Below are 225792 nucleotides of genomic sequence, written 5' to 3'. Positions count from 1 at the left end.
CGCTTGGTCGACCGGGGGCCGAGGTGTGGTCTGAAATCTGGGACGTGGTTGGCGCGCAGATGGCGGAGGTGTTCGCCACCGGGCGCGGGACGGCGAGCTACGATCAGCTGCTGCGGATGGCCAGAGACGGCGTGCAGCGTGACACCTGGTGGAACTACAGCCTGACACCTATTCGGGATGGCGAGGGCAATATCCTCGGCATTCTCAACCAGGGCAACGAAACCACCCGGGCCGTGCTTGCCGAGCGTAGCCAGCAGGCCGAGGTCGAGCGGCTTCGCGACTATTTTCAGCAGGCCCCCGGCGCGATCGCGCTGCTGGAGGGACCGCAGCATGTGTTTGCGGTGGCCAATCCGGCCTATCTCGATCTTGTCGGCCGGACCGACATCGTCGGGAAACGGGTTGCCGATGCGTTGCCCGAGGTCGCTGCCCAAGGCTATGTCGAGGTGCTGGACGAGGTCTATCGTACCGGGCGCGCGCATCGTGCGCTGGAGCAGGAAGTGTTTCTGCAACGCCAGGCGGATGGCGAGCCCGAGTGCCGAATTCTCGATTTCGTGTTTCAGCCGATCCATAACGGCAACAGCGCGCCGACCGGAATCTTCATCGCCGCGACCGACATTACCGAACGCGCACTTGCCGAACGCGCGCTGCGCCGTAGCGAGGAGCGATTGCAGCTCGCGCTCGATGCGACGGCGGGGCTTGGCACCTGGGACTGGACGGCGGAGAGCGGCACGATCAGCGGTGACGGCCGCTTCGCCAAGCTGTTCGGCATCGAGCCCGATCGGGTGGGTGTCGGCATCGCCTTCGCGCGTGCGCTCAGGTTCGTATATGGCCCGGATCGTGCCGCGCTGGTCGCCGCGATGCGTCATGCTGTGCGGACGCGCGACCCGCTCTCGGTCGAATTCCGCATCGTTCGGAGCGACGGCGAGGTCCGGTGGCTGCTGACGCAGGGGCGAAGCATCCACGACGATGCGGGCCGCCCGGTTCGTTTTCCCGGCGTGAGCCTGGACATCACCACGCGAAAGGCGGCCGAGGAGGCGGTCGAGCGCATGGCGTCCGAGCTGCAGCAGGCAACCGATACCCAGTCGTTCCTCCACGGGCTCGCCGAGCGGCAACGTAGCCTCGACACACCCGACGCGATCATGCGGCTCGCGGCTGCCGAGATCGGCGAGCGGCTGAAGCTGGATCGCGTTGGCTTCTATCGCGTGCAAGGCGACACGATCCATCACGGTTTCGGCTGGAGCAACGGCGTGCTACCGACGCTCGAGGGCGCAATGCCCATCGATGCGGTCCAGCCGCTTGTCGACGACTATCGTCGGGGCCGAACGGTCGTGCTCGAAGACAGCGGCGCAACCTACCCCGACTCGCTGCTCAGTCGCGTCTCTCCATCCGCGATCGGCGTGCCGTTGCTGCGCGGCGGCCAGTGGGTGGCGACCTTCTATGCCAATTGCGCCACGACTCGCCCCTGGGGTGCGGAGGAAGTCGCCTTTGTCGAGACGGTCGTCGAATCGACCTGGGACGCGGTCGAGCGTGCCGATGCCGTCCAGGCGCTCCGGGCAAGCGAGGAGAAGTTCCGCGCCATCGCCAATTCGATCGATCCGATGGTGTGGTCGACGCGGCCGGACGGATTCCACGACTATTTCAACGATCGGTGGTACGAATTCACCGGCGTCCCGCGCGGCGCCACCGACGGCGCGGCCTGGAGCGAAGTGTTCCACCCCGACGACCGCAGCCGTAGCGCACGGCTATGGGCGCAGTGTCTGGCGACCGGCGAGCCCTATCACATCGAATACCGGCTGCGGCACCATTCGGGCGTGTACCGCTGGGTGCTCGGTCGCGCCCAGCCGGTTCGCGACGATTCCGGGCGGATCATCCGCTGGTTCGGCACCTGCACCGACATTCAGGAAATCGTCGACGCGCGCGAAGTCCTAGCGCGCTCGCGCGAGGAGCTGGAGGCCGAGATCCGCCAGCGCACCGCGCAGCTGATGACCGCCGAGGCGCAGTTGCGCCAGGCCCAGAAGATGGAGGCGGTGGGCCAGCTGACCGGCGGTATCGCGCATGATTTCAATAACATGCTCGCCGTGGTGATCGGCGCGCTCGATCTGATGGAACGGCGGCTGGCGCAGGGGCGGGCCGATGTGGAGCGCTATCTGGTCGCGGCGCGCGACGGCGCTTCGCGCGCCGCGGCGCTGACGCAGCGGCTGCTCGCCTTTTCCCGCCAGCAGCCGTTGGCACCGGTGCCGCTCGACACCGGCGAGATGCTGAGCGGCATGATCGAATTGCTGGTGCGTGTGCTAGGCGAGCGGATCACGATCGAAACGGCGTTTCACGACGATACTCGCGCCGTGGTCGCCGATCGCAACCAGCTCGAGAATGTGGTGCTCAACCTGGCGGTCAATGCCCGCGACGCCATGACGAGCGGGGGCACGCTGTCGATCGAGACCCGGAATCGGTTGATCGAGGGCGATCAGGCCGCGCGCTACGAAATCGCGGCCGGCGACTATGTCGAGATCGCAATCCGCGACACCGGCATCGGCATGCCGCCGGACATCGTCCAGCGCGCGTTCGATCCGTTCTTCACCACAAAGGGGGTGGGCAAGGGCACCGGCCTCGGGCTCAGCCAGGTCTTTGGTTTTGCCCGCCAGTCGGGCGGCCATGTCGGGATCGAAAGCTTCGAAGGGCAGGGCACGACGGTGCGGATGTGGCTGCCCGCGAGCGCGATGCCGGTCGCCGCAACCGCCACGCCGCTGGCCGCGGATACGCTGCCCCGTGCCCGGCCCGGCGAAGCGGTGCTCGTCGTCGAGGATGAGGACCGGGTTCGCGGGTTTTCGGTCGAGGCGCTTCGCGAGCTTGGCTATGGCGTCAGCTTCGCGCGCGACGGGGTCGAGGCGCTGCGAATGCTCGATCGGCAACAGTCGGTGTCGTTGCTGTTCAGCGACGTGGTGATGCCCGAAATGGGCGGTCGCGAACTGGCAGCGCGCGCGCGTGCGCAATGCCCGGGGCTGCGCGTGCTGCTCACCAGTGGCTATGTGCCGGACGGCCAGCAGCCCGAGGATGAGACGATTCTCGCGAAACCGTTCGACATCGTCCGGCTGGCCAATGCCGTTCGCCAGGCGCTCGACGCCTGATCTTTCCAGCCGGTGCCGTGCCGGGCCTTGACGACGGCGCCCGCTTTCGCCATTCGCCGCCCCGGCTGCGGGCACATGATCGCCCGGCCATCTGATCCGCCCGGTCGCCGAGTCCTGTCGAAGGGCGGCCTGGGTCCGCCCCGGCAGGCGGAGAAGTTGTATTCATGGCTAATGTTGCAGTGATCGGCGCCCAGTGGGGCGATGAGGGCAAGGGCAAGATCGTCGACTGGCTCGCCGAGCGTGCCGACGTGGTCGTGCGCTTCCAGGGCGGGCACAATGCCGGCCACACGCTGGTGATCGGTGAAAAGGTCTACAAGCTCTCGCTGCTCCCCTCGGGCATCGTCCGTGGGACGCCGAGCGTGATCGGCAACGGCGTGGTGCTCGATCCCTGGGCACTCAAGGCCGAGGTGGAGAAGCTGCGCGAGCAGGGTGTCGACGTGACCCCGGACACGCTCAAGATCGCCGATACCTGCCCGCTGATCCTGCCATTCCACCGCGATCTCGATGCGCTTCGCGAGGACGCGAGCGGCGCAGGCAAGATCGGCACCACCCGTCGCGGCATCGGCCCGGCCTATGAGGACAAGGTCGGCCGCCGCGCGATCCGCGTCTGTGATCTCGCTAATCTCGATTCGATTCAGCCGCAGGTCGATCGTCTCGCCGCGCACCATGATGCGCTGCTCGCCGGCTTTGGCCAGCCGCCGATCAACCGCGAGGGGCTGCTGAACGAGCTGCGCGAGATTGCGGGCTTCGTGCTGCCCTTCGTCCAGCCGGTGTGGAAGATGCTCAACGAGGCGCGGTCGCGCGGCCGCCGCATCCTGTTCGAAGGCGCGCAGGGCGTGCTGCTCGACATCGACCATGGCACCTATCCGTTCGTCACCTCGTCCAACACCGTGTCGGGTACTGCGGCGAGCGGCAGCGGCATGGGGCCGGGGGCGGTGGGCTTCGTGCTCGGGATCGCCAAGGCCTATACCACCCGCGTCGGTTCGGGCCCGTTCCCGACCGAGCAGGATAACGACGTGGGCGAACGGCTCGGCACGCGCGGGCATGAGTTCGGCACCGTCACCGGGCGCAAGCGCCGGTGCGGCTGGCTGGATGCGGTGCTGCTGCGCCAGTCGGTCGCGGTCTCGGGCATTACCGGCATCGCGCTGACCAAGCTGGACGTGCTTGACGGGTTCGAGGAGATCCAGGTCTGCACCGGCTATCGGCTGAACGGTGAGGTTCTGGATTACTACCCCGCCAGCGCGCCGGACCAGGCGGCGGTGGAGCCGATCTACGAGACGATGGAAGGCTGGTCCGAATCGACCTTCGGCGCGCGCAGCTGGGCCGATCTGCCGGCGCAGGCGATCAAATATATCCGTCGCGTCGAAGAGCTGATCCAGTGCCCGGTGGCGCTGGTTTCCACTAGCCCCGAGCGTGACGACACCATCCTCGTCCGCGATCCCTTCGCCGACTGAACCGCGCGGACGCTAACAGGGGCGGCGCACCTGCACCGCCCCTGCAGCGTTCCGCCGAACGCACCCCTGATCAACACCCGAGCGGGTGCTCAACACGGGCCCGCATGTCGGATCAATCGGGCTTGCGCGCCTTCGGACGGTCCGCCGATTCGCCCGGCGTCATGGCATCATCCTGCCCCGGCTCGGCCTGGGTGGTGCCTTCGTCGTCGGTCGTCGTGCGGGGCTCGGTCGTCGTCGACGAATCGGGGGTGGGCATCGTCGTCGTCGCATCAGGCTGCGTCGGCGGCGTGTTCGCATCCGGTGTCGGCATGGTCGTCTGATCCGCCGGCGGCGGCATCGTCTGATCCTGCGGAGTCGTTTGTGCGAACGCCGCGGGGGCGGCAACAAGAGCGGCGGCAGAGATCAACAATTTCATGTACATAATGTGCGTCCTTGGTCAGTTTCCAAGAACCCATTAACGCCGCTTCGACTTGATGGTTACCGCCGGACCTTTCAGCTCAACGCGCGTTGGAAACAGTTTTCGGCCCAACCGACCGGCAGTTCAGCCCATCTGCGCGCGATGAAGCAGTTTCTGATCGGCAAGCACCAGCGCTACCATCGCCTCGACCACCGGCACGCCGCGAATCCCCACGCAGGGATCATGACGGCCCTTGGTGCGAATCTCGCTCGCTTCGCCCTCGCGCGTCACGGTTTCCACGGGGATCAGGATCGAACTGGTCGGCTTGAACGCCACGCGCATCCGCACCGGCTGGCCGGTGGCGATACCCCCCGCAATGCCGCCGGCATGATTGGCCAGGAACGCGACGCCGCCGTCGCCCGCCGGGCGCATCGCATCGGCATTCTCCTCGCCGCGCAGGGCGGCGGCTGCAAAGCCGTCGCCGATCTCGAACCCCTTCACCGCGTTGATGGACATGCATGCCGCCGCCAGTTCGCTGTCGAGCTTGGCGTAGAGCGGCGCGCCCCAGCCCGCCGGCACGCCGGTCGCCTCGCACGCCACCACGGCGCCCAGCGACGAGCCGTCCTTGCGGGCGGCATCGACCAGCATTTCCCAGCGTTGCGCAGCCTGCACGTCGGGGCAGAAGAACGGGTTGTTGCCGATCTCGGCCGCGTCGAAATGCGCATAGTCGATCGCATCGCCGCCGACCGACTCGACCCAAGCGGTAATCGTCACCTCGGGGATCACCAGCCGCGCGACTGCGCCGGCCGCGACGCGCGACGCCGTCTCGCGTGCCGACGATCGCCCGCCGCCGCGATAGTCGCGAAAGCCGTATTTCTGGTCATAGGCATAATCGGCATGGCCGGGGCGATAGGCCTTGGCGACGTTCGAATAATCCTTCGATCGCTGGTCGACATTATCGATGTGCAGCGCGATCGGCGTGCCGGTGGTGCGGCCTTCGAACACGCCGGAAAGGATGCGGACCTGGTCCGGCTCCTGACGCTGGGTGGTAAAGCGCGACTGGCCGGGGCGGCGGCGATCGAGAAACGGCTGGATGTCCGCTTCGCTCAGCGTCAGCCCCGCCGGGCAGCCATCGACCACCGCCCCGATTGCCGGGCCGTGGCTTTCGCCCCAGGTGGTGAAGCGGAATACGCGGCCGAAGCTGTTGAACGACATCGGCGCCAGTCTCCCCGCCCGTTGAACCCGGCGACCGTTTCGCAGGTGTCGCCGCCGGCGGCAAGCCCTGCCCCGGGCGGGCTTATCCGTCGATGAAGCGGGGCGCGCGCTTCTGCATGTTCGCCATCACCGCCTCGATCTGGTTCGGCGAACGCAGCAGGGCCATCTGCTCGGCGCTCTCGGCGAGCAGCACCGATGCGGTATCGCCATCATGCCCGGCGAGCCGCTTGGCGGCGCGCACCGCATCGGGGTTTTGCCCGGCGATCGTCCTGGCGAGTGCCATCGCCTCGGCATGCGGATCGCCGGCAAGCCGCGTCACGAAGCCGAAAGACTGCGCTTCAGCCGCATCGAAGGTCCGTGCGGTGTACACCAGTTCGCGCAGCACATCGTCGCGCACTGTGCCGCGCCACAGCGCAAACCCGGCCATGTCGGGAACGATGCCCCATTTGAGTTCCATCACCGACAATTGCGTGTCGGGCGCGGCGATCCGCACATCGGCGCCGCTCGCGATCTGGAGCCCGCCGCCCAATGCGACGCCGTGGACGGCGGCGATCACCGGCACCGGCAATGTCCGCCAGCCCCACGCCACCTGCTGGAACCGGTTGGCGATGCCGTGGGTGCGCGCCATCAGGTCTCCGGCATCGCCGGCAGCCATGCTGGCCATGTCGAGCCCGGCGCAAAAGGCGCGTCCCTCGCCGGAGAGCACCACCGCGCGCAGGCCGGGCTGGGCCGCCAGCGCGTCGATCGTTGCGATGATCGCATCGAACATGGCGGGATCGAGCGCGTTCATCTTGTCCGCACGTGCCAGCCGGACATCGGCAATGCCCGCATCGAACGTCCAGCGTAGCCGCTCGCCCATCATCCCGCTCCCGTCACCCTCGTTCGGGCAAGGCATGCCGCACGCGGGCGGGCAAAGGCAATGGCGAGCGCGCCTCAGTTTCGCTCGGCGGCGGGATCGACCAAGCGATAGCCACGGCCCTTGTCGGTACGCAGCAGCCGGTCGGGAGTGTCGCGGTCGAGCTTGGCCCGAAGGCGCGAGACATGAACCTCGACGACGTTGGTACCCGGATCGAAGCGCAAGCCCCAGACCGCCGCCAGCAACTCGTCCCGGCTCACCGTGCGGCCGGCATTGCGTGCGAGATGGAGCAGCAGCGCGAACTCGCGCGGCAGCAGATTGAGTGCGCGTCCGTCGCGCCGGGCGCTGCGGGCGAGCAGGTCGATCTCGATTCCCCCGAGAAACAGGCGGTGGCGCCCGCGCAGCCGTGCCGCCAGCCGCGCGGCGATTTCGCCGGCCGAGGTGGGCAGTGCCACGGCATCGTCGGCGCCGGCATCCAGCGCCTCGGCGATGTCGCCGCCGCGCGGCAGGACGAGGATCAGCAGCCCGCGCCATCCCGCCGATCGAATCCGCGCGACGTCGCCGCGACTGCGTGCCCCACCCGGCAAGACAAGCGCCTCCGCGTCGATCCCGGCGGCATAGGGAACCAGGCGAAGCCCGCGCCGCGCCGCCGCTTCGGCCAGATTTGGAATGTCCAGCGCGGATGCAATCGTCCCAGCCATTGCACGCAAACTAGCCTTTGGTGACGCCTCGCCGGTCGAATTCTGTCCGTTATGGAGCAGCTTGAGCGTCCCGCGCTGTTCGCCGGCGCGCCGCGTATCCCGCGACATAGGCGCTGCTGTCGCGGCTTGCCCGATCCCATAGCGAGTCGGCCATCGTCGGCTGGGCCGAGGCGAGCGCGTCGATCGCGGTCACGCGCATCCGATCGCATGGATGATGCAGGGCGAACCGCTCGGCCAGGTCGAGTCCATTCGCGGCATGGACGGCAAGGGCCACCAGCGTCTCCGCCCCGGTGGTGGTCAAGTTCTCGGCGATCGTGCCGCGCGCGACGTCGAAGCGGAACTGTTCGACCCAGGGCTGGGCGGGATCCGATCCGAGGATGTTGAGCGACACCGAGAAGCGGTCGGGCGGAAGCTGCACATGAATGTCCCGCCGCATCCGGTACAGCATCAGCATGTCGGGCTCGAGCCGCTGCCGGCCGATAAACCGCAGCTCCACGTCTTCGCCCGGTAGCCCGACGAGCGCGTCGGGATCATATTCGTAATAGTCGCTCCAGTAACCGGGGCCGAGATAGCCATAGGTCAGAAACGAGAAATTGTGATCGTGCGGCATGTCGTAGAAAAAGGCGGCGGCGCCGCTCGCGCGCATCGCCGCATCGCCGCGCGAGGGCCAGAAATTGGCACGCAGCACATAGCGGCCGGTGGGTGGCCGCAGCAGAAACACCTGCGGCCCATAGGCGCCGAGCGTCGTCTGGCCCGTGCACCGCGTCTTGAGCTCGTCGATCGCCAGGTCGGCGAGGAACGTCCGGTTGCGGCCGAGCCTCGCCAGCAACGGGCCGAGCGATGCGAAGGCGTCCTCGTCGCGCGGATCGATCGGCCGCGTCGCCAGCGCCTCGATAAGATCGTCTAGCGCGATCGCATCGTCGCTGCCGGCATCGATCAGGCGGGGCACGGCGCAGCCTCCATGCGGGTTTCGACGAGTGCGCGGGCGGCGGTGGCGGCGGCGCGAACCTCCGGGTGCGGATCGAGTGTGGCCATTTCGATCAGTCGCGGCAGCGCCGCCCTCGCATCGAGCGCCAGCCATTCGCGCATCGCATTCCACCGCACGTGAAAGGCCGGGTCGCGCGTCGCTGCCAGGAATGCCGGGCCGGCGTCGCTGCGGCCGCTGTGGCGAAGGAACGCTAGCAGCATTTCGACGCGCGATGCGCCGTCGTCGGCGCTGGCGATGCGGGCAAGGCGCAGGCGGTCGTCATAGCCGCGCATCAGCGCCGACGCGCCCGCCCGGATCGTCGCCGTCAGCGTGACGATGTCGTGCCGCGCGCCATAGGGTAGCTGTGCCTCGATGCGGCCGTCGAGCCGATCGACCTGGCCGTCGCGCGGCTGAAAATCGGCGATCGGCAACGGGCTTGCCGCGTTCGCGGCGGAAAAGCCGGGCGATGCCGGCTCGGTGCGCCAGCGCCGCCATCGTGCGCCGCCGGTGCGGATATAGCGCGTCACGGCCACCCGGCCGGTGAAGACGATCGACGGGGGCTGCGGCGCCGCCCTTGCCAGCGCCGCGGCATTGGTGACGCTCATGGTCAGGGTGGCGACCGGACTGTCGAACAATAGGGCCCCCGATCGCAATGCGTCGCGGCTGGCGCGCAGCGGCGGTTCGAACCACGGATCGGCTGCCAGCGCTGTGACCAGCGGATCGAGCAGGTCGCCGATCCAGCCGCTATCCGCAAGCAATGCCGCCGCTCGATCGGCCGCCGGATCGGCACAATCGAGCGGGCAATCGGCAAAGGTCGCGCGCAGCCTTTCCTGCACGGGAAGCGTTTTCCACGCGCCGACGATCGCGAGCGAGCGGGCTCGCGATGCCGCGATGTCGGCGCGCATCGCGTCGGAAGGGGCGCGCATCGCCGATCAGGGCGCCATTTCGTAGATCAGAATTGCGATGCCGACGATGAAATCGAACAGGTCGTCCACGCCCTTGACCTCGGCCACGCGGAGCGCGCCGCTCATCGCCACCTGTGTCCCCAGTTCCGCGATGTCCGCGATATCGATTTGCAGCAGTGTCATCTTTCACCCCCGATCAACCGCATGGCCGGACGCTAGGCGGAGCCCGGGGGGCGCTCACGTTAATTCGGTGTAATGTTTGCGCGGCGGGCAGGGGGCGGGTAGGTCATGGCACGATGTCGACTTCCTCTGATCCAGCGCCGCCGCCCGGCTTCGATCCCCAACGCTTCTTCAACATGCCGTTCGCCAATCACGGACGGCGGCTGGGCATCGGCTATCGCGCGCACGGGCCGGACTGGGCCGAGCTGGAACTGCCCTATCAGCCCGATCTGGTTGGCCAGCCCGAAGGCGCGATCCTGGCGTCGGGGCCGATCCTGGCCTTGATGGACATGGCGGCTAGCGTGTCGGTGTGGCTTCGTGCCGGCACGTTCAAGGCGCATGCCACGCTCGATCTGCGGATCGACTATCTTCGTCCGGCGCGCGGCGGGCAGACGGTGGTCGGGCGCGGCGAATGCTATCGGCTGACGCGGTCGATCGCGTTCGTCCGCGGCCAGGCGCATGACGGCGATCCGTCCGATCCGCTGGCGCATGTCGCCGGCACCTTCATGGCGACGGAGGGCTATTGGTGACGCTGCCGCCCTATGCCGCGCTGCTCGGCCTGACGATCGAGCCCGATCCGCGCGCACCCGTTCTGGTGATGCCGTTTTCGGGCGATGTCGTCGGCCGCCCCGGCTTCGTTCATGGCGGCGCGATCGGCGGCTTGCTGGAAATGGCGGCGGTCGGTGCGCTGCTCCAGGCGCTCGACGCCGATGGCGGCGGCCGGGTCAAGCCGATCAACGTCACGGTGGATTATATGCGCGGCGGCCGCGAGAAGGAGACCCGCGCACGGGGCACGGTGACGCGGCTCGGCAACCGCGTCGCCAATGTCAGCGCCATCGCCTGGCAGGACGAAGAAGATCGGCCGATCGCCGCCGCGCGGATGAACTATCTGATCGTTCGTTGATCGCGCACCCGGCGCTGGGCGTCACTGTTTCGGGCTGAGCCGCAGCAGCCAGCCGCCGGCGCCGCGGCCGCCGTCCTCCAGCAGCCAGACCGAGCCGTCGGGGGCCTGCGCGACGTCGCGGATGCGCGTGCCCATGTCCCATTGATCGGCCTTGCGCGGGTTGGTGCCGTCGAGCGCGATGCGGATCAGCGCCTGGCCGGACATCGCACCCATCAGCAGCGATCCCTTCCACCGCGGAAACTGGTCGCCGGTATAATAGACCATTCCCGCCGGCGACACGGATGGCACCCAGTGCAGCTTCGGCATTTCATAGCCGTCGCCCGGTGCCGGCTTGGGGATCGGCGTGCCATTGTAGTTTTCGCCGAACGACACGTTGGGCCAGCCATAATTGGCGCCCTTGACGATCAGGTTGAGCTCGTCGCCGCCCTGCGGTCCCATTTCATGTTCCCACAGATTCCCGGCCGAATCGAACACCAGGCCATAGGGATTGCGATGCCCGCTGCTCCAGATCGCGGCCGGGGCGGGGTTGGGGCCGTCAAAGGCGAAGGGGCGGCCCTTGGCCGTCTTGGCCGCTTCGCTGTCCTGCGGCGGATCGATCACCTGCACCGTCTGGGCGCCGGTCTTGCCCGCGGCCGGATTGTCGGGCGCGGGCTTGCCGTCGAGCGTCAGGTGAAGGATCTTGCCGATCGCCTGGTTCGGGTCCTGCGCGGGCGTGAAGCGCTGGCGCTCGCCCGAGGCGAGGAACAGCGATTTGCCGTCGGGCGCAAAGGCGATCACCGCGCCGAACTGGCCGCCATTGCCGTCCGACCCGGAACGGAACAGCACCTCAACGCCGTCGAGCCGGGGCGCCATCGCCCGGCCGCGCGTCAGCCGGGCGCGCGCCAGGGCGAGCGCGCTGCCGTTCGCGCGCGGCTCCGAATAGGTGAAGTAGATCATGTTGCTTGTCGCGAAGTCGGGTGCGAGCGCGACGTCGAGCAGGCCGCCCTGGCCCGGCGTCGCCACCTTGGGCACGCCCGTCACTTCGGCGGTCTCGCGACCTGCCTGCCAGAGCTGAAGATGGCCCGGCTTCTCGGTGATCAGCGCGGCACCGTCGGGCAGAAAGGTGACGGCGAACGGTGAATCGAAATCGGCGATGCGCGTCACGTTGAATGGCAGTCCGGCCGGAACCGGCGCCGGTTCGCCCTTTGGCGCGGGCGCGGCGGCGGCTGCCGCCTGTGAGTCGTTCTCGCGCGCATTCGATCCCTGGGGCGAGCAGGCGGCGGTAAGACACAAGGCGATCAATAGCGGCGAACGGTGCATCTTCTCTCTCCCGCGGTTGCGCATGGCGGACGCAAGGCCAGTCGTTTTCGCCGGGGATTACAACCCCTTTCTCGCGAAAACGCATCCTGTGCCCCGCGCCCTCTTGCTCCACAACGCTCGAGCGCGTATATCGCCCATGCTTTCTCGGACATCGTCAAACATGGTCGAGGTCGGAGCCTACCGGGCCCCGGCGGCGAAGCTGCTTGGACATGTTGCGGAGTATCGCGTGGCGGACATCGCCCATTTGACCCGACTGATCGAACCCGAAGTGCAGGCCTTGGGCTTTGCGCTGGTGCGGGTGAAGATGTTCGGCGGCGTCAGCGATCCGACGCTGCAGGTGATGGCCGAGCGGCCGGACACGCGCCAGCTGACGATCGACGATTGCGCCGATCTGTCGCGCCGCGTCTCCGATCTGTTCGATGCGCTCGAGGCCGAGGGGCGCGATCCGATCGATCATGCCTATCGACTGGAAGTCAGTTCGCCGGGCATCGACCGGCCGCTCACCCGGCTGCAGGATTTCGAGGACTGGAAGGGCCATGAGGCCCGGATCACGCTTGCCGAGAAGCTCGACGGGCGCAAGCAGTTCAAGGGCGATCTCGCCGGCATCGACGCGGCGGCTGCCAGTATCGCGATCGTCACGCAGGACGGTGCCAGCCATGTGCTGCCCTTCGCCGCGATCGAGGATGCCAAGCTGACGATGACCGACCGTCTGATCGCCGCAACCGCGCCGCTCTCTTCCGAGGGCGCCGACAAGATTATCGAAGTGGAAGGATAAGTCCGAATGGCCACCGCCATTTCCGCCAACAAGGCCGAGCTGCTCGCGATCGCGGACGCGGTTGCGCGTGAAAAGCTGATCGACAAGGCCATCGTCATCGAGGCGATGGAAGACGCGATCCAGCGCGCCGCGAAGAACCGCTACGGCGTCGAGAACGACATTCGCGCGAAGCTCGATCCGGTGTCGGGCGATCTCCGCCTGTGGCGCGTGGTCGAGGTGGTCGAGCAGGTCGACGATTATTTCAAGCAGGTCGACCTGAAGGGCGCGCAGAAGCTCCAGAAGGGTGCGAAGATCGGTGACTTCATCGTCGATCCACTGCCTCCGATCGAGTTCGGCCGCATCCAGGCGCAGGCGTCGAAGCAGATCATCTTCCAAAAGGTCCGCGATGCCGAGCGCGAGCGGCAGTTCGAAGAGTTCAAGGATCGCGTCAACGAGATCATCACCGGGGTGGTGAAGCGCGTCGAGTTCGGCCATGTCGTCGTCGACCTCGGCCGCGCCGAAGGCGTGATCCGTCGCGACCAGCAGATCCCGCGCGAAGTGGTGCGCGTCGGCGATCGTGTCCGCTCGGTGGTGCTCAACGTCCGCCGTGAGAATCGCGGTCCGCAGATATTCCTGAGCCGGGCGCACCCCGAATTCATGAAGAAGCTGTTCGCGCAGGAAGTGCCCGAAATCTACGACGGCATCATCGAGATCAAGGCCGCCGCCCGCGACCCGGGCAGCCGCGCCAAGATCGGCGTGATCAGCCATGACGGCTCGATCGATCCGGTCGGCGCCTGCGTCGGCATGAAGGGCAGCCGCGTCCAGGCCGTCGTGCAGGAAATGCAGGGCGAGAAGATCGACATCATCCCCTGGTCGCCCGACACCGCCACCTTCGTCGTCAACGCGCTGCAGCCGGCGAATGTCAGCCGCGTCGTGATCGACGAGGAAGAGGATCGCATCGAAGTGGTCGTCCCCGACGATCAGCTTAGCCTGGCGATCGGTCGTCGCGGCCAGAATGTCCGCCTCGCCAGCCAGCTCACCGGCAAGGCGATCGACATCCTCACCGAGGCGGATGCGAGCGAGAAGCGCCAGAAGGAATTCGTCGAGCGTTCGGAAATGTTCCAGAACGAGCTCGACGTCGACGAGACGCTGGCCCAGCTGCTGGTCGCCGAAGGCTTCGGCGCGCTGGAAGAAGTTGCCTATGTCGAGCTCGACGAGCTGGCGGCGATCGAGGGCTTCGACGAGGATCTCGCGCAAGAACTGCAGAATCGCGCGCAGGAAGCGCTGGAGCGCCGCGAGGAAGCCAATCGCGAGGAGCGCCGTGCGCTGGGCGTCGACGATGCGCTGACCACGATGCCGTATCTGACCGAGGCGATGCTGGTCACGCTCGGCAAGGCGGGCATCAAGACGCTCGACGATCTGGCGGACCTCGCCACCGACGAGCTAGTCGAGCGCAAGCGCGCCGAGCCGCGTCGCCGCGGCGAGGATGCTGCGCGCAAGTCCGAGCAGAAGGGTGGGATTCTGGCCGAATATGGCCTGAGCGATGAGCAGGGCAACGAGATCATCATGGCTGCCCGCGCGCACTGGTTCTCGGAAGAGGACGCCGAGGTTGTCGACGAGGAGGACGCTGTTGCGGACTCCGAACAATGAGACGGCTGGGGTAAACCCACGCGCTTCCCGCGCGCGGGAAGCCGACAGCGACGGCGCGATCCGCACCTGCATCCTGTCGCGGGCACAGGCGCCACGCGACGGGCTGCTGCGCCTTGTGCTCGCGCCCGATGGCGTCGTTTGGCCCGATGTTCGGGCCAAGGCGCCGGGGCGCGGCGCATGGATCGGCGTCGATCGTGCCGGGCTCGTGGCGTCGCGCGAGAAGGGGCGTCTGAAAGCGGCGTTGTCGCGCGCCTTCCGCACCGGCGACGTCGTCGTGCCCGACGATCTCGAGGACAGGATCGAGCAGCAGTTGCAGCGCACCGCGCTCGACCGGCTCGGGCTGGAGGCGAAGAGCGGTCATATCGTCATCGGCACCGAGCGCATCGAAAAGGCGGCGCGCGCGGGCCAGCTTCACCTGTTGCTCCATGCCGCCGATGCCGGCGAAGACGGCAGCCGCCGCCTTGCCCAGGCGTGGCGCGTGGGCCGGGATCGCGAAGGAACTTCGCTCAAGGGCTTAACATTGCCCATCCCGCGCACCATATTGTCCTTGGCGCTTGGCCGCGAAAATGTGGTACACGCCGGTCTTATCGACGCCCGGGCGGCGAAGCGGGTGAGCGAAGCGCTCGACCGCTGGCTGCATTTTATCGGACCCGACTCGACGAGCGCGACTTGCGAAACAGGCTCGCAAGGCGCATCGGCATTTCCGTCCGGCGTGCCATTGAACGACGAACATTACGAGGAACTTGAGTAGCCGCATGAGCGACACCGAAAACGAGAAGCCGAAACTGGGCATGCGCGCGCCGCTGGGACTGAAGCGCACGGTAGAGACTGGCAAGGTGAAGCAGAGCTTCAGCCACGGCCGGTCGAACACCGTGGTCGTCGAGGTCAAGCGCCGCCGTGTTCTCGGCCCGCAGGGTGCGCCGACCGAGGAGCAGGCGCCAGCGCCCGCCCCGGCTGCTCAGGCACCGCAGGCGGAGCCTGCGCGTCCCGCGTCGCCCCCGCCGGCCCAGCCGCGTCGCCCCGCCGACAATCTGTCGCCGCAGGAGCGCCAGGCGAAGCTGCTGCGCGAGGCCGAAGAACAGCGCATGCAGATGCTCGAGGAAGCGCGTCGCCGCGAAGAGCGCGAGCGTGCCGAATCCGCCGAGGAAGAGCGTCGCCGCGCCGAGGAGCGCGAGCGTGCCGAAGCGGCGGCGGCAGCCGAAGCGGCGGCCGCATCGAAGCAGGCGGCGGAGTCCGCACCGGCCCCGGCGGCCGAGCCAGTCGCCGAAGCGTCCGAGGCCAAGCCGGCCGAGGCGAAGGCTGCGGCTGAACCCGCCCCGGAAACGCCCGCCAAGGCCGCAGCAGCGAAGCCAGCTGGCGAAGCCAAGCCTGCGCCCGCGCCCAAGCGCCCGGTGCCGACCGGCCCGATCAGCCTGCAGCTCGATCCGAGCCTGCCGGCGCCGCGCCGCTTCACCCCGGTGCAGCGGCCCGAAATCCCGAAGCCTGCGCCCAAGCCGAAGCCCGCTGCGGAAACCCGCGAACAGGCGGCGCCGGCCCAGCGTGCGGCTGCCCCGGCGGCCGGTGCTGCGCCTTCGCGGCCCGCGCCAAGCGGCGGCGCACCGGCGCGCCGTGGGCCCGAGCCTGCGCGTCCGCAGCAGCGCGACCGCAAGGGCGACGATCGTCGCCAGTCGGGCAAGCTGACCGTCGTACGCGCGCTGGGTGGTGATGACGGCGCACGTGCGCGTAGCCTCGCCGCGCTCAAGCGCGCCCGCGAAAAGGAACATCGTCGTTCGTACGGTGGCCCGCGTGAGCCGCAGGTCAAGCAGGTCCGCGACGTCGTCGTTCCCGACGCGATCACGGTGCAGGAACTCGCCAACCGCATGGCCGAAAAGGGCGCGGACCTGGTGAAGGCCCTGTTCAAGATGGGCATGATGGTCACGGTCAATCAGTCGATCGATCAGGACACCGCCGAACTGCTGGTCACCGAATTCGGTCACAACATCCAGCGCGTGAGCGACAGCGATATCGATCTCCAGATCGATACGACCGAGGATCCGGCCGACAAGCTGCAGCCGCGGGCGCCGGTGGTGACGATCATGGGCCATGTCGATCACGGCAAGACGTCGCTGCTCGATGCGCTGCGCGGCACCGATGTGGTGCGCGGCGAAGCCGGCGGCATCACCCAGCATATCGGCGCCTATCAGGTCACGCTGAAGGACAAGTCGAAGATCACCTTCCTCGACACGCCGGGCCACGAAGCTTTCACCGAAATGCGCGCGCGCGGTGCCAATGTCACCGATATCGTCGTGCTGGTGGTGGCCGCGAATGACGGGCTGATGCCGCAGACGATCGAGGCGATCAATCACACCAAGGCGGCCGGCGTGCCGATGATCGTGGCGATCAACAAGATCGATCTCGACAGTGCCAACCCGCAGCGCGTGCGCGAGCGTCTGCTCGAGCATGAGGTCGTGGTCGAGGAAATGGGTGGCGACACCCAGAATGTCGAAGTCTCGGCACTCAAGAAGCTCGGCCTCGACGAACTGATCGAGAAGATCCAGCTTCAGGCGGAACTGCTCGAACTGCGCGCCAACCCCGATCGCGAGGCCGAGGGCACCGTGATCGAGGCGAAGCTCGACAAGGGCCGCGGCCCGGTTGCGACGGTTCTCGTCAATCGCGGCACGCTGCGCGTCGGCGACGTGTTCGTCGTCGGGGCGGAGAGCGGCAAGGTCCGTGCGCTGGTCGACGACAAGGGCCGCCAGATCAAGGAAGCTGGTCCGGCGATGCCGGTCGAGGTGCTCGGCATCTCGGGCGTGCCGTCGGCAGGCGATCCGCTGCAGGTGGTCGAAAGCGAGGCGCGTGCCCGCGAAGTCGCCGAATATCGCCAGGGCGTGCTGCTCCAGAAGCGCACGACCAATGCGCCCGCCAGCCTGGAGAGCATGTTCTCCGCGCTCAAGGAAAAGCAGGCGATGGAATATCCGCTGGTCGTCAAGGCGGATACCCAGGGCACGGTCGAGGCGATCGTCGCGGCGATCAACAAGATCTCCACCGATCTGATCCGTGCGCGCGTGCTGCATTCGGGCGTCGGCGGCATTACCGAGAGCGACGTGACGCTGGCGGGTGCCAGCGGCGCGCCGATCATCGGCTTCAACGTCCGCCCCAACGCCAAAGCTCGCGAGATCGCCGATCGTCAGAAGGTTGCGTTCAAATATTATGACGTGATCTACGATCTGATCGACGAGATCCGCGCCGGCATGGCGGGGCAGCTTGGCCCCGAAGCGTTCGAAACCGTGGTCGGTCGCGCCGAGATCAAGGAAGTGTTCTCGGCCGGCAAGCACGGCAAGGCGGCGGGTCTGCTGGTCACCGAAGGCGTCATCCGCAAGGCGCTCAAGGCGCGCATCACGCGCGACGACGTCATCATCTATCAGGGCGAGATCGCGTCGCTTCGTCGCTTCAAGGACGATGTGGCCGAGGTTCGCGCCGGTCTGGAGTGCGGCGTGACGTTCACGCAGAACTTCACCGACATCAAGTCGGGCGATTATCTCGAAACCTTCGAGGTCGAGATGCGCGAACGGACTCTGTAAGCCATGCCAAAGAGCCGGGGACGTCGCCGCAAAGCGCCGCCTCCGGCTCGTCATCGGCGATCCGTGATACGAGACACTATCGATGGCGCGATCAATGGTATCGGCTGCCCGTTGGTGCTCGTGGCGATGCTGATTCCGGTAACGCTCTTCACGCTTTGGTGAGCGGATAGAAAATGAAGAACAATCCAAACGAAGAGCGCTCCGTCCGCGTGCTGCGCGTGGGCGAGCAGGTGCGCCATATCCTCTCCGAAATCCTCCAGCGCGGCGACGTGCATGACGAGACGCTGGCGAGCCATCTGGTGAGCATCACCGAAGTCCGCATGTCGCCCGACCTGCGCCACGCGACCGTGTTCGTGAAGCCGCTGCTCGGCAAGGACGAGGATGCGGTGATCAAGGCGCTTCGCACCAACACCGCCTATCTCCAGCGCGAGGTCGCGCACCGGGTGAAGATGAAATACGCGGCGAAGCTCAAATTTCTGCCGGACGAGAGCTTCGACGAGGGCAGCCATATCGATCAGCTGCTCCGCGATCCGAAGGTCGCGCGCGATCTCGGCGACGATTGACGCCGCAGGGGCTTTACTCGTGGCACCGGCAGCCGGAATAAGCCGTGATGGCCAAGCTCTATTTCTACTATGCGTCGATGAACGCGGGCAAATCGACCACGCTGCTCCAGGCCGATTTCAACTATCGCGAACGCGGCATGCGGACGTTGCTGTTCACGGCGGCGGCGCATGATCGCGGCGGACACGGCGTGATCGATTCGCGCCTTGGCATCACCGCCGATGCGGTGCCGTTCGATGCCGAAACCGATCTGCGCGTGATCGTGAACAAGGCGCAAGCCGAGGCGCCGGTCGCCTGCGTTCTGGTGGACGAGGCGCAATTCCTGTCCGCGGCGCAGGTCCGCCAGCTCGCCGCCGTGTGCGACGAGGATGAGGTGCCGGTGCTCTGTTATGGCCTGCGCACCGATTTTCGCGGCGCGCTGTTCGAGGGGAGTGCGGCGCTGCTCGCCTGTGCCGACTCGCTCATCGAGATCAAGTCGGTATGCGAATGCGGACGCAAGGCGACGATGAACCTGCGCGTCGACGAGTCCGGTCGCGCGGTGCGCGATGGCGAACAGCGCGAAATCGGTGGAAACGAGCGCTATATCGCGCTGTGTCGCCGCCACTTCATGGCGCGCATGGCGTGACTGCTGGCACCGACGCCGCCCCCGCCCTATAGCCGCGCGGCCAGACCGGAAAGGGACCGCAAGCTGCTAGAGATTCTCTATTCGATCGCGACGACCCTCGTGCCGCTCGTGATCGCGATCGTCTTTCACGAAGTCGCGCATGGCCATGTCGCCAACATGCTGGGCGATTCGACCGCGGCCGAGCAGGGCCGGCTCAGCTTCAATCCGGTCCAGCACGTCGATCCGTTCGGCACGGTGGTGCTGCCGCTGATGCTCTCGCTCATTCATGCGCCGATCTTCGGCTGGGCGAAGCCGGTGCCCGTGAACGGACGGCGGCTGCGCAATCCGCGGCTGGACAATGTGCTGGTGGCGCTTGCCGGGCCGCTGATGAACCTGTGCCTCGCGACGCTGGCGGCCGGCGCACTGGCGCTGCTGATCTACAATGCCACCGGGCCGCAACTGGGCGTGGTGGCGCGGTTCGCCGCCGACAATCTGTTCAATTTCGTGCTGATCAATGCCTTTCTCGGCGTGTTCAACCTGTTGCCGATCTATCCGTTCGATGGCGCCCATGTCGTCGAAGGCGCGCTGCCGCGCTCGCTGGCGGCCGATTACAAGCGACTCGAACCGTTCGGCTTTCCGATCCTCATCGTCCTGATCGTGGTGCTGCCGGCGCTGTCTCCCAGCCTGAACCTGATCGGCCGACTCGTCGTGCCGATCGCCGACTGGTTCACGCTGGGCCTGCTCGGTTCGCTGGGCCTGTCCGCATGAGCCAGGCGCTGCACGGCTGGATCATCCTCGACAAGCCGCTGGGGCTCGGTTCGACCCAGGGCGTGAGCGCGGTTAAGCGTGCGCTGCGCGACGGCGGCTATGGCAAGGTGAAGGTCGGGCATGGCGGCACGCTCGATCCGCTGGCGAGCGGCGTGCTGCCGATCGCGCTGGGCGAGGCGACAAAGCTCGCCGGCCGCATGCTCGACAGCGACAAGGTGTACGACTTCACGATCCAGTTTGGCGTGGAGACGGACACGCTCGATGCCGAGGGGAAGGTGATTGCAATCTCGGACACCTCCGTCGACGGCGCCGACGTCGAGGACGTTCTCGCCGACTTTCTCGGCGACATCGACCAGTTGCCGCCCGCCTACTCCGCACTGAAGGTGAATGGCGCGCGTGCTTATGATCTTGCGCGAGCGGGGGCGGAAGTAACGCTCGCGACGCGGCAGATCACCATTCACGATCTCCAGTATCTGTCCTGGTGGGTCGAAGGCGAGCGGCAGTTCGCAACCCTGCGCGCGCATGTCTCCAAGGGCACCTATATCCGCAGCCTCGCCCGCGACATCGCCCAGGCGCTCGGAACGGTGGGCCATGTCACCTATCTCCGCCGGATCAAGGCCGGCCCGTTCAACCTCGATCAGGCGATTTCGCTGGACTTTCTGGGCGATGCCGCTAAGGAGCGGCGCCTTGAAGACATTCTCCTGCCGTTGAGGGCGGGGCTGGACGACATCCCGGCTCTATCCCTCACCCCCGATCAGGCAGGGCTGCTCCGTCAGGGGCGGGTCTTGATCGGGATTGCCGCAGACGATGGCCAATATTTCGCGCTTTCCGGCGACACGCCGATCGCGCTGGTAGAGGCAGGGGCCGGACAGGTCCGGATCGTTCGCGGGTTCAACCTGTAGCATGATGTCGAAGGAACAGCCATGTCGATCACGCAGGAGCGCAAGGACGCGCTCGTCAAGGAACACGCCCGCGCAGAGGGCGACACCGGCAGCCCCGAAGTGCAGATCGCGATCCTCTCGGAGCGCATCGCCAACCTCACCGAGCACTTCAAGACGCACGCCAAGGACAATCATTCGCGTCGCGGCCTGCTGATGCTGGTCAACAAGCGCCGCAGCCTTCTCGACTATCTGAAGAAGAAGGATGCGACCCGCTACACCGATCTCATCGCGAAGCTCGGTCTTCGCAAGTAACACGGAAAGGCGACCTTCGGGTCGCCTTTTTGTCATTCCGGTGCGATAACGCATCGGCGGTCCCGGGCGAAAGGCGCCGGGGACGAACGGGGGATCCGGCAATACGGTCGGTCCCACGAGCCACATACGGCTCACGCATAGGCCCCCCGCGTGATTGGCACCGGGGAGTGAAGGAAACGACATGTTCGACAAGAAGACTGTATCGATCGAGTGGGGCGGCAAGACGCTGACTCTCGAAACGGGCAAGGTTGCCCGCCAGGCCGACGGCGCGGTGATCGCGACCCTCGGCGAGACCGTGGTGCTGTGCGCCGTCACGGCTGCCAAGTCGGTGAAGGAAGGCCAGGACTTCTTCCCGCTGACCGTCCACTACCAGGAAAAATTCTCGGCCGCCGGTCGCATCCCGGGCGGCTTCTTCAAGCGCGAGCGCGGCGCCACCGAGAAGGAGACTTTGGTCTCCCGCCTCATCGACCGCCCGATCCGCCCGCTGTTCCCGGAAGGCTTCTACAACGAAGTCAACGCCATCGCTCAGGTGCTGAGCTATGACGGCGAGAACGAGCCCGATATCCTCTCGATGATCGCCGCCTCGGCCGCGCTGACGCTTTCGGGCGTGCCCTTCATGGGCCCGATCGGCGCCGCCCGCGTCGGATACCTCAACGGCGAATACATCCTGAACCCGACCGACGCGCAGGTTGCCGAGGGCGAGCTCGATCTCGTCGTCGCCGCGACCTATGACGCGGTGATGATGGTCGAATCCGAAGCCAAGGAGCTTTCGGAAGAGGTCATGCTCGGCGCCGTGCTGTTCGCGCACGATGCCTGCCGCGACATCGTCAAGGCGATCGTCAAGCTCGCCGAGCAGGCCGCCAAGGATCCGTGGGAAATGGCGTCGTCGGACGACAACGCCAAGCTCAAGGACAAGATCAAGAAGCTGATCGGCAAGGACATTGCCGCCGCCTACAAGCTGACCGACAAGTCGGCCCGCTCGAACGCGCTCAACGAGGCGCGTGCCAAGGCGAAGGCGCAGTTCACCGAGGACGGCCTGAGCCCGCAGGAAGTCATGGCCGGCATCAAGCTGACCAAGAAGCTGGAAGCCGAGATCGTCCGCACCGCCATCCTCAAGGACGGCAAGCGCATCGACGGCCGCACCACCACGCAGATCCGCCCGATCGAGGCGGAGACGCACTTCCTCCCGCGTGCGCACGGCTCGGCCCTGTTCACCCGCGGCGAGACCCAGACCATCGCCACCTGCACCCTTGGCACCAAGGATGCCGAGCAGATGATCGATGGCCTGAATGGCCTCAGCTACCAGAACTTCATGCTGCACTATAACTTCCCGCCCTATTCGGTCGGCGAAGTGGGCCGCTTCGGCGCGCCGGGCCGTCGTGAAGTCGGCCATGGCAAGCTGGCGTGGCGCGCGCTGCACCCGGTGCTGCCCGCCAAGGAAGACTTCCCCTACACGATCCGCCTGACCAGCGACATCACCGAGTCGAACGGCTCGTCGTCGATGGCGTCGGTGTGCGGCGGCAGCCTCGCGATGATGGACGCCGGCGTGCCGATCAAGCGTCCGGTCTCGGGCATCGCCATGGGCCTGATCCTCGAGGGCAAGGATTACGCAATCCTGTCCGACATCCTGGGCGATGAAGATCACCTGGGCGACATGGACTTCAAGGTCGCCGGCACGTCCGAGGGCATCACCACGATGCAGATGGACATCAAGATCGCCGGCATCACCAAGGAGATCTTCGAGGCGGCGCTCAACCAGGCGAAGGCCGGTCGCGCGCACATCCTGGGCGAGATGAACAAGGCACTGGGCGAAGTCCGCGCCGAGCTCTCCGCGCACGCACCGCGCATCGAGACCTTCACGATCGACAAGTCGAAGATCCGTGAAGTGATCGGCACCGGCGGCAAGGTGATCCGCGAGATCGTCGCCACCACCGGCGCCAAGGTCGACATCGACGACGAGGGCGTGATCAAGGTCAGCTCGTCGGATCCGGCGCAGATCGAAGCCGCGATCAAGTGGATCAAGGGCCTCGTCGAGGAACCGGAAGTCGGCAAGATCTATGAGGGCAAGGTCGTCAACCTCGTCGATTTCGGCGCCTTCGTGAATTTCATGGGCGGCAAGGACGGTCTCGTCCACGTCTCGGAAATCAAGAACGAGCGCGTCGAGAAGGTCAGCGACGTGCTGAGCGAGGGCCAGGCCGTCAAGGTCAAGGTGCTCGAGATCGACCAGCGCGGCAAGGTCCGCCTGTCGATGCGTGTGGTCGATCAGGAAACCGGCGCCGAGCTGGAAGACAGCCGTCCCGCGCGCGAGCCGCGTGGTGATCGCGGCGACCGTGGCGATCGGGGCGAGGGCCGTGGCGACCGGCGTCGCGAAGGCGGCCGCGGTGGTGATCGCGGCGGTGATCGCGGCCCGCGCCGCGACCGTGGCGACAAGCCGCGCGGCGAGCGCAAGGAAGAGCGCGGCGACGATATCGGTCTGCCGGCGTTCCTCACCGGCGACCGCGACTGAGCCGCGACGTCAGGTAAACAGGAAAGGGGCTCGTTCGCGGGCCCCTTTTTTTGCCTTTCTCGCGCAATGGGTGTACTAATTGGAAAGAAATCGGTCAGTAGAAGACCGGATGGTATAGGAGATCGGGTCGCCGCAGAGTCGGATGTCGGAGGATGTGATGATGATGGCAACTGCAACCATGGCGGAGCTGCGGCACGATCATGAGACGATTGACATTCTCGCACGCCGCCTGAGCGAACTCGTCGACCGCGAAGCCGATCCGAAATCGCTTTCGATGGCGCTGGATCATCTGCTGCGATGCGTCGCAGAGCATCTCGCTCGCGAAGACACGACGATCTACGCGCTGGCGCTCGAGGCGCAGCCGGGAATTTCGCGCGAAACCGTCGATCAGGTCCGCGATGATTTCGAGCGACTGAAGATGGACTGGCGCGACTATCTGGTCGCCTGGTCACCTGAAGCGATCATGCGCGACCGCGCCGGTTTCGTCGCCGCCACCCGCGCGATGCTGCCACGCCTGCGTGAGCGGGTCCGCCTCGAACAGGGGCTGCTTCTTGCCTCGGCCCTTCAGGGGAAGCCGGAAGTTCCCACCGGAAAATAGCGCTATTCGGCGGCCAGCAGCCCTTCCGCGCCGCCGAGATCGACCGAGACAAGCCGGCTGACCCCGCGTTCGACCATCGTGACGCCGAACAGACGATGCATCCGGCTCATCGTCGCGGCATTGTGCGTGACGATGAGGTAGCGGGTGGCGGTTTCCCGCGTCATCGCTTCGAGCAGATCGCAGAATCGATCGATATTGGCGTCGTCGAGCGGCGCATCGACTTCGTCGAGCACGCAGATCGGCGCGGGATTGGTGAGGAACAGCCCGAAGATCAGCGCCACCGCGGTCAGCGCCTGCTCGCCGCCGGACAATAGCGTGAGCGATTGCAGCTTCTTGCCCGGCGGCTGCGCCATGATTTCGAGCCCGGCTTCGAGCGGGTCGTCCGAATCAATCAGTTCGAGATGCGCCTGCCCGCCGTTGAACAGCGTGGCGAACAGCCGCTGGAAATGCCGGTCGACGGCCTCGAACGCCGCCATCAGCCGCTGCCGCCCCTCGCGATTGAGCGTGCCGATGCTGCCGCGCAGTTGATGCACCGCCTGGATCAGCTCGTCGCGCTCGCGGGCATTGGTGCCGAACGCCGCCTCGATCGCGGCGAGCTCGGTTTCGGCAACCAGATTTACCGGGCCGATCCGCTCGCGATCGGCGGTCAGTCGCTCGTGCTGGCTCGATTCGTCCTGCGGGCTGCCGACCGATGCCTCGTCGAAACCGATTCGCTGGGGCAGCAGCGGCGGCGGGCATTCGAAGCGCTCGCCGGACAATCGGCCCATCTCCACCCGGCGCAGATCCTGATTCTCGGCGCGTGCGGCCGCGCCGGCGCGCGTCTCGCGTGCCTGGGCCAGCGCTTCGCCGGCACTTCGCAGCGCCGCTTCGGCCTGCCTCAGCGTCACCTCGGCGTCGCGCTCGGCCGCCTGAGCGGCATCGGATTGGCTGCGCAACGTCTCGCTCGCGCGTTGCGCTTCGGCGATTTGCGCGGCGATTTGCGCCGGGCGATCCGCCAGCGCGGCGCGATCCTCGGCCAGCTGCGCGGCGCGGCCGTCGAGCTCGCTGGTCCGGCGCGCGGCGTCGGCGGCGCGCGCCTGCCAGCGCTCGGCTTCGGCTGCCGCGCCTGCCCGCCGGTCGCGCGCCTGGGCAATGTCGCGATCGAGCCCGGTGCGCGCCGCCCGGGCACCTGCGGCCGCCGCGCGCCGCTGCTCGGCGTTGAGGGTCAGCGCCGCGACCTGCTCGCTCGCCTCGCGACCGTCGGGCAGCGCCGTCCGCGCCGCCGCCGCCCGTTCCCGCTCGGCACTGGCCTCTTCGGCCTCGCTGGTCAGTCGGGCGCGGCGTTCGTCGAGATCGGTGCGCTGCGAGGCCAGGCGTTCGAGCTGCGTCGTCAGCCGCTCTTCGTTGCGGCTCGCTTCGCGTCCGGCGACTTCGGCGCGCTGCAACGCGGCGCGGCCGGCGGCGGCGCGCTGCCGCGCATCGGCGATCGCGGCCTCGATGGCGGCCAGCGCAGCATCGGCCGCTTCGACCGCGGCCTGCGCCGCCGGCCACGACGCTCTGAGCGCCGACAGCCGGTTGATCCGCTCGAGCCGCTCGGCGGCCGCGGCACCGTCCGACCGCGCCTGATAGCCGTCCCAGCGGCGCATCTCCCCGCCAAGCGTGACGAGTCTTTGCCCCGCGGCAAGCGGCATGCCATCGTCATTGGTGCAGACGATCACCTGTGCAAGCCGCCTGCCGAGCGCGGCCGGCGCCTCGACGTGTCGGGCGAGCGGTATCGTTCCCGCCGGGAGCGCCGGATCGTCCGATGCCGGGATCGCGCCCGCCCAATGGCGTTCGGCGGCCGGATCGAGCCCGGCATCGAGGTCGTCGCCCAGTGCTGCGGCCAGCGCGCGTTCATAGCCAGTTGCGACGCGGATGTGGTCGAGCAACCGATCCGTGCCGCTCGACCGGGTGGCGCGCTCCAGCGCGGCGATCTCGCTATCGATCTGCGCGCGTTCGGCATGCGCCTGCGCGCGGGCCGCCTGCGCGGTGTCGCGGCGGAGGATTGCGCCGGCTTCATCGCCCTCGGCATCGCTCAGTGTTGTCCGCGCCGCCTCGGCCTCGCGCTGTGCCGCCTCGCGCGTCTCGGCGGCGCGGCGTCGTTCGGCGTCGATCGGCCCGGGATCGCCGAGCGCCGAGCGTTCCGCATCGAGCCTCGCCAGATCGCGTTCGGCGCGTTCGGCGCGGGTGCGCGCGGCCGCCAGCGTCGCATCGGCGACCCGGATTTCGGCCGCCTCGCTCGCCTGTCGCGCCAGCGCGGCCGCAAGCGCGGCGTCGGCGGTGCGGGCTGCTTCGTCGGCCGCCGTCAGCGCCGCCTCGCTCGCCGGCAGCTGCGCCACCATCGTCTCGATCGCCGCGTCGAGCGCCGCTTGTTCCTCGGCTAGGCGCGCCAGCGCGCCCCCGGCATCGCGCGCGAGCGCAGTCTCGCGCGCGCGATCCTTTTCGAGCCGCTCGACCGCCTCGGCCAGCTCGGTCAGGCGCCGTTCCACGCCGTGCCGTGCGCTGCGCAGGCTTTGCAGCCGGTGCTGCGCCTCGCTCGCGGCATCGCGCAGTGCCAGCGCCTCGGCACGGCATCTGGTCACCGCTTCGATCGCCGCCGCCTGCGCCGTGGCGGCCGCGTCCTGGCGCGCGGTGCATTCGGCGACCTTCGCCTCGGCCTCTGCCGCCTCGGCATGGCCGATCCGCGCGGCGTTGGCGGCGTCGCGCCACCGCGCGAAGATCATCCGCGCCTCGGCCACGCGGATGCGATCGGAGAGTTCGCGATAGCGCTCCGCCTGTCGTGCCTGTCGGCGCAGCGCGGCGGCGCGCGCTTCCTGGTCGCTGATTAGCTCGTCGAGGCGGACAAGATTATTCTCGGTCGCGCGCAGCTTCTGTTCGGCGTCGCGGCGGCGGACGTGGAGCCCGGCGATCCCTGCCGCTTCCTCCAGCATCGCCCGGCGTTCACCCGGCTTGGCGGCGATGATCGCGCCGATCCGCCCCTGGCTGACCAGCGCCGGCGAGTGTGCGCCCGTCGCGGCATCGGCAAAGGCGAGCGCCACGTCCTTGGCGCGCACGTCGCGGCCGTTGATGCGATAGGCTGAACCGGCACCGCGCTCGATCCGGCGGACGATTTCGAGCTCTTCGTCGTCGCCGGCCTGTTCGGCGATGATCGTCACCTCGGCGAAATCGCGCGCAGGCCGCGTCGCCGTGCCGGCGAAGATCACGTCCTCCATGCCCGATCCGCGCATCGATTTGGCGCTGGTTTCGCCCATCACCCAGCGCAGCGCTTCGAGCAGGTTGGATTTGCCGCAGCCATTGGGGCCGACGATCCCCGTCAGCCCGGGCTCGATCCGCAGATCGGCTGCGTCGACGAAGCTCTTGAAGCCCGTCAGCCGCAGCCGCTTGATCTGCATGGGGCGTCGGTCAGCGCGCGCCGGCCTGCTGGAGCAGCGGCTCCAGATCGGCCCAGTTGTTCGCCGCGGTCTTGGTGCCGTTGATGAAGAAGGTCGGGGTCGAGTTCACGCCATAGACGTTGGCGCCATCGGCATTGACCTTGGCGATCTCCTCGATCTTCTTCTGGTCGGCCAGGCATGCGCGCGCCTGCGCCTCGGGCACGCCGCGCTGCTTCATGAAGTCGACCATGCCGGTCGCCTCGGCAAAGCCGGCCGCGGCCTGGGGCGGCGGCATCTGCTGAAGCTGCTGGAGTACCTGCGGGCTGTTCTGCTGCATCGACATCAGCCGTTCCTCGAACGCCGACTGGTTCGCATAGATCTGGTCGAGCACGGTGAAGAAGGCCTCGGTCGGCACACACTGGTTGAGCAGCGCGGCGGACAGATCGGGCGCGCCGTGGATCAACAGGTCGCGATATTCATAGCTGACCTTACCGGTCTTGATATAATTCTCGCGCAGCGGCTCGACGGCGGTGGTCCCGAACTGGGCGCAATAGGGGCACAGCCGCGAGCCATATTCGACCAGCTTGATCGGCGCATCGGGATTGCCCTGGCGATAGCCATTGTCCTTGGTCTTTTCGACGATGTCGGTCCACTGCTTGCCGGCGGGAGGGGCGATCGTCGCGACGGGTGCCGAGGCAGCGACGGCGCCGCCATTGCCGCCAGAGCCGGCACCGGCGCCGGCGTCACCGCCGTTGCAGGCCGCCAGCGCGAGGATCGGGAGCAGGGCCAGGGCGAATCGCATGGGATGAAATCTCCGTTTGGAAAATCGAATGGGGTTCAGGCGCCGGCGGCGCGAAGCTCGGGTTGCAGATAGGGCCAGTCGACAACGCGCAGGCGGCGGCCGTTGACGAGGAAGCTCGGCGTCCAGGCGATGCCGTGGACGCTCTGCGCATCGGCATTGGTCTTGGCGATGCGCTCAATCGCCTTGGGGTCGGCCAGGCACTGGCGCGCCCGCGCTTCGGGGACGCCCTGGCCCTTGATGAAGTCGATCATGCCCAGCGCTTCGGCAAAGCGCGTCGCCATCGCGGCCGGTGCCAGCGCCTGCCATGCCTTGATCTTGTCGGGCGAGGTTTTCTCGAGCTCGGTCAGCCGCTTTTCGAAGACCGGCTGGTTGGCATAGATCGCGTCGAGCACCGGGAAGAAGCGCTGGGCCGGCACGCACTGGTTGAGCAGCGCCAGCGCCAGATCGGGCGCGCCGTGGACCAGATAGTCGCGATATTCGTAGCTCACCCGCCCGCTGGCGACATATTGGCGGCGCAGCGGCGGCACGCCATCGGTGGCGAAGCGATAGCAGGTGGGGCAGGTGCGCGAGCCATATTCGATCAGCTTCACCGGCGCATCGGGATTGCCCTGGCGATAACCGCCCTCGGGCGTGACGGTAACGGTGTTCGTCCAGTCGGTCTGCGGGGCGGGGCGGGGCGGGGGGGCCGCGCCGATCGCCAGCAGCGGGGCGAGGCAGAGGGCGAGGGCGGCGAGGCGCAGGCGCATCGTCAGTCGATCCGCCCGAAACCCGGCGCATCGCCCTGCGCCGCGACGCCCGCGGCGAGCGATTCGAGCACCGCCTTCAACTCAGGGTCGGCAATGCCGCGCAGGCTGTTGCCCAGCGATTCGGGAATCGGCTTCAGGCTTGGCGGCGGTGCGGCCTTTTCGGTGGCGCGGACGTCGCCGTGGCGGATCGCCAGCCTGGCCACCGCCGGATAGCCGAAAAAGCGGTTCACCCGCTCGATGATCTCGGGCGCGATGTGCTGCATCATCGGCGCGAAGGCGCCTGAGACGAGCAGCGATAGCACGCCTTCCTCGCGCTTGCCGCGGGGAAAGCGAATCGATTCGGGTGAGGAGACGCGCGCATAGCGTTCGCCGACGATCTCGCTCCAGCGGCTCACCACCGAATGCTGGACGAAGCCGAACTTGCGGAATGCCGCGCCGCCGACGCTGGGCAACAGTTCCGATACGGCGCGAACGCGGTTCGCCCGCTGGGGCTCGGGCCGCGGCTGGCGCGTGGTGGTCCGGGGGGGCTTCGTCATCGCGATCCCCCATGCCATAGGCGGGGCGTGCCCGACAACGCCCCTCGCGCAATCGCGCCCGCGCTTCTCCGCTGGTATGATGCCAATGCCCGCCGCCTGCCGTGGCGCGCGCCGCCGGGCAGCAACGCCGCCGATCCCTATCGGGTCTGGCTGTCGGAAGTGATGCTGCAACAGACGCAGGTCGCCACCGCCATCCCCTATTTCGAGCATTTCACCGCGCGCTGGCCGAGTTTCGAGGCGCTGGCGGCGGCGGACGACGGCGAACTGATGGCCGCCTGGGCGGGGCTCGGCTATTATGCGCGGGCGCGAAACCTTCTCGCCTGCGCACGCGAAGTGGCGCGGCGCGGGGCGATGCCGGACAACGAGGCGGCACTGCTCGAACTGCCGGGCATCGGTGCCTATACCGCTGCCGCGATCGCCGCGATCGCCTTCGGCCGGCGCGCCGTGGTAGTCGACGGCAATGTCGAGCGGGTCGTCACGCGGCTGTTCGCGCTGGCCGAGGCGATCCCGGCGGCGCGGCCGACGATCCGGCGGCTGGCCGACAGCATCACGCCCGATGCCCGCGCCGGCGATTTCGCGCAGGCGATGATGGACCTGGGCAGCGCGATCTGCACGCCGCGTTCCCCTAAATGCCTGCTCTGCCCGCTGGCGGACCAGTGCGATGCGCGCGTGGCGGGCAATCCCGAAGCCTATCCGGCCAAGGCGCCGAAGCGCACGCGGCCGATCCGGCACGGCACGATGTTCTGGCTGGAGCGCGACGGGCAGGTGCTGCTCGTCCGCCGGCCGGCGCGCGGCCTGCTGGGCGGCATGCGCGCGCTGCCCACCGGGCCCTGGGTCGATTCGCCGCCCGGCCTCGCAGATGCGCCCGCGCCCGCCGAATGGCGTCCGGTCGAGGGCGGCGTGCGGCACGGCTTCACCCATTTCGAGCTCGAGGTCGTACTTGTAGCTGCAACATGGAACGGCCATGCAGGCGCGATCGAGGGCGAATGGTGGCCGATCGACGCGATCGACTCGGCCGGGCTGCCCACCGTCTTTGCCAAGGCGGCCGGACTGATAGGGAGAATGCGATGCGGCGTGGACTGGCGTTTGGACTGATCGGCGCGGCGATGCTGGGGCTCGCCCCGGCAATCGCGCAGGTGCGGCTTTCCAGCGAGACGACGGCGCTTGCCGAACGGACCGTCGCCGAGGGCAAGGTGCCCGGCATCGTCATCGCCTATGCCCAGGGCGATACCGCGCCGACCGTCGTCGCCAAGGGCCGCATCGCCGATCCGGCGAGCGCGCCTGCCGCCGATATCGACAGCCTGTGGCGCGTCTATTCGATGACCAAGCCGATCACCGGCATCGCCGCGATGATCCTGATCGAGGAAGGCAAGCTCAAGCTCGACCAGCCGATCAGCGATTTCATCCCGGCCTTCAAGCACATGAAGGTACTGGTCGATCCCGCCAAGGACCTGACGAGCCGCCCCGCGACACGCCCGATCACCGTGCGCAACCTGCTGACCCACACCGCGGGTCTTGGCTATAACATCATCACCAAGGGGCCGTTGCTCGACGAATATAACCGGCTGGGCATCAACCCGGCGCAGGTCGGCCCGTCGTTCGAGGCGCAGATGCGGCCGTTGCGCCCGGCCAGCCTCGAAGAATTCGCGAACCGCACCGCAAGCCTGCCGTTGATCGCCGAGCCGGGTGCCAAGTTCAGCTATTCGATCGGACTCGACGTGCTCGGCCGGGTGATCGAGGTGGCGAGCGGCGAGCCGTTCGACCAGTTCGTCAACACGCGCATCCTCAAGCCGCTCAAGATGAACGCCAGCTACTGGACGGTGCCTGCCGATCAGGCCGGCAAGCTCGCCACCGATTATGCGATCGTCGGCGGCTCGCGCCTGCCGGTCGATCCCGGCGCCACCTCGGTCTGGCTCACGCCGCCCAGCTTTCCCTATGGCGGCGCCGGGCTGGTGATGTCGGCGCGCGACTATGACCGGTTCCTCCACATGCTGGTCAATGGCGGCGAACTCGACGGCGCCCGTATCCTGAAGCCGGAGACGGTGCGCCTCGCCATGTCCGATCTGCTGCCGCCGGGCGTCGATCGCAGCCTGCTCGATGCGATGACGGCGGATACCGGCGTGCCGATGGGCTTCGGCGCGGGCGGATCGGTGTCGCTCGCCGATCGCCCCGGCGGCCCGGCCAAGGGCAGCTATGGCTGGTCCGGGGCGGCCGGCACGACGGCGTGGGTCGATCCCGTCAACAAGGTGCGGGTGACGATGATGGTCAATCTGCTGCTCGGCGATCTCGGTATCCGTGCGCCACTCCGCACCGCCGTCTACGCCGATCTGGCGCGGTGATCGCACCCGGCTTTACCGGCGGGACGCTCGATCGCGCCGATCGCGTCCGCCACGAACCCGATCTGCTCGCCGCGGCGATCGCCGATCCGGCGGCGCGGCTGCTGATCCTTGACGGGCTCGATCCGCGGCTCCGCGCGGACGATCGGCTGTGCTGGACGGGGCTGGCCGAAGCCGAGGGGGAACTGCTGTTCCTCGGCTTCGACGCGGGGGTGCCCTGGTTCGTCGCCGCATTGCCGCCGGGCGAGATGCCGCCGCCGGGCCGCTCGCCGGCGCTGATGGCGATGCTCGATCGCTTTCATGTGGCGGATGCGGCGCTCTATGCCGCCGCGCGCAGCCTGGTCGACTGGCATGCCCGCAGCGGCTTCTGCGCACGCTGCGGCACGCAGACGGCGATCTTCCGCGCCGGCTGGGGGCGGCTCTGCCCCCATTGCGGCGCGGAACATTATCCCCGCGTCGAGCCGGTGGTCATCATGCTGGCCGAACATGGCGACCATGTCCTGCTCGGCCGCCAGCCCGCCTGGCCGCCCGGACGCTATTCGGCACTCGCAGGCTTTCTCGAACTCGGTGAGGGGATCGAGGATGCGGTGCGGCGCGAAACGCTGGAGGAGGCGGGCATACGCGTCGGCGCGGTGCGCTATGTCGCCAGCCAGCCCTGGCCGTTCCCGTCGTCGCTGATGATCGCCTGTATCGGCGAGGCGCTGGACGAGACGATCGCGATCGACGTCCACGAGCTGGAGGATGCACGCTGGTTCACACGCGCCGAGGTTCGGCTGGCGCTGGCCGGCGACGTGAGCGCGCCGTTCCTGCCGCCGCCGCCGTACGCGATCGCCCGCACGCTGCTCCAGGCCTGGGCCGACGGCGACTGACGCCGATCAGGGCCGTGCGCGCGCCTGCGTGTACGTGCCCAGCAGCCGCACCCATTTGGTGTGGAAGCGCAACTCGTCGAGCGCGCGGGCGACGGCGGGATCATCGGGGCTGCCCACCACATCGGCGTAGAATTCGGTCGCGGCAAAGCTGGCGCCGCGCTGATAGCTTTCCAGCTTGGTCATGTTGACGCCGTTGGTCGCAAATCCGCCCAGCGCCTTGTAGAGCGCGGCGGGGATGTTCTTCACCTCGAAGATCAGTGTGGTGATGAACGGCCCGTCGCCCGTGATCGCGGCTGCGGTGCGCGAGAGGATGACGAAGCGCGTGGTGTTGTGCTCGGCATCGGCGATGTCGCGCGCCAGCACGTCGAGGCCATAGAGCGTCGCGGCATGTTCGGGCGCGAGCGCTGCGACCGCGGGATCGTCCAGCTCGGCGACCATCGCCGCGGCGCCGGCCGTATCGGGATAGGCCACCGGCGCGATTCCCTGCGCCTTCAGCCAGTGGCGGCACTGGCCCAGCGCTTGGGGATGGCTCATCGCCTCGCGCACGCCGGCAAGCGGCCCTCGCCCCATCAGCGTGTGGCGAATCGGCAGGAAATGTTCGCCGATGATCGTCAGCCCCGATTCGGGCAGCAGGAAATGCATGTCGGCGACGCGGCCGTGCAGCGAATTCTCGATCGGAATCATCGCGCGTTCGGCGCGGCCGTCCTTCACGGCATCGAGCGCGTCCTCGAACGAAAAACATGGCATCGGCAGCGCATCGGGAAAGGCCTCGCGCACCGCGACGTGCGAATTCGCACCCGGCGCGCCCTGAAAAGCGACCGCCTGTTCGACGTGCTTCTGGGCGTCCGCCAGCATCTGGGCAACGATCGGTCGGGCGGGGGCGGCGAAATTCTCCATCAGCCGCGCGCGCTACTCGCGCGACCGCGCGTCTGCAAGCCTGCTTGCCATTCGCCGTCGTCGCGCTCTAAAGGATGAGCAATAGTCATTTTTGGGGGCGGATAATGGACGGTCGCTTCAATACGATCGCGGGCTGGGCTCTGGCAGGGGGCATTGCCGCGCTCGGACTGTCGATCGCCAGCGGGATGATCTTCCATTCCGAAGCGCCGGAAAAGCCGGGCTACTTCGTCGAAGCCGAAGAGGCGGAGGCAGGCGGTGCGGCCGCGGTGGCGCCGCTTCCGGTGCGGCTCGCCTCGGGCGATGTCAGCAAGGGCGCCGATGCGTTCAAGCAGTGCGCGTCGTGCCACACCATCGCGCAGGGCGGCGCCAACGGCATCGGCCCCAATCTCTATGCGACGCTGGGTGAGGGCATTGCCCAGGGCAAGGGCGGCTATGCCTTTTCCGACGCGCTGAAGGGCGTGGGCGGCACCTGGGATTTCGACAAGATGGATGCGTGGCTCGCCAATCCGCGCAAGTTTGCGCCCGGCACCAAGATGACCTTTGCCGGCATCGCCGACCCGCAGGTTCGCGCGAACGTGATCCTCTATCTCAACGCGCAGGGATCGAACCTGCCGCTCCCGGCCGCGCCCGCCGCCGCCGAAGCCGGCGCCGCGAGCGAAGGCAATGCGATCGAGGGCGCTGCGGTTGAAGTGAACGTCCAGCAGGCGACGCCGGGCGCCGGCACGCCTGCCGAGGATCCGCAGGCTGCGGTGCAGGCCGAAGAAAAGCGCTGATCGCCGCTTGCGGCAGGGCCGGGCCCTGCCGCATGCCTCAGCCGCCGGTGTTTAGTCGGCCGCTTCTTCCTTGTTGCGCCAGAATTCGCGCACGATTTCCCAGCCCTCTTCGGCGGTTTCGCAGAAGTGGAACAGCTTGAGGTCGCGGGGCGAGATCACGCCTTCCTCGCACAGCGCCTCGAAATTGACGACGCGCGTCCAAAATTCCTTGCCATAGAAGAGCACCGGAATCGGATCGATCTTGCCGGTCTGGATAAGCGTCAGCAGCTCGAACGATTCGTCGAACGTGCCGAACCCGCCCGGGAACACCGCCACCGCGCGCGCATGCAGCAGGAAGTGCATCTTCCTCAGCGCGAAATAGTGGAACTGCATGCTCAGGCCCGGCGTCACATAGGGATTCGGCGCCTGTTCGTGCGGCAGTACGATGTTGAGCCCCACCGTTTCGGCGCCCACGTCGCGTGCGCCGCGATTCGCGGCTTCCATGATCGAAGGGCCGCCGCCCGAGGTGACGACGAAATGGCGCTTGCCGTTCGCATCGAGCGGGAAGTTGCTCGCCAGCTGGCCCAGCCGGCGGGCAACGTCGTAATATTTCGATTTGGCGACCAGCCGTTCGGCGATCCGCTTCTGCTCGTCGGTTTCGGCCAGCGCCATCACCGATTCGGCCTTGGCCGGCTCGGGAATGCGCGCCGAGCCATAGATGACGAAGGTCGAGGCGATGTTCGCCTCCTCGAACATCAGCTGCGGCTTGAGCAGCTCGAGCTGGAAGCGGATCGGTCGCAGATCCTCGCGCAGCAGGAAATCCATGTCCTGAAAGGCGAGGCGATAAGCGGGATGCTCGGTCTGCGGCGTGCCGGTGGCGGTGTTGGCGGTCTCGGCCTCCTGCTGGGCGGGGCGGAAGACGCGCGACGGGACTCTCGTGTCACTCATCCGCGCCGGATTAGGCGCATCTGCACGACTTGCAAAGCATCAAGCGCAGAAAGGCCCGCGCCCCATGTCGAAGTGGAAATGATCGCGGTGCGCGGCATTGTAGTTGGGGCTGAGCACGGTGCGGAACCGCTTGCACGCCGAATCGTGGATCGTCTCGAGAAAGCGCCGCACCGCCGGGTCGTTCGATCGCCAGTCGCCGACCAGCGTGATCCGCCGCCCGTCGCGCAGCACGAAGCCCGAAACGTCGACGGCATTGGCGAGGCCATGTTCGGACAGCTTGGTCGCCGATCCGGGGTTCCCGACGATGCCGCGGCACGAATAGGTGCCGAAGGTTTCGATCCTGACCAGATCGCTGCCCAGGATCTGGCGCGCGGCCGGCGCGACCGCAAAGCGAACCCAGCCGTTGAATGCCCGCGCCAGTTCGCAGCGCATCGCCTTGATCCCCGTCACCGGCACGCCGATGTCGAGCAGCTGAACCGTTCCGAGCAACAGGCAGCCGCCGCCATAATCGCGATCGGGCAAGGGGCTGAACCGCACGCCTGCGCGCGACAGATCGGTAAAGCATTGCTGCGTCTCGCGCGGGGTCGGCCCGTTCAAGGTAATCGGGCCGGACTGCCGCGGCCGGATCGGGGCAGGGCGCTTGTCCCCGTCGCCACCGCCGAACAGGCAGGCGGAAAGCAACAGCGGCAAAGCCAACGCCAGGATACGCAAACTGGGCATGGGCGCGCAGCCTAGCGGCTTTTGGGCGTGCGGGGGAAGGGGGCACCTCGCTGCACCTGGGATGCCCCCGCACGCCCATGCGTCTCCACCGTCGGGAACAACCGCCGGCGGCGATTACTCGTAGCTTTGCGGCAGCGGGATGATCCAGCGGTTGGCCGCGCGATCGATATGGCCGCCGGCCTCCTCGGTCACGGCGCGGTCGACGATCGCCAGGCTGCGTTCGCCCATCGCGGCGAAATCGTCATAGCCCCCGTTCGGGAAGCCCTTGCGCGTGCGGTGGATGTAGAAGGTGCCGGAAAGCGGCGTGCCGAACGCGGCCTCGATACCCTCGCGGCCGATGATCGATCCGATCAGTCCGCCCCAGGTCGCGGTGGGATTGTCCGAATCCCAGCCGGCCAGCGTGCCGATCCGGATCGTCTCGCGCAGATCGCCCTCGCCATAGAAGTAGCTGACCAGCCCGGCGGCGAAATTGATGCCCGCGGCGAAGCAGCCATTGCAATAGAGCCCGCGCGCCGAGATGTCGTAGCCATCGGTCATGTCGAGCTGATAGCGCCGGTAGACCGCGTCGCGTGCCTCTTCCCAGCTCGCGCCACGCTCATATTGTCCGAGCACGAAGCGGTACATCGCCAGCGGATAGCCGCCCTCGGGAAGCACCCGGCTGGCCTTTGCCGCGATGTCGCGCAATTGCGGCCCCAGCGGACGCGCCGGATCCACATTGGCGGACAAGGCGTGGAGCACGACATGGAAGCGCGCGATGTCGGCCGCTTCCCCGCGCGCGACGGTGCGGATCGGCAGGTCCGCCATGCGCAGCGCGACGTCCGGGCGGCCGGGGGCGAACAGGCCGAAAATCTCGGTCGACAGCTGGGCGTCGATCATGTCGCCATGCGGGTTCAGCCTGGGGTCTGAGGTGTCGGGCGGCAGTGTCCCGGCCAGCATCAGCTCGTGCGCGCGCTGGTTCGAAACCCAGAGATAGTTCTGATAGCCGGTCTCGTCCGTGCCATAGGGCGTCGGCTGTTTTTCGTCATAGATATGGTCGATCCAGGCCTGGCGGATCTGCTGCGGCGTGAGCACGCTGGTCGCATATTTCAGCAGCGCATCCTGATAGATATATTCGATGTCGGTATCGTCGTCCGCGCCCCAGCTTTCGCCCGGCCGGCGCAGCACGAAATCGATGGTCGGCGAGATCGGGCTGGGCTTGCCTTCGTCGAAGATGCTCGGCTGGTCGGGCTTGCCCCAGTCTTCGCGGGTGTAGAATCTGCCGTGCGGCCCGTCGCCGCCGATCTTGTCCATCTCGGTGACGAGCCCGGTCCAGTTGGCGACGCTCTCGCCCAGCCAGAACCCTTCCATCCGGCGCGCGTAGCCGCCGCGATCGATCGCGATCGTCGCCGCCTGCGCTGCCGTCGCGCGGGGTGCGGGTGTCTGACCGGCCGCGGCGCAGGCGGCCAGGAACATGGGCAGGGCAGGCAATAGCAGGCGGCGCGGCATTCTCTCTCCTCAAGCCGGGGTGGCGGGGGCGCCTTGCCCCGCTTGCTTCGCCTTCCCCCCTTTGCGCGCGAGGCTTTAGCCGAGCGATCCGGGCTCGAAAAGCGAGCGCGCCGTGCCTCGCCGCGTCGGTCGCGAAGCCCCGACCCCATTGACTTGTCCGCCGCCGCCGCTAGGGCCGTCGACGGGCCACGCGGTCCCAACGCCGCGCGTGCTCTCTGTGAGGAGAGTCTACATGACTGATTTGACTGCCGCCGACGCCACCCTTGCGCCTGCGAAGCCCGCCACCAAACCGGCGCGTCCCTATTTTTCCTCCGGCCCCTGCGCCAAGCCCCCCGGCTGGTCGCCCGAGAAGCTCGCTATCGAGTCGCTCGGCCGCTCGCACCGCTCGAAGCTGGGCAAGACCCGTCTCCAATATTGCATCGACCTGATGCGCGAGCTGCTCCGCCTGCCGGACACGCACCGTATCGGCATCGTGCCCGGCTCGGATACCGGCGCCTTCGAAATGGCGATGTGGACGATGCTGGGTGCACGGCCCGTCACCACGCTCGCCTGGGAGAGCTTCGGCGAGGGTTGGGTCACCGATGCGGTCAAGCAGCTCAAGCTCGATCCTACCGTGCTGCGCGCCGATTATGGCCAGCTGCCCGATCTGAACGCGGTCGACTGGTCGAACGACGTGCTGTTCACCTGGAACGGCACCACCTCGGGCGTGCGCGTGCCGAACGGCGACTGGATCGCCGACGATCGCCAGGGCCTGAGCTTCGCCGACGCCACCTCGGCGGTGTTCGCCTACGACCTGCCCTGGGACAAGATCGACGTCGCCACCTTCTCCTGGCAGAAGGTGCTGGGCGGCGAGGGCGCGCACGGCGTGCTGATCCTCGGTCCGCGCGCGGTCGAGCGTCTCGAAACCTACACGCCGGCCTGGCCGCTGCCGAAGGTGTTCCGCCTCGTCTCCAAGGGCAAGCTCGCCGAGGGCGTGTTCAAGGGCGAGACGATCAACACGCCGTCGATGCTCGCGGTGGAAGACGCGATCTTCGCGCTCGAATGGGGCAAGGGCCTGGGCGGCGCCGAGGGGCTCATCGCCCGTTCGGACGCCAATGCCGCCGCGCTCGACAAGATCGTGGCGGAGCGCGACTGGCTGGGCCATCTCGCCGAGGATCCCGCGATCCGCTCGCGCACCAGCGTGTGCCTCACCGTCGACGGCGCCGATGCCGACTTCATCAAGAAGTTCGCCGGCCTGCTCGAGAAGGAAGGCGCGGCCTATGACGTGGCCGGCTATCGCGACGCGCCGGCTGGTCTGCGCATCTGGTGTGGTGCCACCGTCGACACCGCCGATATCGAGGCGCTCGGCCCCTGGCTCGACTGGGCCTACGCCACCGCCAAGGCGGGCTGATCCCCTAACGCCCTCTCCCCACCGGGGAGAGGGTTGGGAGAGGGGCAGGACTTCGCCTTCTCCCCAGACGTTTCCGGTTCAAGACACATTCCCCCTCTCCCCAGCCCTCCCCGGGGGGAGAGGGAGTGAAGCAGGAGCAATTCCATGCCCAAGGTACTGATTTCCGACAAGATGGATCCCAAGGCCGCGCAGATCTTCCGCGAGCGCGGCGTCGAGGTCGACGAGATCACCGGCAAGACGCCGGACGAGCTCAAGGCGATCATCGGCGAATATGACGGCCTTGCCATCCGCAGCTCGACCAAGGTCACCAAGGACATTCTCGAGCATGCGACCAACCTGAAGGTGATCGGCCGCGCCGGCATCGGCGTCGACAATGTCGACATCCCCGCCGCCTCGGCCAAGGGCGTGGTGGTGATGAACACCCCGTTCGGCAACTCGATCACCACTGCCGAGCACGCCATCGCGCTGATGTTCGCGCTCGCCCGCCAGCTGCCCGAGGCCGATGCCTCGACCCAGGCCGGCAAGTGGGAAAAGAACCGCTTCATGGGCGTCGAGCTGACGGGCAAGACGCTGGGCCTGATCGGCGCGGGCAATATCGGCTCGATCGTCGCGGACCGCGCGATCGGCCTGAAGATGAAGGTGATCGCCTATGATCCCTTCCTCACGCCAGAGCGTGCGCTGGAGATGGGGGTCGAGAAGATGACGCTCGACGATCTGCTGCTGCGCGCCGATTTCATCACGCTGCACACGCCGCTGACCGATCAGACGCGCAACATCCTGTCGGCGGAGAACCTCGCCAAAACGAAGCGCGGCGTGCGAATCATCAACTGCGCGCGCGGCGGACTGATTGACGAAGCGGCGCTCAAGGAAGGGCTCGACAGCGGCCATATCGGTGGCGCCGCGCTCGACGTGTTCGTCCAGGAGCCGGCGAAGGAATCGCCGCTGTTCGGCACGCCCAATTTCATCTCCACCCCGCATCTGGGCGCATCGACCAACGAGGCGCAGGTCAATGTCGCGATCCAGGTCGCCGAGCAGATGGCCGATTATCTCGTCTCGGGCGGCGTTACCAACGCGCTCAACGTGCCGAGCCTGTCGGCCGAGGAAGCCCCGCGCCTGAAGCCGTATATGGCGCTGGCCGAGAAGCTGGGCAGCCTGGTGGGGCAGCTCGCCCATGGCGAACTCAACAGCATCGCCATCGAGGTTGAAGGGGCCGCCGCCGAACTCAACCAGAAGCCGATCACCAGCGCGGTGCTCGCCGGGCTGATGCGCGTCCATTCGGATACGGTGAACATGGTCAATGCGCCATTCCTCGCCAAGGAACGCGGGCTCGATGTCCGTGAGGTGCGGCACGATCGCGAAGGCGATTATCACACGCTGGTCCGCGTGACCGTCGGCACCCAGAGCGGCGACCGTTCGGTCGCGGGCACGCTGTTCGGCAACGCCTCGCCGCGTCTCGTCGAGCTGTTCGGCATCAAGGTCGAGGCCGATCTCGCCGGCCACATGCTCTACATCGTCAACGAGGACGCGCCGGGCTTTATCGGTCGGCTCGGCACCTCGCTGGGCGAGGCGGGCGTCAATATCGGCACCTTCCATCTCGGCCGCCGTTCGGCGGGCGGCGAGGCGGTGCTGCTGCTCTCGGTCGACGGCGCGGTCGATGAATCGCTGCTGGCAACGGTCCGCGCCCTGCCGGGTGTGAAGACCGCGATGGCGCTCGCGTTCTAAGCTGCTACTCTAAAAGCCCTCTCCCCTTCGGGGAGAGGGTTGGGAGAGGGGCAGTCGGGGATGCCGCAGACAAACGCCTTGTTGCCGGCCCGCGCCAGACAGATGCGCGCCAACCCCACCCCCACCGAGACCGCCATGTGGTCGATCCTCCGCGCCAGGCGGTTCGAGCGCGTCAAATTCGCTCGCCAAGTCGTGATCGCACCCTATATCGCCGATTTCGTCGCGCGCTCGCGCAAGCTGGTCATCGAAATCGACGGTGACACGCATGCGCTGTGCCAAGCGAAGGATGCGCGCCGCACGGCGTGGTTGGAACATCAGGGGTATCGGGTGATTCGGTTCACGAACTACGAAGTCGGGAGCAACTTGGAAGGGGTGGCGCAAAGGATCGCGCTAACGCTCGCGGATATGCCCCTCTCCCAACCCTCTACCCAGAGGGGAGAGGGCTTTTGACCGGACTCCTCCCCGAAGGCTTTCACGATCGCCTGCCGCCCGCCGCCGATGCGGCTGCCCGCTTGGAGACGCGCGTGCTCGGGCTCGCGCGGCTCTATGGTTATGAACAGGTCGATCCGCCGCTCGCCGAATTCGTCGACGAACTGGCGACACGGCTCAAGGTCGGCGCGGTGCGCGATGCGGTTCGCTTCGTCGATCCTGTGTCGCAGCGCAGCCTGGCGATCCGGCCCGATCTCACCGCGCAGGTCGGCCGCATCGCCGCCACCCGCATGGGGCATCATCCGCGCCCGGTGCGGCTCTGCTATGCGGGGCAGGTGCTCAAGCTCAAGGCGCCCGCGCTCGATCCGCGCCGTGCGATGCGCCAGATCGGCTGCGAGCTGATCGGGCTGGACAGTGTCGCGGCCGCCACCGAAATCGTCCGCGTCGCGATCGAGGCGCTGCAATCGGCGGGCGTGGAGGGGCTGGCGATCGACTTCACCCTGCCCGATCTGGTCGACACGCTCGCGGGCGGCACGCTGCCGCGCGAGACGATGACGCGGCTGCGTGACCGGCTGGATGCCAAGGATGCGGGCGGCGTCGCCGCGATCGATCCGAACTATCTGCCGCTGATCGAGGCCGCCGGCCCTTTCGAGACGGCGATGGCGAAGCTGCGCGCCAGCGACGCCCACAGCGCGCTGGCCAGCCGGATCGAAGGGCTGGCGACCATCGCCGCGAGCATCCCGGCGGGCGTCGCGCTGACGCTCGACCCGACCGAGCGGCACGGATTCGAATATCAGACCTGGCTCGGCTTCTCGATCTTCGCGCGCGGCGTGCGCGGCGAGATCGGGCGCGGCGGCAGCTATACCGTGGTGCATGACGGCGGCCGCGAGGAGCCGGCGGTCGGCTTCTCGCTCTATGCCGATCCGATCCTCGACGCGGGGCTCGGCGGCAGCGAGCGGCGCCGCCTGTTCCTGCCGTACGGCACCGATGCGGCCATCGGGGCGGCGCTCAGGGCCCAAGGCTGGGTGACGGTCGCCGCGCTCGAGGCGGACGACACGCCCGAGGCGCAGCTGTGCAGCCATGTGCTGCGGGACGGCGAACCCGCCCCGCTTTGACGGCGGATCAGGCCGCGAGCAGCGCGGTCAGCCGACCGCCCTCGATCGCAGCGATCGCGTCGGCCAGCGCCGCGCGGTAACGTGAATCCCCGGCCAGTCGCGCCGGAAACACCTGGCGCAGCGCCAGCACCGCGTCGAGCGGATCGCTCGCCGTCGCCGCCGCCGCCAGCACATCGGCCAGCGGATCGGTGATCGTCTCGCCCGCGCGCGCCCTGGTCGCGAGGAAATGTATCCATGCCGCGACCGGCACCGCCAGCCGCGTGACCGGACGCCCGGCGTCGAGCACCTCGGCGGTGGTATCGAGCAGGCGGTAGGGCAGCTTCTGCGAACCGTCCCAGGCGATCTGCGACAGCAGGTGGCGGATTGCCGGGTTGCGGAAGCGGCCCAGCACCGCGTCGACATAGCCGGGTATGTCGAGCCCATCGACCGTGCCGAGCGAGGCCGCAATGTCCTGATGCGCGAGCCGCGTGACGAAGCCGCCAAGCGCCGCGTCCGACATCGCCTCGAACACGGTCTCATGGCCGAGCGCGAGGCCGATATAGGCGAGGCTCGAATGGCTGCCGTTCAGGATGCGCAGCTTGGCCTGTTCATAGCCGCGAACATCGCTGGTTAGCGTGACGCCCGCCGCGGCCAGGTCCGGTCCATCGGCCATGTCGAATCGCTGGAGCACCCATTGGGTGAACGGTTCGCGCTGTACCGCCGCCCTGTCCGCGACGCCGAGCTCGCCTGCGATCCGGGCGAGGAACGCCGCATCGCTTGCCGGCGTGATCGAATCGACCATCGAATCGGGGAAGGCGATGTCGGCGCCGATCCAGTCGGCCAGGCCCGCATCCCATTCGCGCGCGAGCGCGACGCACGCGGCGCGGAGTTTGGCGCCGTTGCCGGTCATGTTGTCGCAACACAGCATCGCGAACGGCGCGACGCCTGCGGCACGACGATCGGCGAGGCCCGCGACGATCCAGCCGATAACGCTCGCCGGCTCGGCGGGGCGGGCGCGATCGTGCACGATGTCCGGATGGTTCATGTCGAGCGTGCCGTCGCCGCCCAGGCAATAGCCCTTTTCGGTCACCGTGCTGGTGGCGATCCGCACCTCCGGGCTGGCGAGCAGCGCGCGCAGCCGGGCGCCTTCGCCTGGCCCGATCGCCTCCGAGTGCGCGGCGATGATGCGCGTCGCCGGTTCGCGATCGATCACGGCCAGCGTGTAGAGCCCGTCCTGCGCCTTCAGCGCGTCGGTGGTCGATCCGCTGCGCAGCGAAACCGCGGCGATGCCCCATCGGGGATCATGGTCGAGCACGCGATCGACAAAGGCCGCCTGATGCGCGCGGTGGAAGGCGCCCGGGCCGAAATGGACGATGCCGGTGCGGATCGCGTCCGGCTGGTGTCCGGGGCGAAGGATTCCGGCGGGCAGCCCGGCCAGCGTGTTGCGTGAGAGCGTCGTCATGGCGGCGATCAATCAGCCGCCGCCCGCGAAGTCAATGCGAACCGGGCCTGTTCACAGTGTCTTTGTCGACGACGCGCCCTGTGATCCGGGAATCAGCGGCGCCCGCCAGTCGGGGCCGTGGCTGGGCGTGTCGCGCGGGACCAGGAAGCGCACCTCGCGGTTGGCAAAGTCGATCTCGACACGGCGGAAGCTGCGCATCGCATCCATCCCCAGCAGCAGCGCCGGCCGCTTGGTCAGCCCGAACCGCTTGAATGGCTCGACATCGGCGAACGCGACGGGCATCGAACCGAACATGATCGGGCCGACGCGCAGATCGGGCACGGTGGTGTAGTCTGCGGTCGCGGTGTCGCCGGTGACGCTGGTCAGCCGAATCGGCTGAACCTTGCCCAGCCGGTTGCCGATCCGCCGGCGCAGGGCCGAATTGCCCATCGTCACCTGCGATCCGGTGTCGAGCACCACCTGGATGCGAATGTTGCGGTAATAGGCGTCGGTGACGATCAGCTGGCCGAACACGTCCTTGGCGACGACGATGATTTCATCGCGGTCCCGCTTCTCGCGACGCTTGCGCGCCTCGCTCGGCCGCACCGTCATGATGCCGGCGTCGAGATCGATCGTCACCTGATGATCGCCCAGCGTGTCGATGCCGAGCAGCCCCGCCGCGCCCAGGTCGCTCGCCGCGAGCGAGGGCGCGATCACGCGGTGCGACTTGCCGATCGATTGGATCGCCAGATCGGGCACGATCACGGTCGGGACGATGCTCGTCCCGGTCATCGACGTCAGCATGATCGGTTTGCCCGCGACAAGGGCAAGCGCGCCCGCCAGTTCCCGCGACACGACGGTGCGCTGCGCGCCGGTATCGATGATGAACGGATAGGGGCCATTGGTGCCGACCGCCACCGGCACGGTCAGCCGGGCGCTGCTCTCGCTCAGCAACAGGTCGATCTCGGGAATCGGCTGCTTCGCGGCGGCAATGGCCTGCGGGTCGGGCGTGCTCGTCGTCAGGCCAAGCGGCAGAAGCGCGTAACCGAGCAAGTGAAATACGCCGACCATGACTGCAAGTTACACCCGATTCGACTGCGCAGCAATTGCGCACATCAAGCACCGGCCGTGTCGTCTTGGCGGGAACGGCTAGTCCAGCCGCATCGCTTCTGTCGCAATTGCTTCGGCTTCTTCGAGAAGCGCGTCCTCAGTCGTGCCCTGCGCCACCGATTCGCGTCCGATCATGATCAGGACAGGGACCGCCAAGGGGGTCACCCGCTCCAGATCGACATGGAGCATCCGGTCGCCGGCTTCATCGAGCAGCCGCGCAAGCCGGCCCACATCGGTCATCTTCGCGCGGGCATCCTCCCAGGCGGCGCGCAGCAACAGGTGATCGGGTTCGTATTTGCGCAGCACGTCATAGATCAGGTCGGTGGAGAAGGTGACCTGCCGCCCGGTCTTCTTCTTGCCGGGATGCTGGCGTTCCACCAGCCCGCCGATGATCGCGACTTCGCGAAACGCGCGCTTGAGCAGCGCCGAGCCCTGCACCCAGTCGACGAACTCATGCTCCAGAATGTCGGGCGAAAACAGCGGGCGGGGATCGACGATCTTCTCCAGCCCGTACACCGCCAGCGCATAGTCGTTGGCGACGAAGCCGAGCGGCTTCAGCCCCATCGCCTCCATCCGCCGCGTCACAAGCATGCCAAGCGACTGGTGCGCGTTCCAGCCTTCGAAGCTGTAGACGACCATGTGGTGGCGGCCTTCGTGCGGAAAGGTCTCGACCAGCAGCTGGCCGGGCGCGGGAAGCGCCGAGCGGCGGTCCTGCGTCTCCAGCCATTCGCGCACGTCCACCGGAAAGCGTGCCCATTGCCCGCGATCGAACAGGAACCCCCGCACGCGATCGGCGAGATTGGCGGTGATCGCGAGCCGCGCGCCCATATAGCTCGGCACCCGCGCCTGTTTGGCGGTGGCGCGAACGATCAGGTCGGTCGCCTCCACCCGCTCCACCTCCAGCGCGAGCCCGGCAAAGAAGAAGGTGTCGCCGGGGGAGAGCGCGGCGGCGAACCCCTCCTCCACCTTGCCCAGCCGTCTGCCGTTCTTGAACCGCACCTCCAGCATCGGCGCTTCGACGATGATGCCGGCATTGAGCCGATGTTGCGCGACAAACTGGGGCTGGGTGACGCGCCAGACGCCGTCCTTGCCCTGCGTCAGCCGCTTGAACTTGTCATAGGCGCGAAGCGAATAGCCGCCATCGGCGATGAAGTTCAGGACGCGATCGAACACCTCCTCGCTCAGCGCCGAATAGGGCAATGCTGCACGCACCTCCTGCAGCATGTCAGCCGCGAGAAAGGGCGCGGCGCAGGCACAGCCCATCACATGCTGGGCGAGCACGTCGAGCGCGCCGGGGCGGAAGATGTCCGGGTCCAGCTCGCCGGCCTCCACCGCATCCAGCGCCGCGCGCGCCTCCAGATATTCGAATCGATTGCCGGGGATCAGCACCGCCTCGCTGGCCTCGTCGAGCCGGTGGTTGGCGCGGCCGATCCGCTGGAGCAGCCGCGACGATCCCTTGGGCGCGCCCATCTGGATCACGCAATCGACATCGCCCCAGTCGACCCCGAGATCGAGGCTGGCGGTAGCCACCAGCGCGCGCAGCCGACCGTCCGCCATCGCCTGCTCGGCCTTTTGCCGCGCCTCCAGGCTGAGGCTGCCGTGATGCACACCGATCGGCAGCTTGAGCTCGTTGACCTTCCACAATTGCTGAAAGACGAGTTCGGCAAGGCCGCGGGTGTTGCAGAAGACGATCGTCGTCTTGTGCGTCTCGATCTCCGCCATCACCTGCGGGATGGCATAGACGCCCGAATGCCCGGCCCAGGGCACGCGGCCCTCGGGCAGCAGGATGGCGATGTCGGGATCGGCGCCCTTCTCCCCCTGCACCAGCGCCACCGAATCGATGTCGCCATAGGGCGCCAGCCAGGCGCGGTAGCCATCCGGGTCCGCTACGGTCGCAGACAGGCCGACCCGGCGAAAACCCGGCGCCAGCCGCTCCAGCCGGGCGAGCGCCAGCGCCAGCAGGTCGCCGCGCTTGCCAGTGGCGAAGGCGTGGATCTCGTCGATCACCACCGTCTTCAGCCCGGCGAACATCGTCAGGCTGTCCTCATAGGACAGCAGCAGGCTGAGCGATTCGGGCGTGGTCATCAGCACCTGCGGCGGCCGGGCGCGCTGGCGGACCTTCTTTTCGTGCGGGGTGTCGCCGGTGCGGGTTTCCACCCGGATCGGGAGCCCCATCTCTTCGATCGGCGTCAGCAGGTTGCGCTGCACGTCCACCGCCAGGGCCTTGAGCGGCGAGATGTAGAGCGTGTGGAGCCCCTCGGCCGGCGCCTCGATCAACTCGGCCAGCGTAGGCAGGAAGCCGGACAGCGTCTTGCCCGCACCCGTCGGGGCGACGAGTAGCGCGTGGCGTCCGGCGCGCGCCGCTGCCAGCATGTCGAGCTGGTGCCGCCGGGGCGCCCACCCGCGTGCATCGAACCAGGTTGAGAGCGGGGCGGGGAGATTGGCGGCCACGGCACTCTATGTAGGGATATGGACTTCAAAAGGGGAGCGGGCGATCGCTCCGGCCTCGCCGCTATGCCGGGCGACGATCAATGCTCGTCGCGTCGCTGTCGATCGGCGGCGTCATGCGCGTCATAGTTGCGGCGCGTGGCATCTTCGGTCCTGCCCATGTCGCGCCGCGATCGCTTGTTGCGTATCACCGCCCAGGCCAGCACGAGCGCGAGGACGATCGGGCCGATCACCACCATCAGCCCTTGGATGGTCGAAAAGTCCATCACGGGTTTCCTCTCGCCTGCCTCCTTCGATAACGAGGGCGCCCCTCTTTCGATCCGGTGTGGCGCCCCCAATATCCCGGTCATGGCGCTCGGCGATTGGCTTACTCCGGATCCGACAGGCATTTATCTGCCCGCGGCGGATGCATGGATCGATCCGTGCCGGCCGGTGGCGCGCGCGATCGTCACGCATGGCCATGCCGATCATGCCCGGGGCGGGCATGGCGAGGTTTGGGCGACGCCCGAAACGCTCGCGATCATGGGCGCGCGATATGGCCCGCAGAACGGACACGCCGTCGGCTATGGCGAAACCATCAGGCAGGGGCCGATCGACATCGGCTTCGTGCCGGCCGGCCATGTGCTCGGATCGGCGCAGATCGTGCTCGACCATGCCGGCGAGCGGATCGTCGTCTCGGGCGATTACAAGCGCCGCCCGGACCCTACTTGTGCGCCGTTCGAGCCGGTGCCGTGCGACGTTTTCGTCACCGAGGCGACGTTCGGGCTTCCGGTCTTTCGCCACCCGGAGACGCGCGACGAGATCGACAAGCTGCTCGCCGCGCTGCGCACCGAGCCCGAACGCTGCGTGCTCGTCGGCGCCTATGCGCTCGGCAAGGCGCAGCGCGTGATCGCCGAACTGCGCGGCATGGGCTTCGACGATCCGATCTATATCCACGGCGCGCTGCAATCGCTTTGCGACCTTTACGCCGAACACGGCGTGGCGCTGGGCGAGCTGCGGCCTGCGACTGGCGCGAGCAAGCAGGAACTGGCGGGCCGCATCATCCTGTGTCCGCCCGGCGCGCTCAACGACCGCTGGTCGCGGCGCCTGCCCGATCCGATCACCGCAATGGCCAGCGGCTGGATGCGGGTCCGCCAGCGTGCACGCCAGCGCAATGTCGAGCTGCCGCTGATCCTGTCCGACCATGCCGATTGGGATGAATTGACCCGGACGATCGAGGAGATCGCGCCGCGCGAAGTGTGGGTGACGCATGGCCGCGAGGATGCGCTGGTGCATTGGTGCCGCCTGCGCCAGGTGCGCGCCCGCGCGCTCGATCTGGCCGGATTCGAAGACGAAGATGATTGAGGGAGATCGATTGATGGCGAACCGCAAGACCTGGGGCTGGGTAGGGGGCCTATTGGGTGGCACGCTCGTTGCCGGCGCCACCGCCTATTATCTGTTCGAACGGGCGAGCGAGCAGCCGCCGTTCACGCTGGTCGAGAAGGACGGCGCATTCGAGATCCGCGACTATCCCGAACTGATCGTCGCCGAAACCCGCGCGATCGGCACGCGCGACGCGGCGCTCAATGCCGGTTTCAGCCGGCTGGCCGATTACATTTTCGCCAAGCGGCGCGGCGGCAATGGCGGCCGCGGCGGCGACAAGATCGCGATGACCGCGCCGGTGCTGAGCAGCGAGCAGGACGGCAGCTGGCGCACCCAGTTCGTGATGCCGTCGAAATTCACGCTGGCGACGCTGCCGAAGCCGGCGGACAATGTCGATCTCGCCCGGCGGCCGGCACGGCGCGTCGCCGTGCTGCGGTTTTCCGGTACGGTCAACGATGCCATGCTCGCCAGCCGCGAGGCCGAATTGCGGCGCTGGCTGGCCGCGCGCGGGCTTCAGGGCGGGGCGGCGGAATATGCCTTTTACAACTCGCCCTTCATCCCTGGGCCGCTTCGCCGCAACGAAGTGATGATCGCGCTGCCCGCCGCCTGACGTTCGGCCGGTTGCGCGGCTTCGGCGGGTGCCATAGCGTCGGCGATCCAATGTCGCTGGAGTGCCTGAATTGCCGATTCGACCTTTTGCGCTGATCGCCGTCACCGCCGCCGCGCTTAGCGCGGCGTTGCCTGCGCAGGCGCAGACCAATCCCGCCCTGTCGGCTTGCCTAAAGGCGCATACCAGCAAGGCCGATCGCACGACGCTGGTGCGGTGGATCTTCGCCGGCATCGCGGGCAGCGAATCGGTCAAGGATCTGTCGCAGGTCACCGAGGCGCAGCGCACCGAGACGATGCGTGGCGCCGGCCGCGTCATCAACCGGCTGCTCACCACCGATTGCCGCGCGGAAGCCCTGGGCGCGCTGAAAGCGGGCGGCCCCAATGGCATGCAGTCGGCCTTTGGTCAGCTCGGCGAAAGCGCGATGGTCGATCTGATGTCCGATCCGGCGGTGCTGGGCACCTTTGCGGGGATCGTCCAATATGTCGATATGGGCGCGCTGGTGAAGCTGATGATGGACAGCGGCGCGCTCGATCTCTCGAAGTAACGCCGGCTCAGCGGTCGAGGCGGAGCCGCGCCACCACGGGGAAATGATCGCTGGGGTAGCGCGCGCCGCGATGCGCATCGACGGTGCGGATCGATTCGACCGTCACGCCGCGCGTCAGGATCCAGTCGATGCGGCGATCGCCCTTGCCGGTGAAGCCGTGAAAGGTGAAGTCCGGCCCCTGGCGCTTGGCGCCGCTCAGCCACGCATCGGCCAGCGCGGCGGTCAGGATCGCGTGCGGCGCGCTGTCCGGCGTCGCGTTGAAATCGCCGGTGACGATCACCGGCAGGTTGCCTGCGTCTGTGGCAATCCGCTCGACGATCAGCGCCGCCGCTTTCTCCCGGGCGGCGCCATCCTCGTCGCGATAAGGAAAATGCGTGTCGTAGAAGCGGAACCGGTGCCCGTCCTTCGTTTCGAACACGGCCCAGTTCACCATGCGCGGCAGCGGATGCCCCCAACTGATGCTGCCGGGAATTTCGGGCGTATCGGATAGCCAGAATTCGCCCGTCTCGACGATCTTCAGCCGGTCGCGGCGATAGAAGATCCCCATATGCTCGTCGGCATGGCCGCCGCGCCGGTCGGTGCCGAACCAGCCATAATCGGGTAGTGCTGCGACGATGTCGTTGCCCTGCCGCTGGAACAGTTCCTGCGTGCCGATCAGATCGGGCGCCTCGGCCCGGATCGTCGCGATCGCCAGCGCGCGGCGCTTCTCCCACAGGTCCGGCCCGTCATCGGGGCTCGGATAGCGGATGTTGAGGCTCATCACAGTCAGCTCGGGCGCGGCCTGCGCCCATGCCGGCGCACAGGCCAACAATGCGGCGACCGCCACGAACAACCGCCAGAAACGCACCATCAACCCGTCCCTTCGAGAGCCTTTTGCCGCCGGCGCTGCACCGAACTGCCGATGCCCATCGCCTCGCGGTATTTCGCGACCGTCCGCCGGGCGATGTCGAAGCCTTTGGCGTTGAGCATCTCGACCAGCGTGTCGTCCGACAGGATCTTCTTCGGGTCCTCGGCGGTGATCAGCGCACGAATCGCGCTCTTCACCGCCTCTGCTGACACCGCCTCGCCGCCATCGGCCGACTGAATCGCGCTAGTGAAGAAATATTTCAGTTCAAACAGTCCGCGCGCACAGCTGAGATATTTGTTGCTGGTGACGCGGCTCACGGTCGATTCGTGCATCTCGATCGCATCCGCCACCTGGCGCAGCGTCAGCGGGCGAAGATGGGCGACGCCCTTCAGAAAAAAGCCTTCCTGCTGCTTCACGATCTCGGTTGCGACCTTGATGATCGTGCGCTGGCGCTGGTCAAGTGCCTTCACCAGCCAGTTGGCGCTGGCCAGCATGTCGGACAGCCAGGCCTTGCTCGCCTTGTCCTGCTTGCCCGCCGATACCTCGGCATAATAGCTGCGGTTGACCAGCAGCCGGGGAAGCGTCGCGGCGTTGATCTCGATCGCCCAGCCGCCGCCGCGTCGCGCGACGAACAGGTCCGGCGTCACCGCCTGCACCGGATCGCCGCCATAGCGACAGCCGGGCTTGGGATCATAGTTGCGCAGCTCGCGGATCATGTCCGCCAGATCCTCGTCATCGACGTCGCACAGCCGCCGCAGCCGGGCGAGATCGCCGCGGGCGACCAGTTCCAGATTGTCGATCAGCCGCGCCATGCACGGATCGTAGCGATCGGCCTCCTTGGCCTGGAGCGCCAGGCATTCGGCGAGGTTGCGCGCGCCGACGCCGGTGGGATCGAACGTCTGGATGGTGCCGAGCACTGCCTCCACTCGCGCCAGCGGCACCGCCAGCCGATCGGCGATCTCGCGCAGCGGCACGGTCAGGTAGCCGCATTCGTCGATCTGATCGATCAGATGCTGCGCGATGAACAGGTCCGGCCCGGCGATGCTCGCCCCGGCCTGTGCAAGCAGATGGTCGGCCAGGCTCGTCGTGCTGCTGCCGAGATTGTCGAAATCCGGTCCGTCTTCGGATGATCCGCCGGAGCTCGTGCCGTTCAGGCCCAGCCCGCCGTCGAGCCCGCCGATCGCGTCGCTCGGCGAGTCATGGTGGAACGTCTCGGCGCCCAGATCGACATCGAGCGCGGCTTCGCCCGCCGCCTCGCCGCCGCCGACGATCAGCTCGCTGGCATCGGCGGGGCCGTCACGCACGCGATCGGAATCGCCATCGTGATCCGAATCGCCGGCAAGGGCAATATCGCCGCCCGCATCATCGCCGCCCTGCGCCTCCAGCAACGGGTTGCGCTCGATCTCTTCGGCAATGAACGTCTCGACCTCTAGGTTCGACAGCGCGAGCAGCTTGATCGCCTGCTGGAGCTGCGGCGTCATGACCAGCGATTGCGACTGCCGCAGATCGAGGCGTGGCGCGAGGCTCATCGGCGCTAGAGCGAGAAGCTTTCGCCGAGATAGAGCCGGCGGACATTCTCGTCACGGACGAGATCTGCCGGTGACCCTGCAAACAGCACGCGGCCGTCATAGATGATGTAGCCGCGATCGACGATTTCCAGCGTCTCGCGAACATTGTGATCGGTGATCAGCACGCCGATGCCGCGTTCGCGAAGCTGGATGACGAGATCGCGGATATCTGCGATCGAGATCGGATCGATGCCCGCGAACGGCTCGTCGAGCAGGATGATCGTCGGGTTTGCGGCGAGTGCGCGGGCGATTTCCGCACGGCGCCGCTCGCCGCCCGACAGCGCCATCGCAGGCGAGCTGCGCAGGCGCGTCAGGCCGAATTCGTCGAGCAGCTGGTCGAGCCGCGCCTGCCGGGCATCGCGATTGGGCTCGGCCAGTTCGAGCACGGCCAGGATGTTCTTTTCGACCGAGAGGCCCCGGAAGATCGACGTCTCCTGCGGCAGATAGCCGAGGCCCAGGATCGCGCGGCGATACATCGGCAGCCGGGTAATGTCCTCGCCATCGAGCATGATGCGGCCGCTGTCGGGCTTCACCAGCCCCATCACCGAATAGAAGCAGGTCGTCTTGCCGGCGCCGTTTGGGCCGAGCAGGCCGACCACCTCGCCGCGCCCGACCGAAACCGACACGTCGGTGAGCACCGTCCGCTTGTCATAGGACTTGGCGATGGACACCACCGCGAGCCCGCGATCAGGCAGCGGGGCGGGATCGGCGGCCGGGACTTCAAGCATGGCGGTGTCCGTCATGACGGCTCCTGCTGGGTGAACTCGGCATCGTCCCCGTCCCCCGATGAACGATTGCAGGATTCCTGCATGAGAAATCGTGCCGTGAAAAGGGGTTGCCCTGCCGAATCGGCGTAAAGACGCGCGCTACTGGTTCTGCGATGACGACGAATCGCGTTTGGGGACCGAGAAACGGCCGGTCACGCGGCCGCCCTGATTCTGCACGTTCGACTGGCCCGCGCCGCCCGCACCCGCGACACCCGATCCGTCGATCGTCGCGCGGCCAGTGTCGAGATTGATCGACAGACGGCCGCCCGACACGGTGTTGCCGGCCTGGTTCAGCGTGACGCCGCCCACCATCGTGATCACGCGGCGATCGACGTCATAGACGGCATATTGTGCCCTGGCATTCTGATCCGGCCGCGTCACCGTCACGCTACCGGCGGCATCGAGCCGCGATGCCTGGGGCGAACCGTCGGTCAGCGAACCGGTATAGGTCACCGTCACGCGATCCGCTTTCAGCGTCATGTTCGCCTGGGTGATGACGACGCTGCCGGTCAGGAGCGCCCGGTTTGCGCGATCCTGGATCTCGATATGGTTCGACGCGACATCGATCGGCGCGTTGGTGTCGTGCCGCGTCTGGGCAGCGGCCGGGGCGGCGGCGCAGGCGAGCGCGAGCCCGAGGGCGAACAGGGCGGGACGTCGGGTCATGGCTGCCTATTTGCGCGCTTCGGGTTCATCCGCAAGCGCGCATTGCCGTCCAGTGTCACGGTTCGAGCCGCCAGATCGGCCGACATATGATCCGCGCTGAACGTTCCGCTCGGTGTATTTCCCTTCACGCCACCGCCGCTCTGCAGCTTGCGTGTCTTGAGATCGAGCACCGCGCCGGTGGTGTTGAGAACATAGCCATCGGCCGTCTGGAAATGGATCGGGCCGTCGATCGCCACCTTCTGCGTGTCCATGTCATAGCGGCCGCGATCGGCGTCGAGCGTCGCCGGCCCCTCGGTCAGCGTGATTCGCGCCTGCAGGTCGCGCAGCTGGACCACGGGTTCGGCCGAACTTTTCTGCACGGCAGAGCCGGCGAACAGCGCGAATGCCTGGCCCTTGCTGTCCTCGCCGCGATACTCGGCCGATTCGATCCGCAGCCGTTCGGGCGAAAGCGCGACCTTGTTCTTGTCGAGCACGAAGCTGACGTCGCCGCCCATGAATAGCGGGGCGGTGACGAGGAACGCCGCGAGCACGCCGATTCCGATCGGCAGCGCGATCATCGAGATGCGGATGACGCGATCGTGGCTGCTCCCGGGATGGGCCCAGGAACGGCGTTGCGCGCGAAGACGGGTGGCAATCTCAGACATGCAAGCCTTTGTGGGGGCGCGGACCGCCCCCGACAAGGCAGGCGCGATCAGACATGCGCGAAGATGTCGACCTCCGGCCAGCCGGCCAGATCCAGTTCGGCGCGCCAGGGAAGGAAATCGAAGCACGCCTGCGCCAGGTCGGTGCGGCCCTCGCGCTCGAGGCGGCGATCGAGCTCTTCCTTCAGCGCGTGCAGGTGCCGCACATCCGATGCGGCATAGTCGCGCTGCGCCTCGCTGAGCTCGGGGCCGCCCCAGTCCGACGATTGCTGCTGCTTCGAAATCTCGGCGCCGAGCAGTTCGCGCACCAGTTCCTTCAGCCCGTGGCGATCGGTGTAAGTGCGCACCAGCCGCGATGCGGTCTTGGTGCAATAGACCGGTGCCGCCGTCACGCCGAGGTAGAAGCGGATCGCGGCAAGATCGAAGCGCGCGAAATGATAGAGCTTCACGCGCTCGGGATCGGCCAGCACGGCGCGCAGGTTCGGCGCGGCATAGTTGGAGCGCGGCCCGAACCGAACCAGATGCTCGTCGCCCGACCCGTCGGACAGCTGGACGACGCAGAGCCGGTCGCGGGGCGTGACGAGCCCCATCGTCTCGGTGTCGACGGCAATCGCGGCGCCCGGCGCGAACACGTTCTCGGGCAGGTCTTCTTCGTGGAAATGGACAGCCATGCCGTTCGACTAGACGGCTTGTCGCACCATCTCAATGCTTACCGCTCGATTCGCCGCGCCTCGCGCTGTTTTTTCGCGCGAGCAGGTTCAGCGTCTCGACACCGGCGGAAAACGCCATCGCGCAATAGATATAGCCCTTGGGCACATGCACGCCGAATCCGTCGGCGATCAGCACCGCGCCGATCATCAGCAGAAAGCCCAGCGCCAGCATCACCACGCTCGGGTTGCGGGCGATGAAGTCGGCGAGCGGGTTCGCCGCCAGCAGCATCACCAGCACGGCGACGACGACGGCGGCGATCATCACCGGCAGATCGTCCGACATGCCCACCGCCGTGAGGATCGAATCGATCGAAAAGACCAGATCGAGCAGCAGGATCTGGACGAGTACGGCGCCAAAGCCGGCCGCCGCGCCGGCTGCGACGCTCGTTTCCTGTTTCGCCGCGGGATCGACATTGTGGTGAATTTCGGTCGTCGCCTTCCACACCAGGAACATGCCGCCGGCGATCAGGATCAGGTCGCGCACCGAAAAGGCGGTCTCCATCGCCGGCCGCCCGTCCTCGCCGATGATGCGGATGCCGAGATCGATCACCGGCGCGGTCAGCCGGGTGATCCACACCAGCGATCCGAGCAGCGCGAGTCGCATGATCAGCGCCAGCGAGATCCCGACTCGGCGAACGCGCTCGCGCTGTCCCTCCGGCAGCTTGTTCGACAGGATCGAAATGAAGATCAGATTGTCGATTCCCAGCACGACTTCGAGCACGATCAGCGTGGCGAGTGCGGCCCAGGCGGCGGGGCTGGCGAGCAGTGCGGCGATGGTGTCCATGGGTGGGGAAACTGCCCTGCGCCGGTCCGCGCCGCAAGCCGCCTGGCATCGCATCGTTGCCCGCCGGACACTTTGATGCCGCAATGATAACGGCTCGTGGAAATTTGTTCGCGCCTCCCGCGTTTTTGGGTTATGAACAGCTTTATGGCGCTATGTTAGTGCCGGAAGACCTGCGTTTTTCGTCCGGCGCTCGGGTTTTGGTTGGTTACTAGGGCGAACCGGGAAGACGAACAGGGCATGGGTTTCGATAGAGGGCGCCGTGGTGAGCGCGGCGGACGCGGCAAGGACAAGCGCGACGGTTTCGGCGACGAAAGCTTCGGTGGCTATAGCGGCTTCGAAGACCGTGGTGGTTTTGGCGGCGGTGATCGCGGTGGGTTCGGCGGCGGCCGTGGCGGCTTCGGCGGCGGCGGCGGCGGTGGATTTGGCGGTGGCGGCTTCGGCGGCGGTGGCGGCGGCGGTTTCCGCGGCGGCGGCGGCGGTGGTGGTCGCGGCATGCCTCCGCAGGTCGTTGGCGAAGGCACCGGCGTCGTAAAGTTCTTCAACGCGCAAAAGGGTTTCGGCTTCATCGTTCGCGATGACGGCGGCGAAGATGTGTTCGTGCACATCTCCGCGGTCGAACAGGCCGGCTTCACTGCGCTGGCAGAGGGTCAGCCGCTCGGCTTTACGCTCGTCGATCGCGGCGGCCGCATCTCCGCGACCGAGCTCAAGATCGACGGTGAGCCGATGCCGGTCACCGAGCGTGCACCGCGTGATGCAGGCCCTGGTGCCGGTGGCGCGCGTGGCGCCGGCGGTCCGCAGCGTCAGCTGACGGGCGAGAAGGCAACCGGCACGGTCAAGTTCTTCAACGCGATGAAGGGCTTCGGCTTCATCCAGCGCGATGATGGCCAGCCTGACGCCTTCGTGCACATCTCCGCGGTCGAGCGCGCCGGCATGCCGACGCTCAACGAAGGCGACCGGCTCGAATTCGAGCTGGAGGTCGATCGTCGCGGCAAATACGCAGCGGTCAATCTCGCACCGCAGCAGTAATCCGCAAGGGCGAACGCGATTGGAAAGGGCCGGGCGGAAACGTCCGGCCCTTTTCGCTGCGGATCTTGCGTTGGTTCAGTCTGGACGGGCCGAGCCCGGCGAGCGATGCGCTGCCGGACTGCCGATGCCAGCTTTAATCGATGCGAACGCATCCGCGTGCCGCAATCCTCTCCAATCGCCCTACCAACCGCTGTGCTCCGCAGGCTGAGGCGAAGCGGCCGGGTATTGTCGGCTTGCGCCTGCTGCGCGGGCGGGAGAGCGCCATACCTATGCAGCTTCGCATGAACCCGAAAACGAATGACTGTCCCGTTATGAAACACGGCGCGCCGGGTTCGATGAAATAATGTTGAACGAAGCATCACACCCAGAGGCAGCAATATTGTATCAAGTGCCTGTCTGAGCTGTTTGAGACGAGGGGGTGTTCAGATGGCATCTATGATGAAGAACGCAGTTCGCTTTTTCTTGGTGGGTTCGGCTTCGCTTTTTGCGTTGTGCAGTACGGCAGACGCGCAGACGGAGTATCGCTTCCACGGCACCTTCCGGCCGGCGACCGGCGCCGCCTTCACCGCGATGCTGGGCGACGGCTCCTTTGACGGGCATTACAGCCTCGCCGACCCGTTCCCGACCTCGGGCGTCGCCTATTTTCTCGATTACACGGTCAACATTCGCGACGCCGACGGCGCCATCCTGCTGACGCTGTCACAGGGTAGCAACGGTGCCTATGGCTATATCAACACCGGCGTCGCGCAATATTATGGCGGGACCAGCATCTATTTCTACGATCTGTCGCAGAACTATCTCCAGCTGATCGTTCCCACCGGGTTCGGCGGTACCGGGGACGTGCTGGCGAACGGCTATTCCTACGCGCAGATCGCGCCGCAGAACCAGGCGACGGTGATGAGCGGCGTGATCGGCGTGCCGGAACCGGGCCTGTGGGGACTCATGCTGGCCGGCATCGGCATGGCGGGTGCCGCGATGCGGGTGCGCCGCGTGCGGGTCGGCTGGTCCTCCAGTACCCGGCTCAGCTGACCATCCGCCGCAGCCCCTCGATTGTATCCGCCTCCGCGACTGGCTTGTCGGTGCGGATGCGGCTGATCCGCGGAAAACGCATCGCCAGCCCCGATTTGTGTCGTTTCGATTCATGGATCGAATCGAACGCGACTTCCAGCACCAGCGACTTGTCGGTCTCGCGCACCGGGCCGAAGCGGTTGATCGTGTGGGTGCGGACATGTCGATCGAGCCATTTCAGCTCGTCATCGGTGAAGCCGAAATAGGCCTTTCCCACCGGCAGCAACTCGCCCGCGTCGTTCCATGCGCCGAAGGTGAAGTCGGAATAGAAGCTGCTGCGCTTGCCCGAGCCCCGCTGGGCATACATCAGCACGCAATCGGCGGTCAGCGGGTCGCGCTTCCATTTGTACCACAGCCCGACGCGCCGCCCCGCGACATAGGGCGAGTCGCGCCGCTTGAGCATCACGCCCTCAATCGCGGCGTCGCGTGTGCCGGCGCGGATCGCCGAAAGCGCCGCGAAATCCTCCGCCGCGATGACCTGCGACACATCGAATCGTTCGGCATTGAGCGACTCGGCAAAGGCTTCCAGTCGTACTCGCCGCTCGCTCCAGCCCAGCTGGCGCAGATCCTCGGCGCCGTCGAACAGGATATCGTACAGCCGCACAAAGGCGGGTGCCTCCGCCAGCATCTTTGCCGACACCGTCTTGCGCCCCAGCCGCTGCTGCAACGCATTGAAGCTGCCGGCCTCACCACCCTGCGCCTCGCCGCGAACCAGCAATTCACCGTCGACGACGCCGGGCGTGGCGAATGCGGCGGCGACTTCCGGGAAGCTTCGCGTGATGTCGTCCCCCGCCCGGCTGTAGAGCCGCGTCTCGCCCCCGGCATGGACGATCTGGGCACGGATGCCGTCCCATTTCCACTCGGCGGCATAATCGGCCAGGCTCACCTCCGTCTCCTCCAGGGGATGCGCCAGCATGAAGGGACGGAAGACGGGCACGTCCTGCGCCCGCGGCTGTGGCGCGCGGCCCTCCGCCCAGTCGAACAGCGCGGCATAAGGCGGCGTCAGCCCGTGCCAGACCTCTTCCACGGCATCGACGTCGATGGCGAAGGCCTGGGCGAGCGCGGTCTTAGCGAGTCGGGCGGAGATGCCGACGCGCAACGCGCCCGTCGCGAGCTTGAGCAGCGCATAGCGTTCGTCCGATTCGAGCCGGTCGAGCATAGCCGCCAAGGCCGCGGGTGCGTCGGCGCGGGAAAGGGCGGCGAGCGTCGCCACGACGTTCGACAGCGTCAGCGGCTCCGATTCGGTGGGCGGCACCCTCGGCTCGGGCCAGAGCAGCGCGACCGTCTCGGCCGAATCGCCGACAAAATCGCGGCTCATCGCATAGAGCACGGGATCGACCCGCGCCTCGATCATCGCGCGGATCGTCGATGGCTTGACGGCGGGCAGGTCGAGCGTGCCGGTAAGCGCCGCCATCGCCCAGCCGCGATCGGGATCCGGCGTCGCGCGCAGATAGGCGCCGATCAGACGGAGCTTGGCGTTGCGGGACCGGGTGTAGATCAGCCGGTCAAGCAGGTCGGCAAAGGCGCGCATGGATCGTAGATGGTCGTCGCCGCCACGCTACGCTAGGGGCGTGGGGATGAAGCGCCTTCTTCTGTTCTTGCTCGCCCTCGTGGTCGCGGGGCTGGCGATCCTCGGTTTCGCCTATTGGACGGCGGGCCGCGATCCGGTGGTTCGGCGCCTCTCGGTGGCGATGTCCGACTGGCCCGCCGGGGCGCCGCCGCTTCGGGTCGTGCTGCTCAGCGACCTTCATGTCGTCGGCCCCGAAACGCCGCCGGCGCGGATCGCGCGCATCGTCGATCAGGTGAACCGGCTCGATCCCGATCTCGTGCTGATCGCCGGCGATTTCGAGCAGGACCGCCGCTTGTCGACGCGTCATTACGGCCCAGCCGCGGCCGTCGCGCCGCTGCGCGCGTTGCGTGCGCCGCTCGGGGTGGTCGCGGTGCTCGGCAACCATGACTATCCCGCGCGCGGCGACAGCGACCTGCCGAAGCATCTGGCGCAGGTGGGGGTTACGTTGCTGCGCAACCAGGCGGTGCGGCGCGGCCCGCTGGCGATCGCCGGCGGCGGCGATCTCTATCACGGGCGGTTCTCCGCCGCTGCGCTCGAGCATGCCGCGCGGGCGCTGCCGGGGCCGACGCTGGTCCTCGCCCACACGCCGGACGTCGTGCCGCTGCTGCCGTCATGGTATCGGCTGGTGCTCGCAGGACACACGCATTGTGGCCAGATTCGCCTGCCTTTGCTCGGCGCGCCGGTGACGGCGTCGCGCTATGGCCAGCGCTATCTGTGCGGCGTGATTCGCGAAGGCGCGCGCACGGTGGTGGTGACGGCGGGGATCGGGACGAGCGGCGTGCCGCTCCGCCTTGGCGCCGTGCCCGATCTGTGGCTGCTGACGATCGGCGCGCCGCCGCGATAGTGGCTTGCCAAGCGGCCAGGTTCGCCATCATCATCGGCTGGGTGCGATGCCGCACCCGCCTTGGGAGAGCCAATCGATGAAGTTCGCTGTTGCGATCGCGGCCGTCGCCGCCTGCCTGACGACCACCGCCGCCGCTGCGCAGGACGTCCCTCCGCCCGCCGCACCAGCGGCCGCTACCCCCAAATTCTCGCTCGATACGCCGATCGAGCAGCTCGTCGCCGACGAAAAGGCGAAGGCGGTTCTCGACGCGGACCTGCCCGGCGTTTCGACGCACCCGGCCTATGAATCGTTCAAGACGATGAGCCTTCGCGCCGTACAGCCTTTTTCCAACGGCGCGCTGACCGACGAGATGCTCCAGAAGGTTGAGGCGGACCTCGCCCGGATTCAGTAAGGACCATACGAAAAGGGGCGCGGCAACACGCCGCGCCCCCGATCGATCTGGACATTATCTCCGGGCAAGCTCAGCCCTTGCGGCTCGCCTCGAACAGGAACCAGGCGCGCTCCTCGGCCTGATCGGTCCAGTCGTCGACAACGCCGCTGGTTGCGTTGTCGCCGGCATCCTCCGCCGCCTGCTTCACGGCGCGGAAGCTTTCGACCAGCTTCAGATTGTCGTCGCGCAACTCGGACAGCATGTCGGTCGCCGCGACGAAGTCCGCGTCATTGTCGGAGATCGTCTGGCGGCGCGCGATATCGCCGATCGAGCGCAGCGTGGTGTTGCCGGTCTTGCGCACGCGCTCGGCGATCGCGTCGGTCACGCCCAGAATCTGCGCGGCCTGATCGTCGAGCAGCAGGTGATAGTCCCGGAAATGCGGGCCGGACACGTGCCAGTGAAAATTCTTGGTCTTCAAATACAGCGTGTAGCAATCTGCCAGCGCGCTGTTCAGCGCGTCGGCGACGCTCTTCGTGTCGTTGCGATTGAGGTCCGTCGGCGTTGCCAACGCGGCCGTCTTGTCTGCCATGATGTCCTCCAGGTTTCGATACGAGAGCCTAACGATTCGGATATAGGGACTGGTTCCTTGCGCTGCAGCGAATTTTTGCCGATCTGTACCATCGGATAGGTCGCTCGAAGCCGTGGGCGCGTCGCCGCGCGACGGCTGCATTGCCGCGATCTGGCGCCGAAAGCTTGACTTTCCCCGCCGATTCGCGCATCCGCCCGCCTCTGTAAGCGGTACGCTCCGGTGTGCCGCTATTTCTTTTCGCACGAATCAAGGGTTCCGGGTCATGGCAAAGCCGACCACCGTAAAGATCAAGCTCGTCAGCACGGCGGATACGGGCTTCTTCTATGTCACCAAGAAGAATCCGCGCACGCAGACGGAAAAGCTGAACTTCCGCAAATATGATCCGGTCGTGCGCAAGCACGTCGAGTTCAAGGAAGCGAAGATCAAGTAACGCCCCGCAGCGCGGCTTGGCCGTGCCCGTTGCGTTTCCAACTCGACGTTCAGGCAGGCTGCGCTGGATCCCCTTCGGGGTCCGGCGCGTCTTCGTTTGGCAGCAGGCCGTTGACGCGCTCGATGAAGCGGGCCAGCGAAATCGGCTTGGCGATATAGGCGCGCGCCCCCGCCGCGCGAATCCGCTCCTCATCCTCATGGCTGGAATAGGCGGTTACCGCCATGATCGGGATCGCCGACAGCGCCGAGTCGTGCTGCATCTGACGGATCAGTTCGAAGCCGGTGACATGCGGCAGCTGGATGTCCATGATGATCAGGTCGGGCGCGAAACGATGCGCGGAAGCGACGGCGTCGCGCCCATCGCGAACCGGCTCTGCCGCGAACCCATGCGCCCGCAACAGATCGCAGAACAGCTTGAGATTGAGTTCGTTGTCCTCGACAACGAGCACTCGTTTTGGCACGCGCTTCCCCGACATTTTGAGGTTCAGTAGGGCATGGCAGCCGCAGAGACAAATCCCGAAGCGCTCGCCCTGCAGGCGCTGGCATGGACGCTGGGCGAGCCGGCGCGCGCGTCGCGCCTGCTCGATCTGACCGGGCTCGATCCCGCCTCGCTTCGCGCACGGGCGGCCGAGCCGTCGCTGCTCGCGGCGACAATCGCGTTCCTCGAATCGCATGAGCCCGATCTGGTGGCATGCGCCGCCGCGCTCGACGTGCCGCCCGCGGCGCTGGTCGCGGCGCGCGGCGCGCTGGAAGCCGCATGAGGCCGCTGCTGATCACCGATTGCGACGAAGTGCTGCTCCACATGGTGCGGCATTTCGGCGAGTGGCTGGGCGAAGCCCACGACATCGACTTCGCGCCCGATGGCGGCGATTTCGCGCAGTCGATGCGCCGCCGCGCGGACGGGTCGCTGCTCGCGCCGCGCGAAATGTGGGCGCTGCTCGACGGCTTCTTTCCCGATCAGATGGATCGCCAGACGCTGGTGCCGCACGCCCGCGAGGCGCTCGCCCGGATCGCGCAGGTTGCGGACATCGTCGTGCTCACCAATCTCGGCGATCACTGCCGCGACTCGCGCATCGCCCAGCTTTCCGCCCACGGCATCGCGCATCGGGTCGAGTGCAACCAGGGGGGCAAGGGGCCGCCGGTCGCGCGGCTGGTTGCCGAACATGGCGCGCCGGTGGCGGTGTTCGTCGACGATCTGGCGACGCATCACGAATCGGTCGCCGAGCATGCCCCCGATGTGCTCCGGCTGCACATGATCGCCGAACCCGCCATGGCGCCGGCGGTGCCACCCGCGCCGCACGCCCATGCCCGTATCGACGACTGGCGCGATGCGGCCGACTGGATCCTAGCGGCGTTCGCGCAGGCTTGACCGGCCCCGGTTCCGGTGGTTGAGCAGGGCCATGACCACCGCCATCGATCGCAAGCTCGCCGAACTGGGCCTCACCCTTCCCGAAGCCGCCGCGCCGGTCGCGGCCTATGTGCCGGTGGTCGAGGCCGGCGGGCTCCTCCACATCTCGGGCCAGCTGCCGTTCAAGGACGGCGCGGTGATGACCGGTCGGCTGGGCGAGGATCGCGACATCGGTTTCGGTACCGAAGCGGCACAGCGCTGCGGGCTGATGCTGGTGGCGCAGATCAAGAAGGCGCTGGACGGCGATCTGACGCGCGTCAAGCGCATCGTGAAGCTGGGCGTGTTCGTTAACTCCGCCCCCGGCTTCGTCGATCAGCCCAAGGTCGCCAATGGCGCGTCGGAACTGATGCAGGCGCTGTTCGGCGAGGCTGGGCGCCATGCCCGCAGCGCCGTCGGCGTGGCGGTCCTGCCGCTCGGCGCCGCCGTCGAGGTCGATGCGATCATCGCCATCGACTGATCCGGCCCTCCTGTCACGCAGCATCGGCTGCGCTTCAAAAGCCCCTTCGGCGATGCCGAGGGGGTTTTTTGTTGCCCCGCGCCCGGATGGGCATGTGGCGACGCAGCAACACTTCGTCACGAAACATTGATGATCGAGCAAAGATTGTTGTGCGCTGCGGTAGCTTTGGGCCATGAACTTGTCGTCGTCTGGAAATTGCAACGGCCGCAGAGCCAATCATCAAGCAATGCCGGGCGCCGCAGGCGGGAACCCTTTGGATTGAATGAAAGGGATTCCATGCGCTTTTCCACGCTCAGCATCGGCGCGCTTCTTCTCGCCGGCACCATGCCCGCCTTTGCGCAGGACGAAACCGCACCGGCACCGGCCGTGACGGTCAACGGCAGCGCCGCCGTGGTCAGCGACTACAAGTTCCGCGGCATTTCGCAGACCGACGGCAATTTCGCGGTGCAGGGCAGCCTCACCGTCAGCCACGAATCGGGCTTCTACGTCTCGGTCTGGGGCTCGTCGATCGACGATTACGTCACCGTCCACGGCACCGCGCATCAGGAGATCGACCTGATCGGCGGCTACAAGCACAGCTTCAACGGCGTCACGCTCGACGTCGGCGCGCTCTATTATGTCTATCCCGGCACTCGCCCCGGCTTCACCGGCGATCGCTCGTCATCCGACTTCATCGAGCCCTATGCCTCGGTGAGCTACGCGTTCGGCCCGGTCGCGGCGAAGGCGACGGTCAACTATGCGCCCAAGCAAAAGGCGCTGGCGCTCGATCAGGGTCAGAGCGGCACGCTGTCCAAGAACGACAATGTCTATCTGGCCGGCGATCTCTCCGCCGCCATCCCGAACACGCCGCTCAGCGTCAGCGCGCATCTGGGCCACACCTTCGGCCCCAGCTGGCTGTCGGGTCCGACGTCGGAATATACCGACTGGGCATTGGGCGCCGCCTATACCTGGAAAAATCTGACGCTCGGCGTGTCCTATGTCGATACGGACACCTATTTCACCACGCCCAGCGGCAAGGATGCGGCCAAGGGCGGCATCCTGGGATCGGTCAGCGTCAGCTTCTGATATCGGCTGAGGGGGGCGGGAGCGGCGGGGAGGCCGCTCCCGGTTCCGCCGATCACGCGCCCGGCGCGACCGGCAAGATTGACCCGGTTCCTGATGTCGCCCGGCCGCCGGGCGACGAACTCATCGCGGCGTGCGCACCGTTGCGTCGCGGCCGTCGCCCTGCGGCGCGGCGATGATTTCCTGCGTGGTCGCGCCCTTGTCCACCACCGGCGTGGTGGGGCTGCCGGCGGTGCTGCGCACGCCCGCATCGGCGCTCGATCCGCCTGCTGCGTCCAGCGTCGCGGCCTCGCCCGCGCTGCGTGCGGCCGACCCACCGAACAGCGCCTCCAGCGCCTGATCCGACGGCGCGGTATCCTGCGGCCGGGCAGCGCCGGGCTGCGGCGGCTTGAGCGCGAAATCGGGCGGAATCACCAGCGGCGCCTGACGCGCAACCGCGAATTCGTCGGGACGTGCCCGATCATAGCCCCGCTTGCCGCACGCCGACAGCGATGCCGCGAGCGCAACGCCTGCCGCGACGAGGATGAGCTTACGCATTCAGTTTATTCTCCACAGGGGCCTGCGACTTGGGGGCCTTGTCGCGAACGAAGAGCGCGCGGATCAACAAGATTACCACGCCGATGGTAATCGCTGCATCGGCGACGTTGAAGACCAAAAAAGGGCGCCACTCGCCGAAATGCAGATCGGCGAAATCGACGACATAGCCCAGCCGCGCGCGATCGAGGATGTTGCCGCACGCACCGCCGAGCACCAGGCCCAGCGCGAAGACGTCGCCCGTCTTCTTTTCGCGCAGCATCCACACGCACACGCCGATCGCGATCACCGCCGTCATCAGCACGAGCAGCCAGCGCATCGTCACGCTGTTCGCCGAAAGCAGGCCCAGCGAGACGCCGATATTCTTGACGAAACGCAGGTCGAAGAACGGGGTGAGCGTCATCGAATCATTCTGCACCACCAGCCCCAGCGGGCCGGTGACGACGAATTTGGTCAGCTGGTCGAGCACGAACACGCCCAGCGCCGCGGCAAAGCCAACAATACGAACCGACTTCATCACGACACCACCTTTGCGCAGCGGTCGCATAGCGCCCCGTCCTGCGTCACTTCGGGAAGATGACGCCAGCAACGGCCACATTTGTGGCGATCGGTGGGCGTCACCGTGACATCGGCGGCCTGATCCACCTTCGACACGATAAACAGCTCGGTCAGGTCCTCGGCCGGCATCGGCAGGCTCGGCACCGTCACCTCGGCCTCGAGGCTGGAGCGGACCTTCTTCTCGCGACGATAGGGCTCGATCGCCTCGGTGACGGTCTGGCGCAGCGCGCGGATCGCGGTCCAGTCATGCTCGACCGACGCGCCCTCCGGCAGCAGCGGCCATTCCAGCTCGTGGACCGATCCGTCCTCGCTCGGGAAGCGGCTCTGCCACACTTCCTCGGCGGTGAAGGCGAGGATCGGCGCGGCGTAGCGGACCAGCGCGTGGAACAGCACGTCCAGCACGGTGCGATAGGCGCGGCGCTTGGGATCGCTCTCGGCGTCGCAGTAGAGGCAGTCCTTGCGGATATCGAAGAAGAAGGCCGAGAGGTCCTCGTTCATGAAATCGCCGAGCGCGCGGGCATAGCGGTTGAACTCGAACGCCTCCGCCGCCGACCGCAGCTCCGCATCGAGCGCCGCCAGCTTGTGGAGCACATAGCGCTCCAGCTCGGGCATGTCGGCCACCGCGACCTTCTCGGCCTCGCCGAAACCGTCGAGCGCGCCGAGCAGATAGCGGAAGGTGTTGCGGATCTTGCGGTACGCGTCGCCGGTGCCGGCCAGCACTTCCTTGCCGATGCGGACATCGTCGAAATAGTCGGTCTGCGCGACCCAGAGGCGCAGGATGTCCGCGCCGCTCTCGCCGATGATCTTCAGGGGATCGACGACGTTGCCGAGCGACTTGGACATCTTCTTGCCCTGGCCGTCGAGCGCGAAGCCATGGGTGAGCACCGCGTCATAGGGCGCCCGGCCGCGCGTGCCCGACGATTCGAGCAGCGACGACTGGAACCAGCCGCGATGCTGGTCCGAACCTTCGAGATAGAGGTTGGCGCGCACGCCCTCGCCATAGCGCGCCTCGATTACGAAGCTGTGCGTCGAGCCGCTGTCGAACCACACGTCGAGAATGTCGGTGACGACCTCATAGTCCTCGGCGCGGTAATCTGGGCCGAGCAGCGCCTGGTGGTCGGCCTGGAACCACGCATCGGCCCCGCCGGCGCGGAAGGCGTCGAGGATGCGGGCGTTGACCGCCGGGTCGCGGAGGTACTCGCCGTTGGTTCCCCGCCGAACATAGAGCGCAATCGGCACGCCCCAGGCGCGCTGGCGGCTGATCACCCAGTCCGGGCGGCCCTCCACCATCGCGCGGATGCGGTTGATCGAGCGCTCGGGCACCCAGCGGGTGCGTTCGATGGAATCGAGCGCGATCGCGCGGAGGGTGGGGGCGTTGCCACCCGCAAAGCCCTCTCCCCCCTGGGGAGAGGGTTGGGAGAGGGGCATGTCCGCGGGCGACGTCGCTGCTGGAGAGTCCCCCTCTCCCTGACCCTCTCCCCGGAGGGGAGAGGGAGTGGGCTTGTCCATCGGGATGAACCACTGCGGCGTCGCCCGGAAGATGATCTTCGCCTTGCTCCGCCAGCTGTGCGGATAGCTGTGCTGGAAGTCGTCCGAGGCGGCGAGCAGCGCGCCGGCGGCGCGCAGGTCCGAACAGATCGGGCCTTCGGCGCTGACGAACTTCTTGTTGATCACCGAACCCTGGCCGCCGAGCCACAGCCAGTCGGCGCGGTACATGCCGGCGCCGTCGACCGCGAACACCGGATCGATGCCGTGCGCCTTGCACAGCAGGAAGTCGTCCTCGCCATGGTCGGGCGCCATATGGACGAGGCCGGTACCCGCATCGGTGGTGACGAAGTCGCCGGCCAGGAACGGCCGCGGCTTGGCGAAGAACCCGCCGAGCGCGTGCATCGGGTGGCGCGCGACGGCGCCGGCGAGCTGCGAACCGAGAATCACCGGCTCGTGTTCAAATGCCAAGCGCGGAAGATCGCGATTCTGTTGCAAAACTCGGTTCTGAAAAGCGCCTAAGAGAGAGGCTGCGATTAAGAACGTTTTCCCATCAAGTTGCGGAGGAACTACCTCACCGTCGACGCTCCGGAACCAGCCTCGAACGTACTCAATTTCCGGCCCATACGCGAGCGCCTGGTTCACCGGGATCGTCCACGGCGTGGTCGTCCAGATTACCGCATGCGCGCCGACCAACTCGGGCGCGTTCGGTGCCTCCGTGATCTCGAACGCCACGTCGATCTGCGTCGACGTGATATCCTCATACTCGACCTCCGCCTCGGCCAGCGCGGTCTTCTCGACCGGGGACCACATCACCGGCTTGGCGCCGCGATAGAGCTGGCCGCTCTCGGCGAACTTGAGCAGCTCAGCCGCGATCCGCGCCTCGGCGTCGAATTTCATGGTGAGATAGGGGTCGTCCCAGTCGCCCAGGATGCCGAGCCGCTCGAACTGGCCGCGCTGCACCGCCACCCATTTTTCCGCATAGGCGCGGCATTCGGCGCGGAAGGCGACGGGGTCGACTTCGTCCTTGTTAAGCTTCTTGGCGCGATAGGCCTCCTCGACCTTCCACTCGATCGGCAGGCCGTGGCAATCCCAGCCGGGGACATAGGGCGCGTCCTTGCCCATCAGGCTCTGGCTGCGGACGACGATGTCCTTCAGGATCTTGTTGAGCGCATGGCCCATGTGAATGTCGCCATTGGCGTAGGGCGGGCCATCGTGCAGCAGGAAGCGCTCGCGGCCGGCGCGGGCCTCGCGCAGCTTCTGGTAGAGCCTAATCTTCGCCCAGCGCTCGAGGATGGCGGGCTCCTTGGCAGCAAGGCCGGCCTTCATCGGGAAATCGGTCTTCGGCAGGAAGACGGTGTCGCGCCAGTCGCGCTGGGTGTCGGTTGCGTCGGTCATGGGTCGCGCGGGATTAGCCGGTGTGCGAGGGGAAGTCATCCCTCCCGTTCGCGCCGCGCGGTTCGGGTATCGCTATTCGTGCGCGCCGTTGGGCAAGGGGGTCACCGACGGGGCGTGCGCGCCGGACTTGCAGGCGCGGATCGTGTCGGGCTCGGGCCGCTCGCCGCGTGCCTCGAACACGGCCATATAGCCGCCGGCCGAGGGCATCGGCCGCATCGACACCTGCGCATAGCCAACGGCGGCGAACTCGCATTTGAGCAAGGCGGGCGGCGTGCCGTGATTCTGCGTCGGGCGATCGGCATCGACGACGATCACCTGGCCGCCCGGCGCCAGCGACGGCCGCAGCCGCCACAGGAACTCATAGGGCGATTCGATCTCGTGATACATGTGCACCATCAGCACGCGATCGAAGCTGTCTTCGGGCAGCCGCGGATCGGCGGGCAGGCCCAGGCGCACGCTGACATTGTCGAGCTTCTCGCGCACGACGCGGGTGGCGAGCTGGCTGATATAGTCGGGAACGATGTCCTCGGCGACGACGCGGCCCTTGGCGCCGACGCGCTGGCCGAGCCGGATCGTGTAATAGCCTTCGCCCGCACCGATGTCGGCGACGGTCATGCCCGGCTTGATCCCGGCAAGGTCCATCACCTGTCCGGCCTCGTTCAGCCGGTCGCGTGCCTCCTCGCTCGACCAGCGCGACGACACAATCGTCGCCACCGGCCGATCGGCGGCGGGGAAGCCGGTGATCGACTGGCGCGTCTCGTTGCGCGGCGCGCGGCTGCTGCCGTCGCATGCGGCGAGCATCAGCCCGACGCCGAGCAGGAGCTGCCGCGCGGCGAGCGTCAATCGACGTCCTCCACCTCGACCGCCTCGCCCGTGACGCGCTGTGCCAGCGCCGCCGCCATGAACGCATCGAGATCGCCGTCGAGCACGTCGCTCGGCGCGGTCGACGACACGCCGGTGCGCAGATCCTTCACCAGCTGATAGGGCTGGAGCACATAGGAGCGGATCTGGTGCCCCCAGCCGATATCGGTCTTGGTCGCGTTCTGCGCGTCGGCCACCGCCTCACGCTCGGCCAGTTCGCGCTCGTACAGGCGGGCGCGGAGCTGGTTGAAGGCTTCGGCGCGGTTCTTGTGCTGCGAACGCTGGTTCTGGCACTGCACGACGATGCCGGTCGGCAAATGGGTGATGCGCACCGCCGAATCGGTGGTGTTGATGTGCTGACCGCCCGCGCCCGAGGCGCGATAGGTGTCGATGCGCAGCTCGCTTTCGTTGATCTCGATCTCGATATTGTCGTCGATCACCGGATAGACCCAGACGGATGCGAAGCTGGTCTGGCGTCGTGCGTTCGAATCGAACGGGCTGATGCGGACCAGGCGGTGTACGCCGCTTTCGGTCTTGGCATAGCCATAGGCGTTCTCGCCCTTGAACAGCAGCGTCGCCGATTTGATGCCCGCCTGTTCGCCGGCGTGATAGTCGACCAGCTCGACCTTGTAGCCGTGCCGTTCCGCCCAGCGCGTGTACATGCGCTGGAGCATTTCGGCCCAGTCGTTCGATTCGGTGCCGCCGGCGCCGGCATTGATCTCGACATAGGTGTCGTTGGCATCGGCCTCGCCCGACAGCAGCGCCTTGACCTTGTCGCCTTCGGCGCGGGCCGCCAGCGCGGCAAGCGCGGCGGTGCCCTCGTCGGCCATCTCGGCATCACCCTCGGCCTCGGCCATCTCGATCAGCTCGACCGTGTCGCTCAGCTCGCGCTCGATCGCGCGGGTGGCGGAGATCGCCTCATCGAGCCGGCGGCGCTCGCGCATCACGTCCTGCGCCTTCTTGGCGTCGTTCCACAAAGTGGGGTCCTCGACGCGCGCGTTGAGCTCGTCGAGCCTGCGCAACGCGCGGTCCCAGTCAAGCGAGCGGCGCAACAGCGCGAGCGCTGCGTTGATCTTGTCGACACTGGCCTGCGCTTCGGCGCGCATGATCAAAAACCTTCCGAATAAAAACGTGCGGATCGCGGTCCGGCGGGCCGGCGACCGATGGACATATAGGGCGTATCGCCCGCGCTAGTAGATTCCGCCCTGGCGTTGCAAGAAGTCGCTGTCGCCCTGACGATCGCTCTTGCGCTGTGCCGGCTGGTCGCTGGCCGTGGCGTCAGGCGTTTCTTCGTCGCCGCGCGTGCGGCGGCTGCGGAACGGATCGCTCTCCGGCTTGAACGCTTCCCAGATCACCGGCGACAGCGGATCGTCGCTCGGCCAGGCGCCCTGCACCGGCTTGCCGCTGCGCCGGTCGATCCGCACCATGCGAATGCCCGGCGGGGCGATGAAGGGCAGCTTCTCCATGTCCTTGTACGCGGGAATCGCGAACTGCTTGAAGATCGGCGCCGCAATCGAGCCGCCCTGGGCATAGCCGCCCAGGTTCGATGGCGTGTCATAGCCGATATAGAGGCCGCCGATCATCTGCGGCGTGCCGCCGACGAACCAGACGTCGGTCGGGCCGGTGGTCGTGCCGGTCTTGCCCATCATCGGCCGGTCGAGATCGCGCAGCACCGTCGCGGTGCCGCGCTGGACGACGCCCTCGGTGATGTGGACCATCTGATAGGCGGTGAGCGGATCGAGCACCTGGCGCGCGCGGCGCACCGGGCGCGGCATCGGCTTACCGTTCCAGTCGGCCGCGTTGCAGCCCGAACAGGGGCGCCAGTCGCGCGGGAAGATCACCTTGCCACGGCGGTCCTGCACGAAATCGATCAGCGTCGGGTTGAGCGCGCGGCCGTGATTGACCAGGATCGAATAGGCGTTGACCATCCGCAGCACGGTCGTCTCGCCGGCGCCGAGCGCATAGGAAAGATACGGGCTGAACCTGTTCTTCGAAATGCCGATGCGCTGGATCAGGTCGGTCACCTTGTCCATGCCGGTCGCGTTGGCGATCTGCACCGTCATCAGGTTGCGCGACTGTTCGATGCCCCAGCGCAGCGTGTGCGGCCCGGCGCCGCGGGCATTGCCGAAATTGCGGAAGCATTTCTGCCCCAGCCCCGCGCCCTGCCAGACGCAGAACGGGCCATCGACCACGATCGATGCCGGCGTCATCCCGTTTTCCAGCGCGGCGGCATAGACGATCGGCTTGATCGTCGATCCCGGCTGGCGCATCGCCTGGGTCGCGCGGTTGAACGACTGTAGCCGCGAATCGAACCCGCCCTGCATCGCCAGGACGCGGCCGGTGTCGGGTTCCTCGACGACCATGCCGCCCGAAATCTTCGGCACGCTGCGCAGCGCCCAGCCGCTGCCATCGGGCGCCACCGCCAGGATGTCGCCGCGCTCGATCGAATCGAATGCATGGCCACCCTTGCCGCGCACCGGCATCGCCGCGGCGCTTGCCGCCATCCGGCCGGTGCTGCCGTCGTCGAAGCCCAGGGTCGCGCTCGCGTCGTCGCGATCGATCACGATCGCCGCGCGCCAGTCGTCATAATCGACGCCCACATTCTGGGCGAGCAGCGCCTGCTGCCAGCTCGATCCGATCTCGGCCTTGCCGATCGGGCCGGACCAGCCGCGCCCGCGATCATAGCGAAGCAGGCCGTCGCGCAGCGCGCGCTGGGCATAGGCCTGAAGCCGCGGATCGAGCGAGGTGCGGACCCAGAGGCCGCCATTATAGACGCTATACGGCCCGTCCTTGTTGGTTTCGCCGAACAGGCCGATCAGCTGGCGACGCACTTCCTCGACGAAATAGCCGCCGACGCGCTCGAACTTGGGCGTCTGGCGCGGCACGGTGCCGAGCGGGGCGGCCACCGCACGATCGTGCTGGGCCTGATCGATGAATCGGTTGCGCAGCATCTCGCCGAGCACCCAGTTGCGGCGTTCGAGCGCGCGCTGGGTATTGCGATCGGGATCGTAGTTGGCGGGGCCTTTCGGCAGGATCGCCAGATAGGCCATCTGCGCGAGCGTCAGCTGATCGAGCTTCTTGCCGAAATAGGCATGGCTCGCCGCCTCGACGCCGCCGGCATTGCGCCCCAGCTCGATCGAGTTGAGATACAGCTCCATGATCTGCTGCTTGGTCAGCGTATCCTCGATGCGCCAGGCGAGGATGCCTTCCTTCAGCTTGCGCATATAGCTCGCCTCGTTGCCGACGAGCAGGTTCTTCGCCACCTGCTGCGTGATCGTCGAGGTGCCGCGCGGCGTCTCGCCCCGGATCGCGCCCATCACCGCGGCGCGGGCGAGGCCGGGGAAATCCAGCCCGTGATGCTCGAAAAAGGTGCGATCCTCGGCGGCCATGAAGGCGCGGACGAGCAGCGGCGGATATTCGTTGAAGCTCAGCTGGACGCGCCGTTCGCGCGCATAGCTGTGGATCGGCGTGCCATCGGCCGAGCGGACATAGGTCGGCAGTGGTGGCTCATAGGTGCGCAGCGAATCGACCGACGGCAGGTTGCGCGCGACCAGCAGCCACAGCAGGAACGCGCCGATACCGGCGAGCAGCGCCACGATGGCGAGCGCGCGGAACCACCAGCGCCGCCGCAGCCGGCGCCAGAAGCCCGGCTCGTCGCCACGTTTGATCTTGACGTTGTCGATTGGGGGTTCGCCGTCGGCCATGCGGCGCGCGGTGTAGCATCTTTTGCGGCGGAAGAAAGGGCGGGGCGACGGGCCGTGTCCGGCCGGTCAGCGCGCGGCGGTTCGCGTCGCGAAGTGAATCTCGACGGCGCGACGCACGCTTTCGGCGATCTTCGTGCGGCCTTCGGGCGAGGCGATGAAGCGCGCGTCCCGGGGATTGGACAGATAGCCCGTTTCGAACAGCACGGACGGCATGTCGGGCGCCTTGAGCACCATCAGCGATGCCATGCGATGCGCATCGCTGCGAACGGGCATCCGTGCGCGCGCCTCGCGGCCGAGCAGCTGGGCGAACTGCGCCGAAACCGTCATCGTCTGGCGCTGCGTCAGGTCGAGCAGGATCGAGGCGATGTCGGCGGCGGGGCGATCGGCATCCATCGCTTCGGTGGCGGCGCTCATGTTCTCGCGCGCGGCCAACCGGGCGGCCTCCTTGTCGGAGGCGACTTCGGACAGCGTGTAGATCGTCGCGCCAGAGGCGTCGGGGCTGCCGGCGCTGTCGCAATGGATCGAAACGAACAGCGCGGCGCCCAGCCGGCGGGCGACGCGATAGCGCTGTTCGAGTGCGATGAAGCGGTCGTCGTCGCGGGTCAGCGCGACGCGCACCCGGCCGGAGGCGATCAGCGCGTCGCGGATCGCGCGTGCGGTGGCCAGCGTCAGGTCCTTTTCGCGCAGCCCGTCGGCGCCGGTGGCACCTGGATCGCGCCCGCCATGCCCGGGGTCGAGGACCACCAGCGGCAGCGACGTGTCCGCCCCTTCGACTGGCGGCAGCGGCGCGGCGGCAGCCGCCCCGGTTTCGACCGGCGCGGACGGAATGGCCATCGCAACGCTGTAGCCGCGCGAGGGCGGCGCCAGAACGTAGCGGAACGGCGGCAGCAGGCGGATCCGGTCGTTCGGCCGCGCCTGCTCGACGGCGCCCATGTCGATCGGGCGAAGCGCGATGCTGAGCCGGCGGTTGCCCGTATCGATCCCGCCGCCGGCGAGGATGGCAGGCTGCATCAGATCGAGCGTGAGCGTCGCGCCCGCCGCGGGCGCCGACGATGCGGCCGGCAGCAGCCATTGGGCCGCCTCGCTCGCGGTGTCGTTCAGCGTCACGTCGACGCGGTCGGCATGCACGCGAATCTTCTCGATCGCGCCGGCCCAGCCCGCCGGGCCGGCAATCCAGCCTGCGATAAGGGTGAGGGCGAACAGCACGGTCCCGCTATGCCGCGCCGCCTCGCGCCGGGTCCAGCCAAAAAGTCGACGATGGTTAACGGCTTTGAAAATTTATTGGTGCAAGTGTCCGCTGCCCAGCGCGAGCGGACAAATACGGGTTCGCGCCACCAGTTGCCGCAACGACGTGGCGGTGCTAGGCAAGTAAAGCTTCCGGCTCTGCGCCGGATCAGGCTCGCGGCCATCTTGTCGCCGCGATAGTTCAGGTTGACGTTCGCATGAGGCACTTTCCCAATCGCTCGCAATGCCAGGCCGTCGCGGCCGGCGGTGCGGCGATGGCGGAGCCACTGGACCGCCGGTTCGTGCGTGCCCGTGCAGCAACAGCATTTTTTGAAACCTGCGAATGCCCGTCCGGTGCGTCCGGCTCGGCTCGCATCACGAATCGCGCGCACGCGCCCCGGCCCCCTGGGGGCAAGCGCTGGCGCGCCCGGAGAATCATAAATGACCATGCGTATGCTGATCGACGCACGTCACCGGGAGGAAACCCGCGTGGCCGTCGTCAAAGGGAGCCGGATCGAGGAATTTGATTTCGAATCGGCCGAACGAAAGCAGCTCAAAGGCAATATCTATCTCGCCAAGGTAACCCGCGTCGAACCGTCGCTGCAGGCGGCGTTCGTCGATTATGGCGGCAATCGCCACGGCTTCCTCGCCTTTTCGGAAATCCATCCCGATTATTACCAGATTCCGAAGGAAGACCGCGAAGCGCTGCTCGCCGAAGAGGCCGAGCATGCCGCGCAGGAAGCGGCGCTGCGCGAGGAGGATGACGACGCCGATCACGATCACGACCATGATCTCGACGGCGAAGACGGTGTCGAGGTGCTCGAGCGCCCGGCTGGCGACGACGATGGCGATCATGACGAGGCGGCCGAAGGCGAGGACGCGGTCGGCCGCGGCCGTCGTCGCGGCAAGCGCGGCGCGAACGGCGACGATGCGGAGGCGCTGCGCACCCGCCGGCTGAACCTGCGCCGCCGCTACAAGATCCAGGACGTGATCCGCCGTCGCCAGGTGCTGCTGGTTCAGGTCGTCAAGGAAGAGCGCGGCAACAAGGGTGCGGCGCTGACCACCTATCTCAGCCTTGCCGGCCGCTATTGCGTGCTGATGCCGAACACCGCGCATGGCGGCGGCATTTCGCGCAAGATCAATTCCGCTGCCGATCGCAAGCGGCTGAAGGGCATCATGGCCGAGCTGAAGCTGCCGTCGACGATGGGCTGCATCGTCCGCACCGCCGGGCTCCAGCGCACCAAGACCGAGATCAAGCGCGACTTCGACTATCTCGCCCGGCTGTGGGACGAGATTCGCGAAAAGACGCTGCACTCGACCGCGCCCGCGCTCGTCTATGGCGACAGCGATCTGATCAAGCGCGCGATCCGCGACATCTATAATCGCGACATCGAGGAAGTGATCGTCGAGGGCGAGGACGGCTATCGCCAGGCCAAGGACTTCATGAAGCTCCTGATGCCGAGCCATGCCCGCAAGGTGAAGCAATATGCCGATGCCGTGCCGCTGTTCCAGCGCGCGCATGTCGAGGATCAGCTGGCGGCGATGTACAATCCGGTCGTCCAGCTGAAATCGGGCGGCTATCTCGTCATCAACCCCACCGAGGCGCTGGTGTCGATCGACATCAACTCGGGGCGGTCGACGCGCGAGCACAATATCGAGCAGACCGCCACCGCGACCAATCTGGAGGCCGCACAGGAAATCGCCCGCCAGCTGCGCCTGCGCGACATGGCTGGGCTCGTCGTCATCGACTTTATCGACATGGATCATTCGTCCAACGTCCGTAAGGTCGAAAAGGCGATGAAGGAGGCGCTGAAGAACGATCGCGCTCGCATCCAGGTCGGCCGCATCTCCGCCTTCGGTCTGATGGAAATGAGCCGCCAGCGCCTGCGCACCGGCGTGCTCGAAGCGTCGACCCGTACCTGCCCGCATTGCGAAGGCACCGGCCTCGTCCGCACCGCATCGTCGGCCGGCCTGTCGGCGCTGCGCCTGCTCGAGGACGAGGCGGCACGCGGCCGCGGTTCGGAACTGCTGCTCCGCGCCAGCCAGGAAGCCGCGTTCTACGTGCTCAACAAGAAGCGCGGCGAACTCGCCGAAATCGAGGATCGCTATGGCGTGACGATCGAAGTCGCCGCCGATGGCGAACTCGAAGGTGCCCGGATGGCGGTCGAATCGTCCGGCCCGCCGCCGGCCCATGCGCCGCGGATCGAACGGCTCGTCGAAGAGCCCGAGGACGAGACGGACCTGATCGAGGACGAAGAGGACGAGATCGAGGAAGAGGCGGAGGCCGATGCCGAGCGCGACGACGAGCGTCAGCCGTCGCGCAACGAAGGCGAGGGCGAGGGGGGCCGCAAGCGCCGCCGCCGCCGCCGCGGCCGTCGTGGCCGTTCGCGCGATCAGGAGCATGACGGCGAAAGCGCCGGCAACGACGAAGCCGATGATGCCGAAGCCGAGGCCGACGAAGCAAGCGACGCCGAAAGCGAAGCCCAGCCCGCAGCCGAGACGAGCGCCGAAGACGCCGAGCGCAGCCGCAAGCGGCGTCGTCGCGGTCGTCGCGGCGGCCGTCGCGGTGCCGGCAACGAGGAAGCCGGTGCCGATCAGAGCGATCGCGAGGATGCGGCGCCTGCCGAAGCCGAGGCGCCGGCCGAGCCCGTCGCTGCCGAGCCGGCGGTGACCGAAGCGCCCGACGTCGAGGCCGAAGCGGAAGTCGAGGCGAAGCCCGCGCCGAAGCGCCGTCGCACGCGCAAGAAGGCGGACGCCGAGGATGCCGCTCCGGCGGCGGCCGAGGCCGAGCCGGCGCCGGCACCCGAGGCCGAGGCCGAGGCGCCGGCCAAGCCGAAGCGGACGCGCCGCAAAAAGGCCGATGCCGATGCGGCACCGGCCGAGGCGGCACCCGCTGCCGAAGCCGAGGCGCCGGCCAAGCCGAAGCGCACCCGCCGCAAAAAGGCCGATGCCGATGCCGCCGAGCCGGTGGCGCAGGATCTGGCCCCCGCGCCTGCTCGGAAGAAGGCGACACCCGCGCCTGCGCCGGCGCCTGCCGAAGCAGAACCAGAGGCCCAGGCCGATTCCGCTGCGGAGGATGCCGGCGGCGAGGCCGGTGCGCCGCGCCGTGGCTGGTGGCAGCGCACGTTCGGCGCGTGAATCGGACGCCCGGCGCGGCGGCATCGTCGCCGCGCCGGGTCGTCACGCCGGGTTCATCGCGCGTTGCCTAGGGGCCGCCGCGAGCGAACGAAGAGGAGACCAAGGATGTCGTCGCGACTCCATCGCCTGGCCACGCTGATCGCCATGCTCTGCCTGGCGCTGTTCGCGTCCGGCCCGGCAATGGCACAGTCGATCCTGCGCGATGCCGAGACTGAGTCGCTCCTTGCCGACATGTCGGCGCCGCTGTTCAAGGCGGCCGGTCTTTCCCCCGCTGACGCGCGGGTGGTGCTGGTCCAGGATCCCTCGATCAACGCGTTCGTCGCGGGCGGTCAGGTGGTCTATATCAATTCGGGCCTGATCGACGCGGCCGATTCCGCGAACCAGGTTCAGGGCGTGATCGCGCACGAGATCGGCCATATCGTCGGCGGCCATGCCGTGTTCCAGCGCGATGGCGGCTATGGCAACATCTCGATCCTCAGCCTGTTGCTGGGCGCGGCCGCGATGGCGGCGGGGTCGGCGGAAGCGGGCACGGGCATCCTGATGGCCGGTCAGCGCGCCGCGATCGGCAAGTATCTGGCCTATAGTCGCGTGCAGGAATCGTCGGCCGACGCCGCCGGCGTCCGGTTCATCAACGATGCCGGGATCACCGGTAAGGGCATGCTCGGCTTTTTCGAGAAGCTGACACAGCAGATGCACCAATATGGCTATTACGCCACCGATCCCGAGGTCGATCCCTTCGCGCAGACGCACCCGATGTCGCAGGATCGCGTCGCCACGCTGAAGGCCGATCTGCAAAAGGCGCCCAGCTGGAACAAGCCGCTCGACGCCGATCTCGAACGGCGCTTCAAGCGAGTCCAGGCCAAGCTGCGCGGCTATGCCAATGATCCCAAGGCGACGCTGCGTATCTATCCCAAGACCGACCAGTCGGTGCCGGCGCATTACGCCCGCGCCTATGCCTATCACCAGTCGGGCTATCCCGAACAGGCGGCGGCCGAAGGCGCGGCGCTCGTCGCCGAAGCGCCGAACGACCCCTATTTCCTGGAGCTTCAGGGCCAGATCCTGCTCGAATCGGGCAAACCGGCCGAGGCGCTGGCCCCGCTCCGCAAGGCCACCCAATTGTCGAACAACCAGCCGCTGATCGCGAGCACCTTCGGCCACGCCCTCGTCGCAACCGAGGATCCCGCCAACCTGCCCGAGGCCGAGCGCGTGCTGCGCCAGGCGGTGGCGCGCGATCCCGAAAATCCGTTCGCCTGGCTCAATCTCGGCACGGTCTATGATCGTCGCGGCGATGTGCCGCGCACTGCGCTCGCCACCGCCGAGCGTGCCTCGCTGATCGGCGATCCGGGCACCGCGCTGATCAGCGCGCGGCGGGCGATGGCGGGGCTGCCCAAGGGATCGCCGGATTGGGTGCGCGCACAGGATATCGCGATGGTCTCGCAGACCGCGCTCGAGGAAAGCAAACGCAATCGCGGCCGGGGAGGCCAGTGAACCAAATGTCGTCGCGTCCTTCGCTCCGCCTGGCCGGGGCTTTTCTACTCAGTGCGATCATCGGCGGCGCGGTCGTGCTCGGCGCACAGGCGCTGCTACCGGGCGTCTCGGGCGATCAGGCGCGGATCGAACGCACCGTCCGCACCTATCTGCTGGCAAAGCCCGAGATCCTGCGCGAGATGATGGAGCGCCTCCAGCAGAACGACGCTGAACATGCCGCCAGGGCACAGGCCGATGCGCAGGCCGCCCTGCCGAAGCACAGCGCCGCGCTCACCCGCCCCTTCGCCGGCGCGATCGCCGGCAATCCGCAGGGTGATGTGACCGTGGTGGCGTTCATGGACTATGCCTGCGGCTATTGCCGTGCGAGCCTGCCCGGGCTCGATCAACTGATCGCCAGCGATCCCAATGTCCGCGTCGTCTATCGCGAATATCCGGTGCTGAGCGAGGCGAGCGTCACCGCCGCGCGCTGGGCGCTCGCCGCGGCAGAGCAGGGCAAGTATCGCGCCTTTCACGACGCGATGTTCGCCGCCGATGGGCCGGACGATGCCGCGATCGCCGCCGCCGCTGCCAAGGCGGGGCTTGACATGGCGGCGGCGCGCAAGGCCGCCCAGTCCGAAGCGGTCACGCGCGAGATCGAGAGCAACCATGCCCTGGGCCAGCAACTCGCGGTCAACGGCACGCCCAGCTGGGTGATCGGCAACCAGCTGCTCTACGGCGCGCGCGATTTTCAGGGGCTGGCCGACGCCGTCGCCCAGGCCCGCAAGGCGCGGACACAATCCTGAGCAGGCCTCGCCGCCCTTGTGGCAAGGGCCTGCCGATCCTACTTACGGCGTCCGTTCTCGGGGGAACTCCATGTCATCCATTCTGTCGCTGCGCCAGGTCGGCAAGACCTATGGCTCGGGTCACACGGCGCTCGAATCGGTCGATCTCGACATCCGGCGCGGCGAGATTTTCGCGCTGCTCGGCCCCAACGGCGCGGGCAAGACGACGCTGATCTCGATCGTCTGCGGGATCGTCACGCCCAGCAGCGGCACGATCCTGGTCGACGGCCATGACGCGATCCGCCATCCCCGTGCCGCCCGGTCGAAGATCGGGCTGGTGCCGCAGGAGATCGCGGTCGACATGTTCTCGCGCGTCGGCTCGGCGGCACGCTTCTCGCGCGGGCTGTTCGGCAAGGCGCCCGATCACGATTATTGCGACCAGCTTCTCAAGGACCTGTCGCTCTGGGACAAGCGCGACGCGAAGGTGATGGAACTGTCGGGCGGCATGAAGCGCCGGGTGATGATCGCCAAGGCGCTCAGCCACGAACCCGACATCCTGTTCCTCGACGAACCGACCGCCGGCGTCGATGTCGAGCTCAGGCGCGACATGTGGAAACTGATCGGCCGGCTGCGCGATCGCGGCACGACGATCATCCTCACCACCCACTATATCGAGGAGGCCGAGGAAATGGCCGACCGGGTGGGCGTGATCAGCAAGGGCAAGCTGCTGCTGGTCGAGGAAAAGACCGCGCTGATGAAGAAGCTGGGCAAGCGCGAGCTCGATCTCAGCCTGGTCGAGCCGCTCGCGGCGATTCCGCCCGAACTGGGCGAATGGCAGCTGAGCCTCGCTGACGAAGGCCATCGCCTGCGCTACACCTTCGACGCGCAGGCGGAACGCACCGGCATCCCGTCGCTGCTGCGCCGGCTCAATGAGCTGAACATCGCGTTCAAGGATCTCGACACCTCCAAATCGAGCCTCGAGGACATCTTTGTCGACCTGGTGGGGGCACAGGCATGAACGGCATCAACTTTCACGGCATCTGGGCGATCTACAAGTTCGAGATGGCGCGCACGCTGCGGACGCTGTGGCAGTCCGTCGCGACCCCGGTGATCACCACCTCGCTTTACTTCATCGTGTTCGGCGGCGCGATCGGCAGCCGGATCGATCAGATCAACGGCGTGAACTATGGCAGCTTCCTGGTGCCGGGCCTGATCATGCTGTCGCTGCTGACGCAAAGCATCGCCAATGCCTCGATCGGCATCTATTTTCCCAAATTCACCGGCACGGTGTTCGAACTGCTGTCGGCGCCGATTTCCGCGATCGAGATGGTGGTCGGCTTTGTCGGCGCGGCCGCCACGAAGTCGGTGGCGATCGGCCTCATCATCCTCGCCACCTCGGCGCTGTTCGTGCCGCTGCGCGTCGATCATCCGATGGCGATGCTCGCCTTCCTGCTGCTGACGGCAATCACCTTCAGCATGTTCGGTTTCATCATCGGCATCTGGGCCAGGAACTTCGAACAGCTCAATGTCGTGCCCTCGCTGCTGGTGACGCCGCTGACCTTCCTTGGCGGCGCCTTCTACTCGATCGATATGCTGCCCCAGCCCTGGCACACGATCAGCCTGTTCAATCCGGTCGTCTATCTGGTCAGCGGTTTCCGCTGGAGCTTCTTCGGCCGGGGCGATGTGGCGATCATCTGGAGCCTGGGCTTCACCGCCGCGTTCCTGGTGCTCTGTCTTGCTCTGATCGTTTGGATCTTCCGAACTGGCTATCGCCTCAAGAACTGAGGCGGGTATCCGCCAGGTATATTCCGAGTAGGGATCAGTAATATTCACTATCGAATATAGTAAATTTATAGAGGACTCTCCTTAACCAAGTTGCGTCTTGATCGGAGAAATCGATCATATTTCCGAATAAATACGGAACTACTGTGGTAAGAATACCTAGCTGAGGGATTTTTTGTTCATTGGTATAAGCGGCAGGGATTGATAACGCTAACCGCATCAACCGGGAACAAAAGAAATGCTCTGGTTCGAATCCGTCGCACCGATCCGCCAAAAAACCATGATCGCTTTCGGAAGCGTGACCAGTATCGCATTTCTAACGGCTGTCGTCGCCGCGCTGCTACCTGTCCTTTGGGGCATGTGCGCTGCGATCGTCGGCGCCGGAGCGGCGATGATGCTCGGCATGCGGTTTCGCCGGGCGATCTGCGATCCTTATGTCACCACGGTCGTCCGCATGGAGGCATTGGCCGCTGGCGATCTCGACAGTGAGATCCGCTTCACCGACTATCAGGACTGTGTCGGGCGGATGACCAAGGCGATGTTCGCCTTCCGCGACGCCGCCGTGCTTCAGAACCAGATGGCCGCGCAGCAGACCGAGATCGTCCGCATTGTCGGTGAGCATCTCGGCGCGATGGCCGCGGGTGACCTGACTCGCCCGATCGAGTCGAACTTCCCGGCCGATTATGAAGCGTTGCGGAGCAGCTATAACGGCACGCTGCGCGCCCTTGGCGAACTGATCGGTGCCGTCGCCGTCAGCACGGAAACGATCCGCACCGGTGCCAGCGAAATCGCCTCGGCGTCCGAAGACCTGGCGCGCCGCACGGAAAGCAACGCCGCGAGCCTCGAAGAAACCTCCGCCGCGACCGCGCAGATGGAACAGCGCCTTCGCGTCACGGCGTCGGCGTCGGTGCAGACCGTTCAGAGCACCGACGAAGCGATCTCGACCGTGACCGCCGGACGCGCGCTCGCCGAGGAGGCGGTGACCGCGATGACGCGGGTGAGCGAGAATGCGAAGGGCATCGACAGCGTCATCGAAGGGCTCGACAAGATCGCGTTCCAGACGCGCGTTCTCGCGATGAATGCCGCTGTCGAAGCCGGGCGTGCGGGTGAGGCGGGTCGAGGCTTCGCGGTGGTCGCGGACCTCGTCTCCGCACTGGCGATGCGGGCGGAGGAAGAGGCCAAGCGCGCCAAGGAGCAGCTGACCGTCACCCAGTCGGGCATCCTGTCCGCAGTCGATGTCGTACGCCGCGTCGACGATTCGCTCGCCAACATCTATGGCAACGTCCAGACCGTCCATGATCTGGTCGAGCGGATGGCCCAGGACAATCAGGCCCAGTCGTCGGCGATCACCGAAATCAGCGTCGCGGTATCATCGATGGACAACAGCACCCAGCAGAATGCGGCGATGGTCGAGCAGACCTCGGCTGCCGCGCGCAACCTCAGCTCTGAGGTCGATCTGCTCGCCGAGAATGCCGGCAAGTTCAAGGTCGGGCGCACCGATCAGACGCTGCGTCGGCCGACTCTTGGCGGCTATGGCAGCCGGATGTCGCGCTACCCGATCGCCGCCTGACACTTGAAAATCACGGCATTTCGTTCTATAAACGTTCCGATTCTGGCGCCGTTTGCAGGGCGCCAGGATCGGCTCTTTCTCAGTGTCGGGTGTTGGCCAAAGCGCAGCGCTCAGGCGGCGTGCGCGGGTCGAAGAAAAACGCCACGAGTGTGAACTTTGTGAACTTAGCCCTGTGAACTTGCCCCTGTGAACTTGCCGGGTGCGCCAGGACGAATTGGTCCTGGCGCGCGTCATTCCGGCGAGTGTCGCGACGATGTTCGTCAGGTGGGTGCGTTATCGCACCACCGGCAGCGTCACCGTCGATCCGGCGCATACGCGCTGCGTCGCCTTGCGATAATCCTCCGGCTTGGCCTTGTAGATATTCGGCACGAAGGTCTGCGGGTTGCGATCGATCACCGGGAACCAGCTCGACTGGACCTGCACCATGATGCGGTGGCCCTTCTTGAACACATGGTCGTGGTCGCGCAGCGGTACGTCCCAGGCGATCACCTGGTTAGGGACCAGCGGCGTGGCGCGCTCGAAGCTCTTCAGATAGCGGCCGCGGCGGATTTCCATCGCGATCGGCAGTTCATAGCCGTTGAGCCCCTTGGCATAGGCGCCCAGCGCGGTCGGCGGCGTCTCGTAATCCTCGGGAAACACGTCGATCAGCTTGACGACGAAATCGCTGTCGGTGCCGCTGGTTGAGGCCATCAGCTTCGCGGTCACTTCGCCGGTGACGGTCAGGTCGTTCTCCAGGGGCGCGGAGGTATAGCTCAGCACGTCGGGGCGATCGTCGACGAAGCGCTGGTCTTCCGCCTCCCACCAGCGCCAGTCGGGCGTGGCATAGGTGGCGGACATCGGCCGCGGCCGGAACGGCACCGGGCGCGCCGGATCGCTCACATAGTCGCGGCACGCTTCGCCTTGTGCCGGCGCGGTGAAACTTAACGAGCCGTCGGCATGGAGATAGAGGTTCGTCGCCTGCGCATTGGCCAGCGGATAGGCCTGATAGGTCTTCCACTGCCACGAACCCGACTGGAAGCTCTTGAGCGCGAAATCGGGTTTTTCGCCCTTGCCGTGCAGCCAATAGGCGAAGAACGGCGCCTCGATCTGCTCGACGAACTGGGTGCCGCTGTCGACGCCGAACGGGATGCGGCCAAGGCTGTTCGCCGGGGTGTGCCAGGTGCCGTGCGCCCAGGGGCCGGCAACCATCAGCGCCAGCCCGTTCGGATCATTCTCGCGCTGCTTTTCCCAGATCTTCCAGCTGCCCCAGGGATCTTCCTGGTCCCAATAACCGGCGACATTGAGCGTCGGCACCGTCGTCTTGCCGAGTGCGTTCGACCAGACCTGCTTCTTCCAGTGGTCGTCATAATCCGGGTGCTCGATCATCTCGCGATAGCGCGGCACCCGGCCCTTGAAATAGGTCTTCTCGATGTCGTCTGGCGAGCCGGCGTGGAGGAACCAGTCATAGGTGTCGTAGCGGTCGTACAGGTCGATGCCGGCATTGGTCTTGTCAGCCTGGAGGCTGTTCACCCAGTCGCTGGCATAGGTGAGCCGCATCGCGCCCCAGCGGTGGAGATCGTCGTTCTTCCAATAATCGATCCAGGCGGCCTGGGGGCTGGTCGCCTTCAGCGCGGGGTGTGGCTTGGCGAGTGCGATCGCGGCCGCGAAGCCGGGATAGGAAACGCCCCACATGCCGACCTTGCCGTTGTTGGGCTTTACGTTCTTCACCAGCCAGTCGATCGAATCATAGGCATCGGTCGCCTCGTCGACGGCAGCCTTGCCGCTTTTCACCTCGGTCGAGAGGGTGAAGGGGCCGCCTTCCGATTTGAAACGACCCCGCATGTCCTGGAACGCCAGGATATAGCCGTCGCGGAGCAGCGGCTGCCAGCTCGCCGGCATCTTCGACGGCGCCGCGCCCGGTGTGCCATAGGGGGTGCGCTGGAACAGGATCGGCAGCGCTGCCGTCACGCCGCGCGGCCGCAGGATGACGGTGTGAAGCCGCACCCCGTCGCGCATCGGTACCATCGCCTCCTCGAAGGTGAAGGGCGCGGTATCGGTCGCCGCCGATGGCAGCGCCTGCTGCGCCATCGCCGTGACCGGCGCCGCCAGCGCCGCGAATGCTGCCGTGATCAGCCAGTGCCGCATCGTCGAAAATCCCCCTGAACGCACACGGGCATCTTGGTGCGGCAAGACGCCGCCGGGATCAACCCGCCGGCGCCGCGCGATGCATCAGTCGATCCGGTGCTCGCCCTTCACCCAGCGGACAGTGCCCGAGCTGGCGCGCATCACCACGCTTTCGGTGGTCATCTTGCCGCGCATCCGCTTGACGCCGGCGAGCAGCGATCCGTCGGTCACGCCGGTCGCGGCGAAGATGCAGTCGCCCTTCGCGAGATCGTCGAGCGTGTAGACCTTGTCGAGGTCCTCGATCCCCCATTTCCGCGCCCGCGCCCGTTCATCCTCGTTGCGGAACAGCAGCCGGCCCTGGAACTGGCCACCGACGCAGCGAAGCGCGGCACAAGCGAGCACGCCTTCGGGGGCGCCGCCCTGGCCCATATAGATGTCGATCGTCGTGTCCGGGTCGCTGGTCGCGATGACGCCGGCGACGTCACCGTCTGGGATCAGCATGATGCCGCAGCCGACCGCGCGCAGCTCGGCGATTAGCTTTTCATGGCGCGGGCGATCGAGCACGCAGGCGATGATCTCGTGCGGCTTGACGCCCTTGGCGGCAGCGACGGCGCAGACATTCTCGGTGGGGGTGCGGGTCAGGTCGATCACGCCCTCGGGGTAGCCCGGCCCGACGGCGATCTTGTCCATATAGACGTCCGGCGCGTTGAGCAGGCAGCCTTCCTCGGCGACGGCGAGCACCGCCAGCGCATTCGGGCCGGCCTTGGCGGTGATCGTCGTGCCTTCCAGCGGGTCGAGCGCGATGTCGATCTTCGGCCCCTTGCCGATCGCCGCGCCGACCTTTTCGCCGATATAGAGCATCGGCGCCTCGTCGCGCTCGCCCTCGCCGATCACAACGGTCCCGTCCATGTAGAGCTGGTTGAGCGCCTCGCGCATCGCTTCGACGGCGGCATGGTCGGCGGCCTTTTCGTCGCCGCGCCCGATCAGCGTCGATGCGGCGATTGCCGCGGCTTCGGTGACGCGGACCATTTCGAGGACGAGGACGCGGTCGAGAACGTGGCTGGCAGTCGGCATCGGATCGGGATCCCCTATGGCTGTGAGGGCGGCGATAGGGGGGCGGAAAGACACTGTCGAGGATGCTAACGTTGTCAGTGACAATTCAGCGGCTTGTTCGCAAATCCGACATAATTGATCGGCACCTCATCGCAGAAGTCGGGGAGGATCGGCCGATGATGCTTGCCTTGTTGTTGATCTCGCAGGATCAGGCGGCAACGCCGTTCAACGCGGAGGCGGTGGTCGCCGCCTATCGCGAGCAGACGCTGGCGCAGATCCCGTGCCGTCAGCCGAACGATGACAACGAGATCGTCGTCTGTGCGTTGCGCGACGCTGATCATTACCGCGTTCCGTTCGTCACTGCCGATCCGATGAAGGACACGGCCGCGGCGCGGCTCCGCCGGATCGTCTACGATCCGGTCGCGCAGGGCGAGACGCCGTGCGGGCAGGGGGCGTTCACCGTCCGTTGCGGCTCGGTAGGCGTTACGGCGACCGCCGGTGCCGACGGCCGCGTTCGCGCCGTACCGCGCGAACTCGCCCCCTGATCCACGCGCCTCCGGCCCGGCAACCAGAGGTCGTCGGGCGCGTTTCTGGCTTCGGCAGGAAACAGGAGGGCGTATGTTGTTATTGGCATTGGCGCTTCACGGCGCAACCGTCGCGGCACCACCGGCCGCGCAGTCGCACACCGTAACGCGCGCACGGCGCGGCCGCGCAAAGCTAAGTCGCACTGTGACGCGCCGGCCAGTCAAGCTGTCGGTGGTGACGGCGTGCGATCTTGCCAGCGATTGCGGCAGCGCCACCGCGTCACCGCGCGACCGACTGCTCGGTGCCGGCGAGGCGCCGGTCGATCCCAAGCTCGAAATGGTCCGATCGAAAGGCGCGAGTTGCGGGCTCGTCGGCATGCCCGTCTGTCCGGCGAACGGGCGAGCCGTGGTGCGCGTCGGCTACTGACCGACGCGCAACGCAGCGCTCAGCTGTCCAGAATGTGCATCCACATCGGTTCGCCGACCAGGCTCTGCGAGCCGCGCAGCTTTTCCAGCGCCTGGGCGATGCTGCGTTCGGGGCCTTCATGGGTGACGATTGCGACGAGGGCGCTGCCGTCGGGACTGACGCCGCGCTGGATCAGGCTCTCGATCGAAACGCCGGCGTCGCGCATCGCCGCGGCGATCTCCGCCAGCACGCCGACGCGATCGGCAACCGTGAAGCGGACATAGGATCGGCCGCGCCGCTCGCCGCTGTCCGCCGGCGGTTGCGCCGCCAGCGACGCAGACGGCATAGCAAACGGCGGGCCGAATTCGCCCCGGGCGATGTCGATCAGGTCGGCGACCACCGCGCTCGCGGTCGGGCCGTCGCCTGCGCCCGCGCCCTGGAACAGCAGTCGGCCGACGAAATTGCCCTCGGTTACTACCGCGTTGGTCGATCCGGTGACATGCGCCAGCGGATGCGTCATCGGGACGAGATGAGGGTGAACGCGCTGGAAGAGCCCGTTCGCACCCGAATCGGCGATGCCGAGCAGGCGGACGCGATAGCCGAGCGTCGCCGCCTCGGCGATGTCGGCCGCCATGATGTGGCGGATGCCGCTGGCTTTCAGATCGCCGAACGCAGGCTGGGTGCCGAAGGCGATGCAGGCGAGAATGGAGAGCTTGTGCGCCGCGTCGATGCCGTCGATGTCGAATGTCGGATCGGCCTCGGCATAGCCCAGCGCCTGCGCCTCGGCGAGAATCTCCGCAAAGTCGCGTCCTTCTGCCTCCATTTTCGAGAGGATGAAATTGCAGGTGCCGTTGAGGATGCCATAGACCCGGTTGATCTCGTTGGCGGCCGCGCCCTCGCGGAGCCCCTTGATCACCGGCACGCCGCCGGCAACCGCCGCCTCGAACTTGAGCGCAGCCTTGGCCGCTTCGGCGGCGCGCGCCAGTTCGAGGCCGTGATGCGCGATCATCGCCTTGTTCGCCGTGACGAAGCTCTTGCCCGAACCGAGTGCCGCGCGCGCGAGCGCAAGCGCCGGGCCGTCGGAGCCGCCGACCAGTTCGACTACGACATCGGCTTGGGCATGGCGCGCAAGCTCGATCGGATCGTCGGCCCAGTCGAAGCGCGAGAGATCGATGCCGCGATCCTTGCTGCGATCGCGCGCCGAAACCGCAACCACCTCGATCGGGCGACCCGCACGCCGCGCGATCAGCTCGGCATTGGCGTCGAGCAGGCGAATGACGCCGCCCCCCACGGTGCCAAGGCCAGCCAGTGCGACGCGCAATGCTTCGGTCATTCGATTTCCCTTCGCCATTGATGCAGCGGCAGCCGGGTCAGTGTCGCCCGGCTGCGATCCGTTCCCCCCCTAACCCGGCGAGCGAACGAAGGGAAAGCGCGATTTACGGCTTGATCAGCCCGATCTCCACCAGCCGCTCGTGCAGATAGTCGTGCGCGGTGATCGGCTCGGGATAGCGGTTGGGCTGCTCGGCGGTGATGCAGCTGGGCAGCGTGCGGATCAGGAAGTCCGGCGCGGGATGCAGGAAGAACGGCATCGAATAGCGCGAATGGCCCCGCCGCTCGGCCGGCGGATTGACGACGCGGTGCGTGGTCGACGGCAGCACATGGTTGGTCAGCCGCTGGAGCATGTCGCCGACATTGATCACCATCGCCCCCTCGGGCGGCTTGACCGGCAACCACTGGCCGTCACGATCGAGCAGTTCGAGACCCGCTTCCTCGGCGCCCAGCAGCAGCGTGATGAGGTTGATGTCCTCATGCGCGCCGGCCCGGACCTCGGGTGCGTTGGCGTCGACGGGCGGATAATGGAGCAGGCGCAGGACCGAATTGCCGTCGCGGGTCGCGAGCTCAAACCAGTCGGGCGACAGGCCCAGATAGCGCGCCACCGCCGATAGCAGCTTGTCGCCTGCGGTATCGAAGGCGGCGAACAGTTCGAGGAAGGTCTCGCGAAAACCATCCGGCTGCGCCGGCCAGATGTTTGCCGACATCAGGTCCTCGAACCGGTGGCCGGGCGGCAACTGGCGGCCGATGTGCCAGAATTCCTTGAGATCGACATGGCTGGCGCCCTTGGCGATCTCGGTCTTGAACGGCGTATAGCCGCGCGCGCCGCCGCCGCCGGGCACGTGATAGCCGCGCTTCTCTTCCTCGGGCAGGTCGAAGAAGGTGCGGGTGAGCGACCAGGCGCGCTCGATCAGCGGCTGCGGCACGCCGTGGTCGCGCACGACGGCGAAGCCGAAACGCTGGAACGACTGCCCGAACGCCTGCGCGAAGCCATCGGGATCGCGGGTCTGCTCGTCCAGCGACAGCACCGGAATTTCGGAAAGGGCGTCCAACATATCTTACTCCGCAGGCGAATTGCTCGCCGATAGCTGCGCGGGCCCCATGCCGACAAGCTTGGGAATCATCCCGATGGCGCCCGCCGCGGGACGCGCTCTCAGTTGCCGACCTGCATCAGGCCCTTGGTCTTGTTCGGCCCCGCCGGGGTGAGTTCGAGCGCGAACGGTTCGCCGTCGTCGGTGGTACCGGCGAGATTGTTCTCGCGCGACGTCACCTTGAAACCCTGCTTCGTCATGTTGTCGCGGAACCAGTCCCGCACCGTTTCCGCCGAAGCGGGGCTCTGGAAGGCGATGCGGACGCGCCCGCTTTTGTCGCCGTCGCGATCCTGGGTGGCCGCGCGCAGGCTCTGGATCGTCGAACCCGGATATAGGCGCACGCCGCTGACTTCGAAATCCTTGGCGTCCAGCGGCATCTGCGGCAGCGTGATCTCGCCCTGGAAGCCCGGCGCCTTGATCTGGATGCGGCCATCCGAATCGGTTTCGATCACTGCGTTGCCCGCGCTGGCGTTATCGTCATTGGCATCGATCGAAACGCTGGTTCCGCCATTGCAGGCAGCGAGCAGCAGCGAGAGGGAGACGAGGACGGGCTTGGTCGATCGATTCATGGCGGCTCCTGCGGCAGATGCTGAGCGCAATGTTGTTGCGCGCTGGCCAACGTCAACCCGAAAAGGGGTGACGGGCGCCGCCGCATGGGCCATTTGCCGCCAAATGGATTCGCCACGCCGTATCGCCCCCTCGACCAATGCCCCGCCGCTTCGCTTCGGTGAGTTCGTCAGCCTTGCCGCCGCGCTGATGGCGCTGACCGCGCTCGGCATCGATTCGATGCTGCCCGCCTTGCCGGCGATCGGCGAGGGGCTGGGCGTCGCATCCGCCAATCACCGCCAGTTCGTCGTCACCGCCTTCCTGATCGGGTTTGCGGTGGCCCAGCTCGCTTATGGCCCGTTGTCCGATCGCTTCGGCCGCCGCCCGGTCCTGCTGGTCGCGCTCGGCAGCTATGTCGTCACCAGCGGTATCGCCGCGATGTCCGGCAGTTTCGTGTTGCTGCTCGTAGCGCGCGTGGCGATGGGCACGGCGGCAGCCGGCGCACGTGTCGTCACGGTCGCACTGGTTCGCGACTGCTATTCGGGGCGCGCAATGGCGCGGGTGATGAGCCTGGCGTTCATCGTGTTCATGGCGGCGCCGATCTTCGCGCCGGCGATGGGGCAGGTCGTGCTTGCTGCCGGGGGATCGTGGCGCACGATCTTCTGGGGCGTCGGCGCCGCGGCCGGGCTGGTCTTCGTCTGGTTCGCGCTGCGGATGCCGGAAACCCTGGCGGCGGACGGCCGCCAGCCGCTCCGCGTCGGGCGCGTGCTCAGCGACTATGGGGTGATGCTGCGCGATCGCTATGCCGTTGGCTATACGATCGCGGCGGCGTTGCTGTCCGGCGCGTTGTTCGGCTTTATCGGATCGATTCAGCAGGTGATGGCCGATGTGTTCGGCCGGCCGGAATTGCTGACGGTGGTGTTTGCGGGCGTCGCCGGGACGATGGCGGTCGGGTCCTTCCTCAATGCGCGCATCGTGATGCGGCTGGGCACGCGGCGCATCTCGCACACCGCGCTGACGCTGCTGACGATGATCGCCGGCGCGCACCTGGCCATCACGCTGGCCGGATGGGAGACGCTGTGGAATTTCGCCGTGCTGCAGGCACTGATGATGGCTTGCTTCGGGCTGGCCACGTCCAATTTCTCGGCGATGGCGATGGAGAATATGGGCGGCATCGCCGGCACCGCCTCCAGCCTTCAGGGCTTTTTCAGCACGCTGACGGGCGCCGTGATCGGGGCATTGATCGGCCAGGCGTTCGATGGCACCACCATTCCGCTGTACAGCGGGTTCTTCCTGATGGGCCTGCTAGGGCTGGTGGTCGTCGCGATTACCGAGCGCGGGCGAATGTTCCGGCCGACCTGAACGGAACGGATCGCAGGGATCTTCCGTTGGCGCTTCCCGACCCCGCGACGATCGGCGGGGATTTGAAGAAGGATGGACGATGGGCGGCAAGCAGATTCACGGACAAGGTTCGGGCGACGACGGCTATGACGAGGAAGGCTACGACGAAAGTCAGCGCGCCGAGATTCTCGAGGCGACGGGTGGCGGGCCGGACGACGGGACACTGCTGACCGACCTCGATCCCGATCTGGGCGATCTCGACGACGATCTCGACGAACTGCGCATGGCGGACGATGAGATGGGCGAAGAGGACGAGGACGTCGATCAGGACGATGACGATCGCGACGAGGACGAGATCCAGGCCGATTACGACGACGATGACATCGACGAGGGCGATCTCGACGCCGAACTGGACGATGATGACGAGAACGCGCTCGATCGCTGATCGTGATCTGCCTGCCCCGTTTCAGGCCGCACGGCTGGTGGGGCCACGTGCCGGGCGCAGTCGCGGTCACGGCGTGACCAAGGAGAATCGGATGCGTCAGATACCAGTCCTGCTCGCCTTCGCGCTCGCCGCCTGTTCAGGCGGATCGGAGTCGGCGTCGAACGAGACCGTGGCGCCCCTGAACACGGAAAGCGCGGCCAATGTGCTTGCGCCGTTCAACCCGCCCGCGCCCGGCGAGCCGGGCGGCCTGGCGAATGACACGACACCGGTCAGCGAAGCCCCGTTCACGGCCGAAAGCGCGCAGGGCGCCGCCAACATCGTCCAAACCTATTATGCGCTGATCGAACAGGGCCGCTATCGGGACGCCTGGGCGCTGTGGAGCGATGATGGAAAGGCATCGGGCACCGATGCCGCGGGCTTTGCGGCGAGCTTTGGCGACTATTCCGAATATCATGCGAATGTCGGCGCGCCCGGGCAGATCGAAGCGGGTGCCGGGCAGCGTTATGTTTCGGTGCCGGTGCAGGTCTATGGCCGTCTGAAAGCCGATGGCAAGCCGTTCAACCGGCTGGGTGAAGTGACGCTGCACCGTGCAGGCGATATCGACGGGGCGAGCGAGGAGCAGCGCCAGTGGCGTATCCGCGCGATCAAGTTCAACGACAATCCCGGCGCGCCCGCGCATTGAGATGGCCCGGTTCACCCGCACATTCACTGCGGCGCCCGGCGACATCGACGAACTGGGTCATGTCAACAACACCGTCTGGGTGGGCTGGATCCAGGATATCGCCGTCGCACATTGGAGCGCCGTGGCAAGCGCAGCCGACCAGGCCGCGCTTATCTGGGTCGTGACCCGGCACGAGATCGACTATCGCGGCAATATCCGTGCGGGCGACAGCGTGACGGCGGAAACCTGGGTGGCGGAGATGCCGCGTGGCGCGCGGTTCGACCGGCATGTCCGCTTCACCGGCGCAGACGGCAAGCCCTTGGTCGAGGCGAAGACAAGCTGGGCGCTGATCGATCGCACGAGCGGGCGGCTGATACGGGTGCCGCGCGCGCTCGCCGAACAATTTGTCGGCGGTGCGGCGGACGCCTGACCTCAGCCGCTGTTGCGCAGCGCGGTCGCGATCGCGTTGATCGACAACAGGATGCCTTCGCCGATCCGCGGATCGGCCTCGCCGGCGCGGTGGCGCTTCATCAACTCGATCTGGAGCAGGTTGAGCGGCTCGATATAGGGAAGCCGCAGCCGGATCGAGGTTTCCAGCGGCGGATGCTTTTCGAGCAGGCGGGTCTGGCGCGTCACCTGGAGCAGGCAGTCATGCGTCTGCTGCCAGCCATCGCGGATGCCGCCGAACACCGCGTCACGCAGCTCGGCATCCTCGACCAGCGCGGCATAGTGCGCGGCGATGCCCATGTCGGACTTGGCCAGCACCTGTTCCATATTGTCGAGCGTCGCGCCGAACAGCGGCCAGGCGCTCGCCATTTCGCGCAGCAGCCCCTTGTCCTCGAACGCGTCGAGCGCCGCGCCGACGCCGTACCAGCCCGGCAACATCACGCGCGCCTGCGCCCAGCTGAACACCCAGGGGATCGCGCGCAGATCCTCGATCGCGTCCGATTTCTTGCGGCTCGCCGGCCGCGAGCCGATCTTGAGTCCGGCGATTTCGGCGATCGGCGTCATCTGGCGGAAGAAGGTGGTGAAACCCGGCGTTTCATAGACGAGGCCGCGATAGGCGCGGAATGCGGTGTCGGACAGCCGGTCCATCGCCGCCGCGAACCGCTCGGCATCGGCGGGCGCGAGCTTTTCCGGCTCGAGGCTGGCGAGCAGCGTTGCCGAGGCCATCGCCTCGAGATTGGTCATCGCACTTTCGCGGCTGCCATATTTCGCGGCGATCACTTCGCCCTGTTCGGTGATGCGGATGCGGCCCTGTACCGTGCCTGGGGGCTGGGCGAGGATTGCCGAGAAGCTCGATCCGCCGCCGCGGCCGACCGCGCCGCCACGACCGTGGAACAGCTGCATCGCGACGCCCGCCGCCTCGAACACCGGCTTGAGCGCGGTCGAGCCCCGGCTGAGCTGCCAGGTCGAGGTCAGATACCCGCCATCCTTGTTCGAATCCGAATAGCCGATCATCACTTCCTGATGGCCGCGCGCGGCGGTGATCGCCGCGACTTCGGGCAGGTTGAGCCAGGCGGACATGATCGCCGGCGCGCTTTCCAGATCGCCGATCGTCTCGAACAGCGGAATGGCCATCACATGTGCCTGCGGCTGATCGCCCGGCACGTACAGGCCCGCTTCCTTTAGCAGGACATGCACCTCGAGCAGATCCGACACCGACTGCGCCATCGAGACGATATAGTGGCGGATGCAGTCGCGCCCGTAACGATCATGCGCCTCGGCGGCGGCGCGAACGATGGCGAGTTCGGAGGCGGTCTCGTCCGAATAGCGGGCATAGGGGCTCGACAGCGGCCGCGCATTCGCCAGTTCGCCGCGCAGCAACGCGATCCGGGCGTCTTCGTCTAGCGCAAGATAGTCGTCGCACACCCCTGCAGATTTCAGCAGTTCCGCGACGACGCGCTCATGCACCGCGCTATTCTGGCGCATGTCGAGCGTGGCGAGGTGGAAGCCGAAGGTTTCGACCGCGCGGATCAGGCGCCCGAGTGCGCCGCCGGTGGCGAGCGTCGCTTCGCCCTCCGCTGCCAGGCCGCGTGCGAGCGCGACCAGATCGTCGCGAAAGGCAGAGGGGTCCGGATAGGGCTCGCCCGCGATCGAAGAGGGCCGCGCCGGCCGCTTGCCGACCAGCTTTTCGTGCGTCGACGACAGGCGGGCATAGATGCCGGAAAGCGCGCGGCGATAGGGTTCGTCGACCCGACTGTGCCCGGTATCGCCGCTGGCTTCGACGAGCTGAAGCACCGCGGGCGACACCACCGCATGTTCGGTCGAGATCGACAGTTCGGCGCCGAGCGCATGAACCGCGTCGAGATAATGGTCGAGCACCGCTTCTGCGGCGCGGGCGAGGGCGAGACGCATCGACTCGGCGGTGACGAACGGATTGCCGTCGCGATCGCCGCCGATCCAGCTGCCGGGGCGCAGGAAGCTCGGGATACGCTCGCCGACCGCTCGATCCCAACGCGAATAGAGCGCGGGCAGCACAGGCAGGAACACGTCGCGCAGATAGGAAAGCGCGGTTTCCACCTCGTCGGCAACGCCCAGCTTTTCGCGGCGCAGCACCCGGGTCTGCCATAGCAGGGCGATCTGTCGCAGGATCGCCTCGTCGATCCGGTCGCCATCGGGGGTTTCGTCCACCCCCTGATCGCGCAGCCGCATCAGTTCGGCGATGCGGTTCTTGTGGTCGATCATCGACTTGCGGCGCACCTCGGTGGGGTGCGCGGTCAGGACCGGGCTGAGCAGCGCATGATCGAGCAGCGCCATCACCGGCTCATGCCCGATTCCGGCCTCCGCCAGTCGTGCCAGCGCGGCCGCCATGTCTGCATCCCGCTCGGTCGCCACGCCCTGCCGGTCCTCGGCGAGGTTGGCGAGCATCGAAAACAGCATGAAGCCACGCACGAAATCGAGCGTTTCGTCGAGCGAAAGCCGCTCGAGCCCCGAATCGATCGCCTCGGCGCCCGCAACGCCCCGGTGCCGGTCGACCGAGGTGGCGCGGATATATTCGATCCGTTTGAACAAGGCCTCACCGCCATAGGCGCGGATGACGTCGCCGAGCAGGCGTCCGAGAAAGCGGATATCGGGATTGTTCGTGATCGCTATGCTTGCCATGCGTTGATTGCTGCACTGCGAAGGCTCGTGGGTCAACGCTTGTCCGGCGGGAAAGGGTCGCTACCTAAAGGCGATGGTGACTTCCTCGATGCCGGCCGGGATGCTGCGGCGGACGCTGATCGCGCAGGTCCGCGCCGTGTTCAATGATACGGCACGGGGCGAAAAGCCGGTGGTCCGGCAGCCCGATGGCCTGTTCGGGCCCGGATCAGTGGTATGGCGCGTCCACGGCGACGTCACGTCGATGATGGTCGGCGGCGTCGCGGCGTTGCTGCTTCAGATGCTGCACCCGGCGGTGCTTGCCGGCGTCTGGGATCATTCGCGCTTCCGGCACGACATGCTCGGCCGCCTGCGCCGCACGGCGCGCTTCATCGCCGTCACCAGCTATGCCTCGCGAAGCGATGCCGAGGCGGCGATTGCAGCGGTCAGGTCGGTGCATGCGCATGTTCGCGGCACGCTGCCCGACGGCACCGCCTATTCCGCCGAAGATCCGCAACTGCTCGCCTGGGTCCATGTCACCGAGGCCGTGAGCTTCCTCGACGGCTGGATCCGCTATGCCGAGCCGCGGATGCCGCACGCCGAGCAGGATAGGTATTTCGCCGAGTTCGCCCGCGTTGCGGAGGCGCTGGGTGCCGATCCGGTGCCGCGCAGCCGGGCGGAGGCGAATGCGCTGATCGCTTCGATGCGCCCAACCCTGCGCGCCGATTCACGCACCCGCGAAGTTGCGAGGCTGGTGCTCGATCAGCCGGCGCCCAACCGGGCGATCCAGCCGGTGCAGACGCTTGCATTCGCCGCGGCGGTCGATCTGCTGCCCGAATGGGCGCGGCGGATGCACGGGCTGGCCTCGCCGCGTCTTGCCATGCCGGCGATACGCCTCGGCACGCGTGGTGTGGCCGAGACGATCCGATGGGCCTTCCGCTGATCCGCACGGGCGCCGCCGCGCGGACCGGCGATCTGCGCTCGATCAGACGCGCATCGGCATCAGCACATAGAGTGCGGGCGACGCGTCGTTCTCGCGGATGAGCGTCGGGGCGGCGGCGTCGGCAAGGTGCACCTCGACCATGTCGCCTTCGACCTGGGCCAGAATATCCATCAGATAGCGGCTGTTAAAGCCGATCTCGAAGCCCTGCGCCCCATATTCGCCCGGCACTTCCTCGGCCGCAGCGCCGTTTTCGGGGCTCGTCACGGAGAGCACGACCTTGTCGCGCTCCAGCGCCAGCTTGACCGCGCGGGTCTTTTCGGTGGCGATGGTCGAGACGCGATCGACGCCCTGCATCAGCGTGCGGGGATCGACCTTCAGCAGCTTGTCGTTCGCGGTCGGGATCACCCGGCTGTAATCGGGGAAAGTGCCGTCGATCAGCTTGGAGGTGAGGATCGCCTGGCCCAGATCGAACCGGATCTTCGAGGGCGAAAGCGACACGCCAACCGAGCCATCGACTTCGTCTAGCAGCTTGCGCAGCTCGCCCACGCATTTGCGGGGGACGATCACGCCGGGCATCGAATCGGCGCCCTCGGGGCAGGGAACGGTGACGCGGGCGAGGCGATGGCCGTCGGTCGCAGCCGCACGCAGCAGCCGGGCGGCATCGTCGCTGACGTGCAGGAAGATGCCGTTCAGATAATAGCGGGTTTCCTCGGTCGAGATCGCGAAGCGCGTCTTGTCGATGATCTGCTTCAGCGTCTCGGCAGGCAGCTCGAACACGGTCGGCAGCTCGCCCTCGGCGATCATCGGGAAGTCGTCGCGCGGCAGCGTGCCGAGCTGGAAGCGCGCGCGGCCGGCGACCACGGTCAGCTTGCCCTCGGCCGCGGTGAGTTCGACCTGGGCCCCTTCGGGCAGTTTGCGAACGATGTCGAACAGCGTGTGCGCCGACACGGTGGTTGCGCCCGGCTGATCGACCGCCGCGGCGATTGTCTCGTCGATCTGGAGGTCGAGGTCGGTCGCCATCAGTCGCAGCGATCCGCCCGACTGTGCGTCGATCAGCACGTTGGACAGGATCGGGATCGTGTTGCGCCGCTCGACCACGGACTGGACGTGGCTCAGGCCCCTCAGCAGAGTTGCTCGTTCGATCGTCGCCTTCATGTACCTCAAACCCCCGGGCCGCCGCCCTGATTTCACCGGCGCAATTCGGCCGGTGGCAATGTGCCTTAGCCTACCCTTAGCGCGAAAAAGGGCCGGAGCAAGCCGCTCCGGCCCCCTTGTGAGCGGAATGAAGGGTTTTGAAGCGTCAGAACCGCACGCCGAAGCCGGTCACGATCTGATGGCGCTCGGGATCGATCCCGCCCGTGTTTGAGCCATAGTTGGAATAGCGATACTCGGCCTTCACGAACATCTTGTCGTTCAGCTTCATCTCGGCACCCGCGCCGAGCCGCCAGCCGTCGAGATTGTCGCGCTGGCTGATGTTGATCGCAGGCGAACTGTCCGGCGAGCTGTACTGGGTGGTGAAGGCGGCATTGGTATAGCCGGCCTTGGCATAGATCAGCGTGCGGCCGCCCGCCACGAAGCCAAGCCGGCCGCCGACATACAGGTCGCGATCGGCGGAGACGCGCAGCCGGTCGCCGGTGGTGAGGATATTGCTCTGGTGATCGCGCAGCGTCGATCCGGTCACTTCGCCCTCGACGCCGAACACCGTGTTGCCGCGCTGGATGTCATAGCCGATATTGCCGCCATAGGTGAAACCGTCGCGCGAGGCATCATAGGTCGATCCGTCGCTGACATGGTCCCAGCCGACGATCGCCTCGGCGTGCGAACCGGCAAAATTGCTGTCCTGCGCGAAGGCAGGGGCGGCGACCGAAGAAGCGGCGACGATCGCGGCGGCGAAAATCTGGTTACGCATGACGTTACTCCTTTACTCGCGGGACGGTCCCCCGCCCCACCGACGCACAGCCGTAAACCGAGCGTCCCGGCTGCGCTTTTCTTGCGAACACCCGTTCGTTACGGGCTGGCGCCGAATAGCAATTTCGCCCCTGTCGCATCGCTGAACGAAACGCGGCCAAAATGGGACATTGCGTTTCAGTCGATCACGACCGAAGAGACACCATGCAAAGCGAGCGCAAGGGGCGCGATTTCATCGCGCGGCACGGCGAAACGGTGTTCAATACGGCTCGCCGGATGCAGGGCGATCGTCCGCATACGCCGCTGACCAGGGCCGGCTTCGCCCAGGCCGATGCGATGGGGGCTGCGTTGCGGGCACTGCTCGGGGCGCGACCGGCATTGACGCTCTGGTCGTCGAGCGCCGGGCGGGCGCTTCAGACGATGGCGATCATTGCCGAGCATCTCGAACTCGACTGGCATGCCGCGCGCACCGATGACCGGCTGGTGGAAATCGGCATGGGCCGCTGGAGCGGGCGCTATTATGCCGATCTGGAGGCCGAGATCGGCACGTTCCTCGATCGCGAGTACGGGCTCTACACGCGACCGCCCGAGGGCGGCGAATGGTATGACGCGATCGCCGCGCGCGTGTCGGGCTGGCTCGCCGATACTGCCGATGACGACGGCGACCGGCTGGTCATCATGCACGGCATGTCGAGCCGCGTGCTTCGCGGGGTGATGACCGGCGGCGACGTATTGCCGCAGTTCGGCGCCCCGGTGGCGGCCGATCTGCCGCAGGGCTCAATCGTGATGATCGAACGCGGTGTCGAGCGGGTGGTGCATCTCGGCACCGGCCGGGGGGCCGCACCGGCATGATCGCGGCGCTCGTCCTGCCGCTGGCCCTGCCGCTTCCGGCCGGTGCGCGCGAGACGATCGGCGTGTACCAGGACTGGGCAGCGTTTCGCGATACCGCCCCGCAACGTTGCTTTGCGATTGCGCGTCCGATCCGAAGGACGCGCGAGGGCGAGGCATTTGTAAGCATTGCGAACTGGCCCGGCGCCCGTGTTCGCCACCAGATCTACGTGCGCCTCGGTCGTGTTCGGGCGGCGAATGCGCGGGTGACGCTGGTGGTGGGTGAGCGGCGCTTTGACCTGATCGCCGGTGCGCAGGACGCCTGGGCGCCCGATTCGCGGACCGACGCCGCCGTGGTCGCCGCAATCCGCGACGGCCGGAGCCTCAGCATCGAAAGCACATCGGCGCGCGGCGCGCCGTTCGTCGAGGCCTATACCTTGAATGGTGCCGCCAGCGCGATCGATGCGGCGGCGCTCGCCTGCATGACGCGCTGACACGCTAGCGTCGGGCAGGGCAGCGGGCCGTGACGTCGTTGCAGACCACCGTGCTCGACCCCAGCGACACTTCGAACCCGAGGCCGAGCGGATCGGGTGCGCCGGGATAATAATCGGTACTGATCACCTGCGCGCCTGATGCGATCGCGCGCCGCAATCGCGTGAGATCGTGGTGCCGGGCCTCGACGGTCTCTGAATCGGCGCGGGTTCGCACGATGAAGCCGTCGCGTACGCGCCGCGCGATCAGCGCGGGATCGGCCTGTGGATCCTGCATGTTGAACCAGGCAGCCTCGGCATCGGCCTCTGGATACCAGCCGAACATCAGCCGCCCCGCCAGGCTGGGATGGCCGGCGCGATAGCGATCCTCATTCGCTTCGGACGTGTCGAGCACGAACAGGAATTTGCCCCGCGAGGCGCCGATCGTCGGCCAGCGATGGGCGCGGACCGCCGCGCGCAGCGTCGCACTGGTGCCGCGGACATCGTCGGGCGCGATCACGCGTTCGCGGCCGATCGTCGCGGCGATATCGGCATCGAGCGCATCGAGCGCCGTCTCGTCGAAGCCGAGATCGGTGTCGCGCAGCCCCTTGATCGGTCGAACGTCGCTGGCGTTGACCAGAATCACCACCGGCAGATGGCGCGGATGCGCGTCCGACCAGCGCCGCATGATGCCCAGGCAGTCGCGAAACCGGCGACATTGCGATTGCCAGTCGAGCCCGGGCACATGGATCACCTTCGCGCCGGGTTCGGCCATGCTTGCGCGGATCGCCGGCGGTGCATCGGCATAGGGAGCGGCATAGGCGTCGCCCTGTGGATCGGGGGCGACGTCGATCTCGAACTGGCGCAGGCCGAGCGCGAGCTGCGTCTCGAGCGGCGGATGGCCATAGGCAAGGCCGTCCCATTCCTTCGGCGCAAGCGCGCGAATGCGTGCCTCGACGGCGGGAAGCGGGAAGGGGCGATAGCTGTTGTGCGATCCGAGCATTCGCACCTGATCGAGGCGCAGCGAATTGAGTGCGGCATCGCCATCGGGCAGCGTTGGCGCCATCGCCGTCAACGATGCGATCATTGTCGCCAGCGCCACGCCGCGCACCCACCGTCCGAATCGCATGCTCGTCTTCTCCGAAACCCCTTTGTCGCGCGCGTCCTGACGCCGCTTGGTTCCGGAACGATGACAGTGAAGCCGCCGCATACGAAAAAGGCCGTGGAAGCCCGATGGCTGCCACGGCCTTTGTTCATGCGCCGTCGGGCGCGGCGATCAGTTGGTCTGGTTCGGCGTCGACGGCGTTGCGGCCGACTGGGTGGCCGGGGCCTCGGGCGTCGCCGGTGCCGCGGCAGCCGCCTGCTGCTGCGCCGCCGCTTCCTTCTGAATGCGCTCGTTCAGATCGGGATCGGTCGGCATCGCCTGGCTGATCTCGTTGAAGCGCTTGGCGGTGAGGCCCGATGCGCGAATCGCCTCGACGAACTTGGCGTTCTTGTCCGCCTGCGGAACTGTGGCGTCCTCGCGAATCCGATTCACCTCCAGCGCTGCGGTTGCATATTGCTTCACCTCGGCATCGCTTACCGGGGCGGGCGTCGCCGGCATAGTCGTGGCGGGCGCAGTGGGCGTGGTGCCGCTCTGCGGCGTCGTCTGCGTCTGCGACGTGGTGGTGGAAGGCGTGGTCTGTGCAGGCGCAGTCTGCGCCAGGGCAACAGGGGCAACAATCATGCCGGCCAGCGCCAGCATCGAATAATGAATCTTCATGGTGCGACTCCAAATGGACGTGAAAATGCTATCGGATTGGTTCAACGTTCGTTTTGGGAAAGGGCTCCGCAACTGGACAACCCGAATCGCGATACGCCGTGGCTCAGACGCGATGGATGGCCTGATCTTTGCGATAGCCAGGCGGTTGCCAGCCATTTTCAACGACTTCTATCGCGCCTGTGGCGGCTGGAAAGCGTCGACGATTTCGCGTATGGGGGCGAGCATGCAGACAGTGTCGGCCCCTCCCATGCCCATCCCCGGGCACATTGATCCCGTGCCCGTCCCGCGCGCCCTGGCCCGGCGTGATGATGGCCGTACCGACCTGATCGGCTTGTCGCGCGACGGCATCCGCGAGGCGCTTGCCGCCGCAGGGCTGGAGCCCAAACAGGCCAAGCTGCGCGCCAAGCAGCTGTGGCACTGGATCTACAATCGCGGCGCCACCGACTTCTCGGCGATGACCGACATCGCCAAGGCGCAGCACCCATGGCTCGCCGAACGCTTCGTGATCGGCCGCCCGGAAGTGGTGGAAGCCCAGGTTTCAAACGACGGCACCCGCAAGTGGCTGCTCCGTTCGTCCGACGGGCAGGACTACGAGATGGTATTCATCCCCGACGCCGATCGGGGCACCCTGTGCGTCTCCAGCCAGGTGGGCTGCACGCTCAACTGCCGCTTCTGCCACACCGGCACGATGCGGCTGGTGCGCAACCTGACCGCCGGCGAGATCGTCGGTCAGGTGATGCTTGCCCGCGACGCGCTGGGCGAATGGCCGAGCCAGCCCGAGGGGCGCCTGCTCACCAACATCGTGATGATGGGCATGGGCGAGCCGCTGTACAATTTCGACGAGGTGAAGGCCGGCCTCCAGATCGTGATGGACGGCGATGGCCTCGCGCTCTCCAAGCGCCGCATCACCCTGTCCACCTCGGGCGTGGTGCCGATCATGGCGCGCGCGGGCGAAGAAATCGGCGTCAACCTGGCGGTGTCGCTCCACGCCGTCACCAAGGACGTGCGCGACGAGATCGTGCCGCTCAACAAGAAATACGGCATCGAGGAACTGCTCCAGGCCTGTGCCGATTATCCGGGCGCCAACAACGCTCGCCGCATCACCTTCGAGTACGTGATGCTCAAGGACAAGAACGACAGCGATGCCGATGCGCGCGAGCTGGTCCGCCTGCTGCGCAAGTACAAGCTGCCGGCCAAGGTGAACCTGATCCCGTTCAACCCCTGGCCCGGCGCGCCGTACGAATGTTCGACGCCGGAGCGGATCAAATCCTTCTCGAACATCGTGTTCGAGGCGGGCATCTCGGCGCCGGTACGCACCCCGCGCGGGCGCGACATCGATGCGGCTTGCGGCCAGCTGAAGACGGCGGCGGAAAAGAAGAGCCGCGCGCAGCTCGACCGCGAGGCAGCGGAGAAGTTCGCCGCCCTTGGCTGATCCGGCGGTTCTGGCGCTCGCCGCCGGCGCGGGCGCGCTGGGCGGCGCGATGAATGCACTGGCGGGCGGCGGCACCTTCGCGACCCTGCCTGCGCTGGTGGCCATGGGTCTGCCGGCCAACGCCGCCAATGCGACGTCGAATTTCGCGCTGCTGCCGGGGGCGGCGACCAGTGCCTGGTCGTTCCGCGACGAACTGGCGCCGCTGGCGGGGCTCTCGGTCGGCGGGCTGGTCGCCATCACCTTCGCTGGCGGTCTGATCGGCAGCACGCTGCTGGTGCTGACGCCGAGCGATGCATTCGACTACATCATCCCCTGGTTGCTGCTGTTCGCATTCGTCGTGCTGGCATTCGGCCGGCGCGCGGCGGCCTGGCTGCACGCGCGCGTCACGATCGGGCGGGCGGCGCTGATCGTCGCGCAGGCGCTGCTCGGAATCTATGGCGGCTATTTCGGCGGCGGCATCGGCATGATCGCCACCGCCGTCTACGGCCTGCTCGCCCATGCCGAGGTGCGTGCGCTGTTCGCCCCGCGCACGCTGATGCTGGCGATTGCCAACGCCGCCGCCGCAATCGTCTTTGTCGGCGCGGGCCTGGTCGCCTGGGCGGCGGCGCTGCCGATGCTCGTGGGTGGAATCGTCGGGGGCTGGGCGGGTGCGCAGATCGGCCGGGCGCTGCCTGCCGGGCTGGTGCGCGGCTGGACGCTGATCGTCACGGGCGTGACGACGGCGGTGTTCTTTCACCGCGCCTATGGCTGACCGGCGTTGCACGTATCGCCGGCGAAAGGGGATTTACACGCGTCGCCGGGTCGGCTTGTTGAGCCACGGCAAACCCGTTTGAAGGGAAGATGATGAAGCGCATCCTGATCGTGGCGATGGCGGTGGTCCTGCTGATCGCGGGGGGCGTGTTCGCCTATTCACGGCTCCAGCCGCGCGGCATCCCGGTCTATCGTGCGGCTGCGGTCGCAACGCTGCCGCACGATCCCGCCGCGTTCACCGAGGGGTTGTTCTTCGAAAAAGGGGAGCTGTACGAAAGCACAGGCCAGGTCGGCGAATCGGCGATCCGAAAGATCGATCCCAAGACCGGCAAGCCGATGCAGCAGGTTGCGCTGCCCGCCCCTTATTTCGGCGAAGGCATCGTCGCCTGGGGCGATCGGCTGCTCCAGCTCACCTGGCAGGATCGCACCGGTTTCGTCTATGGTCTCGGCGATTTCGAGCCGCGCGGCACCTTTTCCTATACCGGCGAAGGCTGGGGCCTGACGCGTAGCGACAAGGCGATCATCATGAGCGACGGCACGCCGGTCCTGCGCTTCCTCGACCCGCAGTCGATGCAGGTCGTCTCGACGCTGACGGTGACGGCAAATGGCTGCCCCCTCGCCAATCTAAACGAGCTCGAATGGGTCGATGGCGAAATTTATGCCAATGTCTGGCAGACCGATCTGATCGCGCGGATCGACCCCGCCGACGGCAAGGTGAAGAGCTTCCTCGACGTCAGCGCGCTGGGTCCGCGGCCGCGTGGTACGGACGACGTGGCTAACGGCGTTGCTTATGACCCCGTCGCCAAGCGCCTGTTCGTCACCGGTAAGCGCTGGCCGCAGCTGTACGAGGTCAAGCAGGGCGATCGCGTCGATGTGTCCGACGAGGCGACGCGGCTCACCACCTGCGCGAAGTAAGCGTCAGCGGCCGAGCCGTTCGCGGACGCTGGTCCAGTGGCGCGGGCCGACCCGCACCACTGCGCCGGAGCGCAGGATCAGCGCCATGTGCCGCCCGATCGCGTTGATCTGACACACCGCGTCGGGCCGCACGAAGGCCGATCGGTGGACGCGCAGCATCTGTGCCGGATCGAGGCCGTGTTCGAGCGCACTCATCGTGATGCGGATCATGTGGCTGCGCTCGCTGGTGTGCAGCAGCGCATAATCCTTGGCGGCCTCGATCCATTCGATCGCGTCGACCGGAACCCGGATCTGCCCGCGGGTGGTGGGAATCCAGAATTCGCGCTGATAGCCATTGGCGGGCGGCGGCGGTGCCGGTGACGGATCCTCGACCAGGGCGACAGCGGCAGGGGCGGCATCACCGCCGGTGCGACGCAGCACCGAACGAATCCGGGCGAGCAACTCGCGCGGCTCGAACGGCTTCATCACATAATCGTCGGCGCCGATTTCCAGGCCGACGACGCGATCGATCACGTCGCGCCGCGCGGTGAGCATGATGATCCCCAGCTGATCATGCGCGGCGCGAAGCCGGCGTGCGATCGAGAAACCGTCCTCGACCGGCATGGTGACGTCGAGCACCACCAGCGCGGGCACCCGCTGCGCAAAGATACGGTCCAGTTCGGCACCGCCGCTGGCTTCGTCGACGCGCAAGCCCTGATCGCGCAGATAGGCGGCGACGGGCTCACGCAGATCCTCTTCGTCATCGACGACGGCGATGTGCGGCGGCGGGGCGGTCGCGATGGTCGTCATGTCAGATCCATTTCCTTGAGAAACCGGTGGACGGCATCGGGGACGAACGGCTTTTCGAGCACCGGGCGATCGACCTGGCTCAGGAATCGCTCCGCCGCCGCGCCCAGTGTGTCGCCGGTCGAAAAGCCCATCCGGGCGAGCAGGTGCGGGCGTTCGGCGCGAATCCAGGCGTGGAGTTGCGGGCCGTCGACATCGGGCATTCTGAGGTCGCTGACGATCAGGTCGTAATCCTCGTCACCCAGCATCTCGCGCGCGGCGGCACCGCCCAGTGCCACCCTGCATTCAAAGCCTTCGATCGAGAGGAAGTCCGCAAGCGATTCGGCGATTTCCGGCTCGTCATCGATGACCAGCGCGCGACGGGGCGGCGGCGGTGCCGTCGTCCGAGCCGTCGGCGGGGCACCAACGGGGATCTGGGGATCGATCGGCAGCGTCAGCCGGAAGCGCGCGCCGCGTCGCGAGGGGATCAGCTCCAGCCGGCCGCCATGCGCCTCCGCAAGGCCCTGCGAGAAGGAAAGGCCGACGCCGGTGCCTTCGCCCTGCGGCTTGGTGGTGAAGAAGGGCTCGAAGATGCGGCGGCGCAGGTCTTCCGGTATGCCGGGGCCGGTATCGCTGACCTCGAGCATGACCGTGCCGGCTTCCGCGCCCGGCGCCGTCCGCAGCGTCAGGATACGCTCGCCGGGGCGATCGGCCATCGCATGCTGGGCGTTGACGATCAGGTTGATGATTACCTGATGGAGCTGATCGGAATCGGCAGCGATCCTGGGCAGGGCATCGACGAGCATGCGGCGGGTGACGATCCCCTCGGTGCGAAGGCTGTAATCGGTCAATTCGTGCGCCGCGATGACGATTTCGTTCAGGTCGACCGAGGTGCGTTCGGGGCGGCGCTGGCGTGCCATTGCGAGGAAGGTCTGGACGATCCGGGCGCAGCGGTCGGCGGCCTTGCTGATCTTCTGCGCCCGATCGGCGAGTTCGGTGCCGCGTGCCTGGCGCTCCATCATCACCGCCTGGGCGACGACGATCGACAGCGGGTTGTTGAGCTCATGGCTGACACCGGCGAGCAGCGACCCCAGGGCGGTGAGCTTTTCCGACTGGTACAGCGCCTCGCGCGACCGGGCGAGTGCCGCTTCGGCGCGCTTCCTTTCCGTCAGGTCGATCGCGAAACCGGCCGTCCGTGCCGTACCCGATCCCCCCTGGATCGGGAACATGATCGACAGCACGGTGCCGTATCGATCGCCGAGCCCGAGATCGAGTTCCGCGCTTGCCACCTGTCCGCCGCGTGCGCGCGCCTCGATCTCGATCAGTTGCGATGCGATCGCGGGTGCAAAGATGCCGTCCGGATGGGCGCCAACGAGACGATCGACCGTGACGCCCACCGCCCGGCCGAATTCGGGATTGACCCGAAGATAGCGGCCCTGATCGTCCTGAATGTGCATGAGCAGCGGCGCATTTTCGAGAAAGGCAGATAGCTGCGCCTCGCTTTCCGCCAGCCGTTCCTCCGATCGGGCGCGATCGAGCAGCGCCAGGATGCGTTCGGCGACTTCGCCGATCAGTTCTACGTCAGCGTCGTGCCAGCCGCGCGGTGCAGCATCCTCGACCCAGAGCAATGTCACCCGGTCGCGATCGGGCGTCATCGGCACCGACAGAAGCGCGCTTGTGCCTCGTTCGGCGAGAAGCCGCCGTTCGTGCGGGGACAGGCGGGGATCGCTGGCGATGTCGTCGATCCGAAACACGCCGGACCCCTGCGCGGCGGCAGCGCGGTGCGTCTGCAGCAGCGAGAGCACCGGCGCCGCGTCGCTCGGCGTGCCTGCGACGCCGCACCATGATGCCGCGAGCGGGTGCGTGCCGCTCATGCCATCCAATTCTGCAAAGCCGGCGCCGCGCACATGCAGGTGGCGGCCAAGGGCTTCGAGTGTGTGCGCCAGCATCTCGCGCGGCCGGCGTTCGCCCCGGATCCGGTCGGTCCACTGCACGAGGAACGCCTGGATCCGCTCGCGGTCCTGGAGCGCGGCCTCGGCACGGGCGCGCTCGACGATGTCCCACATTCGCTCGGCCACGTCCTGCAACAGCTGGACCTCGGCCGGATGCCAGCGCCGGGCCGCGCGCTGCTGGACCGACAGCACTGCCCGGACGCGATCGCTGCCGGCCAGGGGGATGGCGAGGAACGCGCCCGCCTCCACCGCCAGATAATGCGCGCGCGCCGCCGCGTCGAACCGCGGATCGTCCTCGACATTCTCGACCAGCACGATCTCGCCCGCGAGATGGGCGGCATGAACGCCGTCGCTGATGCCGAGCCGGGCCGACTCCCGATCGGCCGGCGGGCCGCCGCGGCGCCACTCGCGCAGGATTTCCAGCCGTTCGCCGGCCGGATCGATGCGTGCAAAGTTCGTCCGGTCGACGCCGAGATGGCGGCCGAGCCTGCCCAGCGTTTCGGCCAGGATCACGTCGGGCGACGTTTCGCTGCGCAGACGATCGGTCCATTCGATCAGAAACGCCTGGATGCGCTCGCGCTCCTGAAGCGCCGCCTGGGCCCGCGCGCGTTCGAGCGTCGCCCAGACGCGTTCGGCGACGTCCTGCAGCAACTGGATTTCGCCGTCACGCCATTCGCGCGGGCGATGGTGCTGGATCGACAGCGCGGATCGGGTGCGGCCATCCTTGACCAGCGGGATGCTCACAAAGGCCTGAATATCGGTTGCGCCATAGCGTTCGCGCGCGTCTGCGCTCAGCCGCGCATCGCTGGCGACGGCGTCGTAACGAACCAGCCGGCCGCTCACCCATTCACGGGTGACCTCACTGCCGACCGAGTCGATCCGAAAGCGATTGCCGAGAATCGAGCAGACGCGCGGATCGCGCCATTCGGCCTTGACGGTAAAGCACTCGCCGCTTCCATCGGTCTCCGCATGCGTCACGCGGGTGACGCCCAGATGCGCCGCCAGCGATTCGAGCGTCACCGCGATCACGCGCTCGGGCGTGGTTTCGCTGCGCAGGCGGTCGCTCCAGTCGATCAGGAACTGCTGGTTGCGATCGCGCTCCAGCAGCGCCGCCTGGGCGCGGGCACGCTCGATCGTGATCCATGCGCGCTCGGCGATGTCGCGCAGCAGCTGCTTCTCGCCCGCCCGCCAGCGGCGCGGATGCTGCGCCTGGACCGAGATCACCGATCGCGCAACGCCCTCACGCAGCAGCGGTACGCTGACGAAGGCGGCGATCTGTGTGGAGCGATAGCGGTCGCGCGCGGCCGCGGTCGCGCGCGGATCGAGCGCGACATCTTCATAGGCGATCAGCGATCCGCTCAACCACTCCTGGTCGACCGCCGGGCCATAGCTGCCCAAGGCGATCGAGTTGCCGAGGTTGCTCGCCACGCCGTTGCGCCATTCCGCGCGAACCGTGAACACGCGTCCGGCAGGGTCGCTTTCGGCATAGGTGACGCGCGACACGTCGAGATGCTCGCCCAGGCAGCGAAGCGTCTCTTCGATGATCGCTTCGGCCGATGCCTGGCCGCGCGTACGGTCGCTCCACGCAATGAGCAGCGTCTGGTTGCGTTCGCGCTCGCGCAACTCGTCTTCGGCGCGGGCGCGCGAGATCGTCGCCCAGAGCCGCTCGGCGAGTTCCTCGCACAGGGCGATTTCCTCGGCGCTCCATTGTCGCGGCGAATCATGGAGTGCCGCCATCGCGGCGAACAGCCGGTCGTTCTTGACGATCGGAACGATGATTCCCGCCCGTACGCCCAGCGCCCTTGCCGCCGCCGTCACGGGATCGTCGCTAGGGTGGGCGGGCGCCTGATTGTCGTCGACGACTCGACTGAGCTGCCATGTCTGGCGGGCAGCGGCCGCCCGAAAGGCGGTTCGCACCGATGCCTCGTGGCAAGGGTCGATGCCTCGGCTGCCGCCGGCGCTGTGAAACACGTTGAGCGACTCGGCATCGCCATCGGCGGTGTCGCAGTACAGAAAGCGCCGGATGCCGAAATGGGTGGCCATCAGCTCGGCGACGATCGTGAGGATCGCGTTCGGATCGGTGAGGTCGCGGGTGCGATCATGAAACGCGCGAAGCACGGTGTGCCGCTGGTCGAGCGCGAGCTTCTCGGTCAGGTCGATCTGCACCCCGCACCAGCGCAGGACGGTTCCGCCGGCATCGCGAACCGCCGCCACTCTGGTGAGGAACGGCCGCCACAGCCCGTCTTCGCCCCGGATGCGCAGCACCGTCTCTGCCGTTTCCTGTCCACGGCGCATCGCCGCCCAGATCGCGGTGGTCAGCGGTAGATCGTCGGGGTGGACATGCGCAGCAACATCGCCGCGCCAGGCGTCGGTGCCGTCGAACAGGGCATGCCAGGCCCGATTGGCCCAGCGAACCTCGCGCCCGTCCCAAAGCCAGCACATGCCCGGCATATTCTCGGCCAGCAGGCGAAACTGCGCTTCGCTTTCGCGCAGCTGCTCGGTAAGGCGGCAGGGCGCGATGACGCTCCAGAGTCGGGTGGCCACCCGGTCGGCGAGGTCGATTTCGGCTGCCGACCAGGGTCTCGGCCGGTCGTCGGCAACGGCAAGCAGCGCGACCACCTGTTCGCCCGTCCCCAGTGGCACGACGATGGCAGCGCGGGGCTCGTTGCCGGCCGTACGCGCCGTTTCGCGCGACAAGGGTTCGATGTCGGACAGCGCCATCGTCCGGCCGCGACGGAGCTCGGCGATCAGCGCCGCGCGATCCGCAAGCGTGTGGCGGCCTGGCGATGCGGCAATGCCCGGCCGGGTCCATTCATGCGTAACATCGATCGCATCGGCATCCCGATCGACATTGCCGAAGGCCACCTTTGCCGCACCGACGGCGTGGCCCAGTGCGGCAATGGCGTCGGTGACGATCCGGTCCGGCGCGACGGCCTCCCGGACCTGGGCGGCGATTCGGTCAAGAATTACATCGGCCGAATCGCCGACGGAGGACGAAATGCCCCCTGCTGTGATTGATGCTTCGACTGCCCCCGCCTGCATCGTGTTAGAATAGCAATAATCGCGAACAATGCAGAGATCGTTCTTCGACCATAGGGCGCAACGCAGCGCGACTTCGTCGCAGCTTGGTCGCATTCGTCGCAAGCCAAGCGCCGCTGCGCCTCGACCTCCGCCACAATGAAATCATGGCCATCGTGAACGAGGGTGTAATGCGCGGCAGGGGGCGTCGGTCCCCCGCCGAACCCGGTTTGACCGTCGGTTGCTTCGCATCGATCGGTCGCCGAAGGCTCGCGGACGCGCTGTTGCAGCTCGCCCGCCGCCATCCGGAGATCGCCCTGGGCGTCCATGAGGCCGCCCGCACGCAGCTGTTGCCGGCAGTGGCAACCGGCATGTTGCAGTTCGTGATCGTGCCGGGCGTCGAACGCGACGATCATCCGTCGGCGCCGCTATGGACCGATCATGTGGTCGTCGCGATGTCGCGCCGGCATCCGCTCGCCGCGCACGAACGGATCCGTGTCGTCGACCTCGATCAGGCGCGGATGCAGATGCCGGTTTCGCGACACCATCGCGACGGCGAGGTCCACCGATTCCTGTCCTATTGCGTTCGACCGCTCGGGCCCGTGATCGGCGGGCCGCTCGTCGATCTGCCGATGGCGCGGATTCTTGAGCGGATCGCCGAAGGCGACGGTGCCGCACTCGTCTGCGGCAGCGATGTCGACGATCTGGACGATCGCATCGTCGTCCGCGAGATCGACGCGGCCGGCGCCGCCTTTCCGGTTCGCGGCTATTGGCGCGATGGCGAGCCCGGCGAGGCGGTGGCCGGGCTGGTCGCCGCACTCCAGCGTCCCACCCGGATCGCCAACGCCTGAACCCGGCGCCGATTGCACGCGCGCCCCATCGCGTTATCAGGGCGGGAAAGGGGAAGGGGTGCATGGCCAGTCTGTTTCGTCTGAAATCCATCGTCGCCGATCACGATCGACCGCATGAACACCGCCTGCAACGCAGCCTTGGCTGGCAGCATCTGGTGGCGCTGGGCGTCGGCGCGATCGTCGGCACCGGCATCCTGACGCTGATCGGGGTGGGTGCCGATCGGGCGGGGCCGGCGGTGATCATCTCGTTCGCGATCGCCGGCGCGATCTGTGCCTGCGCCGCGCTCGCCTATGCCGAGATGGCGACGATGATTCCCGCATCGGGCAGCGCCTATACCTACAGCTATGCCAGCCTGGGCGAGATCGTGGCGTGGGTCGTCGGGTGGAGCCTGCTCGCCGAATATACGCTGGTGGTGGCGACGGTGGCGGTCGGCTGGTCAGGCTATACCAACGGCTTTCTCCAGGGGCTGGGCATGGATCTGCCCGCCTGGATGGTGCACGGCCCGGCCGTCGCCGGCACGATCGGGCAGGACTGGCACATCGTCAGCTGGGGCGTGAACGTGCCCGCGATCGTGATCGTGGCGGCGGTTGCCGGGATGCTGATCCTCGGCACGCGCGAAAGTGCCACGATCAACGCCGGTCTGGTCGTCATCAAGCTGATCGCGCTCGCCGTGTTCGTCGTGATCGCGCTTCCCTATTTCGATTCGGCCAATTTCCATCCGTTCATGCCGTTCGGTTTCGGCAACCAGCCGAGCGCCGATGGCGTCAGCCGGGGCGTGATGGCGGCGGCGGCGATCATCTTCTTCGCCTTTTACGGGTTCGATGCGATCTCGACCGCGGCCGAGGAGGCCCGGAATCCGGGCCGCGACCTTGCGATCGGGATTGTCGGATCGATGCTGGTCTGCGTGGCGATCTATATGGTGGTGGCGCTCGCCGCCGTCGGGGCGCTGCCCTTTGGCCGCTTTGCCGACAGCCCGGAGCCGCTTGCGCTGATCCTGCGCGAAATCGGTCAGCCGGGCACCGCCACCTATCTCGCGGCATCGGCGGTCATCGCGCTGCCCACGGTGATCCTGGCCTTTCTCTACGGCCAGAGCCGCATCTTCTTCGTCATGGCGCGCGACGGGCTGTTGCCGAGTAGCCTGGCGCGCGTGTCGTCGCGCGGGACGCCGGTGCGGATCACGATCTTCACCGCCCTGATCGTCACCTTCTTCGCGGCGTTCTTTCCGATCGACCAGATCGCGGCGCTCGCCAATGCCGGCACGTTGACTGCGTTTGCCGCAGTGGGCCTGTGCCTGCTGGTGATGCGCGTCCGCTCGCCCGACATGCCGCGCCCGTTCCGCACACCGGCGGCGTGGCTGGTGGGGCTGGGGGCGATCTTCGGCTGCTTCTACCTGTTCCTCAGCTTGCCGCATCAGACCCAGATCGCGTTCGGCGCCTGGAACCTGTTGGGCCTAGCCGTCTATTTCGCCTATGCCCGCCGCAACGCAGCAAAGGGTGACGCATGAGCGGTTGGACGATCGGGATCATCGGCGGTTCGGGCCTCTATGATGTCGAGGGAATCGAGGGCGGCGAATGGGTGGCGGTGGACAGCCCCTGGGGCCGGCCGTCGGACGCATGCTTTGTCGGGCATGTCGGCCATGTGAAGGTGGTGTTCCTGCCGCGCCATGGCCGGGGGCACCGCATCAGCCCGTCTGACCTCAACGTGCGCGCCAATATCGACGTGCTGAAGCGGCTGGGCGTCACCGACGTGCTCGCCGTCTCCTCGGTCGGTTCGCTCGCCGAGGAACGCGCGCCCGGCACGTTCACCATCGCCGACCAGTTCATCGATCGAACGAAGGGGCGACCGTCGAGCTTTTTCGGGGAAGGCATGGTCGCGCACGTCTCGATGGCCGATCCGGTCTGCCCGCGCCTCTCCGCGCTGGCGGCGGAGGCCGCACGGGCGGCGGGGGCCACGACGCATGTCGGCGGCACCTATCTGGCGATGGAAGGGCCGCAATTCTCGACGCGCGCGGAAAGCCATCTCTATCGCAGCTGGGGGTGCCACATCATCGGCATGACCGCGATGCCCGAGGCGAAGCTCGCCCGCGAGGCGGAGCTTCCCTATGGGCTGGTCGGCATGGTGACGGACTATGACTGCTGGCGCGAGGGCGAGGAGGCGGTCGACGTCGCGCAGGTGATCGCCCAGCTGTCGGACAATGCGGGCAAGGCGCGGCGAATGGTGATGCACCTGCTTCGCAACCTGCCGGCCGAACGCACGCCGTCGCCGATCGACACCTGCCTCGACACGGCGCTGATTACCGCGACCGGCGCGCGCGATCCGGCATTGCTGGCAAGGCTGGATGCCGTCGCAGGAAGGGTGCTTGGGCGATGATGCGCACTCTGATCGTCGCCGCCGCGCTGGTCGCTGCCATTCCCGCCGCCGCGCAGGACGAGGTTGCCGATCCGTCGCAGGATCTGCGCTGGCAGAACAACCAGTCGCTGGCGCTTGCCAGCCGCAGCTCGGCACAGGGCTGGCGCGTACTCGACGGCGGGCTGCGATGGCGCCGGGTGAAGGGGGACGGCTCGGGCGCGCATCCCTCGGTCAGCGACATGGTGACGCTGCACTATGCCGGGCGTTTCGTGGACGGCACCGAGTTCGACAGCTCCTATGGTGGCCCGCCTGCGCGGTTCCCGCTGGGCCGGCTGATCCGCGCCTGGCAGATCGCGGTGCCACTGATGGGGGCGGGCGACACGATCGAAATCGCGGTGCCCGCCGAGCTCGGTTATGGCGTTCGCGGCAAGGGGCCGATCCCGGGCGGCGCGACTCTGCTGTTCACCATCGAATTGCTAGGCGTCGGCGCGGATTAAACCTGTGCTCCTTAAAACGAAAACGGCCCCGTGCATCGCTGCGCGGGGCCGTTCTGCGTTGGGCGAGGCTCAGATCAGGCGAAGCTGACCTTTGCGCCGCGCGAGCGATAGCGGATCGCGCCGCCGATCGCGCCGAAGCCCAGGATCATCATCAGCCAGCTCGACGGTTCGGGCACCGCGCCGCCTGCGAAATAGGCCTTGTAGACGTCTGCCGTCGAGAAGACGTAGCCGGTGTTGGCGAGCACATCGAGGTTAACCCCCCAGCCGATCGCATCGAGCAGGCCCAGATCGGCGGCCGTCATCTCGTCGACCACGCCGTCGCAGATATAAGGATTCATGATCCCGATCAGATTGGCGCAGCCGCCCGGCGCCTTCCAGTGCGACGCCTGCCAGCCGTCACCATAGTTGGAGCCTGTCGAGAAATAGGAGTCGCCGAGGAACGCCGTATCGCCGCCATCGATCGAGAAATACGCAGGCACGTTGAAGCGCCAGTTCAGCGTATCGCTGCCGGTGTAGCGGAACATGTCGAGGGCATAGGCCCACCAGTAGTTGTCCGTCGGGAAGCCGCCGCCGACCGAATAGTCGAAATCGTCCGCCGCACTGAGGAATCCGAGCGCATGGCCCATTTCATGGATCGCCACGCCGATGAAGTCATAAGTGCCGGCGGTGATGCCGTCGGTCGGATCGAAGTCGAACGCGAAGGTGCTCGAGAACTGGATATTGGCGTCGGTTCCGGCTGTGTCGCCATACAGCGCCTGATAATTGGACGAGGCCAGCGCCATCGTGTTCGTGATCGCTTTGCCATCCGGGGCAGCACGACCGCCGGTGGCGCGAACGCCGGACTTGCTCGCGACATTCTGATATTGCGGAACGATTGCCTTGACGCTCCCGGTAGCGCTCAGCGGCTGGAGGCTGGCGACCGCCTGCATATCGAGCGCACTGGTGGCGTTTGCCGACAGCGCATCATAATAATCGGAGATCGGCACATAGGTGTTGAGCGTGGTGCTGGTGCCGCCGAGAATGCCCGCGCCGAGCGCCGAAAAGCCCACATCGAATTCGATGGTGACGTTGTTGGTCAGCACGCTTTCCCAGTAGCTCGCGGCAATCTTGAAGCCGAGCTCTGCAGGCGATCCGGTCACGCCGCCAATGTCGTTGAGCACGATCTTCGTCTGCGCCGAAGCAGGTGCCACCGCTGCGCAAGTCGCGCCAGCCACCGCGACGCTGCACAGCAGCGCCTTCGTCATCGCCTTTTTCATCAAAACCCCCTGTTGGTTGATGAGAATACGTCAACCGCCGATCAATCTTGGTTAACCGACTATTAACCAAGGTGCTGGACCTTCGGGGCTCAGGTCAAGCCGATTCTTGCACTGCGGCAAATAAATGGGCTGTTACTGCCCTGAAATTGGACATAACCGACATAAAGCGCCGCCGAATGACGGTCGGACCTTGCCGGTGCATGCCAGAAACGACAGCGGCGCCGCCCCAGGGTCGCTGGGGGGCGCCGCCTACATCGCCCGAAGGCGACTCGATCAGGCCGCGAGCTTGCGCAGCACGTAGTGCAGGATGCCGCCGTTGAGGAAATATTCCAGCTCGTTGACGGTATCGATCCGGCAACGGGTGAGGAAGGTTTCCGACGAACCATCGGCGCGCGTCAGCTTCACTTCCACGTCCTGGCGCGGGCGGAGGCCCGCGACGCCGGTGATGGTGAAGGTTTCCGAGCCGTCCAGCTTCAGCGTCTCGCGGGTCACGCCCTCGGCGAACTGCAGCGGCAGCACGCCCATGCCGACCAGGTTCGAACGGTGGATGCGCTCGAAGCTCTCGGTGATCACCGCGCGGACGCCGAGCAGGTTGGTGCCCTTCGCCGCCCAGTCGCGCGACGAGCCGGTGCCGTACTCCTTGCCCGCGACGATGACGAGCGCGGTGCCGTCGGCCTTGTGGCGCATCGCGGCGTCGTAGATCGGCATCACTTCGCCGGCATATTTGGTCATGCCGCCTTCGACGCCCGGCACCATCTCGTTCTTGATGCGGATGTTGGCGAAGGTGCCGCGAACCATGACTTCATCGTTGCCGCGGCGCGCGCCGTAGCTGTTGAAGTCCTTCTTGGCGACCTGGTGCGACTGGAGGAACGCACCGGCGGGCGAGTCCGCCTTGATGCTGCCGGCGGGCGAGATGTGATCGGTGGTGATCGAATCGCCCAGGATCGCCAGCGGCTTGGCGTCGACGATATCCTGCACCGGCGCCGGGGTCATCGACATGCCGTCGAAATAGGGCGGGTTGTGGATGTAGGTCGAGCTGGTCGGCCAGGCATAGGTGTCCGACACGGTGACGCTGATGCCCTGCCAGTGGCTGTCGCCCAGATAGACGTTGCCGTAGCGCGAGCGGAACATCTCGTCGTCGATGTTCGCCGAGATCAGGCCCTGGATCTCCTCGTTCGAGGGCCAGATGTCCTTGAGGAACACCGGCGCGCCGTCCGAACCGGTGCCGATCGGCGTCTCGTACATGTCCTCGGTCACCGTGCCCTTCAGCGCATAGGCGACGACCAGCGGCGGCGAGGCGAGGAAGTTGGCGCGGACGTCCGGCGAGACGCGGCCCTCGAAGTTGCGGTTGCCCGACAGCACCGAGGCGGCGACGATGTCGTTGCCGTTGATCGCAGCCGAAATCGGCTCGGCGAGCGGACCCGAATTGCCGATGCAGGTGGTGCAGCCATAGCCGACCAGGTTGAAGCCGATCGCATCGAGATCCTCGGTGAGGCCGGCCTTGTTCAAATAGTCGGTGACCACCTGCGAGCCCGGGGCGAGCGAGGTCTTCACCCACGGCTTGCGGGTCAGGCCCTTTTCGCGCGCCTTGCGGGCGACGAGGCCGGCGGCGATCAGCACCGACGGATTCGAGGTGTTGGTGCAGCTGGTGATCGCGGCGATCACCACGTCGCCGTCGCCGATGTCATGGTCGCGGCCCTCGACGCCGACGCGCGCGGGCTGCTCCTTCTTGTACACCTTGGTCAGGTCGCCGTTGAACACTTCGTCGACGCTGTCGAGGCTGACGCGGTCCTGCGGACGCTTCGGGCCGGCGAGCGACGGGCGCACGGTCGACATGTCGAGCTCGAGCGTGTCGGTGAAGATCGGCTCCACCGCATCCTCGCCGTGCCACATGCCCTGCGCCTTGGCATAAGCCTCGACCAGCGCGACATTCTCTTCGCTACGGCCGGTGAGGCGCATGTAATCGAGCGTCTTGTCGTCGATCGGGAAGAAGCCGCAGGTCGCGCCATATTCCGGCGCCATGTTGGCGATGGTCGCGCGATCGGCGAGCGTCATCGCGTGCAGGCCGGGGCCGTAGAACTCGACGAAGCGGCCGACGACGCCCTTGGCGCGCAGCATCTGGGTGACGGTGAGCACCAGGTCGGTCGCGGTGATGCCCTCGGCCAGCTTGCCGGTGAGCTTGAAGCCGACGACTTCGGGGATCAGCATCGACACCGGCTGGCCGAGCATCGCGGCTTCCGCCTCGATGCCGCCCACGCCCCAGCCGAGCACGCCCAGGCCGTTGACCATCGTCGTGTGGCTGTCGGTGCCGACCAGCGTGTCCGGATAGGCGATCGTGGCGCCGTCGGGCGCCTGCGACGACCAGATCGACTGGGCGATATATTCCAGGTTCACCTGGTGGCAGATGCCGGTGCCCGGCGGGACCACCGAGAAGTTGTTGAGCGCCTTCGAGCCCCACTTGAGGAACTCGTAGCGTTCGGCGTTGCGCTCGTACTCGAGCTTGACGTTGTCTTCGAACGCCGTCGGCGTGCCGAACTCGTCGACCATCACCGAGTGGTCGATCACGAGGTGCACCGGCACCTGCGGGTTGATCTTGGCCGCATCGCCGCCGAGCTTGGTGATCGCGTCGCGCATCGCGGCGAGGTCCACCACGCAGGGCACGCCGGTGAAGTCCTGCATCAGCACGCGCGCGGGGCGATACTGGATCTCACGGCTGGGGGCCTTGGGGTTCTGCTGCCAGTCGACGATTGCTTGTGCATCTTCGGGCGTGACGGTCACGCCGTCGTCGAAGCGGAGCATGTTCTCCAGCAGCACCTTCATCGAGAAGGGCAGGCGGCTGACGTCGCCGAGCTTCGCCGCCGCCTTGGGGAGCGAGTAGAAGCTGTAGGTCTTGCCGGCGACGGTGAGCGAGTCACGCGTGCCGAGCGTATCGTTGCCGATGGCGGTCATGAGGCGCGGGGTCCTTTCCCTGATCTGGTCCGCCGGGCGCTCGGTGGACGCAGCCCATTATAGGCCGCGCGGGCGCACCGTCGGGGTGCTGCGAATGCGAAGATTCGCGAGGGGCCTTAGCGCGCATGGGGCGCCGGGGGAAGGGCACTCAGGCGATGTTCGCGGTACCAGCGTTGCCCGCGTCGCGCCACCGTGCCGCCATGCTCTTGCCGCGGCGCAAGAAGCGTATAGAGCCCGCCCGAAGCGATGCCGGATTCCCCGGCGTCACGGGTTCGTTCGAGTTCCCCCTTCGATGCTGTCGACGACGTCCGCCTCGCCGAAGAACCGGCTGCGTGTTTCGCTGCGTGGCCGCGGCGCGGCCGTGCTGCTGGCGCTCGCGGTCGAGGTACTGATCGCGCTGCTGCTCCTGTGGATGAGCCCGGTGATCCAACCCCCGAAAAAGCCGGGGTCGGTTGTTTTCGGGATCAATGTCTCATCGGGCGACGAGGCTGCGGCCAAGGCCGAAACCAAGACGCCGGAACCGGCGCGAAAGCCCGCCGGCGCCCGTGCCGAACAACCGCAGCCGCAGCCGCCGACGCCCGAACTGCCGCCGCCGCCAGTCGTGCCGCCTGTCCCGAACGGGCCGCCGAGCTTCATTGTGATGAGCCGCAACGACTATGCCGCGTCGGATATCGCACGCGCTCCGGCAACGCCGTCGGGCGCCGAGGGCGATCGTGCGGCGACGGCAAGTGCGGATGCGGGCGGCGAAGGGGACACGCCCCGCGCGGGCACCGGCCCCAATGGCGAGCCGCTTTATGCCGCCGACTGGTATCGGCGCCCCAATGACCGCCAACTCTCGCCCTATATCTCCGCTCGCTCGCTTGGCCGCGATGGCTGGGGCGAAGTCGCATGCCGCACTGTCGCCCGATACCAGGTGGTCGATTGCCAGGAACTGGGCGAATATCCGGCAGGCTCAGGCTATGCCGGATCGGTTCGTCAGGCGGCGTTCCAGTTCCTCGTCAAACCGCCCCGAGTGGGCGGAAAGGCGCTGATCGGCAGTTGGGTCCGTATCCGCATCACCTATACCCGGCAGGGCGGCGGGGAGTAGCCGCCGCCCTGGTGAGGATCAGCCCAGCGCGGCCTTGAGCTTGGCGAAGAAGCCGCTTGCTTCCGGGCATTCCTCGCCCGTCTCGGTCCGCCGGAACTCTTCGAGCAGTTCGCGCTGGCGGGCGTTGAGCTTGGTCGGCGTTTCGACTTCGAGCCGAACGACCAGATCGCCGCGTCCGCGCCCCTGAAGCACGGGCATGCCCGCACCGCGCTGGCGAACTTCCCGGCCCGATTGCGTGCCAGGGTGGATCTTGATCACATGCCGCTCGCCATCGAGGCCCGGAATGCCGATCTCGCCGCCCAGCGCCGCCGTGGTGAAGCTGATTGGCGCGGTGGCGTAGAGCGTCGTGCCCTGCCGCTCGAAAAGCGAATGGCGGGTGACGTGAAGGAAGATGTAGAGATCGCCTGCCGGTGCCCCGCGCGCGCCGGCCTCGCCCTCGCCGGTCAGGCGGATGCGGGTGCCCTCGTCGACGCCGGGCGGAATCTCGATCTTGAGCGTCTTGGTCTTGTCGGTCCGGCCCTCGCCGCGGCAGCTGCGGCACGGTTCGGCGATCACCTCGCCGGCGCCGTGGCAGGCGGGGCAGGTGCGTTCGACCATGAAGAAGCCCTGCTGCGCGCGCACCTTGCCGTGGCCGCCGCAGGTGGTGCAGGTCTTGGCCTTAGTGCCGGGCGTGGCGCCCGAGCCCTGGCAGCTGTCGCACGGGCCGGAGACGTCGATGGTGATCTCGGTCGAATGGCCGTGGAAGGCCTGTTCGAGCGAGATTTCCATGTCGTAGCGCAGGTCCGCGCCGCGCCGCTGGGGCCGGCCGCCGCCGCGCCCGCCGCCCATGAACTCGCCGAACACGCTTTCGAAAATGTCGCTGAACGCGCCGAAATCGCCCTGGCCGCCATGATGGCCGCCGCCGCCGCCGTTCTGGAAGGCGGCATGGCCGAAGCGGTCGTACGCCGCGCGTTTCTGCGGGTCCTTCAGGCAGTCATAGGCTTCGCTGATCGCCTTGAACTTCGCCTCGGAATCCTTGCACCCGGCATTCTTGTCCGGGTGATATTTCATCGCGAGCTTGCGGTAGGACGATTTGATCGTCGCATCGTCCGCGGTGCGCTCGACCTGGAGCAGTTCGTAATAATCGACTTCGGTGGTCATTCACTCGGCCCCCAACCCTCGGCCGTCACCCCAGCGAAAGCTGGGGTCTCCAACCGCGGGCTGCGCGGCGGAAGATGCCAGCGTTCGCTGGCATGACGGCCCGGGTTCATCCGTTACGCCTTGTTGTCGTCCACTTCCGAGAATTCGGCGTCGACCACTTCCTCGGCGCCGGCGTCGTCGCCGGTCGCGGCGCCCGCGTTCGGCGAGGCGTTTTCGGCAGCCTGCTTCTCGTAGATCGCCTGGCCGAGCTTCATCGCCACCTGGGCGAGGTTCTGCGCCTTGGCGGTCATCGCATCGGCATCGCCGCTTTCAATCGCCGACTTGGTCTCGGCGATCGCCGCCTCGATCTCGCCCTTCAGCGCCGCGTCGACCTTGTCGCCATTCTCCTGGAGCTGGCGCTCCGTCGTGTGGACGAGGCTCTCGGCGTTGTTCTTGGCTTCCGCCGCGGCACGCCGCTTCTTGTCCTCTTCGGCGAACTTCTCGGCATCGCGCACCATCTGCTCGATGTCGTTGTCCGAAAGACCGCCCGAGGCCTGGATGCGGATCTGCTGTTCCTTGCCGGTGCCCTTGTCCTTGGCGGAGACGTTGACGATGCCGTTGGCGTCGATGTCGAAGGTGACTTCGATCTGCGGCACGCCGCGCGGCGCCGGCGGGATGCCGACCAGGTCGAACTGGCCGAGCAGCTTGTTGTCCGCCGCCATCTCGCGCTCGCCCTGGAAGACGCGGATCGTCACCGCCTGCTGATTGTCATCGGCAGTCGAGTAGACTTGGCTCTTCTTGGTCGGGATCGTGGTGTTGCGGTCGATCATGCGGGTGAACACGCCGCCCAGCGTCTCGATGCCGAGGCTCAGCGGAGTCACGTCGAGCAGCAGCACGTCCTTGACGTCGCCCTGGAGCACGCCGGCCTGGATCGCCGCGCCGATGGCGACGACTTCATCCGGGTTCACGCCGGTGTGCGGCTCCTTGCCGAAAAAGTCCTTCACGACCTGGCGGACCTTGGGCATGCGGGTCATGCCGCCGACGAGCACGACTTCGTCGATCGCATCGGCCTTGACGCCGGCATCGGCCAGCGCCTTGCGGCACGGCTCGAGCGTGCGCTTGATCAGGCCGTCGACCAGACGCTCCAGATCGGCGCGGGTGATGTTCTTCACCAGGTGCTTCGGGCCGTTCTGGTCGGCGGTGATGAAGGGCAGGTTGACCTCGGTGGTCTGCGCCGAGCTGAGCTCGATCTTCGCCTTCTCGGCCGCTTCCTTCAGGCGCTGGAGCGCCAGCTTGTCTTTGGTCAGATCGATGCCTTCGGCCTTCTTGAACTCGTCGGCCAGGAACTGGACAATCGTCGAGTCGAAGTCCTCGCCGCCGAGGAACGTGTCGCCATTGGTCGCCTTCACTTCGAACACGCCGTCGCCGATTTCGAGGACGGAGATATCGAACGTGCCGCCGCCAAGGTCATAGACCGCGATGGTCTTGTTGTTGTCCTTGTCGAGACCGTAAGCGAGCGCGGCCGCGGTCGGCTCGTTGATGATGCGCAGCACTTCGAGGCCCGCGATCTTGCCGGCGTCCTTGGTCGCCTGGCGCTGGGCGTCGTTGAAATAGGCCGGCACGGTGATGACGGCCTGCGTCACGCTCTCGCCGAGATAGGATTCGGCGGTTTCCTTCATCTTCTGCAGGATGAACGCCGAGATCTGCGACGGGCTATATTCCTCGCCGCCCGCCTTGACCCAGGCGTCGCCGTTCGAGCCGCGCGCGATCGTGTAGGGCACCAGTTCGGTGTCCTTCTTGGTCACGGGGTCGTCGAAGCGGCGGCCGATCAGGCGCTTCACCGCGAAGATGGTGTTGTCCGGGTTGGTCACCGCCTGGCGCTTGGCCGGCTGGCCGATCAGACGCTCGCCATCCTTGGCGAAGGCGACGATCGACGGCGTGGTGCGCGCGCCTTCAACATTCTCGATCACCTTGGGCTTGCCGCCTTCCATCACTGCGACGCAGCTGTTGGTCGTGCCCAGATCGATACCGATAACTTTAGCCATGGTCCTCGTTGGCCCCCAGAGTCAAAAAATGGATCGAACATGGTCCCGCCAAGGCCCCACAAGCGGCAGCCCCGGCATGGACTTACGAAGCGCGATATAGGTGCGGTGTGTCTTGCCGCAAGACGCGCAGCTTTCTAGAGCTTTTCCCAAAGCGGGAGGAGGGCGCGATGCGGGCGTTGGTTGGGCGGCTTTTGGTTGGGATCGTCGCAACGGCGTCGCTGGCGGCGTGCGCACCGAAGGCGGACCTTCGCGTCGATGGTGCCTGGGTGCGGCTTCCCGCCGTGCCGGGGCGTCCCGGTGCCGCCTATTTCACGCTCCACGGCGGCAAAAAGGATGCCGTGCTTGTCTCCGTATCCTCGCGCGTCGCCGAGCGCGCCGAACTTCATGAAAGCGCAAGCGATGCCAGCGGCATGATGCAGATGCGCGCGATCGCCAACGTGCCCGTCCCCGCAGGCGGCGAGGTTCGCTTCGCCCCGGGCGGGCGCCACGTCATGCTGTTCGGCCTCGATCCCAAGCTGCGCGCCGGTGAGCGCACCAGCTTCACGCTGCACCTTGCGGACGGCCGAACGGTGACAGCCTCGGCCGATATCGTCGGCCCGGGTGCGACGCCCTGATCTAGTTCGCGGTGCCGGCGAGAACCGTTTCCAGCATCCGGCCCATGTTCACGGCGGTATAGGGCTTCTGCAACACCAGCGCCCCGGCATGATCGGGCGGCAGCTGGAGCTGCTCGCCATAGCCGGTGGCGAAGCAATAGGGAATGCCGGCATCGCGCAGCATGTCGGCGATCGGCAGGCTTGTCTCGGTGCCCAGATTGACGTCGAGAATGGCGATTTCGAAGCGTTGGCTGGCCAGTTCTTCGCGGGCGGCCGCGATCGAGGCGGCGGTTGCCACCCGGCTGGCGCCGAGGCGGATCAGAATGTCCTCGGCGTCCATCGCGATGATCAGGCTGTCCTCGACCAGCAGCACCGGTCCGCTCAGCACCGTTTCGGGGCGTGCCTGCTGCGCGCGCGCATGGTCGTCCGCGAGCGCGGCGTGCCGCGCCGTTTCGGATTCGTCGAGCAGCACGTGCCGCGCGGGGATGCAGAATTCCGCCTCCAGCCCGGTCAGCGGATAGCGGACGGTCGCGGTGCCGCCCAGATCATAGGGGACCGAACGCTGGATGATCGTCGTGCCGAATCCCTGGCGGCTCGGCGGCTGTACCGCGGGGCCGCCGCGTTCGCGCCACTCGATCCGGCAATCGCCGTTTGCATCGATCGACCAGCGCACCGCGACCACGCCGCTGTCCGAAAGCGCGCCGTATTTGGCGGAATTGGTCATCAGCTCGTGGAAGACCAGCGCCAGCGTGGAAAAGGCGGTGGGGCGCAGCAGCACCATCGGTCCTTCGGGCTGCAGCCGATCCGATCGTTCGCCAAGATAGGCCCCCGCCTCGGTGCGCAGCAGCCGCCCCAGCGGCGCGGGGCTCCAATTGTCCTCGGTGATCTGATCGTGCGCGCGCGCCAGCGCCTCGATTCGCCCTTCGAGCATGGTGATATAGTCGCCTGCACTGAGACCCGAGCCGCGCGATTGCCGCACCAGCCCGCGGATCAGGCCCAGGATGTTGCGCACCCGGTGGTTGAGTTCGGCGATCAGCAATTCCTGGCGCTCGGACGCGCGCTGCCGCTCCTCCTGCGCATCATGGGAGAGACGCAGCACGATCTCGATCAGCGACGCGCGCAGCACTTCCGCCACGCGCACTTCGGGATCGGTGAACGGCAGCGATCGGCCGCGCACCTCCTGTCGCCAGGCGTCGAAGCTGCTGCGCGGCGTCAGCCGCGCGCCGTTCGGCCCGAGCTCCGCCGGTTTGTGCGGATCGCCGCCCCAGGTGACGGTGCGGACCAGTTCCTGCCGGAACAGCAGCACATAGTCGCGCGGCGCACGGCTGATCGGGATCGCCAGCAGCCCGGCACCACGCTCGGCATAATCGGCGGCCTGGGGCAGCACGTCTGACAGATGGTCGGTCGCGAAGACGCGGCCAGCCGCCATTGCGTTGAGCCGGCGGACGATCGCCGCGAACGCATCCTGCGGCGGGGTGATTCCGCTGAAGGCAACCTTGCCGTCGATCCAGATCGCGATTCCGTCGCACGGCACCACCTCGCGCAGCCGCTCGCCCAGCCATTCGGGGTCGTCGAGCAGGCTCGCATTGCCCGCCACCGCCGCCAGCAGCCGGTCGCTGGTCGCCCGCGCGGCCGCTTCATAGGCCGACAATGCCTTGCGCTCGCGGCTTTCGAGCTTGAGCGCGAACATCTGCCCGAACAGCTCGGCGATCGAGCGGCGCTCGAATCCCGGCCGACGCGGGCCGCCATAATGGTGGCAGGCGAACAGGCCCCACAGGCGGCCGCCGACGATGATCGAAATCGACATCGACGCGGCCACGCCCATATTGTGGAGATATTCGATATGGATCGGCGACACCGAGCGCAGCACCGACAGCGACAGGTCGATCGGCTCGCCCCGTTCGTCGCGCTGGGGCAGGATCGGCACGGCCTCGGCATTGACGTCGGCAATGATGCGGAACGGGGTGCGCAGATAGAGCTTGCGCGCCTGCGCCGGAATGTCGGTGGCGGGATAGCGCAGATCGAGAAAGCTGCCGATCCCGCTTTTCGCCGCCTCGGCCACCACCACGCCCGATCCGTCCGTTTCGAACCGATAGACCATCACCCGGTCGAAGCCGGTGAGCGCGCGGACCTGGCGTGCGCCCTCGCGGAAGAATTCGGGCAGCGCCTCCTTTTCGTCGAGGCGCCCCATCATCGCGCGGATCGTGCTGGCGGTATCGCTCGTCGCGTCGGCGGTGCAGACCTCGCCCTCGACGATGATCGTGTCGCCGACGATGTGCAGCGCCAGATCATAGGCGCGATCCTGCCGCTTGAGCGCCTTGATGCCGAACAGGCGCTCCAGCGCGTCCCCGCCGCGCAGCAATGTCAGGCGGTTGCGCAGCGCGTGGATCGCCTCGTCCTCGAAATGGTCGTTGATCGAGGTGCCGAGCAGATCGTCGACGGTCACGCCCAGATACTGATCGACATTGGCCGAGGCGCGCCGGACGAGCCAATCGCTCGAAAAGGCGATCAGGAACCCGAAGGGCTGGATCGCGCCGAGCTGATGAATCGGCTCACGATCGCAATTGGTGAGATTGACTGCAAAATCGCCCGATACGCCCGTCACGCAACCATCCTTCCAAGCCACCTCGTTCCGGCGGCCTCGAAGCGGTCGAACGCGTCCAATGCTGCATCCACGGCGATGTCCAATTGAGTCGGCAGATACAGGAGCTGATCGAGCTTTTCCAGCAATTCGCGCCATTTCTCAGACGGTTGTTCCGCGTCGAGATAGCGTGTCGGCATGCCCGGCGCGACCGAACGGCTGAGCAGGCGTCCTCCCAGGCGCGAGCCTTCGAGCACATACAGCGTGCCCGCCACCGCCGCGACCGAGGCGAAGGGGGTGGGCGGCGCGGCGGCCGGGGCAGGGGCGGAATGGCCCAGTTCCGTAAGGTCCGCGGCCAGCGCCGCACTGCGCCGGCGGGCGGGCCAGTCGGCGATCACAGGCACGGTATCGGACGCGTCGAGCCGGGCCTCGATCGGGCGAAGCGCCTCGTCATGCGCGGCCAGCAACGCGACATAACCGCCCCGCCGGCCAAGATCGAAACCGCCAAATGCGGCATCGACGCGCGCATGCGCCGCGCCGGTCGCCTCGCGCAGACGGCGTCGGGTGGGGTTCATGCAGCAGTGGCCGGCGTAGCGACGTTCACCCGCAGACAATAAACGAACGATGTTCCGGTTCCAACCGGACCGAAACGGCCGAAATGCCAGCGTCGATCCTCTCTTGCCGCAGCAAGGGAGGAATAGAATCGATCACGCCGCGCCGAACACCCGCGCGAAGATCGTGTCGACATGCTTGTAGTGATAGCCGAGGTCGAACTTGTCCTCGATCTCCGCCGGGCTGAGCGCGGCCGTGACTTCCGCATCGGCCTTGAGCAGTTCGAGCAGCGAGAGTTCGCCGTCCGACTCCCACACCTTCATCGCGTTGCGCTGGACGAGGCGATAGGCGTCCTCGCGGCTAACCCCCGCCTGGGTCAGCGCCAGCAGCACGCGCTGCGAATGGACCAGCCCGCCCATGCGGTCGAGATTCTTCTGCATCCGCGCCGGATAGACGAGCAGCTTATCGACCACGCCGGTCAGGCGGGCCAGCGCGAAATCGAGCGTGATCGTCGCGTCGGGGCCGATATAGCGCTCGACCGACGAATGGCTGATGTCGCGCTCGTGCCACAGCGCGACATTTTCCATCGCCGGGGTGACATAGCCGCGCACCATGCGGGCGAGGCCGGTCAGGTTTTCGGTGAGCACCGGGTTGCGCTTGTGCGGCATCGCCGAGCTGCCCTTCTGGCCGGGCGAGAAATATTCCTCGGCCTCGAGCACCTCGGTGCGCTGAAGATGGCGGACTTCGACGGCGAGGCGCTCGATCGACGAAGCGATCACGCCGAGCGTCGCGAAGAACATCGCGTGGCGGTCGCGCGGGATCACCTGGGTCGAGACGGGCTCGACGGTCAGGCCCAGCTTCTCGGCGACATGCGCCTCGACGCGCGGATCGATATTGGCGAAGGTGCCGACCGCGCCCGAGATCGCGCAGGTGGCGATGTCGGCCCGCGCCGCCACCAGCCGCGCCTTGTTGCGTTGGAATTCGGCATAGGCCTCGGCCAGCTTCAGGCCGAACGTCACCGGCTCGGCATGGATGCCGTGGCTGCGGCCGATCGTCGGCGTCATCTTGTGTTCGCGCGCGCGGCGCTCGATCACCGCCAGCAGCGCGTCGATATCGGCGATCAGCAGGTCGCTGGCGCGCGCCAGCTGCACCGCCAGGCAGGTGTCGAGGACGTCGGAGCTGGTCATGCCCTGGTGCATGAAGCGCGCCTCGTCGCCCACCTGTTCGGCCACCCAGGTGAGGAAGGCGATCACGTCGTGCTTGGTCACCGCCTCGATCGCGTCGATCGCGGGCACGTCGATCGCCGGATTGGTCGCCCACCAGTCCCACAGCGCCTTGGCCGCGCTCTGCGGCACCACGCCCAGATCGGCCAGCGCCTGCGTCGCGTGCGCCTCGATCTCGAACCAGATGCGGAATCGCGTCTCGGCCGACCAGATCTCGGTCATCGCGGGGCGGGCGTAGCGGGGGACCATGTCGTTCCTTCACGGATAGGGTGGGGGCCGCTCGACCGAGACGGCCGGGCCGGCGTGGCCCGTAGCAAGGCGCGGCCGGCCGGGCAACCGGCGCGGCGTTCACGCGCCCCGCTGGAACGGCAGCAATGCGCGATAGGCCTCGGCGGGCGGCTTGCCGTGCAGCGTCATGCCGGCTGCCAGCAGAAAGGCATGGCGGACGATCTCCGCCTGCTGCTCGATGCCATAGCGGTCGAACGGCTTGCCGGGCTCGTAATCATAGCGATAGCGGCAGAAGGGGTGTCGCCTGATCGGCAGGAACAGGCCCGACTGATGTTGCCAGACATGCGCCATCTCATGGATGAACAGGCCCTGCAGGCTCAGATCCGCCTGGCCGAAATCGTCGCGATACAGGTCGCCGCGCGGCGAGAAATGGATCGTGCCGAGCGGCGCCATCACGGTCCGCGCGGGCTGGAAGAACGCCCATTTGGCATGGGCGATGCCGGCGCGGGCATAATCGATCGCGTCGCCGAACACCGATCTCGCCAGCCGCACCTCGCCGTCGGTGAGCGGCCGGCGATCAGCCCTGATCGAAATTCTCCTGCACCATGTCGAACTCGCGGACGCCGCGCAGCCGGCGGGCATTGGTGACGAGTTCGCGCAGCTTCTCGCGCCGCTCGCGGGCATGCTCGACATCGCGGATCACCAGCGGCCCCCCACGCGTCGTCTCGTCCGACGAATGGATCGAAAGCCGGCCGATACCGGCGATCTGGTTGATAATCGAAAAGTCGAGGCGGATGTCCTTGACGCGATAGAGCTCGATCTCGTCGATCGATTTGTTGACGATGCCGCGATAGATGACGATCCGATCGTCGGTCACTTCGTACATCGTCGATGCGTTCGCGATCCAGCGCAGCGCAATGATAACGAAACCCACGCCGACAAGGCAGAGCAGCAACGTGCCCCAGCCGGCGAACGAGCCCTTGAGCCAGCCCAGGGTCGACGAGCGGAAACGATCGATCAGTGTCGCCATGCGCCCGTCATAGCCGAGCCTGCGGGGCCGGAAAAGAGTGGCGCACGCACGGTTGCCGGGCGCGTGGCGGCGGCGCAAATTGATGGCGATGTTCTACGATGCGAATCGCATCTGGCCGCCGCGCGAGCCGCCCCGGCCGCAACCGGCGCCGCCCAGCCGGCGCGAGCGCGTGCTGACGCGGATGTTGCTGCTCTATGCGCTGATCCTGCTGGTCGCCCCGGTGAGCGCCTCGGGCGCCGCAGACCTGATCCGATACCTGATCGCCCTGTTCTGAGCGGCCGTTTGGAAATGCGCCACGGAGCATTTCCAAACAGGCTCTGAGGCGCACCCCGGCGGTGCGCCCCGGAATCAGGCCTTACTCGGCCGCGACGCCCGCCTTGGCGAACATGTCGCCCTCGGCGGCGGGGTCTTCGTTCGCGGCCGGGCCGGTCTTGGCCTTTTGCCGCTTGTCGAAGCTGTCCCACACCTCGTTCCACTGGCCGCGCGTCGCCGCCTTCGAATATTCGGTCGCGCGCGTCTCGAAGAAATTGGCGTGCTCGACGCCGTTGAGCAGCGGGGCGAGCCAGGGCAGCGGATGCTCGTCGATCATGTAGATCGGCTTCATGCCCAGCTGGCCCAGCCGCCAGTCGGCGATGAAGCGGACATATTTCTTGATGTCCTTCGGCGTCATGCCGTTTACCGGGCCCATTTCGAACACCAGGTCGATGAACGCATCCTCGATGCGCACGGTCTTCTGGCACATATCCAGAATGTCGTCGCGCACGCTGGGAGTCAGGCAGTTCCGCTCCTTGCAGAAGGTGTGGAACAGCTTGATGATGCCTTCGCAGTGCAGGCTCTCGTCGCGCACCGACCAGCTGACGATCTGCCCCATGCCCTTCATCTTGTTGAAGCGCGGGAAATTCATCAGCATCGCGAAGCTGGCGAACAGCTGCAGCCCCTCGGTAAAGCCGCCGAACATCGCGAGCGTCTTGGCGATATCCTCGTCGCTGTCGACGCCGAAGGTGGCGAGATAGTCGTGCTTGTCCTTCATCTCCTTGTACTGGAGGAAGGCCGAGTATTCGGTCTCGGGCATGCCGATCGTGTCGAGCAGGTGGCTGTACGCCGCGATGTGCACCGTCTCCATGTTGGAGAAGGCGGTGAGCATCATCTTCACCTCGGTCGGCTTGAACACGCGGCCGTATTTCTCGTGGTAGCAATCCTGCACTTCCACGTCCGCCTGGGTGAAGAAGCGGAAGATCTGGGTCAGCAGGTTGCGCTCGTGATCGGTCAGCTTCTGCGCCCAGTCGCGGCAATCCTCGCCCAGCGGCACTTCCTCCGGCAGCCAGTGCACCTGCTGCTGGCGCTTCCAATATTCATAGGCCCAGGGATATTCGAAGGGCTTGTAGGTCTTGCGGGCTTCGAGAAGCGACATGGGGGATTACTCCGAGAACAAATCTGAAAAGGATTTTGCGCCGCTGAATAATATTGCGGCATTTACGACGGCGATAAGCAGCATGAAGCTCCACATCAGCCGAATGATCGGGCGCCGCATTTCTGGATCATGACGGCCGAAAATTAGTCCTGCGGCTCCCACGCCGCCGAAAATCAGGACGGCCAATATCCTCATAACAATGGACGCGATTGGGTCGTTATTCACCCACGAGCGAAAACCGGTAACATCGGAAATGACGTTGTAGAGAATGACAACTGGAACGACGACGATAAGTGATCGCAAGTCGGCATTTCGAGGCAGCCGGACCATTTTCAAACCCCTCCCGCACTCGTAAAGGCCAGCGCGAAGCCGGAGAGGAACAGGCCGAGCGCGACCAGCATCATGCCGCCGATCCGCAGCGCATAGGTCGCCGGCTCGCTGGCCTCCATGCGCAGCAGCCCGCGCGCCGTCGCGGGGCGGAGAAGGACGATCAGTCCTGCCGTGCCCGAAGCGATGCCGAGGCCGGCCTGAAGGGCGAGCGTGCGTGTCATTGGTCGATCACCCGTCCACGGACGGTCTTCATCCCATCGCGCACGACGATGCGCTCGCGATAGACGACCTTGCGGCCACCCTGCGCGCCGACGCCCAAGAACACCACGCCGATGAAGAAGCCGAAATCATACCAGCCGCCATTGTTCGGCACCGCATAGACCGCGACCTCCGGGAACAGCAGCGACAGCCCCCAGGCGACCGGGAAGATGAAGCCGTGCCACAGCCCGAGCAGGAAGCCCGGTGCCTGCGGCGCCACGGCGCTCGGCACCTGGTGTGCACAGGCGGCGAGCAGGGCGAGCGCGGCGATGGCCAGAAGCGCGCGGGGCTTCATGCTTCTATCCCTAGGTATGGCAGACGTCTCTTGGGCCAGCGTGCATCGTTTCGCGAGCGCGTGCGTTCCGTGCGCGAACCCCTAGCAGGAGAATACCCATGGCAGATCTGAGCGCGATCAAGGAGCATATGGAAGTCATCGGCGCCGACGGCGTCCATGTCGGCACCGTCGATCATGTCGAGGGCGACCGCATCAAGCTCACCAAGAAGGACTCGGGTGCGCAGGTCGAAGGCGCCACCGGCAGCCATGAAGGGCATCATCATTACATCGCCGGCGGCCTCGTCGCCGAGGTCGAAGGCGACAAGGTGCGCCTGTCGGCCAACGCCGATGTCGCGGTCGAGCTGTTCGAAGAAGAGGCTTGAGGCGTTAAGCGGAAGGCGTGAGTCCCCCTCACCCTTCCGCGGCTTCGCCGCTCCCTCCCTCTCCCACAAGGGGAGAGGGAGCAGAGGCGCACCACTCCCTCTCCCCTTGTGGGAGAGGGAAGGGGCCCGCCGCCGGAGGCGGTGGGAAGGGTGAGGGGGACACGGGTTCATTCCTGCCCTCCGGCATCCACGTGCCGCGCAATCTCCGCGAGCACGCCGTCGAGGTTGGTCATCACCTCGTTGTTCCAGAAACGCAGCACCCGATAGCCCTCGCGTTTCAAAAACCGCGTGCGCATCGCATCGCGGTCCCGACGCACGGCATGCGTCGCATCGTCGACTTCGACGATCAGCTTCGCGCCATGCGAACAGAAATCGGCGTGATAGACACCCATTGGCACTTGCCTGCGAAATCTTGCGTGCGGGAGCGCGCGGCGCAGCGCTGCCCATAAATGACGTTCCACCGGTCCTGCGTTGCGGCGATTGGCACGCGAGCGGGCAACGGTGGCGGCGGGGAGTTGCTGGCGCTTGGTGAGGCCTTCGGCATTGCCGCGGGGCCGGCTTCCACCTGTCCCCCTCACCCTCCCACGCTGCTGCGCAGCGCGGGCCCCTCCCTCTCCCACAAGGGGAGAGGGGTTTTCAGGGATGCGCCGCTCTTCCATCCCGTTTGCTCACTGACACGCCAGGCATTCGTCGTAATCGGTCGTCTCGCCCAGATCGAATTTGGGCTTCTCGATCGTATTGTCGGCCTCGACCCCGCCCGCGAAGCCGGCGCGCTGCACCGACTTGGAGCGCAGATAATAGAGCGACTTGATGCCCAGTTCCCAGGCGCGGAAGTGGAGCATCAGCAGGTCCCACTTCTCCACGTCCGCCGGGATGAACAGGTTGAGCGACTGCGCCTGGTCGATGAACGGCGCGCGGTCGCCCGCCAGTTCGAGGATCCAGCGCTGGTCGATTTCGAAGCTGGTCTTGTAGCAGTCCTTTTCTTCCTGGGTCAGGAAGTCGAGGTGCTGGACCGAGCCGCCCTGTTCGAGAATCGAATTCCACACCGCGTCGGAATTCTTCGATTTGTCCTTCAGCAGCTTCTCCAGATACGGGTTGCGCACCGAGAAGGAGCCGCTGAGCGTCTTGTGGGTATAGATGTTCGCCGGGATCGGTTCGATGCAGGCGCTGGTGCCGCCGCAGATGATCGAGATCGACGCGGTCGGCGCGATCGCCATCTTGCAGCTGAACCGCTCCATCACGCCCATGTCGGCGGCGTCGGGGCAGGGGCCGCGCTCGACCGCCAGCGTCATCGACGCTTCGTTCACCTGGGCGTTGATGTGCTTGAAGATCCGCAGGTTCCAGCTCTTCGCCATCGCGCCTTCGAACGGCAGGCCGCGCGCCTGGAGGAACGAGTGGAAGCCCATCACGCCCAGGCCGACCGAACGCTCGCGCATCGCCGAATAGCGGGCACGCGCCATCTCGTCGGGCGCGCGCTCGATATAGTCGGTCAGCACATTGTCGAGGAAGCGCATCACGTCCTCGATGAAGCGCTTGTCCTTGCTCCACTCGTCCCAGGTTTCGAGGTTGAGCGAGGAGAGGCAGCACACGGCGGTGCGATCGTTGCCGAGGTGATCGGTGCCGGTCGGCAGCGTGATCTCCGAGCACAGGTTCGAGGTCGAGACCTTAAGGCCCAGATCGCGGTGATGCTTCGGCATCGTCGAGTTCACGTGATCCGAGAATACGATATACGGCTCGCCGGTGGCGAGGCGGGTCTCGACCAGCTTCTGGAACAGCGCGCGCGCGTCGACAGTGGCGCGGACCGAGCCATCCTTCGGGCTCTTCAGCTGCCATTCGGCACCGTCGCGCACCGCTTCCATGAACGCGTCGGGGATCAGCACGCCGTGGTGCAGGTTGAGCGCCTTGCGATTGAAGTCGCCCGAGGGCTTGCGGATCTCGAGGAACTCTTCGATCTCGGGGTGCGAGATGTCGAGATAGCAGGCCGCCGAACCGCGGCGCAGCGAGCCCTGCGAGATCGCCAGCGTCAGCGAATCCATCACGCGGACGAAGGGGATGATGCCGCTGGTCTTGCCGTTCAGGCCCACCGGCTCGCCGATGCCGCGCACGCTGCCCCAGTAGGTGCCGATGCCGCCGCCGCGTGACGCGAGCCAGACATTCTCGTTCCAGGTCTGGACGATGCCGTCCAGGCTGTCCGGCACCGAGTTGAGGTAGCAGCTGATCGGCAGGCCGCGCCCCGTGCCGCCGTTCGACAGCACCGGGGTAGCCGGCATGAACCACAGCTTGGAGATATAGTCGTACAGGCGCTGCGCGTGCGCCTGGTCGTCGGCATAGGCCGAGGCGACGCGAACGAACAGGTCCTGATAGCTTTCGCCGGGAAGGAGGTAGCGGTCCTTCAGCGTCTCCTTGCCGAAATCGGTGAGCAGCGCGTCGCGCGCATGATCGACCTCGACCGGATAGGGCTGCGGCGCGATCGCCTTGCTGTCGAGCGCCGTGCTGGCGGGGGCGGCTTCGATGGTGGCGGTCTCGTTCACGCTGGTCTCACTATCTCTGAATTCCATGACTCGGACCCCTGTTTCCTGCTTACGCAACAACCGACTCGGGGCACGTTAGCGATGGTAGCACCAGCCGGTTTGCGCGAGAACAAAAAGTGTCCATCGGCCCGGCGCCCGGCGCGCACGTTTCCGGCCCGCAAATGGCTATGCGGTTGCCGATTTACTAGCGCTTGGGCTTGCCCCTTGGTGCGACCACTACAGATTGTGCCAATCCGAGTTCGGGCACAAGAGCGTAAATCACCAATGAACGCAACGGTTCATCGCTGAAATGACTCGGTTCGTGGCGCGGCCAGGTCGCTCCATCGGCCGCGACGCGCGGACTTTCCTTGCGTTCACGAAAGGCAAGGGAACGAACGCCGAACCCAAAATAAATTTTGGGGGAGGAATCGGGCGCGGCCAACCGTCGTCCGGTCCCGCCTGTCAACCCCGGCATTGGTGCGACCTTTGCGCTCGCAGGGCGTTACCGGCTTGCCGCTTGCACAGCCGCGCCGCGCCCCGCAATAAAGGCAAATGATGGAAGGCCCCTATCTCTCGACCGTTTCCGAAACGATCCAGGCGGCCATCGCGCCGGTGTTTTTGCTCGCCGGCATCGGTGCGTTTCTCAACACGATGGTCGGGCGGCTGGCGCGCATCGTCGATCGCGCGCGCTCGATCGAGGAACTGCATCCCCGCTCCAGCGGGCCCGAGCATGAGCGCCATGTCTGGGAATTGCGGATCATCGATCGCCGTATCTCGGTCATCAACAACGCGATCTTTCTCTGCACCGCCAGCGCGCTGGCAATCTGCCTCGTCGTCGCGCTGATGTTCATCTCGCGCCTCGCCAATCTGCATGTCGGCATCTGGGTCGCGGTGGCGTTCATCGTGTCGATGCTGCTGCTGATTTCAGGGCTCGTCTATTTCCTGGTCGAGGTGCGCATGTCGCTGCGCGCGATCCACGTCCGCGAGGAACTGCTCGAGCTCGACAAGTGATCGTCGCGGTCGCGCGCCGCTTCACCTGAGCGTGCGCCGTCCCAGATCGGCGGGGATCGTCGGCCGGTAGCCGGGCGCGACCCGCGCCTTGCTCGACTGTTCATAGGCATAGCCGGCGCGCAGCAGAAGCCCGTCCGAATAGGCGGTGCCGATGAACGACAACCCTGCGGGCAGGCCGTTTACCAGCCCCATCGGCACGGTGAGGTGCGGATAGCCGGACACCGCCGGCAGTTCGCTGGCCGACGGGCCGACGAACTGGTCGCCATGCGCCGGATCGCTGAGCCACGGCGTGCCATAAGTGGGGGTGACGAGCAGCTGGACATTGCCCGCCTTGAGCATCGCGTCGATCCCCTCCGGCCCTGCCAGTCGCTGCGACGTTGCCCGCGCGGCGCGATAGGCCGGATCGTCGAGGCCGGCCGTGGCCTCGGCCTTCACGAACGTGTCCTGGCCGAAGAACGGCATCTCGGCTTCGCGATGGGCGTCGTTGAACGCGATCACGTCGGCGAGGGTGCGGACCTTCACCGTCGCCGGCACCGTGGCGAGATAAGCGGCGAGATCGGCCTTGAGCTCGGTATAGAGCACCAGCCCTTCGGCATCGCCCAGCCCGTCCAGCGCGGGTAACTTGACCTCGACCAGCGTCGCGCCGCCCGCACGCAGCTGATCGAGCGCCGCATCGAACCGGGCGGCGAGGTCCGCTGCCATGTCCGGCCGCCAATAGCCGATCCGCATGCCGCGCAGCGCGTCCGGCGACAGCGTCGCGGCATAGTCGCGGCGATGGGCGTTCGCTCCCTTGGTGGCGGGGTCCGCCGGATCCTCGCCGATCATTGCCGCGAACAGCAGCGCGACATCGCGCACGCTGCGCGCCATCGGCCCCGGCGTATCCTGGCTGTGGCTGATCGGCACCACATGGGTGCGGCTGACCAGCCCCAGGGTCGGCTTGAGCCCGACCAGCCCGTTCATCGCCGAGGGGCAGACCACCGAGCCATCGGTCTCGGTGCCGACCGCGAACGCGGCAAGGCTGGCGGCCACCGCTGCGCCCGATCCGCTCGAAGATCCGCAAGCGGAGCGATCGAGCGCATAGGGATTGCGCACCAGCCCGCCGACCGCACTCCAGCCGCTCATCGACTGGCTGGAGCGGATATTGGCCCATTCGCTGAGGTTGGTCTTGCCCAGGATCACCGCTCCCTGCGCGCGCAGCAGCGCCACCACCGGCGCGTCGCGGCCGGTGGCGTTGTCCTTCAGCGCCAGGCTGCCCGCCGTAGTGGGCAGTTCGCGGGTTTCGATATTGTCCTTGATCAGCACCGGCAGGCCGTCGATCGGGCCAAGCGGCTTGCCGGCCTTGCGCCGGGCGTCGCTTGCCATCGCCTGCGCGCGGGCATCGGGGCTGATCGCGATCACCGATCGCAGCGTCGGGCCTTCACGGTCGATCGCGGCGATGCGGGCGAGATAGGCCTCGGTCAGCGCGACGCTGGTCGTGCGGCCCGCCGCCAGTTCGGCGCGCAGCTGATCGGCGGACACTTCCTCGATGTTCGTTTGTGCCGCCGCCGGGCTTGTTGCCACCAGCATCGCCGCCACGCCCAAGGCCAATCGCCGCATTCCGCCCCCCATGTCCGATCGTTCGGCGAACAGCCTAGACCGGCTCAGGCGGAACGGAAAGTGCCGTGGAAGCCGACCGGCAGCGCCACGTCGCTTCGCCAGCTGCACACCGGTCCCGCCGCGATGCGACGCGCATCGAGGACGTGCAGCTCGGTCGCGCGTGCCGCGAGGTTGAGCGTGGTGCCGACCAGCCAGCCATCGCCCTCCGCCTGCCCGCGCGGGACGAACAGAAACTCCTCGACCAGCTGCTCCGGGCCGAAGCGGAAGCTGTCCGCCACGCCGCGCTGCCAGTCGAACCGGCCGACGCCCTGGGCAAAGGGATTGCCCGTGCCGTACAGCCCCGAAAAGCTGGTATAGCGGCGGGCGAGCCCGGCCATCCGGCGATCAGTCTGCGGAAATTCGCCTGCCGCGCCGCTTTTCAGCAGCTCAGCGCGGCCATCCGGATGCAGCACCACCATCGTCAGTTCGGCATGGGGCAGGGGGCGCAGCGTGCCGACCAGCATGTCCCGCGCCTCGTCCACGGCGAAGCTGGGGTCCGACGTGAAGCATCCGTCGAACCGGATCGTGCCGTCCCTCTCTTCCCAGGCGTCGCCGAGATGAAAGAAGCTGAAGCTCGGCAGCTCGAACAGCTGGGTGCGCGTCGGATCGTCCTTGTCGACCACCAGCACCTGGGTGCCCTTTTCGGGCTGCCACTGGAGCAGGTTGAGATAGGGTGGATGGCCCGGCCCCTGCACCCAGGGCTGGAGCACCAGCACCAGATGCCGTGCGGTGGCAGTGAAATCGTGGATATAGCTGGCGCGCGGCAGCGCGAGCGGCGTCGCGGCGGTCAACGTGCCGTCCGGCCGCAGCTTCCAGATCATCGCGCGGGCGCCCGACAGGCCGAGGTTCCAGATCGTGCCGTCGGGTTCGACGCGGGGGTGCGCGAGGAACGGCATCTGCGCCAGATCGGGGCGCAGCGTCTTCGGGCCGATCGTCGCCAGGCTCTCGGGATCGAGGGCATAGGCCGATCCGCCTTCCCACAAGGCCCAGAGCTCGCCGCCGGCCATCATCACGCTGGTGTTCGCGGCGTTGGCGCTGTCCGGCCCGGTCAGGATCGCGCCCTGACGCGACGGTGTGCCGAAACCCGGCATCAGCATCCGGCCGGCCGCCTTTTCCTGCCGCCGCTTCTCGGTATCGACGAAGCGCGCCGCCAGTCGCGCGTCGCCGTCGCGGATCGCGAAGCGACGGACCATGCCGTCGCCATCGAACCAGTGCGTCGCCGCAGTCTCGCCGCGCCGGAACTTGGCGGGGCCGTTGCGATAGAGCGTTCCCGCCAGCCCGGCCGGTGCGCGGCCGTGGATGCGCCGCATCGCGCGGGGGGCGACGTCGCCTTCGACATCGGCAACGCCCAGTGTCCAGTCGGCCGGCAGCATCGCGGCAAAGGCGCGCTCGGGCGAGATCAGGGCGGCGCCGCCCAATGCAGCGCCGAGGGCCAGGACGCTGCGACGATCCATCTTCATCGTTCCCGCTCCCATCTCAGCGAAGCGTGATCGTCTGTACCGCGCCGGCGGGCGACAGGTCAAAGGCGGCATCCGCCCAGTCGGGCTGCCCGCCCGGGCCCATTGCGTCGCGGGAAAAGCCGAAGGGCTCGATCGGCATGCCGAACGGGTTGGTGCTCATCCGCCCGTCGCTGTCCAGATCCTGGAACAGCTTGATCGCGTAGCGGCCGGGGGCCAGCCCGGCGATCGATGCCGCCACCGGATCGGCCGTGGCATCAGCAATGGCCACGCGCACCGGCTTGCCGCCGCGCCAGCCGGCCTCGTCATAGACCGCGATCATCACCTTGCCGCGATGCTCCTTGACCTTAAGGTCGAGCGTGAGCGTCGCATCCTGCGGTGGCTGGGCAAACGGCTGAGGCGATGCGGCGAGCAGCAGCGCGGCGATCAGGGACGTCAGCATCGGGATCTCCATTCGGGTTCGACTGGCGCCAGATGATCGGGCTGGGCTAGGCTCGTCATCGCGATATGCGTGGTCGGGGGAAAGCAATGCGTGAGCTGTCGGGAACTGCCATTCGCGAAGCGCGAACGGGGCATTCCGGTGGCGCGAGCAATCGGCGGGGGGTGATCGTCGCGACGGTCGCCGCATTCCTGATGACGATCACCGGCGCGTTCGACACTGACCTGCTGGGGGTGGGCGCCCGCCTCGTCTATTGGCTGATCATCATGGAGGCCGGTGCGCTGATCGGCATCGGCGCGACCGCCGCGGTGCGCGGCTGGGGACGACTGGCGCAGCGCCCCTGGCTGGAGGGCGCGGCGATCAGCCTGGCGATCGCGGCGCCGCTGACGCTGGTGGTGCTGGGCACGACGGCGGCGTTCGTCCGGCGCGCGAACGTCTCGCCGGCGGGGCTGGCGATGCTGTTCCTGATGGTACTCGCGGTGACGGCGGCGATCACCGCAATCAACCTTGGAGCGCGGCCGGCGGCGTCGTCTGCCGAGCCGATCCCGCCCGTACCCGCCCCTGCCGAATGCGATGCCACGCCGCCGCCGCTGGCGGAACGCCTGCCCCCGCATGTCCAGGGCGCACCCATCCATGCGCTGGAGGCCGAGGACCATTATCTGCGTGTCCATACCGGCGCCGGTTCGGTGCTGATCCTGATGCGGCTGGGCGACGCGATCGCGCTGCTCGACGGGGTGGCGGGCGAGCGGACCCATCGCAGCTGGTGGGTGGCGCGCGATGCGGTGCGCGCGGTCGAGCGCAAGGACGGGCGCGCCGCGCTGACGCTGGCGGACGATACGATCGCCCCGGTCAGCCGATCGGCCTATCCGCGGTTGCGCGACGCCGGCTGGTTCGACTGACCCGCAGTTCCGCAAGATCGATCGGGCGCCGATCGCGGCACGCGGCTATCCGGGAGGCCGCCAGGGAGGAAAGGATGCGAACGCCGCTCGACCGCTATCACGCCCGGATGCGCCGTGTGCTCGATCATATCGATGCGCATGTCGATTCCGATGCCGATCTGGGCCTCGACCGCCTGGCGGCGGTGGCGGCGTTCTCCAAATATCATTTCCATCGCCAGTTCAGTGCAATGTTCGGCCTGTCGGTCCATCGCTATGTCGATCTCGTGCGGATGAAGCGGGCATCGTATCGCCTCGCCTACCGCAAGGGCGAGGCGATCACCGCGATCGCGCTCGACGCCGGCTATGATGCGCCCGACGCATTCGCGCGGGCCTTTCGCAGGCGGTTCGGGCAGGCGCCTTCGGCCTTTCGCGACGCGCCGGACTGGCAGCCCTGGCAGGCGGCACTCGCGCCGCTCACCACCATCAGGAGTCAGCACATGCAGCCCGATTTCGCCGTCGAGGACGTCACCATCGTCGAGTTTCCCGCCACGCCGGTGGCGATCATGCCCCATCGCGGTGATCCCGCGCGCATCGGGAATACGATCCGCCGCTTCATCGCGTGGCGCAAGCGCACCGGGCTGCGGCCACCGGCAAGCGCCACCTACACGATCTTCCACAGCGACCCGCGCACGACTGCGCCCGAGGCCTATCGGCTCGATCTATGCGCCGGCGCCGCGCAGCCGCTCGCCGATCCGGCCGAGGGGATCGAGGCGGGCGCGCTCCCCGCCAGCCGCTGCGCGGTGCTGCGGGTCATCGGTCATGCCGACGACCTCGAGCCGGCAGCGCTGTTCCTCTATCGCGACTGGCTGCCGTCGAGCGGCGAGGAGCCCGGCGCGTTCCCGCTGTTCGCGCACCGCGTCGCCTTTTTCCCGGATGTGCCCGAGCATGCAGCGGTGACCGATCTCTATCTGCCGCTGGCTTGACCGGGGTGGGCGGCGCCGATGGCAGGGCGGCGCCTGTCGGTCGCGGCGCGCAGCCCGATGCCGATAGCCGCGAATCCCAGCAGCAGCGTCGCCCATGTCGCGGGTTCGGGCACGGGCGAGATCGGCAGGATGACGGTGCCGGTAAAGAGACCGAAGCCGACCGACCGCCCTGCCACGACCAGCTGGTGCGGCCCCGCGGTCAGCTCCGGCAGATCGATGAACGCGGTGGAAAGGTCGAAATCAGGGCTGCCATCGTTCGAGACCGTCAGGATGACGCCGTCGAACCTGGTCAGGAAGTCGTCGAAATCGATGTCGCCGAATACGCCGTCGCCGCCGAACGCGGTCGAGCTGATTTCGATGCGCACGCCGCTATAGGCGATCGGCGCGATGAAGTTGAAGATGAGCGAGAACTCGCCGTCATCGGTCAGGCCGCCAAAGACCTCGCCGCCCGGAACCGTCAGATCGATCTGATCGGTGATGAAGTCCGCCGCCGTGGCGGGCGCGGTCCCGGCGGCGAGACCGGCTGCCGCAAGTGCCGCAAGCCACATCAACTTCAATGTCTTCCCCATATCTGATCCCCTTGTGAAACGGCAGGTTAGAAGGAAAGCTGGAAACTCAGCCGCGTGACCCGCTCGTAAAGCGCGCCCCCGCTGCCCGTTCGCCCGGCGCTCGACAGGCCGAACCGCAGGCCGTTGTCCGAAACGAGATCCGCACCGACGTCATAGGCGAAACTGTCGCGCCCGCTGGTGTCTGTCGGCAGGTTCAGCAAAAGCTGCGGCATGTCGGCGAAATATGCGCGATACCGGTCGCCCGCGCCGAAATCATGCACCCAGCCCGCCTGGAACCGTCCGCTGAGGCGCGGCCCGCCGGTCGCGAGGCGATAGCTGGGCGACCAGCGCAGGCCGAACGTCGCCTCCATCTGTTCCGACGATGCATGATCCATGATCAGCCCGGCCGCGCGTTCGCGCCGCACCGCCGCATAGTTTCCGTCGACGCGGCGCCAGTCGAGCCGCGTGAACAGCGATGGTGCACTGGGACTGCCGTACATCGCCTGGTCGAGATCGACGCTCAGCGCATAGTTGATGCCCGTCTGAACCACGGTGTCGGAAGCCCGGCCGCTGGTTGCGCTGGTCGAACGGAACCGGCTCATGCCCGTCGCGGCACTGATCGACAGATCGGCGAGTGGGCTGATCGGCGTGCGATAATGCGCCGCCATCATCAGCGACCGGCTATGCCCTTCGGTCGCGCCGTCCACGCTGTTGCCCAGTTGCTGTACCAGGCCGACGCCCAGCACGGCGCCATCCGCCCGGGCGATGTCGAAGCCGCTTGCCTGGCCCAGAATCTGGCCGGCGCCGCCGCCCAGTTGCAACCCGGGCGAGCCGGTGAAGGTCGCCGACCATTGCGACAGCTGGCCCGGCGCAACCGCCGCCCCCCCCTGGAAGTTCAGGAACGCGCTGGCCGTCGGGCCATTGCCGGTGCGCGACAGGGCAGGGCGCTTCGCCATCAGCTGCAGACCGTTGTCGAACGTCGTCCGTGCGCTCGCGACCGCCATGATCGGGGCCGGCGATGCCAGCTGGCCGAGCATGGTCGAAACCTGCCGGCCCGTGCGCAGCGACTGCAATGCCGCGATCGTGTCGGCAACGCTGCCGGTGGCGGCCGGCGTCGCGGCATCCAGCGCCTGGGCATAAAGCCTTGCCGACGCCCCCTGTGCAAAGCCGGAGGTCGGAAGGACGGACACCGACACGCGGTAACGATCGAGCACGCCCGGTTTCGACGACGCATAGCCTCCGCTGAAGCTGCGCAGCGCCGTGGAAACGGGCAGGATCACCTTCTCGAAATTGTTGATGAAGCGCGAATCGGCGGTGACGACATCCCAGCTGGTGCCGTTGACATAGGCGCCCGATGTCGCTTCGACCTCCAGGGTGCCGCGCAGGGTGCTGCCGGCCGAATTGCTGCCGAATGCCAGCGCGCCGTTGCTGCCGTCCGCACGGATGACGGTGACCAGCGCATGCCCGGAGCCGAGCAGCGACTGGCCCAGAATGGCGAGCGTTCCCGTCTCGACCCTGGTCGTGCCGACCCCGTTCCACAGGCCGATGCTGTAGGTGCCGGCACCCGATTTCACGATGTTTTCAAAGCCATCGAACTTGCCGGCGAAATTGCCCGCCCCGATCAACCGCAGGGTATCGTTGCCGGCGCCGCCCGAGACGCGACCGGACAATTCCCCGCCTTGCAGGGTGAAGCTGTCGGCGCCGTTGCCCATCAGGATGTCGCCGCCGGCGTAGCCGGACAGCGTCACCTGATCGTCGCCGTCGCCTGCGTCGATCGCGATGCGCACGCCCGTATCGTCCGCTCGCGGGCTGTCGAGCACGATCTTGCCGCTGTTGACGATCTGGTCGTTGCCCCCGCCGCTGCTGATGCCGATGCCGGTCGACGTCGCCTGGCGAAGCTTGAAAGCCATTGTCTCACCGGTGCCGGTGGCGCCTGTCTCCGTGATGATGATCGCGGTCGGCCGTGCCGTGACGCTGATAAGGCCCGAATTCACAATGATATCGGCGTCGCCTCCGGTCTGGATGCCGGTCGCTCTGGTGTTGCTTGCGTCCGCGATTGCGCTGACCGTCACGTCCCCGTCGCTGCCTCTGCCAAAAGCCCGCGCGGTGGCGCCTGCTTCGGGTGTCGCCGCCACGATGATATCGCCTCGATTCTCGATGACGTTCGCGCCGTTGCTGCCCCAGATGCCGATCGCCTCCGTATTGGTGGCGAAGGCGGTGGCGCTGGCAAAGGCGTCGACGCGGCTGGCGCCGTTTGCCGCCGGTCGACTGAACGCATCGGCCTTGGCCACCGGCGCCGCCAGGACACCCAGGGTGCCGGTGACGATTACCTGGTCCGCGGCCCCACCGAGACGAATGCCGATGGCGCTCGTGCTGTTACTCGAGGCCGAAGCGGTGCTTAGCGCATCGGGATCGAAGGCGCCGATGCCGGCGCTGGTGGCATTCGCATCGGCATAGATGGTCGGGCTGGCGCGGACGGTCATGCTGCCGGCGAGGGTGAGCGTCACCCGGCCGGCCAGGCTGGTCAGGCCGGTCACTATGCCGCTCGAAAGCGCCGCAGAGGCATCGGCCCTGCCTTCGCCCGAAATGGCGGAATTGCCTTCCGCCTGTGCTTGCGCGCGGGCGCCAGCCGAGTAACTGACCGTCAGATTACCGTTCAGGCCGACCCCGTGGAAGCCGCCGCCCAGCGAAAAGCCCGATAGATCGAAGGCAGTGCTTGCGCTTGCAGCGGCACGGGCATCGACTTCGATGCCCAGCGTCGTGCCCTGCGATGTGGCTCGGGCCCAGGCCAGCCCCTCCCGGGTTTGCTGGTCGCCGGAGGCGGTGAGGGTGGCCGTCCGCGCAAAGCCGATTTCCGAATTGGTGCTGTCGCGCAAGATGGCGCCGGCAAAGCCGGTCCGCGCCTCCGCACGCGATATGCCGTCCGAGAAGATCGACGAGGTCGTCGCTTCGTTGACGCTTTTGGCCTCGGCTTTCAACGCGACCAGAATGGCAGCATTGAGGGCGTAGAAGTCCTCGCCATTGCCCCCGTCTAGCGCATAGCCCGATGTTTCGGCCACGGCTTCGGAAGCGGTGTCGGTCGAACCGAGGTTCACGCCGGCCGCCCCTGCGCCCGTGGCCGTCGCGGTTGACCTCAGCGTCAGCGCACCCTGGGCGTAAAAGCGATTGTCCCCGGCAAAGCCCGCCAGGCCATAGGTGACCGCCCTGGCGAGGCTTGCGCTGCGCCCGCTCGATGCGCCGACGCCGGTGAAACGGGTCTGGCCGAACTGGGCGATAGCGGTCGCGCCGACGTCCAGCGTGCCGTCCAGCGTCAGCTCGTCCCGATCCCCCCCGGCCGTCAGGCCGAAGGCGCTGGCTGTCGCGCCGGTGGGCGTCGAGCCGTTCGCCCTGCCGATCTCGACCGAGGTGTTCGATCCGAGCGCAGCGGAGGCGAGCGCCAAGACGTTGCCCCTGCCGCGCATCATCAAGTGATTGGCGCCGCTGCCGCCATCGAGCCCGACGGCGCTGGCCGCGCTGCCCAGCGCCGTCGTCACGCCCGAAGCGCCGACGAGCGCGAAGGTGCTGCTGTTGTAAATGCTGGCTGCCTCGCTGCGAACGGTCAGATTATTCTCCGAAAACAGCGTGTCGTTGCCGGTTCCCCCCGACAGGCCCGTCGCGGTCGCGACGGGCGTGATCACGCCGCCGTTGCTGGCGTCGCCGGCGACCGAATAGGCGGCGCCGGAACCCCTGATCTCGGCGCGGCCGAACACCTCGGTAACGCCGTGATTCTCGAGCAGGTCGTCGCCGCCATCGCCGCTCAGGCCGCGCGCATCGACACGCGCAGCGGCAAACCCGTTGCCGGCCGACTGGCCGGCAATGGCCATCGACGAGTTGTCGAGCAGAAGCGTCGCGACCTGCTCGACCGACAGGTCGCCCGCAGCGCCATTGACGAGATGGTCGTTGCCATCGCCACCGCCCAGGCCGATCGACAGGCCGGTGGCCAGCAGGCCCGCGCTTGCCGGCGCGGTTCCCAAGATGGTCGTGTTCTTCCCGCTCGCCGAGAGCGAGGTCTGGCCGAGGATGCGGATGCTGCCGTCGTTGAGCAGCATATCCGCGCCATTGCCGCCGGCCATGCCGACGCTGCCGGCATGGCCGGCGCTGACGGCGGAGGCATTGCCGCCACCCACGATCGTCAACGCCCGGCTGGCGGCGAACCCGTTGCTGATGGCGACCAGGTCGATCGTCCCCGCATTGTAAAGGATGTCGTCGCCTTCGCCGCCGTCCATTGCCAATGTTTCGGCAATCGTGAGGCTGTCGGCATTGCCGCTCAGTCCGCCCAGCACGGTGGTCGTGCTGCTGAGCGAGCGGCCGGTTGCGGTTGCGCTGCCAGTGATGCCGCCCAGATTGATCAGCCGATCGTCGTCGCCGCCGCCGATCATGCCCAGGGTCAGCGCGCGAACGGTGGTCGAGATGTCGGCGGCATTGCTGCCCAAAAGGGTGAAGCCGGTGCTTCCGGTCCCGCCGATGCTCGTCGAGCGGACGGTGAGATCGGACCGCTGGAGCAGCGCATCCGCGCCGGCACCACCATCGGCGCCGATCGATATCGCCTCGATCGTGGTGCCGACATCGGTCTTGCCCAGGCCGAAGATCGAGACGTTTGACACGCCTGCACTGCCGGTGGCGTTCGCCAGGACGGTGGTCGAGCCCGAGAGGTCCGCATCGTCATTGCCTTCCCCGCCGACAATGCCCACCGCCGTGGCGCGCGCGAGTTGCAGGTCCTGATCGCTGACATCGGCACTGCCGAGCACCGAAAGAACCATGCCACTATTCTGGACCCGCGCATCGGCACGCACCGTGAGCGCCGCCAGCTGATAGAGCTGGTCGTTGCCGCCGCCGCCATTCATCCCTTGCGCATCCGCCATCGCACGAACGCCTCCGGCGGCCTGGCCGCTGTCTTCGGCCGCCCCGGCGACGGTGATTGACTGCGACTTCCCGGAGGCACTGGCCTGCGCCAGGATTTCGAGATCGCCTGCATTTGCCAGTCCGTCATCGCCCGCGCCCGAGCGCAGGCCCGTCGCCTGTGCCTGCGCCGCCGCGCCGGTCTGTGCGCTGGCAATGCCGACCAGGGCGACCGTCAGCGCCTCCGCATCGCTGGTCGCGGTGGCGGATACCAATGTCTTGCCCGCGCTGGTGAGCTGGTCCGCGCCGTCGCCTGTGTCGACCAGAACCGCGGTTGCGATCGTGCGCAGATCCGGCTTTGCTATGGCGCCCCCCGCCAGCGAAACCTCCGTCGACGCGATGGTGGCGGTAGCGACGGACTGAACCGAGCCGCCGCCGGTGAACTGCATCGCATGGCCGCCGCCGCTCCCGCGATAGCCCGTGCTGGTCGCCGTGGCGGCAAGGTCCGTCTCGCTCATCCCGACGCCGGCCAGGGCGATGTCGAAGCCCTTGGCGGACAGCGTGCTGCCGCTCATCACCGTCAGGACCGCCGAAACATCGGCGCTGTCATAGCCGCTGCCGGCATCGATGGCCGTCGCATTGCTGCTGGCGAGAAGCGACCCGTCGCTCTGCGCCAGTCCGGTAAGGGCGAAGGCGACGCCCTTGCCGCCGGCGCTCGACTGCGCCGTGGCGCCCAGCGCGCCACCGATTTCCATGACATCGGCGCCGTCGCCGGCGCGGATCGCGACGGCATCCGCGGTGGCGGCGCTCGCGCTGCCCGGCATTGCCGCGCCGGTCAGCACGACCGTGATGTTAGCGCTGGGCGCCGATGCGATTGCCGCCGCGTTGACCGGGCCGGTGCTCCGGATCGCGTCATCGCCGTCGCCTGCGTCGATCCCCGTGGCGAGCGCGGTGGCCACGGTGCCGACATCCCCCACCGCCGCACCGGTCAAGTTGACGTTGATGAGTTTGCCTTCCGCCTCGCTCGATGCATTGGCCTGGATGGTGCTGCTGTTCAGGATGACGTCGTTGCCGTCTCCCGCCGAAAGCCCCACGGCGTTTGCCTGGGCAAAGCTGTTGGCGTCGCCGATGCTCCCGCCGACCAGATTGACCGAGATGGTCGGGCCACCGGCCGTCGCCGCGGTAGCCACCGTCATCGGTCCGCTGTTGATCAGCTGGTCCTGCCCAGCCCCGCCGAACTGGCCAAAGGCGCTGGCGAATGCGGTGGTCGCCGTGTTGAACAGGCTCGCGCCGCCGCCCAAACCGATCGAGCCGGATACGGCGACGCTGGTTGCCTGCGCGTCACTGGTCGCGGTGATGTTGGTGGTCCCGCGGGTGAAGAGCCAGTCGTCGCCGCCGGCCGTCCCCGCGTCATCCCCTGAAAGGCCGAAGGCCGATGCCTGCGACACGGTCGATGCATCGACATAGGTGAAGTTGAGCCCCACCCCGATCGCCGCGGAAAGCGCGATTGCGATGTCGGTCCGCCCGGCGTCGGCCGCGCTCGCCACCAGCAACGGCCCCTGTGCGTCGAGGCTGTCGCCGCCGCCGCCGCCGCTCAGGCCGGCGGCGCTGGCGCTGGCCTTCGTATCGCCGAGCAGTGCCGCCGCGCCTGCCGCCAGGCCCTCGCCGGAAATGCCCGCGCCGACATTCACCCCGGTGCTTTGCGCATCGGCGGTTGCGCCGGCCTGTACCGCGCCCGCGACCAGCAGCTCGTCGTCACCGTCCCCGCCATCTGCCGCCCGCGCATCGGCCGACGCATCGACGTTGATCGATGCCAGCGCGGCACCGACGCTTACCCCCGTCGCGGATCCGCTGAGCCCGACGGTCACGCTCGTGCTGCTGACCTTCGATGATGCGATGCCGTTCAGCGAGCCGAGGAAAGCGAGGCTGTCGTCGCCCGCACCCAGATCGACCGCCCGGGCGACCGTATTGGCATTGGTGTCGCTGCTGGCGACCACCCCGCTGACCGAGACGCCCTGCGACACGCCTGATACGGCCACGCCGGCATCGACCATGCTGGCATCGGCCAGGGAGATTGCCGTGATGCTGCCCGCGCCGCCGATCGCGTCGTTGCCGGCGCCCGCATCGACCGCCGTGGCGAACGCATCGGCATTGGTTGCCTGCGACGCCACCGCCGCGCCGATCGCCACGCCGTCCGCGCCGCCGGAAATGCCGATGGTCGCGCCGATCGAATCGGCGGTCGCGCTGGCATTGCCGATCAGCTCGCCGTCGATCCGCGCATGATCCGTGCCGGCGCCCAGCGACAGCGGATTCGCCCAGGCGATGGCCTGGGTATCGGCCAGCACGCCGCTGACCCCCAGGCCGACCCCCTTGTCAAACGCGGCGATCGCGACGCCGACCGAGGTGGACGATGCTGTGGCCGTGGAGTCCGCAGCCAGCCTGTCGCTGCTGGCGATCCAGTCGTCGCCGGCGCCGGTGGTGACCAGCGATGCCCGGGCATTGGCATTGTTGTCGACCAGCAGGACCGGCACCGCCAGGTCCACGCCCTTGGCGACATAGGTGACGTTGACGCCCACGGCCGTGCGCGACGAGTTGGCATCGGCGCTGGCGGACATCGCGCCCGCGCCGATCGTCGCGCCCGGCCCGCCCGCTTGCGACAACGGCTGCTCGACGGCTGTCGCGATCGCGCTGGCGGTCTGGTTCGCCCGGAGGACCGAGCCGGAAAGCGTGACGCCCTTTTCGGTGCTCACGCCGATGCCGACATCGACGCCAACCGTGTCCACGTCCGCCGTGGCCGATGCCGTCAGCGGCCCTGCGGTGTCGATGATGTCGCTGGGCGAGGTGGCGCGGATCGCGGCGGCATGCGCATCCGCCTCGGTCGCGGCATCGATCAGGTCGCCCGTCGCGTTCAGGCCGGTTTCGCTGATGTCCAGCGATGCCGACACGTCGGTGTTCCGGGCCTTGGCATCGGCCAGCGCGGTGATCGCGCCGCGGTTCACGATGCTGTTGCTGCCGCTGCCGCCGTCGATACCATAGGCTTCGCTCGACGCGCGGGTGCGCGAGAAGAGGAAGACGGCGTCCGCCTTGAGCTCCTTCTCGCCGATCGCGAGAGCGACCGAGACGGTGGTGGCCTTCGCCTCGCTCGCCGCGGCGCTCCAGATGCTGCTCGCCGGGCCGGTGAGGATCGCGTCGTTGCCCGCGTCGCCGGCAATGCCGGTGGACCGGGCAAGGCCGCCGCTGCTGGTGTTGAACACGCTGATGCCGACGCTGACTTCGACCTCGTCGCCACCGCCGCCTTCGCCTTCACCTTCCCCGCCGCTGCCGACATCGGCCAGCCAGCCGAGCACATCGGCCCCCACCGAGGTGCTGCTCGACAGCGCGGTGCCGAGCACGGTGATCGCGCCATTGTGGATGATCTGGTCGTCGCCGCCGCCGCCCGCGATGCCGAAGCCATAGGCCGCAGCGGCGCTGGAATAGTCGGACAGCGAGGCGCCGAACATGTCGGTAAGCGTGTTGACCGGGCCCAGCGGGTCGCCGAGCAGGCTGTTGATCGGCGCGGCGATGCTGACTCCCACAACCTTGGAATCGGCATAGGCCTGGCCGAACACCGTGCCGTTGTTGACCAGCCTGTCCGATCCGGTGGGCTCGGCCAGGCCGCCGCTGATGCCGATCGCGCGCGCGATGGCCCCTTCGTCGGGCTCGTCCTTCTGGGGAGCGAAGTCGATCAGCGTCGCGATCGCGTCGGACGAGATTCCGCCATCGGACAGCGCGACGTCGGTGGCCCGGTGCTTGGCGACCGCGTTCGCCTGCACCAGGCCGTTGTTCTGCACCAGATCCGATCCGAGCCCGCCCTCCAGGCCAAGCGCAACGGCGCTCGCCCTCGACGAAAGTTCTTCGTCCGGCGCCTCGAACGACGGCGGCGAGAATTCATTGGCCGATAGCGAAACGCCGATTTCCTCCACGGTCGACGCCGCGGTGGCGAGGACGGTGCCGAGGTTGCGGATCGTGTCGTCGCCGAACCCGCCGTGAATGCCCGCCGCAAGCGCGGTGGCGCGGGCGACGTGTTCCGGCACGACGATGTCCACGCCGCGCACCGAAAGGTCGAGCAGATCGGCGGTGGCGGCGGCATTGGCGACGATCGCCGCCCCGGCGGCATTGTCGATGCTCCGGGTGGCGGTGCCGCCGGCGAGCCCGATCGCACGGCTGCTGGCGGAAAGCAGCTGTGTCTCGTCGCTGAAGGCGAGGCTTGTGATCTGCATGTCCCGCCGCTCGGCGGTCGCGTCGGACGACACCGTCAGCCGGCTGGTGTTGGACAGGCTGTTGCCCGATCCGGTGTCCGACAGGCCGGTGGCGGCGGCATGGATGCGGGATTCGATCGTCGCATCGAAATCGCCCTCGGGAAGGGTGGTCTCGTCGAGATCGAGCTCGGCCTGATCGGCGCTTTCGGTGGCGATGATCGACAGCCTGCCGCTGTTCCTGAGCAGGATGTTCTGGCCGTCCGCACGCGCGCCCGTGACGGTCGCCGATGTCAGCAGCGGCGAGAAGAAGCGTTGCGCCCCGATCGGGTCGACCGGCAGCTTGGTGAAGACGCGCTGCTCGGTCGCGGTGCCCGAGATCACGCCGGTGCCCTTGAAGGTGAGCGTGCTGTTGTCGCCCAGCACCACGCCGCCCGTCACGTCCAGCGGAAAGGTGATGCCGAACGGATCGGCCTGGGCCAGCGCGAGCAGCGAGTAGTTGGACAGCGTCCGCTGGGTGCCGGGGACGGTGATCACCTCGCCTTGGACGGTCTGGGCACGAAGCGGCTGGCTGGCGAGCGCCGCCACCGCGATCGCCACCGCCGATGCCGATGGGAACAGCCGCGATCGTGTCGATCGTCCGGTCTGCCGAAATGCGTTGCCCCGTCCGAAATCGCCCTTGTTCGTCATAAAGCCCCCTTCGCCGGACGCGGGTGAAGGAGCAGCCAGGGCGTGGAGGGCGCCGGAACAGCGGCGATCCTCGCAAGTTCCCATCGGCTGCCGACCGTGCCCGCCAAGTCCGTGTCGGCGACGGGGGTAATCGGCCGAAAGTAGAATCTCAACGAAGAGCGGGGCTGTCTTGGGGTGGTAGGGAAATATTGAGCGCTGTTGGCAAAATCGTTGAGACGTGCAGTCAAATCGGCGATAGATACTGGCAGGGGCGAAGTTGCAGCAGAAGGGGGTTGCTGTGGATGCGCAATGGTCGGGAACGGAAATGCCGATTCCCGTGCTTCATTTCGACGCGGCAACGCTTCCGGAGGGCGCCGGCTTCGGCGCGTGGAGCGCGGCCATCCCCACCCACCGGGTCACGCGGATCGCGCCCGCCAATGGCCCGTTCAAAGCCGTCGTCGATGCGTGGACGCTCGGCGATCTGGTGGTGACGCATTCGCGGATCGACGCGACGCGGCAGGTCCGCACGATCGACATGCTGCGGCAGGACGGCTGCGACTTCATCCAGATCCTGTTCGTGAAGTCGGGCCTCGTCACCTTCTCGCTCGACGGGCAGGGCGAGCGGCGGGCGGTTCGCCAGGGCGAGGTCGTGATGTTTGATACGCTCCGGCCGGTGACGGCGGAAACCAGCCCGCTCGATTGCATCACCTGCGCGGTGGCCCGCCGCGTGTTCACCGCCGCGGGATTCGATCCGCTGCCGTTTCACGGGACGGTGATCGATGGCCCCTGGGGGCGGCTGGTCGTCGATTATCTGCTGGCGTTCATCGACCGGCTGCCGCAACTGCAGATGGGCGACGCCCCGGCGCTGGCCGATGCGCTGGCGTCGCTGATCGTCACCGCGCTGCGGGCGCGAAACGGCCGCAATGCCCGCGCGCTGGCGCCTTCGGCGACTCCGCTGCGTCAACGGGCAGAGGCCTATATCGAACAGAATCTGACGTCACCGACGCTTTCCACCGACGTCCTTGCGCGCGAACTGGCGGCCTCCCGCGCCACGCTTTACCGGGCCTTCGCCGATGTCGGCGGCATCACCGCCTATCTCCGCTGCCGCCGATTGGAGGTGATCCATGCGCGGCTGAACAGCGGCGATCGCCGGACGATCGGCGAGCTCGCCCAGCGGTACGGATTCAAGAGCGCCGCCCATTTCAGCCGCACGTTCCGCGCCCAGTTCGGCTTCTGCCCCAGGAAGACGCGGAAGGAAGGCTCAGCGCTGCTTCCGGTTCTGCCCGCGAGCGAGGTCGCGCTTTTTCGCCACTGGGAAGATCAGTTGCGCTAAACCGCCGGCGGCGTGCCGACCGCGCGGCGCCGTCGCGCCTCAACGGCGACGATAGCGGAAGTACCAGACTTCATGCCCCTTGCGGCGCGCCTTGCGTTCATAGCGCGTCTCCGGCCAGTCGGCCGGGCGGGTGAGGAAATCCTGCGACGTCTGCGCCAGCCATTCGAAGTCGCTGCGCTGGCCCATCACCATCATTGCCCAGCGGCAATAGGTGGGATCATCGGTGCCCAGGCGGAATTCCCCGCCGCTGCGCAGCTTGGCGGCGATCATGTCGAGCGGGCCGTGGTTGATCATCCGCCGCTTCGCATGGCGCGCCTTCGGCCAGGGATCGGGGTGGAGCAGATAGACGTCGGTCAGGCTCGCATCGGGCAGGCGTTCGAGCACGCCCAGCGCGTCGCCCATATGCAGCCGGACATTGCCCAGCGCATCGTCACGGATGTGATTGAGCGCGCCGACCACGCCGTTGAGAAAGGGTTCGCAGCCGATAAAGCCGTGCGCAGGGCGCCGGATCGCCTGGCCGGCCAGATGCTCGCCGCCGCCAAAGCCGATCTCGAACGCGATCGGGCGATCGTCGCCAAACAATGTCGCGGCATCGAGCGGCCCGGTTTCGGGCACGCTGACCTGCGGCAGCAGCGTCTCGACGAGTTCGGACTGGCCCTGGCGCAGCTTGTGCCCCTGGCGGCGGCCGTAAAGGCGGCGAATGGTGGTCGGATCGGCCATGCGACGCAGCGCATAGTCGCGCCGGCCGTTGCAGGCAAACCCCCGTTGCGGTCGTCCCGCCGATGCAGCGGGCGCGGTGGCGCCTATCCGGCGAAAACGGTGGCGGACGCAGCGCGGCGCGCGTGGACGGCGCTGGCAGCGGCCGCCGCGGCGGTCCGGCTTGGCGCGGCGAGCGATGCGACGATCGGCTGCTCCTGAAAATGCCGGATGCCCGCCGCCAGCGCGGCCTCGCGTTCGGCATCGCCATGCACGCCCGGTGCGATGACGGCGACGCCCATGCCGCGCGCAAGCCGCACCACGCCTTCGACGATGCGCTGGCGCGAGGGCGCCGATTCGAGGCGACGGACCAGCGCCGAATCGAAGCGGAGCATCCGGGGGGTGAAATGCGCGAGCAGGCCGAGCGCGACCGGCCCGGCGGCAAAGGCCGAAAGGCTGACCATCAGGCCCCGGTTCGTGCAGGCCTCGATCAGTGCGGCCGCCCGGTCCCGGTCGACGCGCTCGTCCGCGCTGATCTCGACGACGATCCGGTCGACGGGAAAACGATGGACCAGCGCCGCGCGGAACAGATCGGCGAGCAGGCGATCCGGGCTGGCGGTCGCGGCGCAGAGCGGCAGCACGAGCAGTGCGTCGCCATCGGCGATTCCGGCGTCCACCGCCGCCTCGATCGCCCGCGCGGTCCGATGGGCATTCAGCGCGGGCCGGTCCTCGGGCGCCAGCCGCGCCGCCAGCGCGTGGAAGCCCTGTCCGCCGGCGGTGGCATAAGCGTGCCATGCGAAGGGGACGGGCGATCCCAGCGAAGCGATCGGTTGCAGGTCAACGCGAATCTGGAGCGGCTCGAACATCGTTACTCCTCACCGGCCCGGTCTCTTCCGGGGTTATGATGATGATTAACAACGTCTTGCCGGGCCGCCCATTCCGTGCGTCGCCGCAGCGGTATCGACCGAATGGGGATTCTACGAAGCTTGCCACCCGCTGCGCACGCGGCTGCGCGATGCCGATACCGAGTCGCGCAGCCGCCCGTCGCCGTCAGGCAGCGGTGCCCAGCGTGAGGGCCGGCCCCGGCAGCGCGCCGAGCTGGGGCGGCGCGATCAGATCGCCCTGCATCAGCGTGACGCCCAGCGCGCGCAGCCGGTCATGTTCGGCGCGGGTGGAGACGCCCTCCGCGATCAGCCGGATTCGCCCGCGTGTCGCGATGTCGACGACGCGCTCGACCACGATCCGCTTGGCCCAGCTGCTGCACAGGCTGTGAACCAGCTCGGGTGCCAGCTTGAGCGTGTCCGGCGTGAGCACGGAAAGCAGGTCGAGCCCCATGTCGCCCGCGCCGAAATCGTCGAACGCGATCAGAAAGCCCAGCTTGCGATATGCCTTCACCAGCGCGACCATCTTGTCGCTTTCCAGATCGTCGCGGTCGCTGAATTCGAGCACCAGTTCGCGCGCCGGAAAGTTCAGGCGGCGGACGATGCGCTGCATGCGTTCCGCATCGGCGACCGGATCGGTGATATAGGTCGGCATCACCTTGACCGCGAGGCGGACGTGCCGTTCGACGAGCCCCAGCGCGATCGCCTGTTCGATTGCGGCGATGCGGCAGCGCAGATCGAAGGTCGGCCGCGCCGCTTCGGGAAGCGTATCCACAAACGCGGCGGCATGTTCGCCGTCCGGGCCGCGAAACGTGGCTTCATAGGCGGTGATATAGAGCGTGGTTGTGTTCACGACGGGCTGGAACGCCATCGCAAACCAGTCCCGGGGAAGCGGTTCCTGGCGCGGAACGGATACGGGTTGGTCGAGCACGGGGCATCTCCAAGCTGGATCCCCGTATCGTCAGCATTATGCACTATTCGTTACCCGCGCATTGACGGGGTGGCCGGGGCTGTTCCGGGTGTCAGGCGCTGGCGGCCGCCTGGGGAAGCCGGGGCGACGGCAGCCGGTGCGGCATCGCCGGCGCCACCAGCTCGCCCTGGATGTGGAAGATGCCGAAACTGCGCAGCCGCTGCAGCACCGATTCGCGCGTGACGCCGTCCGCGATGATGCGCATGCCCAGGTCGCGCAGTCGCGGGGTCAGCTCCTCCAGCATCAGCCGGCGCGACCAGCTGGCATCGATGCCGTTCACCAGCTCGCGGTCGAGCCGGACCATCGCCGGGCGATAGCGGGCGCACGGGCTGAACCCGATCGGATCATGGCCGAGCCCGATGAATGCGGTGACGCTGCCGATGCGGCGATGGCCGTCGACCAGCTCGGCGAGCTGCTGTCCGGGAATGTCGGTATAGCCGTGGATGGCGAAGACCATCCGTTCGGGCACCAGCCCGCTGCGGCGGCCGGCATCCAATGCGGTGGCGATCGAGGTTTCGGCGTCCAGCGCGGCGGCGCCGTGGACCGGGATCATCAGCCGCGCGCTCGTCTCACCCAGCCCGGCGGCCATTGCGCGATAGATCGTGGCGGCGACGACGCGGCGATGGAGTTCGGCATGCTGGTGTGCCGGCAGCATCGCCAGCACCTCGTCGCCATCCTCGCCATCGGGGCCGCACAGCATCGCCTCATAGGCGAACACCCGTTTGCCCACGACATCATAGATGGGCCGAAATGCCAGATGCGGGCCGGTCGACGCTGCAAGCTGCCGGTCCTCTGCGTCGAGAACCATCCACTACTCCCTATCCCCCGCGTTAACCATGCGGGACAGCGAGTCTTATAGAGGGTCGCCGCGCCGGTCGTGGCGCGCGCGCATGAAAAAGCCCCGCGCGGCAGGGCCGGCGGGGCTGTTTTCATGTCCGTGGACGTGACTGTCAGGCGGCGAGCGCGGCCTTCAGATCGTCGACCAGGTCGGTGCGCTCCCAGGGGAAGAAATCGCCCTCGGGCTTGCGGCCGAAATGGCCATAAGCGGCGGTGCGCGCATAGATCGGCTTGTTGAGGCCGAGGTGCGTGCGGATGCCGCGCGGGGTGAGGCCGCCGAGCTTCGCGATGCCCTGGATCGCCTGCTCGATCTTGTCGTCGCCCACCGTGCCGGTGCCATGGGTGTCGACATAGAGCGACAGCGGCTTCGACACGCCGATGGCGTAGGCGAGCTGGATCGTGCAGCGCGTGGCGAGGCCGGCCGCGACGATGTTCTTGGCGAGATAGCGGGTGATGTACGCCGCCGAACGGTCGACCTTGGTCGGGTCCTTGCCGCTGAACGCGCCGCCGCCATGCGGGCTGGCGCCGCCATAGGTGTCGACGATGATCTTGCGGCCGGTGAGCCCTGCGTCACCGTCCGGGCCGCCGATTTCGAACGAGCCGGTCGGGTTGATGTGGTACTCGGTCGCGTCCGACAGCAGCTCGGCCGGAAGAATGTCGGCGACGACCTTCTTCACATAGGCGTGCAGCTCGGCTTCCTTGGCGCCGGTGTCATAGCCCGGCGCATGCTGGGTCGACACGACGATCGCGGTGGCGGCCACCGGCTTGCCGTTGTCGAAGCGCAGCGTGACCTGGCTCTTGGCGTCCGGCTCGAGGAACGGCGCCGCGCCCGAATGGCGGTCCTGCGCCATGCGCTGCAGGATCTTGTGGCTGTAGTCGAGCGTCGCCGGCATCAGGTCGGGCGTCTCGTCGCAGGCGAAGCCGAACATGATGCCCTGGTCGCCGGCGCCTTCGTCCTTGTTGCCGCTGGCGTCCACGCCCTGCGCGATATGCGCGGACTGGGCGTGCAGGTTGTTCTCGAAGCGGAAGGTTTCCCAGTGGAAGCCCGACTGCTCATAGCCGATGCGCTTCACCGTCTCGCGAACGGTCTTCTCGATTTCCGCCTCTGCGCCCGGCGCCCAGGCGCCGTTCTCGTACACGCCCTTGCAGCGGATCTCGCCGGCCAGCACGACGAGCTGGGTGGTCGTTAGCGTCTCGCAGGCGATGCGCGCCTCCGGATCCTTCGACAGGAACAGGTCGACGATCGCGTCGGAAATCTGGTCGGCGACCTTGTCGGGATGACCTTCGGAAACCGATTCGGAGGTGAAGAGATAGTTGGAACGCATGAAAATTCCTCGTTTGGGGAAAGGAGCGCCGGGCCGTTGCCATGCCCATATAAAGCTTTCCTTATATCTTCCCCCTAGCGGGACAGCCGGCGATTGGCAATCGCGAACAATCCCAGTGCCGCCGCCATCAGCAGCACCATCCAGTTGCCAACCCTTGAAAACAGTGTGGGCGGCAGCGGGCGGGGCAGCGGCAGGCGGATCGCCCCCGCTTCGTTGGGGGGGACGGTGCCGAGCAGCCCGCCATGCCCGTCGATCAGTGCTGAAATGCCCGTGGGCGTGGAACGCAGGATCGGCAGGCCTTCCTCGATCGCGCGCAGCCGCGCCTGCGCCAGATGCTGCGGCGGTCCCCAGCGGCCGAACCAGGCGTCGTTGGAAGGGTTGAACAGGAAGTCCGGGCGGTGCGCTTGGTCTACCACCTGGCCGGAAAAGATGATCTCGTAGCAGATCTGGATGCCGGCATTGCCGAAGCCGGGCACGGCGATCGCGCGCGGGCCGGGGCCGGCGAGGAAGTCGATATCGCCCATCACCAGCCGGGCGAGGCCGAGCGGCGCGAGCAGCGGGCGCATCGGCAGATATTCGCCATAGGGCACCAGATGCGCCTTGTCGTAGCGCCCGCCGAGCATGCCGTCCGGCCCCAGTGCCCAGACCGAATTGCCCGCGCCCTGCAACTGATCGTCACGGCCGAATTCGAGCGCGTTGCCGCCGATCAGCGCGCGATCATAGGGGCCGAGCATCGCGGCGATGCGCGCACGGACCAGCCGGGGGTCCTGGCGATACCATTGGGGCGGATAGCCGTCCTCGACATAGTAATCGACCATGCCTTCGGGCCACACGACGAGGCGCGGCAGCGGCCCGGGCTTGCCGCTCAGCGCGATCATGCGGCTGAGCACATATTCGGCATAATCGGGGCGGCTCACCGCATCCTGGCCGATGTTCGGCTGGACGATCACCGCCTCGGTGCCGCTCGCGGTGCTGATGCAGCGGATATGGTCGCAGCGATCGGACCAGCCGAAATGCAGTGCCAGCAGCGCGGCGGCGGCCACCGCGAAGGCGCGGTACTGGCGCTGGCTGGCGAGGTAGAGCGTGCCCGCCGCCGCCACCGTCAGCCCCGACAGCGCATAGGTGCCGACGAGCGTCGCGACGTTGCGAACGCCCGGCACCGGCACCCAGATCACGCCCAGCGGGTTCCAGGGATAGCCGGTGAAAAGCACGCCGCGCAGCCATTCGGTGATCGTCCAGGCGGCGGCGGCGGCGAGCACATAGCCGAGGTCCGGCTCGACCCAGCCCGATCGGGGCTTCACCCGTCGCGCGAACAGCCACGCCGCGCCGCCGACGATCGCGGGATAGACGGCCAGATACACCGCCAGCAGGACGACGGCGAAATAGCCAAGCACCGGCGGCATCTTGTCCTGATAGTCGAAGGCGTGCTGGATCCAGTTGTTGCCCAGCGTGAAATGGCCGAGCCCGAACAGCCAGCCGCGCAGCAGCGCCGCGCGCAGGCCGGGCGCGGAATGGATCAGCGCCAGGAACCCGGCAACGCAGAACAGGGTGACCGGCCACCAGTCGAGCGGCGCGAAGCCGGTCGCGGAAAGCAGGCCGAGGGCGAACGAGACGAGGAGCGGGCGACCGAACATCGGGCGCGGCCTACACCATGCCGGCGCCGAGGGGGAGGGGGCGTCGCGGGCCGCCGCCCGCCGTTCGCTCAGTCGTCCCCGCCGCCTGTGCCGGCGGCGACTGTATCGCGGATGTGCCGCGCGATCGCCGCCTGCTGGATGCGCGGCAGCCGGTCGCCGCTGCCGGCATAAAGCCCTTCCAGATAGCCGCGATCGACCTCGGTCATCGCCGCCGGCGCCGTTTGATCGCCGCCCGGCGCGAACAGCGACAGGATCGATGCGGTGCCCAGATCGGGCTGCGGCCGCGCGCCGCTCAGCCCGCGCATCGCCACATAATCGGCGACGCGCGCCAGGTTCATGCCGGCGACGGCGTCGCGATCGATCAGCACGGTCGAACGGACAATGTCGCGCCGGACGGGCGAGGAAAGTCGCGTCGACGCACTGACCGTCAGGAACGCCGGGTCGCTGATGTAACGGGTGGGCCGGTCGCCGTCGCGGCTGAGCGTCTCGGTCGAAATCCAGGCGCGGGCACGGCCGGGCTCGTCGCGGATCCGACGGATCTCAGGGATCGACGCGCCTTCGAGCGCATTGGAATTGCCCTTCGCCAGACGGCGCACCGCGGCGCTGCCATTTTCGACGAACAGGACGATCAGGTTGGGCGTGCAACCCGGTTCGCCGACGCGCAGCCCCAGCGACGCGGCGGTGCCGGACACGCGATCGACGATCGCGCGGTTCGCCTCGGCAGGCAGGCCGGTGGCGCCGACGCAGACGGTGCCGGTAAAGCGCGCAAGCGGCTCGGTCGCCGGGCCGCGGGCGGACACGCCGTGGACGAAGGCGCGCAGCGCCTGATCGTTGGCGCGCTGTTCGGCGGTGACGACGATCGACTGCGAATCCTGCCCGGCGGGCTCGGTGGCTGTTGCGGTCAGTGCCAGGATCAACGGAAACAGCATCTCGATCTCCTCCTGCATGGCAGCGATCCTGGTCGGGCGACCGTCGCGGTCTGGCACGCAGTTTAGGCAACCTATTGTTTCAGGCAACCCGCTTGATCCAGCGCAAGGCTGCGCCCATTTGGACGTCATGTTGATCGAAACCGAAGCCACACCCAATCCCGCGACGCTCAAGTTCCTGCCGGGCAGGACGGTGATGGAGGCCGGCACGCGCGATTTCGCGACGCCCGAGGATGCGGAAGCATCGCCGCTGGCCGAGGCGCTGTTCGGGCTGGGCGACGTCACCGGCGTGTTCTTCGGTCGCGACTTCATCTCGGTCACCGCCGCACCCGGCACCGAGTGGCACGCGCTGAAGCCCGACGTGCTCGGCATCCTGCTCGATCACTTCTCCGCGAACATGCCGCTGTTCCGCCAGGGCTCGGCGGCAGGGTTCAGCGTGCCGGCGGAATCGGCCGATTTCGGCGATGATCCCGCCGATGCGGACATCGTCGCGCAGATCCGCGAATTGATCGAGACGCGCATCCGCCCGGCGGTGGCGAACGATGGCGGCGACATCATCTATCGCGGCTTCGATCAGGGCAAAGTCTATCTGCAGATGCAGGGTGCCTGCGCGGGTTGTCCGTCATCGACCGCGACGCTCAAGAACGGCATCGAACAGCTGCTCAAATATTATGTGCCTGAAGTGACCGAGGTCCGCGCGGTCTGAACGTCCGCGCAACCGGCGACCTTCCTCCCCACCCGAAACCGAAAGGACTGGCTGAATGGGCCAACCGCTCGACGATGTCGCGCTCGACACGATGTTCCGCACCGCGCGCACCTATAACGGCTATACCGACACGCCCGTCACCCAGGCGGACATCGAGCGGATCTACGACCTGCTCAAGATGGGGCCGACATCGGTCAACCAGCAATCGGCGCGCTTCGTCTGGATCCTGAGCCAGGATGGCAAAGACAAGCTCGCCGCGCTCGCCAGCGGCAGCAATGCCGACAAGATCCGCAAGGCCCCGGCCAGCGTCATCATCGGCTACGACATCGATTTTCACGAGCATCTTCCCGAGCTGTTTCCGCACGCGCCGGAAGCGAAGAACTGGTTCCCCACCGAGGAAGGGCGCCGCGAACAGGCGTTCCGCAATTCCTCGCTCCAGGGCGCCTATTTCATCATGGCGGCGCGCGCGATCGGGCTCGACACCGGGCCGATGTCGGGCTTCGACAATGCCAAGGTCGACGAAGCGTTCTTCGGCGACCAGCCGATGGTGAAGTCGAACTTCATCTCGACGCTGGGCGTCGGCGATCCGTCGACGATCTTCCCGCGTTCGCCGCGGCCCGAATTCGACAGGTTCAACACGGTGATTTGACCTTGTGCCCCGCGATTGAGTAGCGCGGGGCCAATGTCCATCATGCCGCGAACGCTCGTCATCGAAACCGCCACCGCTGCCTGTTCGGTGGCGCTGATCGCCGGGGGAGAGGTGATCGCCCAGGCGCATGAGGTGGTGGGGCGCGGCCATGCCGAACGGCTGATCCCGATGATCGGCGAATTGCCCGGCGGCGGGCGCGCCGATGCGATCGTCGTCGATGTCGGCCCCGGCAGCTTCACCGGCGTGCGCGTCGGGCTCGCTGCCGCGCGCGGACTGGCGATCGGCTGGGGCGTGCCGGCGAGCGGCTATTCGTCGCTCGCGCTCATCGCCGGCGCCGCCTTTGCCGGCGATCCGGGGCTCGACCGGCTGGCGGTCGTGCTCGAAGGCGGGCATGGCGAACTGTTCGTCCAGGGTTTTGCCGCCGGCCCGTTCCGCGAGACCGATCCGCTGGTGTCGCTGCGGCCCGACGCCGTCCTGGCGGCGCTCGACGGGCGCGTCGCGATCGGCAGCGGCGTCCGCCATCTGGCCGCATTGTCGGACGGGCTCGATCTGCGCGAGGCATTGCCGCGCGCCGCCGATGCGGTGCTGCTCCCCGCTGCCGGTGCCGCCCTGCCGCCGCGCCCGATCTATGGCCGCGCCCCCGATGCACGGACGCTGGCGGAACGGGGCCTGGCCCCCGCGGGGGGACAATGAGCATGGTCCTGCCCGCGATCGAACTGCGCGAAGGCGGGGTGCATGATCTGCCCGCCGTCGACCGGATCATGCGGACCGCGTTCGATCCACTTTACGGCGAGGCATGGACCACCGCTCAGTGCATGGGGATGATGGCGCTTTCGGGCGTGTGGCTGGTGATCGCGCGCCACGAAGGCGTCGATTGCGGCTTCGCGATGGCGCGATCGATGCTCGACGAAGCTGAGTTGCTGCTGCTGGCGACTCAGCCCGCGATGCGCCGGCGCGGCGTGGGCGGCGCCTTGTTGCGTGCGGTTATTGCCGAAGCGCAACACCGCGGCGCAGTTACCGTTCATCTTGAAATGCGGGCGAACAACGACGCAGTCCAGCTATACCAGCGCGAAGGCTTTGAAAAAGTGGGGCGACGCCCCGGCTATTATCGCGGGACTAACGGCCGGTCGTTCGATGCTCTCACTTTGGCACGCCGCCTTTGACAAATTTTTGCAGAACTGAGTAGTGCCTGACTTGCTATTTGTCATACTTCGCACGATAGGGTCGATTCAGGCGACACGCTGATAGTCGCCGATATATGGGTCGAAAGGAATATCATGGAAATTTCATCTGACGTTCAGGAAACGCTCGTCTCGCTGACCGCCGATATTGTCGCTGCGCACGTCAGCAATAACAGCGTCGCGGTTTCGGACCTTCCCCAGCTCATCCAGAACGTACATGGCGCGCTGACCGGTCTCGGCACGGCGCCGGCGGAACCCGAAGTCAAGCAGGAGCCGGCGGTTTCGGTTCGCGCCTCGGTGAAGCCGGACTATATCGTCTGCCTCGAAGACGGTAAGAAGCTGAAGATGCTGAAGCGTCACCTGATGACCCATTATCAGATGACCCCGGAACAGTATCGCGCCAAGTGGAACCTGCCGGCCGACTATCCGATGGTCGCCCCGAACTATGCCGAGCAGCGCCGCACCCTGGCGAAGAAGATCGGCCTCGGCACCAAGCGTCGCAAGACCCGCTGATCCCGCAAGGCGATCGCGCCTGACGATCATATTCGGCGCCGGCCCGGGCCATGCCCGTGGCCGGCGTTTTGCGTTCGATCAATGACGGTGATCTGAACGCATGGCCTTTTCCCCGGCCGCTAATGGCGTTACATCGCGCGCATGGCTCGAAAGATCGATCTCGAAGCGCTGTGCCACGAAAAGGGTCTGCGCATCACCGAACAGCGCAAGGTGATCGCGCGCGTTCTCTCCGATGCGGAGGACCATCCCGATGTCGAGAAGGTGTATGAGCGGGCGGCGGCGATCGATCCGGGCATCTCGATCGCGACCGTGTATCGCACCGTCCGGCTGTTCGAGGAGGCGGGCATTCTCGACCGCCACGATTTCGGCGACGGCCGCGCCCGCTACGAGCCTGCGCCTGAGGCGCATCACGATCACCTGATCGACGTCGAATCGGGCAAGGTGATCGAATTCGTCGATCCCGAGCTCGAACTGCTCCAGAAGCAGATCGCGGAACGGCTGGGCTTCCGGCTGGTCGATCACCGCATGGAGCTCTACGGGGTTGCGCTCGACCGCAAGAACTGAGCGGGCGGCCGTCCGCCGCGAGGCGGCGGCCGAAGGCATCCCGACCCGGCTGAACTTCGCCGAGCAGGCGCGGATGTGGTTCCGCGTGCTGCGGCTGGTGATCGCGCTGCTGGTGCATGTGCCGCTCCATTATCTGTTCCGGCTGCTGCATCTGCCGTCGCCCTGGCCGCGGCTGTTCCTGGCGAGCGCAGCGCGGATCAGCGGCGCGCGCGTGCGGCGGGTGGGCACGCCGCTCCGGCGCGACGTCTTCTACGTCTCGAACCATCTGAGCTGGATCGACATCCTTGCGCTCGGCGGAGCCAGCGGCACCGCCTTCGTCGCCAAGGCGGAGATCGGCGCCTCCCCGCTGGTCGGCTGGCTCGCGGGACTCAACCGCACCGTCTATGTCAAGCGCGAGAACCGGATGGGTGTGGCCGCGCAGATCAACGAGCTGCGCGAGGCGCTGGCCGAGAACTGGGCGATCACGGTGTTCCCCGAAGGCACCACCACCGACGGCCGATCGCTGCTGCCGTTCAAAACGCCGATGCTGCGCGTGCTGGAGCCGCCGCCGGCGGGCGTGCTCGTCCAGCCGGTGATGCTCGATTACGGCGCAGTGGGCGAGGACATCGCCTGGATCGGGCAGGAGCGGGGGCTGAACAACGCCCGGCGCGTGCTGGCGCGACCGGGCGGCTTCCGCCTCGACGTCCATTTCCTGGAGCCGTTCGATCCGCGCGACTTTGCCGGGCGAAAGGCGATTGCCGCCGAATGCCGGCGCCGGATCGAGGCGGCGCTGGTCTCCGCGCATGGCGAGCCGCTGCGGCCGTTCCGCTTCGCCGACGAGCCGATCGGCTATCGTCCGGCGGCGGGATAAGTCCGGGGCTTATTCTCGCCGGCTTCCCGCGCTATAGCGCCGCCGATCATGACCAGTCCCAAGACCTTTCACGTCAAGTCCTATGGCTGCCAGATGAACGTCTATGACGGCGAGCGCATGGGCGAACTGATGGCGGCGCAGGGCCTGACGCCGGCCGATGCCGATGCTGCCGATCTCGTCGTTCTCAACACCTGCCATATCCGCGAAAAGGCCACTGAAAAGGTCTATTCGGAAATCGGCCGTCTCAAGCTGCGCGAAAGCGGCAAGCCGATGATCGCGGTTGCCGGATGCGTGGCGCAGGCCGAAGGGGCGGAGATTGCGCGCCGCGCGAAGATCGATGTCGTCGTCGGGCCACAGGCCTATCACAACCTGCCCGATCTCGTCGAACAGGCGGCGGCGGGCAAGCCGGCGCTCGATACCGACATGCCGGTGGTCAGCAAGTTCGGTCGTTTGCCCGCGCGGCGAAAGGTATCGCCCAGCGCGTTCCTGACGGTGCAGGAAGGCTGCGACAAATTCTGCACCTATTGCGTGGTGCCCTATACACGCGGCGCCGAGATCAGCCGCCCGTTCGCGGCGATCGTCGACGAAGCGAAGGCGCTGGTCGATGCCGGCGCGCGCGAGATCACGCTGCTGGGCCAGAACGTCAACGCTTGGTCCGACGATGAAGGTCGCGGCCTCCACGATCTGATCGTCGCGATCGACCGGATCGAGGGGCTGGCGCGCATCCGCTATACCACCAGCCATCCCAACGACATGACCCAGGGTCTGATCGACGCGCATCGCGACGTCGAAAAGCTGATGCCCTACCTCCATTTGCCGGTGCAGGCGGGCAGCGACCGCATCCTCAAGGCGATGAACCGCAGCCACACGCGCGATTCGTACCTGCGGATCATCGACCGGGTTCGCGCCGCGCGTCCCGATATCGCGATTTCTGGCGATTTCATTGTCGCCTTCCCCGGCGAGACCGATGCCGAGTTCGAGGAGACGCTCGGGATCGTCGACGCGGTCGGCTATGCCCAGTGCTACAGCTTCAAATATTCGCCGCGCCCCGGCACGCCGGCGGCCGAATGGGCGGATCAGTGCCTGCCCGACGCCGTGGCCGACGATCGGTTGCAACGGCTCCAGGCGGCGCTGGGACGGCATTCGCGGGCATTCAACGAGGCGAGCGTCGGCCGGCGCTGCGCCGTGCTGATCGAGCGGGTGGGGCGGCGACCCGGACAGATGATCGGCAAGACCCCGTGGCTGCAATCGGTGCATCTCGAAACCGATGCGCCGATCGGTGCACTGGTGACGGTCGAACTGGTCAGCGCCGGCCCCAATTCGCTCGCCGGCCGCGCGCTCGAACAGGCGATCGCTTGAGGGCCTGCCGCGCTGCCGTCTCGCGGGTTGTGTCGTAACGGGACGGCGCCGGGCGCGCTTCCTCTGATTTTTGCCCGGTTGCGCCGTCGGTTAGGCGGTGTCTGTCGCAAAGCCGTCATCCCAGCCGTGCAAGCCGGTGCTCCAACCGACAGGGGATATTAACCATGCGATTCGCATATATTGCGGCCATTGCCGCCACGCTTTCGGCTGCACCGGCGCTGGCGCAGACCAGCGAGACGGTCGAAGTCGTCTCCGGGCCCACTGGCATGCGCGCCGTGACGGTCGCGGCCTATGACCCGCTGGGCCAGAGCTTCACCGCCTTTGCCCAGCACCTGACCTCGTTCGGTTTCCAGTTCGAGGCGCTCAACCCTTCTTCGGCGAACACGCCGATCACCTATCAACTGCTCGCCGGCGAAGGCTTTGGCGGTTCAGTCGTCACCAGCGGAACGTTCACGCTCCCAGACTCGATCAACAACCGAACTGCGACCTGGTTCGATTTCGATCTCACCGGCACCGATGTCGTGGTGGGCAACCGGTATACGATGGTGATCTCGACCGGCAGCTATCGCAATGCGGTGGTGCTGGGGCCGGAAGTGAACATCTACACCGGCGAAGTGCTGGGGGGCGATGTCTATGCCGGTGGTACCGCGCTGTTCCAGGCGAGCAATCAGCCGTATAGCGGCTTCTGCGCCTCATCCGGCACCTGCGATCTCAATTTCCGCGTCTCGGGCTATAACGATGTCGCCTCGGGCGTGCCCGAACCGGCCAGTTGGGCGATGATGATCGGCGGCATCGGCCTCGCCGGCGCCGCCCGCCGCCGTCGCCTCCGCGTCGCCGCGTTCGCCTGACGATCGAAAGGGGGGCTGCCGGCCGGCGGCCCCCTCAATGGCGGCCGCGCCGCTACCGATCGAGAAAGCAATCGAGCGCGTCGGCATAGCGGCGCCAGTGATCGAGGCCGTCGCGAAAGATCGGCTGGCGAACCTGATCGCCGCTCGGCGTGCGCACGGGACGGCGCGTTTCCCAGAAGCGCAGGCATGCCGGATCGAACGGCAGGCCCAGCCAGTCGAGCAACGCGCGGACCTCGCGCTCCGTATCGTCGACCAGCGCGGCATAGTCGACGCGCTGGACAAAGCCCGGCAACACCGCGTCCCACAGCGCCATCGTCGCCTCATAATGGCGGTAGTGCGCGGCGATGTCCTCCAGCCGCCAGGCATAGCCGTGCCCGCTCGCGAAATTCTGCTTGAAGATCGAAAAGCCGCAGCCGGGCAGGTCGCGCCGCACGTCGATCACCCTGGCATGGGGCAGGACCGTGCGGATCAGGCCGACATGGCGGAAATTGGCAGGCAGCTTGTCAATGAAGAACGGCGTGCCGGCGCGCCGCTGGCAGCGGGTTCGCGCCAGATAGGCCTCGCCGATGCGCCGCAACTCGGCCGCAGGCAGGTCGGCGAGCAGGGCGGGATAGGGGCGTCGCCGTGCCGCACCGGCCAGTGCGAGGTCGCGCGCCAGATCGGGCAGGTCGCCCAGCTCGCGCGTCGCCTCGATCGCCGGGTGGCTGGCCAGGATCTGTTCGACCAGCGTCGAGCCCGATCGCGGTAGGCCGACGATGAAGATCGGATCGGCATCGGGCGCCCCCTGGCCGTCGCGCGCGGCGAAGAAATCGGGGGTGAACAGTGCCCGGTCGGCGGCCAGCGCCGCAGCGGCAGCGGCGGCATCATAGGGCGGCAGCGTCGTCGCCTTCAGCCCGTTCGCCTCGCGATAGGCGGCGAAGGCGGCCGGCGCATTATCGTCCTGCTCGCGCGCGCGGCCGAGCGCGAACAGCGCGTCGGCGCGGACGGCATCGGCCAGGTCTCCGCGCGCGACGAGCGCCTCGATTGCGGCGGTGTCGTCGGCGGTGAAGCGAAAGGCCTTCATGTCCGCCAGTGCCCACCAGGCATCGCCGGCGGCCGGATCGATCGCCAGCGCGCGCCGATAGGCGGTCGCCGCGCCATCGGCGTCGCCCAGCGTCTTGCGGACATGCCCCAGCGCCACCCAGGCGCCCGCGCGCGCCGGTGTTGTCGCGAGGATCGCCTCCCACGCCGCCAGCGCGCCGGCATAGTCGCCGCTGCGTTCGAGCATCGCGGCGTGCAGCGACTGGAAACCGGGCACATCGGGCCGTCGTGCCAGCCGCTTGGCAACGGCGTCGAGCGCGGTGGCGGGCGGCAGACGGTGCAGCAATTCGGCCAGGCTCCGCCATGCGGCCTCGAAGCCGGGCGCCATTTCGAGCGCGGCGTCGAGCATCTTCATCGCTTCGCTGTGGCGACCGGTGGCGGTGGCGATGCGTGCCATCAGGTGGAGCGCGGCAAGGTCCGTCGGCTCGGCGGCAAGGCGGGGTGCCAGCAGCGAATAGGCGAATTGCGGCCGCCCCTCGGCAAAGGCGCGCTCGGCCTCGAGTTGCTTGGGCGCGCCTGCCGACAGGGCGAGCGCGCGCAAATGGGCATCGTTCGCCGCTGCCCGTTCGCCTGCCCCATGAAGGGCGTTGCCCAGCGCCCGCCACGCCGCCGCCGCGTTCGGCTGCAGGCGTGTCGCCTCGCGCAAGGCACCGATCGCACTTCTGAAATCACGTTCCGAAAGCCGCGCGCGGCCTGCGGTCAGCGCGGCGTCGAAATCGGGCGGCGGGGCAGTCATGGTCATCGCCCGCGATGATCGGCGGCGTCGCGCATGGCTGTCAACGAAAGAACGGGCATCGTTCGTCCCGCCCTGAGCACCCGTCGCAATATCGTCGTCGGTCGCATCTACCCCCTGTGCAGCGCGCGCTTGGTCTGCCATCCTGATCCCGATCATGCGCAACGGAACCTCCGCATCTTGCCAGGGTTTGCCCAGCTCGGGCGACGTGTCGCGCTGCATCGCCCCCAGCATCGAAAGGACCGCATGAGCCGCAAGCCTGTCCCCGCCCAATCGGGCGAGCGTTCCCGGGTCGAGGTGAATTTCGATAAGCCGCAGCTGCTGCCGCAGCTGTTCGGCGAATTCGACGCCAATCTGCTGATGCTGGAGGAGCGGCTGGGCGTGTACATCCACGCGCGCGGCCAGCGCGTCGTGATCGAGGGCACGGCCGAGGCGGTCGCGCATGCGCGCGAGGTGCTTCAGGAACTGCACAGCCGCGTGATCCGCGGCGAATCGGTCGATGGCGGGCTGATCGATGCGGTGATCGCGATGTCGAGCGAGCCGATGTTCACCGGCATCGTCCGCGCCGAGGCGCCGGGCGGCCCCCAGCCTTCGGTGATGATCCGCACGCGCAAGAAGACGATCGTGCCGCGATCGGTGACGCAGACGCACTATATGCGCGAGCTCGCCTCGAACGATCTGATCTTCGCGCTCGGACCGGCGGGCACCGGCAAGACCTATCTCGCCGTCGCGCAGGCGGTGGCGCAGCTGATTTCGGGCAGCGTCCAGCGGCTGATCCTGTCGCGTCCGGCGGTGGAGGCGGGCGAACGGCTCGGCTTTCTGCCCGGCGACATGAAGGAAAAGGTCGATCCCTATCTCCGCCCGATCTACGACGCGCTCTATGACTGCCTGCCCGCCGAACAGGTCGAGCGGCGGATCGCGAGCGGCGAGATCGAGATCGCGCCGATCGCCTTCATGCGCGGCCGCACGCTCTCCGAAGCGTTCGTGATCCTCGACGAGGCCCAGAACACCACGCCGATGCAGATGAAGATGTTCCTCACCCGCTTCGGTCAGGGCAGCCGGATGGTGATCTGCGGCGATCCCAACCAGACCGATCTGCCCGGCGGCCCGCGCACCTCCGGCCTCAACGATGCGGTCGATCGGCTCGAAGGCGTCGAGGGCATTTCGATGGTCCGGTTCGGCATCGGCGATGTCGTCCGCCACCCGATCGTCGGCCGCATCGTCGCGGCCTATGAGGGCGCTGGTTGAACGCCGGGATATCCCGACCTACATTGGGATATCCCATCGGAGACGCGCCTTGGCATCGCTCTACATCAAGGATCCGGACACCGCCGCGCTCGCCGCTGAGGTGGCGGCTGCGCTCGGCACCACCAAGACCGAGGCGGTGCGCGACAGCCTGTTGCGGCGCAAGGCGGAGATCGAGGCGAAGGGACGCGCGCAGGACGTGCTGCGCAAGCTCGATGCCCATCGCCGCGCCCACCCCCTGCCGCCGGCGACCGGGCTGCCGGCCGACAAGGCCTTTTTCGACGAGCTGTGGGGCGAGGCTTGACGCTGTTTGTCGACGCATCGGCGATGGTCGCGATCATCGCCGAAGAACCCGAACGTGATCGGCTGGTGGTCGAGGCGGTCGAAGGCGCGCCTTCGCTATGGTCGCCGATGGCTGCGTGGGAAACCGTTGCAGCGCTCTCGCGTTCGCGCGAAATGGATATTTCCGCCGCACGCCGGGAAGCAGGGCTCTATGCCGAACAGCTCGGGCTCACGCTGGTGCCAATCGGCGCACGCGAACTGGAGCTGGCGCTCGATGCCTATCAGCAGTTCGGCAAGGGCCGGCATCCCGCCGGACTCAACATGGGCGATTGCTTCGCCTATGCCTGCGCCAAAGCCCATGATGCGCGCCTGCTCTACAAGGGCGACGATTTCTCCAAGACGGACCTCGCCTGATGCTCGACGTTGCCGCCATCACCGAATCGCCCTGGCCGGACGGCGACTGGGAAGCGCTTGCCCTGCGCGCCGCCGACGCGGCGATCGCGGAGACGCCCTATGCCGAATGGCGCGGCTGGCCGACCGCGGTGGAAGTCGCGGTGCGCTTCACCAGTGACGATGAAGTCCATACGCTCAATCGCCAGTATCGCGACAAGGACAAGCCGACCAACGTGCTGTCCTTCCCGATGATTCAGCCCGATCTGCTCGAAGCGGTGACGCAGAACAGCGACGATGGCGAAGTGCTGCTGGGCGATATCGTGCTTGCCCACGGCGTCTGCGCCGCCGAGGCGGAGGAACGAGGTATTTCGGTGGCCGATCATGCAACGCACCTGATTGTCCACGGCATGCTCCATCTGCTAGGCTATGATCATATGGGGGATGCGGAAGCCGAAGCGATGGAGGCGATGGAGCAGGCTGCAATGGCTGCCCTGAACCTGCACGACCCCTATCCCGTGCGCGAGGATTGACGACCAACATGCCCGAGGGCCCCAGTACCGGCTCGCCTGACCATCAACCCGAAAGCGGCGGCATATGGCGCGGATTGCGCGCCTTGCTGTTCGGCGAGGAGCATGGCGAAACGCTGCGCGACCGCCTGGAAGAGGCGATCGACGAGCATCAGGATGACGGCCGGCGCGGCCCGGCCGGCGATCTCGCCCCGGTCGAGCGCCAGATGCTCAAGAACCTGCTGCACTTCGGCGAGCGCGATGCCGGCGATGTCGGCGTGCCGCGCGCGGACATCATCGCGGTCGAGGAGCAGACGAGCTTCGCCGATCTCGTCCATCTCTTTGCCGAGGCGGGGCACAGCCGCCTGCCGGTCTATCGCGAGGAACTCGATACGATCATCGGCATGGTCCATATCAAGGACGTGTTCGAGATCCTGGCCAAGGGCGTGCCGCACCCGCCGAGCATCACCGGGCTGATCCGCCAGCCGCTCTATGTGCCGCAATCGATGGGCGCGCTCGATCTGCTCGCGCAGATGCGGGTGAAGCGCACGCATCTCGCCATCGTGCTCGACGAATATTCGGGCACCGAGGGGCTGATCACGATCGAGGACCTGATCGAAGAGATCGTCGGCGAGATCGAGGACGAGCATGACGAGGCGCCGCCGATGCTGATCGTTCCGATCGACGGCGGCGGCTGGGAAGCCGATGCCCGCGCTGAGCTGGAGGATGTCGCCGAGACGGTCGACCCGCGGCTGGCCGAGGTGGAGGAGGATGTCGATACGATCGGCGGTCTCGCTTTCGTGCTCGCCGGTCATGTGCCGGCGGTCGGCGAATGCCTGGCGCATGACAGCGGCTGGACGCTCGAGGTGATCGACGCCGACGAGCGCAAGGTGAACCGCCTGCGCCTCCATCCGCCCGAGATGCGGGTCGAAGACGCGGCCTGAGCGCCGCGTCTTACCCTGCCAGCCCGATCAGGCTGATCTGCCGGCCGTAATCGGGCTCGCCGCGATGCGTCGCGCGGCGGAAGCTGAAGAAGCGGCGCTCGTCGGCATAGGTATCGAGCCCCAGCGCCTCGATCGTGCGCAGTCCGGCCAGCGCCAGGCGGTGGACGACATAGGCCTCCAGGTCGAACTGGAAATGATTGGACCCGCCATCGGCGAAGAAGCGTTCGTTGGCCGGATCCTGCTCGGCGAAGCGGCGGAAGAAGCCGGTATCGACCTCATAGCTGGCGCGGGCGATGCACGGGCCGATCGCGGCGGCGATCCGATCGCGGCGCGCGCCCAGCGATTCCATCGCCGCGATCGTCGAATCGGTGACGCCGCCGATCGCGCCCTTCCAGCCGGCATGGGCGGCGGCGACCACGCCCGCCTCGCGGTCGGCGAACAGCACCGGCGCGCAATCGGCGGTGAGGATGCCCAGCACCAGCCCCGGCCGGTTCGTCACCAGCGCGTCGGCGCGGGGGCGCAGCGCCTCGTCAAACGGCTCGATCACCGTCACCGCATCGGCCGAATGGACCTGATAGACGGTGACCAGCCGGGCACCGGGCAGCACCGCCTCGACCGCGCGGCGACGGTTTTCGGCGATGGCCTCGGGATCGTCCTGGGACCCGGTGCCGGTGTTGAGCCCTGCGACCACGCCTGTCGAAACGCCGCCGGTGCGGCCGAGAAAGCCGTGCGCCACGCCCTCCAGCGCCCGCGCGCGGATCGCCTCCACCCCGCTCACAGCGCCAGCCGCATCAGCCGATCCTCGTCGGCGTGACTGCCCACCATGAAGGCATAGGGTCCCTGGTCCTCGAAGCCGTAGCGCTGGTAGAAGCGCTTGGCGCGGTGATTGTCGACATAGACCGAAAGCCACAGCTCGGTGGCCCCGCGTCCGCGTGCGGTGGCGAGCGCCCAGTCCATCAATGCCTGGGCGGCGCCGCTCCCTTTGGCGCGCTCGCGCAGATAGAGCTGGCGCAGCTCGATCGCCGGCCCCTCGGGGGTTGCGGGCAGGCTGATCGGCCCGAGCCTGCAATAGCCCGCGATGCCCTCTGCATCCTCGATCACGCGGAAGGCAAACGCCGGATCGGCCAGTTCCTCGGCCCAGCCCTCGACCGTGAACCGGCCGAGGAAGCTGGCGAGGTCCTCCGGCGCATAGAGATGCCCGAAGGTCGCCGCGAAGCTCTCGCGGAAGAGCGCGTCGATGGCGGCCGCGTCGGCGGGAGTGGCGTCGCGGAAGATCATGCGAACCCCGCCGGCACCGGCCAGCCCGGCGCGGTGAGCGCGATCACCTTGAACAGCGATCCCATCTGGTCCCCCGCCACCAGCCGGTTGCGATCGGCGGCGATCGCGTCGCCGCGCTCGGGCGCCGTGCGGGCGAGCGCGCGAGCGCGATCGTCGATGCCCAGCGCCTTCAGGAAATCGCCCTGAGTCACCGGGCCGTGGACGGTCAGCCCCTCGGCCTCGGCGGCTTCCTTGAGCGTGCCGAAATCGACATGCGCGGTCAGGTCCGCCTCACCCGGCGTGTCGAACGGGTTGGCAAAGGCGTGGCCGCGCACCGCCTGCAACGTGTCGCCGATCGCCGGGCCTTCATAGCCATAATCGACGATCAGCGCGGCGCCACCCTGCGCCAGCAGCCGCTGGGCGAGGGCGCGGAGCAGCGAGACGCTGGCGGGTGAGGTCTCCAGGATCGATCCAGGTGCGGCGTCGCGCAGCGCCTCCGGGATCACCGGATCGAAACCGCGATCGCCGGTCACCGGCAGGAACAGCGTGTCCTGGCAGGCGACCAGTCGCTCGCGCCAGCCCTGCGCGGTGCGGACCAGCTGGCGGATCGGCAGCGCGTCGAAAAATTCATTGGCGACGACGAGCAGCGGCGCGTCTTCCGGCAGACCGACCGGATCGAGATGCCATTCGGCCTGCGGCACGCGTTCTTTCTGCGCCGCGCGCAGCACCGGGCTCGCTTCCAGGAAATCGACCGGCGGCGTGAACCCCGCCCTGGCCATCGCCCGCAGCGCATCCGCCGCCAGCGTGCCCCGGCCGGGACCGAACTCGACAAAGCGCGCCGCATCCGGCCGCCCGGCGCGGTCCCACAGATCGGCGAGCCACAGGCCGATCAGCTCGCCGAACATCTGGCTGATCTCGGGTGCGGTCGTGAAATCGCCGCGCGCGCCCAGCGGATCGCGGGTCGCGTAATAATGCGCGTTCGCCGCGCCCATGAACTGCGAGAGCGGGATCGGCCCGGCCAGCGTGATCGCCCGCGCCAGCCGCTCGGGCAGCGCAGGCTCGGCGGCGTTGTCGCGGGCCTCGCCGGGGGCTGCGTTCAGGGGATTGTCGCTCGCCATCGCCGGCCGCTCAGGCGACGCTTTCGCCGACGATCGGCTCGACGCGCTTGCGCCGCTTCGCCGCGGTCGCGATCAGCCAGATGCCGCCCGCGATCATTGGCAGGCACAGCCACTGGCCCATGTGCAGCCCGGTCAGGTCGACCAGCCACACCAGCTGGCGATCGGGCTCGCGGAAGAATTCAACGAAGAAGCGGGACAGCCCATAGCCGAGCAGGAAGATGCCGACCAGCTTGCCCGGCTGGTAACGCGCATCGGTGCGCCAGAAGAAGAACCACAGGACGAGGAACAGCAGGATGCCCTCCAGCCCCGCCTCATACAGCTGGCTGGGGTGGCGGGCCGGCTCGGGAATCCCGGCGCCCACCGTGCCGCTGAACACGATCGCCCAAGGCACGTCGGCGGGCTTGCCCCACAATTCGCCGTTCACGAAATTCGCCAGCCGCCCGAAGAACAGGCCGAACGGCGCGCAGCAGGCGACATAGTCATGGATGCGCAGCCAATCCAGCTTGTGCTGCCGCGCCAGCCAGATGATCGCAAGCGACGTGCCGAGCACGCCGCCGTGGAAGCTCATGCCGCCTTCCCACAGCATCAGCACCTGGAGCGGGCTTCTCAGCATTTCGGGGGCGTAGAACAGCACATAGCCGATCCGCCCGCCCAGGATGATGCCCAGCGTGGCATAGAAGACCAGATCGTCGGCATGGCGCCGCGCCATCGGCGCACCCGGCGCCGCGAGCAGCCGCATCAGATAGAACCAGCCGAGCAGAATGCCGCTGATATAGGCCAGCGAATACCATTTGATCTGGAAGAACCCCAGATTGATCGCGACCGGATCGAGATGCAGGTCCGCGAAATGAAGATGGCCGCCGGCAGCGGCGAGCAGGGTGGGCAGCACGATCGAACGATCCCCGACTGGAGCAACAGCGGCGGCGATAGAGCCAAATGCCGGCAAACCCAAGTGCGAACACGCCGACCCAAAGGGCGGCTGGCGTCGCGCCGCGCCCCGCGATAGAGCGACGCGATGGCTCGCGAAACCGCAGGAAAGATCCGGCTCGATCGCCGCCGGCTGCTGATCGGCGCCGGTGCGGGGGGCGGGTTGCTCGTCGCCTGGGCGGTCTGGCCGCGCGACTATCGCCCCAACCTTACCGCCGCGCCGGACGAAACATTGTTCGGCGCGTGGATCAAGATCGGCACCGATGGCCATGTCACGGTGGCGGTGCCCCAGGCGGAAATGGGGCAGGGCGTCTATACCGCGCTTCCCCAGATCGTCGCCGACGAACTCGGCGCCGACTGGCGGCAGATCGGCGTCGAGGCCGCGCCGCTCAACCCGCTCTATGCCAATCCGCTGGCGGCGGCGACGCTGTTCGAACTCGCGCTCGGCGGCCTGCCCGAGGCGCTTCAGGCGACCCATGCGGCGCGCGCCGGGCTGGTGCTCACCAGCTGCTCCACCTCGGTGCGGAATTTCGAGGATCAGCTGCGCCAGGCGGGCGCCGCGGCGCGCATCCTGCTGTGCAAGGCGGCGGCGCGGCGCTGGGGCACCGACTGGCAGTCGTGCGGCACGGCGGGCGGCGCGGTGATCCGCGGCAACCAGCGGCTCGGCTTCGGTGCGCTGGCCGCCGCCGCCGCCGAAGAAAGCGTCCCCGCCCAGCTGCCGCTGCGCGGCGGCGAGGGCGGGCGGCTTTATGGCAGCCCGCTGCCGCGGCTCGACGCGCCGGCCAAGGTGGATGGCAGCGCCAATTTCGCCGCCGATGTGCGCCTGCCGGGCATGGTCTATGCCTCGGTCCGGCAGGGGCCGATCGGCGATATCGAACTGGTCCATGCCGATCAGGCGGCGGCGAACCGGGTTCGCGGCGTGCTCAAGATCGTCACCACGCGCGACTGGGTTGCTGCGGTCGCGACCAACTGGTGGGCGGCCAATCGCGCGGTGGAGGCGATGCGCCCGCGCTTCCGGCGGCCCGCCGAAATGGTCAATGACGACACGATCGACACGGCGCTCGACGTCGCGCTGAACGGCGATGGCGTGCGGATCGACTCGCAGGGCGATCTTTCGGCCGATTTCCGGGACGCGCGCGTCGTCACCGCCGACTATCGCGTCGGGCTGGCGCCGCACGCCCCGCTCGAGCCGATGACCTGCACCGCCTCGCTGGTGGACGGCCGGCTGTCGCTCTGGTTGCCCACCCAGGCGCCGGGGCTGGCGCGCAAGGCGGCCGCCGACGCGCTGGGGATCGATGTCGCGCGCGTGATCGTCCATCCGATGCTCGGCGGCGGCTCGTTCGGCGCCAAGCTCGAACATGACGCCGCGGTCCAGGCGGCGAAGATCGCCGAGGCGGTCGAGCGGCCGGTGCAGCTCACCTGGTCGCGCGACGAGGATCTGCGGCGCGATCGCTTCCGCCCGGCGGCGGCGGGGCGGCTCACCGCGAAGCTGGGTGCGCAGGGCACGGTCACGGGCTGGCTGGCGAAGATCGCCGCGCCCGAAACCGGCCGTGAACTCGCCCGCCGGCTGCTCGGGGGCGATCCGGTGGTCGCCGCGTCGCTCGCCCTGCCCGGCGGCGGGGATCGATCGGCGGTCAGCGGCGCGCTGCCGCCCTATGCGATTCCCAATGCGGCGATCGACCATCACGCCGCCGAGATCGGCGTGCCGACCGGCTATTGGCGCTCGGGTGCACACAGCTACACCTGTTTCTTCACCGAAAGCTTCATCGACGAACTCGCGCACGTCGCCAATCGCGATCCGCTGTCGTTCCGTATGGCGATGCTCGGCGATCAGCCCCGGCTGGCGCGCTGCCTGCAGACGGTGGCGCAGCTCGGCGGCTGGCAGGGCGGCGAGCCGGGCAGCGGCCAGGGCATCGCCGCGCATGCCTTTCGCGGTTCCTATATCGCGCTGCTGGCGGAGGCGCATCTCAGCCCCCAGCGCGAAGTGGTGGTGGACCGGCTGGTCGTCGGCGTCGATTGCGGGCGCGTGGTCAATCCAGAGCTGGTGCGCCAGCAGATCGAGGGCGGGCTGATCTTCGGCCTGGCCGCGGCGATCGGCGCACGCACCGGCTTCACCGAAAATGTGGCGGATGTGCAGGGCATCGCCGATCTCGGCCTGCCGACGCTCGCCTCGACGCCGGAGATCACGGTGGAAATCATCCGCAGCGGCTCCGATCCCGGCGGGGTCAGCGAACTCGCGGTGCCGGTCGTAGCACCCGCAGTCGCCAATGCGCTGCAAACCGCAACCGGCACGCGCTTTCGCCGGCTTCCTCTGTTATCGGACGTTGAATGACGCTTCCCCCCAATCATCCCCCGGTCGCACCGGCCTGCGTCGGCGTGCTCCTCATCAATCTGGGGACGCCCGATTCGCCGGACGTCGGGGCGGTGAAGCGCTATCTGGCCGAATTCCTGTCCGATCGCCGCGTCGTCGAAATCCCGCCATTGCTGTGGCAGCCGATCCTGCGCGGCATCATCCTGCGCACCCGCCCCAAGAAATCGGCGCACGCCTATTCACAGGTGTGGCGCGAGGACGGATCGCCGCTCGCCGCGTTCACCCGCGCGCAGGCGGTGGCGCTGCAGGGCGCGTTCGGGCCGGGCGTGATCGTCGATCATGCGATGCGCTATGGCCGGCCGGCGATCGCCGAGCGGCTCCAGGCACTGAAGGATCAGGGCTGCAACCGGATCCTGGTCGCGCCGCTCTATCCGCAATATTGCGCTGCGACGACGGCGACCGCCAACGACGCCGCCTTCTCCGCGCTGGCGGCGATGCGCTGGCAGCCGGCGCTCCGCACGCTGCCGCCCTATCATGACGATCCCGCCTATATCGGCGCGCTCAAGGACAGCGTCGAGGCCGGGCTGGCCGGGCTCGATTTCGTGCCCGACGCGATCATCACCAGCTTTCACGGCATGCCCGAACGGACGCTGGAACTGGGCGACCCCTATCATTGCCATTGCCAGAAGACCGCGCGCCTGCTCGGCGAGGCGCTGGGGCGCGAGGTGATCGTCACCTTCCAGTCGCGCTTCGGCCGCGCCAAATGGCTCGAACCGGCGACCGATACGACGCTGGAGGCGCTGCCCGGGCGCGGCGTCCGCCGGGTCGTGGTGATCGCGCCGGGCTTCTCTGCCGATTGCCTCGAGACGCTCGAGGAAATCGCGATTCGCGGCCGCGAGACCTTTGTCGAATCTGGCGGCACCGATTTCGCATATTTGCCTTGTCTCAATGATAGTGCGTTGGGCATGAGGATGTTGCGCCAGTTGGTTGCGCGCGAACTTTCAGGCTGGATTGAGACCGCCCAGCCATAGCGTTCTAGAGACCAGGAGAGGAAGATATGGCACGAGTTGCGATCGTCACCGGCGGAACCCGCGGTATTGGTGAAGCGATCAGCCTGGCACTCAAGGACGCGGGCGTCACCGTCGCCGCGAACTATGCGGGCAATGACGAAAAGGCGAAGGCGTTCACCGAACGCACCGGCATCCGCGCATTCAAATGGGATGTGAGCGATTTCGACAGCTGCGCCGCGGGGGTGAAGGCTGTGGAGGAAGAGCTCGGCCCGGTCGACATCGTCGTCAACAATGCCGGCATCACCCGCGACGCGACGCTGCTGCGGATGACGCACCAGATGTGGGAAGACGTGATCCGCACCAATCTGGGCGGCTGCTTCAACATGGCGCACGCGGTGTTCCCGGGCATGCGCGAGCGCAAATGGGGCCGGATCGTCAATATCGGGTCGATCAACGGCCAGGCCGGCCAGTATGGCCAGGTCAACTATGCCGCCGCCAAGTCGGGCATTCACGGCTTCACCAAGGCACTGGCGCAGGAAGGCGCGCGTTTCGGCGTGACGGTGAACGCGATCGCCCCCGGCTATATCGATACCGACATGGTCGCCGCGGTGCCGGCCGACGTGCTGGAGAAGATCGTCGCCAAGATCCCGGTCGGCCGCCTCGGCCAGGCGCACGAGATCGCGCGCGGCGTCGTGTTCCTGTGCTCGGAGGATGGCGGTTTCGTCACCGGATCGACGCTGTCGATCAACGGCGGCCAGCACATGTACTGAGCGGAAAACGAATGGGGGCCGACCCGATGGGCCGGCCCCCAAAGCCTCTCGATACGCTACGCGAGAGCCTGTGTACGCGAACAACACCCGACTTCTAGCCGGGTTCCCTTGATTCTATCCTGAACGGCTTGGTTAGCTGCCGTTCATCTTTTCGGCGCTGGCAGCGGCGGCGCGACCGGCTAAGAGGCGTCATGCGCTTTCGCTTCCGCTACCTGTTCTATCCGCCGGTAGCGTTGGTTGCGCTGTCGCTTTGCGCGTCGGGCAAGGAGCCGCGCATCCCGCTCGACAGCCGCCATCCCGTATTTTCGGCGGTGCGCGTGCCGCTGGCGCCCGGCGATCCGGCCCGCATCGTCGATGGCGCGCTCACCTATCTCGGCGGCGTCCGCCTCAGCAGCCGCGATCTCGGCTTTTCCGGCTTCTCGTCGCTGGCGGTGACCGACGATTCGTTCACGCTGCTCAGCGATCGCGGCAATCTCGTCCGGTTTCGCATGGGCGCGGACTGGCGGCCGTTCGACATCCGCTTTTCCGAATTGCCCAGGGGGCCGGGAATCGCCGCCAGAAAGGGGGACCGCGATACCGAATCGCTCGCACACGATCCCACGACCGGGCGATTCTGGGTTGGGTTCGAAGGTCACAACGTGATCTGGCGCTACAATGCCGGCTTCGCCCGCGGCGAAACCGTGACCTATCCCGCCGCGATGCGCGGCTGGCCGCAAAATGGCGGTGCCGAATCGATGGCGCGGCTGCCCGACGGGCGCTTCGTGGTGATCGGCGAGACGGCACGGCCGCCCGGTCCGGGTCATCGTGGCGAGCGTGCCGTGCTGCTGTTCGGGGATGATCCGACCCGCCGGGGCATCGTGCCCGTCAGCCTTTCCTTCGCGCCGCCGCCCGGCTTCGATCCCAGCGATGCCGCCGCGCTGCCCGACGGCCGCCTGCTCGTGCTGGTGCGCCGCTTCGCGCTGCCGGGGCTGTTCACCGCGCGGCTGATGCTGGTCGATCCGCAGGGCTGGGTGCCGGGCAGCGTGCTGCGCGGCAGGGCGATCGCCGACTTCGCGCCGCCGTTCCAGCACGACAATTTCGAGGGGCTGGCGGTCACCCGCGAGGGCGATTCGCTGATCGTCTGGATGATATCCGACGATAACGAGCAATGGTGGCAGCAGACGCTGCTGCTCAAGTTCCGCCTGACGCTCTGACACGACGAAACCCGCCGCAGCCAGGGGCCGGGGCGGGCATCATCGCGACGTCGCGAACCGATCAGGCGGCGGCAGCGGTACCCGCGGTCGCCTTGCGCACTTCGCGCTTCAGGCGACGGGCGCGCAGCGAGAGGTCCTCGTCACGCGTCTTGAGCAGCCAGTTGTCGAGGCCGCCGACATGCTCCACCGAACGCAGGCCATGCGTCGAAACGCGCAGCCGGACGCCCTTGCCGAGCGCGTCGGACAGCAGCGTGACGTTCTGCAGGTTGGGCAGGAAGGTCCGCTTGGTCTTGTTGTTGGCGTGCGAAACGTTGTTTCCCACCTGCCGGCCCTTGCCGGTCAGTTCGCAAATGCGCGACATCGCTTAATCCTGAGTTGCGGCATACGCCGGAAAGGTCGCGCCGATAGCCTCTATGCGGGGTCCCGTCAACCGATTCACCGAAGCGCGGCGCAACTTGTAGCGCTTTTGCGGCGTTGGTGAAGCGAAATGACAAGGGAGAAGCTGGCATGCGCGCGGTCCTGGCGGTGATTGGAATTCTGGTGCTGATCGTGGTCATGCTGATCGCGCTCGGGATGCTCAATCTCGATATCAATGGCGGCAAGCTGCCCAGCGTTACGGCCGAGACCGGCTCGGTTGCCGTCGGCGAATCGAACACCATGGTGCGCGTGCCCACCGTGGAGATGAAGGAGAAGCAGGTCTCGGTCCCGACGATCGACGTTCAGCCCGCGCCCTCGGCGAGCGCCACGCCGGCGCCGTGAAGCCCGCGCCCGGCCGAATCGCCGCGGCGGCGCTGCTACCGCCGCTCGGCGTCCATCTCGATCGCGGTCCCGGCCGCGCCTTCGGCATCGCCTGCGGGCTGACTTTGCTCGGCTATCTGCCCGGCGCCGGCTACGCGCTGTGGCTGCTGTTCCATCCCGACGCCGGCCCGGCTAGGCAGGGCCATGATCCCGTTTCCTCCAGCGATGCGCGAGGCGCTTGACGCCGCCGCCCGTGCCGCCCGGCAGGGCGAGGTGCCGGTCGGCGCGGTGGTGGTACGGAACGGCGCGGTGATCGCCACCGCCGCCAACGCCCCGCGCGCGCTGCACGACCCCACCGCCCATGCCGAAATCCTCGCGATCCGCGCGGCGGCGGCGGCGCTCGGCCGCGACCGGCTCGACGATTGCGATTTGTGGGTGACGCTTGAGCCCTGCGCGATGTGCGCGGGGGCGATCTCGCATGCGCGGATTGCCCGCCTCTATTATGGGGCGAGCGATCCGAAGGGCGGGGCGGTCGAACATGGCCCGCACTGGTTCGGCCAGCCCACCTGCCATCACCGTCCCGAACTCTATGCCGGGATCGGCGAAGCCGAGGCGGCCGGCCTGCTGCGCGACTTCTTCCGCGCCCGCCGCTGACCGCCCCGGCGCGCCTCAGCGTGCCTCGATCGGCACGATCTTGATTTCGACGCGGCGGTTCTCGGCGCGGCCGGCCTCGGTATCGTTGCTGGCGATCGGCTGCGTCTCGCCGAAGCCGCGCGTGCCGATCCGCCGCGAATCGACGCCGCGCATCGACAGGTAATCGGCGACCGAGCGGGCGCGCCGTTCTGAGAGATCCTGGTTGTACGATTCGCTGCCCTGCGAATCGGTGTGGCCATACACGTCGACCAGCGTCTGGTTATAGTTGCGCAGCACATCGGCCACTTGGTCGAGCGTCGCGCGGAACTGCGGCTGGATCGCCACCTGGTTGGTGTCGAAGGTGACGTTGGACGGCATCCGCAGCAACAGGTCGTCGCCCTGGCGGATCACCTGCACGTCGGTGCCGGCGGTGCGGCGGCGCAGTTCCTGTTCCTGCTTGTCGATATAGGAGCCGACCGCGACGCCGGCGATGCCGCCGATGCCGGCGCCGAGCAGCTTTTCGGTGCGGTCGTTGCGGCCGCCGACCAGATCGCCGAGCAGATAGCCGCCCACCGCGCCGCCAACGCCGCCGATCGCCGCGCGCGAGACGCGCTTCTCGCCGGTCACCGGATCGGTGACGCAGCCGCTCGTCAGCATCATCGCGCCCAGCGCGCCCGCCATCATCGCCTTGCTCGTCAGCTTCATGCCTGTTCCTCCTGCCGTTTTCATTGTCGAAAAAACACGCGCCGCGCAAAGAACGTTCCGGCCCCGCATCCTGTTCGCACGCGGGAGGTTGTGGACCGGGCCTCGCTGCGGATAAGGAGGGCGCTGCATCATGAGCGCACCCTTCCCCTGGATCGATGTCGCGATCATCTTCGTGCTGATCGCCGTCAATGGCCTTTTCTCGATGTCCGAGCTTGCGATCGTGTCGGCGCGCCCGGCCCGGCTGGAGGCGATGGCGCGGGTCGGCAATCGCGGCGCCCGCACCGCGATCGCGCTCGCCGCAGACCCCGGCAAGTTCCTCTCCACCGTCCAGATCGGCATCACGCTGATTGGTATCGTCGCCGGTGCCTATTCGGGCGCCAGCCTCGGCGATCCGGTGGCACAGCGGCTGCAGGCGCTCACCGGGATCGGTGCGGAGATCGCGCACACGCTGGCGATCGCGCTGGTGATCGGGCTCACCACCTTCGCCTCGCTGGTTGCGGGCGAACTCGTGCCCAAGCAATTCGCCCTGCGCTCGCCGGAGGGAATCGCGGTGGTGGTCGCGGTGCCGATGCGCTGGCTGTCCTGGGCGATGGCGCCGATCGTCTGGCTGCTCGATTCGTCGACACAGCTGGTGTTTCGCCTGCTCCGCCTCAAGCGCGATTCGGAGAACCGCGTCACGGCCGAGGAGCTGCACCTGATCGTCGCCGAGGCCACCCGCTCGGGCGTGATCGAGGAACATGAGCGCTCGATCATCTCCGGCGTCGTCCGCCTTGCCGACCGGCCGGTGCGCGAGGTGATGACGCCGCGCACCGAGGTCGACTGGCTCGACGTCGATCTCGACGGCGCGGGCATCCGCGAGGAACTGCTCGCCACGCCGCACACCCGCCTGCCGGTCGCCGAAGGCTCGATCGATTCGGTGATCGGCGTCGTCCAGTCGCGTGACATCGCCGCCGCGCTGTTCCGCGGCGAACCGCTCGATCTGCGCAAGCTGATGCGCCGCGCGCCGGTGCTGCCCGATCAGGTCGACGCGATGGACGCGCTCACCGCGCTGCGCCAGGCCGATGTGCCGATGGGCCTCGTCCATGACGAATATGGCCATTTCGAAGGGATCGTCACGCCGGCGAACCTGCTCGCCGCGATTGCCGGCGAATTCGCCTCCGACGCGGCGCCGGGCGACAACCCCAATATCGTCGAACGCGATGACGGCTCGCTGCTTGTCGCCGGCGCGATGCCGGCCGACGCACTGGCGGAACGGCTCGGCATCGATCTGCCCGAGGACCGCGATTATGCGACTGTCGCCGGGCTGGCGCTGGCGGTGCTCAAGCGCCTGCCGGGCGAGGGCGAGAGCTTTGTCGAGCAGAAATGGCGCTTCGAGATCGTCGATCTCGACGGCCGCAAGATCGACAAGCTGCTGGTGACGCGCGAGGCCGACTGAGCGCGGTCCCGCCTCAGAGCTTGCCGAACACCGCCTCATAGCCCGCGCGGTCGCCCGCCGCGAGGAAGCGGGCCTGCTCCACCCAGCGATCGCGCGCCATCCGGCCCTGGAAGCTGCCGAGCTGCGCATCGAGCGCGCGCGCCGCATCGTCGTCCAGCGCGGCCAGATCGGCGAAGCGCTGATAGCCGAGTTCGTTCAGTCGTGCCGCCAGCTTCGGCCCAACCCCCTTCAGCCGGGTGAGGTCGTCGCGTCCGCCGGGGGTATCGGTCGACGCCGCATCGGCTCCGGCCGGCGCCGGTGCGGATTCGGGTGACGGCGGGGGCGAAGGCGCGGCATCGGTATCCACCGCCAGCGATGCGGGGCTGGCGTCGAACGCGCTCGCGGCGGCGATGGGTTCGTTTTCGATCGGCGCGGGCGTCTCGGCTGCGGGGGCGGGGGATGGCGCCGGCGCCTCGGGTGCCGTCGCCTTCACAGGTGCCTTGCCGGTGGATTCGGGCGCCAGTTCGCCGCGCGCGTCGAGTTCCTCGCGCGCCTTGCGCCGGCGCAGTGCCAGCCGTGCGCCCCAGAAAAGGATGCCCAGCGCGGCGACGATGCCGATCGCGATCAGCACGAACGATACCGTGATCCAGCTGAAATCCTGGGTCGCCGCCACCGCGCCATAGCTCTGGCCCTGTTCGTTCATACGCGCTGCTCCCGATAGCTTGCCGGTGATTGCCTCGCTGCCCGTGCATAGCGGCGGATGCGGCGACGTCCAGAGCCGCGGCATCGGCGATGGCCTTTGTCGCGGGGCGATTTCAAATCGCTACGGATACGATATGACGATCGCGCCGCACCGTGCGGCTGACAGGGGGAATGCGATGAAACTCAAACTGCTTGCGGCCTTCGCGTCGCTGCTGGTGGCAACGACGGCGCAGGCGCAGGTGCGGTCGCAGGATCCGCAATCGGTGATCCGTGCGATGCAGGCCGCCGGCTACAAGGCGGAGCTGGGCAAGGACCCGACCGGCGATCCGCAGATCACCAGCGGCGCCAGCGGCACCCGCTTCATGGTCTATTTTTTCGGTTGCGAGGAACACAAGAACTGCACCGAAATCCAGTTCTACGCCGGCTGGACCGCCAAGGCGCCGATCGAGCGGATCAACAAGTGGAACGCCAGCCACCGCTTCGGCCGCGCCTATCTCGATGACGAGGGCGACGCGAACATCGAGTATGACGTGAATTTCGAGGATCAGGCGATTCCAACCGCGCTGTTCAGGAACGATCTCGAACTCTGGTCGTCGCTGATCGACGCCTTTGTCGATTACATTGCCGAAGAGGATGACGAGTCCTGATCGGCGCGGCCGGCACGGCACCGTTCGATCGGCGCCGTGCCGGCCCCTTGCCTCAGCGGTTGCGCGCGATCTCGCGCCAGCCGATGTCGCGGCGGCAGAAACCGCTCGGGAAGTCGATGACGTCGACCGCGCGATAGGCGGCGGCCTGCGCGGCGCGGATGTCCGGGCCGATCGCGGTGACGGCCAGCACGCGACCGCCGTTCGCCACGATCGCGTCGCCTTCCTGCCGGGTGCCGGCGTGGAACACGCGCGCGCCCGCCCCCTCGGCTGCGTCGATCCCGCCGATCGCGCCGCCGGTCTCCGGCGTGCCGGGATAGCCGCGCGCCGCCATCACCACCGTCAGCGCGGTCTCCGGGCTCAGCCGCGGCGTGGGCCGATCGGCAAGCCGGCCCTGCGCGGTGGCGAGCAGCAGCTCGAGCAGGTCGTCCTCCAGCCGCATCATCAGCACCTGGCATTCGGGATCGCCGAAGCGCGCATTATATTCGATCAGCTTCGGCCCTGTCCGGGTGAGCATCAGCCCGGCATAGAGCACGCCCGAATAGGGGGTGCCGACGCGCGCCAGCGCCTCGACGGTCGGGCGCACGATCGTCTCGATCGCCTCGCGCTCCAGCGCCGGGGTCAGCACCGGCGCGGGGCTATAGGCGCCCATGCCGCCGGTATTGGGGCCGGTGTCGTCGTCGCCGACGCGCTTGTGGTCCTGCGCCGATCCGATCGGCACCAGCGTGGTGCCGTCGGTCAGCACGAACAGGCTGGCTTCCTCGCCGTCGAGGAATTCCTCGATCACCGCGCTGCCGCCCGGCTGCGCGAAGATCGCGTCGATCGCCTCGGCCGCCTGCTCGGGGGTGAAGGCCACGGTCACGCCCTTGCCGGCCGCCAGGCCGTCCGCCTTGATCACCACCGGCAGCCCGAAATCGGGCAGCGCTGCGTTTGCGCCGTCGCGGCTGGTGACGCGAACATAGCCTGCGGTCGGAATGTTCTCGCGCGCGCAAAGATCCTTGGTGAAGCCCTTCGATCCTTCGAGCTGTGCGGGGATGCGGTCCGGGCCGAACACCGCGATTCCCATCGCGCGCAGATTGTCCGCCAGCCCGTCGACCAGCGGCGCCTCCGGGCCGATCACGACGAAGCTGACCGACTGGCGGCGGCAGAAGTCGATGACCGCGCGGTGATCGCTGCTCGCAAGCTCGACCAGCGTGGCGTGCGCGGCTATGCCGGGATTGCCCGGCGCGGCATAAAGCGTGTCGAGCAGCGGCGATTGCGCCAGTTTCCATGCGAGCGCATGTTCGCGGCCCCCCGATCCGAGTAGCAGGACGTTCATGCCCGATCCCTTGTTTGAATCATCATCGGCCCGGCTCGTAGCCGAGGCGGTGCCCGGGGACAACGCGGCGCCGATGAGCGTGAGCGAGCTGTCGATGCGGCTCAAGCGCATGGTCGAGGGCGAATTCGGCCATGTCCAGCTGCGCGGCGAGATTTCGGGGTGGAAGCGCGCCGCCTCGGGCCATGCCTATCTCAGCCTCAAGGATGCCGATGCGGTGATCGACGGCGTGATCTGGCGCGGCGCGGCATCGGCACTGCCGTTCCAGCCGCAGGACGGGCTGGAGGTGATCGCCACCGGCAAGCTCACCACCTATCCCGGCCGCTCGAAATACCAGATCGTGATCGAGCGGATGGCGCTGGCGGGCGAAGGCGCGCTGATGGCGCTGCTCGAAAAGCTCAAGGCGAAGCTGGCGGGCGAGGGGCTGTTCGATCCGGCGCGCAAGCAGCCGCTCCCCTATATGCCGCGCGTGATCGGCGTGGTCACGTCGCCCACCGGCGCGGTGATCCGCGACATTCTCCACCGGCTCGAGGATCGCTTTCCCAGCCATGTCCTCGTCTGGCCGGTCAAGGTCCAGGGTGAGGGTTCGGCGCAGGAGATCGCGCGCGCGGTGCGCGGCTTCGATGCGATCGTCCCCGGCGGGCCGGTGCCGCGCCCCGATCTGCTGATCGTCGCGCGGGGCGGCGGCTCGATCGAGGATCTCTGGTCGTTCAACGAGGAGGTCGTCGTGCGTGCGGTCGCCGATTGCCGGATCCCGGTGATCTCGGCGGTCGGGCACGAGACCGATACCACCTTGTGCGATCATGCCGCCGACCTCCGCGCGCCGACGCCCACTGCCGCCGCCGAGATTGCGGTGCCGGTGCTTTCGGAGGTGCGCCACGGCGTCGCCACGCTCGCGCTGCGCACCGAACGCTGCGTGCGGCGCTATCACGAACGCGCGGGCGAGCGCCTCGCCGCGCTGGTGCGGGTGATGCCGCGCCGCGACGCGCTGTTGGGACCGCAGCGCCAGGCGCTCGACGATGCCGCTGCCCGGCTCGCGCTCGCGCTCGAACGGCGCGTGTCGGCGGCGCGCGGCCAGATCGATCGTTCGGCCGGTGCGCTCCGCCCGGCGGTGCTCGACCAGCGGCTCGCGGCGGCGCGGCAGCAACTTGCGGCGCTCCCCGTCGATCGCGCGGCCGCCCGCCGCGTCGCCGATCTGCGCCTGTCGTTCGATCGCATCGCCGGCGCGCTCCGCCCGCTCACGCTCGAACGCCGCGCCGCAACCGCCGCCGAGCGGCTGGTGGCGATGGGCCGACATCTCGAACTGCTCGATCCCAAGCGCCCGCTCGAAAAGGGCTATGCCTGGGTGGCGGCGCGCGGCACCGGGAAGGTGGTCGATTCTGCCGAGGCGGCGCGCGGCGCGCAGGCCGTGACGCTGCATTTCAGCGACGGCTCGGTAGATGCCCGGGTTGAGCGCGACGGCGCCAGGCCCTATGTTCGCAGCAAGCCCGAACAGCCGACCTTGCTCTAGGGCATTTTCTTCTCGCAACCGATGATGGAGCCGCCTGCCCAATGCTGATGTCGAACACTGCACGGGTGGCGAAGCTGCATTATATGGCGAACGGTTTCCGCGTTCTGTCACCGGGCGATCATGTCGTCTGCGCGGTCGGCGGCGAGCGGATTGCGCTCGACGAACTGCGCTACTGGAGCGTCGCGCGCCAGGAAGCCTATGCAAGCGCGGAAGCGGCGGTGCAGGCGCTCTGCGCCGAATGACGCGGCTGCGGCGGCTCGCCGCGGCGTCGCTCGCGCTGCTAATGATGCTCCCGGCCGGTTTCGCGGCGGGGCAGGCGATGACCGGCGACCACCGCGTCACCGCGATGGGGCCGTTCGCGCTCGACGGCATCGTCGAACAGGGCGGCCTGCTGCACGGCCGCGTGCCCGCCGGCACCACCCGGCTCAGCCTTGACGGCCAGCTCGTCCCGTTCGCCCCCGATGGTGCGTTCGTGATCGGCCTCGATCGCGATGCCGCGCCCGATGCGCTGCTCGAAGCGGCGACGGCCGATGGGCGCGTGGTTCGCCAGCCGCTCGCGGTGGCGCCGCGCGACTGGCCGATCTCGCGGCTGTCGCGGCTCCCCAAATATCCGGTGCCCAGCGCCGAGTTCCAGCGCCGCCGCCCGCCCGAACTCGCCCGCATCGCCGCCGCCCGCGCGCTGGAGACCGGCGCCCAGGGCTGGCGCCAGCGCTTCGTCTGGCCGCTCACCGGCCGGATTTCGACCCGCTTCGGCTCGCAGCGTATCTATGCCGGTCAGCCCGGCGCCTATCATTCGGGAATCGACATCGCCCGTCCCATCGGCACGGTGGTGCGCGCGCCCGCCGACGGCGTGGTGATCCTCGCGGCAGAGACGCCGTTCACGCTCGAAGGCAATCTGCTGATGATCGATCACGGCATGGGGCTGAACAGCGCGTTCCTGCACCTCGACCGGATCGATGTGAAGCCGGGCGACTCCGTGCGGCGGGGCCAGCCGATCGGCACCGTCGGCGCCACCGGGCGCGCCACCGGCCCGCATCTCCACTGGGGCCTGATGCTGCGCGGCACGCGCATCGATCCACTGCTCGTCGCAGGAACGATGCAGCCTGCCCAATAAACGGGCGCGCTGTTCGCGGCTGCAACACAATCGAATAATATTGCGTCTTGTCGCGCAACTTTTCGACACACCATGTGGCATTTTCGCTACAGTTGGAAGAAACGCCGCAACAAAAGCTGAATGGCGGGTTTACAGCACCGGCCTACAACTGCTTCCTTCCATCCAAGCTTCGCGCAACGCGTTCCAACGCGTTCGATGCGAGGTGGGGAGACACTCCGGCAGACGACCAGTCGATCAGCCGGACAAGCGAGGGAAATCGATGAAAAAGACGCAAAACATGCTGCGGGGCGGGGCATCCCTGTCGGCAGTCGTTCTCGCAGGTGCGCTGTTTGCTGCACCGGCGATGGCGCAGGACACGACTGCAACCACGCCGACGACGCAGGACGATCAGGCTAGCAGCCAGGAAATCGTCGTCACCGGTTCGCTGTTCGCGACCAGCACGATCACCGCATCGCCCGTGACCACCGTTACGACCGAGAATCTCGATCAGCGTGGCATCAACACCGTTCAGGACGCGATTCAGCAGCTGTCTTCGAACAACGGTCCGGCGCTGACCAATTCGTTCACCGCCAACGGCGCGTTCGCCGGCGGTGCTTCGTCGGTGTCGCTGCGCGGCCTGTCGACCAACTCGACGCTGGTGCTGTTCGACGGTCTTCGCGCCGCTTACTATCCGCTCGCGGACGACGGCTCGCGCAACTTCGTCGACCTCAATACGATCCCCGACGACATCGTCGATCGGATCGAAGTGCTGCGCGACGGCGCTTCGTCGAGCTACGGCGCCGACGCCATCGCGGGTGTGGTCAACGTCATCACCAAGAAGGAATATAAGGGTATCGGCGGCCGCGCCGAAGCGGGCATCGCGCAGGACGGCATTGCCGCCAACCAGCGCCTGACGCTGACCGCCGGCACCGGCGACCTCGATGAACAGGGCTTCAACGCCTATGTCAGCGGCTTCTATTATCACAGCGATGCCGTCTACAACCGCGATCTGCGCGCGCCGTTCAACACCGCCGACGAAACGTCCTTCGGTGGTCCGAACAACATCTTCAACGGCCGCAACCCCGATGGCAGCTACACGGCGTTCGCGCTGCCCTATGACTTTTATGTCCGTCCCTACACCAATGTTGGCTATTCGAACGGTGTGCAGAATGGCGGCGCCGCACAGGGCCGCTACGAAAAGCTGAACCAGAGCAGCGGTTGCCGCTCGGGCCAGTCGACCACGCTGACGGCGGCTGAACTCGCCGCTGCGGGCGCGGCGGCACCGTCGGGCATCATCTGCCAGGAAGACTATGTAAACAACTATCAGGTGGTCGCGCCGAAGATCGATCGCTTCGGCGGTTCGGCACGTTTCACCGCTCGCATCGGCGATTCGCACGAGGCGTATCTGGCGTTCAACTTCCAGCAGAGCCGCGTCAGCTATACCGGCTTCCCGCCCAGCATCCGCGCCAATGCGCCGACCGGTATCGATTATCCGCGCTTCTCGACGTCGACTGCGGTCAATCCGGCACTCGCGGCGGGTTCGGGCGTGCTCGCGTTGCCCGTCTATATCTGCCCCGAGCGTGTCAACTGCGACACGTCGCCTAACCGCCAGCTCAACCCGAACAATCCCTATGCGTCGCAGGGCCTGATCGCCCGGCTCACCGGTCGCCCGCCTGAACTGACGTCGAACGAAACGCGCAGCCGCGTCTATCGTGCGGCGTTCGGCCTCACCGGCACCGTGTTCGGCGACTGGGATTACCGCGTTGACGCCACCGCGATGCACACCGATCTGCAGCGCAAGGCGGAAGGCTATGTCTACATCCAGCACCTGCTCGATGTGATCGCCGACGGCAGCTATAACTTCGTCAATCCGGAACTGAACTCGAAATCGGTTCTGGACTATCTGATGCCGACAAATATCACCAACGCCACGTCGGACCTGTATCAAGCACAAGTCAGCGTGAACAAGGCGATCGTCGATCTGCCGGGTGGTCCTCTCGAAGTCGGCTTCGGTGGATCGATCTATTACGAAGCCGTCAATTCGCCGAGCGCCAATCCCGATAACAACGGTCCGACCGAGCGTTACTTCACGCTCAACGCCTTCGGTACCGAGGGTAAGCGTACCGTCTATTCTGCATTCGGCGAAATCCGCGCGCCGATCATCGACATGATCGAAGCTAACGCTTCGGGCCGCTACGACTCCTACTCGTCGGGTCAGAGCAACTTCTCGCCGAAATTCGGCCTGAAGTTCACGCCGATCAAGGAAGTGGTGATCCGCGGTACTTACTCGCGCGGTTTCCGTATCCCGTCGTTCGGCGAAGCCAACGCCCTCCCGACGACTGGCTATGTGTCGCAGTCGATCAACAACATCCCGGCATCCTATCGTGCGCAATGGGGTGCGGCTTGCGCCGACAACGCGACTGCGGCCACGGCTTGCCCGAGCTACCTGACCAGCTACTCGATCGGTCTGACGACTCTGGCGTCGCCGAACCTGCAGCCGGAGAAGTCGCGCAGCTTCACTGCGGGCATTTTCTTCCAGCCGATCCAGAATGTCTCGTTCTCGGTCGATTACTATAACATCAAGAAGACGGGTGCGATCACCTCGCCGTCGTCGGATCCGGCGATCTCTGCTTATTATGCAGGCGAACCGATCCCGGACGGCTATACGGTCATCGCCGACGCGATCGACGTCAACAATCCGACCGCAAGGCCGAAGATTGCCTTCGTCGAATCGCAGCTGATCAACGCGAACACGATCCAGTCGGAAGGTATCGACTTCAATGCTCGTGCCAATTTCGACATCGGGCCGGTGTCGTGGACGTCGAACCTCGACGCCAGCCTGATCCTCGAACTCAGCACCACGTTCCCGGACGGCACCAAGGAGACGTATGTCGATACGCTCGGCAACTTCAACCTGACCGCCGGCTCGGGCACGTTCCGCTGGCGCGGCAACTGGGTGAACTCGTTCAACTACAAGCAGCTGACCGTCACCGGTACGGTGAACTACACCTCCGGTTACGATCTTTCGGCTGTGGACCAGGGCACCGAATACCGCGATTGCGGCCTGTCTTCGATCGAAGACTATTGCCGCGTGAAGAGCTACATCACCTTCGATACGAACGTCAGCGTCCGCGTGAACGATCGCATCACGGTGTATGGCAACGTGCTGAACGTGTTCGATCGCCTGCCGGCGATCGATCCGGTCACCTATGGCGCGTATCTCTACAATCCGGTCCAGGCGGGCAACGGCATCTATGGCCGCATGTTCCGCGGCGGCGCCAAGTTCAAGTTCTGATCCTGGCCTGACCCAAAGCAATCGGGGCCGCTCCTTTCGGAGCGGCCCCTTTTTTGTGCGCGTCAGATCGGTGTGAGGTGTTTACACCACCCCCAGCGCCAGCCGCCCATCTCCCTCGTCAACCGTCACCACCGCGCCGTCTTTCACCTCGCCGCGCAGGATCAGGTCGGCGAGCGGGTCCTGCAGATAGCGTTGCACCGCGCGTTTCAGCGGCCGTGCGCCATAGACCGGGTCATAGCCCACCCGGCCCAGCCATTCGCGCGCGGCATCGGTCAGTTCGATGCGGATCTTGCGGTCCTTCAGCAGCCGGGCGACGCGGCCCACCTGGATGTCGACGATCGGGCCCATATGATCCTGCGCCAGCCGGTGGAACAGGATGATCTCGTCGAGCCGGTTGAGGAATTCGGGGCGGAAATGCGCCCGCACCACCTCCATCACCTGCGGCTCCACCTCTTCCACGCCGTGCCCGTCGGGCAGGTTGGTCAGGAACTGGCTGCCCAGGTTCGACGTCAGGATGATGATCGTGTTGGCGAAATCGACCGTGCGGCCCTGGCCGTCGGTCAGCCGGCCGTCGTCGAGCACCTGGAGCAGGATGTTGAACACATCGCCATGCGCCTTCTCCACCTCGTCGAACAGCACGACCTGATAGGGCCGCCGCCGCACCGCCTCGGTCAGAACGCCGCCTTCCTCATAGCCGACATAGCCGGGGGGGGCACCGATCAGCCGCGCGACTGAATGCTTCTCCATGAACTCGCTCATGTCGATGCGCACCATCGCATTGGGATCGTCGAACAGGAACTCGGCGAGCGCCTTGGTCAGTTCGGTCTTGCCCACGCCGGTCGGGCCGAGGAACAGGAAGCTGCCCAGCGGCCGGTTCGGATCCTGGAGGCCTGCGCGGCTGCGGCGCACGGCGGTTGAGACGGCGCGCACCGCATCGGCCTGACCGATCACGCGCTTGCCCAGCGCACCCTCCATGTCGAGCAGCTTCTCGCGCTCGCCCTCCAGCATCCGCTCCATCGGAATGCCGGTCCAGCGCGCGACCACGGCGGCGATGTCGTCGGCGGTCACTTCCTCGCGCAGCATCGCGCCCTTGGTCGCGCTCTGCGCCTCGTCGAGCTGGCGGCTGAGCTGCGGGATCACGCCATAGGAAAGCTCGCCCGCGCGCGCGAGGTCGCCCTGGCGCTGCGCCTGGTCGAGTTCGATGCGCGCCTGGTCGAGCTGTGCCTTGATCGTCGCCTCGGACTGGATCTTGTCCTTCTCGGCCTGCCAGCGCGTGGTCAGCTCGGCCGATTGCTGCTCCAGATTGGCCAGCTCGGCCTCGAGCGTTTCCAGCCGGTCGCGCGACGCGGCGTCGGTCTCGCGCTTCAGCGCCTCGCGCTCGATCTTGAGCTGGATGATCCGCCGGTCGAGCGTCTCGATCTCCTCGGGCTTCGACTCCACCTCCATGCGGATGCGGCTGGCGGCCTCGTCCATCAGGTCGATCGCCTTGTCGGGCAGGAAGCGATCGGTGATGTAGCGGTTGGACAGCGTCGCGGCGGCGACGATCGCGGCATCGGCGATACGCACGCCGGTGTGGTGCGCCTCATAGCGTTCCTTCAGCCCGCGCAGGATCGAGATTGTGTCCTCGACCGTCGGCTCGCCGACGAACACCGGCTGGAAACGCCGCTGGAGCGCCGCGTCCTTCTCCACATATTTGCGATATTCGTCGAGCGTGGTCGCGCCGATGCAGTGCAGTTCGCCGCGCGCGAGCGCGGGCTTGAGCAGGTTGCCGGCGTCCATCGCGCCTTCGGATTTGCCCGCGCCGATCAGCGTGTGCATCTCGTCGATGAACAGGATGATCTGGCCCTCGCCGGCCTTCACCTCGTCGAGCACGCCCTTCAGCCGCTCCTCGAATTCGCCGCGATACTTCGCGCCCGCGATCAGCGAGCCCATGTCGAGCGCCATCAGCGTGCGGTCCTTCAGCCCGTCGGGCACGTCGCCATTGACGATGCGCAGCGCCAGCCCCTCGGCGATTGCGGTTTTGCCGACGCCGGGTTCGCCGATCAGCACCGGGTTGTTCTTGGTGCGCCGGGCCAGGATCTGGATCGTGCGGCGGATTTCCTCGTCGCGCCCGATCACCGGATCGAGCTTGCCGTCGCGCGCCGCCGCGGTCAGGTCGCGCGCGAACTTCTTCAGCGCGTCATAGCGGTCCTCGGCGGTGGCCGTGTCGGCGGTGCGGCCGCCGCGCAGGCTGTTGATCGCCGCGTTGAGCGCCTCGGGCTTCGCATTGGCCGCCTGCAGCGCCTTGCCCGCCGCGGTGTTGAGGCTCAGCGCCAGCGCGACGAGCAGCCGCTCGACGGTGACGAACGAATCCCCCGCCTTCTGCGCGATCTGCTCGGCCTGGTCGAGCACGCGCACCAGATCATTGTCGAGGCCCGGCGTCTGCTGCGCGCCGCCGCCGCTCACCGCCGGAATCTTGGCGAGCGCCAGGTCGGTCTCGCTCAGCGCGCGCTTGGCGTCGCCGCCCGCCGCCTGGATCAGCCCGCTCGCCATGCCCTGCTCGTCCTCGAGCAGCGCCTTCAACAGATGCTCGGGCGCGATCCGCTGATGGCTCATGCGGATCGCAACGGTCTGCGCGGACTGGAGGAAGCCCTTGGCGCGGTCAGTGAATTTTTCGAGGTTCATCGGTCGTTCCTGTTCGCTTGCTACCGGCAGATAGTGTTGCAAAACGGCAACACAAGGGGTCATTTCGATTCGAGCGCGCAATGGCTGGCGCGAAGCGGCGTCGCGGGACATACGGATTTCTGCGGGTCGGCCCGCTTGTCACGCAAGCGACGCAGCACTGTCTCGCAAATGTCACCGGAGCAGCGCGATGTTGCAATGCAGCGATCGTAGCGGGACGAAGCCGGCAGCGGGTCGGCGCATATCCTGAGGATCATCCCATGCGGATTCGGTTGCTCGCGGCGAGCCTGCTTGCCGGTACTTCGCTTTTCACTGGTGGTGCCGCGTTCGCGCAGACCAGCGCCCCTGCGCTGACGGACAGCGACACGCCCGGCGGCAATGACGAGATCGTCGTGATCGGCCAGGGCGAGACGCGCCAGACGCAGACGCTGTCGCAGGACGATCTCGCGATCCTCGTGCCCGGCACCAGCCCGCTCAAGGCAATCGAAAAGCTGCCCGGCGTCAATTTCCAGGCGGCCGATCCGTTCGGCGCTTATGAATGGGCGCAGCGCGTCTCGATCCGCGGCTTCAACCAAAACCAGCTGGGCTATACGCTCGACGGCATTCCACTGGGCGATGCCAGCTATGGCAATGTCAACGGGCTGCACATCAGCCGCGCCATCACCAGCGAGAACATCGCCGAAACGCGCGTGTCGCAGGGCTCGGGCTCGATCGGCACGCAGGCGACCAACAATCTCGGCGGCACGATCGAATTCGTCTCGAGCGACCCCAAGGAAACGCTGGGCGCCGATCTGAACGGCACCGTCGGCAGCGACAATTTCTGGCGCCTGTTCGGGCGGATCGATACCGGCGAGCTGACCCCGGGCGGCACCCGCGCCTATGTGTCCTACCTCCATTCGGATACCGACAAGTGGAAGGGCTGGGGCTCGCAGCGCGTCAACCAGGTCAATGCCAAGATCGTGACGCCGCTCAGCCCAGATCTGCGCGCGGTGGGCACGTTCGACTATTCGGATCGTCGCGAAAACGACTATCAGGACATGTCGCTCAGCATGATCAAGCGTCTCGGCTATAACTGGGACAATATCTCGAACGATTATGCCAAGGCGATCCTGGTGTCGGACGTCGGCGCGAACACCGGCTATACCGGCGTCACCCCGTCCAACCCCTCCGCCGGCACCACCTATCCGGCGCCGTTCGAAAGCCCCGACGACGCCTATTACGACGCCGCTGGCCTGCGCCGCGATTATCTCGGTTCGCTGGGGATCGAAACGACCGACGATGCGCCGGTGCACGGCGCACTGAAGGGCTATTATCACAGCAACCACGGCCAGGGCCTGTGGTACACGCCGTATGTGGCGTCGCCCAACGGCACGCCGATGTCGCTGCGCACCACCGAATATGACATCCGCCGCGGCGGCGTGTTCGGCAATGTGGGGACGAAGATCGGCGCGAACGACGTCACCGTCGGCGGCTGGTATGAGCGGAATGATTTCCGCCAGGCGCGCCGCTTCTACGCGCTCGAAAGCCGCACCGAGGCGGGTCGCGACAGCCTGTCGTTCCAGAGCGATCCCTTCTACACCCAGTGGTACTACAAATATCAGACCGACACGGTGCAATATTATGTCGAGGACAAGATCGATCTCGGCGCGCTGACCGCCAATCTCGGCTGGAAGGGCTTTGCCGTCACCAATCGCGCCTATCCGATCGTCGCCGGCACGCTCGCTAGCGGCAAGATCAAGGTGACCGACTGGTTCCAGCCGCATGTCGGCCTGAACTATCGGCTCAACAACGATGCCGAACTGTTCGCCGGCTTTACCCAGGTGACGCGCGCGTTCGTCTCCTCCGCGACGAGCGGCCCATTCGCGACGACGCAGGCGGGCTTCGATGCGCTGCTCGACGGCGCGACCAAGCTCAAGCCCGAACAGTCGGACACCTATGAGGTCGGCGGCCGCTATCGCTCGGGCGTGTTCACCGGTTCGCTCGCCGGCTATTATGTCAACTTCCGCAACCGCCTGCTCGCGGTGACGACCAGCGCCGGCATTGTCGGCAATCCGGCGATCCTCCAGAATGTCGGCGGCGTCCGCGCGCTCGGCTTCGAAGCGACCGGCGACGTCCGCCTGCCGATGGGCTTCGGCCTGTTCGCGTCGTACAGCTATAACGACTCGACCTATCGCGACGATGTCGTCACCGCCGATGCGACGATCGCGACCAAGGGCAAGACCGTGGTCGACGCGCCGAAGCACATGCTGAAGGGCGAGGTCACCTGGCAGGATCAGGGCTTCTCGGCGCGGCTCGGCGCCAATTACATGAGCAAGCGCTACTACACCTATACCAACGACCAATATGTCGATGGCCGCGTGGTGGTCGATGCGACGCTCGGCTACAAGTTCGTGCTCGGCGGCCGCCAGCTGGAGATCCAGGGCAACGCCACCAATCTGTTCGACAAGAAATATGTCGCGACGATCGGCACCAACGGCTTCGCCAACACCGATCCGAACCAGACGCTCCAGACGATGATGATCGGCGCGCCGCAGCAATTCTTCCTGACGCTCAAGGTCGGGCTGTGATCGCCGGCGCCTGAGCGCAGCATCGACACTTCGGGGAGGGCGGCGTGCCTCGGCGCGCCGCCCTTTGCCGTTCCCGGCGGCTTGGGCGGCTTGTCCCGCGGGGGGCGGGGGCTATGGTGGCGCCAGTCAATCGTCGTCAGGGCCCCGCCGCATGAAGCTTTCAACGTTGTTCGTCACCGCCGGCGTGCTCGCGCTCGCCGCGCCCGTCGCCGTCGCCCAACAGTCACCGTCTGCCCGGTCAACCTCTGCCCAGTCGTTGCCCGCCCCTGCGCCGGTCGCCGTGCTGGTCGATCAGGTCAAGCTGCCCTACGAACAATTTACCCTGGCCAACGGCCTGCGCGTCGTCGTCCACACCGATCGCAAGGCGCCGGTCGTCGCGGTGTCGGTCTGGTACGATGTCGGCTCGAAGCACGAACCCGCCGGCAAGACCGGCTTCGCGCATCTGTTCGAACATCTGATGTTCAACGGCTCGCTCAATGCGCCGGGCGATTTCTTCGAGCCGCTGAAGCAGGTCGGTGCCACCGATCTCAACGGCACCACCAGCTTCGATCGCACCAATTATTTCGAAACCGTGCCGCGCCCCGCGCTCGATCGCGCGCTGTTCCTCGAAAGCGATCGGATGGGCTGGCTCACTCCCGCGATCACGCAGGCCGTGCTCGACGAGCAGCGCGGCGTCGTCCAGAACGAGAAGCGCCAGCGCGACAACCAGCCCTACGGCCTGGTGTCCTATGCGCTGTTCGACGCGCTGCTCGGCAGCACGCCCTATGGCCATCTGCCGATCGGATCGATGGCCGATCTCGACAAGGCGAGCCTTGCTGATGTGAAGGGCTGGTTCGCCGCGCATTATGGCCCGAACAACGCTGTCCTCGTGCTTGCCGGCGACATCGACGCGGCCGAGGCGCGGCCGCTGGTCGAGAAATATTTCGGCCGCATCCCGCGCGGCCCGGAAAGCACGCTGCCGCAGGTAACCGTTCCGACGCTCGCCGCGCCGAAGACGATCGTGCTGAAGGACAAGGTACCCGCGACGATGCTGTCGCGCAGCTGGGCGGTGCCGGGGCTCAACGATCCCGATTCGATCGCGCTCGACGTGTTCGGCAGCGTGCTCGGCGGGCTCGCCAGCTCGCGGCTCGACAATGCGCTGGTCCGCGGCGAGAAGCTGGCGGTCAACGTCTCGGCCGGCAACAGCGGCATGGCGCAGCTCGGCATCTTCCAGATCCAGGCGATCGTGAAGCCGGGCGTCGATCCGGCGCTGGTCGGCAAGCGGATCGACGCGATCCTCGCCGATCTGATCGCCAAGGGGCCGACCGAGGACGAGGTGCGCCGCGTCGCGACCACCAGCGTGTCGGAAACCATTGCCAGCCTCGAATCGGCGCGCGCGCAGGCGGCAACGCTGGCCGAGGGCGCGCTGTTCTCGAACGATCCCGGCTTCTTCCGCAAGCAGCTTCAGCAGGTCGCGACGATGACGCCGGCCCGCGCCCGTGCCGCCGCCGCCAAATGGCTTACCCGCCCGGCGTTGACGATGCTCGTCGAACCCGGCGAACGCGATGCCTATCAGGAGGCGATTCCGCCTGTGCCGCCGCCGGCTCCCGGCACGCCGCTGCCCAAGGGCGATCGCGGCCCGCTGCCCGATGTCGGGCAGGTTCGGGACATCCGCTTTCCCGATGTGACGCGCACCCGCCTCTCGAACGGCATCGAGCTGATCTATGCCCGCCAGACCGCTGTACCGGCAACGCGCGTGTCGATCAGCTTCGATGCCGGCATCGCCGCCGATCCCGATGGCAAGGCCGGTACGCAGAATCTGACGCTGCAACTGCTCGACGAGGGCACGGCGACGCGCGACTCGACCGCGATCGCGGAGGCGAAGGAACGGCTCGGCGCCAATATCAGCGCCGGCAGCTCGGCCGATCGCACCTATCTCAATCTTGGTGTGCCGAGCGCGAACCTCACCGGCGCCGTCGACCTTTTCGCCGACATCGTCCGTCACCCGGCATTCGCCCCCGGCGAGGTCGATCGGCTGCGTGCGACGACGCTCACCGGCATCCAGTTCGAGCTGAGCGATCCCGGCGGGCTGGCAAATCGCGCGCTACCCGGCCTGCTGTACGGCGCGGCCAGCCCTTATGCGAAGATCGCCAACGGCTCCGGCGATCCTGCGGTGGTCGCCCGGCTGTCGCGCAACGATCTTGTCGCGTTCCAGCACGCCTGGCTGCGGCCGGACAAGGCCAAGATTTTCGTCGTCAGCGATCTGCCGCTGGAAACGGTGAAGGCGGCGTTGGACGCGGGCTTCGGCGACTGGCGCGGCGAAGGCGCGGCCGGGGTGAAGGCGTTTGCCGCCGCCTCGACACAGGCCAGCCCGCGCATCGTGCTGATCGATCGGCCGAATTCGCCGCAGTCGCTGATCACGGCCGGGCAGATGACACCGCTCGATCCCACCGGCGACCTGCTGGTGGCGATCACCGCCAACCAGGTGCTGGGCAGCGGCTTCCTTTCGCGGATCAACATGGATCTGCGTGAGGACAAGCACTGGTCCTATGGCGCCAGCGGCGGCTTCAACTGGCTCGAACATGCCGTGCCCTATACGATCAACGCGCCGGTCCAGGCCGATCGTACCGGGGATTCGATCAAGGCGATCCGCGGGCAGGTCCGCGACTTCCTGACGACCAAGGGCGTCACCCCGGTTGAACTCACACGTGAGGTCAACGGCGCGACGCGCGAACTCGCCGGGCGATTCGAAACCGGCGGGGCGGTGCTGTCGGCGATGCAGCAGAATGATCTGCGCCACCGGCCCGACGATTATTACGACAGCATCGCGCAAAAATATCGGGCGCTCACCGTCGGTCAGCTTGACGCTGCGGCACGCGGGGCACTCGACGTCGATCGGTTCGTTTGGGTGGTGGTGGGCGACGCCGCCAAGGTGCGTCCGCAGCTTGACAGCCTCGGCATCCCTGTCGAGGTGGTCGCCGCGTCCTCGTTGGCGGGATCGACCCCGCCGGCGGACAAATGAGCAGGAGAGATCAATGGCGAATGTGGATGGCAGCTGGAACACCGTGACCAAGTCGCCGCTGGGCGATCAGCAGGCGACGCTCACCGTCGCGAGCAACGGTGACAGCTTCACCGGCAGCTTCAACGGCGCGATGGGCCAGACCGAGATCAAGGACGGCAAGGTCGATGGCGACACGCTCGCCTGGTCGCTCGACATCACCGTGCCGATGCCGATGACGCTCACCTGCGAGGCGACGGTGGACGGCGATACGCTGAACGGCACCGTCACCGCCGGCGCGTTCGGCAGCTTCCCGATCACCGGCACCCGCGCCTGAACGACACGCGCCTCATCCCCGTCGTGCCGCCGGCCGACGGGGATGGGATGTGAAACAAAGCATGAACAAAATCGCTGTCCTACAGCGATGATCTGTGCTCAACATTCGGACCCGGCGAGGGGCCTGGTCGCCGGACGATTCGATGTCGCCGGGTGGGAGTGCGCAGATGTCCGAATACCGGAACTTTCGGAACCTTTGCCCGCCGCTCGGGCCGGTCAGCCCCGCGTCACGCGCGTCACATGGCCCATCTTGCGGCCGGGGCGCGACTGGCCCTTGCCGTACAAATGCAGGTGCGTGCCCGGTTTGGCCAGGAAGTCGGCCCAGCCATCGGCCTCGTCGCCGATCAGGTTCTGCATCTCGACATGGCTGCCGGTCAGCGCGGTCGATCCCAGCGGCAGGCCGCAGATCGCGCGGACATGGTTCTCGAACTGCGAGGTTTCGGCCCCCTCGATCGTCCAGTGGCCGCTATTGTGGACGCGCGGGGCCATCTCGTTGAACACCGGGCCGTCTTCGGTGGCAAAGAACTCGCAGGTCAGGACGCCGATATGGCCCAGCGCCTCGGCCACGCGGCCGGCCAATGTCGCCGCCTCGGCCCAGTGGCGGGCGATTTCGGCGGGGGCGGGCAGGGTGGATCGGGCGAGGATGCCGTCCTTGTGCTCGTTCCACGGCGGCGGATAGCTGACGATCTCGCCGTCGATCCCGCGCACCGTGATGATCGAGAATTCGTGGCTGAAGCTGACAAAGCCTTCCAGGATCGCCGGCCGCTCGCCGATCGCCGCCCACGCCGCCTCGGCCTCGGCCGGATCGTGGATACGCACCTGGCCCTTGCCGTCATAGCCGAGCCGCAGCGTCTTGAGGATCGACGGCGCCCCGATCCTGGCGATCGCCGCCTGCAGTTCCTCGGCGGTCGTCACCAGCGCCCAGGGCGCGGTGCGGCCGCCCAGACCGGCGACAAAGGCCTTCTCGTTGCCGCGGTCCTGCGCGATCTCCAGGCTGCGCGCGCCGGGCCGCACCGGCACCTGCGCCGCCAGATGCGCCACCGGGGCGAGCGCGACATTCTCGAACTCATAGGTGACGACGTCGGCATGCGCGGCCAGCTCGTCGAGCACGATATGGCTGTGATAATCGGCGCGGGTGAAGCTCGACGCGGTCTGCGCCGCGACGCTTTCCTCGTCGGGGGCGAGCACATGGGTGCGATAGCCCAGCTGCGCCGCCGCGACCGCGATCATCCGGCCCAGCTGGCCGCCGCCAAGGATGCCGATCGTCGATCCGGGGGGCAGCGCGCTCATTCGGGGTCCACCGCGACGCTGTCGGTCTGGGCGGTGCGCCAGGCGACCAGTCGCTCGGTCAGCGCCGGATCGGCGGTGGCGAGGATCGCGGCGGCCAGCAGCGCGGCGTTCTTGGCGCCCGCCTTGCCGATCGCCAGCGTGCCGACGGGGATGCCGCCGGGCATCTGGACGATCGAATACAGGCTGTCGATCCCCTTCATGGTCTTCGATTCCACCGGCACGCCCAGCACCGGCAGGTGCGTCATCGCCGCCGCCATGCCGGGCAGGTGCGCCGCGCCGCCGGCGCCGGCGATGATCACCTTCAGCCCGCGGTCGGCGGCGCCGGTGGCATATTCGTACAGCCGCTGCGGCGTCCGGTGGGCGGAGACGACCTTGGTTTCGTGGGGAACGCCCAGTTCCTCCAGAATGCGTGCGGCATGGTGCATCGTCTCCCAGTCGGACGTGCTTCCCATGATGATGCCAACCAGCGGTGCGTCCGACATGCCTGCCCCATATTTGGAAGCCGGGTTGTTAGTGGCGGCGCCCGCCAAGGGCAATGGCCTTGGCGAGCGCGAACGATCAGCGTTCGTGGAGATAATAGCGCTCGATCTCGCCGAGCTGGTCGTCGAGCTGATAGACGATCGGCTTGCCGGTCGGGATCTCCAGGTTGACGATCTTGTCGTCGGCGATGCCCGACAAGTGCTTGACCAGCGCCCGCAGCGAATTGCCGTGCGCCGCGATCAGCACCCGCTTGCCCGCCTTCAGCTCCGGCGCGATCCGCTGCTCCCAATAGGGCAGCACCCGCGCAATGGTGTCCTTCAGGCTTTCGGTCTGCGGGATCGGGATACCGCGATAGCGGCCGTCCTTGGTCAGATCCCAGGGCGAGCCCTCTTCCGGCAGCGGCGGCGGCACGTCGAAGCTGCGGCGCCAGATCTTGACCTGCTCGTCACCATGCTTGGCGGCGGTCTCCGCCTTGTTAAGCCCGGTCAGCCCGCCATAATGGCGCTCGTTCAGCCGCCAGTCCTTTTCCTCGGGCAGCCACAGCCGGCCCATCGATTCGAGCGCCAGATGCAGCGTCTTGATCGCCCGGCTCTGGAAGCTGGTGAAGCAAAGGTCGAAATCGAGCCCCTTTTCCTTCATCAGCGTGCCGGCGTCGCGGGCTTCCTGAACGCCCTGCTCGGTCAGGTCGACGTCCCACCAGCCGGTGAAGCGGTTCTCCAGGTTCCAGGCGGACTGGCCGTGGCGGATCAGGACGAGGGTGGGCATGTAGAGGCTCCTTGCGACTGCTTGCCGCCGTCCTTAGCGCCTCGGGCCGCTCGGACAAGGCGGGCGCATGGGGAAACGGCCGCCACGCATTCGCGGCGGCCGGCGGTCCGGTCAGTGGACGAAGCGCGCCACCACGTCGCGATAGGAGCGCGAGACCTTCACCTGCGCGCCCGAATTGAGCACCAGGAAGCATTCGCCATTGGTATGCGGCTTGACCTGGCGGACGAGGTCGAGGTTGACGATCGTCGAGCGGTGGACCCGCTGGAAGCGGCGCGGATCGAGCCGTTTCTCCAGATCCTTCATCGTCTCGCGAAGGATCAGCGTGTTGTCGCCGGTGTAGATGCACATATAGTCGCCGGCCGCGTCGATCCGTTCGATCGTGTCGACATCGACGCGGAAGATCTGGCCGCGATCCTTGATGTTGATCAGCTTCTCGAAGCGGCTCGACGCCGGCTCGGTGCCGTCGCCCGCGGCGATTTCCTCCACCGCGTCGGGGGCCACCTCGGCCAGCACTTCCTTGAGCTTCTCGACTTCCTCCACGCCGCGCTTCTCGGTCAGGCGCTGGCGCACCCGGTCGAGCGTGTCGGCCAGTCGGGCCGGCTCCACCGGCTTCATCAGATAATCGACGGCCTGCGCCTCGAAGGCACGGATGGCATGGTCGGAATAGGCGGTGACAAAGACGAACAGCGGCGGTTCGACCTCCATCAGGCCCTGGACGACGGAAAAGCCGTCGAACCCTGGCATCTGGATGTCGAGAAACACCAGATCGGGCTTGTGTGTCTTGATCGATCGGATCGCTTCGCGGCCATTCGAACATTTGTCGATGATTTCGACATCCTCATGTTCCTGGAGCCGCAGCTCGAGCCCCTGGATCGCCAGGGGTTCGTCGTCGACGAGGATGGTACGGATGGTCATGCGGCCTCTCGGTTCGGTTCCTCAAGTTGGAACGGTATCTCGATCTCAACGCTGAAACCTTCCCCGGGTTTCGTTCGCGTCTCGAAACGATGGTCAGGCCCGAAAGCCTGTGCCAACCGCTCCCTGATATTGGCGAGCCCCACGCCGGTAGACAGCGTCGGCCTTGGCCGCGCTTCGATCAATCCTGGCCCGGTATCGGATACGGCGATCTGCACCCTATCGCCGCTGAGTCGAGCCGAAACGGTGATGTCGGCGCCCTCTTCCTGCGGCGTCACCGCATATTTGATGGCGTTTTCGACCAGCGGCTGGAGCAGCAGCGACGGCAGACGCGCCTTGGCGACGCGCGGATCGACATCGAAATGGGTGCGCAGCCGCTCGTCGAAGCGCATCTTCTCGATCTCGAGATACAGCTTCAGCGTCTCCACCTCCTGCGCCAGCGTCACATGAGCGGTGGGCTCATTCGCCAGCGTATAGCGCAGGAACGAGGCCAGGCGCGAGAGCATCACATTGGCGCGTTCGGTCTGCTTGAGCAGCACCAGCGTGGAGATCGAGTTGAGCGTGTTGAACAGGAAATGCGGATTGAGCTGATAGCGCAGCATCGCCAGCTGCGCGCTCGACGCCTGGTTCTCCAGGATCTGCATCTGATCGATCTGCTGTTCGACGATCAGGTAGAAATTGATGCCGAAATAAAGCGCCGACCAGCCGGCGAGCACGGTGAAGGTGAGGAAGCTGTAACCGATCACCCGCGCCAGCGTGATGCCCGGCGCCGCGGCGGTGAACGAATAGGTGAAGGCTTCCAGCACCGCATAGATGATCGTCGCCACGGCCAGCGTCGCCAGCGTCAGCAGCACGCCCGGAATCCGCGGCATCCGCCGGTAATAGCCATAGAGCGCCGACAGCAGCAGCGTCAGGCAATAGCCGACGATCGCCTCGATGATCGCCTTGATGACGCCTTCGACCGAAAAGCCGTTCGATACGCTGGAAACGGTGCGGAACAGCAGATAGCCGCTCCAGCCGGTGGCCTGCAGCACCCAGAAGGCACGTGCCTTGTCCTCGAAAAAGGGGCGCGACAGCAGCCCCGGCCTGCGCAGGATCTGCGGTGCGCGTTGCGCGTCGATGTCGGTCGTTCTGGCCACGGCCTGTCTCTACCACCCGAAAACCGGCCCGGCAAAGAGGGGCGCCGGACCCCCTATAATGCAAAACCGCCGCCCCGGTTGCCCGGGACGGCGGCTTGCAGTCGCTTATGGTGTGACGGCTTAGAAGCCGACGACCAGCGAACCCATGAACGTCCGCGGATAACCGATCTGCGAGTTCGGCGCATTGCCGTACGCAGTTGCGGTTCCCGACGAGTTGAAGGTCGGACCCTGGTTCAGGTTGCCCGAGAAACCGCCGACCCACAGCTCGTCGAACACGTTCAGCACGTTGAGCTGGAAATAGGTGGTCTTGTTGAGGCCGGCCCATTCCATGCTGACGCGGGCGTTGATGTCGACCAGCGTGTACGCCGGCGTCTTGTTGCCATACACTTCATAGGTCGTGCCCGAGACGATCTGACGAACCGGCTCATTGGTATCGTAGATGTACCGCGGGCCGGTGCGCTTCGCCTGGAAACCGATCGAGATCGGATCGAGCGTGAACTGCGCACCACCACCGAAGGTGTAGACCGGCGCACCGGCTTCCCGCTTGCCCTTGGTGGGGGCATAGATGGGGTTACCGCCGACGATGCCGATCTGGACATTGTCCTTGATCTCCGAGTGGAGATACGAACCGAACGCCCACAGGCTCAACTCGCTGATCGGCTGATAGGCGATCGTGCCGTCAAAGCCGTACTTTTCGACCTTGCCGAGGTTCCGGTAGATCGTCCGGTCGAGTTCCGCATCATAGGCCGAGGCCAGACGGTTCTGGTAGTTGGTGTACCAGCCCGAAAGCTGGGCCTGAACCGTGTTCGAGCGATAGCGCACACCCAGATCGAAATTGTCGGTGGTCTCGGGCTTCGGGTTCGCCTGCTCAGCGTCGCTCGGGAAGTAGAACGAGTTGTAGAGGTTGTCCGTACCCGGGACCTGAAGGCCCTTCGAGTAGTTGAAGAAAGCCGAGACATGGCTGGTCAGGTCATAGGTGAAGCCGATGTTCGGCAGCACCCGGTTATAGTCCAGGATTCGCTGCTGCGGCCCCTGCGTTGCAAACGACGGGAGCGAACCGACGGCGGGCTGGGTCGGATTGGCCGCCAGCCAGGCGGCCAGTGCGGCGTCATCGGCGCACTCGACAAAGCCGGCCGCGCTCGACGTTGCGCAGTAGTTGGTCAGGTTGCGGCGGAAGAACGGCGCGCGGATACCTGCATTGACGACAAGCTTGTCGTCGAGGAACTGACCGCGATATTCCCCGGCGACCTGATGCAGGATCGCGAACGAAAGGCGGTCGCGCTTCTGCAGAATATAGCCGTTGCTGCCTGCGAGGCCGTCGTTGACCGGGAAGACGTCGGCGGGCGAACCGTCGGCGAGCAGCCGGCCGGTTTCGCCGGTCTGGCGATGGCGGGCACGGTCATAGGTGTAGGCGATACGAACGGTCTGGCCATCGGTGATGTCGTAGCGCAGCGACGCGATCACGCCGATACGGTGCGTCTGCGTCTGGCTAGGTGCCAGAACGCGCACGGTATCGAGCAGGTCGCCATCGCCGTTCAGGTCCGCGCCGAAATAGGGGGTGCCGCCGAAGTAACCGATCTGGTTGCTGACGCCGGTGCCCGGATCCACGTCGCGGAAGCCTTCACGGGCAACGACGGTGCCGCCGCCATTGGCCTTCACATACTGGTAGCTGGGATCGACGGTCAGGATCAGGCCGTCGGAAAGCGTGAAGCGCGACTGGGCGCGGATGTTGCCCGTGTTCGACGGATTGAATCGCTGATCAAAAACCGAGCCGCAGCTGTTGGCGCTGTCGGCAACGCCCGCGACCGCCGTGCTGTTCACCGTGCACGAAGCAACCGTGTACTCGCGCTCGTCGCGGGTGATCGGGAATCGATTGCTCGAGTTCGGGCCAACGACGCGGCTGCCGGTGACGGCTGCGGTGTCGGTACGAAGCGGCACCGAACCCTGGAAGTTGTTGCGGTTCTCGTTATAGTGTCCAGCGATCGACACGAAGTCGCCGTTCGATCCAATCGGCTGGTAGATGCGCGCATTATACTGCTGCTTGTCGATCTTCGCGTCGTGATTAAACGGCGAATTGTTCTCAGCGTGGCTGGCAGAGACGAAAGCGCGCGTGCCGAACGGCGTGAATTCGCCGGTGTCGACGAGGCCGAAGATGCGGAAGAAGTTGAAGTCGCCAACCGACCCGATCATCTTCACACCGAAGTTCTCGCCGGGCAGGCGGGTGCGATAGTTCACCGTCGAACCGGTCGCCGATGCCGTCGGGCTGTCGACGTCGGTCGTGCCAAGGTTGACGTTGACCTGATCGATCAGTTCGGGATCGAGCTGCTGGTTCGAATAAATCGCGTAGCCGCCCGAGTCGTTCAGGGGAACGCCGTCAAAGGTCTGGCTGATGCGCGTCGAATCGAAACCGCGGATCGTCAGCGTGCCGCCCGACGAGCCATAAGGATCGTTGTTCTGGAAGCTAACGCCCGGAACCTGATTGATGATTTCGTTGACCGACTGGCCCGGCGCCTGGCGCTGGATGATTTCCTGGCCAAGCACGACCTTTGCCTTCGACGTGTCGGGAACGACGATGCCGTTGACGCCGTTGTTGGTCTGGCTGCCGGTGACGACGATTTCGCTGTCGCCTTCGAAATCGATCGAACCGGTCGACTGCGCATAGGCGCTCGCCGGGATCATCAGCGCGGCCGCGGCCACGCCTGCAAAAAGCTTTGTGCGCATGTTTATAGTTCCCTTTTCGGTGTGCTGTCTGCACTGCACGCGGTGCGGTTCACCGTCTGCGCCGCCCTTGGCCTTCTTTTATGTCGCTTCGATGACAGTCAATCGGTCAACGGACCCTCTTCAGGATTCCCCCGATGCTGCGTTGCAAAAACGCATCACTCGGCGCTGGCGACGATCGCCAGCCAGTCCGCCTCGCTGATCACCCGAACACCCAGATCGGCTGCCTTTTTGAGCTTCGAGCCCGCGCCGGGTCCTGCGATCACCAGATCGGTCTTGGCCGAGACCGAGCCCGACACGCGCGCACCCAGCCGTTCGGCCTGCGCCTTGGCCTCGTCGCGACTCACCGCCTCCAGCGTGCCGGTGAACACCAGCGTCTTGCCGGTCACTTCGGAGTCGCGGGCTTCGACGACGAAGGGCGGCGGGGTCACTTCGCCGAGCAGGTCGCGCCACACCGTGCGGTTGTGCGGCTCGTGGAAGAAGTCGGCCAGCGCGTGACCCACGGCGGCGCCGACATTCTCCACGCCGATCCGCTCGGCGATCGCCTTGTCGAGCCGCGTGCGGTGCTTCGCCTCGGTTTCGCCGAGCTGGGGCGGGGTGGCGTCGCGCAGCGCGATCAGCTCGTCGGCCAGCGCCTCCAGCGCCGGCAGGGTGACGTAGCGCTTAAGCAGGTCGCGCGCGGTGATCGCGCCGATATGGCGGATGCCGAGGCCGAACAGCAGCCGTGCCGCGTCGGGCGCGCGCTTCGCCTCGATGGCCGCAAGCAGCCCGTCGACCGATTTTTCCTGCCAGCCCTCGCGACCGAGCAGCCCGTCGCGGTGCTGGGAGAGGCGGAAGATATCGGCCGGCTCGGCGATCCAGCCCAGGTCGAGCAGTTCGATCAGCGTCTTCTCGCCGAGCCCGTCGATGTCCAGCGCCCCGCGGCTGACGAAATGCTTGAGCCGCTCCAGCCGCTGCGCCGGGCAGATCAACCCGCCGGTGCAGCGGACATCAACTTCGCCTTCCTCGGCCACCGCTTCGGACTGGCAGATCGGGCAGTGGGTGGGGAAGTGCCACTCGGCGCGGGGCTCGTCGCGGGTGAGGTTTTCGACGATCTGCGGGATCACGTCACCCGCGCGCTGGAGCACCACACGGTCGCCGGGGCGCACGCCGAGCCGCGCAATCTCGTCGGCATTGTGCAACGTCGCGTTGCTGACGACGACGCCGCCCACCGTCACCGGCTCCAGCCGCGCGACGGGAGTCAGCTTGCCGGTGCGGCCGACCTGGATGTCGATCGCCTGCAGCGTCGTCTGGGCGCGCTCGGCAGGGAATTTGTGGGCGAGGCCCCAGCGCGGCGCACGGCCGACATAGCCCAGCCGTTCCTGCCAATCGAGCCGGTCGACCTTGTAGACCACGCCGTCGATGTCGAAGCCGAGATCGGCGCGTCGTGCCTCGATCGCCCGGTACTGGGCGAGCGCATCGGCGAGGCTGGGCGCATGGACGAACAGATCGGAGACCGGAAAGCCCCAGCCGCGAATCCGGGCGATCGCATCGAACTGGGTGTCGGCAAGCGGCTCGCTCAGCTCGCCCCAGCCCCAGGCGAAGAAGCGCAGCGGCCGGGTGGCGGTGACGGCGGCATCCTTCTGACGCAGCGATCCGGCGGCAGCGTTGCGCGGGTTCGCGAACTGGCGCGCTTCCTTGCCCGTCGCCTCGGCCTCTTCGAGCAGCCGGGCGTTGAGTGCGGCGAAATCGGCCTTGGCCATATAGACCTCACCGCGCACCTCGCAGATGGCGGGCGCGCCGGCGATCCGATCGGGAATGTCGGCGATGGTGCGGACATTGGGCGTCACATCCTCGCCGATCCGCCCGTCGCCGCGCGTCAGCGCCTGGACCAGCACGCCATCTTCATAGCGCAGCGAACAGGACAGGCCGTCGATCTTGGGTTCGGCGGTCAGCTGCAGCGGTTCGTCGTCGGCAAGGCGAAGGAAGCGGCGCACGCGGCCGAGGAAATCGGCGATGTCCTCGTCGTTGAAGCCATTGTCGAGGCTGAACATCTGCCGCGCATGGGCGACCTTTGCCAGCGGCCCAGACGGCGTCGCGCCCACCTGGCGCGAGGGGGAGTCGGTGCGGACCAGCTCGGGAAAGGCTGTCTCGATCTCGGCGTTGCGGCGGACCAGTGCGTCGAACTCGGCGTCGCTGATCTCGGGCGCGTCCGCGTCGTGATAGCGGCGGTTATGGTGCGCGATCTCGGCGGCGAGGCGTTCGAGTTCGGCGGCGGCATTCTCTGGCGTGCGGGGCAGCGTCATTCGCTTGCGCTACGGGATGGCGTGGCGCGCGATCAAGTCTTTCTCGGCGGGGTGGCGCGCGCGGATCTTGCCCGCGCCATTTTTTGCGATCCGCGCGAACCGCGTCGGGGCACCGCGCGTCTTCCCTGCTCAATCGGCCGGCTTGATCTTGGCCGGGGCGGTTGCGACAGGATGACGATGGGGTTCATGACCAAGCTGATCCGCTGGACGATCGCGATCCTTCTCTGGATCGTCATCCTGTTGTGCCTTGCCTCGGTACTGGTGCCGCCGTTCCTCGACCGCATCTATTATCGCGGCCCGGTGTCCGGGCATTTCGATGGCGAGCGGTTCGAAAATCCGCACGGCAAGACGGCGCCGCCCGGTTCGCTGGTGATGGTGTTCCTCGCGCACCAGCTCTTTACGCGCAACCAGCGGCCGGAATGGCCCGATCATGTTACCGTCAGGCAGAGCCGCCCGTCGGCGCGGGTCGAGGGGCAGGCGATGCGCGTCACCTGGATCGGCCATGCCAGCGTGTTGATCCAGACTCAGGGCCTCAACATCCTGACCGATCCGGTGTGGAGCGACAGGGCTGGGCCGTTCGGCATGGGGCCGGCGCGCGTCACGGCCCCTGGCGTACGGCTCGCGGACCTGCCGAAGATCGACCTGATCCTCGTCAGCCACGATCATTACGACCATCTCGATCTCGCGACGCTCAAGACGCTCTGGCAGCATGACCGGCCGCTGGTGGTCACCTCGCTCGGCAATGACAGCGTCATCGGGCAGGCGGGCGTGCCGGCCAGGGCGCTCGACTGGGGGCGGCGGATCGCAATCCGTCCCGGCATCGCGGTGGCGGTGACGCGCAATCACCATTGGAGCAGCCGCTGGTTTGCCGATCGCAATCGTGCGCTCTGGTCGAGCTTCGTCGTGACGCTGCCCGGGGGCAACCTGTTCTTCGCCGGCGATACCGGGTGGGGCGACGGCAAATGGCCGGCCGAGGCGGCGGCGCTGGGGCCGATCCGCTTTGCCGCGATTCCGATCGGCGCCTTTCGTTTTAAGCCCGGGCAGATGGCGTCGGGCGCGCATATCGGCCCACGCGACGCGATCCGGGTGTGGAACGGACTCGGCCGCCCCTGGGCGTTGCCCATCCACTGGGGCACCTTCCGGCTGTCCTGGGAGCAATATCGCACCCCGCCGGACATGCTGGCGGCGATGCTGCGCTGTGGCGGCAGCGGCGGCGGGCGATTTGTCGACCGCCCGATCGGGCAGGGGTTCGACGTGCCTGCGCTGGGCACGCCGCCACCCGCACCGGACGACGACGCGATCGCCCGCTGCCGCGCGGCGGGGCAGTTCGACCGGTTTCGCTGAAGGGGGCCGCGCCCCGGCCTTGAGGAGGCGCGCGCGCTCGCCTAAACAGCCGGGCAGGGAGGGCGTCTGGCGATATGACTGGCGCAGCGCGGAATCGGCGCCGCTACGATACGAGCATCGATCGGGCTGGCCTGGCACTGGGTGTCGGCAGCCTGCTCGGCGGTTTGCTGATTTTCGGGCTGATCGTCGCTGGCGGCCAGCGCGACCCGATCGCACTGGCAATCGGCTTCGTGCTGGGCACGATCTTTTCGGCAATCGCGATCACGGCGGTCTGCGGCCCGCTCTGGCTGGTGATGCACGTCGCCGGTCTGCGCGGTGCCCGCCATGCCGCGCTGGTCGCCGGCGTCACCGCGATGGGGCTTTTCAGCGGTGCGCAGCTCCACGGTTTCGGCGCCTTCAGCCTGCACCCGCTCGACCAGCACACCCGGGTGCTGCGTTGGGCGAGCGCGGGCGCGACGAGCCTGTTGATCGCGCTGATTGCCGCCGCGATCGGCTTGGCGATGTGGCGCATCGCCTATCGTTCGCGCGACTGACCGTACACAGGGCTACAATTGCGCCCACCGGGAATGCCATGATATGGGTTGATCCCATAATCAAGGATGGCATCCAGGGTGATTATGTTGGCGATCGTCAAATCGTTGGTTCTAGGGCTTCTTCTGATCGGCGCCGCACCGGCGCGATCGCAAGAACTCATTACATTCGATGACTTGGCCACGCCATTCGGTGGCGTCTATAGTGGGGATTACGAATCGGCAGAAGTAAGGTTTACGTCCAGCGCCGGCTTCTTCTTCATCAACGGTATCCTGTCGGAACAGAGCGCCGATCGGTCGGGCGGCGCAGCGCTGGGCCTTTTTCGAGGGTATAGCCTGTTCATCGACAGCCCGACTCTTGGTTACTTCGACCTCATCAGCATGGACGTCGCCGATATCACCGCCAGCGCTAGCGGCACGAGCTTCACCTATTTGTACGCGTCGAGGGACGGCGATGGCTCGGGCGTGATCGAAGTGGAGGATCCGTCCGGCATATCGCACCTGACGTTTGATTTGCACGCGGTGAGTTTCTTCATGTTGACGGTGACCAACCCGGACGGGCTCCAGATCGACAATGTCGTGGCCGGAGTGGGACCGATCGGTCCGGCGGTGCCGGAGCCGGCCGGTTGGGCGATGCTGCTCGGCGGCGCGGGGCTGACCGGGGGGATGCTGCGCCGCCGTCATCGCCGCGCGGCCCTCGCCTGACCCATCCGGCGCTTTTCAGAACCCTTGCCGCTCCCCATATTCGGGAGATGGCGATCCAGATCCGGACCAACCTTGCCGAGCCCGAGACGGGGCAGGCCTTCATTCCCCACCGCCCGCAGCGCCCGGAAAAGGCGGAGGGCGGCAAGAAGTTCAAGCTCGTTTCCGACTATCAACCCTCGGGCGACCAGCGCTTCGCGATTCCGGAGCTGGTCGAGCAGGCGCGGGCGGGCGAGCGCGACCAGGTGCTGCTCGGCGTCACCGGGTCTGGCAAAACCTATACGATGGCAAAGGTGATCGAGGAACTGCAGCGCCCCGCGCTGATCCTCGCGCCCAACAAGATCCTCGCCGCGCAGCTCTATGGCGAGTTCAAGAGCTTCTTCCCCGAAAACGCGGTCGAATATTTCGTCAGCTATTACGACTATTACCAGCCCGAGGCCTATGTGCCCCGGTCCGACACGTACATCGAGAAGGAAAGCTCGATCAACGAGGCGATCGACCGGATGCGCCACGCGGCGACCCGCTCGCTGCTCGAGCGCGACGACGTGATCATCGTCGCCTCGGTCTCGTGCCTCTACGGCATCGGCTCGGTCGAGACCTATTCGGCAATGATCTTCGACCTGAAGAAGGGCCAGGTGGTCGACCAGCGCGAGATCATCCGCAAGCTGGTGGCACTCCAGTACAAGCGCAACGATGCCGCCTTCGGGCGCGGCGCCTTTCGCGTGCGCGGCGACAACCTCGAGCTGTTCCCGTCGCACTATGAGGATACCGCCTGGCGGATCAGCTTCTTCGGCGACGAGATCGAGGAGATCGTCGAGTTCGACCCGCTGACCGGCAAGAAGGTAGCGAGCCTCGATTATGTCCGCGTCTATGCCAACAGCCACTATGTGACGCCGGGGCCGACGCTGAAGCAGGCGATGGAGGCGATCCGCCACGAACTCACCGAGCGGCTCAAGGAGCTGGAGGCCGAGGGCAAGCTGCTGGAACTGCAGCGGCTGGAGCAGCGCACCAATTTCGACCTGGAGATGATTGCGGCGACCGGGAGTTGCGCGGGCATCGAGAATTACAGCCGGTTCCTCACCGGCCGCCTGCCGGGCGAGCCGCCGCCCACGCTGTTCGAATATCTGCCCGAAAACGCGCTGCTCTTCGTCGACGAGAGCCACCAGACGATCGGCCAGATCAATGGCATGTCGCGCGGCGACCACAAGCGCAAATTGACGCTCGCCGAATATGGCTTCCGCCTGCCGAGCGCGATCGACAATCGGCCCTTACGCTTCAACGAATGGGACGCGATGCGGCCCCAGACCACCTATGTCTCGGCCACACCCGGCGACTGGGAAATGGCGCAGACCGGCGGGGTGTTCGTCGAACAGGTGATCCGCCCCACCGGCCTGATCGATCCGCCGGTGGAGATCCGGCCGGTCGAGGAGCAGGTCCAGGACCTGATCCAGGAGTGCAAGGCGACCGCGGCCAAAGGCTATCGCACGCTGGTGACGACGCTCACCAAGCGCATGGCCGAGGACCTGACCGAATATATGCACGAGGCGGGCGTGAAGGTCCGCTACATGCACTCGGACACCGAGACGCTGGAGCGCATCGAACTGATCCGCGACCTGCGGATGGGCGTGTACGACGTGCTGATCGGCATCAACCTGCTGCGCGAGGGGCTCGACATCCCCGAATGCGGGCTGGTCGCGATCCTCGATGCCGACAAGGAAGGCTTTCTGCGCTCCGAGACTTCGCTGATCCAGACGATCGGCCGCGCCGCGCGCAATGTCGAGGGGCGGGTGATCCTCTATGCCGATCGCATGACCGGCAGCATGGAACGCGCGCTCGCCGAGACCGGCCGCCGCCGCGAGAAGCAGATGGCGTATAATCTCGAACACGGGATCACGCCGGAAACGGTCAAGAAGAACATCGGCGACATCATCGCTCATGTCGCGTCGAAGGACGGCGTGACGGTGGAGATCGATGCCGATCGCCCGCACATGGTCGGCCACAATCTGCGCGGCTATATCGAGGAACTCGAGAAGAAGATGCGCGACGCGGCGGCGAACCTGGAGTTCGAGGAAGCCGGCCGCCTGCGCGACGAGATCCGCGCGCTGGAGGCGGAGGAACTCGGGCTGCCGGAAGGCGAGCGCAAGGCGCCGGTGATGGGGCGGAGCAACGAAGGCAAGCCGGGCACGCGCAAGACGCGGTATGGGAAGGTGCAGAAAAAGTTCAGCCGTTGATCAGGCGTCGCGTTGCATCCAAGACTTTGATTTATTTGGAGTGTCGTCAAATGGGCAGTTTGAAGACTCGCTGCTAAATCTGAGCGAGTCCAGCATGTTAGTAGGGCCTATCTTGTCGCACCGTGCGACATAGGTGCTTGTTTACATTGGCGTATTTGAAGTTAATGAGACGCTTGCCTTGTTGCACTGAGGTCAAGCCATGATACGCTCATTTGCCGATAGCGAAACGGAAAGCGTCTGGCTTGGGGAGCGCAGCCGCAAGTTGCCTCCCGACATCCAGCAAACCGCACGCCGCAAGCTCCGCATCCTAAATCGCGTGACCAGCCCTCTCCAACTGCGCGTGCCGCCAGGTAATCGGCTGGAGGAGTTGAAGGGGGACCGCAAAGGGACATATAGTATCCGGATCAACGACCAGTGGCGGATCACCTTCCGCTGGGTGGACGGAGGCGCGGACGATGTCCGGATCGAGGATTACCATCGCGGATGAGGACCGGCTGGACAATGTCCATCCCGGCGAGATCCTGCGTGAGGAGTTCCTCGTCGGCGCCGACCTCCCGCTTGAAGAGGTGGCAGCCGGTACCGGTCTCGATCCGTTGAAGCTGGCTGCCGTCGTGGCGGGTGACGCGCCCGTCGATGCCGATATCGATTTGCGACTGACGCGCTACCTCCGTATGTCCGAGGGCTTCTTCCTCGGTCTCCAGATGGATTTCGACCTCGAAGATGCCAGGCGCCGGTTGAACGGTGCGCTTGATCGGATCGTCCCGCGCGCAGCCTGACGTCGTCGACGGTCGGTGCTGTCCAGTCGCGTGACATCGACTTGCTCGGCACTTATTCTCTTGTCCGGCGTTGATCGCCGTTGGGGCAACGACCCCATGACGAGGGGAGAGAGGAAATGAGCCGATTTGGCTTGATGGCGGCCGCTGCGCTTGGTGCGCTCGCGGCATGCAGTGGCGGATCGTCGAGCGGTAGCGTGACGACGCCGTCTCCCACGCCGGCCCCGAGCCCGACGCCGACCCCAAGCCCGTCGCCCCTGCCGCTGCCGGCTCCCACGCCCAGCCCCAAATCGCCCGCCAGCTACACGCCGGTCGCCGCGTTCCGGCCGACCACCGGCATCTCGCTGCCCGTCGGCAAATGCGTCAACATGGGCAATCATCTCGAGGCGCCGAACGAGGGCGACTGGGGGCGTGCGATCGAGGATGCCGATTTCCCGATCATCCGCGCGGCGGGCTTCGACACGATCCGTCTGCCGGTGCGCTGGTCGGCGCATGCGCTCGCCGCCGCGCCTTATACGATCGATGCCGCCTTCCTGGCGCGCGTCCGCCATGTCGTCGATACGGCGCGCGCCGCCGGGCTGAACGTAATCCTCAATCTCCACCATTATGAGGAAATGGCGACGGCGCCCGCCGCGCATGCGGCGCGGTTCGCGGCGCTGTGGCAACAGATCGGCTCTGCCTTTGCGGACGAGCCGGTGGGCTCTGTCTGGTTCGAGCTGATGAACGAACCCAATGGCGCGCTCGACAACGGCAATCTCAGGACGATCCTCGAACCCGCGCTGGCGAATGTCCGCGCGACGAACCCCACTCGGCCGTTGATCGTCGGCGGCGAGAACTGGAGCGGGATCGGATCGCTCAGGACGCTGCCCCTGCCCGACGACCCCTATGTCGTGGCGACGATCCACACCTATGATCCATTCGATTTCACCCATCAGGGCGCGACCTGGATCACGCCGACGCCGCCGATCGGGCGGACGTTCGGATCGGAGCTCGACTATATCGAGCTCGATACCAATGTTCAGCTTGTCCGCGACTATATGAACCGGACCGGTCGATCGGTCTTCGTCGGCGAATATGGCGCCAACGACGTGGCCGGCGTGCCCCTAGCGCAGCGGGTTGTCTATTATGGCGCGGTATCGTCGGCCTATGCCTCGATCGGTGTGCAGAGCTGCGCCTGGGCCTATACCAATACCTTCCGTCTGCGCGACGGCAGCGCATGGCTGCCGGGCATGGTCGAGGCGATCCGCACGACGACCACGCTGCAATAGGGCGATCCGGCCTCCAAATCCGGCGATCCGATCGGCGGCCGGATGAGGAAGGTTGAGCGCGCCCCGCTGCTACCGCATAGGGGCAGGATGCAATTTCGTTCTGCGAGCTTTCTGTTCGTCTGCGTGGCCGCGGCCGGATGCGTTCCGGCGCCTCGACCTGCGCCACCGGCACCGGCGCCAGCACCGGTCGTTGCGCCGCCGCCGCCGGTGGCCGCCGCCCCGGCGCCTGTACTCGGCCCGGACTGGCGCGATTGGGCGCTGACACCGGGCGATTGGGTCTATCGCCGCGATGCCCGGGGCAGCATCGCTTATTTCGGGGTGCGCGGCGCGCAGGCAATGGCCATGTTGCGGTGCGACCAGCCGACGCGGCGTGTATCGCTCTCCGTGCCGGGCGACGCACCGGCCACGCTTACCGTCCGAACCACCAGCGCGACGCGGGCGATCGCTGCGGTCCCCGTCGGGGGAAGCCCACCCTATCGGACGATGACGTTCGATGCGCGCGACCCGTTCCTCGATGCGATCGGCTTCAGCCGTGGGCGGTTCGTGATCGAGGGGGGTGTGCAGGCGCTGGTCATTCCCGCCTGGCCCGAAATCCTGCGTGTGGTGGAGGACTGTCGCGGCTGACCGGCCTGCCGGCGACGCGGCCCAGAATTCCAGAATCGCACCGATAAAATTTGAATACAAGCCTTGTTCTGCGACTCACTATGACTCTAAAAGTCAAGTGTGCTCCACGGCACAGGCTCTTCAACTAGCGAAAGGAGGTGATCCGATGTCTCATGGTTCAGCAATGAGGTCGGTTCAGTTCGTTCGGGAGACGCGCCGCTGATCGATCGAAGCGGATGGAAGCCCTCCATCCGTGGTACCGCGCGGGAGGTATCCCCCTCCAATCAACGCCGGTCATCGATCGAAACGCGGCCCGCATGGTCTCCCGGGCTGGAGCTCTCCGGCCGCTGACCATGTCGGAGGTCGCCGGATCCTCGGGCAGGGGGTCCGGCGGCCTCTTTCATTTTTGGCCCGGTACCCTGCGGGCGATCATGGTTAGCGAAACCTTGCCGCGGCGATATGGACATGCCCCAACTTTCTCGTCCGCCCCGGATGGCGCATTCATCCTTCTGACGCCGTGGGCGGCGACAGGGGTGATCGATGGTAGAGCAAGCGAAGACAGGACGGAAAACCGGCTTTGCCCGCCGCGCCTGCGTTCGCGAGATGCTGGACGCCATTCCCTCCGCCGTCATCCTCGTCGATCGCAACCACCGACTGGTCGAGGCCAATCGCGCATTTTGCGCTGAAGCGGGCGGCACCCGCGACTTCTGGCTTTCCGCGCCACTGGATTCGATCCTGCCCCCGGATGCCTGCGCGAGGTTGCGCGCCGAGCACGAACGCGTGTTCGCCAGCGGCGAGGATATGGAGAGCGAAGAAGTCCTCGTGAATGGCGAAGGCCGCAAACGCCATCTCATCACCCGCCGTCGCCTGATCGAGATCGATGGCGAGCCGTTCATCCTCACGGTGCTCAGCGACGTTACCGCCCATCGCGAGGCGGAAGCGCGGAGCCGCTATCTCGCCTTTCACGACGATCTCACCGGCCTGGCGAATCGTGCGCTTCTGGGCGAACGCGTGCGGGCGACGCTCGAGCGCAACGGTGGCAGTAATGCCGCGCTGCTGCTGATCGATATCGATCGCTTCAAGGACATCAATGACGCCTTCGGCCATGCCGCAGGCGATGCGTTGCTACGCGCTTTTGCAGACCGGCTCGCGGGCATTGCCCGCGGGTCGGACACGGTGGCGCGGCTGGGCGGCGATGAATTCGCCATCCTGCTGGGGGACATCGAAACGGCGGCCGATGCGGAGGCAGCATGCCGGCGCGTCGCCGCCTTGGGCGAACAGCCCTTCGCGATTGCTTCGGGCGCCGTATCGCTGGAACTCACCGTGGGCGGCGCCTGGGCCGCGCCCGGCGTCGATTCGTGCGAACTGCAACGGCGTGCCGATCTCGCACTGGGCGAAGCGAAGCGCGACCATGAAAAATCATGCTGCGTGTTTGGCGATGATCTGGCGGAGCGCCTCCGTCAGCGCAAGTTGCTGGAGGCCGATCTCCGTGCCGCGCTCGACGCGGGCGGCCAGCTGGAAGTGCATTACCAACCGGTGATGGGCGCATCGGGGGACGAGGTGGCCGGGATGGAGGCGCTGGTCCGCTGGCAGCATCCGACGCTGGGATTGCTCGGCCCGAACAGCTTCATCACCATCGCCGAACAGAGCGGCCTGATCGTCCGGTTGGGCGAATGGGTGCTCGATCAGGCGGTCGCGATGATGGCGCATTTCCCCGGGGTGTCGATCGCCGTCAATCTGTCGCCCGTCCAGCTGCGCAGCCAGGGCGTCGACGATTACATCCTCGCATCGCTCGCCGCGCACGGCATGCCGCCGTCGCAGCTGCAACTGGAAATCACCGAAAGCGCCATGCTCGCCGTCGACGCCGGGGTGCAGGCCCGGCTCCAGCGGCTCCGCGGCGCCGGCGTGCAACTGGTTCTCGACGATTTCGGTACCGGCTATTCGAGCCTGTCGCACCTCCACAGGCTGTCGGTCGACCGCGTCAAGATCGACCAGAGCTTCGTGCGCGAACTGGGCGAATCGCACGACGCGCGGGCGATCATCCAGGCGGTGCTGGGGATCGGCCATGCACTGGGCATCGGCGTGACGGCCGAGGGCGTGGAGGACGAGAAGCAGCGCATTTTCCTGCGCGCGTTCGGTTGCCACGAGTTCCAGGGCTATTTGTTCTCGCGCCCGCTGACCTGCAGCGACGCGGTGACCTTTCTCGAATCATACGCCAAGCGTCGCGCCGCCTGAACCGGGCTCACTCCTCGTTTGCCAGGCCCTTCAACCGATAAAGAACATCGAGCGCGTCGCGCGGCGCCAGCGCATCGACGTCGAGATCGCTGAGCGCGTCGCGGAGCGGGTCGGCCGGCGCTTCCTCGATCTGGGCGGCCGCGGCGAACAACGGCAGTTCGTCCAGGCCGGCGGTGAGGCCACCGGTTTTCGCGCGTCCCGCCTCCAGCTTGTCGAGCACGGCCTTCGCGCGCTTCACGGTCGCCGGCGGCATGCCCGCCAGCCGCGCCACCGCGATCCCGTAGCTGCGATCCGCCGGCCCGTCGGCGACTTCATGAAGCAGCACCAGCTCTCCCTTCCACTCGCGGGCGCGAACATGGTGCAGGCTCAGCGCGTCGCAGCGTTCGGCGAGCCGGGTGAGCTCGTGATAATGGGTCGCGAACAGACAGCGGCAGCGATTGTCCTCATGGATTGCCTCCACCACCGCCCAGGCGATGGCGAGTCCGTCATAGGTCGATGTGCCGCGACCCACCTCGTCCAGGATCACGAAGCTGCGCGGCGTGGCCTGTGCCAGGATCGCAGCGGTCTCCACCATCTCGACCATGAAGGTCGATCGCCCGCGCGCGAGATTGTCGGATGCGCCCACGCGGCTGAACAGCCGGTCGACCAGCCCCAGCTTTGCGCGGGTTGCAGGCACATAGCTGCCCGCCTGGGCCAGCACGGCGATCAGCGCATTCTGGCGCAGAAAGGTCGATTTGCCGCCCATGTTCGGACCGGTGACGAGCCACAGCCGCGCGGATTCAGACAGGGTGCAGTCATTGGCGACGAAACGGCCGCCAGCGCGCGCCACCGCCGCCTCCACCACGGGGTGGCGGCCGCCCTCCACTTCGAAGCAGCTGTGGTCGACCAGCGCCGGCCGGGCCCAGGCGCCCTCCGCCGCGCGCTCGGCCAGCCCCGCCGAGACGTCGATGCGGGCGAGGGCGTCGGCCGTGGTCGCGATCGCTTCGCGCCGCGCGAGCGCCTGGCCGACCAGATCCTCCAGATGTGCCGCCTCAGCTGCCAGCGCATGGGCACCCGCCTGCGTCACGCGCATCGCCACATCGTGAAGTTCGGGGGCATTGAATCGGACGACGCCGGCCAGCGTCTGGCGATGGGTGAACCCGCTGTCGGGCTTCATCAGTGCATCGGCCGACCGCGCCGGCACCTCGATGTGATAGCCGAGCACGCCATTGTGCCGGATCTTGAGCGTGGCGATGCCGGTGCGCGAGCGATACTCGCTTTCCAGCGCCGCGATCGCCCGCCGCCCACCCGCGCCGGCATCGCGCAGATCGTCGAGCGCCGCGTCATAACCTTCCGCGATATAGCCGCCATTGGCCGCGTCGACGGGCGGCTCGGGCACCAGCGCCCGCGAGAGCAGATCGATCAGTGCGCCATGGCCGCGCAATTGCGGTGCCAGCTCGCGCAGCATCGGCGGCGCATCTGCCAGCGCGTCGAGCCGTTCGCCCAGCCGCCATGCTCCGTCCAGCCCGTCGCGCAACTGGCCCAGATCGCGCGGCGACCCCCGATCGGCGGCAAGCCGGCCGAGCGCGCGGCCGATATCCGGCAGTGCGCGCAACGTCGCGCGAACGCTCTCGCGCAGCGCAGGCTCGTCATGGAAGCGGGCGACCAGATCGAGCCGCGCGTCGATCGCGGCGCGGTCCATCAAGGGGGCGGCGATGTCGGCGCCGAGCAACCGCGCGCCGGCGCCGGTGACGGTGCGGTCCACCGCGTCGAGCAGGCTGCCCTTGCGCGTGCCGCCGGTGCTGACGGTGAGTTCCAGGCTGTCGCGCGTCGCCGCATCGATCGCCATCACCGTTTCGGCACGGCTGATCCGGGGCGGCCGTAGAAAGGGCAGCGATCCCTTCGCGGTATGCTCGATATAGGCGAGCAGCCCGCCCGCTGCGGCAAGGCCTGCGCGAGAGAATTGCCCGAATCCGTCGAGCGTGGCGACGCCGAAAAGGCGCTTTAACCGGGCTTCGCCGGCGCCGCTGTCGAAATCGGCTTTCGGGCGCAGCGCGGTGGCCAGATCAGCAAAGTCGGTCGCGTCGCAGGCGATCGTCTCTGCCGGCGCGATCCGCGCGATTTCGGCGGTCAGGCGCGCGGCGTCGGTTTCGATCAGCTCGAACCGGCCGGTAGAGATGTCCGCGCAAGCGATGGCCACGCCGCCCGCGGCCTCGCCGATGCTGGCGCACCAGTTGGCCGAGCGGCTGTCGAGCAGCGCTTCCTCGGTCAGCGTGCCTGCGGTGACGACGCGGACGATGGCGCGCTGGACCAGCGCCTTCGACCCGGCGCGCTTCTTGGCTTCCTCGGGCGTTTCGGTCTGGTTGGCGATGGCGACACGGTGGCCCGCCTTGATCAGCCGCGCGAGATAGCCCTCCATCGCATGGACCGGCACGCCGCACATCGGGATACGCTCGCCTTCATGCTCGCCCCGCGCAGTGAGCGCGATGTCGAGCGCGGCACTCGCGATCTTCGCATCCTCGAAAAACAGTTCGAAGAAATCGCCCATCCGGTAGAACAACAGGCAATCGGCAGCCTCCGCCTTGAGCGCGAGATACTGGGCCATCATCGGGGTGGGGGCGGCGGACGACATGGCCCGTGCGGTAGCGGATCGGTGGGGGCGGAGACAACCGGGCATTGGCGTGGGCGCCTCCGCTATTAACGCCGACAAATAAATGCCGATCGCGGTGCAGCGCCCGTTTGCAATCGCCGGCGCACGCTGCTTAAGGGGTGCGCAAGCTTAGAAGAGGAACGAGCGGAATGGCCGACGAAGCAACCGTGCAGTTTTCAGATCGCGAGGCGCTTCGGTATCACGCGGAGGGGCGGCCGGGTAAGATCGAGATCATCGCATCGAAGCCGATGGCGACGCAGCGCGATCTCGCGCTCGCCTATTCGCCCGGCGTGGCCGTGCCGGTGCTCGCCATCGCCGAGGACGCCGCCCGCGCCTATGACTATACGGCCAAGGGCAACCTCGTCGCGGTCATCTCTAACGGCACCGCCATTCTCGGCCTCGGCAATCTCGGCGCGCTGGCTTCCAAGCCGGTGATGGAAGGAAAGGCGGTGCTGTTCAAGCGCTTCGCCGATGTCGACTCGATCGACCTCGAGCTGAAGACCGAGGATGTCGATCGCTTCATCGATGCGGTCGAGCTGATGGAGCCGAGCTTCGGCGGCATCAACCTTGAGGACATCAAGGCGCCCGAATGCTTCGTGATCGAGCAGACGCTGCGCGAACGCATGAACATCCCGGTGTTCCATGACGACCAGCACGGCACCGCGATCATCGCCGCAGCCGGCCTGATCAATGCGCTGCACCTTACCGGTCGCGACCTCAAGACGACCCGGATCGTCGTCAACGGCGCCGGTGCCGCTGCGATCGCCTGTACCGAACTGATCAAGGCGATGGGCCTGCCGCAAGACAATCTGCTGATGTGCGACCGCACCGGCGTGATCTATCAAGGCCGCGAGGGCGTGAACCAGTGGCAGTCCGCCCATGCCGCCAAGACCGATCGCCGCACCCTGGCCGAGGCGCTGGAGGGCGCGGACGTGTTCCTGGGCCTTTCCGCCGCCAATGCGCTGCCGCCCGAGCTGCTCGCGAAGATGGCCGACAAGCCGATCATCTTCGCGATGGCAAACCCCGATCCCGAAATCTCGCCGCCCGAGGCGAAGCGGGTGCGGCCCGACGTAATCATCGCCACCGGCCGTTCAGATTATCCGAACCAGGTCAATAACGTGCTGTGCTTCCCGTTCATCTTCCGCGGCGCGCTCGACGTGCGTGCCACGACGATCAACGATGCGATGAAGGTCGCCGCCGCGCGCGCGCTCGCCGAACTCGCGCGCCAGCAGGTGCCCGAGGAAGTGGCGACCGCCTATGGCACGTCGCACAGCTTCGGCCCGGACTATATCATCCCGACCCCGTTCGATCCGCGCCTCATCGAGATCATTCCGTCGGCGGTTGCGCAGGCGGCCATGGATTCGGGCGTGGCGACGCGGCCGATCGTCGACATGACCGCCTATCGCCAGCAGCTGCGGGCGCGGATGAACCCGACCACGTCGGTGCTCAGTATGGCCTATGAGGGTGCGCGGGCGAAGCCGAAGCGGGTGATTTTCGCCGAGGGCGAGGAGGAAGTGGTGCTGCGCGCGGCGATCGCCTTCCAGGAGGGCGGCTATGGCACGCCGGTGCTGGTCGGCCGCGAGTCGGTGCACGACCGGCTGCGCGAGCTGGGCGCCAATCCCGATCATTTCGAGCTGCACAACAGCGTCAACTCGCCGCTGGTCGGCGAAATGGTCGAGACGCTCTATGCCCGCCTCCAGCGTCGCGGCTATCTGCGCCGCGACTGCGAGCGGATGGTCAACCGCGACCGCAACATCTTCGGCTCGCTGCTGCTGCGGCTGGGCCATGCAGATGCGATGATCACCGGCGTTACCCGTACCTGGGCCGAAACGATGCGCCAGGTGCGGCGCGTGGTCGACCCGGTCGACGGCCGCACGCCGTTCGGCATCCATGTGCTCGTCGGCCAGTCGCACACGGTGTTCATCGCCGACACGACGGTGAACGAGCGACCGAACGCCGAGCAGCTGGCTGACATCGCCGAGCGGACGGTGCAGGTGGCGCGTCGCATGGGGCATGAGCCGCGGGTGGCGTTCCTCAGCTATTCGACCTTCGGCAATCCCGAAGGCAAGTGGATCGACAATATCCGCGATGCCGTGAAGGTGCTCGACGAGCGCGGTGCGCAGTTCGAATATGAAGGCGAAATGTCGCCGGACGTCGCGCTGAACCCGAAGCAGCTGGCGAACTATCCGTTCGCGCGGCTTTCGGGGCCGGCGAACATCCTGATCATGCCGGGCCTGCAATCGGCCAATATCGCTGCCAAGCTGCTGCGCGAACTGGGTGGTGATTCGACGATCGGGCCGATGCTGATCGGCATGGAAAAGCCGGTCCAGATCGCACCGATGACGGCGTCCGCCAGCGAGCTGGTGACGCTGGCGGTGCTCGCGGCGGGCGACATCGCCCGCTGAGCCGCGGGGGCGCATCGGCGGATCAGCCGTCGATGCTCGCCCCCAGCGCGGCGTTGACCAGCCCGCCGTCGACGGTGACCGTCTCGCCCACCAGATAATCGCCAGCCCGGCTGGCGAGGTAGATCGCCGCCCCGGCCATGTCCTCGGCGACGCCGATGCGCTTCGCCGGGATCGCCTTGGCGACGCTGCCGCCATGATCGCGCGCGGCCTTGTTCATGTCGCTGGGGAAGGCGCCGGGGGCGATCGAGGTGACGTGGATCCGGTCCTGCACCAGCCGCGCTGCCATGCGGCGGGTGAGGTGGATCAGCGCGGCCTTCGACGCCTGATAGCTGTATGTTTCCCAGGCGTTGAGCCGCTGGCCGTCGATCGAGGTGATGTTGATGACCTTGGCGGGGCGCTCGGTGCTGCCACCGGACTTGAGCAGGCCGTGCAGTGCCTGGGTGAGGAAGAAGGGCGACTTGACGTTCAGGTCCATCACCTTGTCCCAGCCCTTTTCGGGGAAGGTGTCGAACGGTTCGCCCCAGGCGGCGCCGGCATTGTTGACGAGGATGTCGAGGCGCTGCTCCCGCGCCGCCAGATCTGCGGCGAGGGCGCGGCAGCCTTCGACGGTCGACACGTCATGCGGCAGCGGAATCGCATTCGGCCCCAGTGCAGCTGCGGTTTCCGCGCATGCTTCGGCCTTGCGGGACGAGACATAGACCCTCGCGCCCGACGCGACAAAACCCTCGGCGATCATCCGGCCGATGCCGCGCGATCCGCCGGTGACCAGCGCCACGCGGCCCTCGAGGCGGAATAGGGCGTTGATATCCATCATGTGCTCCATCTCAAAAAGTCTTCACCCTCACCCTCCCATCGCGGCCCGCCGCCGAAGGCGGTGGGAAGGGTGAGGGTGGCGACGATCTCACTGCCCCTCTCCCCGGCGGAGACAGGGCTTTTCATCCACCCCGCTTCAGCGTTTCGCGGGCGATGATGAGTTGCTGGATCTGGCTGGTGCCTTCGTAGATGCGGAACAGCCGGACGTCGCGGTACAGCCGCTCGATCCCGTAATCGGCGATATAGCCTGCGCCGCCAAAGATCTGGACGGCGCGGTCCGC

The 225792-nt window shown here is 67.1% G+C and carries 200 protein-coding genes and 1 pseudogene (2 of these 201 cut by a window edge); 105 read left to right on the top strand and 96 right to left on the bottom strand.

The features are described 5' to 3' along the window. Nucleotides 1–3125, top strand: the 3' portion of a protein-coding gene (locus tag ACX40Y_RS02620) for a PAS domain S-box protein (RefSeq protein WP_459117974.1). It extends 196 nt beyond the left edge of the window; 3125 of the gene's 3321 nt are visible here — the last part of the coding sequence; its start codon lies off the left edge, out of view; the stop codon is at nt 3123–3125. A gap of 164 nt (nt 3126–3289) precedes the next feature. After that, on the top strand, nt 3290–4579 hold the full coding sequence (locus tag ACX40Y_RS02615) for an adenylosuccinate synthase (protein ID WP_459117973.1): 1290 nt from the start codon (nt 3290–3292) through the stop codon (nt 4577–4579). Nucleotides 4580–4691: 112 nt separating this feature from the next. On the opposite strand, the gene ACX40Y_RS02610 is transcribed toward ACX40Y_RS02615, so the two are convergent. From ACX40Y_RS02610 to ACX40Y_RS02580, 7 genes are all read right to left on the bottom strand, one after another. After that, nucleotides 4692–4916, bottom strand: a complete 225-nt coding sequence (locus ACX40Y_RS02610) for a hypothetical protein (RefSeq protein ID WP_459117972.1) — start codon at nt 4914–4916, stop codon at nt 4692–4694. 204 nt (nt 4917–5120) lie between these two features. Continuing rightward, entirely contained in the window at nt 5121–6191 is a 1071-nt protein-coding gene (aroC, locus tag ACX40Y_RS02605; protein WP_459117971.1) for a chorismate synthase, read from the bottom strand. A gap of 82 nt (nt 6192–6273) precedes the next feature. Then, nucleotides 6274–7050 (bottom strand): crotonase/enoyl-CoA hydratase family protein, encoded by a 777-nt coding sequence (locus tag ACX40Y_RS02600; RefSeq protein WP_459118386.1) that lies wholly within the window; start codon nt 7048–7050, stop codon nt 6274–6276. Between the two features lie 74 nt (nt 7051–7124). Next, the gene (locus ACX40Y_RS02595; protein ID WP_459117970.1) at nt 7125–7748 is read right to left on the bottom strand and encodes a winged helix-turn-helix domain-containing protein; all 624 of its coding nucleotides are present in this window, start codon (nt 7746–7748) and stop codon (nt 7125–7127) included. Between the two features lie 49 nt (nt 7749–7797). Next, nucleotides 7798–8697 (bottom strand): transposase, encoded by a 900-nt coding sequence (locus ACX40Y_RS02590; RefSeq protein WP_459117969.1) that lies wholly within the window; start codon nt 8695–8697, stop codon nt 7798–7800. Next, entirely contained in the window at nt 8685–9641 is a 957-nt protein-coding gene (locus ACX40Y_RS02585) for a hypothetical protein (protein ID WP_459117968.1), read from the bottom strand. The genes ACX40Y_RS02590 and ACX40Y_RS02585 overlap by 13 nt, the downstream gene beginning before the upstream one ends. 6 nt (nt 9642–9647) lie before the next feature. Further along, nucleotides 9648–9803 (bottom strand): hypothetical protein, encoded by a 156-nt coding sequence (locus ACX40Y_RS02580; protein ID WP_459117967.1) that lies wholly within the window; start codon nt 9801–9803, stop codon nt 9648–9650. A 113-nt stretch (nt 9804–9916) separates the two neighbouring features. Between ACX40Y_RS02580 and ACX40Y_RS02575 the strand changes: the two genes are divergently transcribed. Continuing rightward, entirely contained in the window at nt 9917–10369 is a 453-nt protein-coding gene (locus ACX40Y_RS02575; RefSeq protein ID WP_459117966.1) for a PaaI family thioesterase, read from the top strand. After that, entirely contained in the window at nt 10366–10743 is a 378-nt protein-coding gene (locus ACX40Y_RS02570) for a PaaI family thioesterase (protein WP_459117965.1), read from the top strand. The genes ACX40Y_RS02575 and ACX40Y_RS02570 overlap by 4 nt, the downstream gene beginning before the upstream one ends. Nucleotides 10744–10764: 21 nt before the next feature. Here ACX40Y_RS02570 and ACX40Y_RS02565 read toward each other — a convergent pair whose 3' ends face one another. Further along, complete coding sequence (locus tag ACX40Y_RS02565) at nt 10765–12042, bottom strand: PQQ-dependent sugar dehydrogenase (RefSeq protein WP_459117964.1); 1278 nt, start codon at nt 12040–12042, stop codon at nt 10765–10767. Nucleotides 12043–12268: 226 nt separating this feature from the next. Here ACX40Y_RS02565 and rimP point away from each other — a divergent pair, with 226 nt between their 5' ends. The 11 genes and pseudogenes from rimP to ACX40Y_RS02510 all read left to right on the top strand — a co-directional run bounded on the left by rimP (nt 12269) and on the right by ACX40Y_RS02510 (nt 24236). Then, complete coding sequence (gene rimP, locus ACX40Y_RS02560) at nt 12269–12817, top strand: ribosome maturation protein RimP (RefSeq protein WP_459117963.1); 549 nt, start codon at nt 12269–12271, stop codon at nt 12815–12817. Nucleotides 12818–12823: 6 nt separating this feature from the next. After that, entirely contained in the window at nt 12824–14446 is a 1623-nt protein-coding gene (gene nusA / locus ACX40Y_RS02555; protein ID WP_459117962.1) for a transcription termination factor NusA, read from the top strand. After that, on the top strand, nt 14427–15197 hold the full coding sequence (locus tag ACX40Y_RS02550; protein ID WP_459117961.1) for a DUF448 domain-containing protein: 771 nt from the start codon (nt 14427–14429) through the stop codon (nt 15195–15197). The genes nusA and ACX40Y_RS02550 overlap by 20 nt, the downstream gene beginning before the upstream one ends. Nucleotides 15198–15201: 4 nt before the next feature. Continuing rightward, nucleotides 15202–18006: a translation initiation factor IF-2 gene (gene infB, locus ACX40Y_RS02545; RefSeq protein ID WP_459117960.1), complete on the top strand. Its 2805-nt coding sequence runs from the start codon at nt 15202–15204 to the stop codon at nt 18004–18006. Nucleotides 18007–18179: 173 nt separating this feature from the next. After that, nucleotides 18180–18569: a 30S ribosome-binding factor RbfA gene (gene rbfA, locus ACX40Y_RS02540; protein ID WP_459117959.1), complete on the top strand. Its 390-nt coding sequence runs from the start codon at nt 18180–18182 to the stop codon at nt 18567–18569. 47 nt (nt 18570–18616) lie between these two features. Further along, the gene (locus ACX40Y_RS02535) at nt 18617–19192 is read left to right on the top strand and encodes a thymidine kinase (protein ID WP_459117958.1); all 576 of its coding nucleotides are present in this window, start codon (nt 18617–18619) and stop codon (nt 19190–19192) included. 99 nt (nt 19193–19291) lie between these two features. Then, nucleotides 19292–19897: pseudogene (locus tag ACX40Y_RS02530) on the top strand (site-2 protease family protein); the annotation flags it as partial. Nucleotides 19898–19935: 38 nt separating this feature from the next. Next, complete coding sequence (gene truB, locus ACX40Y_RS02525; RefSeq protein WP_459117957.1) at nt 19936–20841, top strand: tRNA pseudouridine(55) synthase TruB; 906 nt, start codon at nt 19936–19938, stop codon at nt 20839–20841. A gap of 21 nt (nt 20842–20862) precedes the next feature. Continuing rightward, a complete protein-coding gene (gene rpsO / locus ACX40Y_RS02520) occupies nt 20863–21132 on the top strand; it encodes a 30S ribosomal protein S15 (protein WP_459117956.1) in 270 nt (89 codons plus the stop codon). 181 nt (nt 21133–21313) lie between these two features. Then, the gene (pnp, locus tag ACX40Y_RS02515) at nt 21314–23638 is read left to right on the top strand and encodes a polyribonucleotide nucleotidyltransferase (RefSeq protein ID WP_459117955.1); all 2325 of its coding nucleotides are present in this window, start codon (nt 21314–21316) and stop codon (nt 23636–23638) included. A 163-nt stretch (nt 23639–23801) separates the two neighbouring features. Next, nucleotides 23802–24236 (top strand): hemerythrin domain-containing protein, encoded by a 435-nt coding sequence (locus ACX40Y_RS02510; protein ID WP_459117954.1) that lies wholly within the window; start codon nt 23802–23804, stop codon nt 24234–24236. A gap of 2 nt (nt 24237–24238) precedes the next feature. Here the strand turns inward: ACX40Y_RS02510 and smc are convergent, their stop codons facing one another. The 4 genes from smc to ACX40Y_RS02490 are packed head-to-tail and all read right to left on the bottom strand — an operon-like array spanning nt 24239 to nt 29709. Next, the gene (gene smc / locus ACX40Y_RS02505) at nt 24239–27646 is read right to left on the bottom strand and encodes a chromosome segregation protein SMC (protein ID WP_459117953.1); all 3408 of its coding nucleotides are present in this window, start codon (nt 27644–27646) and stop codon (nt 24239–24241) included. Nucleotides 27647–27656: 10 nt separating this feature from the next. Then, nucleotides 27657–28427, bottom strand: coding sequence for a thioredoxin domain-containing protein (locus ACX40Y_RS02500; protein ID WP_459117952.1), 771 nt, complete (start codon nt 28425–28427; stop codon nt 27657–27659). 35 nt (nt 28428–28462) lie between these two features. Next, nucleotides 28463–29173 carry a thioredoxin domain-containing protein gene (locus tag ACX40Y_RS02495; RefSeq protein WP_459117951.1) on the bottom strand — a complete coding sequence of 237 codons (711 nt, stop codon included), beginning with the start codon at nt 29171–29173 and terminating at the stop codon, nt 28463–28465. A gap of 2 nt (nt 29174–29175) precedes the next feature. Further along, the gene (locus ACX40Y_RS02490; protein ID WP_459117950.1) at nt 29176–29709 is read right to left on the bottom strand and encodes a DUF721 domain-containing protein; all 534 of its coding nucleotides are present in this window, start codon (nt 29707–29709) and stop codon (nt 29176–29178) included. A 27-nt stretch (nt 29710–29736) separates the two neighbouring features. Here ACX40Y_RS02490 and mutY point away from each other — a divergent pair, with 27 nt between their 5' ends. From mutY to nudC, 3 genes are read left to right on the top strand one after another with little or no spacing between them, the layout of a single operon-like run. Beyond that, a complete protein-coding gene (gene mutY, locus ACX40Y_RS02485; RefSeq protein ID WP_459117949.1) occupies nt 29737–30804 on the top strand; it encodes an A/G-specific adenine glycosylase in 1068 nt (355 codons plus the stop codon). Beyond that, on the top strand, nt 30777–32048 hold the full coding sequence (locus ACX40Y_RS02480; RefSeq protein ID WP_459117948.1) for a serine hydrolase domain-containing protein: 1272 nt from the start codon (nt 30777–30779) through the stop codon (nt 32046–32048). Before mutY ends, ACX40Y_RS02480 begins: the two co-directional genes overlap by 28 nt. Beyond that, the gene (nudC, locus tag ACX40Y_RS02475; RefSeq protein ID WP_459117947.1) at nt 32045–32914 is read left to right on the top strand and encodes an NAD(+) diphosphatase; all 870 of its coding nucleotides are present in this window, start codon (nt 32045–32047) and stop codon (nt 32912–32914) included. The genes ACX40Y_RS02480 and nudC overlap by 4 nt, the downstream gene beginning before the upstream one ends. Nucleotides 32915–32920: 6 nt before the next feature. Here the strand turns inward: nudC and ACX40Y_RS02470 are convergent, their stop codons facing one another. After that, a complete protein-coding gene (locus ACX40Y_RS02470; protein ID WP_459117946.1) occupies nt 32921–33811 on the bottom strand; it encodes a prephenate dehydratase in 891 nt (296 codons plus the stop codon). 104 nt (nt 33812–33915) lie between these two features. On the opposite strand from ACX40Y_RS02470, the gene ACX40Y_RS02465 reads away from it, so the two are divergent. Then, nucleotides 33916–34584: a c-type cytochrome gene (locus tag ACX40Y_RS02465; RefSeq protein ID WP_459117945.1), complete on the top strand. Its 669-nt coding sequence runs from the start codon at nt 33916–33918 to the stop codon at nt 34582–34584. A gap of 51 nt (nt 34585–34635) precedes the next feature. Here ACX40Y_RS02465 and ACX40Y_RS02460 read toward each other — a convergent pair whose 3' ends face one another. The 3 genes from ACX40Y_RS02460 to ACX40Y_RS02450 form a co-directional block, all read right to left on the bottom strand. Next, nucleotides 34636–35511 carry an LOG family protein gene (locus ACX40Y_RS02460; RefSeq protein ID WP_459117944.1) on the bottom strand — a complete coding sequence of 292 codons (876 nt, stop codon included), beginning with the start codon at nt 35509–35511 and terminating at the stop codon, nt 34636–34638. A 39-nt stretch (nt 35512–35550) separates the two neighbouring features. Beyond that, nucleotides 35551–36231, bottom strand: coding sequence for an extensin family protein (locus tag ACX40Y_RS02455; protein WP_459117943.1), 681 nt, complete (start codon nt 36229–36231; stop codon nt 35551–35553). A gap of 114 nt (nt 36232–36345) precedes the next feature. Beyond that, nucleotides 36346–37716, bottom strand: a complete 1371-nt coding sequence (locus ACX40Y_RS02450; RefSeq protein ID WP_459117942.1) for an ADP-ribosylglycohydrolase family protein — start codon at nt 37714–37716, stop codon at nt 36346–36348. Between the two features lie 232 nt (nt 37717–37948). Here ACX40Y_RS02450 and ACX40Y_RS02445 point away from each other — a divergent pair, with 232 nt between their 5' ends. From ACX40Y_RS02445 to ACX40Y_RS02430, 4 genes are all read left to right on the top strand, one after another. Further along, the gene (locus ACX40Y_RS02445; protein ID WP_459117941.1) at nt 37949–39106 is read left to right on the top strand and encodes a phosphoserine transaminase; all 1158 of its coding nucleotides are present in this window, start codon (nt 37949–37951) and stop codon (nt 39104–39106) included. Nucleotides 39107–39250: 144 nt separating this feature from the next. Beyond that, nucleotides 39251–40828 (top strand): phosphoglycerate dehydrogenase, encoded by a 1578-nt coding sequence (serA, locus tag ACX40Y_RS02440; RefSeq protein ID WP_459117940.1) that lies wholly within the window; start codon nt 39251–39253, stop codon nt 40826–40828. 60 nt (nt 40829–40888) lie between these two features. Further along, on the top strand, nt 40889–41278 hold the full coding sequence (locus tag ACX40Y_RS02435) for an endonuclease domain-containing protein (RefSeq protein ID WP_459117939.1): 390 nt from the start codon (nt 40889–40891) through the stop codon (nt 41276–41278). Further along, the gene (locus ACX40Y_RS02430; protein WP_459117938.1) at nt 41275–42372 is read left to right on the top strand and encodes an ATP phosphoribosyltransferase regulatory subunit; all 1098 of its coding nucleotides are present in this window, start codon (nt 41275–41277) and stop codon (nt 42370–42372) included. The genes ACX40Y_RS02435 and ACX40Y_RS02430 overlap by 4 nt, the downstream gene beginning before the upstream one ends. Before the next feature lie 7 nt (nt 42373–42379). Here ACX40Y_RS02430 and ACX40Y_RS02425 read toward each other — a convergent pair whose 3' ends face one another. The 4 genes from ACX40Y_RS02425 to ACX40Y_RS02410 all read right to left on the bottom strand — a co-directional run bounded on the left by ACX40Y_RS02425 (nt 42380) and on the right by ACX40Y_RS02410 (nt 47616). After that, a complete protein-coding gene (locus ACX40Y_RS02425; protein ID WP_459117937.1) occupies nt 42380–43813 on the bottom strand; it encodes a mannitol dehydrogenase family protein in 1434 nt (477 codons plus the stop codon). A gap of 51 nt (nt 43814–43864) precedes the next feature. Next, on the bottom strand, nt 43865–44863 hold the full coding sequence (locus ACX40Y_RS02420) for a retroviral-like aspartic protease family protein (RefSeq protein WP_459117936.1): 999 nt from the start codon (nt 44861–44863) through the stop codon (nt 43865–43867). Between the two features lie 78 nt (nt 44864–44941). Further along, nucleotides 44942–47353 (bottom strand): ligase-associated DNA damage response DEXH box helicase, encoded by a 2412-nt coding sequence (locus ACX40Y_RS02415; protein ID WP_459117935.1) that lies wholly within the window; start codon nt 47351–47353, stop codon nt 44942–44944. A 77-nt stretch (nt 47354–47430) separates the two neighbouring features. Next, nucleotides 47431–47616 carry a hypothetical protein gene (locus tag ACX40Y_RS02410; protein ID WP_459117934.1) on the bottom strand — a complete coding sequence of 62 codons (186 nt, stop codon included), beginning with the start codon at nt 47614–47616 and terminating at the stop codon, nt 47431–47433. 82 nt (nt 47617–47698) lie between these two features. Between ACX40Y_RS02410 and ACX40Y_RS02405 the strand changes: the two genes are divergently transcribed. From ACX40Y_RS02405 to ACX40Y_RS02395, 3 genes are all read left to right on the top strand, one after another. Beyond that, nucleotides 47699–48694, top strand: a complete 996-nt coding sequence (locus ACX40Y_RS02405; protein WP_459117933.1) for a ligase-associated DNA damage response exonuclease — start codon at nt 47699–47701, stop codon at nt 48692–48694. A gap of 13 nt (nt 48695–48707) precedes the next feature. After that, nucleotides 48708–49322 carry an SOUL family heme-binding protein gene (locus tag ACX40Y_RS02400; RefSeq protein WP_459117932.1) on the top strand — a complete coding sequence of 205 codons (615 nt, stop codon included), beginning with the start codon at nt 48708–48710 and terminating at the stop codon, nt 49320–49322. A 70-nt stretch (nt 49323–49392) separates the two neighbouring features. Continuing rightward, nucleotides 49393–49866: a hypothetical protein gene (locus ACX40Y_RS02395; protein WP_459117931.1), complete on the top strand. Its 474-nt coding sequence runs from the start codon at nt 49393–49395 to the stop codon at nt 49864–49866. A 7-nt stretch (nt 49867–49873) separates the two neighbouring features. Here ACX40Y_RS02395 and ACX40Y_RS02390 read toward each other — a convergent pair whose 3' ends face one another. The 7 genes from ACX40Y_RS02390 to ACX40Y_RS02360 form a co-directional block, all read right to left on the bottom strand. Beyond that, on the bottom strand, nt 49874–50716 hold the full coding sequence (locus ACX40Y_RS02390; protein ID WP_459117930.1) for an endonuclease/exonuclease/phosphatase family protein: 843 nt from the start codon (nt 50714–50716) through the stop codon (nt 49874–49876). Then, the gene (gene rpoN, locus ACX40Y_RS02385; protein ID WP_459117929.1) at nt 50716–52242 is read right to left on the bottom strand and encodes an RNA polymerase factor sigma-54; all 1527 of its coding nucleotides are present in this window, start codon (nt 52240–52242) and stop codon (nt 50716–50718) included. Before rpoN ends, ACX40Y_RS02390 begins: the two co-directional genes overlap by 1 nt. Nucleotides 52243–52247: 5 nt before the next feature. Continuing rightward, nucleotides 52248–53024, bottom strand: a complete 777-nt coding sequence (lptB, locus tag ACX40Y_RS02380; RefSeq protein ID WP_459117928.1) for an LPS export ABC transporter ATP-binding protein — start codon at nt 53022–53024, stop codon at nt 52248–52250. Nucleotides 53025–53147: 123 nt separating this feature from the next. Then, nucleotides 53148–53711: an LptA/OstA family protein gene (locus ACX40Y_RS02375; RefSeq protein ID WP_459117927.1), complete on the bottom strand. Its 564-nt coding sequence runs from the start codon at nt 53709–53711 to the stop codon at nt 53148–53150. Continuing rightward, a complete protein-coding gene (lptC, locus tag ACX40Y_RS02370) occupies nt 53708–54355 on the bottom strand; it encodes an LPS export ABC transporter periplasmic protein LptC (RefSeq protein ID WP_459117926.1) in 648 nt (215 codons plus the stop codon). The genes ACX40Y_RS02375 and lptC overlap by 4 nt, the downstream gene beginning before the upstream one ends. Before the next feature lie 47 nt (nt 54356–54402). After that, nucleotides 54403–55023, bottom strand: coding sequence for a ribonuclease D (locus ACX40Y_RS02365; RefSeq protein WP_459117925.1), 621 nt, complete (start codon nt 55021–55023; stop codon nt 54403–54405). A gap of 31 nt (nt 55024–55054) precedes the next feature. Continuing rightward, entirely contained in the window at nt 55055–55846 is a 792-nt protein-coding gene (locus tag ACX40Y_RS02360; protein ID WP_459117924.1) for a TerC family protein, read from the bottom strand. A gap of 237 nt (nt 55847–56083) precedes the next feature. Here ACX40Y_RS02360 and ACX40Y_RS02355 point away from each other — a divergent pair, with 237 nt between their 5' ends. Both ACX40Y_RS02355 and ACX40Y_RS02350 read left to right on the top strand, forming a co-directional pair. Continuing rightward, nucleotides 56084–56872: a cold-shock protein gene (locus ACX40Y_RS02355; RefSeq protein WP_459117923.1), complete on the top strand. Its 789-nt coding sequence runs from the start codon at nt 56084–56086 to the stop codon at nt 56870–56872. Between the two features lie 438 nt (nt 56873–57310). Next, nucleotides 57311–57901, top strand: coding sequence for a PEP-CTERM sorting domain-containing protein (locus ACX40Y_RS02350; protein WP_459117922.1), 591 nt, complete (start codon nt 57311–57313; stop codon nt 57899–57901). Here the strand turns inward: ACX40Y_RS02350 and ACX40Y_RS02345 are convergent. Further along, nucleotides 57894–59471, bottom strand: coding sequence for a cisplatin damage response ATP-dependent DNA ligase (locus tag ACX40Y_RS02345; protein ID WP_459117921.1), 1578 nt, complete (start codon nt 59469–59471; stop codon nt 57894–57896). The genes ACX40Y_RS02350 and ACX40Y_RS02345 overlap by 8 nt on opposite strands. Before the next feature lie 46 nt (nt 59472–59517). Between ACX40Y_RS02345 and ACX40Y_RS02340 the strand changes: the two genes are divergently transcribed. Together ACX40Y_RS02340 and ACX40Y_RS02335 are read left to right on the top strand one after the other, a co-directional pair. Then, the gene (locus tag ACX40Y_RS02340) at nt 59518–60354 is read left to right on the top strand and encodes a metallophosphoesterase (protein WP_459117920.1); all 837 of its coding nucleotides are present in this window, start codon (nt 59518–59520) and stop codon (nt 60352–60354) included. Between the two features lie 76 nt (nt 60355–60430). Further along, complete coding sequence (locus ACX40Y_RS02335) at nt 60431–60745, top strand: hypothetical protein (protein ID WP_459117919.1); 315 nt, start codon at nt 60431–60433, stop codon at nt 60743–60745. A gap of 70 nt (nt 60746–60815) precedes the next feature. On the opposite strand, the gene ACX40Y_RS02330 is transcribed toward ACX40Y_RS02335, so the two are convergent. Further along, complete coding sequence (locus ACX40Y_RS02330; RefSeq protein WP_459117918.1) at nt 60816–61313, bottom strand: Dps family protein; 498 nt, start codon at nt 61311–61313, stop codon at nt 60816–60818. A 262-nt stretch (nt 61314–61575) separates the two neighbouring features. Between ACX40Y_RS02330 and rpmG the strand changes: the two genes are divergently transcribed. After that, nucleotides 61576–61743, top strand: coding sequence for a 50S ribosomal protein L33 (gene rpmG, locus ACX40Y_RS02325; RefSeq protein ID WP_025294449.1), 168 nt, complete (start codon nt 61576–61578; stop codon nt 61741–61743). Between the two features lie 49 nt (nt 61744–61792). On the opposite strand, the gene ACX40Y_RS02320 is transcribed toward rpmG, so the two are convergent. After that, entirely contained in the window at nt 61793–62203 is a 411-nt protein-coding gene (locus ACX40Y_RS02320; RefSeq protein ID WP_459117917.1) for a response regulator, read from the bottom strand. Between the two features lie 33 nt (nt 62204–62236). Between ACX40Y_RS02320 and ACX40Y_RS02315 the strand changes: the two genes are divergently transcribed. The 4 genes from ACX40Y_RS02315 (at nt 62237) to ACX40Y_RS02300 (ending at nt 64672) form a co-directional block, all read left to right on the top strand. Then, entirely contained in the window at nt 62237–62503 is a 267-nt protein-coding gene (locus tag ACX40Y_RS02315; protein WP_459117916.1) for a DUF3572 family protein, read from the top strand. Further along, a complete protein-coding gene (locus ACX40Y_RS02310; protein WP_459117915.1) occupies nt 62500–63111 on the top strand; it encodes an HAD family hydrolase in 612 nt (203 codons plus the stop codon). The genes ACX40Y_RS02315 and ACX40Y_RS02310 overlap by 4 nt, the downstream gene beginning before the upstream one ends. 31 nt (nt 63112–63142) lie before the next feature. Then, nucleotides 63143–63607, top strand: coding sequence for a RidA family protein (locus ACX40Y_RS02305; protein WP_459117914.1), 465 nt, complete (start codon nt 63143–63145; stop codon nt 63605–63607). A 276-nt stretch (nt 63608–63883) separates the two neighbouring features. Beyond that, nucleotides 63884–64672 carry a TorF family putative porin gene (locus tag ACX40Y_RS02300; RefSeq protein WP_459117913.1) on the top strand — a complete coding sequence of 263 codons (789 nt, stop codon included), beginning with the start codon at nt 63884–63886 and terminating at the stop codon, nt 64670–64672. A 120-nt stretch (nt 64673–64792) separates the two neighbouring features. On the opposite strand, the gene ACX40Y_RS02295 is transcribed toward ACX40Y_RS02300, so the two are convergent. The 7 genes from ACX40Y_RS02295 to ACX40Y_RS02265 form a co-directional block, all read right to left on the bottom strand. Beyond that, on the bottom strand, nt 64793–65206 hold the full coding sequence (locus ACX40Y_RS02295) for a DUF3035 domain-containing protein (protein ID WP_459117912.1): 414 nt from the start codon (nt 65204–65206) through the stop codon (nt 64793–64795). Further along, nucleotides 65199–65720 (bottom strand): signal peptidase II, encoded by a 522-nt coding sequence (lspA, locus tag ACX40Y_RS02290; RefSeq protein ID WP_459117911.1) that lies wholly within the window; start codon nt 65718–65720, stop codon nt 65199–65201. Before lspA ends, ACX40Y_RS02295 begins: the two co-directional genes overlap by 8 nt. Next, entirely contained in the window at nt 65720–68644 is a 2925-nt protein-coding gene (ileS, locus tag ACX40Y_RS02285; RefSeq protein WP_459117910.1) for an isoleucine--tRNA ligase, read from the bottom strand. Before ileS ends, lspA begins: the two co-directional genes overlap by 1 nt. 72 nt (nt 68645–68716) lie before the next feature. Then, nucleotides 68717–69445: a class I SAM-dependent methyltransferase gene (locus ACX40Y_RS02280; RefSeq protein WP_459118385.1), complete on the bottom strand. Its 729-nt coding sequence runs from the start codon at nt 69443–69445 to the stop codon at nt 68717–68719. Between the two features lie 38 nt (nt 69446–69483). Beyond that, complete coding sequence (gene prfB, locus ACX40Y_RS02275; RefSeq protein ID WP_459117909.1) at nt 69484–70611, bottom strand: peptide chain release factor 2; 1128 nt, start codon at nt 70609–70611, stop codon at nt 69484–69486. A gap of 84 nt (nt 70612–70695) precedes the next feature. Next, nucleotides 70696–73209: a penicillin-binding protein 1A gene (locus ACX40Y_RS02270; protein WP_459117908.1), complete on the bottom strand. Its 2514-nt coding sequence runs from the start codon at nt 73207–73209 to the stop codon at nt 70696–70698. Between the two features lie 66 nt (nt 73210–73275). Beyond that, a complete protein-coding gene (locus tag ACX40Y_RS02265) occupies nt 73276–74415 on the bottom strand; it encodes an N-acetylmuramoyl-L-alanine amidase family protein (protein WP_459117907.1) in 1140 nt (379 codons plus the stop codon). 459 nt (nt 74416–74874) lie between these two features. Between ACX40Y_RS02265 and ACX40Y_RS02260 the strand changes: the two genes are divergently transcribed. The 6 genes from ACX40Y_RS02260 (at nt 74875) to ACX40Y_RS02235 (ending at nt 83172) form a co-directional block, all read left to right on the top strand. Then, a complete protein-coding gene (locus tag ACX40Y_RS02260; protein ID WP_459117906.1) occupies nt 74875–77571 on the top strand; it encodes an Rne/Rng family ribonuclease in 2697 nt (898 codons plus the stop codon). 105 nt (nt 77572–77676) lie between these two features. Next, on the top strand, nt 77677–79059 hold the full coding sequence (locus ACX40Y_RS02255) for a M48 family metalloprotease (RefSeq protein ID WP_459117905.1): 1383 nt from the start codon (nt 77677–77679) through the stop codon (nt 79057–79059). A gap of 5 nt (nt 79060–79064) precedes the next feature. Further along, nucleotides 79065–79841, top strand: coding sequence for a DsbA family protein (locus ACX40Y_RS02250; protein ID WP_459117904.1), 777 nt, complete (start codon nt 79065–79067; stop codon nt 79839–79841). 70 nt (nt 79842–79911) lie between these two features. Next, complete coding sequence (locus ACX40Y_RS02245; protein WP_459117903.1) at nt 79912–80838, top strand: ABC transporter ATP-binding protein; 927 nt, start codon at nt 79912–79914, stop codon at nt 80836–80838. After that, the gene (locus ACX40Y_RS02240; RefSeq protein WP_459117902.1) at nt 80835–81605 is read left to right on the top strand and encodes an ABC transporter permease; all 771 of its coding nucleotides are present in this window, start codon (nt 80835–80837) and stop codon (nt 81603–81605) included. Before ACX40Y_RS02245 ends, ACX40Y_RS02240 begins: the two co-directional genes overlap by 4 nt. A 295-nt stretch (nt 81606–81900) precedes the next feature. Then, complete coding sequence (locus ACX40Y_RS02235; RefSeq protein WP_459117901.1) at nt 81901–83172, top strand: methyl-accepting chemotaxis protein; 1272 nt, start codon at nt 81901–81903, stop codon at nt 83170–83172. Nucleotides 83173–83445: 273 nt separating this feature from the next. Here ACX40Y_RS02235 and ACX40Y_RS02230 read toward each other — a convergent pair whose 3' ends face one another. After that, nucleotides 83446–85296, bottom strand: a complete 1851-nt coding sequence (locus tag ACX40Y_RS02230; RefSeq protein WP_459117900.1) for a CocE/NonD family hydrolase — start codon at nt 85294–85296, stop codon at nt 83446–83448. Between the two features lie 84 nt (nt 85297–85380). Beyond that, nucleotides 85381–86349, bottom strand: coding sequence for a class II fructose-bisphosphatase (glpX, locus tag ACX40Y_RS02225; RefSeq protein WP_459117899.1), 969 nt, complete (start codon nt 86347–86349; stop codon nt 85381–85383). A gap of 155 nt (nt 86350–86504) precedes the next feature. On the opposite strand from glpX, the gene ACX40Y_RS02220 reads away from it, so the two are divergent. Together ACX40Y_RS02220 and ACX40Y_RS02215 are read left to right on the top strand one after the other, a co-directional pair. Beyond that, nucleotides 86505–86873 carry a hypothetical protein gene (locus ACX40Y_RS02220; RefSeq protein WP_459117898.1) on the top strand — a complete coding sequence of 123 codons (369 nt, stop codon included), beginning with the start codon at nt 86505–86507 and terminating at the stop codon, nt 86871–86873. Nucleotides 86874–87057: 184 nt separating this feature from the next. Beyond that, the gene (locus ACX40Y_RS02215; RefSeq protein WP_459117897.1) at nt 87058–87279 is read left to right on the top strand and encodes a hypothetical protein; all 222 of its coding nucleotides are present in this window, start codon (nt 87058–87060) and stop codon (nt 87277–87279) included. Nucleotides 87280–87298: 19 nt separating this feature from the next. Here the strand turns inward: ACX40Y_RS02215 and ACX40Y_RS02210 are convergent, their stop codons facing one another. The 3 genes from ACX40Y_RS02210 to ACX40Y_RS02200 all read right to left on the bottom strand — a co-directional run bounded on the left by ACX40Y_RS02210 (nt 87299) and on the right by ACX40Y_RS02200 (nt 90250). Continuing rightward, nucleotides 87299–88591 carry a homoserine dehydrogenase gene (locus ACX40Y_RS02210; RefSeq protein WP_459117896.1) on the bottom strand — a complete coding sequence of 431 codons (1293 nt, stop codon included), beginning with the start codon at nt 88589–88591 and terminating at the stop codon, nt 87299–87301. 103 nt (nt 88592–88694) lie between these two features. Beyond that, nucleotides 88695–89645, bottom strand: a complete 951-nt coding sequence (locus tag ACX40Y_RS02205; RefSeq protein ID WP_459117895.1) for an isopenicillin N synthase family dioxygenase — start codon at nt 89643–89645, stop codon at nt 88695–88697. 98 nt (nt 89646–89743) lie between these two features. Continuing rightward, a complete protein-coding gene (locus ACX40Y_RS02200) occupies nt 89744–90250 on the bottom strand; it encodes a hypothetical protein (protein ID WP_459117894.1) in 507 nt (168 codons plus the stop codon). A gap of 103 nt (nt 90251–90353) precedes the next feature. On the opposite strand from ACX40Y_RS02200, the gene ACX40Y_RS02195 reads away from it, so the two are divergent. From ACX40Y_RS02195 to ACX40Y_RS02180, 4 genes are all read left to right on the top strand, one after another. Further along, nucleotides 90354–91589: a multidrug effflux MFS transporter gene (locus ACX40Y_RS02195; RefSeq protein ID WP_459117893.1), complete on the top strand. Its 1236-nt coding sequence runs from the start codon at nt 90354–90356 to the stop codon at nt 91587–91589. 79 nt (nt 91590–91668) lie between these two features. Further along, a complete protein-coding gene (locus ACX40Y_RS02190; RefSeq protein ID WP_459117892.1) occupies nt 91669–92013 on the top strand; it encodes a DNA primase in 345 nt (114 codons plus the stop codon). 91 nt (nt 92014–92104) lie between these two features. Further along, nucleotides 92105–92695, top strand: a complete 591-nt coding sequence (locus ACX40Y_RS02185; protein WP_459117891.1) for a hypothetical protein — start codon at nt 92105–92107, stop codon at nt 92693–92695. A gap of 1 nt (nt 92696) precedes the next feature. Further along, a complete protein-coding gene (locus ACX40Y_RS02180; protein WP_459117890.1) occupies nt 92697–93104 on the top strand; it encodes an acyl-CoA thioesterase in 408 nt (135 codons plus the stop codon). A gap of 2 nt (nt 93105–93106) precedes the next feature. Here ACX40Y_RS02180 and ppc read toward each other — a convergent pair whose 3' ends face one another. Further along, the gene (ppc, locus tag ACX40Y_RS02175; RefSeq protein ID WP_459117889.1) at nt 93107–95779 is read right to left on the bottom strand and encodes a phosphoenolpyruvate carboxylase; all 2673 of its coding nucleotides are present in this window, start codon (nt 95777–95779) and stop codon (nt 93107–93109) included. A gap of 73 nt (nt 95780–95852) precedes the next feature. Between ppc and ACX40Y_RS02170 the strand changes: the two genes are divergently transcribed. After that, nucleotides 95853–96698, top strand: a complete 846-nt coding sequence (locus ACX40Y_RS02170; protein ID WP_459117888.1) for an oxygenase MpaB family protein — start codon at nt 95853–95855, stop codon at nt 96696–96698. Nucleotides 96699–96740: 42 nt separating this feature from the next. Here the strand turns inward: ACX40Y_RS02170 and dnaN are convergent, their stop codons facing one another. Both dnaN and ACX40Y_RS02160 read right to left on the bottom strand, forming a co-directional pair. Further along, nucleotides 96741–97853 (bottom strand): DNA polymerase III subunit beta, encoded by a 1113-nt coding sequence (gene dnaN / locus ACX40Y_RS02165; RefSeq protein ID WP_459117887.1) that lies wholly within the window; start codon nt 97851–97853, stop codon nt 96741–96743. Between the two features lie 145 nt (nt 97854–97998). Next, nucleotides 97999–98607 (bottom strand): outer membrane protein, encoded by a 609-nt coding sequence (locus tag ACX40Y_RS02160; RefSeq protein ID WP_459117886.1) that lies wholly within the window; start codon nt 98605–98607, stop codon nt 97999–98001. A 203-nt stretch (nt 98608–98810) separates the two neighbouring features. On the opposite strand from ACX40Y_RS02160, the gene ACX40Y_RS02155 reads away from it, so the two are divergent. After that, nucleotides 98811–99458: a histidine phosphatase family protein gene (locus ACX40Y_RS02155; RefSeq protein WP_459117885.1), complete on the top strand. Its 648-nt coding sequence runs from the start codon at nt 98811–98813 to the stop codon at nt 99456–99458. Next, complete coding sequence (locus ACX40Y_RS02150; RefSeq protein WP_459117884.1) at nt 99455–99928, top strand: hypothetical protein; 474 nt, start codon at nt 99455–99457, stop codon at nt 99926–99928. Before ACX40Y_RS02155 ends, ACX40Y_RS02150 begins: the two co-directional genes overlap by 4 nt. A gap of 4 nt (nt 99929–99932) precedes the next feature. Here ACX40Y_RS02150 and ACX40Y_RS02145 read toward each other — a convergent pair whose 3' ends face one another. Together ACX40Y_RS02145 and ACX40Y_RS02140 are read right to left on the bottom strand one after the other, a co-directional pair. Continuing rightward, the gene (locus tag ACX40Y_RS02145; protein ID WP_459117883.1) at nt 99933–101033 is read right to left on the bottom strand and encodes a Ca2+-dependent phosphoinositide-specific phospholipase C; all 1101 of its coding nucleotides are present in this window, start codon (nt 101031–101033) and stop codon (nt 99933–99935) included. Between the two features lie 147 nt (nt 101034–101180). Further along, complete coding sequence (locus ACX40Y_RS02140; RefSeq protein WP_459117882.1) at nt 101181–101666, bottom strand: DUF4168 domain-containing protein; 486 nt, start codon at nt 101664–101666, stop codon at nt 101181–101183. A 247-nt stretch (nt 101667–101913) separates the two neighbouring features. On the opposite strand from ACX40Y_RS02140, the gene rlmN reads away from it, so the two are divergent. The 3 genes from rlmN to ACX40Y_RS02125 all read left to right on the top strand — a co-directional run bounded on the left by rlmN (nt 101914) and on the right by ACX40Y_RS02125 (nt 104763). Continuing rightward, nucleotides 101914–103098, top strand: coding sequence for a 23S rRNA (adenine(2503)-C(2))-methyltransferase RlmN (gene rlmN / locus ACX40Y_RS02135; protein ID WP_459117881.1), 1185 nt, complete (start codon nt 101914–101916; stop codon nt 103096–103098). Continuing rightward, nucleotides 103091–103849: a sulfite exporter TauE/SafE family protein gene (locus ACX40Y_RS02130; protein WP_459117880.1), complete on the top strand. Its 759-nt coding sequence runs from the start codon at nt 103091–103093 to the stop codon at nt 103847–103849. The genes rlmN and ACX40Y_RS02130 overlap by 8 nt, the downstream gene beginning before the upstream one ends. A gap of 92 nt (nt 103850–103941) precedes the next feature. Further along, nucleotides 103942–104763, top strand: a complete 822-nt coding sequence (locus tag ACX40Y_RS02125) for a glutaminyl-peptide cyclotransferase (RefSeq protein WP_459117879.1) — start codon at nt 103942–103944, stop codon at nt 104761–104763. Between the two features lie 3 nt (nt 104764–104766). Here the strand turns inward: ACX40Y_RS02125 and ACX40Y_RS02120 are convergent, their stop codons facing one another. Continuing rightward, nucleotides 104767–105552 carry a response regulator gene (locus tag ACX40Y_RS02120; protein WP_459117878.1) on the bottom strand — a complete coding sequence of 262 codons (786 nt, stop codon included), beginning with the start codon at nt 105550–105552 and terminating at the stop codon, nt 104767–104769. Then, nucleotides 105549–110522, bottom strand: a complete 4974-nt coding sequence (locus ACX40Y_RS02115) for a GAF domain-containing protein (protein ID WP_459117877.1) — start codon at nt 110520–110522, stop codon at nt 105549–105551. The genes ACX40Y_RS02120 and ACX40Y_RS02115 overlap by 4 nt, the downstream gene beginning before the upstream one ends. A 143-nt stretch (nt 110523–110665) precedes the next feature. On the opposite strand from ACX40Y_RS02115, the gene ACX40Y_RS02110 reads away from it, so the two are divergent. The 4 genes from ACX40Y_RS02110 (at nt 110666) to ACX40Y_RS02095 (ending at nt 114196) form a co-directional block, all read left to right on the top strand. Beyond that, on the top strand, nt 110666–111349 hold the full coding sequence (locus ACX40Y_RS02110; RefSeq protein WP_459117876.1) for a LysR substrate-binding domain-containing protein: 684 nt from the start codon (nt 110666–110668) through the stop codon (nt 111347–111349). 62 nt (nt 111350–111411) lie between these two features. After that, nucleotides 111412–112854 carry an amino acid permease gene (locus ACX40Y_RS02105; RefSeq protein ID WP_459117875.1) on the top strand — a complete coding sequence of 481 codons (1443 nt, stop codon included), beginning with the start codon at nt 111412–111414 and terminating at the stop codon, nt 112852–112854. Next, nucleotides 112851–113720, top strand: a complete 870-nt coding sequence (locus tag ACX40Y_RS02100) for an S-methyl-5'-thioadenosine phosphorylase (RefSeq protein WP_459117874.1) — start codon at nt 112851–112853, stop codon at nt 113718–113720. The genes ACX40Y_RS02105 and ACX40Y_RS02100 overlap by 4 nt, the downstream gene beginning before the upstream one ends. Continuing rightward, entirely contained in the window at nt 113717–114196 is a 480-nt protein-coding gene (locus ACX40Y_RS02095; RefSeq protein WP_459117873.1) for an FKBP-type peptidyl-prolyl cis-trans isomerase, read from the top strand. The genes ACX40Y_RS02100 and ACX40Y_RS02095 overlap by 4 nt, the downstream gene beginning before the upstream one ends. Before the next feature lie 74 nt (nt 114197–114270). Here ACX40Y_RS02095 and ACX40Y_RS02090 read toward each other — a convergent pair whose 3' ends face one another. Both ACX40Y_RS02090 and acnA read right to left on the bottom strand, forming a co-directional pair. Next, nucleotides 114271–115452 (bottom strand): NF038122 family metalloprotease, encoded by a 1182-nt coding sequence (locus tag ACX40Y_RS02090; RefSeq protein WP_459117872.1) that lies wholly within the window; start codon nt 115450–115452, stop codon nt 114271–114273. A gap of 273 nt (nt 115453–115725) precedes the next feature. After that, complete coding sequence (gene acnA, locus ACX40Y_RS02085) at nt 115726–118401, bottom strand: aconitate hydratase AcnA (protein ID WP_459117871.1); 2676 nt, start codon at nt 118399–118401, stop codon at nt 115726–115728. Nucleotides 118402–118693: 292 nt separating this feature from the next. On the opposite strand from acnA, the gene ACX40Y_RS02080 reads away from it, so the two are divergent. After that, nucleotides 118694–119488 (top strand): hypothetical protein, encoded by a 795-nt coding sequence (locus ACX40Y_RS02080; RefSeq protein ID WP_459117870.1) that lies wholly within the window; start codon nt 118694–118696, stop codon nt 119486–119488. Nucleotides 119489–119506: 18 nt separating this feature from the next. Here the strand turns inward: ACX40Y_RS02080 and dnaJ are convergent, their stop codons facing one another. Both dnaJ and dnaK read right to left on the bottom strand, forming a co-directional pair. After that, a complete protein-coding gene (gene dnaJ / locus ACX40Y_RS02075; RefSeq protein ID WP_459117869.1) occupies nt 119507–120628 on the bottom strand; it encodes a molecular chaperone DnaJ in 1122 nt (373 codons plus the stop codon). Between the two features lie 113 nt (nt 120629–120741). Further along, nucleotides 120742–122652 (bottom strand): molecular chaperone DnaK, encoded by a 1911-nt coding sequence (gene dnaK, locus ACX40Y_RS02070; protein ID WP_459117868.1) that lies wholly within the window; start codon nt 122650–122652, stop codon nt 120742–120744. A 167-nt stretch (nt 122653–122819) separates the two neighbouring features. Between dnaK and ACX40Y_RS02065 the strand changes: the two genes are divergently transcribed. After that, nucleotides 122820–123266 (top strand): copper chaperone PCu(A)C, encoded by a 447-nt coding sequence (locus ACX40Y_RS02065; RefSeq protein ID WP_459117867.1) that lies wholly within the window; start codon nt 122820–122822, stop codon nt 123264–123266. Between the two features lies 1 nt (nt 123267). Here the strand turns inward: ACX40Y_RS02065 and ACX40Y_RS02060 are convergent, their stop codons facing one another. The 5 genes from ACX40Y_RS02060 to ACX40Y_RS02040 form a co-directional block, all read right to left on the bottom strand. Further along, nucleotides 123268–125850 carry an HWE histidine kinase domain-containing protein gene (locus ACX40Y_RS02060; protein WP_459117866.1) on the bottom strand — a complete coding sequence of 861 codons (2583 nt, stop codon included), beginning with the start codon at nt 125848–125850 and terminating at the stop codon, nt 123268–123270. After that, nucleotides 125847–126401 carry a biliverdin-producing heme oxygenase gene (locus ACX40Y_RS02055; RefSeq protein ID WP_459117865.1) on the bottom strand — a complete coding sequence of 185 codons (555 nt, stop codon included), beginning with the start codon at nt 126399–126401 and terminating at the stop codon, nt 125847–125849. The genes ACX40Y_RS02060 and ACX40Y_RS02055 overlap by 4 nt, the downstream gene beginning before the upstream one ends. A 132-nt stretch (nt 126402–126533) precedes the next feature. After that, nucleotides 126534–127850 carry an adenylosuccinate lyase gene (purB, locus tag ACX40Y_RS02050; protein ID WP_459117864.1) on the bottom strand — a complete coding sequence of 439 codons (1317 nt, stop codon included), beginning with the start codon at nt 127848–127850 and terminating at the stop codon, nt 126534–126536. Nucleotides 127851–127949: 99 nt separating this feature from the next. After that, complete coding sequence (locus ACX40Y_RS02045; protein ID WP_459117863.1) at nt 127950–128381, bottom strand: vgr related protein; 432 nt, start codon at nt 128379–128381, stop codon at nt 127950–127952. A 25-nt stretch (nt 128382–128406) separates the two neighbouring features. After that, nucleotides 128407–128859: a PH domain-containing protein gene (locus tag ACX40Y_RS02040; protein WP_459117862.1), complete on the bottom strand. Its 453-nt coding sequence runs from the start codon at nt 128857–128859 to the stop codon at nt 128407–128409. Nucleotides 128860–128947: 88 nt separating this feature from the next. Between ACX40Y_RS02040 and ACX40Y_RS02035 the strand changes: the two genes are divergently transcribed. Continuing rightward, complete coding sequence (locus ACX40Y_RS02035) at nt 128948–129133, top strand: hypothetical protein (RefSeq protein WP_459117861.1); 186 nt, start codon at nt 128948–128950, stop codon at nt 129131–129133. A gap of 81 nt (nt 129134–129214) precedes the next feature. Here ACX40Y_RS02035 and ACX40Y_RS02030 read toward each other — a convergent pair whose 3' ends face one another. From ACX40Y_RS02030 to ACX40Y_RS02015, 4 genes are read right to left on the bottom strand one after another with little or no spacing between them, the layout of a single operon-like run. Beyond that, entirely contained in the window at nt 129215–130270 is a 1056-nt protein-coding gene (locus ACX40Y_RS02030; protein ID WP_459117860.1) for a ribonucleotide-diphosphate reductase subunit beta, read from the bottom strand. A gap of 6 nt (nt 130271–130276) precedes the next feature. Then, complete coding sequence (locus tag ACX40Y_RS02025) at nt 130277–130600, bottom strand: hypothetical protein (protein ID WP_459117859.1); 324 nt, start codon at nt 130598–130600, stop codon at nt 130277–130279. Between the two features lie 2 nt (nt 130601–130602). Continuing rightward, the gene (locus ACX40Y_RS02020) at nt 130603–130821 is read right to left on the bottom strand and encodes a hypothetical protein (RefSeq protein ID WP_459117858.1); all 219 of its coding nucleotides are present in this window, start codon (nt 130819–130821) and stop codon (nt 130603–130605) included. Beyond that, nucleotides 130818–131153, bottom strand: coding sequence for a hypothetical protein (locus tag ACX40Y_RS02015; protein ID WP_459117857.1), 336 nt, complete (start codon nt 131151–131153; stop codon nt 130818–130820). Before ACX40Y_RS02015 ends, ACX40Y_RS02020 begins: the two co-directional genes overlap by 4 nt. Before the next feature lie 98 nt (nt 131154–131251). Between ACX40Y_RS02015 and ACX40Y_RS02010 the strand changes: the two genes are divergently transcribed. Then, nucleotides 131252–131515 carry a DUF2171 domain-containing protein gene (locus ACX40Y_RS02010; protein ID WP_459117856.1) on the top strand — a complete coding sequence of 88 codons (264 nt, stop codon included), beginning with the start codon at nt 131252–131254 and terminating at the stop codon, nt 131513–131515. A 167-nt stretch (nt 131516–131682) separates the two neighbouring features. Here the strand turns inward: ACX40Y_RS02010 and ACX40Y_RS02005 are convergent, their stop codons facing one another. Beyond that, the gene (locus ACX40Y_RS02005) at nt 131683–132174 is read right to left on the bottom strand and encodes an endonuclease domain-containing protein (RefSeq protein ID WP_459117855.1); all 492 of its coding nucleotides are present in this window, start codon (nt 132172–132174) and stop codon (nt 131683–131685) included. A gap of 9 nt (nt 132175–132183) precedes the next feature. Continuing rightward, complete coding sequence (locus ACX40Y_RS02000; protein WP_459117854.1) at nt 132184–134073, bottom strand: ribonucleoside-diphosphate reductase subunit alpha; 1890 nt, start codon at nt 134071–134073, stop codon at nt 132184–132186. Nucleotides 134074–134580: 507 nt separating this feature from the next. Here ACX40Y_RS02000 and ACX40Y_RS01995 point away from each other — a divergent pair. Then, on the top strand, nt 134581–135036 hold the full coding sequence (locus ACX40Y_RS01995; protein WP_459118384.1) for a DUF2721 domain-containing protein: 456 nt from the start codon (nt 134581–134583) through the stop codon (nt 135034–135036). Between the two features lie 21 nt (nt 135037–135057). Here ACX40Y_RS01995 and ACX40Y_RS01990 read toward each other — a convergent pair whose 3' ends face one another. From ACX40Y_RS01990 to ACX40Y_RS01980, 3 genes are read right to left on the bottom strand one after another with little or no spacing between them, the layout of a single operon-like run. Continuing rightward, a complete protein-coding gene (locus ACX40Y_RS01990) occupies nt 135058–136632 on the bottom strand; it encodes an amidase (RefSeq protein WP_459117853.1) in 1575 nt (524 codons plus the stop codon). A gap of 44 nt (nt 136633–136676) precedes the next feature. Beyond that, the gene (locus ACX40Y_RS01985) at nt 136677–138131 is read right to left on the bottom strand and encodes a carotenoid oxygenase family protein (protein WP_459117852.1); all 1455 of its coding nucleotides are present in this window, start codon (nt 138129–138131) and stop codon (nt 136677–136679) included. A gap of 16 nt (nt 138132–138147) precedes the next feature. Next, nucleotides 138148–138570: a DUF2141 domain-containing protein gene (locus tag ACX40Y_RS01980; protein ID WP_459117851.1), complete on the bottom strand. Its 423-nt coding sequence runs from the start codon at nt 138568–138570 to the stop codon at nt 138148–138150. Nucleotides 138571–138656: 86 nt separating this feature from the next. Here ACX40Y_RS01980 and ACX40Y_RS01975 point away from each other — a divergent pair, with 86 nt between their 5' ends. After that, on the top strand, nt 138657–139466 hold the full coding sequence (locus ACX40Y_RS01975) for a LytTR family DNA-binding domain-containing protein (RefSeq protein WP_459117850.1): 810 nt from the start codon (nt 138657–138659) through the stop codon (nt 139464–139466). A 74-nt stretch (nt 139467–139540) separates the two neighbouring features. Beyond that, entirely contained in the window at nt 139541–140428 is an 888-nt protein-coding gene (locus ACX40Y_RS01970) for an AraC family transcriptional regulator (RefSeq protein WP_459117849.1), read from the top strand. On the opposite strand, the gene ACX40Y_RS01965 is transcribed toward ACX40Y_RS01970, so the two are convergent. Both ACX40Y_RS01965 and ACX40Y_RS01960 read right to left on the bottom strand, forming a co-directional pair. Next, complete coding sequence (locus ACX40Y_RS01965) at nt 140410–140997, bottom strand: PEPxxWA-CTERM sorting domain-containing protein (RefSeq protein WP_459117848.1); 588 nt, start codon at nt 140995–140997, stop codon at nt 140410–140412. The genes ACX40Y_RS01970 and ACX40Y_RS01965 overlap by 19 nt on opposite strands. A 26-nt stretch (nt 140998–141023) precedes the next feature. Then, nucleotides 141024–150779: a hypothetical protein gene (locus ACX40Y_RS01960; RefSeq protein ID WP_459117847.1), complete on the bottom strand. Its 9756-nt coding sequence runs from the start codon at nt 150777–150779 to the stop codon at nt 141024–141026. A gap of 304 nt (nt 150780–151083) precedes the next feature. Between ACX40Y_RS01960 and ACX40Y_RS01955 the strand changes: the two genes are divergently transcribed. After that, the gene (locus tag ACX40Y_RS01955; RefSeq protein ID WP_459117846.1) at nt 151084–152091 is read left to right on the top strand and encodes a helix-turn-helix domain-containing protein; all 1008 of its coding nucleotides are present in this window, start codon (nt 151084–151086) and stop codon (nt 152089–152091) included. A 39-nt stretch (nt 152092–152130) separates the two neighbouring features. Here ACX40Y_RS01955 and trmB read toward each other — a convergent pair whose 3' ends face one another. From trmB to ACX40Y_RS01920, 7 genes are all read right to left on the bottom strand, one after another. Then, complete coding sequence (gene trmB, locus ACX40Y_RS01950) at nt 152131–152811, bottom strand: tRNA (guanine(46)-N(7))-methyltransferase TrmB (protein WP_459117845.1); 681 nt, start codon at nt 152809–152811, stop codon at nt 152131–152133. 83 nt (nt 152812–152894) lie between these two features. Further along, entirely contained in the window at nt 152895–153653 is a 759-nt protein-coding gene (locus tag ACX40Y_RS01945; RefSeq protein ID WP_459117844.1) for an EAL domain-containing protein, read from the bottom strand. A gap of 184 nt (nt 153654–153837) precedes the next feature. Beyond that, nucleotides 153838–154599 carry an EAL domain-containing protein gene (locus tag ACX40Y_RS01940; RefSeq protein ID WP_459117843.1) on the bottom strand — a complete coding sequence of 254 codons (762 nt, stop codon included), beginning with the start codon at nt 154597–154599 and terminating at the stop codon, nt 153838–153840. A gap of 91 nt (nt 154600–154690) precedes the next feature. Next, nucleotides 154691–155446: an EAL domain-containing protein gene (locus ACX40Y_RS01935; protein WP_459117842.1), complete on the bottom strand. Its 756-nt coding sequence runs from the start codon at nt 155444–155446 to the stop codon at nt 154691–154693. 142 nt (nt 155447–155588) lie between these two features. Further along, nucleotides 155589–156800, bottom strand: coding sequence for a methionine adenosyltransferase (gene metK, locus ACX40Y_RS01930; protein WP_459117841.1), 1212 nt, complete (start codon nt 156798–156800; stop codon nt 155589–155591). Nucleotides 156801–156874: 74 nt separating this feature from the next. After that, the gene (gene lnt / locus ACX40Y_RS01925; RefSeq protein ID WP_459117840.1) at nt 156875–158434 is read right to left on the bottom strand and encodes an apolipoprotein N-acyltransferase; all 1560 of its coding nucleotides are present in this window, start codon (nt 158432–158434) and stop codon (nt 156875–156877) included. 68 nt (nt 158435–158502) lie between these two features. Next, nucleotides 158503–159381 carry a hypothetical protein gene (locus tag ACX40Y_RS01920; protein WP_459117839.1) on the bottom strand — a complete coding sequence of 293 codons (879 nt, stop codon included), beginning with the start codon at nt 159379–159381 and terminating at the stop codon, nt 158503–158505. 109 nt (nt 159382–159490) lie between these two features. On the opposite strand from ACX40Y_RS01920, the gene ACX40Y_RS01915 reads away from it, so the two are divergent. The 9 genes from ACX40Y_RS01915 to ACX40Y_RS01875 all read left to right on the top strand — a co-directional run bounded on the left by ACX40Y_RS01915 (nt 159491) and on the right by ACX40Y_RS01875 (nt 166030). Then, nucleotides 159491–160066 (top strand): NifU family protein, encoded by a 576-nt coding sequence (locus ACX40Y_RS01915; RefSeq protein WP_459117838.1) that lies wholly within the window; start codon nt 159491–159493, stop codon nt 160064–160066. Between the two features lie 55 nt (nt 160067–160121). Then, a complete protein-coding gene (locus tag ACX40Y_RS01910; RefSeq protein WP_459117837.1) occupies nt 160122–160715 on the top strand; it encodes a malonic semialdehyde reductase in 594 nt (197 codons plus the stop codon). 33 nt (nt 160716–160748) lie between these two features. Beyond that, on the top strand, nt 160749–161408 hold the full coding sequence (gene tsaB, locus ACX40Y_RS01905) for a tRNA (adenosine(37)-N6)-threonylcarbamoyltransferase complex dimerization subunit type 1 TsaB (RefSeq protein WP_459117836.1): 660 nt from the start codon (nt 160749–160751) through the stop codon (nt 161406–161408). Between the two features lie 2 nt (nt 161409–161410). Then, nucleotides 161411–161878: a GNAT family N-acetyltransferase gene (locus ACX40Y_RS01900; protein WP_459118383.1), complete on the top strand. Its 468-nt coding sequence runs from the start codon at nt 161411–161413 to the stop codon at nt 161876–161878. Between the two features lie 114 nt (nt 161879–161992). Continuing rightward, nucleotides 161993–162409 (top strand): Ros/MucR family transcriptional regulator, encoded by a 417-nt coding sequence (locus ACX40Y_RS01895; RefSeq protein WP_459117835.1) that lies wholly within the window; start codon nt 161993–161995, stop codon nt 162407–162409. Nucleotides 162410–162550: 141 nt separating this feature from the next. Next, the gene (locus ACX40Y_RS01890; RefSeq protein WP_459117834.1) at nt 162551–162973 is read left to right on the top strand and encodes a Fur family transcriptional regulator; all 423 of its coding nucleotides are present in this window, start codon (nt 162551–162553) and stop codon (nt 162971–162973) included. Next, entirely contained in the window at nt 162951–163823 is an 873-nt protein-coding gene (locus tag ACX40Y_RS01885) for a lysophospholipid acyltransferase family protein (protein WP_459117833.1), read from the top strand. Before ACX40Y_RS01890 ends, ACX40Y_RS01885 begins: the two co-directional genes overlap by 23 nt. A 48-nt stretch (nt 163824–163871) precedes the next feature. Further along, a complete protein-coding gene (gene miaB, locus ACX40Y_RS01880; RefSeq protein ID WP_459117832.1) occupies nt 163872–165182 on the top strand; it encodes a tRNA (N6-isopentenyl adenosine(37)-C2)-methylthiotransferase MiaB in 1311 nt (436 codons plus the stop codon). A 164-nt stretch (nt 165183–165346) separates the two neighbouring features. Beyond that, nucleotides 165347–166030 (top strand): PEPxxWA-CTERM sorting domain-containing protein, encoded by a 684-nt coding sequence (locus ACX40Y_RS01875; RefSeq protein ID WP_459117831.1) that lies wholly within the window; start codon nt 165347–165349, stop codon nt 166028–166030. Nucleotides 166031–166082: 52 nt separating this feature from the next. On the opposite strand, the gene ACX40Y_RS01870 is transcribed toward ACX40Y_RS01875, so the two are convergent. Further along, nucleotides 166083–167852, bottom strand: a complete 1770-nt coding sequence (locus ACX40Y_RS01870; RefSeq protein ID WP_459117830.1) for a tetratricopeptide repeat-containing sulfotransferase family protein — start codon at nt 167850–167852, stop codon at nt 166083–166085. A gap of 237 nt (nt 167853–168089) precedes the next feature. On the opposite strand from ACX40Y_RS01870, the gene ACX40Y_RS01865 reads away from it, so the two are divergent. The 5 genes from ACX40Y_RS01865 to ACX40Y_RS01845 are packed head-to-tail and all read left to right on the top strand — an operon-like array spanning nt 168090 to nt 171213. Then, nucleotides 168090–169091, top strand: a complete 1002-nt coding sequence (locus ACX40Y_RS01865) for a PhoH family protein (RefSeq protein ID WP_459117829.1) — start codon at nt 168090–168092, stop codon at nt 169089–169091. A 49-nt stretch (nt 169092–169140) separates the two neighbouring features. Further along, a complete protein-coding gene (locus ACX40Y_RS01860; RefSeq protein WP_459117828.1) occupies nt 169141–169392 on the top strand; it encodes a type II toxin-antitoxin system VapB family antitoxin in 252 nt (83 codons plus the stop codon). Then, nucleotides 169389–169784: a type II toxin-antitoxin system VapC family toxin gene (locus ACX40Y_RS01855; protein WP_459117827.1), complete on the top strand. Its 396-nt coding sequence runs from the start codon at nt 169389–169391 to the stop codon at nt 169782–169784. Before ACX40Y_RS01860 ends, ACX40Y_RS01855 begins: the two co-directional genes overlap by 4 nt. Then, nucleotides 169784–170293, top strand: a complete 510-nt coding sequence (gene ybeY, locus ACX40Y_RS01850) for an rRNA maturation RNase YbeY (protein ID WP_459117826.1) — start codon at nt 169784–169786, stop codon at nt 170291–170293. The genes ACX40Y_RS01855 and ybeY overlap by 1 nt, the downstream gene beginning before the upstream one ends. Nucleotides 170294–170301: 8 nt before the next feature. After that, nucleotides 170302–171213: a hemolysin family protein gene (locus tag ACX40Y_RS01845; RefSeq protein WP_459117825.1), complete on the top strand. Its 912-nt coding sequence runs from the start codon at nt 170302–170304 to the stop codon at nt 171211–171213. A gap of 10 nt (nt 171214–171223) precedes the next feature. On the opposite strand, the gene pgeF is transcribed toward ACX40Y_RS01845, so the two are convergent. From pgeF to lgt, 4 genes are read right to left on the bottom strand one after another with little or no spacing between them, the layout of a single operon-like run. Continuing rightward, nucleotides 171224–171991 (bottom strand): peptidoglycan editing factor PgeF, encoded by a 768-nt coding sequence (pgeF, locus tag ACX40Y_RS01840; protein WP_459117824.1) that lies wholly within the window; start codon nt 171989–171991, stop codon nt 171224–171226. Next, nucleotides 171988–172491: a GNAT family N-acetyltransferase gene (locus ACX40Y_RS01835; RefSeq protein WP_459117823.1), complete on the bottom strand. Its 504-nt coding sequence runs from the start codon at nt 172489–172491 to the stop codon at nt 171988–171990. Before ACX40Y_RS01835 ends, pgeF begins: the two co-directional genes overlap by 4 nt. After that, on the bottom strand, nt 172488–173588 hold the full coding sequence (locus ACX40Y_RS01830) for a class I SAM-dependent methyltransferase (protein ID WP_459117822.1): 1101 nt from the start codon (nt 173586–173588) through the stop codon (nt 172488–172490). The genes ACX40Y_RS01835 and ACX40Y_RS01830 overlap by 4 nt, the downstream gene beginning before the upstream one ends. 10 nt (nt 173589–173598) lie before the next feature. Continuing rightward, a complete protein-coding gene (gene lgt / locus ACX40Y_RS01825) occupies nt 173599–174477 on the bottom strand; it encodes a prolipoprotein diacylglyceryl transferase (RefSeq protein WP_459117821.1) in 879 nt (292 codons plus the stop codon). Nucleotides 174478–174603: 126 nt separating this feature from the next. Between lgt and ACX40Y_RS01820 the strand changes: the two genes are divergently transcribed. From ACX40Y_RS01820 to ACX40Y_RS01805, 4 genes are all read left to right on the top strand, one after another. Then, nucleotides 174604–176847: a xanthine dehydrogenase family protein molybdopterin-binding subunit gene (locus ACX40Y_RS01820; protein ID WP_459117820.1), complete on the top strand. Its 2244-nt coding sequence runs from the start codon at nt 174604–174606 to the stop codon at nt 176845–176847. Continuing rightward, the gene (hemH, locus tag ACX40Y_RS01815; RefSeq protein WP_459117819.1) at nt 176844–177857 is read left to right on the top strand and encodes a ferrochelatase; all 1014 of its coding nucleotides are present in this window, start codon (nt 176844–176846) and stop codon (nt 177855–177857) included. The genes ACX40Y_RS01820 and hemH overlap by 4 nt, the downstream gene beginning before the upstream one ends. Nucleotides 177858–177883: 26 nt before the next feature. Continuing rightward, a complete protein-coding gene (phbB, locus tag ACX40Y_RS01810; protein ID WP_459117818.1) occupies nt 177884–178606 on the top strand; it encodes an acetoacetyl-CoA reductase in 723 nt (240 codons plus the stop codon). Nucleotides 178607–178797: 191 nt separating this feature from the next. Continuing rightward, nucleotides 178798–179799 carry an esterase-like activity of phytase family protein gene (locus ACX40Y_RS01805; RefSeq protein WP_459117817.1) on the top strand — a complete coding sequence of 334 codons (1002 nt, stop codon included), beginning with the start codon at nt 178798–178800 and terminating at the stop codon, nt 179797–179799. 61 nt (nt 179800–179860) lie between these two features. Here ACX40Y_RS01805 and rpmB read toward each other — a convergent pair whose 3' ends face one another. Continuing rightward, the gene (gene rpmB / locus ACX40Y_RS01800; protein ID WP_459117816.1) at nt 179861–180160 is read right to left on the bottom strand and encodes a 50S ribosomal protein L28; all 300 of its coding nucleotides are present in this window, start codon (nt 180158–180160) and stop codon (nt 179861–179863) included. 146 nt (nt 180161–180306) lie between these two features. On the opposite strand from rpmB, the gene ACX40Y_RS01795 reads away from it, so the two are divergent. Genes ACX40Y_RS01795 through ACX40Y_RS01785 form a run of 3 tightly spaced genes read left to right on the top strand, consistent with a single transcriptional unit; the run spans nt 180307 to nt 181191 of the window. Then, nucleotides 180307–180558 (top strand): hypothetical protein, encoded by a 252-nt coding sequence (locus ACX40Y_RS01795; protein WP_459117815.1) that lies wholly within the window; start codon nt 180307–180309, stop codon nt 180556–180558. Continuing rightward, nucleotides 180555–180779, top strand: a complete 225-nt coding sequence (locus ACX40Y_RS01790) for a YqaE/Pmp3 family membrane protein (protein ID WP_459117814.1) — start codon at nt 180555–180557, stop codon at nt 180777–180779. The genes ACX40Y_RS01795 and ACX40Y_RS01790 overlap by 4 nt, the downstream gene beginning before the upstream one ends. Beyond that, nucleotides 180763–181191: a nucleoside deaminase gene (locus tag ACX40Y_RS01785; RefSeq protein WP_459117813.1), complete on the top strand. Its 429-nt coding sequence runs from the start codon at nt 180763–180765 to the stop codon at nt 181189–181191. The genes ACX40Y_RS01790 and ACX40Y_RS01785 overlap by 17 nt, the downstream gene beginning before the upstream one ends. A gap of 15 nt (nt 181192–181206) precedes the next feature. Here ACX40Y_RS01785 and ACX40Y_RS01780 read toward each other — a convergent pair whose 3' ends face one another. Then, nucleotides 181207–181875 carry an OmpA family protein gene (locus ACX40Y_RS01780; protein WP_459117812.1) on the bottom strand — a complete coding sequence of 223 codons (669 nt, stop codon included), beginning with the start codon at nt 181873–181875 and terminating at the stop codon, nt 181207–181209. A 130-nt stretch (nt 181876–182005) separates the two neighbouring features. Between ACX40Y_RS01780 and ACX40Y_RS01775 the strand changes: the two genes are divergently transcribed. Further along, nucleotides 182006–183310, top strand: a complete 1305-nt coding sequence (locus ACX40Y_RS01775) for a hemolysin family protein (RefSeq protein WP_459117811.1) — start codon at nt 182006–182008, stop codon at nt 183308–183310. Between the two features lie 13 nt (nt 183311–183323). On the opposite strand, the gene ACX40Y_RS01770 is transcribed toward ACX40Y_RS01775, so the two are convergent. After that, nucleotides 183324–183992, bottom strand: coding sequence for a hypothetical protein (locus ACX40Y_RS01770; protein WP_459117810.1), 669 nt, complete (start codon nt 183990–183992; stop codon nt 183324–183326). A gap of 175 nt (nt 183993–184167) precedes the next feature. Here ACX40Y_RS01770 and ACX40Y_RS01765 point away from each other — a divergent pair, with 175 nt between their 5' ends. Then, the gene (locus ACX40Y_RS01765; RefSeq protein WP_459117809.1) at nt 184168–184638 is read left to right on the top strand and encodes a YbjN domain-containing protein; all 471 of its coding nucleotides are present in this window, start codon (nt 184168–184170) and stop codon (nt 184636–184638) included. 52 nt (nt 184639–184690) lie between these two features. Here ACX40Y_RS01765 and purD read toward each other — a convergent pair whose 3' ends face one another. Then, on the bottom strand, nt 184691–185953 hold the full coding sequence (gene purD, locus ACX40Y_RS01760; RefSeq protein ID WP_459117808.1) for a phosphoribosylamine--glycine ligase: 1263 nt from the start codon (nt 185951–185953) through the stop codon (nt 184691–184693). On the opposite strand from purD, the gene xseA reads away from it, so the two are divergent. The 4 genes from xseA to ACX40Y_RS01740 all read left to right on the top strand — a co-directional run bounded on the left by xseA (nt 185952) and on the right by ACX40Y_RS01740 (nt 191848). Next, nucleotides 185952–187460, top strand: a complete 1509-nt coding sequence (gene xseA / locus ACX40Y_RS01755) for an exodeoxyribonuclease VII large subunit (RefSeq protein ID WP_459117807.1) — start codon at nt 185952–185954, stop codon at nt 187458–187460. The genes purD and xseA overlap by 2 nt on opposite strands. 41 nt (nt 187461–187501) lie before the next feature. Next, nucleotides 187502–187702 carry a DUF2093 domain-containing protein gene (locus ACX40Y_RS01750; RefSeq protein WP_459117806.1) on the top strand — a complete coding sequence of 67 codons (201 nt, stop codon included), beginning with the start codon at nt 187502–187504 and terminating at the stop codon, nt 187700–187702. Continuing rightward, nucleotides 187699–188574 (top strand): M23 family metallopeptidase, encoded by an 876-nt coding sequence (locus ACX40Y_RS01745; RefSeq protein WP_459117805.1) that lies wholly within the window; start codon nt 187699–187701, stop codon nt 188572–188574. Before ACX40Y_RS01750 ends, ACX40Y_RS01745 begins: the two co-directional genes overlap by 4 nt. 259 nt (nt 188575–188833) lie before the next feature. After that, entirely contained in the window at nt 188834–191848 is a 3015-nt protein-coding gene (locus ACX40Y_RS01740) for a TonB-dependent receptor domain-containing protein (RefSeq protein ID WP_459117804.1), read from the top strand. An 81-nt stretch (nt 191849–191929) separates the two neighbouring features. Here the strand turns inward: ACX40Y_RS01740 and clpB are convergent, their stop codons facing one another. Then, entirely contained in the window at nt 191930–194512 is a 2583-nt protein-coding gene (gene clpB / locus ACX40Y_RS01735) for an ATP-dependent chaperone ClpB (RefSeq protein WP_459117803.1), read from the bottom strand. 257 nt (nt 194513–194769) lie between these two features. Between clpB and ACX40Y_RS01730 the strand changes: the two genes are divergently transcribed. The 3 genes from ACX40Y_RS01730 (at nt 194770) to ACX40Y_RS01720 (ending at nt 200390) form a co-directional block, all read left to right on the top strand. Further along, complete coding sequence (locus ACX40Y_RS01730) at nt 194770–197076, top strand: TonB-dependent receptor (RefSeq protein ID WP_459117802.1); 2307 nt, start codon at nt 194770–194772, stop codon at nt 197074–197076. Nucleotides 197077–197227: 151 nt separating this feature from the next. After that, on the top strand, nt 197228–200077 hold the full coding sequence (locus tag ACX40Y_RS01725; protein WP_459117801.1) for a M16 family metallopeptidase: 2850 nt from the start codon (nt 197228–197230) through the stop codon (nt 200075–200077). A 13-nt stretch (nt 200078–200090) separates the two neighbouring features. Then, complete coding sequence (locus ACX40Y_RS01720; RefSeq protein ID WP_459117800.1) at nt 200091–200390, top strand: hypothetical protein; 300 nt, start codon at nt 200091–200093, stop codon at nt 200388–200390. Between the two features lie 215 nt (nt 200391–200605). Here ACX40Y_RS01720 and ACX40Y_RS01715 read toward each other — a convergent pair whose 3' ends face one another. From ACX40Y_RS01715 to ligA, 7 genes are all read right to left on the bottom strand, one after another. Next, on the bottom strand, nt 200606–201679 hold the full coding sequence (locus ACX40Y_RS01715; protein ID WP_459117799.1) for a 5-(carboxyamino)imidazole ribonucleotide synthase: 1074 nt from the start codon (nt 201677–201679) through the stop codon (nt 200606–200608). Continuing rightward, a complete protein-coding gene (gene purE / locus ACX40Y_RS01710; protein WP_459117798.1) occupies nt 201676–202161 on the bottom strand; it encodes a 5-(carboxyamino)imidazole ribonucleotide mutase in 486 nt (161 codons plus the stop codon). The genes ACX40Y_RS01715 and purE overlap by 4 nt, the downstream gene beginning before the upstream one ends. A gap of 76 nt (nt 202162–202237) precedes the next feature. Continuing rightward, nucleotides 202238–202924, bottom strand: a complete 687-nt coding sequence (gene gpmA / locus ACX40Y_RS01705) for a 2,3-diphosphoglycerate-dependent phosphoglycerate mutase (RefSeq protein ID WP_459117797.1) — start codon at nt 202922–202924, stop codon at nt 202238–202240. Between the two features lie 111 nt (nt 202925–203035). Further along, complete coding sequence (locus tag ACX40Y_RS01700; RefSeq protein ID WP_459117796.1) at nt 203036–203839, bottom strand: LytR/AlgR family response regulator transcription factor; 804 nt, start codon at nt 203837–203839, stop codon at nt 203036–203038. Then, nucleotides 203836–204975, bottom strand: coding sequence for a sensor histidine kinase (locus ACX40Y_RS01695; protein ID WP_459117795.1), 1140 nt, complete (start codon nt 204973–204975; stop codon nt 203836–203838). Before ACX40Y_RS01695 ends, ACX40Y_RS01700 begins: the two co-directional genes overlap by 4 nt. Before the next feature lie 120 nt (nt 204976–205095). Then, the gene (locus ACX40Y_RS01690; protein WP_459117794.1) at nt 205096–207696 is read right to left on the bottom strand and encodes a TonB-dependent receptor; all 2601 of its coding nucleotides are present in this window, start codon (nt 207694–207696) and stop codon (nt 205096–205098) included. A 155-nt stretch (nt 207697–207851) separates the two neighbouring features. After that, complete coding sequence (gene ligA / locus ACX40Y_RS01685; protein ID WP_459117793.1) at nt 207852–209978, bottom strand: NAD-dependent DNA ligase LigA; 2127 nt, start codon at nt 209976–209978, stop codon at nt 207852–207854. Nucleotides 209979–210164: 186 nt separating this feature from the next. Between ligA and ACX40Y_RS01680 the strand changes: the two genes are divergently transcribed. From ACX40Y_RS01680 to ACX40Y_RS01640, 9 genes are all read left to right on the top strand, one after another. Beyond that, the gene (locus ACX40Y_RS01680) at nt 210165–211322 is read left to right on the top strand and encodes an MBL fold metallo-hydrolase (protein ID WP_459117792.1); all 1158 of its coding nucleotides are present in this window, start codon (nt 210165–210167) and stop codon (nt 211320–211322) included. 74 nt (nt 211323–211396) lie between these two features. Then, nucleotides 211397–211855, top strand: a complete 459-nt coding sequence (locus ACX40Y_RS01675) for a hypothetical protein (protein WP_459117791.1) — start codon at nt 211397–211399, stop codon at nt 211853–211855. A gap of 87 nt (nt 211856–211942) precedes the next feature. Next, the gene (locus ACX40Y_RS01670) at nt 211943–212557 is read left to right on the top strand and encodes a PEPxxWA-CTERM sorting domain-containing protein (protein ID WP_459117790.1); all 615 of its coding nucleotides are present in this window, start codon (nt 211943–211945) and stop codon (nt 212555–212557) included. A 47-nt stretch (nt 212558–212604) separates the two neighbouring features. After that, on the top strand, nt 212605–214785 hold the full coding sequence (gene uvrB, locus ACX40Y_RS01665) for an excinuclease ABC subunit UvrB (RefSeq protein ID WP_459117789.1): 2181 nt from the start codon (nt 212605–212607) through the stop codon (nt 214783–214785). Nucleotides 214786–214984: 199 nt separating this feature from the next. Further along, nucleotides 214985–215272 carry a type II toxin-antitoxin system RelE/ParE family toxin gene (locus tag ACX40Y_RS01660; RefSeq protein ID WP_459117788.1) on the top strand — a complete coding sequence of 96 codons (288 nt, stop codon included), beginning with the start codon at nt 214985–214987 and terminating at the stop codon, nt 215270–215272. Further along, on the top strand, nt 215241–215561 hold the full coding sequence (locus ACX40Y_RS01655) for a HigA family addiction module antitoxin (protein ID WP_459117787.1): 321 nt from the start codon (nt 215241–215243) through the stop codon (nt 215559–215561). The genes ACX40Y_RS01660 and ACX40Y_RS01655 overlap by 32 nt, the downstream gene beginning before the upstream one ends. 116 nt (nt 215562–215677) lie before the next feature. Further along, nucleotides 215678–216826, top strand: a complete 1149-nt coding sequence (locus ACX40Y_RS01650; protein WP_459117786.1) for a glycoside hydrolase family 5 protein — start codon at nt 215678–215680, stop codon at nt 216824–216826. 87 nt (nt 216827–216913) lie between these two features. After that, nucleotides 216914–217450: a hypothetical protein gene (locus ACX40Y_RS01645; RefSeq protein ID WP_459117785.1), complete on the top strand. Its 537-nt coding sequence runs from the start codon at nt 216914–216916 to the stop codon at nt 217448–217450. Nucleotides 217451–217969: 519 nt separating this feature from the next. Next, nucleotides 217970–219664 (top strand): putative bifunctional diguanylate cyclase/phosphodiesterase, encoded by a 1695-nt coding sequence (locus tag ACX40Y_RS01640; protein WP_459117784.1) that lies wholly within the window; start codon nt 217970–217972, stop codon nt 219662–219664. Nucleotides 219665–219671: 7 nt separating this feature from the next. Here ACX40Y_RS01640 and mutS read toward each other — a convergent pair whose 3' ends face one another. Then, nucleotides 219672–222251 carry a DNA mismatch repair protein MutS gene (gene mutS, locus ACX40Y_RS01635; protein WP_459118382.1) on the bottom strand — a complete coding sequence of 860 codons (2580 nt, stop codon included), beginning with the start codon at nt 222249–222251 and terminating at the stop codon, nt 219672–219674. A gap of 191 nt (nt 222252–222442) precedes the next feature. Here mutS and ACX40Y_RS01630 point away from each other — a divergent pair, with 191 nt between their 5' ends. Continuing rightward, complete coding sequence (locus ACX40Y_RS01630) at nt 222443–224698, top strand: NADP-dependent malic enzyme (RefSeq protein ID WP_459117783.1); 2256 nt, start codon at nt 222443–222445, stop codon at nt 224696–224698. Between the two features lie 22 nt (nt 224699–224720). Here ACX40Y_RS01630 and ACX40Y_RS01625 read toward each other — a convergent pair whose 3' ends face one another. Both ACX40Y_RS01625 and ACX40Y_RS01620 read right to left on the bottom strand, forming a co-directional pair. Beyond that, nucleotides 224721–225509 carry an SDR family oxidoreductase gene (locus tag ACX40Y_RS01625; RefSeq protein ID WP_459117782.1) on the bottom strand — a complete coding sequence of 263 codons (789 nt, stop codon included), beginning with the start codon at nt 225507–225509 and terminating at the stop codon, nt 224721–224723. A 124-nt stretch (nt 225510–225633) separates the two neighbouring features. After that, nucleotides 225634–225792 carry the 3' end of an acyl-CoA dehydrogenase family protein gene (locus ACX40Y_RS01620; protein ID WP_459117781.1) on the bottom strand. Its footprint extends 987 nt past the window's final position, so 159 of the gene's 1146 nt are visible here — the last part of the coding sequence; the start codon falls outside the window, past its right edge; the stop codon is at nt 225634–225636.

This window comes from Sphingomonas sp. RS6, from assembly GCF_054489705.1.
The sequence above is the reverse complement of the archived record's forward strand: the minus strand, read 5'-3'. Positions and strand labels throughout refer to the sequence as shown.

What these genes read in the sequence shown, in the direction of transcription:
- ACX40Y_RS02615 (WP_459117973.1), top strand. Translation starts at nt 3,290, where the DNA reads ATGGCTAATGTTGCAGTGATCGGCGCCCAGTGGGGCGATGAGGGCAAG.
- ACX40Y_RS02610 (WP_459117972.1), bottom strand. Translation starts at nt 4,916, where the DNA reads ATGCCGCCGCCGGCGGATCAGACGACCATGCCGACACCGGATGCGAAC.
- aroC (WP_459117971.1), bottom strand. Translation starts at nt 6,191, where the DNA reads ATGTCGTTCAACAGCTTCGGCCGCGTATTCCGCTTCACCACCTGGGGC.
- ACX40Y_RS02600 (WP_459118386.1), bottom strand. Translation starts at nt 7,050, where the DNA reads ATGGGCGAGCGGCTACGCTGGACGTTCGATGCGGGCATTGCCGATGTC.
- ACX40Y_RS02595 (WP_459117970.1), bottom strand. Translation starts at nt 7,748, where the DNA reads ATGGCTGGGACGATTGCATCCGCGCTGGACATTCCAAATCTGGCCGAA.
- ACX40Y_RS02585 (WP_459117968.1), bottom strand. Translation starts at nt 9,641, where the DNA reads ATGCGCGCCCCTTCCGACGCGATGCGCGCCGACATCGCGGCATCGCGA.
- ACX40Y_RS02580 (WP_459117967.1), bottom strand. Translation starts at nt 9,803, where the DNA reads ATGACACTGCTGCAAATCGATATCGCGGACATCGCGGAACTGGGGACA.
- ACX40Y_RS02575 (WP_459117966.1), top strand. Translation starts at nt 9,917, where the DNA reads ATGTCGACTTCCTCTGATCCAGCGCCGCCGCCCGGCTTCGATCCCCAA.
- ACX40Y_RS02565 (WP_459117964.1), bottom strand. Translation starts at nt 12,042, where the DNA reads ATGCACCGTTCGCCGCTATTGATCGCCTTGTGTCTTACCGCCGCCTGC.
- nusA (WP_459117962.1), top strand. Translation starts at nt 12,824, where the DNA reads ATGGCCACCGCCATTTCCGCCAACAAGGCCGAGCTGCTCGCGATCGCG.
- infB (WP_459117960.1), top strand. Translation starts at nt 15,202, where the DNA reads ATGAGCGACACCGAAAACGAGAAGCCGAAACTGGGCATGCGCGCGCCG.
- rbfA (WP_459117959.1), top strand. Translation starts at nt 18,180, where the DNA reads ATGAAGAACAATCCAAACGAAGAGCGCTCCGTCCGCGTGCTGCGCGTG.
- ACX40Y_RS02535 (WP_459117958.1), top strand. Translation starts at nt 18,617, where the DNA reads ATGGCCAAGCTCTATTTCTACTATGCGTCGATGAACGCGGGCAAATCG.
- truB (WP_459117957.1), top strand. Translation starts at nt 19,936, where the DNA reads ATGAGCCAGGCGCTGCACGGCTGGATCATCCTCGACAAGCCGCTGGGG.
- rpsO (WP_459117956.1), top strand. Translation starts at nt 20,863, where the DNA reads ATGTCGATCACGCAGGAGCGCAAGGACGCGCTCGTCAAGGAACACGCC.
- pnp (WP_459117955.1), top strand. Translation starts at nt 21,314, where the DNA reads ATGTTCGACAAGAAGACTGTATCGATCGAGTGGGGCGGCAAGACGCTG.
- ACX40Y_RS02510 (WP_459117954.1), top strand. Translation starts at nt 23,802, where the DNA reads ATGGCAACTGCAACCATGGCGGAGCTGCGGCACGATCATGAGACGATT.
- smc (WP_459117953.1), bottom strand. Translation starts at nt 27,646, where the DNA reads ATGCAGATCAAGCGGCTGCGGCTGACGGGCTTCAAGAGCTTCGTCGAC.
- ACX40Y_RS02500 (WP_459117952.1), bottom strand. Translation starts at nt 28,427, where the DNA reads ATGCGATTCGCCCTGGCCCTGCTCCCGATCCTCGCGCTGGCGGCCTGC.
- ACX40Y_RS02495 (WP_459117951.1), bottom strand. Translation starts at nt 29,173, where the DNA reads ATGCGCCTGCGCCTCGCCGCCCTCGCCCTCTGCCTCGCCCCGCTGCTG.
- ACX40Y_RS02490 (WP_459117950.1), bottom strand. Translation starts at nt 29,709, where the DNA reads ATGACGAAGCCCCCCCGGACCACCACGCGCCAGCCGCGGCCCGAGCCC.
- ACX40Y_RS02480 (WP_459117948.1), top strand. Translation starts at nt 30,777, where the DNA reads ATGCGGCGTGGACTGGCGTTTGGACTGATCGGCGCGGCGATGCTGGGG.
- ACX40Y_RS02470 (WP_459117946.1), bottom strand. Translation starts at nt 33,811, where the DNA reads ATGGAGAATTTCGCCGCCCCCGCCCGACCGATCGTTGCCCAGATGCTG.
- ACX40Y_RS02465 (WP_459117945.1), top strand. Translation starts at nt 33,916, where the DNA reads ATGGACGGTCGCTTCAATACGATCGCGGGCTGGGCTCTGGCAGGGGGC.
- ACX40Y_RS02460 (WP_459117944.1), bottom strand. Translation starts at nt 35,511, where the DNA reads ATGAGTGACACGAGAGTCCCGTCGCGCGTCTTCCGCCCCGCCCAGCAG.
- ACX40Y_RS02455 (WP_459117943.1), bottom strand. Translation starts at nt 36,231, where the DNA reads ATGCCCAGTTTGCGTATCCTGGCGTTGGCTTTGCCGCTGTTGCTTTCC.
- ACX40Y_RS02450 (WP_459117942.1), bottom strand. Translation starts at nt 37,716, where the DNA reads ATGCCGCGCCGCCTGCTATTGCCTGCCCTGCCCATGTTCCTGGCCGCC.
- ACX40Y_RS02445 (WP_459117941.1), top strand. Translation starts at nt 37,949, where the DNA reads ATGACTGATTTGACTGCCGCCGACGCCACCCTTGCGCCTGCGAAGCCC.
- serA (WP_459117940.1), top strand. Translation starts at nt 39,251, where the DNA reads ATGCCCAAGGTACTGATTTCCGACAAGATGGATCCCAAGGCCGCGCAG.
- ACX40Y_RS02435 (WP_459117939.1), top strand. Translation starts at nt 40,889, where the DNA reads ATGCCGCAGACAAACGCCTTGTTGCCGGCCCGCGCCAGACAGATGCGC.
- ACX40Y_RS02425 (WP_459117937.1), bottom strand. Translation starts at nt 43,813, where the DNA reads ATGACGACGCTCTCACGCAACACGCTGGCCGGGCTGCCCGCCGGAATC.
- ACX40Y_RS02420 (WP_459117936.1), bottom strand. Translation starts at nt 44,863, where the DNA reads ATGGTCGGCGTATTTCACTTGCTCGGTTACGCGCTTCTGCCGCTTGGC.
- ACX40Y_RS02410 (WP_459117934.1), bottom strand. Translation starts at nt 47,616, where the DNA reads ATGGACTTTTCGACCATCCAAGGGCTGATGGTGGTGATCGGCCCGATC.
- ACX40Y_RS02405 (WP_459117933.1), top strand. Translation starts at nt 47,699, where the DNA reads ATGGCGCTCGGCGATTGGCTTACTCCGGATCCGACAGGCATTTATCTG.
- ACX40Y_RS02400 (WP_459117932.1), top strand. Translation starts at nt 48,708, where the DNA reads ATGGCGAACCGCAAGACCTGGGGCTGGGTAGGGGGCCTATTGGGTGGC.
- ACX40Y_RS02390 (WP_459117930.1), bottom strand. Translation starts at nt 50,716, where the DNA reads ATGGTGCGTTTCTGGCGGTTGTTCGTGGCGGTCGCCGCATTGTTGGCC.
- rpoN (WP_459117929.1), bottom strand. Translation starts at nt 52,242, where the DNA reads ATGAGCCTCGCGCCACGCCTCGATCTGCGGCAGTCGCAATCGCTGGTC.
- lptB (WP_459117928.1), bottom strand. Translation starts at nt 53,024, where the DNA reads ATGACGGACACCGCCATGCTTGAAGTCCCGGCCGCCGATCCCGCCCCG.
- ACX40Y_RS02375 (WP_459117927.1), bottom strand. Translation starts at nt 53,711, where the DNA reads ATGACCCGACGTCCCGCCCTGTTCGCCCTCGGGCTCGCGCTCGCCTGC.
- lptC (WP_459117926.1), bottom strand. Translation starts at nt 54,355, where the DNA reads ATGTCTGAGATTGCCACCCGTCTTCGCGCGCAACGCCGTTCCTGGGCC.
- ACX40Y_RS02365 (WP_459117925.1), bottom strand. Translation starts at nt 55,023, where the DNA reads ATGGCTGTCCATTTCCACGAAGAAGACCTGCCCGAGAACGTGTTCGCG.
- ACX40Y_RS02360 (WP_459117924.1), bottom strand. Translation starts at nt 55,846, where the DNA reads ATGGACACCATCGCCGCACTGCTCGCCAGCCCCGCCGCCTGGGCCGCA.
- ACX40Y_RS02355 (WP_459117923.1), top strand. Translation starts at nt 56,084, where the DNA reads ATGGGTTTCGATAGAGGGCGCCGTGGTGAGCGCGGCGGACGCGGCAAG.
- ACX40Y_RS02350 (WP_459117922.1), top strand. Translation starts at nt 57,311, where the DNA reads ATGAAGAACGCAGTTCGCTTTTTCTTGGTGGGTTCGGCTTCGCTTTTT.
- ACX40Y_RS02345 (WP_459117921.1), bottom strand. Translation starts at nt 59,471, where the DNA reads ATGCGCGCCTTTGCCGACCTGCTTGACCGGCTGATCTACACCCGGTCC.
- ACX40Y_RS02340 (WP_459117920.1), top strand. Translation starts at nt 59,518, where the DNA reads ATGAAGCGCCTTCTTCTGTTCTTGCTCGCCCTCGTGGTCGCGGGGCTG.
- ACX40Y_RS02335 (WP_459117919.1), top strand. Translation starts at nt 60,431, where the DNA reads ATGAAGTTCGCTGTTGCGATCGCGGCCGTCGCCGCCTGCCTGACGACC.
- ACX40Y_RS02330 (WP_459117918.1), bottom strand. Translation starts at nt 61,313, where the DNA reads ATGGCAGACAAGACGGCCGCGTTGGCAACGCCGACGGACCTCAATCGC.
- rpmG (WP_025294449.1), top strand. Translation starts at nt 61,576, where the DNA reads ATGGCAAAGCCGACCACCGTAAAGATCAAGCTCGTCAGCACGGCGGAT.
- ACX40Y_RS02315 (WP_459117916.1), top strand. Translation starts at nt 62,237, where the DNA reads ATGGCAGCCGCAGAGACAAATCCCGAAGCGCTCGCCCTGCAGGCGCTG.
- ACX40Y_RS02310 (WP_459117915.1), top strand. Translation starts at nt 62,500, where the DNA reads ATGAGGCCGCTGCTGATCACCGATTGCGACGAAGTGCTGCTCCACATG.
- ACX40Y_RS02305 (WP_459117914.1), top strand. Translation starts at nt 63,143, where the DNA reads ATGACCACCGCCATCGATCGCAAGCTCGCCGAACTGGGCCTCACCCTT.
- ACX40Y_RS02300 (WP_459117913.1), top strand. Translation starts at nt 63,884, where the DNA reads ATGCGCTTTTCCACGCTCAGCATCGGCGCGCTTCTTCTCGCCGGCACC.
- ACX40Y_RS02295 (WP_459117912.1), bottom strand. Translation starts at nt 65,206, where the DNA reads ATGCGTAAGCTCATCCTCGTCGCGGCAGGCGTTGCGCTCGCGGCATCG.
- lspA (WP_459117911.1), bottom strand. Translation starts at nt 65,720, where the DNA reads ATGAAGTCGGTTCGTATTGTTGGCTTTGCCGCGGCGCTGGGCGTGTTC.
- ileS (WP_459117910.1), bottom strand. Translation starts at nt 68,644, where the DNA reads ATGACCGACGCAACCGACACCCAGCGCGACTGGCGCGACACCGTCTTC.
- ACX40Y_RS02280 (WP_459118385.1), bottom strand. Translation starts at nt 69,445, where the DNA reads ATGCTCGCCGCATGCGACGGCAGCAGCCGCGCGCCGCGCAACGAGACG.
- prfB (WP_459117909.1), bottom strand. Translation starts at nt 70,611, where the DNA reads ATGCGCGCCGAAGCGCAGGCCAGTGTCGACAAGATCAACGCAGCGCTC.
- ACX40Y_RS02270 (WP_459117908.1), bottom strand. Translation starts at nt 73,209, where the DNA reads ATGGCCGACGGCGAACCCCCAATCGACAACGTCAAGATCAAACGTGGC.
- ACX40Y_RS02260 (WP_459117906.1), top strand. Translation starts at nt 74,875, where the DNA reads ATGACCATGCGTATGCTGATCGACGCACGTCACCGGGAGGAAACCCGC.
- ACX40Y_RS02255 (WP_459117905.1), top strand. Translation starts at nt 77,677, where the DNA reads ATGTCGTCGCGACTCCATCGCCTGGCCACGCTGATCGCCATGCTCTGC.
- ACX40Y_RS02250 (WP_459117904.1), top strand. Translation starts at nt 79,065, where the DNA reads ATGTCGTCGCGTCCTTCGCTCCGCCTGGCCGGGGCTTTTCTACTCAGT.
- ACX40Y_RS02245 (WP_459117903.1), top strand. Translation starts at nt 79,912, where the DNA reads ATGTCATCCATTCTGTCGCTGCGCCAGGTCGGCAAGACCTATGGCTCG.
- ACX40Y_RS02240 (WP_459117902.1), top strand. Translation starts at nt 80,835, where the DNA reads ATGAACGGCATCAACTTTCACGGCATCTGGGCGATCTACAAGTTCGAG.
- ACX40Y_RS02230 (WP_459117900.1), bottom strand. Translation starts at nt 85,296, where the DNA reads ATGCGGCACTGGCTGATCACGGCAGCATTCGCGGCGCTGGCGGCGCCG.
- glpX (WP_459117899.1), bottom strand. Translation starts at nt 86,349, where the DNA reads ATGCCGACTGCCAGCCACGTTCTCGACCGCGTCCTCGTCCTCGAAATG.
- ACX40Y_RS02220 (WP_459117898.1), top strand. Translation starts at nt 86,505, where the DNA reads ATGATGCTTGCCTTGTTGTTGATCTCGCAGGATCAGGCGGCAACGCCG.
- ACX40Y_RS02210 (WP_459117896.1), bottom strand. Translation starts at nt 88,591, where the DNA reads ATGACCGAAGCATTGCGCGTCGCACTGGCTGGCCTTGGCACCGTGGGG.
- ACX40Y_RS02205 (WP_459117895.1), bottom strand. Translation starts at nt 89,645, where the DNA reads ATGTTGGACGCCCTTTCCGAAATTCCGGTGCTGTCGCTGGACGAGCAG.
- ACX40Y_RS02200 (WP_459117894.1), bottom strand. Translation starts at nt 90,250, where the DNA reads ATGAATCGATCGACCAAGCCCGTCCTCGTCTCCCTCTCGCTGCTGCTC.
- ACX40Y_RS02195 (WP_459117893.1), top strand. Translation starts at nt 90,354, where the DNA reads ATGGATTCGCCACGCCGTATCGCCCCCTCGACCAATGCCCCGCCGCTT.
- ACX40Y_RS02190 (WP_459117892.1), top strand. Translation starts at nt 91,669, where the DNA reads ATGGGCGGCAAGCAGATTCACGGACAAGGTTCGGGCGACGACGGCTAT.
- ACX40Y_RS02185 (WP_459117891.1), top strand. Translation starts at nt 92,105, where the DNA reads ATGCGTCAGATACCAGTCCTGCTCGCCTTCGCGCTCGCCGCCTGTTCA.
- ACX40Y_RS02180 (WP_459117890.1), top strand. Translation starts at nt 92,697, where the DNA reads ATGGCCCGGTTCACCCGCACATTCACTGCGGCGCCCGGCGACATCGAC.
- ppc (WP_459117889.1), bottom strand. Translation starts at nt 95,779, where the DNA reads ATGGCAAGCATAGCGATCACGAACAATCCCGATATCCGCTTTCTCGGA.
- ACX40Y_RS02170 (WP_459117888.1), top strand. Translation starts at nt 95,853, where the DNA reads ATGGTGACTTCCTCGATGCCGGCCGGGATGCTGCGGCGGACGCTGATC.
- dnaN (WP_459117887.1), bottom strand. Translation starts at nt 97,853, where the DNA reads ATGAAGGCGACGATCGAACGAGCAACTCTGCTGAGGGGCCTGAGCCAC.
- ACX40Y_RS02160 (WP_459117886.1), bottom strand. Translation starts at nt 98,607, where the DNA reads ATGCGTAACCAGATTTTCGCCGCCGCGATCGTCGCCGCTTCTTCGGTC.
- ACX40Y_RS02155 (WP_459117885.1), top strand. Translation starts at nt 98,811, where the DNA reads ATGCAAAGCGAGCGCAAGGGGCGCGATTTCATCGCGCGGCACGGCGAA.
- ACX40Y_RS02150 (WP_459117884.1), top strand. Translation starts at nt 99,455, where the DNA reads ATGATCGCGGCGCTCGTCCTGCCGCTGGCCCTGCCGCTTCCGGCCGGT.
- ACX40Y_RS02145 (WP_459117883.1), bottom strand. Translation starts at nt 101,033, where the DNA reads ATGCGATTCGGACGGTGGGTGCGCGGCGTGGCGCTGGCGACAATGATC.
- ACX40Y_RS02140 (WP_459117882.1), bottom strand. Translation starts at nt 101,666, where the DNA reads ATGAAGATTCATTATTCGATGCTGGCGCTGGCCGGCATGATTGTTGCC.
- rlmN (WP_459117881.1), top strand. Translation starts at nt 101,914, where the DNA reads ATGCCCATCCCCGGGCACATTGATCCCGTGCCCGTCCCGCGCGCCCTG.
- ACX40Y_RS02125 (WP_459117879.1), top strand. Translation starts at nt 103,942, where the DNA reads ATGAAGCGCATCCTGATCGTGGCGATGGCGGTGGTCCTGCTGATCGCG.
- ACX40Y_RS02120 (WP_459117878.1), bottom strand. Translation starts at nt 105,552, where the DNA reads ATGACGACCATCGCGACCGCCCCGCCGCCGCACATCGCCGTCGTCGAT.
- ACX40Y_RS02115 (WP_459117877.1), bottom strand. Translation starts at nt 110,522, where the DNA reads ATGCAGGCGGGGGCAGTCGAAGCATCAATCACAGCAGGGGGCATTTCG.
- ACX40Y_RS02110 (WP_459117876.1), top strand. Translation starts at nt 110,666, where the DNA reads ATGGCCATCGTGAACGAGGGTGTAATGCGCGGCAGGGGGCGTCGGTCC.
- ACX40Y_RS02105 (WP_459117875.1), top strand. Translation starts at nt 111,412, where the DNA reads ATGGCCAGTCTGTTTCGTCTGAAATCCATCGTCGCCGATCACGATCGA.
- ACX40Y_RS02100 (WP_459117874.1), top strand. Translation starts at nt 112,851, where the DNA reads ATGAGCGGTTGGACGATCGGGATCATCGGCGGTTCGGGCCTCTATGAT.
- ACX40Y_RS02095 (WP_459117873.1), top strand. Translation starts at nt 113,717, where the DNA reads ATGATGCGCACTCTGATCGTCGCCGCCGCGCTGGTCGCTGCCATTCCC.
- ACX40Y_RS02090 (WP_459117872.1), bottom strand. Translation starts at nt 115,452, where the DNA reads ATGAAAAAGGCGATGACGAAGGCGCTGCTGTGCAGCGTCGCGGTGGCT.
- acnA (WP_459117871.1), bottom strand. Translation starts at nt 118,401, where the DNA reads ATGACCGCCATCGGCAACGATACGCTCGGCACGCGTGACTCGCTCACC.
- ACX40Y_RS02080 (WP_459117870.1), top strand. Translation starts at nt 118,694, where the DNA reads ATGCTGTCGACGACGTCCGCCTCGCCGAAGAACCGGCTGCGTGTTTCG.
- dnaJ (WP_459117869.1), bottom strand. Translation starts at nt 120,628, where the DNA reads ATGACCACCGAAGTCGATTATTACGAACTGCTCCAGGTCGAGCGCACC.
- dnaK (WP_459117868.1), bottom strand. Translation starts at nt 122,652, where the DNA reads ATGGCTAAAGTTATCGGTATCGATCTGGGCACGACCAACAGCTGCGTC.
- ACX40Y_RS02065 (WP_459117867.1), top strand. Translation starts at nt 122,820, where the DNA reads ATGCGGGCGTTGGTTGGGCGGCTTTTGGTTGGGATCGTCGCAACGGCG.
- ACX40Y_RS02055 (WP_459117865.1), bottom strand. Translation starts at nt 126,401, where the DNA reads ATGAACCCCACCCGACGCCGTCTGCGCGAGGCGACCGGCGCGGCGCAT.
- purB (WP_459117864.1), bottom strand. Translation starts at nt 127,850, where the DNA reads ATGGTCCCCCGCTACGCCCGCCCCGCGATGACCGAGATCTGGTCGGCC.
- ACX40Y_RS02040 (WP_459117862.1), bottom strand. Translation starts at nt 128,859, where the DNA reads ATGGCGACACTGATCGATCGTTTCCGCTCGTCGACCCTGGGCTGGCTC.
- ACX40Y_RS02035 (WP_459117861.1), top strand. Translation starts at nt 128,948, where the DNA reads ATGTTCTACGATGCGAATCGCATCTGGCCGCCGCGCGAGCCGCCCCGG.
- ACX40Y_RS02030 (WP_459117860.1), bottom strand. Translation starts at nt 130,270, where the DNA reads ATGTCGCTTCTCGAAGCCCGCAAGACCTACAAGCCCTTCGAATATCCC.
- ACX40Y_RS02025 (WP_459117859.1), bottom strand. Translation starts at nt 130,600, where the DNA reads ATGGTCCGGCTGCCTCGAAATGCCGACTTGCGATCACTTATCGTCGTC.
- ACX40Y_RS02020 (WP_459117858.1), bottom strand. Translation starts at nt 130,821, where the DNA reads ATGACACGCACGCTCGCCCTTCAGGCCGGCCTCGGCATCGCTTCGGGC.
- ACX40Y_RS02015 (WP_459117857.1), bottom strand. Translation starts at nt 131,153, where the DNA reads ATGAAGCCCCGCGCGCTTCTGGCCATCGCCGCGCTCGCCCTGCTCGCC.
- ACX40Y_RS02010 (WP_459117856.1), top strand. Translation starts at nt 131,252, where the DNA reads ATGGCAGATCTGAGCGCGATCAAGGAGCATATGGAAGTCATCGGCGCC.
- ACX40Y_RS02005 (WP_459117855.1), bottom strand. Translation starts at nt 132,174, where the DNA reads ATGGAAGAGCGGCGCATCCCTGAAAACCCCTCTCCCCTTGTGGGAGAG.
- ACX40Y_RS02000 (WP_459117854.1), bottom strand. Translation starts at nt 134,073, where the DNA reads ATGGAATTCAGAGATAGTGAGACCAGCGTGAACGAGACCGCCACCATC.
- ACX40Y_RS01995 (WP_459118384.1), top strand. Translation starts at nt 134,581, where the DNA reads ATGGAAGGCCCCTATCTCTCGACCGTTTCCGAAACGATCCAGGCGGCC.
- ACX40Y_RS01990 (WP_459117853.1), bottom strand. Translation starts at nt 136,632, where the DNA reads ATGCGGCGATTGGCCTTGGGCGTGGCGGCGATGCTGGTGGCAACAAGC.
- ACX40Y_RS01985 (WP_459117852.1), bottom strand. Translation starts at nt 138,131, where the DNA reads ATGAAGATGGATCGTCGCAGCGTCCTGGCCCTCGGCGCTGCATTGGGC.
- ACX40Y_RS01980 (WP_459117851.1), bottom strand. Translation starts at nt 138,570, where the DNA reads ATGCTGACGTCCCTGATCGCCGCGCTGCTGCTCGCCGCATCGCCTCAG.
- ACX40Y_RS01975 (WP_459117850.1), top strand. Translation starts at nt 138,657, where the DNA reads ATGCGTGAGCTGTCGGGAACTGCCATTCGCGAAGCGCGAACGGGGCAT.
- ACX40Y_RS01970 (WP_459117849.1), top strand. Translation starts at nt 139,541, where the DNA reads ATGCGAACGCCGCTCGACCGCTATCACGCCCGGATGCGCCGTGTGCTC.
- ACX40Y_RS01965 (WP_459117848.1), bottom strand. Translation starts at nt 140,997, where the DNA reads ATGGGGAAGACATTGAAGTTGATGTGGCTTGCGGCACTTGCGGCAGCC.
- ACX40Y_RS01960 (WP_459117847.1), bottom strand. Translation starts at nt 150,779, where the DNA reads ATGACGAACAAGGGCGATTTCGGACGGGGCAACGCATTTCGGCAGACC.
- ACX40Y_RS01955 (WP_459117846.1), top strand. Translation starts at nt 151,084, where the DNA reads ATGCCGATTCCCGTGCTTCATTTCGACGCGGCAACGCTTCCGGAGGGC.
- trmB (WP_459117845.1), bottom strand. Translation starts at nt 152,811, where the DNA reads ATGGCCGATCCGACCACCATTCGCCGCCTTTACGGCCGCCGCCAGGGG.
- ACX40Y_RS01945 (WP_459117844.1), bottom strand. Translation starts at nt 153,653, where the DNA reads ATGTTCGAGCCGCTCCAGATTCGCGTTGACCTGCAACCGATCGCTTCG.
- ACX40Y_RS01935 (WP_459117842.1), bottom strand. Translation starts at nt 155,446, where the DNA reads ATGGTTCTCGACGCAGAGGACCGGCAGCTTGCAGCGTCGACCGGCCCG.
- metK (WP_459117841.1), bottom strand. Translation starts at nt 156,800, where the DNA reads ATGCGTTCCAACTATCTCTTCACCTCCGAATCGGTTTCCGAAGGTCAT.
- lnt (WP_459117840.1), bottom strand. Translation starts at nt 158,434, where the DNA reads ATGTTCGGTCGCCCGCTCCTCGTCTCGTTCGCCCTCGGCCTGCTTTCC.
- ACX40Y_RS01920 (WP_459117839.1), bottom strand. Translation starts at nt 159,381, where the DNA reads ATGCAGGAGGAGATCGAGATGCTGTTTCCGTTGATCCTGGCACTGACC.
- ACX40Y_RS01915 (WP_459117838.1), top strand. Translation starts at nt 159,491, where the DNA reads ATGTTGATCGAAACCGAAGCCACACCCAATCCCGCGACGCTCAAGTTC.
- ACX40Y_RS01910 (WP_459117837.1), top strand. Translation starts at nt 160,122, where the DNA reads ATGGGCCAACCGCTCGACGATGTCGCGCTCGACACGATGTTCCGCACC.
- tsaB (WP_459117836.1), top strand. Translation starts at nt 160,749, where the DNA reads ATGTCCATCATGCCGCGAACGCTCGTCATCGAAACCGCCACCGCTGCC.
- ACX40Y_RS01900 (WP_459118383.1), top strand. Translation starts at nt 161,411, where the DNA reads ATGGTCCTGCCCGCGATCGAACTGCGCGAAGGCGGGGTGCATGATCTG.
- ACX40Y_RS01895 (WP_459117835.1), top strand. Translation starts at nt 161,993, where the DNA reads ATGGAAATTTCATCTGACGTTCAGGAAACGCTCGTCTCGCTGACCGCC.
- ACX40Y_RS01890 (WP_459117834.1), top strand. Translation starts at nt 162,551, where the DNA reads ATGGCTCGAAAGATCGATCTCGAAGCGCTGTGCCACGAAAAGGGTCTG.
- miaB (WP_459117832.1), top strand. Translation starts at nt 163,872, where the DNA reads ATGACCAGTCCCAAGACCTTTCACGTCAAGTCCTATGGCTGCCAGATG.
- ACX40Y_RS01875 (WP_459117831.1), top strand. Translation starts at nt 165,347, where the DNA reads ATGCGATTCGCATATATTGCGGCCATTGCCGCCACGCTTTCGGCTGCA.
- ACX40Y_RS01870 (WP_459117830.1), bottom strand. Translation starts at nt 167,852, where the DNA reads ATGACCATGACTGCCCCGCCGCCCGATTTCGACGCCGCGCTGACCGCA.
- ACX40Y_RS01865 (WP_459117829.1), top strand. Translation starts at nt 168,090, where the DNA reads ATGAGCCGCAAGCCTGTCCCCGCCCAATCGGGCGAGCGTTCCCGGGTC.
- ybeY (WP_459117826.1), top strand. Translation starts at nt 169,784, where the DNA reads ATGCTCGACGTTGCCGCCATCACCGAATCGCCCTGGCCGGACGGCGAC.
- ACX40Y_RS01845 (WP_459117825.1), top strand. Translation starts at nt 170,302, where the DNA reads ATGCCCGAGGGCCCCAGTACCGGCTCGCCTGACCATCAACCCGAAAGC.
- ACX40Y_RS01835 (WP_459117823.1), bottom strand. Translation starts at nt 172,491, where the DNA reads ATGATCTTCCGCGACGCCACTCCCGCCGACGCGGCCGCCATCGACGCG.
- ACX40Y_RS01830 (WP_459117822.1), bottom strand. Translation starts at nt 173,588, where the DNA reads ATGGCGAGCGACAATCCCCTGAACGCAGCCCCCGGCGAGGCCCGCGAC.
- ACX40Y_RS01820 (WP_459117820.1), top strand. Translation starts at nt 174,604, where the DNA reads ATGGCTCGCGAAACCGCAGGAAAGATCCGGCTCGATCGCCGCCGGCTG.
- hemH (WP_459117819.1), top strand. Translation starts at nt 176,844, where the DNA reads ATGACGCTTCCCCCCAATCATCCCCCGGTCGCACCGGCCTGCGTCGGC.
- phbB (WP_459117818.1), top strand. Translation starts at nt 177,884, where the DNA reads ATGGCACGAGTTGCGATCGTCACCGGCGGAACCCGCGGTATTGGTGAA.
- ACX40Y_RS01805 (WP_459117817.1), top strand. Translation starts at nt 178,798, where the DNA reads ATGCGCTTTCGCTTCCGCTACCTGTTCTATCCGCCGGTAGCGTTGGTT.
- rpmB (WP_459117816.1), bottom strand. Translation starts at nt 180,160, where the DNA reads ATGTCGCGCATTTGCGAACTGACCGGCAAGGGCCGGCAGGTGGGAAAC.
- ACX40Y_RS01795 (WP_459117815.1), top strand. Translation starts at nt 180,307, where the DNA reads ATGCGCGCGGTCCTGGCGGTGATTGGAATTCTGGTGCTGATCGTGGTC.
- ACX40Y_RS01785 (WP_459117813.1), top strand. Translation starts at nt 180,763, where the DNA reads ATGCGCGAGGCGCTTGACGCCGCCGCCCGTGCCGCCCGGCAGGGCGAG.
- ACX40Y_RS01780 (WP_459117812.1), bottom strand. Translation starts at nt 181,875, where the DNA reads ATGAAGCTGACGAGCAAGGCGATGATGGCGGGCGCGCTGGGCGCGATG.
- ACX40Y_RS01775 (WP_459117811.1), top strand. Translation starts at nt 182,006, where the DNA reads ATGAGCGCACCCTTCCCCTGGATCGATGTCGCGATCATCTTCGTGCTG.
- ACX40Y_RS01770 (WP_459117810.1), bottom strand. Translation starts at nt 183,992, where the DNA reads ATGAACGAACAGGGCCAGAGCTATGGCGCGGTGGCGGCGACCCAGGAT.
- ACX40Y_RS01765 (WP_459117809.1), top strand. Translation starts at nt 184,168, where the DNA reads ATGAAACTCAAACTGCTTGCGGCCTTCGCGTCGCTGCTGGTGGCAACG.
- xseA (WP_459117807.1), top strand. Translation starts at nt 185,952, where the DNA reads ATGCCCGATCCCTTGTTTGAATCATCATCGGCCCGGCTCGTAGCCGAG.
- purD (WP_459117808.1), bottom strand. Translation starts at nt 185,953, where the DNA reads ATGAACGTCCTGCTACTCGGATCGGGGGGCCGCGAACATGCGCTCGCA.
- ACX40Y_RS01750 (WP_459117806.1), top strand. Translation starts at nt 187,502, where the DNA reads ATGCTGATGTCGAACACTGCACGGGTGGCGAAGCTGCATTATATGGCG.
- ACX40Y_RS01745 (WP_459117805.1), top strand. Translation starts at nt 187,699, where the DNA reads ATGACGCGGCTGCGGCGGCTCGCCGCGGCGTCGCTCGCGCTGCTAATG.
- ACX40Y_RS01740 (WP_459117804.1), top strand. Translation starts at nt 188,834, where the DNA reads ATGAAAAAGACGCAAAACATGCTGCGGGGCGGGGCATCCCTGTCGGCA.
- clpB (WP_459117803.1), bottom strand. Translation starts at nt 194,512, where the DNA reads ATGAACCTCGAAAAATTCACTGACCGCGCCAAGGGCTTCCTCCAGTCC.
- ACX40Y_RS01730 (WP_459117802.1), top strand. Translation starts at nt 194,770, where the DNA reads ATGCGGATTCGGTTGCTCGCGGCGAGCCTGCTTGCCGGTACTTCGCTT.
- ACX40Y_RS01725 (WP_459117801.1), top strand. Translation starts at nt 197,228, where the DNA reads ATGAAGCTTTCAACGTTGTTCGTCACCGCCGGCGTGCTCGCGCTCGCC.
- ACX40Y_RS01720 (WP_459117800.1), top strand. Translation starts at nt 200,091, where the DNA reads ATGGCGAATGTGGATGGCAGCTGGAACACCGTGACCAAGTCGCCGCTG.
- ACX40Y_RS01715 (WP_459117799.1), bottom strand. Translation starts at nt 201,679, where the DNA reads ATGAGCGCGCTGCCCCCCGGATCGACGATCGGCATCCTTGGCGGCGGC.
- purE (WP_459117798.1), bottom strand. Translation starts at nt 202,161, where the DNA reads ATGTCGGACGCACCGCTGGTTGGCATCATCATGGGAAGCACGTCCGAC.
- gpmA (WP_459117797.1), bottom strand. Translation starts at nt 202,924, where the DNA reads ATGCCCACCCTCGTCCTGATCCGCCACGGCCAGTCCGCCTGGAACCTG.
- ACX40Y_RS01700 (WP_459117796.1), bottom strand. Translation starts at nt 203,839, where the DNA reads ATGACCATCCGTACCATCCTCGTCGACGACGAACCCCTGGCGATCCAG.
- ACX40Y_RS01690 (WP_459117794.1), bottom strand. Translation starts at nt 207,696, where the DNA reads ATGCGCACAAAGCTTTTTGCAGGCGTGGCCGCGGCCGCGCTGATGATC.
- ligA (WP_459117793.1), bottom strand. Translation starts at nt 209,978, where the DNA reads ATGACGCTGCCCCGCACGCCAGAGAATGCCGCCGCCGAACTCGAACGC.
- ACX40Y_RS01680 (WP_459117792.1), top strand. Translation starts at nt 210,165, where the DNA reads ATGACCAAGCTGATCCGCTGGACGATCGCGATCCTTCTCTGGATCGTC.
- ACX40Y_RS01675 (WP_459117791.1), top strand. Translation starts at nt 211,397, where the DNA reads ATGACTGGCGCAGCGCGGAATCGGCGCCGCTACGATACGAGCATCGAT.
- uvrB (WP_459117789.1), top strand. Translation starts at nt 212,605, where the DNA reads ATGGCGATCCAGATCCGGACCAACCTTGCCGAGCCCGAGACGGGGCAG.
- ACX40Y_RS01660 (WP_459117788.1), top strand. Translation starts at nt 214,985, where the DNA reads ATGATACGCTCATTTGCCGATAGCGAAACGGAAAGCGTCTGGCTTGGG.
- ACX40Y_RS01655 (WP_459117787.1), top strand. Translation starts at nt 215,241, where the DNA reads ATGTCCGGATCGAGGATTACCATCGCGGATGAGGACCGGCTGGACAAT.
- ACX40Y_RS01650 (WP_459117786.1), top strand. Translation starts at nt 215,678, where the DNA reads ATGAGCCGATTTGGCTTGATGGCGGCCGCTGCGCTTGGTGCGCTCGCG.
- ACX40Y_RS01645 (WP_459117785.1), top strand. Translation starts at nt 216,914, where the DNA reads ATGCAATTTCGTTCTGCGAGCTTTCTGTTCGTCTGCGTGGCCGCGGCC.
- ACX40Y_RS01640 (WP_459117784.1), top strand. Translation starts at nt 217,970, where the DNA reads ATGGTAGAGCAAGCGAAGACAGGACGGAAAACCGGCTTTGCCCGCCGC.
- mutS (WP_459118382.1), bottom strand. Translation starts at nt 222,251, where the DNA reads ATGATGGCCCAGTATCTCGCGCTCAAGGCGGAGGCTGCCGATTGCCTG.
- ACX40Y_RS01630 (WP_459117783.1), top strand. Translation starts at nt 222,443, where the DNA reads ATGGCCGACGAAGCAACCGTGCAGTTTTCAGATCGCGAGGCGCTTCGG.
- ACX40Y_RS01625 (WP_459117782.1), bottom strand. Translation starts at nt 225,509, where the DNA reads ATGGATATCAACGCCCTATTCCGCCTCGAGGGCCGCGTGGCGCTGGTC.